Annotated in this window: 186 protein-coding genes, 5 tRNA genes, 3 pseudogenes and 1 riboswitch (2 of these 195 running past the window's edge); of the genes and pseudogenes, 80 read left to right on the top strand and 114 right to left on the bottom strand. The window is 58.8% G+C overall.

Going from position 1 to position 230686, the window contains the following annotated elements; all coding sequences use genetic code 11:
* The 6 genes from ACIOMO_RS04545 to ACIOMO_RS04520 all read right to left on the bottom strand — a co-directional run.
* A protein-coding gene (locus tag ACIOMO_RS04545) for an ATP-binding protein (RefSeq protein ID WP_401238491.1) crosses the window boundary here: on the bottom strand, positions 1-430 show its 5' portion. Its footprint begins 764 nt before the window's first position; 430 of the gene's 1194 nt are visible here — the first part of the coding sequence; its start codon is at positions 428-430; its stop codon lies off the left edge, out of view.
* Positions 431-546: 116 nt separating this feature from the next.
* Positions 547-2724, bottom strand: a complete 2178-nt coding sequence (locus ACIOMO_RS04540; protein ID WP_401238488.1) for a TonB-dependent siderophore receptor — start codon at positions 2722-2724, stop codon at positions 547-549.
* Positions 2725-2941: 217 nt separating this feature from the next.
* Positions 2942-3781 (bottom strand): glutathione-dependent disulfide-bond oxidoreductase, encoded by an 840-nt coding sequence (gene yghU, locus ACIOMO_RS04535; RefSeq protein WP_401238485.1) that lies wholly within the window; start codon positions 3779-3781, stop codon positions 2942-2944.
* Between the two features lie 703 nt (positions 3782-4484).
* Entirely contained in the window at positions 4485-4922 is a 438-nt protein-coding gene (locus ACIOMO_RS04530; RefSeq protein ID WP_401238482.1) for a hypothetical protein, read from the bottom strand.
* Positions 4923-5018: 96 nt separating this feature from the next.
* Positions 5019-5435 (bottom strand): GFA family protein, encoded by a 417-nt coding sequence (locus ACIOMO_RS04525; RefSeq protein WP_212544465.1) that lies wholly within the window; start codon positions 5433-5435, stop codon positions 5019-5021.
* Between the two features lie 89 nt (positions 5436-5524).
* Positions 5525-6451 carry a LysR family transcriptional regulator gene (locus ACIOMO_RS04520; protein ID WP_159812102.1) on the bottom strand — a complete coding sequence of 309 codons (927 nt, stop codon included), beginning with the start codon at positions 6449-6451 and terminating at the stop codon, positions 5525-5527.
* A gap of 125 nt (positions 6452-6576) precedes the next feature.
* On the opposite strand from ACIOMO_RS04520, the gene ACIOMO_RS04515 reads away from it, so the two are divergent.
* On the top strand, positions 6577-6852 hold the full coding sequence (locus ACIOMO_RS04515; protein WP_400644250.1) for a DUF2798 domain-containing protein: 276 nt from the start codon (positions 6577-6579) through the stop codon (positions 6850-6852).
* A 339-nt stretch (positions 6853-7191) separates the two neighbouring features.
* On the opposite strand, the gene ACIOMO_RS04510 is transcribed toward ACIOMO_RS04515, so the two are convergent.
* The gene (locus tag ACIOMO_RS04510) at positions 7192-7962 is read right to left on the bottom strand and encodes an APH(3')-II family aminoglycoside O-phosphotransferase (protein WP_401239431.1); all 771 of its coding nucleotides are present in this window, start codon (positions 7960-7962) and stop codon (positions 7192-7194) included.
* 154 nt (positions 7963-8116) lie between these two features.
* Between ACIOMO_RS04510 and ACIOMO_RS04505 the strand changes: the two genes are divergently transcribed.
* Positions 8117-9904, top strand: a complete 1788-nt coding sequence (locus ACIOMO_RS04505) for a thiamine pyrophosphate-requiring protein (RefSeq protein WP_401238478.1) — start codon at positions 8117-8119, stop codon at positions 9902-9904.
* Between the two features lie 112 nt (positions 9905-10016).
* Positions 10017-10733 carry a DUF72 domain-containing protein gene (locus ACIOMO_RS04500; protein WP_401238475.1) on the top strand — a complete coding sequence of 239 codons (717 nt, stop codon included), beginning with the start codon at positions 10017-10019 and terminating at the stop codon, positions 10731-10733.
* A gap of 2 nt (positions 10734-10735) precedes the next feature.
* Here the strand turns inward: ACIOMO_RS04500 and mntP are convergent, their stop codons facing one another.
* Positions 10736-11299 (bottom strand): manganese efflux pump MntP, encoded by a 564-nt coding sequence (gene mntP, locus ACIOMO_RS04495; protein ID WP_401238472.1) that lies wholly within the window; start codon positions 11297-11299, stop codon positions 10736-10738.
* Positions 11300-11306: 7 nt separating this feature from the next.
* Positions 11307-11476, bottom strand: a riboswitch (yybP-ykoY riboswitch).
* A 262-nt stretch (positions 11477-11738) separates the two neighbouring features.
* On the opposite strand from mntP, the gene ACIOMO_RS04490 reads away from it, so the two are divergent.
* A complete protein-coding gene (locus ACIOMO_RS04490; protein WP_401238470.1) occupies positions 11739-12143 on the top strand; it encodes a DUF1801 domain-containing protein in 405 nt (134 codons plus the stop codon).
* Between the two features lie 171 nt (positions 12144-12314).
* Here the strand turns inward: ACIOMO_RS04490 and ACIOMO_RS04485 are convergent, their stop codons facing one another.
* Positions 12315-12533: a hypothetical protein gene (locus ACIOMO_RS04485; RefSeq protein WP_159812095.1), complete on the bottom strand. Its 219-nt coding sequence runs from the start codon at positions 12531-12533 to the stop codon at positions 12315-12317.
* Between the two features lie 115 nt (positions 12534-12648).
* Here ACIOMO_RS04485 and ACIOMO_RS04480 point away from each other — a divergent pair, with 115 nt between their 5' ends.
* Positions 12649-13005 carry a lysozyme inhibitor LprI family protein gene (locus ACIOMO_RS04480; protein WP_401238467.1) on the top strand — a complete coding sequence of 119 codons (357 nt, stop codon included), beginning with the start codon at positions 12649-12651 and terminating at the stop codon, positions 13003-13005.
* A 105-nt stretch (positions 13006-13110) separates the two neighbouring features.
* Here the strand turns inward: ACIOMO_RS04480 and ACIOMO_RS04475 are convergent, their stop codons facing one another.
* From ACIOMO_RS04475 to ACIOMO_RS04450, 6 genes are all read right to left on the bottom strand, one after another.
* Complete coding sequence (locus ACIOMO_RS04475) at positions 13111-14790, bottom strand: MFS transporter (protein ID WP_212550663.1); 1680 nt, start codon at positions 14788-14790, stop codon at positions 13111-13113.
* 188 nt (positions 14791-14978) lie between these two features.
* A complete protein-coding gene (phnE, locus tag ACIOMO_RS04470) occupies positions 14979-15746 on the bottom strand; it encodes a phosphonate ABC transporter, permease protein PhnE (protein WP_401238464.1) in 768 nt (255 codons plus the stop codon).
* Positions 15743-16567, bottom strand: a complete 825-nt coding sequence (locus ACIOMO_RS04465) for an ABC transporter permease (protein WP_053120731.1) — start codon at positions 16565-16567, stop codon at positions 15743-15745. The genes phnE and ACIOMO_RS04465 overlap by 4 nt, the downstream gene beginning before the upstream one ends.
* Complete coding sequence (locus tag ACIOMO_RS04460) at positions 16561-17358, bottom strand: phosphonate ABC transporter ATP-binding protein (RefSeq protein WP_401238460.1); 798 nt, start codon at positions 17356-17358, stop codon at positions 16561-16563. The genes ACIOMO_RS04465 and ACIOMO_RS04460 overlap by 7 nt, the downstream gene beginning before the upstream one ends.
* A complete protein-coding gene (locus ACIOMO_RS04455; protein ID WP_053120727.1) occupies positions 17355-18218 on the bottom strand; it encodes a putative selenate ABC transporter substrate-binding protein in 864 nt (287 codons plus the stop codon). Before ACIOMO_RS04455 ends, ACIOMO_RS04460 begins: the two co-directional genes overlap by 4 nt.
* Before the next feature lie 126 nt (positions 18219-18344).
* On the bottom strand, positions 18345-19064 hold the full coding sequence (locus ACIOMO_RS04450) for an SDR family oxidoreductase (protein WP_401238457.1): 720 nt from the start codon (positions 19062-19064) through the stop codon (positions 18345-18347).
* A gap of 353 nt (positions 19065-19417) precedes the next feature.
* Here ACIOMO_RS04450 and ACIOMO_RS04445 point away from each other — a divergent pair, with 353 nt between their 5' ends.
* Positions 19418-20974, top strand: coding sequence for a diguanylate cyclase (locus tag ACIOMO_RS04445; protein WP_401238454.1), 1557 nt, complete (start codon positions 19418-19420; stop codon positions 20972-20974).
* A 15-nt stretch (positions 20975-20989) separates the two neighbouring features.
* Here ACIOMO_RS04445 and ACIOMO_RS04440 read toward each other — a convergent pair whose 3' ends face one another.
* Complete coding sequence (locus ACIOMO_RS04440; protein WP_401238451.1) at positions 20990-21382, bottom strand: RidA family protein; 393 nt, start codon at positions 21380-21382, stop codon at positions 20990-20992.
* Between the two features lie 114 nt (positions 21383-21496).
* Between ACIOMO_RS04440 and ACIOMO_RS04435 the strand changes: the two genes are divergently transcribed.
* Positions 21497-22414, top strand: a complete 918-nt coding sequence (locus ACIOMO_RS04435; RefSeq protein ID WP_053120719.1) for a LysR family transcriptional regulator — start codon at positions 21497-21499, stop codon at positions 22412-22414.
* Here ACIOMO_RS04435 and ACIOMO_RS04430 read toward each other — a convergent pair.
* A complete protein-coding gene (locus tag ACIOMO_RS04430; protein WP_401238449.1) occupies positions 22401-23261 on the bottom strand; it encodes a LysR substrate-binding domain-containing protein in 861 nt (286 codons plus the stop codon). The two genes, ACIOMO_RS04435 and ACIOMO_RS04430, sit on opposite strands and share 14 nt — an antisense overlap.
* Positions 23262-23372: 111 nt before the next feature.
* On the opposite strand from ACIOMO_RS04430, the gene ACIOMO_RS04425 reads away from it, so the two are divergent.
* The 6 genes from ACIOMO_RS04425 (at position 23373) to ACIOMO_RS04400 (ending at position 28891) form a co-directional block, all read left to right on the top strand.
* Complete coding sequence (locus ACIOMO_RS04425; protein ID WP_401238447.1) at positions 23373-24425, top strand: agmatine deiminase family protein; 1053 nt, start codon at positions 23373-23375, stop codon at positions 24423-24425.
* A 4-nt stretch (positions 24426-24429) separates the two neighbouring features.
* Entirely contained in the window at positions 24430-25338 is a 909-nt protein-coding gene (gene aguB, locus ACIOMO_RS04420) for an N-carbamoylputrescine amidase (protein WP_401238445.1), read from the top strand.
* Between the two features lies 1 nt (position 25339).
* A complete protein-coding gene (locus ACIOMO_RS04415; protein WP_401238442.1) occupies positions 25340-26443 on the top strand; it encodes an extracellular solute-binding protein in 1104 nt (367 codons plus the stop codon).
* 48 nt (positions 26444-26491) lie between these two features.
* A complete protein-coding gene (locus tag ACIOMO_RS04410; protein ID WP_401238439.1) occupies positions 26492-27613 on the top strand; it encodes an agmatine/peptidylarginine deiminase in 1122 nt (373 codons plus the stop codon).
* A 50-nt stretch (positions 27614-27663) separates the two neighbouring features.
* On the top strand, positions 27664-28689 hold the full coding sequence (locus ACIOMO_RS04405) for a GlxA family transcriptional regulator (protein ID WP_159812079.1): 1026 nt from the start codon (positions 27664-27666) through the stop codon (positions 28687-28689).
* Positions 28690-28816: 127 nt separating this feature from the next.
* Positions 28817-28891, top strand: a tRNA-Gln gene (locus ACIOMO_RS04400).
* A gap of 114 nt (positions 28892-29005) precedes the next feature.
* Here ACIOMO_RS04400 and ACIOMO_RS04395 read toward each other — a convergent pair.
* Entirely contained in the window at positions 29006-30994 is a 1989-nt protein-coding gene (locus tag ACIOMO_RS04395) for a U32 family peptidase (protein WP_401238435.1), read from the bottom strand.
* A gap of 674 nt (positions 30995-31668) precedes the next feature.
* On the bottom strand, positions 31669-32049 hold the full coding sequence (locus ACIOMO_RS04390) for a RidA family protein (RefSeq protein ID WP_053120702.1): 381 nt from the start codon (positions 32047-32049) through the stop codon (positions 31669-31671).
* A 138-nt stretch (positions 32050-32187) separates the two neighbouring features.
* On the opposite strand from ACIOMO_RS04390, the gene ACIOMO_RS04385 reads away from it, so the two are divergent.
* Entirely contained in the window at positions 32188-32886 is a 699-nt protein-coding gene (locus tag ACIOMO_RS04385) for an alpha/beta hydrolase (RefSeq protein ID WP_159812077.1), read from the top strand.
* 3 nt (positions 32887-32889) lie between these two features.
* On the opposite strand, the gene gstA is transcribed toward ACIOMO_RS04385, so the two are convergent.
* The gene (gstA, locus tag ACIOMO_RS04380) at positions 32890-33501 is read right to left on the bottom strand and encodes a glutathione transferase GstA (RefSeq protein WP_401238431.1); all 612 of its coding nucleotides are present in this window, start codon (positions 33499-33501) and stop codon (positions 32890-32892) included.
* 109 nt (positions 33502-33610) lie between these two features.
* Between gstA and ACIOMO_RS04375 the strand changes: the two genes are divergently transcribed.
* Positions 33611-34501, top strand: a complete 891-nt coding sequence (locus tag ACIOMO_RS04375) for a transcriptional regulator GcvA (protein ID WP_401238428.1) — start codon at positions 33611-33613, stop codon at positions 34499-34501.
* Positions 34502-34505: 4 nt separating this feature from the next.
* On the opposite strand, the gene ACIOMO_RS04370 is transcribed toward ACIOMO_RS04375, so the two are convergent.
* A complete protein-coding gene (locus ACIOMO_RS04370) occupies positions 34506-34715 on the bottom strand; it encodes a hypothetical protein (protein WP_401238425.1) in 210 nt (69 codons plus the stop codon).
* Between the two features lie 365 nt (positions 34716-35080).
* On the opposite strand from ACIOMO_RS04370, the gene ACIOMO_RS04365 reads away from it, so the two are divergent.
* From ACIOMO_RS04365 to ACIOMO_RS04355, 3 genes are all read left to right on the top strand, one after another.
* A complete protein-coding gene (locus ACIOMO_RS04365) occupies positions 35081-36418 on the top strand; it encodes an MFS transporter (RefSeq protein ID WP_401238422.1) in 1338 nt (445 codons plus the stop codon).
* 24 nt (positions 36419-36442) lie between these two features.
* Positions 36443-37705 (top strand): gallate dioxygenase, encoded by a 1263-nt coding sequence (locus ACIOMO_RS04360; RefSeq protein WP_401238419.1) that lies wholly within the window; start codon positions 36443-36445, stop codon positions 37703-37705.
* A gap of 123 nt (positions 37706-37828) precedes the next feature.
* Complete coding sequence (locus ACIOMO_RS04355) at positions 37829-39076, top strand: OprD family porin (protein ID WP_401238416.1); 1248 nt, start codon at positions 37829-37831, stop codon at positions 39074-39076.
* Here the strand turns inward: ACIOMO_RS04355 and ACIOMO_RS04350 are convergent.
* Positions 39051-40286: a LysR family transcriptional regulator gene (locus tag ACIOMO_RS04350; protein ID WP_401238413.1), complete on the bottom strand. Its 1236-nt coding sequence runs from the start codon at positions 40284-40286 to the stop codon at positions 39051-39053. The two genes, ACIOMO_RS04355 and ACIOMO_RS04350, sit on opposite strands and share 26 nt — an antisense overlap.
* A 156-nt stretch (positions 40287-40442) precedes the next feature.
* Here ACIOMO_RS04350 and galB point away from each other — a divergent pair, with 156 nt between their 5' ends.
* From galB to ACIOMO_RS04320, 6 genes are all read left to right on the top strand, one after another.
* On the top strand, positions 40443-41177 hold the full coding sequence (galB, locus tag ACIOMO_RS04345; protein ID WP_401238410.1) for a 4-oxalmesaconate hydratase: 735 nt from the start codon (positions 40443-40445) through the stop codon (positions 41175-41177).
* Positions 41174-41890, top strand: coding sequence for a 4-carboxy-4-hydroxy-2-oxoadipate aldolase/oxaloacetate decarboxylase (locus ACIOMO_RS04340; protein ID WP_401238407.1), 717 nt, complete (start codon positions 41174-41176; stop codon positions 41888-41890). Before galB ends, ACIOMO_RS04340 begins: the two co-directional genes overlap by 4 nt.
* Positions 41891-41892: 2 nt before the next feature.
* On the top strand, positions 41893-42993 hold the full coding sequence (locus ACIOMO_RS04335; protein ID WP_401238404.1) for a 4-oxalomesaconate tautomerase: 1101 nt from the start codon (positions 41893-41895) through the stop codon (positions 42991-42993).
* A gap of 70 nt (positions 42994-43063) precedes the next feature.
* Complete coding sequence (locus tag ACIOMO_RS04330) at positions 43064-43624, top strand: hypothetical protein (RefSeq protein ID WP_256218860.1); 561 nt, start codon at positions 43064-43066, stop codon at positions 43622-43624.
* A 302-nt stretch (positions 43625-43926) separates the two neighbouring features.
* A complete protein-coding gene (locus tag ACIOMO_RS04325; RefSeq protein ID WP_401238400.1) occupies positions 43927-45057 on the top strand; it encodes an alkene reductase in 1131 nt (376 codons plus the stop codon).
* A 15-nt stretch (positions 45058-45072) separates the two neighbouring features.
* Positions 45073-46140 (top strand): LysR substrate-binding domain-containing protein, encoded by a 1068-nt coding sequence (locus ACIOMO_RS04320; protein WP_401238397.1) that lies wholly within the window; start codon positions 45073-45075, stop codon positions 46138-46140.
* Positions 46141-46181: 41 nt separating this feature from the next.
* Here the strand turns inward: ACIOMO_RS04320 and ACIOMO_RS04315 are convergent, their stop codons facing one another.
* Together ACIOMO_RS04315 and ACIOMO_RS04310 are read right to left on the bottom strand one after the other, a co-directional pair.
* Positions 46182-47480: an MFS transporter gene (locus ACIOMO_RS04315; protein WP_400749805.1), complete on the bottom strand. Its 1299-nt coding sequence runs from the start codon at positions 47478-47480 to the stop codon at positions 46182-46184.
* A gap of 308 nt (positions 47481-47788) precedes the next feature.
* Entirely contained in the window at positions 47789-48682 is an 894-nt protein-coding gene (locus ACIOMO_RS04310; protein ID WP_401238393.1) for a LysR family transcriptional regulator, read from the bottom strand.
* Between the two features lie 95 nt (positions 48683-48777).
* On the opposite strand from ACIOMO_RS04310, the gene ACIOMO_RS04305 reads away from it, so the two are divergent.
* Both ACIOMO_RS04305 and ACIOMO_RS04300 read left to right on the top strand, forming a co-directional pair.
* Positions 48778-49950 (top strand): MFS transporter, encoded by a 1173-nt coding sequence (locus ACIOMO_RS04305; protein WP_212550679.1) that lies wholly within the window; start codon positions 48778-48780, stop codon positions 49948-49950.
* A 123-nt stretch (positions 49951-50073) separates the two neighbouring features.
* Positions 50074-50352 carry a hypothetical protein gene (locus ACIOMO_RS04300; RefSeq protein WP_159812071.1) on the top strand — a complete coding sequence of 93 codons (279 nt, stop codon included), beginning with the start codon at positions 50074-50076 and terminating at the stop codon, positions 50350-50352.
* 58 nt (positions 50353-50410) lie between these two features.
* Here the strand turns inward: ACIOMO_RS04300 and ACIOMO_RS04295 are convergent, their stop codons facing one another.
* The 3 genes from ACIOMO_RS04295 to ACIOMO_RS04285 all read right to left on the bottom strand — a co-directional run bounded on the left by ACIOMO_RS04295 (position 50411) and on the right by ACIOMO_RS04285 (position 54411).
* Positions 50411-52801: a TonB-dependent siderophore receptor gene (locus tag ACIOMO_RS04295; protein ID WP_401238389.1), complete on the bottom strand. Its 2391-nt coding sequence runs from the start codon at positions 52799-52801 to the stop codon at positions 50411-50413.
* A gap of 118 nt (positions 52802-52919) precedes the next feature.
* A complete protein-coding gene (locus tag ACIOMO_RS04290) occupies positions 52920-53909 on the bottom strand; it encodes a FecR domain-containing protein (RefSeq protein WP_401238386.1) in 990 nt (329 codons plus the stop codon).
* Positions 53896-54411 carry a sigma-70 family RNA polymerase sigma factor gene (locus tag ACIOMO_RS04285; RefSeq protein WP_053120679.1) on the bottom strand — a complete coding sequence of 172 codons (516 nt, stop codon included), beginning with the start codon at positions 54409-54411 and terminating at the stop codon, positions 53896-53898. The genes ACIOMO_RS04290 and ACIOMO_RS04285 overlap by 14 nt, the downstream gene beginning before the upstream one ends.
* 219 nt (positions 54412-54630) lie before the next feature.
* Between ACIOMO_RS04285 and ACIOMO_RS04280 the strand changes: the two are divergent.
* A pseudogene (locus ACIOMO_RS04280) lies at positions 54631-56757 on the top strand (TonB-dependent siderophore receptor).
* A 411-nt stretch (positions 56758-57168) separates the two neighbouring features.
* Here the strand turns inward: ACIOMO_RS04280 and ACIOMO_RS04275 are convergent.
* Positions 57169-58152 (bottom strand): LysR family transcriptional regulator, encoded by a 984-nt coding sequence (locus tag ACIOMO_RS04275; RefSeq protein WP_401238382.1) that lies wholly within the window; start codon positions 58150-58152, stop codon positions 57169-57171.
* Positions 58153-58230: 78 nt separating this feature from the next.
* Between ACIOMO_RS04275 and ACIOMO_RS04270 the strand changes: the two genes are divergently transcribed.
* From ACIOMO_RS04270 to ACIOMO_RS04260, 3 genes and pseudogenes are all read left to right on the top strand, one after another.
* Complete coding sequence (locus ACIOMO_RS04270) at positions 58231-59604, top strand: nucleobase:cation symporter-2 family protein (protein ID WP_401238379.1); 1374 nt, start codon at positions 58231-58233, stop codon at positions 59602-59604.
* 41 nt (positions 59605-59645) lie between these two features.
* Positions 59646-61028 (top strand): amidohydrolase family protein, encoded by a 1383-nt coding sequence (locus ACIOMO_RS04265; RefSeq protein WP_401238376.1) that lies wholly within the window; start codon positions 59646-59648, stop codon positions 61026-61028.
* 160 nt (positions 61029-61188) lie between these two features.
* Positions 61189-61347 (top strand): annotated as a pseudogene (locus tag ACIOMO_RS04260) (LysR family transcriptional regulator); the annotation flags it as partial.
* A 290-nt stretch (positions 61348-61637) separates the two neighbouring features.
* Here the strand turns inward: ACIOMO_RS04260 and ACIOMO_RS04255 are convergent.
* Positions 61638-61725: transfer RNA gene (locus tag ACIOMO_RS04255), tRNA-Ser, on the bottom strand.
* 122 nt (positions 61726-61847) lie between these two features.
* Between ACIOMO_RS04255 and ACIOMO_RS04250 the strand changes: the two genes are divergently transcribed.
* Positions 61848-62519 (top strand): Bax inhibitor-1/YccA family protein, encoded by a 672-nt coding sequence (locus tag ACIOMO_RS04250; RefSeq protein ID WP_053120677.1) that lies wholly within the window; start codon positions 61848-61850, stop codon positions 62517-62519.
* A 69-nt stretch (positions 62520-62588) separates the two neighbouring features.
* Here the strand turns inward: ACIOMO_RS04250 and ACIOMO_RS04245 are convergent, their stop codons facing one another.
* On the bottom strand, positions 62589-62915 hold the full coding sequence (locus ACIOMO_RS04245; protein ID WP_212550682.1) for a YceK/YidQ family lipoprotein: 327 nt from the start codon (positions 62913-62915) through the stop codon (positions 62589-62591).
* A gap of 58 nt (positions 62916-62973) precedes the next feature.
* Positions 62974-63411, bottom strand: a complete 438-nt coding sequence (locus tag ACIOMO_RS04240; RefSeq protein ID WP_053120674.1) for an Lrp/AsnC family transcriptional regulator — start codon at positions 63409-63411, stop codon at positions 62974-62976.
* 138 nt (positions 63412-63549) lie between these two features.
* Between ACIOMO_RS04240 and ACIOMO_RS04235 the strand changes: the two genes are divergently transcribed.
* Entirely contained in the window at positions 63550-64449 is a 900-nt protein-coding gene (locus ACIOMO_RS04235) for a DMT family transporter (RefSeq protein WP_401238371.1), read from the top strand.
* On the opposite strand, the gene ACIOMO_RS04230 is transcribed toward ACIOMO_RS04235, so the two are convergent.
* The 5 genes from ACIOMO_RS04230 to ACIOMO_RS04210 all read right to left on the bottom strand — a co-directional run bounded on the left by ACIOMO_RS04230 (position 64446) and on the right by ACIOMO_RS04210 (position 70565).
* Positions 64446-66344, bottom strand: coding sequence for an acyltransferase family protein (locus ACIOMO_RS04230; RefSeq protein ID WP_401238368.1), 1899 nt, complete (start codon positions 66342-66344; stop codon positions 64446-64448). The genes ACIOMO_RS04235 and ACIOMO_RS04230 overlap by 4 nt on opposite strands.
* An 81-nt stretch (positions 66345-66425) precedes the next feature.
* Positions 66426-67475 (bottom strand): FUSC family protein, encoded by a 1050-nt coding sequence (locus ACIOMO_RS04225; protein ID WP_212550769.1) that lies wholly within the window; start codon positions 67473-67475, stop codon positions 66426-66428.
* 52 nt (positions 67476-67527) lie between these two features.
* Positions 67528-68487 carry an HlyD family secretion protein gene (locus ACIOMO_RS04220; RefSeq protein WP_053120670.1) on the bottom strand — a complete coding sequence of 320 codons (960 nt, stop codon included), beginning with the start codon at positions 68485-68487 and terminating at the stop codon, positions 67528-67530.
* Positions 68488-68489: 2 nt separating this feature from the next.
* The gene (locus tag ACIOMO_RS04215; RefSeq protein WP_053120668.1) at positions 68490-68837 is read right to left on the bottom strand and encodes a DUF3302 domain-containing protein; all 348 of its coding nucleotides are present in this window, start codon (positions 68835-68837) and stop codon (positions 68490-68492) included.
* A 102-nt stretch (positions 68838-68939) separates the two neighbouring features.
* The gene (locus ACIOMO_RS04210; protein ID WP_401238364.1) at positions 68940-70565 is read right to left on the bottom strand and encodes an NADP-dependent glyceraldehyde-3-phosphate dehydrogenase; all 1626 of its coding nucleotides are present in this window, start codon (positions 70563-70565) and stop codon (positions 68940-68942) included.
* Between the two features lie 406 nt (positions 70566-70971).
* Here ACIOMO_RS04210 and ACIOMO_RS04205 point away from each other — a divergent pair, with 406 nt between their 5' ends.
* From ACIOMO_RS04205 to ACIOMO_RS04185, 5 genes are all read left to right on the top strand, one after another.
* Positions 70972-71328 (top strand): c-type cytochrome, encoded by a 357-nt coding sequence (locus ACIOMO_RS04205; RefSeq protein WP_401238361.1) that lies wholly within the window; start codon positions 70972-70974, stop codon positions 71326-71328.
* Between the two features lie 76 nt (positions 71329-71404).
* Entirely contained in the window at positions 71405-72733 is a 1329-nt protein-coding gene (locus tag ACIOMO_RS04200; RefSeq protein ID WP_401239428.1) for a D-arabinono-1,4-lactone oxidase, read from the top strand.
* 74 nt (positions 72734-72807) lie between these two features.
* Positions 72808-74016 carry a DSD1 family PLP-dependent enzyme gene (locus ACIOMO_RS04195; RefSeq protein ID WP_401239426.1) on the top strand — a complete coding sequence of 403 codons (1209 nt, stop codon included), beginning with the start codon at positions 72808-72810 and terminating at the stop codon, positions 74014-74016.
* Positions 74017-74201: 185 nt separating this feature from the next.
* Entirely contained in the window at positions 74202-74666 is a 465-nt protein-coding gene (locus ACIOMO_RS04190; RefSeq protein WP_401239423.1) for a YbjN domain-containing protein, read from the top strand.
* Positions 74667-74838: 172 nt separating this feature from the next.
* Complete coding sequence (locus ACIOMO_RS04185) at positions 74839-75348, top strand: GNAT family N-acetyltransferase (RefSeq protein ID WP_401238358.1); 510 nt, start codon at positions 74839-74841, stop codon at positions 75346-75348.
* Position 75349: 1 nt separating this feature from the next.
* Here the strand turns inward: ACIOMO_RS04185 and ACIOMO_RS04180 are convergent, their stop codons facing one another.
* Entirely contained in the window at positions 75350-76042 is a 693-nt protein-coding gene (locus ACIOMO_RS04180; RefSeq protein ID WP_401238355.1) for an aspartate/glutamate racemase family protein, read from the bottom strand.
* A 199-nt stretch (positions 76043-76241) separates the two neighbouring features.
* On the opposite strand from ACIOMO_RS04180, the gene ACIOMO_RS04175 reads away from it, so the two are divergent.
* On the top strand, positions 76242-76733 hold the full coding sequence (locus ACIOMO_RS04175; protein ID WP_053120651.1) for a hypothetical protein: 492 nt from the start codon (positions 76242-76244) through the stop codon (positions 76731-76733).
* Between the two features lie 110 nt (positions 76734-76843).
* Here the strand turns inward: ACIOMO_RS04175 and ACIOMO_RS04170 are convergent, their stop codons facing one another.
* A complete protein-coding gene (locus ACIOMO_RS04170; RefSeq protein ID WP_401238351.1) occupies positions 76844-77065 on the bottom strand; it encodes a cbb3-type cytochrome c oxidase subunit 3 in 222 nt (73 codons plus the stop codon).
* A gap of 15 nt (positions 77066-77080) precedes the next feature.
* Positions 77081-78508, bottom strand: coding sequence for a cytochrome-c oxidase, cbb3-type subunit I (gene ccoN, locus ACIOMO_RS04165; protein WP_401238348.1), 1428 nt, complete (start codon positions 78506-78508; stop codon positions 77081-77083).
* Between the two features lie 521 nt (positions 78509-79029).
* Between ccoN and ACIOMO_RS04160 the strand changes: the two genes are divergently transcribed.
* Positions 79030-80004, top strand: a complete 975-nt coding sequence (locus ACIOMO_RS04160) for a hypothetical protein (RefSeq protein WP_401238345.1) — start codon at positions 79030-79032, stop codon at positions 80002-80004.
* A gap of 119 nt (positions 80005-80123) precedes the next feature.
* Here the strand turns inward: ACIOMO_RS04160 and ACIOMO_RS04155 are convergent, their stop codons facing one another.
* On the bottom strand, positions 80124-82493 hold the full coding sequence (locus tag ACIOMO_RS04155) for a tetratricopeptide repeat protein (RefSeq protein WP_401238342.1): 2370 nt from the start codon (positions 82491-82493) through the stop codon (positions 80124-80126).
* A 213-nt stretch (positions 82494-82706) separates the two neighbouring features.
* On the opposite strand from ACIOMO_RS04155, the gene ACIOMO_RS04150 reads away from it, so the two are divergent.
* Positions 82707-83384: a DUF3313 domain-containing protein gene (locus tag ACIOMO_RS04150; protein WP_053120645.1), complete on the top strand. Its 678-nt coding sequence runs from the start codon at positions 82707-82709 to the stop codon at positions 83382-83384.
* 102 nt (positions 83385-83486) lie between these two features.
* Here the strand turns inward: ACIOMO_RS04150 and ACIOMO_RS04145 are convergent, their stop codons facing one another.
* From ACIOMO_RS04145 to ACIOMO_RS04085, 13 genes are all read right to left on the bottom strand, one after another.
* Entirely contained in the window at positions 83487-85991 is a 2505-nt protein-coding gene (locus ACIOMO_RS04145) for a fused MFS/spermidine synthase (protein ID WP_401238339.1), read from the bottom strand.
* Between the two features lie 328 nt (positions 85992-86319).
* Complete coding sequence (locus tag ACIOMO_RS04140; protein WP_053120641.1) at positions 86320-87900, bottom strand: arylsulfatase; 1581 nt, start codon at positions 87898-87900, stop codon at positions 86320-86322.
* 72 nt (positions 87901-87972) lie between these two features.
* Entirely contained in the window at positions 87973-88995 is a 1023-nt protein-coding gene (locus ACIOMO_RS04135) for an HAD family hydrolase (RefSeq protein ID WP_401238336.1), read from the bottom strand.
* Positions 88992-90416 carry a hypothetical protein gene (locus tag ACIOMO_RS04130; RefSeq protein WP_401238333.1) on the bottom strand — a complete coding sequence of 475 codons (1425 nt, stop codon included), beginning with the start codon at positions 90414-90416 and terminating at the stop codon, positions 88992-88994. Before ACIOMO_RS04130 ends, ACIOMO_RS04135 begins: the two co-directional genes overlap by 4 nt.
* Positions 90413-91993 carry a VWA domain-containing protein gene (locus tag ACIOMO_RS04125; protein WP_401238330.1) on the bottom strand — a complete coding sequence of 527 codons (1581 nt, stop codon included), beginning with the start codon at positions 91991-91993 and terminating at the stop codon, positions 90413-90415. The genes ACIOMO_RS04130 and ACIOMO_RS04125 overlap by 4 nt, the downstream gene beginning before the upstream one ends.
* A gap of 1 nt (position 91994) precedes the next feature.
* On the bottom strand, positions 91995-92987 hold the full coding sequence (locus tag ACIOMO_RS04120; RefSeq protein WP_401238327.1) for a vWA domain-containing protein: 993 nt from the start codon (positions 92985-92987) through the stop codon (positions 91995-91997).
* Entirely contained in the window at positions 92974-93573 is a 600-nt protein-coding gene (locus ACIOMO_RS04115) for a DUF4381 domain-containing protein (RefSeq protein WP_401238324.1), read from the bottom strand. The genes ACIOMO_RS04120 and ACIOMO_RS04115 overlap by 14 nt, the downstream gene beginning before the upstream one ends.
* The gene (locus ACIOMO_RS04110) at positions 93570-94517 is read right to left on the bottom strand and encodes a DUF58 domain-containing protein (protein WP_401238321.1); all 948 of its coding nucleotides are present in this window, start codon (positions 94515-94517) and stop codon (positions 93570-93572) included. Before ACIOMO_RS04110 ends, ACIOMO_RS04115 begins: the two co-directional genes overlap by 4 nt.
* Positions 94517-95497, bottom strand: a complete 981-nt coding sequence (locus tag ACIOMO_RS04105) for an AAA family ATPase (protein ID WP_401238318.1) — start codon at positions 95495-95497, stop codon at positions 94517-94519. Before ACIOMO_RS04105 ends, ACIOMO_RS04110 begins: the two co-directional genes overlap by 1 nt.
* A gap of 23 nt (positions 95498-95520) precedes the next feature.
* Positions 95521-96471 carry a transporter gene (locus ACIOMO_RS04100; RefSeq protein WP_400749888.1) on the bottom strand — a complete coding sequence of 317 codons (951 nt, stop codon included), beginning with the start codon at positions 96469-96471 and terminating at the stop codon, positions 95521-95523.
* On the bottom strand, positions 96471-96656 hold the full coding sequence (locus tag ACIOMO_RS04095) for a hypothetical protein (protein WP_053120624.1): 186 nt from the start codon (positions 96654-96656) through the stop codon (positions 96471-96473). The genes ACIOMO_RS04100 and ACIOMO_RS04095 overlap by 1 nt, the downstream gene beginning before the upstream one ends.
* Before the next feature lie 10 nt (positions 96657-96666).
* Positions 96667-97458, bottom strand: coding sequence for a hypothetical protein (locus ACIOMO_RS04090; protein ID WP_401238314.1), 792 nt, complete (start codon positions 97456-97458; stop codon positions 96667-96669).
* Positions 97459-97752: 294 nt separating this feature from the next.
* Entirely contained in the window at positions 97753-98181 is a 429-nt protein-coding gene (locus ACIOMO_RS04085; RefSeq protein WP_053120617.1) for a YciI family protein, read from the bottom strand.
* Between the two features lie 313 nt (positions 98182-98494).
* Here ACIOMO_RS04085 and tpx point away from each other — a divergent pair, with 313 nt between their 5' ends.
* The 7 genes from tpx to ACIOMO_RS04050 all read left to right on the top strand — a co-directional run bounded on the left by tpx (position 98495) and on the right by ACIOMO_RS04050 (position 111686).
* Positions 98495-98995: a thiol peroxidase gene (gene tpx, locus ACIOMO_RS04080; RefSeq protein WP_008086450.1), complete on the top strand. Its 501-nt coding sequence runs from the start codon at positions 98495-98497 to the stop codon at positions 98993-98995.
* Positions 98996-99180: 185 nt separating this feature from the next.
* A complete protein-coding gene (locus ACIOMO_RS04075) occupies positions 99181-100488 on the top strand; it encodes an MdtA/MuxA family multidrug efflux RND transporter periplasmic adaptor subunit (RefSeq protein WP_053120615.1) in 1308 nt (435 codons plus the stop codon).
* Complete coding sequence (locus tag ACIOMO_RS04070) at positions 100485-103586, top strand: MdtB/MuxB family multidrug efflux RND transporter permease subunit (protein WP_159812043.1); 3102 nt, start codon at positions 100485-100487, stop codon at positions 103584-103586. Before ACIOMO_RS04075 ends, ACIOMO_RS04070 begins: the two co-directional genes overlap by 4 nt.
* A 142-nt stretch (positions 103587-103728) precedes the next feature.
* Entirely contained in the window at positions 103729-106836 is a 3108-nt protein-coding gene (locus tag ACIOMO_RS04065) for an efflux RND transporter permease subunit (protein ID WP_401238309.1), read from the top strand.
* A complete protein-coding gene (locus ACIOMO_RS04060) occupies positions 106833-108302 on the top strand; it encodes an efflux transporter outer membrane subunit (RefSeq protein WP_401238306.1) in 1470 nt (489 codons plus the stop codon). Before ACIOMO_RS04065 ends, ACIOMO_RS04060 begins: the two co-directional genes overlap by 4 nt.
* Before the next feature lie 261 nt (positions 108303-108563).
* Positions 108564-110645: a bifunctional diguanylate cyclase/phosphodiesterase gene (locus tag ACIOMO_RS04055; RefSeq protein WP_053120607.1), complete on the top strand. Its 2082-nt coding sequence runs from the start codon at positions 108564-108566 to the stop codon at positions 110643-110645.
* A 294-nt stretch (positions 110646-110939) separates the two neighbouring features.
* Positions 110940-111686, top strand: coding sequence for an SDR family oxidoreductase (locus ACIOMO_RS04050; protein ID WP_053120606.1), 747 nt, complete (start codon positions 110940-110942; stop codon positions 111684-111686).
* A gap of 149 nt (positions 111687-111835) precedes the next feature.
* Here the strand turns inward: ACIOMO_RS04050 and mapR are convergent, their stop codons facing one another.
* From mapR to ACIOMO_RS04035, 3 genes are all read right to left on the bottom strand, one after another.
* On the bottom strand, positions 111836-113245 hold the full coding sequence (gene mapR, locus ACIOMO_RS04045) for a GntR family transcriptional regulator MpaR (RefSeq protein WP_053120604.1): 1410 nt from the start codon (positions 113243-113245) through the stop codon (positions 111836-111838).
* Positions 113246-113466: 221 nt separating this feature from the next.
* Positions 113467-114897 carry a cytochrome c oxidase accessory protein CcoG gene (gene ccoG / locus ACIOMO_RS04040; protein WP_401238301.1) on the bottom strand — a complete coding sequence of 477 codons (1431 nt, stop codon included), beginning with the start codon at positions 114895-114897 and terminating at the stop codon, positions 113467-113469.
* Between the two features lie 195 nt (positions 114898-115092).
* Positions 115093-115341, bottom strand: a complete 249-nt coding sequence (locus tag ACIOMO_RS04035; RefSeq protein WP_053120599.1) for a DUF3203 family protein — start codon at positions 115339-115341, stop codon at positions 115093-115095.
* Between the two features lie 122 nt (positions 115342-115463).
* Between ACIOMO_RS04035 and ACIOMO_RS04030 the strand changes: the two genes are divergently transcribed.
* Positions 115464-115976: an MgtC/SapB family protein gene (locus tag ACIOMO_RS04030; protein WP_053120597.1), complete on the top strand. Its 513-nt coding sequence runs from the start codon at positions 115464-115466 to the stop codon at positions 115974-115976.
* A gap of 83 nt (positions 115977-116059) precedes the next feature.
* Here ACIOMO_RS04030 and ACIOMO_RS04025 read toward each other — a convergent pair whose 3' ends face one another.
* Positions 116060-116218, bottom strand: a complete 159-nt coding sequence (locus tag ACIOMO_RS04025) for a hypothetical protein (RefSeq protein ID WP_003224520.1) — start codon at positions 116216-116218, stop codon at positions 116060-116062.
* Between the two features lie 216 nt (positions 116219-116434).
* Here ACIOMO_RS04025 and ACIOMO_RS04020 point away from each other — a divergent pair, with 216 nt between their 5' ends.
* The 3 genes from ACIOMO_RS04020 to glgB all read left to right on the top strand — a co-directional run bounded on the left by ACIOMO_RS04020 (position 116435) and on the right by glgB (position 124199).
* Positions 116435-118432, top strand: a complete 1998-nt coding sequence (locus tag ACIOMO_RS04020) for an alpha-1,4-glucan--maltose-1-phosphate maltosyltransferase (protein ID WP_401238297.1) — start codon at positions 116435-116437, stop codon at positions 118430-118432.
* Between the two features lie 194 nt (positions 118433-118626).
* Positions 118627-121968: a maltose alpha-D-glucosyltransferase gene (gene treS, locus ACIOMO_RS04015; protein WP_401238295.1), complete on the top strand. Its 3342-nt coding sequence runs from the start codon at positions 118627-118629 to the stop codon at positions 121966-121968.
* 2 nt (positions 121969-121970) lie between these two features.
* Positions 121971-124199: a 1,4-alpha-glucan branching protein GlgB gene (glgB, locus tag ACIOMO_RS04010; protein ID WP_401238292.1), complete on the top strand. Its 2229-nt coding sequence runs from the start codon at positions 121971-121973 to the stop codon at positions 124197-124199.
* A gap of 302 nt (positions 124200-124501) precedes the next feature.
* Here glgB and ACIOMO_RS04005 read toward each other — a convergent pair whose 3' ends face one another.
* The 18 genes from ACIOMO_RS04005 to ACIOMO_RS03920 all read right to left on the bottom strand — a co-directional run bounded on the left by ACIOMO_RS04005 (position 124502) and on the right by ACIOMO_RS03920 (position 147916).
* Positions 124502-125572 carry an autotransporter domain-containing protein gene (locus ACIOMO_RS04005; protein WP_401238290.1) on the bottom strand — a complete coding sequence of 357 codons (1071 nt, stop codon included), beginning with the start codon at positions 125570-125572 and terminating at the stop codon, positions 124502-124504.
* A 322-nt stretch (positions 125573-125894) separates the two neighbouring features.
* Positions 125895-126677, bottom strand: coding sequence for an endonuclease/exonuclease/phosphatase family protein (locus ACIOMO_RS04000; RefSeq protein ID WP_053120620.1), 783 nt, complete (start codon positions 126675-126677; stop codon positions 125895-125897).
* 379 nt (positions 126678-127056) lie between these two features.
* A complete protein-coding gene (locus tag ACIOMO_RS03995; RefSeq protein WP_401238288.1) occupies positions 127057-127815 on the bottom strand; it encodes a PIG-L deacetylase family protein in 759 nt (252 codons plus the stop codon).
* A 181-nt stretch (positions 127816-127996) separates the two neighbouring features.
* Positions 127997-128656 (bottom strand): glycosyltransferase, encoded by a 660-nt coding sequence (locus ACIOMO_RS03990; protein WP_401238285.1) that lies wholly within the window; start codon positions 128654-128656, stop codon positions 127997-127999.
* A complete protein-coding gene (locus tag ACIOMO_RS03985) occupies positions 128653-129252 on the bottom strand; it encodes an SAM-dependent methyltransferase (protein ID WP_400644787.1) in 600 nt (199 codons plus the stop codon). The genes ACIOMO_RS03990 and ACIOMO_RS03985 overlap by 4 nt, the downstream gene beginning before the upstream one ends.
* A complete protein-coding gene (locus ACIOMO_RS03980) occupies positions 129249-130007 on the bottom strand; it encodes a PIG-L deacetylase family protein (RefSeq protein ID WP_401238281.1) in 759 nt (252 codons plus the stop codon). The genes ACIOMO_RS03985 and ACIOMO_RS03980 overlap by 4 nt, the downstream gene beginning before the upstream one ends.
* Positions 130004-131002, bottom strand: coding sequence for an acyl-CoA dehydrogenase (locus ACIOMO_RS03975; protein ID WP_401238279.1), 999 nt, complete (start codon positions 131000-131002; stop codon positions 130004-130006). The genes ACIOMO_RS03980 and ACIOMO_RS03975 overlap by 4 nt, the downstream gene beginning before the upstream one ends.
* Before the next feature lies 1 nt (position 131003).
* Positions 131004-133163: a glycogen debranching protein GlgX gene (gene glgX / locus ACIOMO_RS03970; RefSeq protein ID WP_401238276.1), complete on the bottom strand. Its 2160-nt coding sequence runs from the start codon at positions 133161-133163 to the stop codon at positions 131004-131006.
* A 324-nt stretch (positions 133164-133487) separates the two neighbouring features.
* Positions 133488-133802, bottom strand: coding sequence for a DUF2934 domain-containing protein (locus ACIOMO_RS03965; RefSeq protein ID WP_053120574.1), 315 nt, complete (start codon positions 133800-133802; stop codon positions 133488-133490).
* Between the two features lie 27 nt (positions 133803-133829).
* Positions 133830-136598: a malto-oligosyltrehalose synthase gene (locus ACIOMO_RS03960; RefSeq protein ID WP_401238273.1), complete on the bottom strand. Its 2769-nt coding sequence runs from the start codon at positions 136596-136598 to the stop codon at positions 133830-133832.
* On the bottom strand, positions 136595-138673 hold the full coding sequence (gene malQ / locus ACIOMO_RS03955) for a 4-alpha-glucanotransferase (RefSeq protein WP_401238270.1): 2079 nt from the start codon (positions 138671-138673) through the stop codon (positions 136595-136597). The genes ACIOMO_RS03960 and malQ overlap by 4 nt, the downstream gene beginning before the upstream one ends.
* Positions 138670-140472: a malto-oligosyltrehalose trehalohydrolase gene (gene treZ, locus ACIOMO_RS03950; protein WP_401238267.1), complete on the bottom strand. Its 1803-nt coding sequence runs from the start codon at positions 140470-140472 to the stop codon at positions 138670-138672. The genes malQ and treZ overlap by 4 nt, the downstream gene beginning before the upstream one ends.
* A gap of 32 nt (positions 140473-140504) precedes the next feature.
* Entirely contained in the window at positions 140505-142091 is a 1587-nt protein-coding gene (glgA, locus tag ACIOMO_RS03945) for a glycogen synthase GlgA (RefSeq protein WP_212550726.1), read from the bottom strand.
* Positions 142092-142724: 633 nt separating this feature from the next.
* Complete coding sequence (locus ACIOMO_RS03940) at positions 142725-143678, bottom strand: D-2-hydroxyacid dehydrogenase family protein (RefSeq protein WP_401238264.1); 954 nt, start codon at positions 143676-143678, stop codon at positions 142725-142727.
* Positions 143679-143691: 13 nt separating this feature from the next.
* A complete protein-coding gene (locus tag ACIOMO_RS03935) occupies positions 143692-144738 on the bottom strand; it encodes an alpha/beta fold hydrolase (protein WP_401238261.1) in 1047 nt (348 codons plus the stop codon).
* 88 nt (positions 144739-144826) lie between these two features.
* A complete protein-coding gene (locus ACIOMO_RS03930) occupies positions 144827-145261 on the bottom strand; it encodes a YqaA family protein (RefSeq protein WP_282358015.1) in 435 nt (144 codons plus the stop codon).
* Positions 145261-145707: a DUF411 domain-containing protein gene (locus ACIOMO_RS03925; RefSeq protein WP_401238258.1), complete on the bottom strand. Its 447-nt coding sequence runs from the start codon at positions 145705-145707 to the stop codon at positions 145261-145263. Before ACIOMO_RS03925 ends, ACIOMO_RS03930 begins: the two co-directional genes overlap by 1 nt.
* A gap of 217 nt (positions 145708-145924) precedes the next feature.
* Positions 145925-147916 (bottom strand): methyl-accepting chemotaxis protein, encoded by a 1992-nt coding sequence (locus tag ACIOMO_RS03920; RefSeq protein ID WP_401238255.1) that lies wholly within the window; start codon positions 147914-147916, stop codon positions 145925-145927.
* A 380-nt stretch (positions 147917-148296) separates the two neighbouring features.
* On the opposite strand from ACIOMO_RS03920, the gene ACIOMO_RS03915 reads away from it, so the two are divergent.
* On the top strand, positions 148297-148827 hold the full coding sequence (locus ACIOMO_RS03915) for a hypothetical protein (protein WP_053120554.1): 531 nt from the start codon (positions 148297-148299) through the stop codon (positions 148825-148827).
* Positions 148828-148883: 56 nt separating this feature from the next.
* Here ACIOMO_RS03915 and ACIOMO_RS03910 read toward each other — a convergent pair whose 3' ends face one another.
* From ACIOMO_RS03910 to ACIOMO_RS03885, 6 genes are all read right to left on the bottom strand, one after another.
* Positions 148884-149810: a GNAT family N-acetyltransferase gene (locus tag ACIOMO_RS03910; RefSeq protein WP_401238253.1), complete on the bottom strand. Its 927-nt coding sequence runs from the start codon at positions 149808-149810 to the stop codon at positions 148884-148886.
* Positions 149810-151099: a phenylacetate--CoA ligase family protein gene (locus ACIOMO_RS03905; RefSeq protein WP_401239420.1), complete on the bottom strand. Its 1290-nt coding sequence runs from the start codon at positions 151097-151099 to the stop codon at positions 149810-149812. The genes ACIOMO_RS03910 and ACIOMO_RS03905 overlap by 1 nt, the downstream gene beginning before the upstream one ends.
* Positions 151100-151127: 28 nt before the next feature.
* A complete protein-coding gene (locus ACIOMO_RS03900; protein ID WP_401238250.1) occupies positions 151128-153527 on the bottom strand; it encodes an aldehyde dehydrogenase family protein in 2400 nt (799 codons plus the stop codon).
* 1 nt (position 153528) lies between these two features.
* Complete coding sequence (locus tag ACIOMO_RS03895) at positions 153529-154659, bottom strand: acyl-protein synthase (protein WP_401238247.1); 1131 nt, start codon at positions 154657-154659, stop codon at positions 153529-153531.
* Between the two features lie 10 nt (positions 154660-154669).
* Positions 154670-155917 carry an MFS transporter gene (locus tag ACIOMO_RS03890; RefSeq protein WP_401238244.1) on the bottom strand — a complete coding sequence of 416 codons (1248 nt, stop codon included), beginning with the start codon at positions 155915-155917 and terminating at the stop codon, positions 154670-154672.
* A 241-nt stretch (positions 155918-156158) separates the two neighbouring features.
* Positions 156159-156299: a hypothetical protein gene (locus tag ACIOMO_RS03885; protein WP_007918111.1), complete on the bottom strand. Its 141-nt coding sequence runs from the start codon at positions 156297-156299 to the stop codon at positions 156159-156161.
* A 157-nt stretch (positions 156300-156456) separates the two neighbouring features.
* Between ACIOMO_RS03885 and ACIOMO_RS03880 the strand changes: the two genes are divergently transcribed.
* A complete protein-coding gene (locus ACIOMO_RS03880; RefSeq protein ID WP_053120542.1) occupies positions 156457-156645 on the top strand; it encodes a hypothetical protein in 189 nt (62 codons plus the stop codon).
* Positions 156646-156663: 18 nt separating this feature from the next.
* On the opposite strand, the gene ACIOMO_RS03875 is transcribed toward ACIOMO_RS03880, so the two are convergent.
* On the bottom strand, positions 156664-157038 hold the full coding sequence (locus tag ACIOMO_RS03875) for a fe2+ zn2+ uptake regulation protein (RefSeq protein WP_053120540.1): 375 nt from the start codon (positions 157036-157038) through the stop codon (positions 156664-156666).
* Between the two features lie 295 nt (positions 157039-157333).
* Here ACIOMO_RS03875 and ACIOMO_RS03870 point away from each other — a divergent pair, with 295 nt between their 5' ends.
* Positions 157334-159679, top strand: a complete 2346-nt coding sequence (locus tag ACIOMO_RS03870) for an acylase (protein ID WP_401238240.1) — start codon at positions 157334-157336, stop codon at positions 159677-159679.
* Positions 159680-159736: 57 nt separating this feature from the next.
* Here the strand turns inward: ACIOMO_RS03870 and ACIOMO_RS03865 are convergent, their stop codons facing one another.
* Positions 159737-160741 (bottom strand): FecR family protein, encoded by a 1005-nt coding sequence (locus tag ACIOMO_RS03865; RefSeq protein WP_401238237.1) that lies wholly within the window; start codon positions 160739-160741, stop codon positions 159737-159739.
* 153 nt (positions 160742-160894) lie between these two features.
* Here ACIOMO_RS03865 and ACIOMO_RS03860 point away from each other — a divergent pair, with 153 nt between their 5' ends.
* Positions 160895-161164 carry a PepSY domain-containing protein gene (locus ACIOMO_RS03860; RefSeq protein WP_401238235.1) on the top strand — a complete coding sequence of 90 codons (270 nt, stop codon included), beginning with the start codon at positions 160895-160897 and terminating at the stop codon, positions 161162-161164.
* Positions 161165-161222: 58 nt separating this feature from the next.
* Here the strand turns inward: ACIOMO_RS03860 and ACIOMO_RS03855 are convergent, their stop codons facing one another.
* Positions 161223-166013 (bottom strand): dermonecrotic toxin domain-containing protein, encoded by a 4791-nt coding sequence (locus ACIOMO_RS03855; protein WP_401238232.1) that lies wholly within the window; start codon positions 166011-166013, stop codon positions 161223-161225.
* A 231-nt stretch (positions 166014-166244) separates the two neighbouring features.
* Here ACIOMO_RS03855 and ACIOMO_RS03850 point away from each other — a divergent pair, with 231 nt between their 5' ends.
* Positions 166245-167285, top strand: coding sequence for an Ldh family oxidoreductase (locus ACIOMO_RS03850; protein WP_053120531.1), 1041 nt, complete (start codon positions 166245-166247; stop codon positions 167283-167285).
* Positions 167286-167613: 328 nt separating this feature from the next.
* Positions 167614-169173, top strand: a complete 1560-nt coding sequence (locus ACIOMO_RS03845) for a transporter associated domain-containing protein (protein WP_401238229.1) — start codon at positions 167614-167616, stop codon at positions 169171-169173.
* A 101-nt stretch (positions 169174-169274) separates the two neighbouring features.
* Here the strand turns inward: ACIOMO_RS03845 and ACIOMO_RS03840 are convergent, their stop codons facing one another.
* Genes ACIOMO_RS03840 through wecB form a run of 5 tightly spaced genes read right to left on the bottom strand, consistent with a single transcriptional unit; the run spans position 169275 to position 177693 of the window.
* A complete protein-coding gene (locus ACIOMO_RS03840; RefSeq protein WP_401238226.1) occupies positions 169275-170351 on the bottom strand; it encodes a GGDEF domain-containing protein in 1077 nt (358 codons plus the stop codon).
* Positions 170335-171213, bottom strand: a complete 879-nt coding sequence (locus tag ACIOMO_RS03835; RefSeq protein WP_053120526.1) for a DUF4434 family protein — start codon at positions 171211-171213, stop codon at positions 170335-170337. The genes ACIOMO_RS03840 and ACIOMO_RS03835 overlap by 17 nt, the downstream gene beginning before the upstream one ends.
* The gene (locus tag ACIOMO_RS03830) at positions 171213-174374 is read right to left on the bottom strand and encodes a phage receptor (protein WP_401238223.1); all 3162 of its coding nucleotides are present in this window, start codon (positions 174372-174374) and stop codon (positions 171213-171215) included. The genes ACIOMO_RS03835 and ACIOMO_RS03830 overlap by 1 nt, the downstream gene beginning before the upstream one ends.
* Positions 174371-176542, bottom strand: coding sequence for a cyclic di-3',5'-guanylate-activated glycosyltransferase NrfB (gene nrfB / locus ACIOMO_RS03825; RefSeq protein WP_400644850.1), 2172 nt, complete (start codon positions 176540-176542; stop codon positions 174371-174373). The genes ACIOMO_RS03830 and nrfB overlap by 4 nt, the downstream gene beginning before the upstream one ends.
* Positions 176539-177693, bottom strand: a complete 1155-nt coding sequence (gene wecB, locus ACIOMO_RS03820; protein WP_053120520.1) for a non-hydrolyzing UDP-N-acetylglucosamine 2-epimerase — start codon at positions 177691-177693, stop codon at positions 176539-176541. Before wecB ends, nrfB begins: the two co-directional genes overlap by 4 nt.
* A 479-nt stretch (positions 177694-178172) precedes the next feature.
* Between wecB and ACIOMO_RS03815 the strand changes: the two genes are divergently transcribed.
* From ACIOMO_RS03815 to ACIOMO_RS03780, 8 genes are all read left to right on the top strand, one after another.
* Positions 178173-179021: a transporter substrate-binding domain-containing protein gene (locus ACIOMO_RS03815; protein ID WP_053120514.1), complete on the top strand. Its 849-nt coding sequence runs from the start codon at positions 178173-178175 to the stop codon at positions 179019-179021.
* 175 nt (positions 179022-179196) lie between these two features.
* Positions 179197-179859 carry an amino acid ABC transporter permease gene (locus tag ACIOMO_RS03810; RefSeq protein ID WP_003225455.1) on the top strand — a complete coding sequence of 221 codons (663 nt, stop codon included), beginning with the start codon at positions 179197-179199 and terminating at the stop codon, positions 179857-179859.
* 9 nt (positions 179860-179868) lie between these two features.
* Positions 179869-180531 carry an amino acid ABC transporter permease gene (locus tag ACIOMO_RS03805; RefSeq protein ID WP_401238219.1) on the top strand — a complete coding sequence of 221 codons (663 nt, stop codon included), beginning with the start codon at positions 179869-179871 and terminating at the stop codon, positions 180529-180531.
* Complete coding sequence (locus tag ACIOMO_RS03800) at positions 180528-181325, top strand: amino acid ABC transporter ATP-binding protein (protein ID WP_401238216.1); 798 nt, start codon at positions 180528-180530, stop codon at positions 181323-181325. Before ACIOMO_RS03805 ends, ACIOMO_RS03800 begins: the two co-directional genes overlap by 4 nt.
* Positions 181326-181356: 31 nt before the next feature.
* The gene (locus tag ACIOMO_RS03795) at positions 181357-181746 is read left to right on the top strand and encodes a RidA family protein (protein ID WP_007912330.1); all 390 of its coding nucleotides are present in this window, start codon (positions 181357-181359) and stop codon (positions 181744-181746) included.
* A 158-nt stretch (positions 181747-181904) separates the two neighbouring features.
* Complete coding sequence (locus ACIOMO_RS03790) at positions 181905-182669, top strand: IclR family transcriptional regulator (RefSeq protein ID WP_212550740.1); 765 nt, start codon at positions 181905-181907, stop codon at positions 182667-182669.
* A 39-nt stretch (positions 182670-182708) separates the two neighbouring features.
* Complete coding sequence (locus tag ACIOMO_RS03785; protein ID WP_401238213.1) at positions 182709-183923, top strand: amino acid deaminase; 1215 nt, start codon at positions 182709-182711, stop codon at positions 183921-183923.
* A 134-nt stretch (positions 183924-184057) separates the two neighbouring features.
* Complete coding sequence (locus ACIOMO_RS03780; RefSeq protein WP_401238211.1) at positions 184058-184993, top strand: sugar kinase; 936 nt, start codon at positions 184058-184060, stop codon at positions 184991-184993.
* Positions 184994-185095: 102 nt separating this feature from the next.
* On the opposite strand, the gene ACIOMO_RS03775 is transcribed toward ACIOMO_RS03780, so the two are convergent.
* Positions 185096-185371 (bottom strand): peptidylprolyl isomerase, encoded by a 276-nt coding sequence (locus tag ACIOMO_RS03775; RefSeq protein WP_007912322.1) that lies wholly within the window; start codon positions 185369-185371, stop codon positions 185096-185098.
* A 51-nt stretch (positions 185372-185422) separates the two neighbouring features.
* Entirely contained in the window at positions 185423-187960 is a 2538-nt protein-coding gene (locus ACIOMO_RS03770) for a PAS domain S-box protein (RefSeq protein ID WP_282357699.1), read from the bottom strand.
* Positions 187961-188089: 129 nt separating this feature from the next.
* Between ACIOMO_RS03770 and ACIOMO_RS03765 the strand changes: the two genes are divergently transcribed.
* Positions 188090-189196: a PilT/PilU family type 4a pilus ATPase gene (locus ACIOMO_RS03765; RefSeq protein ID WP_401238209.1), complete on the top strand. Its 1107-nt coding sequence runs from the start codon at positions 188090-188092 to the stop codon at positions 189194-189196.
* A gap of 123 nt (positions 189197-189319) precedes the next feature.
* Positions 189320-193036, top strand: coding sequence for a hypothetical protein (locus ACIOMO_RS03760; RefSeq protein ID WP_401238207.1), 3717 nt, complete (start codon positions 189320-189322; stop codon positions 193034-193036).
* 20 nt (positions 193037-193056) lie between these two features.
* Here the strand turns inward: ACIOMO_RS03760 and ACIOMO_RS03755 are convergent, their stop codons facing one another.
* From ACIOMO_RS03755 to ACIOMO_RS03710, 10 genes are all read right to left on the bottom strand, one after another.
* The gene (locus tag ACIOMO_RS03755; protein ID WP_401238204.1) at positions 193057-195012 is read right to left on the bottom strand and encodes an acetoacetate--CoA ligase; all 1956 of its coding nucleotides are present in this window, start codon (positions 195010-195012) and stop codon (positions 193057-193059) included.
* A 143-nt stretch (positions 195013-195155) separates the two neighbouring features.
* Entirely contained in the window at positions 195156-195929 is a 774-nt protein-coding gene (hbdH, locus tag ACIOMO_RS03750) for a 3-hydroxybutyrate dehydrogenase (RefSeq protein WP_401238201.1), read from the bottom strand.
* A 7-nt stretch (positions 195930-195936) separates the two neighbouring features.
* Entirely contained in the window at positions 195937-197328 is a 1392-nt protein-coding gene (locus ACIOMO_RS03745; RefSeq protein WP_053120493.1) for a GntP family permease, read from the bottom strand.
* A gap of 285 nt (positions 197329-197613) precedes the next feature.
* A complete protein-coding gene (locus ACIOMO_RS03740; protein WP_401238199.1) occupies positions 197614-199020 on the bottom strand; it encodes a sigma-54 interaction domain-containing protein in 1407 nt (468 codons plus the stop codon).
* A gap of 135 nt (positions 199021-199155) precedes the next feature.
* A complete protein-coding gene (locus ACIOMO_RS03735; protein ID WP_401238196.1) occupies positions 199156-200730 on the bottom strand; it encodes an ABC transporter ATP-binding protein in 1575 nt (524 codons plus the stop codon).
* A gap of 14 nt (positions 200731-200744) precedes the next feature.
* Positions 200745-201767: an ABC transporter permease gene (locus tag ACIOMO_RS03730; RefSeq protein WP_212550751.1), complete on the bottom strand. Its 1023-nt coding sequence runs from the start codon at positions 201765-201767 to the stop codon at positions 200745-200747.
* The gene (locus ACIOMO_RS03725) at positions 201767-202828 is read right to left on the bottom strand and encodes a microcin C ABC transporter permease YejB (protein ID WP_053120425.1); all 1062 of its coding nucleotides are present in this window, start codon (positions 202826-202828) and stop codon (positions 201767-201769) included. The genes ACIOMO_RS03730 and ACIOMO_RS03725 overlap by 1 nt, the downstream gene beginning before the upstream one ends.
* Entirely contained in the window at positions 202828-204696 is a 1869-nt protein-coding gene (locus ACIOMO_RS03720) for an extracellular solute-binding protein (RefSeq protein WP_401238194.1), read from the bottom strand. The genes ACIOMO_RS03725 and ACIOMO_RS03720 overlap by 1 nt, the downstream gene beginning before the upstream one ends.
* A 135-nt stretch (positions 204697-204831) precedes the next feature.
* Complete coding sequence (locus ACIOMO_RS03715; protein WP_053120421.1) at positions 204832-205113, bottom strand: peptidylprolyl isomerase; 282 nt, start codon at positions 205111-205113, stop codon at positions 204832-204834.
* A gap of 95 nt (positions 205114-205208) precedes the next feature.
* On the bottom strand, positions 205209-206078 hold the full coding sequence (locus tag ACIOMO_RS03710; RefSeq protein ID WP_401238191.1) for a lipase family alpha/beta hydrolase: 870 nt from the start codon (positions 206076-206078) through the stop codon (positions 205209-205211).
* Between the two features lie 335 nt (positions 206079-206413).
* On the opposite strand from ACIOMO_RS03710, the gene ACIOMO_RS03705 reads away from it, so the two are divergent.
* Complete coding sequence (locus ACIOMO_RS03705) at positions 206414-207592, top strand: hypothetical protein (protein WP_401238188.1); 1179 nt, start codon at positions 206414-206416, stop codon at positions 207590-207592.
* A gap of 43 nt (positions 207593-207635) precedes the next feature.
* On the opposite strand, the gene ACIOMO_RS03700 is transcribed toward ACIOMO_RS03705, so the two are convergent.
* Positions 207636-208712: a 3-deoxy-7-phosphoheptulonate synthase gene (locus ACIOMO_RS03700; RefSeq protein ID WP_401238185.1), complete on the bottom strand. Its 1077-nt coding sequence runs from the start codon at positions 208710-208712 to the stop codon at positions 207636-207638.
* A gap of 618 nt (positions 208713-209330) precedes the next feature.
* Here ACIOMO_RS03700 and ACIOMO_RS03695 point away from each other — a divergent pair.
* The 8 genes and pseudogenes from ACIOMO_RS03695 to ACIOMO_RS03660 all read left to right on the top strand — a co-directional run bounded on the left by ACIOMO_RS03695 (position 209331) and on the right by ACIOMO_RS03660 (position 214259).
* Positions 209331-210092 (top strand): annotated as a pseudogene (locus ACIOMO_RS03695) (carbon-nitrogen hydrolase family protein).
* Positions 210089-210532, top strand: a complete 444-nt coding sequence (locus ACIOMO_RS03690) for a GNAT family N-acetyltransferase (protein ID WP_401238182.1) — start codon at positions 210089-210091, stop codon at positions 210530-210532. The pseudogene ACIOMO_RS03695 and the gene ACIOMO_RS03690 overlap by 4 nt, the downstream one beginning before the upstream one ends.
* 127 nt (positions 210533-210659) lie before the next feature.
* On the top strand, positions 210660-211301 hold the full coding sequence (gene uvrY / locus ACIOMO_RS03685; protein ID WP_024012761.1) for a UvrY/SirA/GacA family response regulator transcription factor: 642 nt from the start codon (positions 210660-210662) through the stop codon (positions 211299-211301).
* 2 nt (positions 211302-211303) lie between these two features.
* The gene (gene uvrC, locus ACIOMO_RS03680; RefSeq protein ID WP_053120410.1) at positions 211304-213127 is read left to right on the top strand and encodes an excinuclease ABC subunit UvrC; all 1824 of its coding nucleotides are present in this window, start codon (positions 211304-211306) and stop codon (positions 213125-213127) included.
* Positions 213128-213159: 32 nt separating this feature from the next.
* Positions 213160-213720 (top strand): CDP-diacylglycerol--glycerol-3-phosphate 3-phosphatidyltransferase, encoded by a 561-nt coding sequence (pgsA, locus tag ACIOMO_RS03675; protein ID WP_053120408.1) that lies wholly within the window; start codon positions 213160-213162, stop codon positions 213718-213720.
* 60 nt (positions 213721-213780) lie between these two features.
* A tRNA-Gly gene (locus tag ACIOMO_RS03670) sits at positions 213781-213856 on the top strand.
* Between the two features lie 47 nt (positions 213857-213903).
* A tRNA-Cys gene (locus ACIOMO_RS03665) sits at positions 213904-213977 on the top strand.
* 195 nt (positions 213978-214172) lie between these two features.
* Positions 214173-214259: transfer RNA gene (locus tag ACIOMO_RS03660), tRNA-Leu, on the top strand.
* Between the two features lie 71 nt (positions 214260-214330).
* On the opposite strand, the gene ACIOMO_RS03655 is transcribed toward ACIOMO_RS03660, so the two are convergent.
* Positions 214331-215284, bottom strand: coding sequence for a LysR substrate-binding domain-containing protein (locus ACIOMO_RS03655; RefSeq protein ID WP_401238178.1), 954 nt, complete (start codon positions 215282-215284; stop codon positions 214331-214333).
* A gap of 141 nt (positions 215285-215425) precedes the next feature.
* Between ACIOMO_RS03655 and ACIOMO_RS03650 the strand changes: the two genes are divergently transcribed.
* From ACIOMO_RS03650 to ACIOMO_RS03640, 3 genes are all read left to right on the top strand, one after another.
* A complete protein-coding gene (locus tag ACIOMO_RS03650) occupies positions 215426-216604 on the top strand; it encodes a M20 aminoacylase family protein (protein WP_401238175.1) in 1179 nt (392 codons plus the stop codon).
* Positions 216605-216634: 30 nt separating this feature from the next.
* A complete protein-coding gene (locus tag ACIOMO_RS03645) occupies positions 216635-217939 on the top strand; it encodes an MFS transporter (RefSeq protein ID WP_401238172.1) in 1305 nt (434 codons plus the stop codon).
* Between the two features lie 100 nt (positions 217940-218039).
* Positions 218040-218297, top strand: a complete 258-nt coding sequence (locus ACIOMO_RS03640) for a hypothetical protein (RefSeq protein ID WP_053120488.1) — start codon at positions 218040-218042, stop codon at positions 218295-218297.
* Between the two features lie 43 nt (positions 218298-218340).
* Here ACIOMO_RS03640 and ACIOMO_RS03635 read toward each other — a convergent pair whose 3' ends face one another.
* The 10 genes from ACIOMO_RS03635 to ACIOMO_RS03590 all read right to left on the bottom strand — a co-directional run bounded on the left by ACIOMO_RS03635 (position 218341) and on the right by ACIOMO_RS03590 (position 228784).
* Positions 218341-218625 (bottom strand): hypothetical protein, encoded by a 285-nt coding sequence (locus ACIOMO_RS03635; RefSeq protein ID WP_053120401.1) that lies wholly within the window; start codon positions 218623-218625, stop codon positions 218341-218343.
* 286 nt (positions 218626-218911) lie between these two features.
* Complete coding sequence (locus ACIOMO_RS03630; protein ID WP_053120399.1) at positions 218912-219142, bottom strand: hypothetical protein; 231 nt, start codon at positions 219140-219142, stop codon at positions 218912-218914.
* A gap of 121 nt (positions 219143-219263) precedes the next feature.
* Positions 219264-219494, bottom strand: coding sequence for a hypothetical protein (locus ACIOMO_RS03625; protein WP_053120397.1), 231 nt, complete (start codon positions 219492-219494; stop codon positions 219264-219266).
* Between the two features lie 71 nt (positions 219495-219565).
* Positions 219566-221194 carry an ABC-F family ATP-binding cassette domain-containing protein gene (locus tag ACIOMO_RS03620; protein WP_401238167.1) on the bottom strand — a complete coding sequence of 543 codons (1629 nt, stop codon included), beginning with the start codon at positions 221192-221194 and terminating at the stop codon, positions 219566-219568.
* Between the two features lie 143 nt (positions 221195-221337).
* On the bottom strand, positions 221338-222375 hold the full coding sequence (locus ACIOMO_RS03615; RefSeq protein ID WP_053120393.1) for a DNA topoisomerase IB: 1038 nt from the start codon (positions 222373-222375) through the stop codon (positions 221338-221340).
* 72 nt (positions 222376-222447) lie between these two features.
* Complete coding sequence (gene modC / locus ACIOMO_RS03610; RefSeq protein WP_401238164.1) at positions 222448-223527, bottom strand: molybdenum ABC transporter ATP-binding protein; 1080 nt, start codon at positions 223525-223527, stop codon at positions 222448-222450.
* A gap of 3 nt (positions 223528-223530) precedes the next feature.
* Positions 223531-224211, bottom strand: coding sequence for a molybdate ABC transporter permease subunit (gene modB / locus ACIOMO_RS03605; RefSeq protein WP_212550761.1), 681 nt, complete (start codon positions 224209-224211; stop codon positions 223531-223533).
* Positions 224212-224979, bottom strand: a complete 768-nt coding sequence (gene modA, locus ACIOMO_RS03600; protein WP_400644915.1) for a molybdate ABC transporter substrate-binding protein — start codon at positions 224977-224979, stop codon at positions 224212-224214.
* A gap of 183 nt (positions 224980-225162) precedes the next feature.
* Positions 225163-226224, bottom strand: a complete 1062-nt coding sequence (locus ACIOMO_RS03595) for an NAD(P)H-dependent flavin oxidoreductase (protein WP_401238160.1) — start codon at positions 226222-226224, stop codon at positions 225163-225165.
* Positions 226225-226321: 97 nt separating this feature from the next.
* Positions 226322-228784 (bottom strand): autotransporter, encoded by a 2463-nt coding sequence (locus ACIOMO_RS03590; RefSeq protein WP_401238157.1) that lies wholly within the window; start codon positions 228782-228784, stop codon positions 226322-226324.
* Positions 228785-228974: 190 nt separating this feature from the next.
* Here ACIOMO_RS03590 and ACIOMO_RS03585 point away from each other — a divergent pair, with 190 nt between their 5' ends.
* Entirely contained in the window at positions 228975-229958 is a 984-nt protein-coding gene (locus tag ACIOMO_RS03585; RefSeq protein WP_401238154.1) for an MDR family oxidoreductase, read from the top strand.
* Between the two features lie 13 nt (positions 229959-229971).
* Here ACIOMO_RS03585 and ada read toward each other — a convergent pair whose 3' ends face one another.
* Positions 229972-230686, bottom strand: partial view of a bifunctional DNA-binding transcriptional regulator/O6-methylguanine-DNA methyltransferase Ada gene (gene ada, locus ACIOMO_RS03580; protein WP_401238151.1) — the 3' portion only. It continues 353 nt past the right edge of the window; the window shows 715 of its 1068 coding nt (coding positions 354-1068); its start codon lies off the right edge, out of view; it ends in the stop codon at positions 229972-229974.

The raw sequence follows: 230686 nt of genomic DNA, 5'->3' as shown, positions 1-230686 counted from the left end.
ACAGGGTCAGGGTTTTCGCGATGGCCGGTTCATCGAGATTGGCCGGCACCGAATCGATGGCGCACAGCGTGCCAAAAAAATCGCCATTGGCTTTGACGATCGGAATGGAAATGTAGCTTTCCAGGCCATAGGTTATCGGCGTGTGGTGCGTGGAAAAGATCGGGTGGGTGCTGGCGTGGCCGAAGATCACCGGTTGCTGGTGTTGGCGGATTTCGTGACAGATGGTTGATTCCAGCACCAACTCGCCACCGGGTTTCAGGCCGAAATCGATGGAGTCATCGACAGCGCAGGCCACCCAGTTGTGATCAGTGACACGAGCGACCGCCGCAAAGCGCATGCCGGTGAGGTGTTTGACCATGCTCAAAATCACCGGCACGGCGTCTATGCTGCTGATCGCGTCGATGTCAGCTGAGAATTGCGGGTCGGTCATGGCGGGCGCTTCGAAAAGATATCTGTCAAAGACTATCTCTTATTAGCCGACATGACTAATTGCTCCAGCGCAACAAATGCAACGGCGCCGAGAAAATCCCGCCGCCGTTGGTCGTTTTAGAACTTGTATTTGGCGGTCAGCATGTAGCTGCGCGGATCGCCGTAGTTGTCGTTGGAGCCCCACGTGGTGTTGGAGCCGATGGCGGAGTAGTAGACGCGGTCGAAGATGTTGTTGGCGTTAACTTGCAGATCGAGGTGCTGGTTGACTTCGTAACCGGCCATCAGGTCGGCGGTGGCATAGCTGCCCTGTTCGACGCGATAGGTGCCGTTGGCGACTGGCACGTCGTTGTACATGCGGCTCTGCCAGTAGACGCTGCCGCCGACGCGGAGTTTTTCCAGCGGGCCTTGCAGGCGATACATCGTCGAAACCTTGAACAGGTGCTCCGGCGTGTCGGTGTCGAACTGCTGATTATCGTTGGCCGGGTTTTCGTCTTTGATGTAGTGCGCGCGGGTGTAGGTGTAGCCGGCGCCCACTTGCCAGTTTTCGGTCAGCGCACCTTGCAGTTCCATGTCGACGCCCTGGCTGCGAACCTTGCCCGAGGCCTGATAACAGGTCATGACCGGGCAACCCAACTGCGTTTCGGCGGTGGTGGCGCGGTTGGTCTGGTCGATCTGGAACACCGCCAGGCTGGCGTTGAGCGCACCGTTGAAGTATTCGCCCTTGATGCCGACTTCGTAGTTTTCGCCAACGATTGGATCGAGCACTTTGCCGGACAGGTCTTTCGACGATTGCGGGCTGAAGATGTCGGTGTAGCTGGCGTACAGCGAGTGATGATCGTCGAGTTTGTAGATCAGGCCGGCGTAGCGCGTCAGGTTGCGGGTGACTTTAAAGTCGCCATCGCCGCTGCGATCGTCATAGTCATACCAGTCGAGGCGACTGCCGAGGATCAGTGTCAGCGGGTCGGCGAGGCTCAGGCGCGTGGTCAGGTAAACCGCGTCCTGCGTGGTGACGGTACGGGTTTTGCTGTCGCGCACGAAATCAGGTTTCGGCGCGCCGATCGGCCAGGCGGTGGTGTATGGGTCGTATTCTTTGGAGGTCGCATCGTAGACGCGATTGCTCGCACCGACGACCAGTTCGTGGGTGCGGCCGAAGGCTTCAAACGGGCCGCTGGCAAACGCATCGATCGATCTTTGTTTGTCGGTGTTGTGCGACTGGTAGGCGGTGGTTTCCAGCGGGCCGCTGTAGCGCGACAGATAGGTGCCGGAGAATTCGCCGTTCAGCGTCGAGGCGGAACCCGCCACGTGCAGGCGCCAATCGTTGTTGAAGCGGTGCTCGATATCGCCGAAAACGGTGTCGATTTGCAGCTTCTTGTTTTCCCAGTCGGTGCCGGGATAGGTCGAGCGGGGCAGGTCGAGGTGGTGTCCGTCGGTGCCCAGCGGCAAGCCGCCCCAGAAGTAGTTGGTCTGCTCGTTCTGACGCGAGAAGCCCAGGGATGCGGTGGTGCTGTCGCTCAGGTCGGCTTCACCGATGGCGTAGAACAAGCCGTGATCGTTTTGTTCTTTGTCGCGGAAACTGTCGGCGCCCTGATAGGAACCCACCACGCGGCCGCGCAATGTGCCGCTCTCGTTCAACGGGCTGGAGGCGTCGATCTCGCCGCGATAATCATCCCAACTGCCAGCGGCGCCGGTGAGGGTGACTTGCTGCTCGGCCGTCGGGCGTTTGCGCACCATGTTGATCGCGGCCGAAGGGTTGCCGGCGCCGGTGACGAGACCGGTGGCGCCGCGAATGATTTCCACGCGGTCGAACATCGCCAGATTCGGTTGCACGGCCATCGAGAACGGTTGGTACGAACTCGGCAGGCCGTCGTACATGATGTTGTCGATGTCAAAACCGCGCGAGCTGTAAGTCTGCCGGCCCGGGCCGCTGGACTGACTGAGGAACAACCCCGGCGTCGCTTTGACCACGTCGTTGACGCTGGTCATGGCCTGATCGTCCATGCGCTGGCGGGTGATGACGGTTACCGCTTGCGGTGTTTCGCGCATGGTCAGTGGCAATTTGGTCGCGGTCTGCATCGGGCCGGTGGTGTAGGAGCCCGAACCTTCGGTGGTGCTGCTCATTTGCGTGGCGCCGATTTCGGTGGCGCCGAGCTCCAGAACGGTGGCTGGGGCGTCATCTTTAGGCTTGGTTTCAGGCGTTTGATCCGCTGAAACGCTGGTGATGCTGGCCATGCAGATGGCGAGTGCCAACAGGTTAGGTGAACGGTTTGCACGACGGCTTTTGGTGTGAAACGACATCAATCTGCTTCCCCGAGTAATACAAAAACGAATCTGTTGCGACTGCGTGTAGGAATTATTCGCATTAGTCTGGCAGATCGAATCGCTCGAAGAAACCCGTACGAGTCAGTTAGTTAATGAAATTTTCACATTTGGCGCGTTTGAGAACACGGGGGGCTAAGCGGGGAGTCGCTGCCAATCGACGAACATTGTGATCGGCAGCGAGGGGGAGAGGGCGTCAGCTTAAATCTTCGGCTTGATGGCGCTCAGCCACCTGAGTTGCCTCATCGCCCCATGTGCGATTGACCCGCAGGCCACGAATCACCGCAGGACGATTGGCGATCTCTTCGGCCCAGCGCTGTACGTGGGTGTATTCCTGCGCCGCGAGAAACTCCGCCGCCGAATAGACGTTGTTGCGCACCAGTTGGCCGTACCACGGCCACACTGCGATGTCGGCGATGGTGTAACTGTCGCCGGCCAGATACGGACTTTCCGCCAGACGCCGATCGAGCACGTCGAGCTGACGCTTGGCTTCCATGGTGAAGCGGTTGATCGGGTATTCGAGCTTCTCCGGCGCATAGGCGTAGAAATGGCCGAAGCCGCCGCCGAGATAGGGCGCTGCGCCCATTTGCCAGAACAGCCAGTTGAGGGTTTCGGTGCGCCCAGCCGGGTCTTTGGGCAGAAAGGCGCCGAATTTCTCCGCGAGGTAGAGCAGGATTGAACCGGATTCGAACACGCGAGTCGGCGGCTCGGTGCTGTGATCGAGCAGGGCGGGGATTTTCGAGTTGGGGTTGATCTCGACGAAACCGCTGGAGAACTGGTCGCCCTCGTTGATGCGGATTAGCCAGGCGTCGTATTCGGCAGCGGTGTGCCCCAATGCCAGCAGCTCTTCGAGCAGGATAGTGACCTTGACGCCGTTGGGCGTGGCCAGGGAATACAACTGCAAAGGATGCTTGCCGACCGGCAGGGTTTTGTCGTGAGTCGGCCCGGCCGTCGGGCGATTGATACTGGCGAACTGACCGCCGGACGGTGCTTCGTGTTTCCAGACTTTGGGCGGAACGTAGGGCGACTTGCTCATGAAACAGACCTCGTCATCGATGAATGCACGAGAAGGAATATACCCAATCAAGGGTGATGCATGTAAAACCGGACTGCCTGCCACGCTGATGCTAACCGTGCCGCCGCCTTCGCGAGCAGGCTCGCTCCCACAGGGTTCTCGGCCGCACCCAAAATCTCGGTTACATCCCAAATCATGTAGGAGCCGAGCTTGCTCGCGAAAGCGGTGTGTCAGGCGATGGAGAGGTTGTCTGTGCCGACGCCTTCGCGAGCAAGCTTTGCTCCTACAGATTTCTGTCGGACACAAAGGCCCGTGTACGCCCCAAATCAAATGTGGGAGCGAGCCTGCTCGCGAAAGCGCTGTATCAGGCGATGAACATGTTGACCTTGCCGCCGCCTTCGCGGGCAAGCCCGGCTCCCACAGGTTTCTCGGCCGTACCCAAAATCCCGATCAAACCACCTATAACTGTAGGAGCCGAGCTTGCTCGCGAAAGCGGTGCATCAGGCGATGGAGATGTTGTCTGCGCCGTCGCCATCGCCATCGCGAGCGAGCTTTGCTCCTACAGATATTCTGTCGAACACAAAGCCCGTGTACACCCAACTCAAATGTGGGAGCAAGCTTTGCTCCTACAGATTTCTGTCGAACACAAAGCCCGGGCACACCCCAAATCAAATGTGGGAGCGAGCCTGCTCGCGAAAGCAATCTGTCAGACGCTGAGATCTGATTACTGGCGGATATCCCCGCAGAAAATATCGACATTCCCGTCCGTCGCGGCCGTGCGCACCACCACGTAATACTCACCGGCCAGCAACGTCGACAACGGCACCGGCGCGCTTCTTGAGAAGGCCCAACCACGCACCGGTTGGCGTTCGGTATTGACCTTGTCGTTCATCGCATACGCCACCGACCCAGGCTGTGCGCAGCTGCCTTTGTTGACGAAGGCGTACAGACGCAAGGGCAGGGAAGCCCCGTTGGGTGCGCCGCTGATGAAGAAGCTGAAACCGGTGTCCTTGCCCCAGTCGGCGAGCGTGACGTTGCCGATCTGCCCGCTGTTTTGGCGAGTGGCGGTGAGCGTCACGTTTGCGCCGGGTTTGGATGAAGAGGCGCAACCGAACAGGCTGGAGACTACCAACAGTGCGGTGAGTGAATGACTGAATTTCATGGCTGGCCTCCGTTAAGAAAGAACTGCAACCACTCAGTTAAGCAGATCGTCGGGCGTCTGAAACCGTCGCATCAACCCGACCACCGTTTACCCTCTTCACGCGCGGCTCTTCGGCCGTTGATCCGCCATCTCGTACCACGACGCTTTCGATGTCAGCTCGACGTGCTTCTGATTGTCCGAGGTGAAGTGCGTATCCAGCGTGCCCAGTGCCACCGAAACCCACTCGGCAAATTCACCCTGTGCCCGCGACCAGAACATCGACGAGCCGCAGTGCGAGCAGAACTGGCGCACCACCGATTCAGAAGATTGATAGGACTTGAGGTCTTCACCGCCCTGCAACAATTCCAGATTGCCGCGCATCACACTGCCGAAGCTGGCAAATGCTGCGCCGTGGCTTTTGCGGCATTGGCTGCAATGGCAGTGCGAAAGCGCTTTGGGCCGTGAGCGGATCTGGTATTTGACCGCGCCACACAGGCAACTGCCGCGGAAGGTTTGGGGTGAAGGTGTGAGCATTATTGTTTTGGTTCTCCATGAAGGATGTACAGCGATCACCGAGGCGCGACTGTGCCTGATTCCGCGCGTTTCGGCGAGTTCGACTTGTATCAAAAATCCATCGGCCAGCGCTGTTTCAGGTGCTCGGTCAAATACTCGATAAACGCTCTGACTTTGGCCGTCATCGCCGCGCGTTCCTGCACGCAGGCGAAAATCTCCATGGGCTCGACAACTGCATGAGTTGCGTCGTCGCGTTGTGCAAACAACGGCAGCAGCTGGCCGTTTTGCAGATACGGAGCCGCGACGAACTCCGCCAGTCGGGTGATGCCGGCGCCGTGGATTGCCATCTGCGTCAGCGCGTCGATGTCGTCGCTGATCGCGGTCGCGTTGATATCGGCGTCATAACGCTGACCATCGCGGATAAAACTCCAGCGCAGAAAGCGCCCGTCCAAGGGGTAACGAAACGCCAGGCACGCATGGTTTTGCAGATCGTCAGGCGATTGTGGCCAGCCGGCGCGCTGCAAATAAGCCGGCGCGGCGCACATGATGAAGGGCAGGGACACGATCTTGCGCGCGACAATGCCGTCCTCCAGTTGCGGCTTGATCCGCAAGCTCAGATCGATGCCGTCCTGGATGTGATTGATCTTGCCGTCGGTGGTCGACAGCTCGATCAGCAGGCGCGGATGTTGCGCGGCGAAACCGGCAATCAGCGGCGCCAGCACATGCCGGCCGAACGCCGAGGTCGAGGCGATGCTCAAGCGACCTTGCAGTTCGCTGTCTTCGCGATTGATCGAACTTTGCGCGGACTCCAGATCCGCCGCAATGCGCTTGACCTTTTCGTAGTACACCGCGCCGTTTTCGGTGAGTGCCATGCGCCGGGTAGTGCGTTGCAACAGGCGCACACCGAGGTGTGTTTCCAGGCGATTGATGGTCTGGCTGACCGCTGCGGCACTGACGCCCAACGCCTTGGCGGCGCCGACGATAGAGCCGGATTCGACCACTTTGATAAAACTGGCAATCGCCGCTAACAGATTCATCGATGTCCTGCCGGAAGGGATTGATTCGTAAGTTCTGCTTTATAAAGCACCTGCATTTGGCCGTCTAGTTGAGGGGTCAGGGCTTTGCTAACGTGCCCGCTCCCTGTCAATGGATGGAAAGCCCTATGAATCAAAGAAGCAATGCAGAAGCCGTTTATGTCAGTCGCCGCAAGCTTTCGGCGCGAGCGACGCCGTATGTGTTTGCGTTGTACATGGCGACCATCATGGCTTTTCTGATGTCGCTGGTGATTACCGCTGCCAATTCAGGCATTGATAACGACTACCTGAGTAATGCGCTGCACGCCTACAAGCTGGCGATGCCGGTGGCGTTTCTGTGCATCCTCGTGGTGCGGCCGATCGTGATCAAACTGGTCGCGATGACCGTGCATCCGCATCGTTGAGCTCGAATACTGTGCCGGTCGCGATGGCGTCTTGTAGGAGCTGCCGCAGGCTGCGATCTTTTGACCTTTTCAACGGCAGATCAAAAGATCGCAGCCTCGTTTCACTCGACAGCTCCTACAGGTTTATTTGGCCCACAACCTTTCTAACTGAATACATGCAAAACCCAATGTGGGAGCCTGCTGGCGATCGCGGTGTGTCAGTCAACAGATCAGTAATCTGATGCTCCCTCTTCGCGAGCAGGCTCGCTCCCACTTTGGAATGCTATTAAATGTGGGAGCGAGCCTGCTCGCGAAGGGCCTCACTGTTATCTTCAGTGACAGCGAAAGGCTGCATTCGCCTCAGAAAAACTCATCAAGCAACTGATAAAAGGCAATCCGCCGCTGATCCGGCTGCACGCCGTAAATCTCGAAAAACACCGGCACCCACGCCTCGCCGAGGTTGTGCGTGATGCTATGCGCAGCTAAAGCCAAATCCTGATAACGATCCGCGACCCCCAATCGGCCGCAGTCGACAAAACCGCTTAACCGAGCGTCGTCAGCGAGGAAATTGGGCAGGCATGCATCACCATGAGTCACCACCAGATCTTCATGGTCCGGGCGTTCCAGGAGCATCTGTTGGAAGACATCTTCAGCAGATCGACCGAGGCGCGAATCGTCGAAATCCTCTTCATCGATCAACCCGGCATTCAGGTGCTCACGAGCCAGTTTTATTTTCGGGTCGAGGCTGTGATCGAACGGGCAGCTTTTGATCGCGACCTCATGCAGCTCACGCAAAGCGTTGGCCACGAGTGTGACGATCTGCTGCGGCGCAAGGTGCGGGCTACTGGCCAGATCGCGCCCGGGCACGGCGGTCATCAATAGCCAGTTTTTCTCCATTTCGGTTGTGGTGTCGAGCACGCGTGGCGCGGGCAGATTCTGGCTTGCCATCCAGCGCAGCCGCGCGACCTCGCCGGGCAATTCGCCCCAGTGCATGACGTGCTCGGACTTCACAAACAGCGGTGCTGAATTCGCAGATGCTATGCGCCAAACATCGGCACGGGATTCGCCGATGGTTTGTTGTTCGACGGTGGCCTCGGCAAAGCGCCGCTGCCAGTTACGGGGTAAGTCCATTGCATTCATCCCTGATATCAAAAACGCAGACGCGCATTGTGCCGCCCCGGCGGTTTTGATCGCAAACACGAAACTGTTTCCCGTTAATCAATCGAAACTTCGCCATCCGCCCAACTGTCCAGACCCTTACACCGGCGAAAAGACGAGGATCGAGATGACAACGACAGTAGGCGATTTTCTGGTTGAGCGGCTCAGCCAATGGGGCGTCACGCGGATTTTTGGTTATCCGGGCGACGGCATCAACGGCGTGTTCGGCGCGCTCGATCGAGCTAAAGGCAAGATTGAATTTGTGCAGGCGCGGCATGAGGAAATGGCCGCGTTCATGGCATCGGCCCACGCGAAATTCACTGGCGAGCTGGGCGTGTGCATTGCCACGTCCGGCCCCGGGGCTTCGCATTTGATCACCGGGCTTTACGATGCGCGAATGGATCACATGCCGGTGCTGGCCATCGTTGGGCAGCAGGCGCGCACGGCGTTGGGCAGTCACTATCAGCAAGAGCTGGATCTGGTGTCGATGTTCAAGGACGTCGCCGGCGCGTTCGTGCAGCAGGCTTCGGCGCCTTCGCAGGTGCGGCATTTGCTCGACCGGGCGGTGCGTACGGCGGTTGGCGAACGTCGGGTGACCGCGCTGATCCTGCCCAATGATTTGCAGGATCTTGAATATCAGGCGCCGGCCCGCGCGCACGGCACCGCGCATTCCGGCGTCGGTTACACCAAGCCGAAAGTGCTGCCCTATGACGAAGATTTGCAGCGTGCAGCAGACGTTTTGAACGCAGGCGAAAAAGTCGCGATTCTGGTCGGCGCCGGCGCTTTGCAGGCAACGGATGAAGTGATCGCCATCGCCGAAAAACTTGGCGCCGGCGTGGCCAAGGCGCTGCTTGGCAAAGCGGTGCTTCCGGATGATTTGCCCTGGGTGACCGGCAGCATCGGCCTGCTCGGTACCGAACCGAGCTACAAATTGATGACCGAGTGCGACACCTTGCTGATGATCGGTTCGGGCTTCCCGTATTCGGAGTTTTTGCCTAAAGAAGGTCAGGCGCGCGGTGTGCAGATCGATCTGCAACCCGACATGCTCAGCCTGCGTTATCCGATGGAGGTCAATCTGGTCGGCGACGCAGCGGAAACCCTCGCGGCGTTGTTGCCGTTGCTCGAACAAAAAACCTCGGGCAAGTGGCGCAAGAAAGTCGAAGACTGGCGCGGCAGTTGGGAGAAAACCCTGGAAAAACGCGCGATGGCCAAGGCCAAACCGATCAATCCGCAGCGGGTGGTGTATGAATTGTCACCGCGAGTGCCGGATGAAGCGATCATCACCAGCGACTCCGGTTCGTGCGCCAATTGGTTCGCCCGTGACTTGAAAATTCGTCGCGGCATGATGTGTTCGTTGTCCGGCGGGCTGGCCTCGATGGGCGCCGCTGTGCCTTATGCGATTGCGGCTAAATTCGCCTATCCCGAACGCTCGGTGATTGCGCTGGTGGGCGACGGCGCGATGCAGATGAACAACATGGCCGAGCTGATCACCGTCGCCAAATACTGGCGGCAGTGGAAGAGCCCGAAATGGATCTGCGCGGTGTTCAACAACGAAGATCTCAATCAGGTGACGTGGGAACAGCGGGTGATGGAGGGCGATCCGAAGTTCGAGGCGTCGCAGAACATTCCCGATGTGCCGTATCACCTGTTCGCGATTTCCATCGGCCTGAAAGGGATTTTCGTTGACCGCGAAGAGGACGTGGCGGGCGCATGGGAACAGGCTTTGGCTTCCGATGTACCGGTGCTGATGGAGTTCAAAACCGACCCGAACGTGGCGCCGCTGCCGCCGCACATCAAACTCGAACAGGCGAAGAAATTCGCCACGACGTTGCTCAAGGGCGATCCGGACGAGGCGGGGATACTTGTGCAAACCGCCAAGCAGGTTCTGAGCTCAGTTCTCCCCAGCAAAAAATAACGTCCCCCCTGTAGGAGCTGCCGAAGGCTGCGATCTTTTGACGTTGTTTTTAAGATCAAAAGATCGCAGCCTGCGGCAGCTCCTACATGGGAGTGGAGTTTGGAGGTGGTGTTTGATTTTCATTGGGTGTGCCGGCTGGAGTCTCGGGCGTGAGCATTGGCCGGCATTTGCGGAGGAGGGCACGCATTTGCAACGCTATGCGGCACGTCTCAACTGTGTGGAGATCAACAGCTCGTTTTACCGCCCACATCGCCGCTCAACCTATGAGCGTTGGGCGGATTCGGTGCCGGAAGGGTTTCGCTTTTCGGTAAAAATGCCCAAGCAGATCAGCCATGAACGTCGATTGTTGGATTGCGACGAAGCGCTCGAGGAATTCCTGGCGCAGTGCAGCGGTTTGGCTGATCGCTTGGGCTGTTTGTTGCTGCAATTGCCGCCGTCACTGGCATTTGATGCGGTCAGTGCCGAAGCGTTTTTCAATGCGTTGCGCCAGCGCTTCGACGGCGACGTGGTGCTGGAGCCGCGTCATGAGTCGTGGGTGGCTGCCGAATCATTGTTGATCGCTTACCGGATCGCTCAGGCTGTGGTCGATCCGTCGCGCATCAGCAGTGATTCTTCCGCGTTTGGCTGGCAAGGAGTCCGGTATTGGCGCCTGCACGGTTCGCCGCGTATTTACCACAGTACTTACGCGGAGGCTTATCTGGAGAACCTCGCTAGCGTATTGCAGGCCGCCGATGCGCATGGCGCGACAACCTGGTGCATTTTCGACAATACCGCCAGCGGGGCCGCGCTAGGCAACGCGTTGGCACTGACGGCGCTGTCTAACGGCTAATCTCAGACCGCGAGATGCTCATACAAAATCGTCGCACCGACGATCATCAGCACCACACCGCCAACGATTTCAGCACGTTTGCCAACCATAGAGCCCAAAACCCGGCCGAGCATGACGCCGATGGTCACCATGGTCATGGTCGCCAGACCGATCGCCGCCGCAGCCACCCAGATATTCACGTCGACAAACGCCAGGCCAACGCCCACGGCAAGGGCGTCGATGCTGGTGGCAAACGCGGTGACGGCGAGAATCAGGAAGGAGTGCGAACCCGGTTTTTCTTCTTGCTCTTCTTCATGCTTCAGGCCGTTGTAGATCATGTGCAGGCCGAGCACCACGAGCAGAGTGAAGGCGATCCAGTGATCCCATTCGGCAACCCATTGGCTCGCGGCCTGGCCGATCAGCCAGCCGATAATGGGGGTGATGGCTTCGATCACGCCGAAGATCAGACCGGTACGCAGGGCTTCGGTGAGGCGCGGTTTATGCAGGCTGGAGCCTTTGCCGATGGCGGCTGCAAACGCATCCGTGGACATGGCCAGGGCAAGGAAAATGAGGGAAACAGGATTCACGGGAATACTTCCAGTCGGGCTATGAGTCAACGACACAACCACACGCCCGACTTTAGGCATGGATGCGTCGTCGGTCTCACCAACCAAAAGGTGTTCGCACCACGGCATGTTGCCGAGAATGTTGATACGAACGCTTCCGCAGTGCACGGAAACAGGCTACTCCCCAACGAGGTGCGGGATCATAGGCGGGGGAGTATGAAAATTTCGTTAAAACCGCCGCTCAAGCTGATATTTACCCTGTGGTGAGGGGATTTATCCCCGATGGAGCGCAGCGCTCCCGGCTTTTAAAATCGGGGCCGCTGCGCGCCCCATCGGGGATAAATCCCCTCGCCACAGTTAAGCCTTCACCAGCGTTTCGCTGTTACTTGTGTGGGGTGAAATTGGCGTGGGCAAAGTGTGACGTCTAAAGTTCTTTCTCTAAAATCTCGGGAGAGCCGTGATGAAGAAAGACAAGCCAGAAGAGGGCGCAGAGGCAGCGTCGGTGCTGATCAATCAGCGTATCCAGGAGCTGAACGATTGGCGCGGCGAAACCCTGGCGAAGGTTCGCGCGATCATGCACAAGGCTGATCCGGACGTGGTCGAAGCGTGGAAATGGCGCGGTGTGCCGACTTGGTATCACGACGGGATTATCTGTACGGGTGAAACGTATAAAGCGGCGGTGAAAATGACCTTCGCCAAAGGCGCTGCGCTGGAAGATCCGACGGGTTTGTTCAATGCCAGCCTGGAAGGCAATGTGCGGCGCGCGATTGATATTCACGAGGGTGATGAGCTTGATGAAAAAGGGTTGATGGCGTTGATTCGGGCGGCTGTGAAGCTGAATACGACGAAAAAGCCCTCACCCTAACCCTCTCCCGGAGGGAGAGGGGACTGACCGAGTTGCTGGATCAAGTTGCGCCGACATGAAATATCGAGCCGAACTCAGATGTTGAAATCATCGCAGGTCGGCTCCCTTTCCCCCTCTACCCCTTGGGGGAGAGGGCTGGGGTGAGGGGGTAAATCTCGCAGACAACCCACCTCAGTTGCCATCCGCCACTTTGCGTTCAATCTCATCGACCTTGCGCTGCAGCGTCTCGGCATCCTGCTCTTTCACCCGGGTAGACGAAGGCGTAATAACCTCATCCACACCTTTGGTGTCGTCATCGTGGTCTTCAAGATCACGCTCAACCACGTTCACCGGTTTGCCGGACGTGTCGGTGGGCGGGGCGTTCGGGGTTTTGTCGTCGTTGCTGTTCATGGTGGTGACCTCCAGTGGTGTAAACATTGGAGGCGGTGGTTTGGCAGGCGTTCAGAAACTTTGCGCTCATGCATTAGCCCAAGAGGGATCAATCGCTGTCTGGATGACCCAACCCATGCGCAATAAAACTCTACTTTCAACCGTGTTCGGCTTGTCTGCCCTGATCATCGGCCAGGCTGCTTACGCCGCCAGTTTCGACTGCGACCGGGCCAAAGCTGCCGATGAAAAAGCGGTGTGCGCCAACCGTGCGCTTAACGACATGGACGTGAGCATGGCGCTGCTCTACAAACTGGATCGCCGGTTTCTGCCGATGGGCGGCCGTGGTGCCTTGATTGACGAGCAACAGGCGTGGCTGAAAACCCGTGGCAAATGCGCCGCTGATGTGAAATGCCTCACCGACGTTTATCAGCAGCGAATTCAAGCATTGCAGCAGATCATCGACACCCGCGTGGTCACCCAAGGCCCGTTCTGACACCGCAACACTCCTGTAGGAGCTGCCGCAGGCTGCGATCTTTTGACCTTAAAAAACACAATCAAAAGATCGCAGCCTTTGGCAGCTCCTACAGAGGAGGGCGGGTCAGTCTTTGAGAATGTCGCGATCCTTGGTTTCCGGCAGGAAGAACGTACCCAGTATCGCCGTCATCACCGCAATCACGATCGGGTACCACAAGCCGTAGTAGATATCCCCGGTGGCCGCGACCATCGCGAACGCCACCGTTGGCAGGAACCCGCCGAACCAGCCGTTACCGATGTGATACGGCAGCGACATCGAGGTGTAGCGAATGCGCGTCGGGAACAGCTCCACCAGCCACGCCGCGATCGGCCCGTAAACCATGGTCACGTAGATCACCAAAATGGTCAGCAACAGCAGCACCATCGGGTAATTGGTTTTTGCCGGGTCGGCTTTCTCTGGATAACCGGCTTCTTTCAGCGCAGTGCCAAGGGTCGCGGTGAACGCATCATTGCGAGTTTTGAAGTCGGCGGCGGGCAGGGCGCTGCCGTCGAAACTCTCGACGACTTTGTCGCCAATACGCACCTGCGCCACGGTGCCGGGTTCGGCGGTGACGTTCTCATACGGAATCGCCCGTTTTGCCAACAGCGTCTTGGCCAGGTCACAGGAACTGGTGAATTTGGCCTTGCCCACCGGATCGAACTGGAACGAACACTGGTCGGGGTTGGCGATCACCTTGACCGGGTTTTTCTCCTGAGCGATGAACACATCAGGATTGCCGTACTGGGTCAGCGCATGAAAGATCGGGAAGTAGGTCAGCGCCGCCAGAATGCAGCCGACCATGATGATCGGTTTGCGCCCGATCCGGTCGGACAGGCTGCCGAAAATCACGAAGAATGGCGTACCGATCAACAGTGATCCGGCGATCAGCAAGTTGGCGGTTTGCGGGTCGATCTTCAGCGTTTGCAACAGGAAAAACAGCGCATAGAACTGCCCGGTGTACCAGACCACCGCTTGCCCGGCCGTGCCGCCGAGCAACGACATGATCACCACTTTGAGGTTGTCCCAACGGGCGAATGATTCAGTTAGCGGCGCTTTCGACGCTTTGCCTTCGTCCTTCATTTTCTGGAACACCGGCGACTCGCTCAGTTGCAGGCGGATGTACACCGAGACGATCAGCAGGAGGATCGACAGCAGAAACGGAATCCGCCAGCCCCACTCTTCAAACGCTTCAGTGCCCAGCGCGGTGCGGCAGGCGAGTATCACCAGCAGCGACAGAAACAGGCCGAGGGTCGCGGTGGTTTGAATCCACGAGGTAAAGAAGCCGCGTCTATTACGTGGCGCGTGTTCGGCCACGTAAGTCGCCGCGCCGCCGTATTCACCGCCCAGTGCCAGGCCTTGCAGCAGTCGAAGGGTAATCAGAATCACCGGTGCAGCGACGCCAATGGTCGCGTAACCGGGCAGCAAACCGACAATCGCGGTCGAGACGCCCATGATGACGATGGTGATCAGAAACGTATGTTTGCGCCCGATCATGTCGCCGAGCCGGCCGAACACAATCGCGCCGAACGGCCGCACCGCAAAGCCTGCCGCAAACGCCAGCAGGGCAAAGATGAACGCGGTGGTTTCGTTGACGCCGGCAAAGAAGTGCTTGGCGATGATCGCCGCCAGTGAACCGTAGAGGTAAAAATCGTACCACTCGAAAACCGTGCCCAGTGAGGAGGCAAAGATGACTTTGCGCTCCTCCTTGGTGATGCCGCCGCTGCGCGGTGGACTGCCGGTGGATGTTGTGTAAGTCGTGGCCATGGGTGTTCTCCGTCGTGCTTATTGTTGTAGGCCGGAGTCCCCCAATACCGCTTATCTCACCCTGGCCTTGTGGCAGATGCCTGAAGCGCTGATGCGTAAAGCGTGCACAGTTTGCCGTCGGGCAGGTGTGCACGCTTTCCTGAAGCATAATCAGCTTCTGGCAGATATCCACTCGCCAGCATCGCCGTTTACGCCTTGACCCAGCGCTGGCGACTCCAGGCACTCAACCAGTCCACCAGGAACACCAGTACCAGCATCGCCAGAATCACCGTGCTGGCCTGCGCTTCCTGAAACAGGCTGAGGCTCACGTAGAGCATCTGGCCGAGACCGCCAGCACCGACAAAACCCAGCACACTGGCCATGCGAATGTTGTTTTCCCAGCGATAGAGGATGTAGGCGAGCAGTTGCGGCGCCAGATTGGGCAGGGTGCCGTAGCAGAAGGCGAGGATCGGATTGCCGCCCTGCAAACGGATCGCCTCGGCGGGTTGCGGCGGCGTGTTTTCCAGCGCTTCGGCGAACAACCGGCCGAGTACTCCCGTGGTGTGTAAGGCGAGGGCGAGGGCGCCGGCATTCGGGCCAAGGCCGGCAGCGAGCACCATCAGCGCCGCCCAGACCAGTTCCGGAATCGCCCGCAAAGCGTTCAGCAGCAGGCGCGCAACACTTTGTAGCGGCCAGCCGAAACGTCCCGCCGCCGGCAGCGCCAGAACAATGCCAACAACTGCCGCCAATAGCGTGCCAACAGCGGACATGGCCAGCGTTTCCATGGAGCCGTGGAAGATTGCTTTCAGGTAGTCAGCGCTCAAATCCGGGCTGAGAAAACGCTGCACGTAAGCGCCCATTTGCTTCAGGCTGGTGGCGCTGCCCAGTTCACCGAGATCGAGACCCAGATAGGCGAAGGACGCAATCACTGCAACCCCGATAACGGCGATCAGCAGCAAATTGATCAGGCGATTCATGCCAGTCTCCAGCGCAGCAAGCGGCTGAGTTGATCGGCGGCCAGCACCAGCAGCAGGAACGTCAGCAACATGCTGGCGACTTCACCGCCGGCGAACATGCGGATCGACAGATCGATTTGCTGACCCAGGCCCCCCGCGCCGACGAACCCCATCACCACCGAAGCACGGATCGCGCATTCCCACCGATACACGGTGTACGAGAGCAGCTCCGCGCCGACATTGGGCAGAGTGCCGTAAGCGAATGCCGCCAGTCGGCCGCTGCCAGCCTGCAACAACGCATGCGCCGGGCGTTGGTCGGTGGATTCGAAAATCTCCGCGTAGACCTTGCCGAGCATGCCGCTGTAGGTAATGGCAATCGCCAGCACGCCCGCTGCCGGGCCAAGGCCGACCGCACGCACGAACAGCAGTGCCCAGACAATCTCCGGCACGCTGCGCAGGAAAATCAGCAGCCCGCGAACCGGCCAGCGCAGCAAACGTCCCAAACGACTCGGCACGCCACCGCGAGAGGCGGCGGACAGCGACAGAGCGCGACTGGCAATCAAACCGGCAGGTACCGCCAGCAGCAACGCCAGCGCCATGCCGGCAGTGGCAATGGCCAGGGTTTGCAGGGTGGCTTTAAGCAGGATTTGCAGAAAGGCTTCGTCGTGCGCTGGCGGCCAGAATTGCGCGACAAACTGGCCCATTTCATTCTGGCTGCCGGGCAACAGCACACTTAGATCCAGTTCACTCAGCTGAATCCCCGGCCACAGCAAAGCAATGGCCAGCAAGCTCAGTAGCAACCGTGGCCATGCAGCGGGATCGCGTGAATCGGCTTTCAGCATCGTGGAATCTGCACAGTCAAAGGCACCGCTACAGCGGTCGGCGATTGCAGCTTTTCGTTGGCGTACAGCGCGTCGAGCATGTCCGGGCTGACTTGATCGGACGGGCTGTCGAACAGAATCTGCCCTTCGCGCAAACCGATGATCCGTGGGAAGTGCGACAACGCCAGATCGACCGCATGCAGGCTCGCGATCAGTGTGACGTTGTGCTCACGGGCATGGCGCGAAAGGATCGACAGGGTATGCCCGGCCATCACCGGATCCATCGCCGACACCGGTTCATCGGCCAGCAAAATCTCTGGCGCTTGATACAGCACACGAGCAATGCCGACGCGCTGCAACTGACCGCCAGACAATTGTTGGCAATGGGCAAACAGCTTGTCGCCCAGATCCAGTCGCGCCAATGCCGCACGCGCACCGGCCACATCCAGTGGATGCAGCAGGTTCAAGAGACTTTTGCCCAGACTCCACTGGCCGAGTTTGCCGGCCAGTACCGCCGTGACCACGCGCTGACGCGGCGGCAGCGGCGGTGCCTGATGCACCAGGCCGATGCGTGCACGCAGGCGTTGACGTTGGCGGGCAGACAAGTGCCAGGCGCGCTCACCGAGCACTTCGATTTCACCGCTGCTGGGCCGCAGTGCGGTGGCCAGCAGATTAAGCAGACTCGACTTGCCAGCCCCGGACGGGCCGATGATCGCAACCTGTTCGCCAACGCCAATTTGCAAATCGATACCGAGCAGGGCATCGACGCCATTGGCGTGGCGCAGGCTGCTCTGTTTGAGGCTTAAGGTCATTTCAGCAGTTCGGCGGCGCGGGCGGCTTCCTCGATGCCCTTGTAGTTTTCAGGCTTGGTGTCGATGAAGCGGCTGGCGGCTTGCAGATCCAGAATTTTCTTCTGCTCAGGGTTGGCCGGGTCGAGATCAAGGAAAGCTTTTTTGATCTTCGCCGCGAGTGCTGGATCAAGGGTGCCGCGCACGGTCCAGTTGTAATCGAAGTAGGTCGGGGTGGTGGCGAAGACTTTTACCTTGTTGGTGTCGACCTTGCCGGCGTCTACCAGTTTTTGCCAGACGCTGGCGTTCAACACACCGGCGTCAACCTTGCCGGCCTGCACCCAGGCCACGGTGGCGTCGTGAGCGCCGGAGTAGGCAACGCGGCTGAAATACGCTTCCGGCTTGATGCCGTCGTTTTTCAGCATGAAGTAACGTGGCATCAGGCTGCCGGAGGTCGAAGACACCGAACCGAAGGCGAAGGTCTTGCCTTTCAGGTCGGCGAGGCTGTGCACGTTCGGGTCAGCGGTGATGAATTTACTGGTGAACTGCGCATCCTGTTCACGCTGCACCAACGGGATCACCGGCGTGGTGGCATCGGTCTTCAGACGTGCCTGAACGAAGGTGAAACCGCCCAGCCAGGCCATATCGAGGCGATCGGTAGCGAGTGCTTCAACCACAGCCGGGTAATCGGCCACCGGCACAAACTGCACTTTCATGCCAATTTGCTGCTCCAGATAAGCCCCCAGCGGTTCGAACTTGCGCAGTAGTTCGGTCGGCGCTTCATCGGGAATCGCGCTGACGCGCAAAACGTCAGCGGCTTGAGCCATCAACGTAGAAAGGGACAGGGCCAGGCCGGCGGTCAATGCCAGGGTTCGTTTGAGCATGGAAATCTCCGTTTCATGAGCGGCAAAAAGATGTGAAGAGCTGAAAGAGGGCGCTACGTGAGGGTAGACGAATCGGCGAGGTTATACGTACTCACGCACGCAAAGGCCAGTCCTATCGGGATGCGCTCAGAAACGTTCGTCGAGGATCGCCGGCAAGGTCAGTTCCCTGACGTAGCTGGCCGGAGACAAACTAAGGATCATGCGCACCACCTCGACGACATCGTGTACGGGAATCAAATGTCCCTCACCACGCTGCGTCGCGACGTTAATCGGTATGCTCAGTAGATCTTCGGTATTCAGATAGCCGAGATTCAGGCAGGTCACTGCCAGACGTTGCTCTCTATAGCCTTCGCGCAGGGTCTCGGCGATCCCGCGCAGGGCGAATTTGGATGCGCCGAAAGCGACTTCCGGACGCCCGCTCTGTGGCAGACCCGAGGTCGAACCGGTGAGGATGATTCTGGGATGGGGACTTTTTAGCAGAAGGGGCAGCAGACGTTTGATCAGCAAAATGGTTGAGGTGATGTTGCAGTTGACGATGGCCTGCACTTCGTCGTCTGCGCTTTCGACAAAGTCGTACGCGCTGTCGAAGGCAAACTCTTCCCAGATGCCGAGGTTGTAAATCAGCGTATCCAGCCCGTCGGCCTTTACCGCTTTTTCAATCTCCTGCGCAGCCTTGGCCGGGTTCATAAGATCGGCTTCTACCCAGCGTACAGATCGCTCGGCATCCGCTGGCAAACCGTCTGGGCGCGAGCGGGAAACGCCGATCAACGTGTCTCCCGCGTTGCCCAACCCCTCTATAAAAGCTCTGCCTAAACCTTTACTCGCACCCACCACCAAAATATTCATCGATCGTCTCCATGATCCAAGTGCTGATTCCGTACAGCATGCAAACAGACGACCTAGGAAATGGCAAACGAATGGGTGTGTCGGAATATTTATGGACGATAAACGCTACTCCCTGTGGTGAGGAGATAAATCCCCTCACCACAGGGTTGTTTATTACTCACCCCCGAGAAACTGTTACCGCACTATTCCGGGCTGTGACAAAGGCAAGGTCTCTGCCTATCCTCCATGACATTCCCAACGTGGCAGCGACGGTTTTCTGTTTCGCTCCCCTCAGCAAAAGTCTTGTTCATGGATCAACCGTTACCCGCACCGCTCATTGCCCCAAAGTCGATATGCACGCAGTGGGTGGCGGAATGAAGCTTTCCAGACCGCTGCCAATCGACCTGCGCGGGCTGATACTGCTGTTTGTCCTGCTGTCGGTCGTCGCGACGCTGTGCAACAGCCTCTATGTCGCCTATCGCGTACAGCGTGACGCATTGATTCACGCGACGCTGGAAGCCAATGGCGCCTACGCGGCGAAAGTAGCTTCGAGCATCGGCGAGTTTCTCGGCGCCGCGCACAATCATTTGAATTACAGCGCGACGGTGCTGGGCGATCACTGGGATGAGCCTGGGGCATTGCGCAAAGAAGCCATGCGCTTGCAGGCGCAGGACACCGATTTCAACTCGGTGACGATTCTCGATGCGAACGGGCAAGTGCTTCAGGCATATCCGGACAGCTTGCAGATCGTCGGTGCCACGCTGCAATCGCAGGGCATCCAGCAAGCCCTCAAAGAGCGCCGGCCCTTGGTCAGCGAGGTGTACGTTTCCTCGGCGGGCAATCTGGTGGTGTTTGTTTCGCAACCGGTTTTCAGCCCGTCCGGTGCATTTCTCGGTGTGGTGGGCGGGTCTGTTTACTTGCTTGAGCAAAGCGCGTTTCACACGGTGATCAGTCGTCATTTTCATCACGACGGCACCTTCGCTTTCGTCGCTGACGGTAATCGGCGGCTGTTGTATCACCCTGATTCGAAACGGATCGGCGAAGTGCTGGGCTGGAGTCTGACGGTGGATGCCGCATTGCGTGGTGAAAATGGCACCTTGCAAGGCGACAACTACCGAGGTGTGCCCATGCTGGCCGGCTATGCTCGTGTGCCGGAAGCCAATTGGGCCGTGGTGGTCCAGCAACCTCGCGAACGCAGCCTGGCGCCGTTGGCACAGCTGATGCGCGATATGGTTGTGGGGATGATACCGGCGGGTTTGCTCGGGCTGGCCCTAATCCTCGCTGGAACAGCGCTGATCGCCCGACCCTTGCGGCAATTGTCGGCGGCCGCCGACCAGTTGGCCGCGCCTGACACCACGGAGCGCTTGAACCGGGTGCATGCCTGGTACCGCGACGCCGCTGCAATCCGTCAGGCGATGCTGGCCGGGGTGCAATTGCTCCATCAGAAACTCGGTCAGCTCAGTCATGAAGCGCAAAGTGATCCCCTCACAGGCCTGGCCAATCGTCGCGCCATGGACGCTGCGCTGAACCTGCTGGACCAGGCCGGGCAGGGGTATTCCGTGCTGGCGCTGGATATCGATCATTTCAAACGCGTCAACGACACCTTTGGACATGACGCCGGCGACGTGGCCCTGCGAAGCGTTGCCGACATCCTCAAACAGAACTCGCGCTCGGGTGACTGGGCGTGCCGCTCCGGTGGTGAGGAGTTCGCACTGATTCTTCCGGATACCCCGCTGGAGACCGCGCGGATGATTGCCGAAAGAGTCCGCGCGCACCTCGAAGAAACCGAGGTGCCGCAGGTGGGCAAGTTGACGATGTCCATCGGTGTGGCGTGCCGCGATGCAGACACTGCGACATCGCCAAGCGTGTTGAAACTCGCAGATGAACGCCTTTACGCCGCCAAGCAGAGCGGACGCAACAAAGTTGTATGAAGGGCCGGAAGTCGCTTACGGCAGTTTGGCAATCACCTTGATCTCGAAATCAAAGCCATACAGCCACGTCACACCCACTGCGGTGACAGTCGGATGCGGCGCATCGCCCCAGAATTCGGTGAGCACAACATTCCAGATCGTCTCGAATTTGCTGTGCGGATCGACGATGAAGATCGTCACGTCGACCACATCTTCGAAGCTGCAACCGGCCTCGCTGAGGATCGCATTCAGGTTGCTGAATGCCTGTCGTACCTGGTTCTGCAGATCCGGCTCCGGCGTACCGTCTTCGGTGCTGCCGACTTGCCCCGAGACAAATAGAAAACCGTTGGAGCGAATCGCTGGCGAGTAGCGATTGCGCTCATAAAGGGTACGGCGTGCGGCCGGAAAAACGACATCGCGCTGAGTCATGGGGTGTCTCCATCGGTGAGTTGATGAAGCCACTGTAGGTATTTGCAGGCGGGCGATAAACGCGCAAGCTTGGCGTTCACTGTTTGTGAATCCCAAACAATCGAGGCGCGAACCTTGGATCGATTTGACGCAATGCAGGCGTTTGCCCGAGTGGTCGAGGCTGGGAGTTTCACCAAAGCCGCCGAAACCCTGCACATGAGCAAGACCACCGTGACGCAACTGGTGCAGCAACTGGAAGCACGATTGCGGGTGAAATTACTCAATCGCACCACGCGCAAGGTCAACGTCACCGCCGATGGCGCGGCGTATTACGAGCGCGTGATCAAGCTGCTCGCCGATATGGACGATGCCGAAACCAGTCTGCCGGGCGTGGCGGCATTGCCGAAGGGACGATTGCGAGTGGATGTGCCGAGCCCGCTGGCGCGGTTGATCCTGATTCCTGCGCTGCCAGAATTTCACGCGCGCTATCCGGATATTCAGATCGATATGGGCGTCAGTGACCGCATTGTCGACATCATTGATGAGAACGTCGATTGCGTGGTGCGTGGCGGCGAGTTGCTGGATCAGTCATTGATGGCGCGCAAGGTCGCCGATCTGCGATTGGGCGTGTTTGCCGCACCGGCTTATCTGGCTCGTTCAGGCACGCCACATCACCCGCGAGAACTGGAAGATTCCCATCACCGCGTGGTTGGTTTTCTCTGGGCGCGCACCGGCAAACCAGTGCCGTACGCCCTGCACAATGCCAGCGAAAATCTGCACATCAGAGGTCGCCACGTGTTGGCGGTCGACGACGGCAACGCCTACCTCGCGGCCGGGCTGGCCGGCATGGGCGTGCTGTGGCTGCCCACATACATGTCCAGCGAGCATGAAGCGCGGGGCGAACTGGTGCCGTTGTTCGAAAACTGGCAGCTCGAGCCGATGCCGCTTTACGTGGCGTACCCGCCAAACCGCCACGTCAGTCTAAAATTACGCGTTTTCATCGACTGGGTGGTTGAGGTCTTGGCGCAGCACGCACCGGTTATTCAGCGCTGAGGTTATGAATCAACCATTCGCTGAAGCTGCGTGCCATCGGATCCTGTTCACTGTCGCGGTGGGTCAGCAACGCCCAGTTCGGCCCCCGAATGCTGTCTTCGACCAACGGCTGCAACACGCCGTCAGCCCGCGCCTGACGGCTGAGCAATTGACTCACCAGCGCGATGCCCAGACCCGTACACGCGGCGTCCAGCAGTAATCCCGGATCGGAGAAGTTCAGCCCCTGATCCTGCTGGCCGACATCGATTCCGGCCTCGACCGCCCAATGGCTCCAATCCATTTCCCGCTCGCCATGCAACGTCGTGCGCTGTGGCGCCGGCAGCGCCAAAACGCTCGGATGACACGCCGGATAGAGGCGATCGGCGTGCAGCACTTTGAAGCTGCATTCAGCCTGTGAACTGATGTCGTCGCGCACCGCCAGATCGATGGTTTGCGTGGCCATGTCCGGCACTTCGTCGGTGCTGTAAATCCACAGATCAACCTCGGGATGCAGCGCGCGGAAATCCGCCAGGCGCGGCAACAACCAGTGCCGGGCAAACGCCGGCGTGGTGTTGAGCACCAGTTGATTGGGCTTTTGATACTGGCCCAAACGGCGAATCCCCACCGCCAATTGCTGCAGCATCGCCTGGGTGGTGCTGAGCAAATCGTGGCCGGCATCGGTCAGCGCCACGCTGCGTCCGCTGCGAAAAAACAGCGGCTGCTCCAGATACGCCTCAAGGCTGCGGATCTGCTGGCTGATCGCCGACTGCGTCAGGCTCAGCTCTTCAGCGGCCTTGTGAAAACTGCCCAGTCGAGCGGCCGCTTCAAAGCCGCGCAGGGAGCTGAGCGGCGGCCAGTGTTTAAGCATATCGATAAGCTCCGCTAATCAGTTTTCTGCTAAATCCATCGTTTGTTTGCCGATTTTACGGCCCGTAGCATAAGCGCATTGAACACAGTGGCTTAACTAAAGAGGCTTATCATGCAGCACGACGACAATAAAAACAGCGCCTGGATGATGCCGGCAGAGTGGGTGACCCATGCCGCGACGTGGATGGTCTGGCCGCACAATCAGACGATGTGGGAGTCGGGTTGGCGCGTGACGCTGGCGCAGGTGCAGGAAGATTTCGCTCGCGTCGCCAATGCCATCGCTCGGTTTGAGCCGGTGAAACTGGTGGTCGATCCATCGGCCATTGCCAGCGCCAAAGCCCTGTGCGGGCCGAACATCGAACTGATCCCGTTGAGGGTGAATGACAGTTGGTGCCGCGACTCCGGCCCGACTTTTGTCTGCCACCCGCAGCAAGGCCTGGCTGGCGTGAGCTGGCGCTTTAACGCCTGGGGTGGCAAGTCGGCGCACGATCTGGACGAAAGTCTGGCGCGCCGTGCGCTCAATCACCTTGGTCTGGAATGCTTCGGCACGCCGCTGAGCAACGAAGGCGGGGCGATTCATGTCGATGGCGAAGGCACGCTGATCACCACCGAATCGGTGCTGCTCAACCCCAATCGCAACCCGGGCATGAGCAAAGCCGAGATGGAAGAGATCTTCAGCCGCCTGCTCGGCGTGAAGAAAACCATCTGGCTGCCGGGCGATCCGGATTACGTCACCGGCGACATGACCGATGGCCACGTTGACGGCGTCTGCGCCTTTGCCCGTCCCGGTGTGTTGCTGGTCGATGCGACGCACGATCAATCGTCGGTGTACGCCGAAGTGGCGCGGGAAAATCGTCGAGCGCTGGAGCTGGCCACCGATGCGCAAGGACGCAAATTCGCGCTGATCGAACTGTTCGAAGCCACCGACGCGGTCGACACCGAAGCGGAAGTGTTTTGCGCCTCGTACACCAATTTCTACATCGCCAACGGCGCGATCATCATGCCGGCCTATGGCATCGAGGCGGACAACGTCGCAGCGAAAGTGCTGGAAAAAGCCTTCCCCGGTCGTGAAGTGGTGCCGGTGCAGATCAACCATCTGGCGCATGGCGGCGGCGGTGTGCATTGCATCACCCAGCAGCAGCCAGCCTGGCCGGTGAAGGGTTGAAACCATGACAACGCTGACCATTGCTACCACCCAGATGCCGTGCACCTGGGATTTACCGGGCAACTTTGATCGTGCCGAGCAACTCGTCCGTGATGCGGCGAAGCAGGGCGCGCAAGTGATCCTCTTGCAGGAACTGTTCGCCACGCCGTACTTCTGCATCGAACAAAGCCATAAACACATGGCGTTGGCCGAGGAGTATCGCGACAGCCGCGTGCTCGCGCGTTTCGCCGCAGTGGCCCGCGAGTTGGGCGTGGTGTTGCCGCTGAGCTGGTTCGAGAAGGCCGGCAACGCCTACTTCAATTCGTTGAGCGTGGCCGATGCCGACGGGCGTTTGTTGGGGGTGTATCGCAAGACGCACATTCCCAACGCCATCGGTTATCAGGAGAAGGAATATTTCAGCCCCGGCGACACCGGTTTCAAAGTCTGGGACACCGCGTTCGGCCGTCTCGGTGTTGGCATCTGCTGGGATCAGTGGTTCCCGGAAACCGCGCGCTGTCTGGCGTTGATGGGGGCTGAGGTGCTGCTGTATCCGACTGCCATTGGCTCGGAACCGGGCTGCGCAGCGCTGGATTCCCGCGACCATTGGCAGATGACCATGCGTGGTCACGCCGCTGCCAATCTGCTGCCGGTGGTGGCGTCGAACCGCGTCGGGCGCGAAACCGCGACCACCGATTCGAGCTTGCAAATGAGCTTCTACGGTTCCTCGTTTATCAGCGATCACAAGGGCCAGTTACTCGCCACAGCCGACCGTGACAGCACCGGTGTGCTAGTGCAAAGCGTCGATCTGGCGGCCATGCGTGAAGAACGTTTGAGCTGGGGCATCTACCGCGATCGTCGTCCGGAAATGTATGGGCCGCTGCTGAGTCAGGACGGTCGCCACCTTCATGCACGCTGGAACACTCAAGGGGTTTGACATGGTTACCCACCACAAACGATTGCTCGGCGCGATGGGCCTGGCCCTGATCTGCGTAATGCCGTCGCTGCACGCTGAAGACAAAACCCTGCGCCTCTACAACTGGGCCGATTATTTTGCCGAAGACACGCTGAGCCGCTTTACCGCCGAGACCGGGATCAAGGTGATTTACGACGTCATGGACGGCAGCGAAACCCTCGAAGCGAAGATGCTCTCCGGCGGCAGCGGGTACGACCTGATCTTCCCCGGCGACACCGTGGCCGAGCGCCTGATGCGCGCCGGCAGCCTGATGCCGCTGGATCAATCGAAGCTGACGGAACTGGCCGACATCGAAACCGGTTTGCAGAAACTGCGCAGCCATTACGAGCACTCCAGCAAAGCCACGGTGCCGTATACCTGGGGCACCATCGGCCTGACCTACAACGAGGAAGAGATCAAAAAGCGCATGGCCGATGCGCCGGTCAACAGCCTCGATATGTTGTTCAAACCGGAACTGGCGGCGGAGCTTGCCGACTGCGGAATCTCGATGATCGACTCGCCGGACGAAGCGCTGGCGGTGGTGCTGAATTACCTCGGTCGCGATCCGCGCAGCGGCAAAGCCGAGGATCTGGCAGCAGCCAGTGAATTGCTGATGAAGCTGCGGCCGTACATCCGCAAATTCCAGTCGCAACCGGTGACCGATCTGGTCAACGGCAACCTGTGCCTGTCGCTGGGTTACAGCGGTGACATGACTCAAGCCCAGCGCACCTCGGACAGCGCCGGCAAGCACACGAAGTTTCAGTACCGTGTGCCGCGCGAGGGCACCACGGTGTGGATGGACACCATGGCCATTCCGGTCGACGCCAGACACCCGGAATACGCCTACGCGTTTATCAACTTTGTCATGCGCCCGGCGAACATGGCGGCGATCAGCAATTTCACTGGTTACCCGACGTCCAACGCCAAGGCGCGGGCGAGTGTCGATGCAAGCATGCGCGACAACCCGGACATCTACCTCGACGAAGCGACCTATGCGCGTTTGATCCCGGGCAAAGACATCCCTCAGGCCGACATGCGCGCACGCATGCGTACCTGGACTAAATTCAAAACGGCCACTGGCCAATGATCCACGGCCGGCGTGTTCGCCGGCCCTGTTTTTACAGGAAGAAACAGCATGTCGACTCGTCGTGAGTTCATCAAACAAGTAACGGTTGCCGCCGGTGTGGGCGCTGCGTTCATGGGCCTCGGTCTGTCGCCGGGCAAGGTGCTTGCGGCCGCTCAGGGGCGCTGGTTCATGCCCGACGAAGGCGACAAGCACGAACGCGCCTACATCGCTTTCGGCGCGCAGGACGCGATCTGGGAAGACTTCACCGAAGACGTCCAGGAAGCCCTCGGTCGCATCGCCCGTGCCATCGCCAAATATGAGCCGGTCACGGTGTTCTGCCGCCAGAACGAGCGCAGCATTGCCGAAGAATTCTGTGGCACGAATAACATCACCTACGTCACCACGGCGCTGGACGACATCTGGATGCGCGACATCGGCGCCAACTTTGTCATCGACGACGAGGGCGGATTGGGCGCGGTGGATTTCAACTTCAACGGTTGGGGCGATAAACAGCAGCACAGCAAAGACGCGAAAATCGCCGCGCTCGTGTCCAACGGCGCACAAGCGACTTATATCCGCAGTGAGTTGACGGGCGAGGGCGGTGCTATCGAAGTCGATGGCCACGGCACCGGAATCATGACCGAGAGCAGCTGGATCAACCGCAATCGCAATCCGGACTGGAGCAAGGCCGACGTCGAAGCGGAACTGAAAGAGCGTCTGGGCCTGCGCAAAATCATCTGGCTGCCGGGGATCAAGGGCAAGGACATCACCGATGCTCACGTCGATTTCTACGCGCGCTTCATCAGGCCAGGCGTGGTGATCGCCAACCTCGACACCGACCCTGAATCCTACGATCACAAGGTGACGCTGGCGCACCTGGACATCCTCAAGAACGCCACCGATGCTGACGGGCGCAAATTGCAGATCCACACGATTTCGCCGCCACTCAATCTGCGCAAAAGCAAGTTCAGCAAAAACAACCCGGACTTCGCTGCCGGCTACATCAACTACTTCGTGATCAACGGCGCGATCATCGCCCCGGAGTTCGGTGACAAAGCCGCGGACAAGAAGGCCTTCGATCTGCTGTCCGCGCTGTACCCGGATCGCGACATCGTGCTGCTGAACATCGATGCCATCGCGGCCGGTGGCGGCGGGATTCACTGCGTAACCAGCCATCAACCACAGGCGTGATTGACTCTTTGGCGGATCAAGCCAACTATCGGCGCATAACAACATGACCGATGGAACAAAACTTGATCGAACGACGCCAATTCAGCGGAGGCATGAAGGGGAAAAACCTCCGCTATCTGAATGAGCAAAGCGCTGATAGCCCGCGCCTGACCCGTACCGGTTTTCTGCTGCTTGAACACTTTTCGTTGCCGGCATTTACCCAGGCGCTGGACACGGTTGTGACCACCAATCTGCTACGCCCGGGACTGTTTGCCTCGCGCACGTTCGGCTTGGGCGACGGCGAAGTGGTCAGTGATCTGGGGCTGGTAATTCGGCCCGATGCACGTCTTGATTTGGCAGCGCTTGAAGTGCTGGATCTGCTGGTGGTGTGCGGCGGTTATCGCACCGAACTGCGCGCGAGTGATGAGTTTATCGGCTTGCTCAAAGTGGCGGCGGAGCGGGGCGTCAGTCTCGCCGGTTTGTGGAATGGTTCGTGGTTTCTCGGTCGCGCGGGTTTGCTCGATGGCTATCGTTGCGCCATCCACCCGGAGCATCGCCCGGCACTGACCGAAATCGCCAAAGCCACCCACGTCAGCAGCGAACCGTATGTGATTGATCGCGATCGGCTCACGGCGTCTAGCCCGTCTGGGGCGTTTCACATGGCGCTGGACTGGATCAAAAGCCTGCACGGCAAAGCGCTGGTCGAAGGCATCGAAGACATTCTGGCGTTTGAGGAATCGCGCTACCGGCGGATCAAGCCTGACGAGAACATCTGCGTCAGTGCGCCGCTGCGTGAAGTGGTGAAGCTGATGGACGCCAATCTGGAAGAGCCGCTGGAGCTGGAACAACTGGCGGTGTACGCCGGGCGCTCGCGTCGGCAACTGGAGCGATTGTTCAAGGAACAACTGGGCACCACACCGCAGCGCTATTACCTGGAACTGCGGATTACCGAAGCGCGGCGTTTGTTGCAGCACACCGAGTTGTCGCAGGTTGAAGTGTTGGTGGCTTGCGGATTTGTCTCGCCGAGCCATTTTAGCAAGTGCTACAGCGCGTTCTTTGGTTACCGGCCTTCAAAGGAAAAGCGTCTGGTGAAATAGGCGCGTTTTGGAAGTCTCTGTTTTAAAACAAAAAATATTTCACTTCGTGCTTCCCAAACCTCACAAACCTTGGTAAATTGCGCCCCGTTCTCACAGCGAACCTAACGAAGTAGCTGGAAAGAGCAGTAGGGGCGTCGCCAAGCGGTAAGGCAGCAGGTTTTGATCCTGCCATGCGTTGGTTCGAATCCAGCCGCCCCTGCCATATTCGAAAAAACGCCAACTTCGCAAGAAGTTGGCGTTTTTTTTATGCCTGCGATTTGGCCAGGCTTGGTGATACAGGCGTTCGCGGCGCCGAAGCACCGCGTACGCCGTCCACTCAGTGCGGTGCGCGCGGAATGGTTTTCATCAGGTCTTCGGGGCTGATGTGGCCGACCACGCTGCCCGGTTGCGGCAGGTTGAGGATGTGGCCTTTCATCTTGCCGATGATGTGCATCTCGCACGGCTTGCAATCGAACTTCAGCGTCAGCACTTCATCGCCGTGGATCAACTGCATCGGCGCGACTTTGGTGCGCACGCCGGTCACGCCTTTCGCCTGTTTCGGGCACAGGTTGAAGGAGAAACGCAGGCAGTGCTTGGTGATCATCACCGGCACTTCGCCCGGCTCTTCGTGAGCTTCATACGCCGCGTCGATCAGCTTCACGCCGTGGCGGTGGTAGAAGTCGCGCGCCTTCTGGTTGTAGACGTTGGCAAGAAAGGTCAGTTGCGAATCCGGGTACACCGGCGGCGGAGTGGTTTCGGCTTTACGGCCGCCACGCGGGTGAGCGGCGACACGCGCGGCGGTCAGGGCTTCGATCACTTCACGGCGCAGGGCTTTAAGCTGCGAGTTGGGGATGAAGAAGGCCTGTGGCGCATCCAGCTTGATGTTGGTGGCGTGGTACTGCGTGGTGCCGAGCTGGCCGAGCAGATCGCGCAACTGTTCCAGCGCTTGCTCAGGCTTGTTGGCGACGCCGAACGGGCCGTTGAGGGTGACGCTGGCGCTGATGCCTTCTTCACTGGTGGCGGTGACTTCCAGCTGTTCTTCACGCAGACGTGCGACCCAGCTCAGGGCGACGCGACGCTCGGACGAGGTCTTCTGCAGCGCCTGTTGCCAGTTGTGGTCGAGGTTGCGATTGAGCGGGTGATTCGGACGCAGCTTGAACAGGCCTTCGGGCATTTCGTTCGGCTCGACGCGGTAGCGGTAGCGCTTCTCGCCGTCCTCTTCGAACTCGCCTTTGGCTTCAGCGATGTTGGCGCGGAAACCGACCACTTCGCGTTTCACCAGCACGTTCAAACCGTCACCGTTGGACAGCGGCTCGTGGGTGATGACCTGCATGTCGCGTTTGCCGACTTTCTCGACGGTGCCCACCGGCAGCCCGGTGAAGGTCGGCGAGTCGAAGGCGCCGATGTCGATCTTGCGATCGGTGACAAAATAGTCGGTGCTGCCACGGTGGAAAGTCTTTTCCGGGTCAGGCAGGAAGAAGTGCGCGGTGCGGCCGCTGGAAGCGCGGGCCAGATCCGGGCGGTCTTCGAGCACGTCGTCGAGGCGCTGGCGGTAGTAGGCGGTGATGTTTTTCACATAGCCCATGTCCTTGTAGCGACCTTCGATCTTGAACGAACGCACGCCGGCCTCGACCAGGGCGCGGATGTTGGCGCTCTGGTTGTTGTCTTTCATCGACAGCAGGTGTTTTTCGTAGGCGATCACGCCACCCTTTTCATCTTTCAGGGTGTACGGCAAACGGCAGGCTTGCGAGCAGTCGCCACGGTTGGCGCTGCGCCCGGTCTGCGCGTGGGAGATGTTGCACTGGCCGGAGAAGGCCACGCACAAGGCGCCATGAATAAAGAATTCGATGGCAGCGTCGGTTTGGTCGGCGATTGCGCGGATTTCTTGCAGGTTCAGCTCACGGGCCAATACCAGTTGCGAGAAGCCGGCCTGATCGAGGAACTTCGCTCGCTCAAGGGTGCGGATGTCGGTCTGGGTCGAGGCGTGCAGCTCGATCGGCGGAATGTCCAGCTCCATCACGCCCAGATCCTGAACGATCAGCGCGTCGACACCGGCGTCGTACAACTGATGGATCAGCTTGCGCGCCGGTTCCAGTTCGTTGTCGTGCAGGATGGTGTTGATGGTGGTGAAGATACGCGCGTGGTAACGGCGGGCGAATTCGACCAGCTCGGCGATTTCGCCGACTTCGTTGCAGGCGTTGTGGCGCGCACCGAAGCTCGGGCCGCCGATGTACACGGCATCGGCGCCGTGCAGGATCGCCTCACGGGCGATGGCGACATCGCGGGCAGGGCTGAGCAATTCCAGATGATGCTTGGGCAAGGACATAGTTTTTTTAGTCAGGCTGTCACGGTTAGGCGCGCATTCTACCCCCGAAACGCGCGCCCGGCACGCCCGTGCTGCCCGATGGCACCGGGCTCTTGCAGGAGCTACGGCACACTGCGATCTTTTGACCTTTTCAGATCAATATCAAAAGATCGCAGCGTGCCGCAGCTCCTACAGGATCCAGCGGTGGTCGCCAAATAGGTGGGTGACACACAAACCTGTAGGAGTGAGCCTGCTCGCGAAAGCGGTGGTGCATCCAATAAAGATGTCGCCTGACCAGACGCCTTCGCCAGCAGGCTGGCTCCCACAGGGTTGGGCGGTGGTCGCCAAATAGGTGGGCGACACACAAACCTGTAGGAGTGAGCCTGCTCGCGAAAGCGGTGGTGCATCCAACATAGCCGTCGCCTGACCAGACGCCTTCGCGAGCAAGCCCCCCCACAGGGATCCAGCGGTGGTCGCCAAATAAGTGGGCGAAACACAAACCTGTAGGAGTGAGCCTGCTCGCGAAAGCGGTGGTGCATCCAACATAGCCGTCGCCTGACCTGACGCCTTCGCGAGCAAGCTCGCTCCCACAGGGTCCAGCGGTGGTCGCCGAGTAGGTGGGCGACATAGAAACCTGTGGGAGCGGGCTTGCTCGCGAAGGCGTCAGTTGGTTCGGCGCAAGGCTGGGGTGAAAATCAAGCCTTGGCAGCCATCGCGGTGACTTCTACGCGCATGCCTTCGACGGCCAGGGACGCAACGCCAACCGCAGCACGTACTGGCCATGGCTTGGCGAAGTAGCGTTTGTAAACTTCGTTAAACGCGGCGCGATCGGCCATGTCGGTGAGGTAGATGGTCAGGTGCATCACGCGATCCATCGAGCTGCCCGCACGTTCCAGTGCAACCTTCAGCGCTTGCAGGGTGCATTCGCTTTGCAGGGTGATATCGCCGAGTTCCAGGCTGCCATCGGCACGGGTCGGAATCTGCGTGGACATCATGATCCCGTTGAACGTGGTCACGTCCGAGGAAATGGAGTCCGCGTCCGGATCGGGAGTGAAGATGATGTCTTGGTTGGCCATGGGTGATCCCTTGTGTGAGCGACTAAGAATCGCGCCAGTTTACAGATTCGTCACCGACATGGCCCGTTTCGGCATTCGGCACCATACTTTCGCGCGGTATTGGCAAACGATCTTCTCTTCTCAGACAGGAGCAGGGCCATGAGCAACAAACCGACGATTGTGCTGGTTCACGGATTCTGGGGCGGCGCCGCGCATTGGGGCAAAGTCATCCTCGAACTGGCTCGCAAGGGTTACACCGATCTTCACGCGGTGGAAATGCCACTGACATCCCTCGCCGACGACGCCGAACGCACGCGCAAAATGATCGCGCAACAAAGCGGCCCGGTTTTGCTGGTCGGCCACTCTTACGGCGGCGCGGTGATCACCGAGGCGGGCAATCAGCCGAACGTCGTCGGCCTGGTGTACATCGCCGCGTTCGCCCCGGATGCCGGCGAAAGCCCCGGCGGTCTGACCCAGCAACACCTGCCGGCCGCCGCACCGAATCTTGCGCCGGACAGCGACGGTTTCCTCTGGCTCAAAGCCGATAAATTCCACGAAAGTTTTTGCCAGGATCTCAGTGCCGATGAAGCACTGGTCATGGCCGTCGCACAGAAGGCCCCGTTGGCCAGCACCTTCGGCGACACGATCAGCAATCCGGCATGGAAGAACAAGCCGTCGTGGTATCAGATCTCCACGGAAGATCACATGATCCATCCCGACAATCAGCGGCAGATGTCGGCAAAACTCGGTGCGAAAAAGATCATCACACTGGATGCCAGCCATGCCTCGCTGGCCTCGCGTGCTGCCGAAGTCGCGGCGTTTATCGATGAGGCGGCAACGGCTGCGGTGAAACCTTAGGGATCAGACTGGCTGCGTCGCCGCCTCAGCCGCGAGGGCCGCAAGGACACTCGGTCGAGCGGCGATGCACTCCATGTAAGCAGCCAGCGTCGGCCAATCTTCAATGCTGATGTTGAACGTCGGCAGCCAGGTCAGAACGGTGAACAGATAGGCGTCGGCGACGCTAAACCAACCCAGCAGATAATCCTGCTCGGCAAGCGTCTGGCTCAAAAAATCCAGACGCTTGTATAGCTTCAACTTGAAAATATCCTTCACTGGTTCCGGGATCTCGCTGCTGAACAGCGGCGCACTGGCGCCATGAATTTCCGAACTGATGAAGTTCAACCACTCCTGCAAACGCACGCGCTCCCAAGTGCCATTGGCCGGCGCCAGCGCATGCCCCGGCATCTGATCGGCAAGAAACTGCAAAATCGCCGGCCCCTCGGTTAGCACTTTGCCGTCGTCCAGCATCAGCGCCGCCACATAACCTTTGGGATTGATCTCGCGAAAATCCCGCCCGTCAGCGGTGCGTTTGGTTTGATTGTTGACGCGAATCAGCTCGAACGGCAGCCCCAATTCCTGCAGCACAATGTGCGGAGAAAGAGAGCAGGTCATCGGCGCGAAATACAGTTTCATGGCAGTTCCTTGCAATGGGGAGGTGCCAGAATCGTTGGCCACCAAGGCTTTGGCAAAGGTCATTTCAAGTGCTAGCGTATGACAAAATCTCATGAGCACTGAACGAACGATGGCTAGCCGACTGCCTTCACTCAATGGATTGCGCGCCTTTGAAGCCGCCGCCCGCCACATGAGCTTTACCTTGGCGGGTGCAGAGCTGAATGTCACTCAGACCGCCATCAGTCATCAAATCCGCCGGCTCGAAGAGGAACTCGGTGTTCAGTTGTTTCTGAGACTGAAGGACGGACTCGCGCTCACCGACGACGGACAAGCTTATCTGCCCGGCATCCGCACGGCGTTTCAAGCACTGCGCCAGTCCACCCAACAGCTGCTCGAGTCGCGCCACAACAGCGTACTGACCATCAGCACGCTGGTTTCGGTGGCTTCAAAGTGGCTGCTGCCGCGCTTTCCAGCCTTTCAGCAAGCCTTTCCCGACATCGACGTGCGGGTCAGCGCTTCCACCGATCTGGTGGATTTTCGCAAGGGTGGCATTGATGCGGCGATTCGTTACGGCCGTGGCGACTGGCCAGGGTTACGCGCTGATTGGCTGATGTCCGATGAAATTTTCCCGGTGTGCAGCCCGGCGTTGTTGAACAGCAATCCGTTGAACGCCCCGGCAGACCTGGCCCATCACACCTTGCTGCAAGTCAGCGGCATGACCACTCAAGACTGGGCGGCATGGCTCGGCGCGGCAGGTCAGCCGCAGCAACTGGCCGAAGGATCACGGTTAACTTTCGATCTGGCATTGATGGCAGTGCAAGCGGCAATAGACGGGCAGGGCGTGTGCATCGGGCGCTCGACGTATGTCGAGGATGATTTGCGCGCGGGACGGCTGGTGGCGCCGTTTGCTCTGCGTTTGCAGGATGACTTGGGTTTCTATCTGGTTACGCCACATGAAACCGCGGGTTCGAAGAAGAACATGGCGTTGAGAAACTGGTTGTTAGCGCAATCAAACGCTTAAGAACTCAGTGCAGCGTAACCACCCGGCGACTCTCGCCGATGCGGATCCGGTCGAGTGCGCGGTTCAATGCATCAAGCGCATCGAGCAAAGCTTTGGCCTCAGCTTCGCGACCATCGCCCCAGAGCCGTTCAGCCATTTTGTTCAAGGCCTGAATCGATCGCTCGATTTCGGCGGCACTGGCGGCTTCTTTGCTTGGTGGCGTTTTCTTCGGCATTGATCAACCTGTTCACTGAGCCTGGCCGCTGAATAGTGCGGCTACGACAAACCTGTTTCCTCGTCCTGCCGGCCTATCCAACCATTGCGATGTCAGCAGGACAAGTTTTTCAGTCAGCTGCCAAGTAATTATGTGGCCGGAATCTTTGTGCCGGCTATCGAGTCAGTGTGCGCCTGAATAAGCCCAAAGCTCCGCTCTAAAAATCCCCCATAAGAAAAACCGATACCTGCTTAAGGATTTCCCAGAGGCGGTGCAGGCACTGGCGGCCTTAGAGTCACGGCACCGCTCGACAGCCGTTGTTTCACTGCTGGTTGCTTCAATACCTCCGCCTGTCGGGCACTTCACAACAATAAGAAGGTGCAAGCATGAGTAACGAAACAGTCGACATCAAGGGGTGGATAGACAACCGGCCAGTTGGTCGCTATCAGTGGCTGATCATGGCGCTGTGCTTTTTCATTGTGCTTTTCGATGGCTTCGACGTTGCAGTGATGGGGTTTATCGCGCCTTCCCTGATCCAGGAGTGGGGCCTGTCGAAAGCAGCGTTTGGCCCAGTGATGAGCGCCGGCATGGTTGGATTGGCGATCGGTGCGTTGACGGCCGGTCCTTACGCCGATCGACTTGGCCGAAAAAAGGTGCTGCTGACGGCGGTGACCGGTTTCAGTGTGTTGAGTCTGGCCTGCGCCTTCGCCCGTAATCCCTACGAGTTGGCGGCCTTGCGCTTGCTGACTGGCGTGGCACTGGGGGCGGCATTGCCCAACACCACCACGTTGCTTGCCGAGTATCTGCCGGAGCGTAATCGGTCGTTGTTCATCACGATTATGTTCACCGGGTTCAATATGGGCTCGGGATTGGGCGGGTTTCTCGCGGCGTGGTTGATTCCCCATCACGGCTGGCAGTCGGTGCTGCTCGCTGGCGGTGTTCTGCCGATGTTGCTGCTGCCGCTGATGTGGCTGCTGTTGCCCGAATCCGCACGCTTTCTGGCTGCGCGCAATGCGCCCGCCAGCCAGATCTCCAAGGTATTGAACAAGCTGGGCGGTACGTTCAGCGCGGCGACGAAGTTCGTCATCGCCGAACCTCAGACGCAGCAGAAAGCCCCGCTGCGGTTGTTGTTCACTGAGCAATATCGTTTTGGCACGCTTGCGCTGTGGGCGACGTACTTCATGGGTTTGTTGGTCATCTACCTGACCATGGGCTGGATGCCGACATTGTTGCGCGAAGGCGGACTGTCGATCGAGCGCGCTGCGACCATTACCGGCCTGTTCCAGATTGGCGGCACCGTCGGCGCCATTGTGGTCGGCTGGGCGATGGATCGACGCAATCCGAATGCGGTCATTGCTACGTCTTATGCGCTGGGCGGGGCTTTCATCCTGCTGCTGGGCGCGTTCAGTCTCGAATCCAGCCTGCTTGCATTCGGCGTGGTCGCAGCAGGCTTCTGCATGAGCGGGGCGCAAACCGGCCTGAACGCTTTTGCACCGGGTTACTACCCAACGGACTGTCGTGCCACCGGCGTCAGCTGGATGCTGGGTATCGGCCGCTTCGGGGCTATCTTTGGTTCACTCATCGGTGGTGCGGTGCTCAGTCTCGGGCTGGGCTTGCCGCTGCTGTTCGCGCTGTTGAGTGTGCCGGCCTTTATCGCCGCACTGGCGATCCTGGCCAACGGTCATGCACGGCGCCGAGTCAATCGGGCCTTGCTGGCGCATTAATCTTTTTCGACAAAGGAACTCGTTATGGCACGCATCATTGGTGGCCTCGCTGTATCCCACACCCCGACCATCGGCTTCGCGGTCGATCACGACAAACAGCATGAGGCCGCCTGGGCACCGATTTTTCGCGGCTTCGAGCCGATCAAAGTGTGGCTGAAGGAGCAGCAACCGGATGTGCTGTTTTACATCTTCAATGACCACGTCACGTCGTTTTTCTTTGATCACTACGGTGCGTTTTCTCTCGGGGTCGATGAGCGTTACGAAGTGGCAGACGAGGGCGGCAATCCGCGTGAACTGCCGGGCATTGGCGGCCACGCGGCGCTGTCACGACACATCGGCGAAAGCCTGGTGGCGGATGAATTCGACATGAGTTTCTTCCGTGACAAACCGCTCGACCATGGCTTTTTCTCGCCGATGTCGGCGCTGTTGCCGTGCGAGCCGGATTGGCCGGTGGACATCGTGCCGCTGCAGGTCGGCGTTTTGCAATTCCCGGTGCCGAGTGCGCGGCGTTGCTACAAGCTGGGCCAGGCATTGCGTCGGGCGATCGAAAGCTATCCCGAGGATCTGAAGGTGGCTATCGTCGCGACTGGCGGCGTGTCCCATCAAGTCCACGGCGAGCGCTGCGGTTTCAACAATCCGGAGTGGGACGAGCAGTTCATTGATCTGCTGGTCAATGATCCGCAACGCCTCACGGAAATGACCCACGCTGAATACGCCACGTTGGGAGGCATGGAAGGCTCGGAGGTGATCACCTGGCTGATCATGCGTGGCGCGCTGTCGGCCACGGTGAAAAACCTGCACCAGGATTACTACCTGCCGTCAATGACCGGCATTGCCACGCTGTTGCTGGAAAACCAGGATCGCCCGGTACCCGCCGACGTGACCGCGCGGCACCTGCAGCACATGCATCACCAGTTGGCCGGCATCGAAAAGCTTGAAGGCACGTACCCATTCACGCTGGAACGCAGCGCTAAAGGTTATCGATTGAATAAGTTCCTGCACCGCATGATCGACCCAGAGTGGCGTCAGCGTTTCCTTGATCAACCGCAGGCATTGTTCGATGAGGCCGGACTTACTGATGAAGAGCAGGAACTGTTGCGACGGCGTGACTGGCGCGGCTTGATCCACTACGGGGCGATTTTCTTTGTGCTGGAAAAACTCGCCGCCGTGCTCGGCGTGCCCAATCTGCAGATCTACGCGGCGATGCGTGGACAAAGCCTCGATGAGTTCATGAAAACCCGTAACCAGCAGGTGCTTTATTCGGTCGCCGGTAAAACGCCGCGCTAACACTTCAGCTTCACCAGCGGCTCGTTCCGGGCCGCTTTCGCAACACCCCTGAATGACTTCACTGCGCCTCTTTCCTGCGGGCGCAGCGGACTGTTTCAGCCAAAAAAACGGATAACAATAACAATGAAAATCACCGCCAATACCCGCGTAGTCTTCACGCTGTCCGCTGTTTGTGCGCTGCCTGTCGAGGCAAGTGCCGCAGGCTTTATGGATGACGCCAGTGCCAATCTCAATCTGCGTAACTTCTACATCAATCGCAATTTCACCAACCCCGCCTATGCACAGGGCAAAGCCGAAGAGTGGACGCAAAACTTCATTCTCGACGCCCGATCCGGCTTTACCCAGGGTACGGTGGGATTTGGAGTGGATGTGCTGGGTCTGTATTCGCTCAAACTCGATGGCGGCCAAGGCACTGGGGGCACCCAGTTGCTGCCACTGGACAGCGATGGACGACCAGCCAATGAGTTCGGCCGCCTGGCCGTTGCAGGGAAAATGAAAGTCGGCAAAACCGAAATCAAGGTTGGCGAATGGATGCCGGTGCTGCCGATCCTGCGTTCCGACGACGGACGCTCGTTGCCTCAAACCTTTCGTGGCGGCCAGCTGACGTCGCAAGACATCGATGGTTTGACGCTGTATGGCGGGCAGTTCCGGCAGAACAGCCCGCGCAACGATTCGAGCATGGAAGACATGTTCATGCAGGGCAAAACCGCGTTCACCTCTGATCGCTTCAATTTTGTCGGCGGCGAATACGCGTTCAACGAAAAACGCACGATGGTCGGTGCGTGGAATGCTCAGCTCAAGGACATCTACCAGCAGCAATATCTGCAATTAGTGCACAGTCAGCCACTTGGCGACTGGACGCTAGGCGCCAACCTTGGTTACTTCTGGGGGCGCGAAGATGGCAGTGCCCGAGCCGGGGATCTGGACAACCGTACCTTTTCGGCGCTGCTGTCGGCGCGCTACGGCGGCAACACCTTTTATGTCGGTCTGCAAAAACTCAGCGGCGACGCAGCGTGGATGCGGGTCAACGGCACCAGCGGCGGCACACTTGCCAACGATAGCTACAACAACAGCTACGACAATGCGCGAGAGAAATCCTGGCAACTGCGCCACGACTACAATTTCGTCGTCCTCGGCGTGCCCGGACTGACGCTGATGAACCGCTATATCAGCGGCGACAACGTGCACAGCGGTGCAATCACGGACGGCAAGGAGTGGGGGCGAGAGTCCGAGTTGGGCTACACGCTGCAAAGCGGCGCATTCAAGAATCTCAACCTGCGCTGGCGCAACTCAAGCATTCGTCGCGATTACAGTAGCAACGAGTTCGACGAGAATCGTTTGATCATCAGCTACCCATTGAGCCTGCTGTAATCGCGTCATCGGCTTGCGCCCGGATCACCCGGCGGATCTTCTCCATCAGCGCCTGTGCCACTGGTGAGTGCAGGCAGCCGTTGCGATAGGTCAGGCCGATGGCCCGGGCGGTCTGTTTCAATTCCAGCGGCAGGATGCACAATTCACCGGAAGCGATTTCCTGCTCCAGTTGATGCGCAGAGACAGCCGCGAGCATGTCCGAGCGCAACAGCAGCCCGCGAATGATCGCCATGTCAGCGCTTTCCACCACCGGTCGAGGCGCCGACATACTAAATCCGGCAAAGCAATCCTCGAGCATCTGCCGCGCCGGCGAGCCCGCGCGCGGCAATACCCAGCGTGCCTCGCCGAGATGATCCTGCAAATTGGCGGTGGCGCAGAGCGGATGATCACGCCGCGCGAGCACCACCATTTCTTCGCTCAGCAACGCCTCACCTACCAGGTCACTGGCGTAAGCCGATGAACGCAACGCACCAAAAATGAAATCGACATCGCCGGCGCGCAACTCACTCGCCAGCAAGTCAAACGGACTCTCGTTGGTGATCACTTGAATACCCGGATGTTCTTCGACCAGTTGCACGATGGCTTCAGGAAGGATGCGCGTGCGGCCAAGGGGCAGGGCGCCGACGTGGACGACACCGTGCAAGGCGCCGCGAATGGCAGTGATGTCGGTGTCGATATGCCGCAATTCGTTTAGCGCACGGCGGATCGCAAAAAGAATCTCATGACTGGCACGGGTCGGTTGCAAGCCACGCGGGGTACGTTCGAATAGCGAATGACCACAGCCGTTTTCCAGCACTTTGAGCGTTGAACTGACGGCCGGCTGACTCAACCCCAGCAGGCTGGCGACGGTCTGCATGTGCTGGGTTTCGCAGAGTTTGACGAACACTTGCAGGCGTCGCGCCTGCAACAGATAAAGCGGTTCGACCGCTGCCTTGTCACCATTGCCGAGCAATTTCGGCACGGCTTCAAGCTCTGCCAGAACCCGTCGCGCGCGGGGCAACAGACGCACGCCGAAATCGGTCAAACGCATACCATTGGCATGGCGTTCGAAAAGCGTTACCGCAAGGCGTTCTTCAAGTTCGGAGATAGACCGGGTGACCACCGATTGCGCTCGGTACAACGCCACCGACGCTTTGGAAACGCTGCCGTGATCCGCCACGCGAACGAAGGCGCGTACGTGCATCAGGCTGGGCAGTTCACGGGTTTCCATGGGGCAGACGCTCTGTGGATTGGCGGATCAGGCGACTATGCAACCGCGCTTATCGAGTGGCAATAAAAAAAACGCATACCTCGAACACTCGAACGCATTACTCCACCGGTAAGGCGCGGTGCGATGCTCGTGGCAACCGCAGGAGGAGTATCCGCAATGACCCAATCATCCAAAAACGCGCTGGTTGTCAGCGCCCATTCTGCCGATTTCGTCTGGCGTGCCGGTGGTGCCATCGCCCTGCATACGCAGCAGGGTTACAACGTTCATATCGTCTGCTTGTCGTTCGGCGAGCGCGGTGAGTCCGCCAAGCTGTGGCGCAAAGGCGAGATGAGCGAAGACACAGTCAAAACTGCGCGCCGCGAAGAGGCTCAGGCTGCCGCCGATATACTCGGCGCCAGTGTCGAGTTCTTCGACATCGGCGATTACCCGATGCGCGCCGACAAGGAAACCCTGTTCCGTCTGGCCGATGTGTTTCGCCGGGTGCAACCGGAATTCGTCCTCAGTCATTCCCTCAAGGATCCCTACAACTACGACCATCCGCTGGCGATGAACCTGACGCAGGAGGCGCGCATTATCGCTCAGGCAGAAGGCTATAAACCCGGTGAAAAAATCGTCGGTGCGCCGCCGGTCTACAGCTTCGAACCGCATCAGCCCGAGCAATGCGAGTGGCGCCCCGATGTACTGCTCGACATCACCGAGGTCTGGGACAAGAAGTACGCCGCCATCCAGTGCATGGCCGGTCAGGAACACCTGTGGGAGTACTACACCCGCGTCGCCCTGCAACGCGGTGTGCAGGCCAAACGAAATGTCGGAATCGCCTCGACCCGCAACATCGTCTATGGCGAGGGTTACCAAAGTATCTTCCCGCGCGTCACGGAGAACCTGGCATGAGCCAACACACAGGTAAAACCGGCGTCGTGGTGCGCAATATCCAGCGGGCCGATGCGGCGCTGATCGATGAACTCAAGCGCTTTGGAGTGGCGACGATTCATGAAGCGCAGGGTCGAAAAGGGCTGTTGGGTACGTCGATCAGGCCGATTCAGCAGGGCACCGTGATCAGCGGTTCGGCGGTCACAGTGCTGGTCGCTCCAGGTGACAACTGGATGTTCCATGTGGCCGTGGAGCAATGCCGGCCGGGCGATATTTTAGTAGTCGCGCCGAGTTCACCGTGCACTGACGGCTACTTTGGAGATCTGCTGGCCACCTCGCTCAAAGCCCACGGTGTGCGTGCGTTGGTGATTGACGCCGGCGTTCGCGATACCCACACCTTGCGCGAAATGGGTTTTCCGGTGTGGTCGCGCGCCATTAGTGCTCAAGGCACAATCAAAGAAACCCTGGGCTCGGTCAACCTGCCGCTGGTGTGCGGCGGCCAACTGATTCACCCGGGGGACGTGGTGGTGGCTGACGATGACGGCGTTGTGGTGGTGCGCCGCAATGAGCTGGCGAACGTCGTTGACGCCAGCCGTGCCCGCGCTGATCTGGAGGAGCAAAAAGCCCTGCGCCTGGCCCGTGGCGAATTGGGGCTGGACATCTACAACATGCGTGGGCGCTTGGCCGAAAAGGGGTTGCGCTACGTCGACAGCCTTGAAGAGCTGGGAGACTGAGCATGGCGCAGACTCGCATCCCCTGTCTGATGATGCGCGGCGGTACGTCGAAAGGCGCTTACTTTCTTGCTCGCGATCTACCGCAAGAGCCAGCGCTGCGTGACCGCGTCCTGCTGGCCGTGATGGGCTCGCCGGATTCGCGGCAGATCGACGGCATCGGCGGTGGTGATTCGCTGACCAGCAAAGTGGCGATCATCAGCTCGTCGAGCCGCGCAGATGCCGATGTCGATTACCTGTTCGCCCAAGTGCTGGTGGAAGAGCCTCGCGTCGACTACGGACAGAACTGCGGGAACATCCTCGCAGGCGTCGGCCCCTTTGCGATCGAGCGCGGTTTGGTCGCGGCGACAGCCGACGTCACATCGGTGCGCATTTATATGGAGAACACCGGACAGATCGCCATCGCCCATGTCCCGACACTTGATGGTGAGGTGCGCTATCACGGTGACGCTCGAATCGACGGCGTGCCGGGCCAGGCTGCGCCATTGATCGTGGAATTCAAGGACGTCGCCGGTGCCAGTTGCGGGGCCTTGTTGCCGACCGGCAACCCACGAGATGTGATCGACGGCGTTGAAGTGACGTGTGTCGATAACGGCATGCCGGTGGTGCTGATCCGCGCGCAAGACGTCGGTTGCAGCGGTTATGAAAGCCCGGAACAACTCGAAACCGACGCCTCTCTGAAACAACGTCTGGAATCCATCCGCCTGCAAGCCGGGCCGCGCATGAATCTTGGGGATGTGAGCCTGCGCAACGTGCCGAAAATGTGCCTGATTGCGCCGCCGCAGGCCGGTGGGGCGATCAGTACGCGCAGCTTCATTCCCCATCGTTGCCACACCAGCATCGGCGTGTTCGGTGCTGTCAGTGTCGCCGCGGCCGTGCTGAGCGAAGGCAGCGTGGCGGCGGACATTGCGGTTGTAGAAGAGGGCGATGTGAAACACCTGTCGATCGAACACCCGACGGGTGAGTTCACTGTGGCGTTACGGTTGCAGGACGGCCAACTGGCCGGTTGCGGTTTGATGCGCACAGCGAGGCTGTTATTTGATGGCGTCATCTGTATTCCGTCAGCGCTGTGGAGTGATAACGCCACATCAGGCACGAACCGCTAGGTGGCTGAAAAAGTGGCTAAGTGCTAGCATTCGCGACTTCGTTGGATTTTACACTCTCAAGGATTTTCGAATGACTTATCTGCGCCTGCTTTTAGCTTCTGCCCTGATCGCACTCTGCACGGGCTGTGCCACGTCCGCTCAAATTTCCGGCATGACGGTCGCGGCCGATCAAGACAAGGCAAGCACCTATGACGCACAGCTGAAAAATAACGTACGGGTTTCGGAAGTGAATGGCGGGGATAAAACCAATCCTCTGTGGACGTCGGAAATCGACAGCCCTGACTTTGGCGCTGCACTCAAGCAATCGCTCGCAAACGCTGATTTGCTGGGCAGCGAATCCGCTGCTTATGCCCTGCGGGCGAATTTGCTGCGCGTTGACCAGCCGCTGTTCGGGCTGAATTTCGAGGTCACCAGCGAGGTGGAATACACGTTGGTGGAGGCCGCGACCAACAAGGTTGTTCTGCGTGAAATCATCCGTACGCCTTTTACCGCGGGTTTCGGTGATTCCGTTATCGGCGTCAAACGTCTGCGCCTGGCGAATGAAGGCTCTGCTCGCGTCAACATCATCGCGATGCTCAAGCGCCTCAGTGATCTGAAAATCGAGGCCAAACAGGTTGCGTTGAAGAACTAAGCCTTTCCTGAAATGGATTCAGGCGTGACCCTCAAATGGGCGGTTCAAGTAGCCGCCCATTTGCTTTATCTCTCTCTCGCCAGCAACAACCCTCCACAAATTCCGAAGAGAAAAGCCGAATCCCGTTGCTGAAAAAGCAATAGTCATTTGCGATTTCGGCGGATTGTTGCCGTCAGGCTCAGAAGTTAGCATCGATCCATCGTTGCAACTCAGGGCCTTCGGCGCGAGTTCGAGACAGTTCGCATCGTCAAACTGTCGCTCCCGCTGATCGTCGCCACATTCGATCTACTTCGGAAACTCCAATGTCCAAACTCTTCAACGAATTCGCGCTGGGCGACACCACGCTGAAAAACCGTATTGTCATGGCGCCGCTGACCCGCTCACGCGCACCCCATGATGCTGCCGATGAACGCATCGCGTTGTATTACGCACAACGCGCTACCGCCGGTTTGATCGTCAGCGAAGGCACGCCGATTTCCCGTGAGGGGCAGGGCTATCTGTTCAACCCCGGCATCTTCACAGCCGAGCAGATCGCCGGTTGGCGCCTCACCACCGACTCGGTGCATGCGGTGGGCGGCAAGATGTTTGCGCAGCTCTGGCATGTCGGTCGCGTTTCGCACCCGTCGATCCAGGAAGGTGGAAAACTGCCAGTGAGCGCCACGTCGAAGCAAGCAGTCGGCGCGACTGCGTTTGGTTACGACGCTGACGGCAAGCCGGCGCTGGTACAGCCACCGGCGCCACGCCAACTGGAAACCGCCGAGGTGTCGCGGATCGTCGGTGAGTTCGCCCAGGCTGCGCACAACGCGATCGAGGCGGGTTTTGATGGCGTGGAAATTCACGGTGCCAATGGCTATCTGTTCGAGCAGTTCATGAACCCGCTGGTCAATGATCGAACCGATCAGTACTCGGCGGATCGCCTGGAAAACCGTCTGCGCTTCACTCTGGAAGTGATCGATGCCGTGGTCGCATGCATTGGCGCGGCTCGGGTGGGCATCCGTATTTCGCCGTATGGTCAGCTGTTCGACATGCCGTTGTATGAGCAGATCGACGAAACCTACACCGCGTTGGCAGCCGAGATTGGCGCGCGGCAATTGGCCTATGTTCATGTGATGGATCAGTCCGGGTTTCCGGCTCCGGGTACCGAGGGCGGTGGTGGCGGGCCGAAGGCAGCTTTCCTCGATTTGCTGTCGACCATTCAGTCGAAACTGCCTGACACCGCGTTGATTCTGGCGGGCGGCATGTCGCGCCAGCGTGCGGATGACCTGATCAATGACGGCATCATCGACCTCGCCGCGTTCGGCACCGCTTACATCAGCAACCCTGATCTGGTGGCGCGTCTGCAGAACGACTGGCCGCTGAGCGAAGCCAAACGCGAAACTTTTTATGGCGGTGGCGCCGAGGGTTATGTCGATTACCCGCCTTATAAAGGCTAAGTAGCCGCTGACGCATTGGCAGCCGCCACCGTTATTCGGGGCGGCTGCTTTTTCGTGTCCGGTGCAAACAGGCCTGAAAGGATCTCGCGGCGGGACAAGCAGACGAAGTTCTGCTGTAGTGCCCATCAACTGTTCTTGATGATCGGACTTTTTATGCACCTCAAAGCGCACCGGTACTTTGCCATGGTCGCCGTGACTGGAAGTTTCTCGGCGACGGCTCGGCACTTTCGCGTACCGGCGTCCTCCGTTTCTCGCTTCATCGCGGCGTTGGAACGAGAGGTCGGTCAGCAACTTCTGTATCGAAACACCCGTGCGGTGAAACTGACGGACGCGGGCGAGCGCTACTACCAGCAAATCCGCGAAGTGCTCGAACTGCTCGATGCCGCTGATGAGGAAATCACCGGCAAGGGTGGCGAGGTTCGTGGACTGGTACGGATTAACGCACCGGTCGCGTTCGGCAGCCTGCACATCGTCAAACTGTTGAACGGTTTGTATGACCAGTATCCCGAATTGACGGTCGAGCTGACCGTCACCGATGCCTTTATCGACCCGGTGCAGGAGGGCGTCGACATCATCTTCCGGGTCGGACACCTGGGCGACTCCGGGTTGATTGGCCGCAAAATCTGCGATCAGCAATACGTCCTTTGCGCCAGTGCGCAGTACATCGCGAAGCACGGCAAACCCGCGTCGCCAGAGGATCTGCGGCATCACGCCTGTCTGGTTTACAAGGGCACGGGCGGGGCGCAGCGCTGGTATTTCACAAAGCCTGGCAGCGACAAGGCCGACATCATCGACGTGCAGGGGCCGCTTCGAAGTAACAATGGTCAGGTCTTGGTGGAAGCGGCGCTGGCGGGCAGGGGGATCGTGTTCTTTCCGTCCTGGCTGTTTAGCCGCGAGAGTTTCGTGAGCCAGCAGCTCATTCGGCTGTTACCGGATTGGCAAGGATCGGTGGAGCCAACGCCTAGCCCGATCCATTTGCTGTCCCCGGAGAATCGCATGCGCTCCCAGAAGGTTCGCGTGGTGTGGGAGTACTTCATCAAAGCGATCGGCACTCCGCCTTATTGGGATGATCTGGGGGATTGATGCTTAGGCGCGGGCCGCCAGCGTCCGCACTGGCGTGGGACTCAGCGCGTTTCGCACGGCGGCGCCGGCTCGCCGCTCAATGCATCGACCATGGGCGGATGCTCTTGCACCGCTTGGCGCAAATCTTCGGTCACGCGCAATTCCGCGCCTGTCGGCGAGAAAGTCGCTGCGGCTGCGAAAGGCGCGGGGTTGGCCGGAACCGGGCGTTTGCCGCGCCGCCAGAAAAAGAACGTGACCATGCACAGATTGACCAGGGCGAAGACCCAGAACAGACCGTTTGCGCCGAACGAGTTCATCACCGGCGAGATCATCATCGGACTGATCGCCGAGCCCAAAGAGTTGATCAGCAGCAAACCCTGAATCATCGGCACCAACGCTTCCGCCGGGGCGCGGTCGGCAGCATGACTGACGGCAACCGGATACAGCGCAAACACGCCGCCGCCGAGCAAAAACAGCATCACCGCGAGCATCGTCGACGACAACGGCAGCCACACGATCACCAGCGACAACACCGTGCACGCCACGGTCAGAAGGGTCAGCACCTGAAGGCGATCCTGACGGTCAGACCAGCGTCCGACCGGGTATTGCAGAAGCATGGCGCCAAGGATCGTCCAGGCCATCATGCTGCCGACTTCACCCACGTTCAGACCCATGCGTTGCAGGTACAGCGGCAGCAACGTGTAAATCGCCGCGATGCTCACGCCCGAGCCGAAACACCCGACCAGTCCGGTCGGCGTCACGCCCAGCAACTGCCGGGGCTTGAGCGGCTCGACCTGATCGAGCAGAGGCGACACGCGCGGCAGGATCACGATCGGCAGCACCGACAGCGACGCGAGCATGCCGGCAACCATGAACGGTGCGCTGTCGCTCAAACCCGTGATCTTGCCCAGCGTTGCCTGACCCAGCACACCGGCGCCGTACAAGACGATCATGTACAGCGCGAGCAAGCGTCCGCGAATCTTCGCGTCACCCGCCAGCAGCAGCCAACTCTCGATCACCAGAAACACGCCGACTGTGGCCCAGCCATTGATCAGGCGCAGGGCGAACCAGCCCCACGTGTCGTAAAACAAACCCTGCATGAGGATGGTCACGGCGATCAGCGAGGCAAAGCTGCCGTAGGCACGGATATGGCCGATGCGCAGAATCAGGCGGTCGTTGAACAAGGCGCCCAAGGTCAGACCGATGAAATAGGCCGATGACACGACACCGATCATCGTCGCCGACGCACCGGCGGCGTCCAGGCGAAGGGTGGTCAGGGACGACAGAAATCCGTTGCCCAAGGCAATAATGAACAGCCCGAGCAGGGGCGCCAGCGCCATGGCCAGCAAACGCGGAGACATAGAAACCTCAAGGGATCGGGCAGCGGAACGTGCGTCTCTGCGCAGGGCAATGCCAAACCGAAGTGTGTTGTGCAAGCGCCCGCCGAACGGGCAGGGCAGTTCAATCGGCCGCACTTGAGCAAGTGTGGCCAGCCATTCTGGTACGTGATTTTTAACAGCGATGCTTTCAGCCACCGACTCGGGTGACTGTTTGAGAGCGCGGGATTCTAAGGCTTGTGCAGGATTTGCCAATAGCTGTTTGCTGCGACGTTAGGACGCAGGTGAGTTACGGCAGATCCGCCGCCTGAGCATCGAACGATGGCCACTGCCTACATCCGGTGATGCTCCAGCAAAAAGTCGACGAACAAGCGCACTCGCGCCGGCATTGTCGAGCCACCGACGAATACCGCATGAATCGGTTCCTGATCGCCGGGATTCCAGGTTTCCAGTAGCGGTATGAGGTCGCCGCGCTGCAGATCCTCGCTGACGCTGAACTCGCCGATGCGCGCAATGCCGGCGCCGACCCGGGCGAGTTGTGCCAGTGCTTCACCACTGCTGCATTCGATGTTGCCGCTGACTTTCAGGGAAAACTCGCGGCCGTCGCGCATAAACGGCCAGTGGGGTTCGGCACGGCGAAAGTTGAAGCGCAGGCAGTTGTGACGGAGCAGGTCTTGCGGTTCTTGCGGGGTGCCGTGACGCTGCAGATACGCGGGCGATGCCACCACCACTTGGCCGGTCGTGCCGATCCTGCGCGCGGTCAGCGGGCTGTCGGGCAGATGGCCAAAGCGCACCGCCACGTCGGCCTGGCCAGCGAGGATGTCGACTACTTCGTCGCCGAGCGTGAGGTCGACGACGATATTCGGGTACTGCGCGCTGAACGCGGCCACTAAGGGCACGATAGCCAGCCGACCATGGCCAAGCGCCGCGCTGACGCGCAATCGGCCCTTGGGTACGCCTTGATCGGCGATGGCGTCTTCAACCTCGTCCATGTCCGCCAGAATACGTCGGGCGCCCCGCAAGAATGCTTCGCCCTCAGCGGTGAAGGTGATCGCTCGCGTGGTTCGCAACAGCAGGCGCGTGCCCAGACGCTGTTCGGCACGCGCGATGATCCGGCTGACGGCCGAGGGCGTAAGCCCCAATGCGCGCGCCGCCGCCGAAAGGCTGCCTTCCTGCGCCACCGTGACGAACACGCTCATTTCACCTGACCTGCCATTGACGTCCATTTGTGCCTCTTACGCAAAGGTGATTGCCGAAAACGCTATCTACCGCCTCAAACGCCTGGATCGTAGCATTGGCGGCATAGATAAGGAGCCTTTCCATGCGTATCAATCCACCTCTTGTTGCACTCGCCATTGGTGCCTTTGGCATCGGCGTTACCGAGTTCGCCCCGATGGGCATGCTGCCGGGCATTGCTGCGGATCTCGGCGTGTCCATTCCCGCTGCAGGCTTGCTGGTCAGTGCATACGCGTTGGGCGTACTGCTCGGCGCGCCGTTGATGATCCTCACCACCGGCAAAATTCCGCGCCGAACGTTGCTGATCGGTCTTATGGCGATTTTTACCTTGGGTAATCTGATGTCAGCGCTGGCGACCGACTATTACAGCCTCATGATCGCCCGGGTGGTGACCTCACTGAATCACGGGGCGTTCTTTGGCGTTGGCTCCGTCGTCGCTGCCAGCGTGGTCGCGCCGGAGAAACGCGCCGGGGCGGTCGCGGCAATGTTCATGGGCCTGACTCTCGCGACCATCGGCGGTGTGCCGCTGGCCGCTTGGTTTGGCGAGCTGTTCGGCTGGCGCACTGCATTTTGGGGGATTACCGGCCTTGGCGTGGTGACCATGGCGGCGTTGTGGTTTGCGCTGCCCAACCTGCGCGCACCGCAAAGCGTGGGCGTACTGGCCGAAATACGCGTGCTGGGCCGAGGCCCGGTGTTGGGCGCGTTGGCCCTGACCGTCGTCGGCTCAAGTGCGATGTTTACGGTCTTCACCTACATTGCACCGATCCTCAGCAGCGAGACCCACGCGTCCTCCGCGTACATCACCGCCATGCTGGTGCTGTTTGGTGTGGGCCTGACACTGGGCAACATGTGGGGCGGCAAGGCTGCAGATCGTTCGATCGATCGCACCCTGATCGTTTCGCTGAGCGTGCTGATTGTGATCTTGCTGGCGTTCACTGTCCTGATGCGCTGGCCTTTGCCGGCCGCGGTGGCCATTTTGATCTGGGGTATCGCCAGCTTCGCCCTGGTACCACCGCTGCAGATGCGCGTGATGGAAGCGGCCAAAGACGCGCCCAATCTGGCCTCGGCGGTAAACATCGGTGCGTTCAATTTTGGTAATGCGATTGGCGCGGCGCTGGGCGGCGCGGTGATCAATGCCGGGCTGGGTTATCCGGCGATCTCCCTGGCCGGTGCAGCGATGGCGAGTCTGGGCCTGCTGATGGTGCTGGCGTTTACCTGGCGCTCGAAAGCAAGTGCAGCGGCGCTGACCCAACCCTAACGAGAGGGCGATCAGGCGCCATCACGAGTGATTCGAGCTTTGCGCGAGACGGTGCTTCGTCAGCCCTTTTGAACCTATTTCAAAACAGCCTGCTCAACCGGGAAATGTTCGGGGGTGGATGTGATGAATGTTTTCAGAAATCAGCTGACGACTGAGCAAGAAGCAAGACTGCTTGCCTTGGATGCCTGGCATCGGATGTCGGAGAATCGAGCACTGCGCATGGACTGCCCCGATGCCTGGCACGACGAACTGTTGCGCCAGTCCGACGAGATGGATCGGTTGGGCATGTTAACGCTGACCGAATGGTGCGACCTGCGAAGGGATGCAGATGAAGCCTATCTGCGCGCGGTGGCGGGTGAGGATTATCATGCAGGTCATCAAGCTAGTGTGTATCGAGGTTGACGGTACCCGCCGTACAGCGGGTACCGCTTCCAATGTGCGAGAAGGCCTGCCTACCTGCTTACCACTTGTAACTCACTTTGGCGGTAATCTCGCGGCCCGGGTTGTAGAAGTTCGCGGTGCCGGAACCGACCACGTGCTGCTCATCCAGCAGGTTGCTGAGGTTCACCGCAAGGTCGGTGCCCTTGGCGATTTTGTAGTTGAACGCGGCGTCGAACAGCGTGGTGCCATCGCTTTTGCCTGAATTGGCGGCGTCGAAGTAATACGAGCCGACGTAGCGCGCACCCAGGCCAACGCTGACATCCGTGGCGGGGACGTCGTAATAACTCCAGAGCGAAGCGGAATGCTTGGGTGCCGTGGCGAATTCATTGCCCTTCAGGGAGCTGCCGTCGTACAACGAACCGCGCTGTACCTCGGACTCCATATAGGAATAACCACCGATCAGGCTGAGGTTCTGCGTCACCTGCGCCTTGGCCTCCAGGTCGAGACCGCGCGCACGCGATTCGCCTACCGTCTGTTGCTCAATGATGCCGCTCGGCAGCACCACGGCGATGGTGACGTTTTCCTGGGTCAGGTCATAAACGGCTGCGGAGAACAGGGCGTCCATCCCCATCGGCGCATACTTCACGCCTATCTCGTACTGCCTGCCGGTCTGCGGTGTGACGCCAACCTGTGGCGGCGAGACGGATTCCACCATGCTCACATAGGTCGACACCTCATCGTTGACGATGTAGGTCAATGCACCTCGGTAAGAGGTTTCGGAGAAGGTGTCTTTCTCAGTCGATTCCAGGCCTTTGCTGGTCAGATCCATCGAGTCGTTGCGCACGCCCCCGGTGACGATGAAACGCTCGTAGAACGACAGGTTCTGCTGCAGGAATACGGCTTTGGTGGTCGCGTCTCGCTTGTTCACGGCATACGGCGCGATTGAGCGTGACACGCCGGTAAACACGGGGTTTGCAATGTCAATCGAGGTCGTCGGGGCGTAGACCGAGCTTTCCCTGGTGGTCGAATCGAGGTACTCCACGCCCACCAGGCTGCTGCTGTCGATGTTCTCGAAACGGGCATCGTATTGCAGCATCAGATTGCCGTTGAACTGATCGGCTTCGGTGTCCGTTCCAAACTGATAGCGGTCAACGGTAGTACCGACTCGCGCGGCGCTGTCGCTGAGGTAAACGTAGCCGAAATCATCGGTCAACTTGCTGTAACGCAGGTTGCTGCGCAGCACGAAGCCATTGTCGAAGTCATGGGTGATGTTACCGCTGAGGCTGGTGCGCTCGACATCGTGAAAGTTGTAGCTGGGCTCGCCATAGAACTTGCTGCGGTCGTATTCCTTGTCCAGCGGATAGCCACCACTGTTAGGCGAACTTTCGGTTTTCAGGTAGTCCAGAATCATCGTCGCCGACGTGTAATCCGTCGGTGCCCAGGTGAGGCCACCCATAAACAACTGGTTGTCGTCCTGCGAGTGATCGTACTCGCGGTCGCTGTTCTGGCCTTTGGCAGTAAAGCGGCCAGCCAGGGTCTTCTCGTCGTTCAGCGCATCGCCGACATCGATGCCTGTCTCGACATGGTCAAACGAACCGTAGGTCACATAGCCTTGGCCGAACTGCTCGAAGCGCGGCTGTTTGGTCACGAAGTTTACCGAGCCTCCGGGATCGGCCGGGCCGAACAGGGTGGAGTTGGCGCCACGCAGAATCTCGATGCGCTCATAAGCGAATGGATCTTCGCGCACGCCGCGCATCGAACTCAGGGTCAAGCCGTCACGGTAGGTGGTGGCCTGGAAACCGCGGATCTGGAAATAGTCGTTGCGGTCATCCGTGCCGTAGAAGTCAGTGATCACGCCCGGCGTGTATTGCAGCGCCTCTTCCGTGGTGCTGACGCTGCGCTGTTCCATTTCCTTGTTGGTAACCACTGATACCGATGCCGGTGTATTGAGAATGCTGGTGGCCACTTTGCCGCCAACCCAGAGTTCCTTGGCGACCACCGAGTTGGCGTCGTCGTCGGCACTGACCCTGACCTTGGCATTGATGATGAGGGGGGCGAGGCGGTAGTCCTCGATACCCGTTGCGTCGAGTTCAAGTGGGCCGGCAGGCGCTGGTTGAGGTGTCAGCAGGTAAGCGGACGGGCCTTGCTGTTCGATCTGCAATTCGCTTCCCTGCAACAACGTGGACAGTGCGGTCGACGTATCCAGCGTGCCGTTCACGCCTGCCGTTGTGCGATTCGCAACGCTCGAGGCATCGTAGGAAAGACTGATGCCAGCCTCGCGCGCAAAGCGGTCAAGCGCCGGCGCCAGTGGGCCGGCAGCAATATTCCACTGCTGAACCTGTTTGCGCTGTTCGGCGCTCGAAGATTGCGCCAGCGACGGCAGGACGTAGCTGCTGACCATCAAACCCAAAATCACACCGTGTACGGCGTGGCTCAGTGGATGGCGCTGTGTGACCGCGGACGAACTCATTTTCTCGCTCCAAGGAAGGGTATCGACAGATTGGCCTGTAAGTCGGCCTTCCTTACAAGTCGAACGAGAATGAGAAACTACCTCATTATTTTTGCTAAATAAGACAAAAGAAGCTTATTCAACTGGCAGCGGTCAACGTCACCCAATAACGCGTCCGATAATCAACGCGCAAATGCAGCGACTGCGCGATCAATGTCAGTACCTGATCGTTGTCGGCGAGCTGAAAAGTGCCGGAAACCCGAAGGTCGGCAACCTCTTCGGCGCAGCGCAATACGCCGGGGCGGTAGCGCGACAACTCCGCGATAAAATCCCCAAGGCGCATATTGCGTGCGCTGATCACCCCGTCATTCCAGCCCCAGACATCCAGGCCATTGTCCCTGAACTCACGGGCGCCACTTGATGTGAACAGTAGCTGATTGGCGGTCTGGGCACTGCGGCTACTGCTGGCGGCCAGGGTTTGACTGGCGCCAGGAAATACCGTGACGGTGCCTCCCTGAACCGCCAGTAAGGTGCCGTCGTCACGTTCCCGCGCCAGGAAGCGGGGACTCTGCGCGCGCATGATTCCGTCGCGTGTTTGTACCCAAAAGGGACGCGCGTGCGCCGCATGTTCATCCGCGCCGACATTCACGATGACCTCACCACGCCGCAGAATGAGCAGACGTCGCTGGGCGTCGAAATCACTGTCGACAGCGCTGTCGCTATTGAGCTGGACAAGGCTGCCGTCATCGAGCTGCACGCGGCGCTGCTCGCCGGTGCTGCTGCGTTGCTGCGCAAGCATGGCCGGTACGGGTGTGTAATCCCGGCCGAGCCAGGCGGCGGCGCCAACCGTGGCCAAAAGGCCTAACAGCTTCAGGCTTTCCCGTCGGCGCAGGCCATGGCGGGAACCATCAAGGGTTTGTCGGGCCAATTGCGGCGGCATGCTCGCGAACTCATCCCCAAGCGATTCCACACGCTGCCACGCCAATCGATGCTCCGGACGCTGCTGCAGCCAAAGCTCAAAAGTGCGCTGCGTTTGCTCATCTGCCTTGTTGAAGCGCAGACGCACCTGCCAGTGGATGGCCTGGTCTACAACGGCCGGATCCAGCGCTTGCGACTCATGCCTCGACATAACGCAACCGATAGCAGTGTTGCAGCGCGGTGGCCAGGTCGCGCTCCACCGTCGCCCGCGAAACGCCGAGTTTTTCGGCTATTTGCGCACAGGTCAAACCGTCGAGCCGGGCAAATAAAAACGCCTGGCGAACTCGCGGTTTGAGCATGTCGAGCATGCGGTCTATGCGCTCGAGCGAATCCAGAATGAGCAGTCGGCTCTCTTCCGAGGGCACCTCGTGTTGAGGCAGCAACGCGACGCTTTCCAGGTAGGCACGTTCGAGTTCGCGACGACGATACTGATCAATCATCAGCCCGCGGGCAATGCTGCTCAGATAAGCACGGGGTTCGCGCAAGGGGCTTGATTGCCGGGATTTGAGCAGACGCACAAAGGTGTCTTGCGCCAGGTCTGCGGCGTTATCGCGACAACCAATGCGTCGGCTCAGCCAGCCATGTAACCACGAGTGGTGGGTGCGATAGAGCAGCGCTAGATCTGCAGTGCCTAGTGTGTCGTCGCTGCTCATCGGCATCCCGGAAAGTACATGATTGATAATGACTCGCATTCTACTCAGGCGATAGCACCTCAGGCAAATGCGGGCGCAGGGTCTGCGCGGGGCGAGTTATACGAGTGCTGCATACGTTAATGGGAATTTGTGTCAATTGCGAATGTGTTTGTATAGCATGCGCGGGATTTTGGCGGTTTTACTCCCTGTATTGGCCTATTCGTAAAGGTTTCTCTCTTCATGCGTCGAACCCTGCTTTCCATTTGTGTGCTGCAAGCCTTGTCGCCTGCCTCTTGGGCTGAACAAGTGGAGGGGACGCCCTCAACGCTCGAACTCGACGCAACCGATGTGATCGGTACTGCCAATTACGAGAGGGCGGACGGCCCGATGCAGGGTTATCGGGCGACTCGATCGGCCAGTGCCACACGTACCGACACGTCGATCCACGAAACCCCACAATCAATCAGTGTGGTTTCGAAGGATGTGGTCGAGGATCTGGGCGCCACCCGTTTGCAGGACGCGCTGGACTACGCCGGTGGCGTCGGGCGGGCGAACAATTTTGGTGGCCAGGGCCTGACCACATTTACCGTGCGTGGCTTCACCACCGGCGAGTTTTATCGCAACGGTTTCCCGATCAACCGCGGCTATCCGAACATGCCGGATGCCAACACGATCGAACGCCTCGAAGTGCTGCGCGGCCCGGCCACCATGCTCTATGGTCGGGGTGATCCTGGCGGCACCTTCAACGTGGTGTCCAAACAGCCGTTGCCCGAGCGCACCGTCACTCTTGGCAGCCAACTCAATGATCAGGGCATGAAGCGCGGCACGCTGGATGCTTCCGGCCCGCTCGACGAGGAAGGGCGTCTGGCCTACCGACTTAACGTAGTGGGCGAGGGCGGCGACACCTTTCGAGATCACGTTGAAACCGAGCGCTACGGCATCGCGCCCGTGCTCACCTAGCAGGCAACCGACGCGACCAAGCTGATTTTCGAAGGCGATTTCATGCGCAACAACGCGCCTCTGGATCGAGGCGTTACTCGCTATGCGAAGCAGATAGGGACTGCCTCGCGCGACAGTTTTTTTGGCGAAAAAGACGTTGGTAAACTGCATAACGACAACAACATGGCGCAACTGCGTTTCGAGCACATGCTCAACGACGACTGGACGTTGGGCGGCGGCTTCCAGTGGCTCGACGGATCGCTCAAGGGCAACGCCATCGAGGCCAACGGTATTGCCGCTGACGGCCGCACTCTGGGGCGCAATTTCAACTACCGCAAGCTGGAGTGGGCCGACAAGGATACCCAGGTCAATCTGACCGGCCATTTCGAAACCGCGGGTTTGCAGCACACGTTGCTCACCGGTATCGAGTATGAGGATTACGACTACAAGTCGATCATTCAACGCTCCAGCGGAGCCGTCGGTGCGTACCCGATCGACATCTTCGATCCGGTGTACGGCCAACCACGTCCGGCACTCACCCGCACGCCCACTGATGACAAGGAAAACCTCAAGACGTATGCCGCGTTCGTGCAGGATCAGGTGGCGTTGACTGACAGACTGAAAGTACTGGCCGGGGCGCGTTTCGAGCGCTTTGAACATGACTACGAAACCTATGTGCCCGGCGCCAAGAGCTGGCAGGCGAGTGACAACGCGGTGACGCCGCGCATCGGCGTCACCTACGACTTGACCGACACATTAGCGATCTATGCCAACACCGCGCGCTCGTTCAAACCGAACACCGGCGCCAGTCGTCAGGGCGGCGGGTTCGAGCCGGAGAAAGGCAAGTCGTACGAAATGGGCATCAAGTGGGAAGCGCTGGATCAGCAGTTGAGTGTCGACGCGGCGATCTATCAGATCGAAAAGCGTAACGTGCTGACCACCGATCCTGTTGATTCGACCTTCAGCGTCGCGGCGGGTGAGGTGCGCAGCCGTGGTTTCGACGTCAACGTGGCCGGCAACCTGACGCCCGAATGGCGCGTGATTGGTGGGTACGCCTATGTCGATGCCTAAGTGACCAAAGACAACGTATTACGCTCCGGCACGCGACTGCTGAACATCCCGAAAAACAGCTTCAGCCTGCTGAATATGTATGAGTTCCAGGATGGCACCTTTAAGGGGGTGGGCTTGGGCACCGGGCTCAAGTACGTCGACGAGCGCGCGGGACAAACCGCCAACACCGCGTTTTCGATGCACAGCTACACCGTGGTCGACCTGCTCAGCTTCTATAAGGTCAATGACAAGGTGCGGCTCAATCTTGACGTGAAGAACCTGTTTGACCGTGATTATGAAGAGGGTGCATTCGGTAACGTCTATGCCTATCCGGGAGCGCCGCGAACAGTACAAGTCGGTATTGCCTACACCTTGTAACGTGCAGTGCCGGTGCAGGCCTCACCTGCCGCGATCACGCGGGAGGTGAGGCAATGTGCGCCATTCCCGAATGGCAGAAACGGCGACTATGGATTTGCACTGGAAGAGTAAAACAGCTGCATTTATGACGTGGCCTGTATTGTCCGCGTTCGGCCATTTCCTGCCTGTCGTGACCGGCTGAAAACGGCCAACGGCTGCCGTTACTCAAGGTCAGAACATTGTTTTAGATTCAACTCGTCAATGCGGTTTTGGTTCCACCCGTTGCTTGCCCATGACACACCGGAAGGAGCCATGGGCAGGATCGATATACGATCAGCACCCGAATGATTACCACTATGATCGCCGCTAAGTTGAAGTGACTTCATGAATGGGGCAGGTTTTTTCCTGAAAGAACACCTGTCCCTTTTCTCTTCATTCCTTCCCCGCCGTCGCTCCCTTCATTTTTTGCATTGTTATCGACGTTCGCCCCAGTGCATCACGGAGCCATGTACCGGCTTTACCCGAGCGCAAACTTGAAGACCAGACCAGGTCGACGCCCACTTTCCAGTCAGTAAACGGGTAAGCCTCCAGCTGCAGTTCCACAAACTCCCCATTGCGCCGCAGAGCCTGCATCAATTGCTTGGGCACGGTAGCCCAGCCCATGCCAGCGCGCAGCATGTCCATCAAGGTCAAATAGCTTTCGACGCGCCAATGGTTGGGCGAGTTGAGATATTCACTGGTGGGCAAGCGATCCTGGAAGGGTAGGTAAATCAACTGACGGTAATTGCTCAACTGGTTGAAGCTGACTGTAGGCATCCCGGCCAGCGGATGGTCGCGGCAGGCGACGTTGCTGAATGTGATGCTGCCAAGGCGTATGAACTGCAGGTTCCTCGGGTAACGGGTTCGCGTGCACATCACCCCGAATAAAACCTTTTTCTCCTCAATCATCGCGAGTGCGTCCTGCCCGGAAGGGTGCAGCACAGTCAGATCAACATGAGTGAAGCGCCGAGAAAATTCATCCAGCACAGGCGCGAAGAATTCATAGGGAATTGCCTCATCGATGCTGATCACCAACTCGGTCTCTAAATCCTCGGCCAGGCTGCTGGCACGATTTTCCATGTTGAAGCACTGGCCCAGGATGGCCTCGGCATCACGTAGCAGTGCCCGACCTTCATTAGTCAATTGTGGATAGCGCTGACTGCGGTCGAACAGGGTGATCCCCAAATCGATTTCCAGATTGCCCACGGAAATGCTCACCGCAGATTGCGACTTGCCCAGTTTTCGGGCCGCCGCCGAAAATGAACGCTCGCTGACAACCGCTGAAAATGCCGCCAATTGTTCGAGGGACAACCTCATCGCTGCTCCATTAAAAAAATCAATAGGACCCATTTTTACAACGAGTACGGCCAGGCGCATGTTGGCTGCGCGCTACCCATAACCACAATAACTATTTAACTCATCACTGCCTCGACACTACTTTTCAGGAGAGGACACATGACCCATAGCGTGCACCCAGTTGATCAGCGCCTGCCGCTGATACAAACGGCAGTACTCGGTTTCCAGCATGTGCTCGTGATGTATTCGGCGTGCATCATCGTGCCACTGATTCTCGGCGCAGCACTCAGACTTCCCAAGGATCAACTGACCCTCATCATCAATGCCGATCTGTTCGCCGCGGGCCTGGCCACGCTGTTGCAGTGTGCGGGCAACCGTTTTTTCGGCATCCAGCTACCGATCATGATGGGCGTGACCTTCGCCTCCGTCACGCCGATGATCGCCATCGCCCTCACTCCCGGCATCGGCCTGCCGGGCGTGTATGGCGCGATCATCGCGTCAGGGCTGTTCGGCCTGCTGTTCGCGCCGATCATGGGCCGGCTCATGCGCTATTTTCCGCCGGTGGTGACCGGAACGGTGCTGTTGGTGATCGGCATCAGCTTGATGCGCGTCGGCATCGACTGGTCCGCAGGTGGCCAACCAACTCTGGCTACCGGCGAGCCCAACCCGGATTATGGCAATCCGGTCTACCTGGCCATCTCCTTGGCCCAATTGCTGTTGATCTTGGGGCTCAACCGTTTCGCCAAAGGCTTTATAGCCAATATCGCGGTTTTACTGGGTGTCCTGGTTGGCTTCGTCATTGCCTTCGTTCGTGGCGATATCGTCCTTGATGGTATTGCTCAAACCCCTTGGTTCTCCACCATCACTCCCTTTGCCTTTGGCCTGCCAACTTTCGATGCCGTGGCAGTGGTTTCCATGTGCATGGTGATGCTGGTGACCATGGTTGAGTCGACCGGGATGTTCCTGGCGCTTGGCAACATGGTCGGTCGTCCGACTACTCGGGAGCGCCTGGTGCGTGGCCTGCGGGCCGATGGCATGGGCGCTATCGTCGGCGGCGTGTTCAACGCATTTCCCTACACCTCGTTCTCCCAAAACATCGGCCTGATCTCCATGACCGGGGTCAAAAGTCGCTACGTGTGCATGGCCGGTGCGCTGATCCTCATCGGCCTCGGTCTCTTCCCCAAGCTTGCCTACATCGTCGCCTCAACACCGCAATATGTGCTAGGCGCTGCCGGTATGGTGATGTTCGGCATGGTGACGCTGATGGGTGTGCGCATCCTCGCTACCGTCGACTTCGAGCAATCGCGCTACAACCTGCTGATCGCAGCCACCAGCGTCGGCATCGGCATGATCCCGATGGTCTCGCCGCAGTACTTTCACCACCTGCCCCAATGGAGCAGGGTGTTCACAGAAAGCGGAATCATCCTCACCGTCGTCACGGCGCTGATCCTCAACCTCGTGTTCAATGGCCCCACCCAGCCTGAAGAAGCCGAGGCCGGTGCCGCCCGTTCCGCGGTACTGGGCGAAAGCTAATACCTATGTTTCAAAAAACACTCAATAAAAGGACTGGCATGATGATCAGCGAACTCCTGCGGGCAGACGTAATGCTTACCATGGACGCCCATAACACCGTCATCGAAGATGGCGCAGTATTGATTACCGACGGCGTGATTGCCGATGTCGGACCGGCGAGCGAACTGCTCGCACGATACCCCTTGGCCAAGATTCGGCGTTTCACCGACCGGCTACTGATGCCCGGCCTGGTCAACACCCATTGCCACTCCGGCATCCTTCGCGGCACGGCGGAAGGGCTACCGGTGTGGGACTGGCTGCAGCAATATATCGACCCCATGCACCGCGTTCTGCTCCCTGCCGAAGCACGCCTTGCGTCCATGCTCTGCTACAGCGAAGCACTGCTTTCCGGCACCACGACTATCGTCGACATGTGGCGCTACATGCACGGCAGTGCCGAAGCGGCTAATGAACTGGGAATACGCGCCGTGCTGGTGCCCTACGTTGCCGAACACCCGGATCACGACTATTTCGAGACTCTCGACAGCAACGAAGCCTTGATCGAAAGCTGGCACGGCGAAGCCAATGGCCGAATCAATGTGTGGGTCGGACTGGAGCACCTTTTTTATGCCGTGCCCAAGGCTTGGAAGCGCATCTCCGATATCTGCAAGGCCAATCAGATTGGCTTCCACACCCACAGCAATGAAAGCCGCTTCGACGTTGAAGAAACCCTGCGCCGACACGGCATCAGACCGATACAGGCACTGGAGAAGTTTGGCTTACTCGATGCCAAAAAGGTGTTGCTGGCACACTGCGTCTGGGTCGACGACAGCGAAATTGCATTGATGGCCGAGCGCAACGTGGGCGTGGCACACAACCCGGTCAGTAACATGAAACTGGCGTCCGGTGCCGCACCGGTGGAAAAGCTGCTGGCGGCCGGCGTAGCCGTGGGCCTGGGCACCGACGGCGAAAAGGAAAACAACAATTTGGACATGTTCGAGGAGATGAAAGTCTCATCCCTGCTGGCCAAATTCGCCAGCCTCAATGCCGCAGCCCTCGACGCCTGGTCGATATGCCGCATGGCAACCATAGACGGCGCCCGCGCTTTGGGAATGGATAAGCAGATTGGCTCCTTGGAAAAAGGCAAGGCAGCGGACATCATCGCGGTGCGCATGGACACACCAAGAATGACCCCGCTGATAACTAACGGGCCACTGGCCAACCTTCATCACAACCTAGTCCATGCCGTTCAGGGTGGCGATGTCGACATGACCATGGTGGCGGGGCGGGTGCTGGTTGAAAACGGCCAACTGAAAAACGCCGAACTGGACATGTTGATAACAGAAGTTAACGTCATTGCTCCCGCATTGTTCGCCCGACGTAAAATCTGGCTGGATCAAACCGGCGTATCAGTTAACGAGCTTGGTCGAGTGGCTGTTTCATAAGGCGGATCTCTGCAATGCAGGGAATGGGCACGTCTAAGCAAACTCTGCCTGATTCCTGCCATGGGAAGCCCACCTTCATTCAAGATCCGGCGGAATCTCATAAGCGATGGGGGGGAAGTCGCTTAAGCAGATTTGGACACGGTAACAAGCCGGACAAATGAGCCACGGCCTAGGATTCGCCTTGGAAAGCACGCTGCTGGGGCAGGATTATGTAGCTCGTGGAACACTGGTGTAGGTCGCGCCGCAATTGAGTGCGCCCATCACCCCATACCACCTGGTGTTCCCAAGGGCGTATGCAAACTTTCGGCGAGTCCGATGATTTCTGAAGTGTAAGCACGAGTAGGGACATGACTTCGATTACTGATTTCGATGTCATGAAGCGCAGCACCTCATCAGAGTGGCTGATGAGTGTCCGCAATTGGCCGGAAGCTGCCTGTTGAAGATAGCCAAACTCACCTGAGTGTCGAGGTCGGATCATCGATGTCGAAGGGATAGAGTTGCGGAAATGACCGAAAAGTTGCGGAAACGATCCAGAAAGGGATGATCAGGAAAATCGAATTGCAGAAACGACAAAGCCCTGAATAATCAGGGCTTTGTCGGTACATAAGATGGCGGAGGCGATGGGATTCGAACTCATGGACCTGTTACAGTCGACGGTTTTCAAGACCGTTGCCTTAAACCACTCGGCCACACCTCCGTTGCGTTGCGGGCGCCATAATACCTGAATGAAACACACTGTCAAACTCTCTGCATGGCTTGTTACAGAGCGTCTGTTATGATCTTTGCGACTGAACGTTTCAAACCAACAGGAGTGTCGCCATGCGCGAACAGGATTACGCAGTTAATAACGGCGTGCAGGCTGAGCAGCTAGAGGTTAGCCGCGTCCTGCGCAACACTTACGGCCTACTGGCTCTGACCCTCGCATTCAGCGGCGTGATGGCTTTCGTTGCGCAGCAGATGCGCGTTGGCTACCCGAACATTTTCGTGGTGCTGATCGGCTTTTACGGGCTGTTCTTCCTCACTAACAAACTCCGCGACTCCGCTTGGGGCCTGGTGTCGGCTTTTGCCTTGACCGGTTTCATGGGTTTCCTGCTCGGCCCGATCCTCAACCGTTACCTGGGCATGCAGGGCGGCGCTGAAGTGGTCAGCTCGGCATTCGCCATGACTGCACTGGTCTTCGGAGGTCTGTCGGCTTATGTGCTGATCACCCGTAAAGACATGAGCTTCCTCGGTGGCTTCATCACCGCTGGTTTCTTCGTCCTGCTGGGCGCAACGCTGGCTAGCTTCTTCTTCCAGATCAGCGGCCTGCAACTGGCGATCAGCGCAGGTTTCGTGCTGTTCTCGTCGGTCTGCATTCTGTTCCAGACCAGCGCCATCATCCATGGCGGCGAGCGTAACTACATCATGGCGACCATCAGCCTGTATGTATCGATCTACAACCTGTTCATCAGCTTGTTGCAGATCTTCGGCATCATGAGCCGCGACGACTGATCGCTCTCGTTAGAAAACGAAAAACCCGCCTCGGCGGGTTTTTTGTTGTCTGCAGGAAAGCTTACGGGATTAATTAATAATGATGCTGCCGTCTGTGTGCTGTTTATAGATGGTGTAAGGCAGCAACAGCGTATCGAGGACGCCGGATGCTGCTGCATCGATCAGCACGCCGGGGTTGGCATTGTTGTAGTCGAAGGTGTCGACACCGTCTTTCACTTCCGCATGCATCAGGCAGAAGTCGTAGGTCACGCCGCTGTAGATTCGGGGCACGGCGCCGCAGTAGGTTTTTTCGTCCTTGAGGCTCTTGGCCGCGGCTTGATCGCTGCGCACGACCGTTTGCACCGTCCCGCAACCACTGAGCATCACCGCTGCAATCAACATGACCTGAGTTTTCATTACCGCCAATCCTTCGCCGGGAAAAACTCAATCTACGCCGAACGTGCTGAAAAAGCACTCACGCCATCGGCGGTAGACGGCGCTTGACCGGGGTCTTCTTGACGATCGCGGTGTTGGTTTCTGCCAGCGTATTGAGGCGGTCGAGGAGGGTGTCCAGTTGTTCCATCGAGCGCACATGCAGGCGGGCGATAAAGCAGTCTTCGCCCGTCACCTTGTCGCATTCGGTGAATTCGGGGATCGACATGATCTGCCGCTCGACTTCCTGCAACTGCCCCGGCAACGGCCGCACGCGGACGATGGCTTGCAGTTGATAGCCGAAGCATTTCGGATCGATCTCGACGGTGTAGCCCTTGAGTACGCCGCGTTCTTCCAGACGCTTCAAGCGCTCGGCCACGCTGGGTGACGACAATCCGCTGATCTGTGCCAATGCCTTGAGTGAGCGGCGCGAGTCTTCCATCAATGCGCTAATCAGAATCTGGTCGATATCGTCTGTCATGTATCTACTCCCGGATTAGGCGATTTCAGATAATCACCCGCGATAAAAAAGGCAGATCCGCAGTTTAGCCTGTCTTTTGCTCTGGAGAGAGCCCCTGTCCGCTAGGCATACTTTTGTCACAAAGACAGGAGATAAATGATGGACACAACAACCCGCCGCGGCTCATTTGAAATGACCGCCGCCATGCTGATATCAGGAACCATCGGCTGGTTCGTGTTGGTCTCCGGGCAACCGGTGCTGGACGTGGTGTTCTGGCGCTGCGTGTTCGGCGCTGGCACCTTGTTGCTGATTTGCGCTGCGTTCGGCTTTCTGCGCCCGGGCATCCTCACTCGCACCACATTCTTGCTGGCGGTGCTCAGCGGTGTGGCGATTGTTGGCAACTGGCTGCTGTTGTTCGCCTCGTATTCGAAAGCCTCAATTGCCATCGGCACGGCGGTGTACAACGTGCAGCCATTCATGTTGGTGGGGTTGGCGGCGCTGTTTCTCGGCGAAAAAATCACCCTGCAGAAACTGTTCTGGCTGGCGATTTCATTTATGGGGATGCTGGCGATTGTCAGCGCCCACGGTACGCAGGGCGAGAGCGGAAACGATTACCTGATGGGCATTGCCCTGGCGCTGGGCGCGGCGTTTCTCTATGCGATCGCCGCACTGATCATCAAGCGTTTGACCGGCACACCGCCGCATCTGATCGCGCTGATCCAGGTCTGCACCGGCGTACTCTTGCTCGCACCGTTCGCGCATTTCTCCGCGCTGCCGCAAGCGCCGAGTGCGTGGGCCAGTCTGATCACGCTGGGCATCGTCCACACCGGTCTGATGTACGTGCTGCTCTACGGCGCGATCCAGAAACTGCCGACCGCACTGACCGGTGCGCTGTCCTTCATCTATCCGATTGCGGCGATTTTCGTCGACTGGTTTGCCTTCGGTCATCGACTGCAACCGCTGCAATGGCTGGGCGTGGCGGCGATTCTGCTGGCGGCAGCGGGCATGCAACAGGGCTGGGGTTTCAAGTCCAGAGTCGGTGTCGCTGCACGGCCTTAAATGGCTTTGACTAAATCTTTGAACGCGCCTTTCAACAGCTGATTGCCGGCATCGATCAGATGATTGTCATCAAAGTACAGCGGCTCGCCATTCAGCGAGCCCATGCAATTGCCATCGGGACACAGCAATGGCGTCGGGTCGATCACTGTTGCGTTGCACTGTTTGGCAGCGGCTTCGATGGTGAAATTGGCGATCCTGTTGCGTTTTTGATAGTCGACCAAAGGCACTGAGATATCGGCGGTCTGCTGGAAAATCCGCTGATTGAGGTTCAGGCCTTTATAAACGCTGAAGGGCATTTCCGGGATCGGCCGGACGATATACATCGGATGGTTTTGCGCGATCTCACACACGGTTTTGCTGTACTCGGCCACGTATTCGTCGATGAAGGCCGATTCACCTTTGGGGCTGTCAGGGAAGTGAATGCGATAGCTGTTGCCCCGGCCGGGATCGGAGTACAGCGCGGCCCGACTGAACAGCACCACCGGAACGCCCTTGTATGAATCCTTCAAGATCTGCAGCTTTTCATGGTTGAAGGCTTGGCACTTGGCTTGAAGATCCTTGTCGTGCATTTCGAAGTTCTGCAGTTGAGGACAGCCACCGCGTGACCACGATAGCGCGGCGTGCGGATTGTTTATCTGCACCGCAGCGGCGGTCGATTCGGCATGACTGTCGCCGAACAAAATCACTGAAACGTCCCCGGTGCCCAGCTTGCAGTCCGCGGCGTCGTAGGCGTTGGGGTAGCACGCTTTTGGGTAGAGTTTGCTGGCGTATTGCGGTTGTCCGAGGTCGACGAATGCAAACCGCGCGGCGGGATACTTCTTCACTAGCGACGAGGTCACCGACGCCACGGCAATGACCGCCACCGTCAGCGCGGCAAACTTGAACAGCGTGCGCGGCGGCGTGGTGATCTTGCGGGTTTTCGATTCCACGTATTGGAAGGACAGCGCACCGAGAACGAACGACAGAACAATGCCGCCCAGCACATGCGGCCGACTGCTGAGCAAACCGCACAGATACAGCAGCACCACCAACGGCCAGTGCCAGAGGTAAACGGAGTAGGAAATGCTCCCGGTAAATTGCAGCGCCTTGTTGCGGCTGAACAGCGAATGCGTGTTGCCGTAAATCACCAGCATCGTCCCCAGCACCGGCAGCAGCGCCAGATAACCTGGCCAGAGATCGTTTTCGGAAAAGCCCAGAACGCTGATCAAAATGGCGATCAAGCCAAACGCTTCGCTGAGCAAGCCATTACGCTGGCTGAGCCGCAGCGGAAACAGAAAGACCAGTCCGCCGGCAATCATTTCCCACGCGCGGGTGGGCAGCATATAGAAGGCAAAGGTCGGATTTTTCTCGGTCACCACTACCGATGCGGCGAATGAAATCACCGCCAGTGCGAGCAGCGCATAGCGGGTCTTTTGCGAACCGAAGAATTGGTACAGCCCCATGACCAGCACGGGGTAGAGCATGTAGAACTGCCATTCGACTGAGAGCGACCACGTGTGCAGCAGCCAGTTCTCGTGCAGCGGTGCGTCGAAGTAGTTGCCGTCCTTGGCGAACAGGAAATTCGAGCTGAACAGCAGGCTGCTTTTGATCGTGCGGATCGATTCGCGGAAGTCATCTAGCGGCAAATACACGTAACCGAAAATCAATAGCGCCACGCACAGCGTCGCCAGCGCCGGAATAATCCGCCGGGCTCTGGAGGCGTAGAAGCCGAGCAGGGAAAACTTTTGTTGTTGCAGGCCGCTGAAGATGATTCCGGTCATGAGGAAACCGGAGATCACGAAAAACACGTCGACCCCGGCAAAGCCGCCATCGAAACCGAGGACGTTGAAGTGAAAGAGCACCACCGACAAAACGGCGAGTGCCCTCAAAGCATTGATGTTTTCCCTGAACTGCATGTGCGCATCCATTCACGTACTTTGCGATGGCGCATTGTAGTGATCATGTCTGCGTTGTTACACGGGAAAATTCGCCGCGCGTCAGATGTTCCAGCGCGGCGCGGTTTTCGCCAGCCGCTGACGCATGTCGCCGATGTTCGCGGCGAGCTGTCGGGTCAATAAGCGATAACCGTCCAGCGCGCTGTAAACCGGTTCGTCCAGGCCGGCGTCCGGCAACTCCACAGGTCGATCGAGACGTTGGCTTGCGCCGGTTTTCAACGCCCGCGCCATGCCGATCAATTGCACCCGAATCTGCCGGTGTTCAGCCTTCAGCGCTGATTGCAGATGCGCCATGGCCTCGGGGTCGTTAGCGTCCGGGCGGGTGTTGCCGAGGATTTCCAGGGTGCTGATGCACATGCGCAGGTTGCGCTGGATCGCATCCAGCTCAGTCATGGATATCTTCACTTCCTTGGACACCGACGGCATCAGCGAGCGCAGTTGCACCATCACCGTGCCCAAACGGCCCATCAGTTTCAGATGCTCATCGGCGCTGACCGGTTGGCCGCTGATGATCCGTCCATACACCGTGGCGCAATCGCGCAACGCATCAGCGAGGTTGTAGCGCCACGAGTACACGGCGTACAGCGGCAGCGCGAAGGAAAAGGCCAGGGCGAGGGCGATGCCGATCAGAATATCGACGCCGCGCCACAAGCCGTCGGTGATCGGGTTGTCACCATGCCCGGCGACGATAAACACCGTGATCGCTGAGAGCAGAGCGGTGTAACCCCCCTTGCCGATGGCGTGATACGAGAAGAATCCGCAGACCACCGCCATCGCAAAATACGTCAGCCACGGCATGCCGAGCCACGCCTGTTGCGCCACGAGAACCAAGCCTACGGCGGCGCCGATCAACGTGCCGGTGGCGCGTTCGGCGGCTTTTTTGCCGATGTTGCCGTGGTGCTGCAAGCCGCCAATTACCACCAGCATGGTCACCGAAGCCCACTCGCCGTGGGGCAGATTGATGCCGGTGGTCAGCAGAATCGTCGCCAGCAACCCGAGGGCAACACGCACGGCGTGGATCAGTCGGGCGTGGCGGTAGCGCCGGTATGGATCGAGCAACGGTCGCAGGATTCGGCGCAATAGCGGTGGCAGTCGATGGGTGCTGTGAGTACTCAGTGCGAACCTCTCGTCAGTGTTTTTCAGATCAATGGAAAGGGAAAATGTAATTCATCCAGGCCGCCATGCGCAGGAGAATTTTGCGCATCGCGCCGATGTGATGAAAGTGCTGACTGTACAGCGCGGCCTGACCGTAAGCGCCGCCGGGCATCTGTTTGGCGTACTGGGCGTAGTCCGGATCGGTGATCTCAATGATCACCGGCACTCGCCCGGCCGGCGGTGAACCGGTGTAGCCGATCAACGTGCCGGACGGTTGAATCTGCCCCTCGGCAATCACGCCGATGACGCTTTTCACCCGACCTTCGAAGACCTTGCCGGGAATGCCGTCGAAGGCGACTTCTGCCTCGTCGCCGACGGTCAGACGCAGCAGGCTGTTCTGACGCATCCACGCAGCAAAATACTGGCCTTCTTCGGGGATAAATACCATGGACGGGCGCAGCGGCAACTTGCTCGCCATCATCCCCGGGCGTAATGAAACGTGGGTGACGAAACCTTTGCTCGGCGCGCGAACGGTGGTGTTGTCCAGCTCGAACTGGGCGTTGTCGAGTTGCGCCTGCAGGTCATCGGTGCGTGAGATGGCGGCATCCAGTTCGCGCTGAGTGCCGAAGTTACGGCGGATCAATTCGGTGATGCGATAGCGATCACCCTTGGCAGCGACCAGTTGCGCCTTCAGCGATTTCACCCGGTTTTCAAACGGCGTCGGATCGATGCGAAACAGCACATCGCCTTTTTCCAGCGGCTCGTTGCCGTGCACCGGTACTTCGATCACCTGGCCGCTGACGATGGGAATCACTGGCACAGAAACGAAGTAGGAACGCGCCACCTCGGAGTAGGGGTGGTTGTAGTTCATGGTGAAAATCAGCGCACCGATGATCAGAATTCCGCCCAACACGGCGGTGGGCACCGTCCATTTATTCAGCGGGATGCGGAAGATCTTGAACAGCGCGACACAGAATGCGGCGTACGTGAGGATGAGCAGCAGATCCATGCTCAGTTCCCCTCTTTATCAGAGCGCGGTGACTGCGCTTCAAGCCGCTCAATGCGACCTTGCAGCTCTATGACTTGCTGTTCCAGCCGCAGCACATGGTTCTGCACCGGTTTGCCGTCGCCGAAACCCCAACCGCGATCCTCGCGATACGCCATCGCCCAGATCCACAGAAACGGCCACAGCGCATGCAGGGTGAACAGGCTGACCCAGCCGGTGGCATGAATCGCATCCTGATGCGGGTGATTGCGGTGAACGGCAATTTCGTACGGAATGTCATGCAGCACGATGATCCCGTAGAACAGCACGAGACCGACAAACACCAACAGACCCAACGCGACGTAATCAAGCATGTCCAGCTCCCGGCATCCAGTGCAGCGCTGGAATCAGTGTAGACACTGAAATGCCGGGGGCTTTGTGGATTTAGACGAGAAGCTGATGACTTCCCAATCCGCTTAGAAGATGTAGTCCGTGGTCAGGAAACTCGAATCGCGGCCACGAATGATTTCGCTGATCAGATCCTTGTTGCTGTCCTGGAACTTGGTCGCCACCAGTGTGCGGATCGAGAACACCCGCAGTGCGTCGTGCACCGACAACGTCCCTTCAGCGGAGTTTTTGCGCCCGTTGAACGGATAAGTGTCCGGGCCACGCTGACATTGCGCGTTGAGGTTGATCCGCCCGACCTGATTGGCAAAGGTGTCGACCAGTCGGCCGACCGCCACCGGGTTGGTGCCGAAGATGCTCAACTGCTGGCCGAAATCCGACTCCAGCACGTAATCGATCACCGTATCGAGGTGACGGTACGGCACGATCGGCACCACCGGGCCGAACTGCTCTTCCTGATAAACGCGCATCTGCGGGTTCACCGGGTACAGCACCGCCGGGTAGAAGAACGACTCGCGGGATTCGCCGCCATTGGGGTTGACCACTTGCGCGCCTTTGCTCTGCGCGTCGGCCACCAGACCGTGCAGATAATCGACCTTGCCTGCCTCCGGCAACGGCGTCAGCGACACACCGCTGTCCCACGGCATGCCCGGTTTCAGCGTGGCCAGTTTGGCGTTGAATTTTTCGATAAAGCTGTCGACCACGTCTTCATGGACGAAGAGGATTTTCAGTGCGGTGCAGCGCTGGCCGTTGAACGACAGCGAGCCGGTGACGGCTTCGCTGACCGCATTGTCCAGATCGACCTCCGGCAAGACGATGCCCGGGTTCTTCGCGTCCAGACCCAGGGCGGCGCGCAAACGGTGTGGTTTCGGGTGCAGTTTTTTCAGGTCGCTGGCGGCTTTGTTGGTGCCGATGAAGGCGAAAATATCGATCTTGCCGCTGGCCATCAGCGCGCTGACAGTTTCGCGGCCACTGCCGTAGATCACGTTGATCACGCCGGTCGGGAAGCTGTCGCGGAAGGCTTCAAGCAGAGGGCGGATCAGCAGAACGCCGAGCTTGGCCGGTTTGAACACCACGGTGTTGCCCATGATCAGCGCCGGGATCAGCGTGGTGAAGGTCTCGTTCAGCGGATAGTTGTAAGGGCCCATGCACAGCGCGACGCCGAGTGGTACGCGGCGGATCTGGCCGAGGGTGTCCTGTTCCAGCTCGAAACGGCTGGAGCGGCGGTCGAGTTCCTTGAGCGCGTTGATGGTGTCGACGATGTAATCCCAGGTGCGGTCGAACTCTTTTTCCGAATCCTTGAGGTTCTTGCCGATTTCCCACATCAGCAGTTTCACCACGGCGTCGCGCTGTTGGCGCATGCGCCCGAGGAAGGCTTCGACATGCTGAATGCGTTCGGCGACGCGCATGGTCGGCCACAGGCCCTGGCCACGATCGTAGGCACGCACGGCGGCGTCGAGGGCGGTGAGGGCGGTGTCGGCATCAAGCAACGGCGTGCTGCCGAGGATGACTTGCTCGTCGCCATTGTCACCGTGCAGATACACCGGGCTGCGCACCGTGGCGAGCGGGCCGTCCCAGCGGCGCAACTGGCCGTCGACCAGATATTCGCGTTGCTCGACCTGACCGTCGAGGCGATATTTTTCCGGGATGTCGCTGACAGAAGGGAACAGATTGCCAAGGATGTTTGCTGTGCTCATGTCGCTACCCCGCGTACGAATTTGAAAGTCTGTAACGGTTATACGCCTGAATGCCGCGAAATTTAAACCCGCAAATGTCACCCGAATGTCACCCAAACCCCCAGAACAGAAGGGGTGGCCCCATAGCCCCCCTGTAGGAGCTGCCGAAGGCTGCGATCTTTTGATCTGATTGTTCCCGTGCTCTGCATGGGAATGCCTCAAGGGACGCTTTGCGTTCCAATCGGACGCAGAGCGTCCGGGGCTGCATTCCCACGCAGAGCGTAGAAACGATCATCAACAGGGGAATATGTCGGATTCGGCTGGCCCCGTTTGCCCCCCTCACTGTCCCGCAATGCCCTCAACCCGCTGGCTCGCCTGCCTTAAGGTGTGATCACAACAATAAGCGATGCCACCCTTGAGGATCGTCATGCGGGCAATTCCCATCACATTACTGCTGACTTTATCCGTGGCGCTGTTTGGCTGCGGCGAAGACCCCAAACCTCCGGCAGCCACCGCCAGCAACGCCATGCCCAAAGACCCGGCACTGGCGCAGATCTACGCCAACAGTTGCCAGCTCTGCCACGCCAATCCCGCCGCCAACGCGCCACTCACCGGCGACCGCAAAGCCTGGGAACCGCGCATCCAGCAAGGCGCAGACACGCTGCTCGACCACGCCATCAACGGCTACAACGGTATGCCGCCGATGGGGCAGTGCGTCGAGTGCAGCGAAGAACAATTTCTGCAATTGATCGGCTTCATGGCCGACCAGCCACTCCCACAATAAGGTGCCCGGCATGACGATGGATCTGACACGGCGCCAGTTATTGCAACGGGCAAGCATCATCGGCGCGTTCAGCGCGTTGGCGAGCAATCCGGCTCTGGGCCAATTGATGCGCGCGCCACGGCTGATTCCGTGGCGCAACTGGTCGGGCGGGCAGAGTTGCCTGCCGGCGGCGCGCCTTGCGCCGAAGAATCTCGACGAACTGACAAGTGTGATCAAACAGGCCCAAGGCAAGATCCGCCCGGTCGGTTCGGCGCATTCCTTCAGCGCTCTGGTGCCCACCGACGGCACGCTGCTGTCGCTGAGCTACTTCAACGGCCTGCTTGATCACGACGCGAAAACCCTGCAAGCCGAATTCGCCGCCGGCACACCAATGTCGCGCATGGGCGTACCGTTGAAAGACATCGGCCAGGCCCTGCAAAACATGGCCGACATCGATTACCAGACCCTCGCCGGCGCGATCTCTACCTCGACCCACGGCACCGGCAAAAACTTTCAGTCCTACTCGGCCCACGTTTGCGGCATGCAACTGGTGACCGCCAGTGGCGAGGTGCTCGACTGCGACAGTCAGCACAATTCTGAGGTATTCAATGCTGCGCGGGTCTCCCTCGGCGCCCTCGGCGTGGCGACCAAAATTCGTCTGCAAAACCGCCCGGCTTATCGCCTGCGCGAACGCCAATGGATCGCCAAGACCGAAGAGCTGCTGGAAGACATCGACAAGAACACCAGCGAAAACCAACACTGGGAAATGCTCGTCGTCACCCACTCCGACTACGCCTTGTCCATCGCCCTCAACGAAACCGACGAGCCGGCCACGCCGCCCATCCCGCCGGAAGAAGAGGGCGGCAACGAGTTCGTCACTCTGATCGAAAAGATCGACAAATATGGCAGCGACTTCCCCGACCTGCGCCGCACCATGCTCAACAGCCTGCGCCATTTGGCGAGTTTCGATGATCGCATCGGCGACTCGTTCGACATCTACGCCAACGTGCGCACCGTGCGCTTCAACGAGATGGAATATTCGGTGCCCGCCGAACACGGCCCGGCCTGTCTGCGCGAGATTCTCAAGCTGATTCAGGACAAGGATCTGCGCACCTGGTTTCCCATCGAGTACCGCTACGTCAAAGCCGACGACATTCCGTTGAGCATGTTCGAGGTTCGCGACAGCTGTTCGATCTCGGTGCACCAGCATTACCAGATGGATCATCACAATTTCTTTGCGGCGGTCGAACCGATTTTCTGGAAGTACAACGGCCGCCCGCACTGGGGCAAATTGCACACGCTCAACGCGAAAAACCTGCAACCGCTGTACCCGCGCTGGCGCGAGTTTGTCGACGTGCGCCAGGCGCTGGATCCTAGCGGGCGATTCTTGAACGCGCATTTGTCATCGATTCTGGGGGTGAGCTGATGGCGGTTAATCGACGTAACTTCCTGCTCGGTACATTGGGCGTCGGCGCCTTGCTGGTCGGGGTTGGCGCGTGGTTGCGGCCGGGCGATCGCGGCGGGCCGTACAGTGATTATTTTCGTGCGCTCAATCGCGAGTTGAAAGATAAAGGCCCGATGCGGCCGGTGCTGCTGATCGATCTGGATCGACTCGATCACAACATCGATGTGGTCATGCAGTCGGTGAAGCGCGGCGGCAAACATTTGCGGCTGGTCGAGAAATCACTGCCGTCGCCGGAGCTGCTGAGCTACATCGCGCAACGCGCAGCGACACAGCGTTTAATGTCGTTTCATCAGCCGTTTCTCAATCACGATGCGGTGACGTTTCCGCAGTCGGATATTTTGCTCGGCAAGCCGTTGCCGGTACGTTCAGCCGAGTTGTTTTACCAAACCCACAAAGGCCCGTTTGATCCGTCGAAGCAGTTGCAATGGCTGCTCGACGGCCCCGAACGATTGCAGCAATACCTGCAACTCGCGCAGGGCTTGGGCACGCGGATGCGCATCAACATCGAGCTGGATGTTGGCTTGCATCGTGGTGGGGTCAGCGATGTGAATGTGCTGGGGCAGATGCTCACCCTGATCAGCGCCAACCCGCAGCATCTGCAGTTTGCCGGGTTTATGGGCTACGACCCGTTCGTGGGCATGGGCGTGCCGGGGATACTCGGTTCGCCCGAGGAATTGTTCGCCAAGGTCATGGTGATTTATCAGCGTTGCGTTGACTTTACCCGTCAGCAGTTTCCCGGTTTGTGGCACGACGGACTGTGCCTGAACACCGCCGGCAGCCCGAGTTATCGCATGCATGAAAACGAGAAGCTGAGCACTGAAGTGTCGGTGGGCACGGCGATGCTCAAGCCGACGCATTACGATTTGCCGTCGCTGACCGAGCATGTACCCGCGACCTATATCGCCACGCCGGTGTTGAAAAGCACCGGCGCGGTGAACATCCCGGCGCTGGACGACAAGTCGCGGCTGTTTTCTTGGTGGGACGCCAACCAGCGCGAGACCTTTTTCATCTACGGCGGCAACTGGATGGCCGAATTCGAATCGCCGCAGGGTTTGCAGAGCAACACGGTGTACGGGCGCAGCTCGAATCAGGAAATGGTCAACGGCTCCAGCGCTGTCGGCCTGAATATCGAAGATCAAGTCTTCCTGCGCCCGACCCAGACTGAAGCCGTGCTGCTGCAATTTGGCGACCTGCTGGCGGTACGCGGCGGCAAAATCGTCGACACCTGGCCGGTCTATTCCTGAAGCAAAAGATCGCAGCCTTCGGCAGCTCCTACATTGGGCGGTATTCCCCTGTAGGAGCTGCCGAAGGCTGCGATCTTTTGATTTTGATTCTCCATGCCAACCCGGCAGAACGGTCTACGCTTGAAAACGCCATGACCGAATCAGCCCAAGCATGGCGTCTCAATCTGAAGAACAAGGAAGATCCAATGACTCAATTGATCACCCAGGTGTCCCCGCAATCCTTGACCGACGTGCTGCAAGCCGCCGGTTATCGCGTCAACCAGTCCGAACAGAACGGCATCGTCCAGCTACTCAGCGCCAGCCAGGGCATTGGCTACGCCGTGCGTTTCGGCAATCCGGCAGCGGAGCAGGGCAGCTACGTCGACTTCACCTTCAGTTGCGCATTGCGCGTGCAAGGTGAGCTGCCGGCCGGCGTCGCGGAACGCTGGAACGCCACTCGGCGTTTTGCGCGGTTGTCGTTGCAGGGCGAATTTCTGGTGATGGAAATGGACGTGGTGGTCGGCGCCGGGGTCAGCAACGATCACCTGCGCGGCAACCTCGAATTGTGGGATCGCCTGTTGCAGGAGTTCATCGTCTATCTGCGCGATTTCAGCCAGACCGCGCAAGCCACCCCGGCAACCGTCGCCGAAGAAGAAGTCGCCCTGACCTAACACAATCCCCCTGTAGGAGCTGCCGAAGGCTGCGATCTTTTGATCCTGGTTTTTAAGATCAAGATCAAGAGATCGCAGCCTTCGGCAGCTCCTACACGGGTTTGTCTGTGGCGGATGAGGGCGTTGTCGGTTTAGAGTGGACGGCCACATAGAGATCACGGACGGATCTGCCATGCCTGACGACATCCATATCGTACGCTCCAGCGAATCCCACATTGAGGGCATCACTGCGCTCTACAACGACCCGGCCGTGGCGCGGCAGGTGTTGCAGATGCCGTTTCAATCCACCGAAGTCTGGCGGCAGCGGTTGCAGGCGGAAAATGATCGGGCGGTGAAGCTGGTGGCGCTGCATGAGGGCGTGGTGATCGGCAATCTCGGGCTGGAAGCGTTTTCGCGGATTCGCCGGGCGCATGCCGGCAGTTTCGGCATGGCCGTTGCGGTGGCGTGGCAGGGCAAAGGTGTTGGGTCGAAACTATTGACGGCGGCACTGGACGTCGCCGATAACTGGATGAACCTGCACCGCGTCGAGCTTTCGGTGTATGCCGATAACGAAGCGGCGATCAGCCTCTACCGCAAGTTCGGGTTCGAGGATGAAGGGCTGTTCCGCGATTACGCGGTGCGTGACGGGCAATGGGTCGACACCCTGAGCATGGCCCGTCTGCGACGCAGCACTAAAACCTGACTCAGTCGCCCAGTGCGAACGCCACCGCCGACTGTGCATGCAGTTCGGTGGTGTCCAGCAGGGGCAGGGCGCTGTGTTCGGGTTTGATCAACATGCCGATTTCGGTGCAGCCGAGGATGATTGCCTGAGCGCCGCGTGCGGTCAGGGATTCAATGACTTTTTGGTAGGTCTGCCGCGAGGCTTCGCTGATCACGCCGACACACAGTTCGTCGTAGATGATCCGGTGCACGTCCTTGCGTTCGGCTTCGTCCGGCACCAGAACCTTCAAACCCTGAGCGATCAGGCGCTGCTTGAGGAAATCCTGTTCCATGGTGAACGCTGTGCCGAGCAGGCCAACGGTGCGTGCGTCGATTGCGATCGCAGCCTGGGCTGCCGGTTCGGCGATGTGCAAAAACGGAATGGTGATAGCTGCCTGAATCTGCTCGGCGACCTTGTGCATGGTGTTGGTACACAGCACCACGCATTGCGCGCCGCCCGCTTCGAGCCTGCGCGCTGCGTCCACCAGAATCGCCGCCGCATCGTCCCAGCTCCCGGCGTGCTGGGCTTGTTCGACCGGGCCGAAGTCGACGCTGTACATCAGTATTTGCGCCGAACGCAGTGGCCCGAGCCGGTCGCGAACCTGTTGGTTGATGAGTCGATAATATTCGGCGCTGGACTCCCAGCTCATACCGCCGATCAAGCCGATGGTGCGCATTGAAATTCCTCGATCAATGATCTGTGTTTTCCCCGAGTGTCCTTTTCTTCAAGGCCTGATGCCAGCAGCAATTGACTGTACCGCTGATCTTTCACGCAAGTGTCACGGTGTGTTGCAAAACCGCAGGCGATTTACCGTACACCGGGGCTTCGATCTGCCACTATCGAACATCGCAGGGTCCTTTCCGAGGCAAACAGCAATGAGCGACGTACAGCAACTGGGCGAGATGCTTCGTCATTACGCCGAAAGCGAAGCGCACAAAAAGCAACTGTTCGAAACGCAGTCGCAGGTCTGGGCGAGCCGCATCGAAGGGCTGTTCGGCGATATTCAGCGATGGCTGGAGCCGGTGCAGGCGCCGAATCTGCTGGAAGTGAGCCGCGAGGCGTACGTTGCGTTCGGCCCGAGTACGCCGGTCGAGACCTCGACGTTCAAGACCGAGAAGCTGAGCATCGTGATTGCCGGCAAACCGGTGGAGTTCGTGCCGGATGTGATGGGCAGCGCCGGGCAGATTTCGCTGGCGGTGATGGGGCTGACGGCGGCGCGTTACGGCAGTATTTCGTTGGTGGGGCTGCCGGGCGGCGAGTGGCAGTGGCGCAAGACCAATGGTTTGAAGGATCCGGATACGTTTGTGTTTGATGCGAATTTTTTGGCGTTGCAGTTGCAGAGCCTTATCCCCCGCGAACGCGGCTGATCGCACGCGCTTTTGTAGGAGCTGCCGAAGGCTGCGATCTGTTGATCTTGCTTCTAAAAATCCAAAGTCAAAAGATCGCAGCCTTCGGCAGCTCCTACAGGGGCCGGGATTTACATATCGAGGTTGATCCAACCCGATTTCACCACCTCCGGCGCCACCGCTTTCACGCTTTTCCCGGTAGCCAGCTCAACCCGCCGCGCCACCTCCGGATCATCAGCAAACGGCACCATACTCGCCTCATCCAGACTCTCCGCCGTCTCCCGCCGCAAGCAGTACTCCACCGCCAGCCACAAAAACACCACGCCCAGCCCATCAAAAAACACCTCGATCATGACGGCCTCCCAGCCTCAGGCAATCTGCGCTTCACGCTGAGCCAGTGCCACATCAGCCACACGCACCGTACGCCAGACGTTGTAAGCCATCAGCAACATCCCGCTAAGAAAAAACACCCCGCCGGCAAAACGCACGATGAACCCAGGGTGACTGGCCTGCAGCGCTTCGACAAACGAGTACGTCAGCGTGCCGTCCTCGTTGATCGCCCGCCACATCAGTCCCTGGGTAATGCCGTTGACCCACATCGAGGCGATGTACAACACCGTGCCAATCGTCGCCAGCCAGAAGTGCAGGTTGATCAACGGCGTGCTGTACATCTGCTCGCGGCCGAAGACTTTCGGCACCATGTGGTAGGTCGCGCCGAAGGTGATCATCGCCACCCAGCCCAACGCCCCGGCGTGAACGTGGCCGATGGTCCAGTCGGTGTAGTGGGAGAGGGCGTTGACGGTTTTGATCGCCATCATCGGCCCTTCAAACGTCGACATGCCATAGAACGCCAGCGACAGCACGAGAAAGCGCAGAATCGGGTCGGTGCGCAATTTATGCCAGGCGCCGGAGAGCGTCATCATGCCGTTGATCATCCCGCCCCAGCTCGGCGCGAGCAGGATCAGCGACATGGCCATGCCCAATGACTGCGCCCAGTCCGGCAGCGCGGTGTAGTGCAAGTGGTGCGGGCCGGCCCAGATGTAGAGGGTGATCAATGCCCAGAAATGCACGATCGACAGCCGATACGAATACACCGGTCGATTGACCTGTTTCGGCACGAAGTAATACATCATCCCGAGGAAACCGGTGGTGAGGAAAAAACCCACCGCGTTGTGCCCGTACCACCACTGCACCATCGCGTCGGTGGCCCCGGAATACACCGGATACGACTTGAACCAGTCGACCGGAATCGACAGGTGATTGACCACGTGCAGCATCGCAATCACCAAAATGAACGCGCCGAAGAACCAGTTGCCGACGTAGATGTGTTTGGTCTTGCGCTGCACCACGGTGGTGAAGAACACCACGGCGTAGGCGACCCAGACCACGGCCATCCACACCGCGCCGGAAAATTCTATTTCGGCGTATTCCTTGGTGGTGGTGTAGCCCAGCGGCAGGGTGATCAGCATGATCATGATCACCGATTGCCAGCCCCAGAAAGTGAACGCTGCGAGGGTGTCCGAATACAGCCTCACCTGGCAGGTGCGCTGTACCGCGTAGTAACTGGCGGCGAATTGCGCGCTGCCGGCGAAGCCGAAAATCACCAGGCTGGTGTGCAACGGTCGCAAGCGGCCGAAGGTGGTCCACGGCAAGTCCAGATTCATGTCCGGCCATACCAATTGAGAGGCGATCCATACCCCCATCGCCATCCCCACGACTCCCCAGAAAATAGTCGCAATGACGAATTGGCGGACGACCTTGTAGTTATAAGCCTGTCCGATTATTGCTGTGCTCATGGTCAGTTCATCCACGGTTGCAAAGTCTTGCCAGGCCACCCGGTCTGACATGGGCTGCACTGTAGGAACACCGTGGAAAACAAAACAGGCTCAGGAATTGTTGATTTGTGCGGATCAGATTTTGGCTTTTCCTGCGGCTATCTGACGCGGTCTGATATGGTTTTTTGTACCTTCGCCGAGCCTGTTTCCCGCTGCACCGACACTGTCAGGAGAACTCCGTTGTGGCGAGGGGATTTATCCCCGCTCGGCTGCGCAGCAGTCGCAAGCCCGTTGCATGCGGTATGTCTGATGTACCGGGTCGGCAGGTTTTGGGGCTGCTTCGCAACCCATCGTGGATAAATCCCCTCGCCACAATGGGCCAGTGTGGCAGCAGAAGTATTGCGGCCATTGGATGTGGGGGAAACCCTTACGGGCCTCTGCCATCGGGGATATTTCCTTGGGTCGATGATGGCATTTTGTTAAAGTCCCGCCCGCCAGCGGGATTCGGCTGGACGATGGAATCGATGAAGGGAGTCGGGTTTGTGAGTGTGGGCAAAAAGATTTTGGGTCTCACAGCGGTGCTGTTGATGCTGACGCTGTGGGCCAGTTACTTCTATGTGTTCAAGGAAAACCGCAACGGCCAGCTCGGCGGTGTCGGCGAAAGTACCGCGTGGTGCGGCACGCCACCGTCCACGCAAGCAGCGTTGCTGGGCAAGGATCAACTGACCTTGCGCGTCACCAATAATCTGCGCGGCGAGTTCATGGTCGGCGGCTCATTGGTGGTGTCCGAGCGCACGTTCAATCGCTATGACCTCGGTCGCAATGAACTTCGCCTGCGACTGGAACCGCTGCAGTGGACCTTCGGCGCCACGCCGATTTTCCTTGAGCAAGTCAAGGTTCAGCCGCTCAGTCGCAACCTCGCCTCCTCCAACAAAAGCGCTTACGCCGAACTGGAACCTCGTCCGATCGGCGTTCAGGGCCAGGTCGCCGCGTTCCCGTTCGACACCTATCGCTACGGCTACAAACCGGTGCTCTATTACCTCAAGGGCAGCGAGCGCATCGACCTGCGTTTCAGGAACATCACCACGCTGATGGAAATGTCCAACACCTTCACGCCAATTCAGAAGTACAACCGCGTCGACTACATCAACGAGAAAAACTCGCTGATCCGCGACGAGGATTACAAGGCTTACGGGGCGCACGAATGTGCCTTTAGCGTTGAGCGTAAAGACTCGTTCAAAGTCGTGGTGTTGTTGATGTTGCTGGTGCTGTGCCTGCCGCTGATGCTGGTGTTTTATCGCGACGAACCGGGGATCGACTTTCTTGCCACGCTGGTAGGGATTGCCGTGGTGCGGGTGGTGCTGGTCGGGCCGGTGCAGGACTTTCAGTTGTACAACATCGACTTTATGTTTGGTGCGGCGATATTGCTGGTGGGCACGGTGTCGCTGATCAAGGCGATGCGGGCGAGTAGTCGGCGGGAGATGGCGTTGAGGAGTGGTGAGAGCTCATCCTGGTAACCCCCTTTTTTTGATGCCCCCCTGTAGGAGCTGCCGAAGGCTGCGATCTTTTGATCTTAAAAACCAAGATCAAAAGATCGCAGCCTTCGGCAGCTCCTACAAGGAGAATCACAAGCCAGTTATTTCAACGCCGGATCCCCCATATTCATCTTCTTCCACCCCTGCAACAACACCTGCGCCTTGGGCTCCTGGCCGCTGTCGAGGTAGTACTGGATCAGCGACAGCCGCGCATTACGGTTCGCCGGTTGCACTTTGAGCAGGCCTTCAAGAATCGCGCAAGCCTCATCAACCTTGCCGCCCTCGTGCAACGCCACCGCCAGCACATAACCGTACTGGGCATTCTGCGGCTCCAGTTGCGCAGCTTTGTGCAGCGCAACCATCGCTTCAGTCGTCTTGCCGGCGCGGATCAATGACAAGCCCCGAGTGTGCTGCAACAGCGCGGCGTCCGGGTGTTCCTTGATGCTGTCGTCGAGCAGTGTCTGCGCTTCCTGACTGCGGCCGCTGGCCTCCAGCCATTGCACCAGTGTCACCAGCGCCGGGTAGAAGTCCGGATCACGTTTGAGCGCATCTCGCAGCAACGCTTCAACTTCCGAACTGCGCCCACTGGCCTGATAGAGCATGGCCAGATTGAGGTTCGCTTCGGCGCGTTCCAGCAGACTCTTCTGCACCGCCTCGTACTCGCCAATCGCGGCTTCCCAGTTGGCTTGCGCCGCACCGAGACCGCTGCTGCGGGCGACGCTGAGCAAATCCCGCGCGACCACAATGCGTACCGCTTTCACAGGATCGCTTAATAGCGGCGACAACAACGGTGCACGTTCAGGCGGAGGCAGAAACGCACTGATTGCCCGCGCTGCGCTTTCACGCACCTGCGGCTCTGGATTTTTCAGATCCTGCGTGGCCAGTTTCAACGCCTGTTCGCTTGGATACAGCGGCAGTTCCGCCAGCAGGGTGGCGCGCTGGATTGCCGGCAGATTGCTGCGTTGCAGTTGCGTAAACAGCGCGTCGGCGGCGCCCGGTTGACCATTGCGGATCAGCCACAGGCTTTCGTCATAACGCGGTGCTTGCGGCGCGGTGGAAGCGCTCCACAGCTTGAACTGCGCGGTGACTTTATCGCCAGCCTTGCCTTGATGGCAGGTCAGACACGCGTCCGGCGTGCCGAGCTTCTGCGCGCGTTCCGGGTTGGGAATGCTGAAGCTGTGGTCGTGGCGGAAGTCGTTGCCCATGTAGAACTTGCCGGGCATGTGGCAATCCACGCACTGCGAACCCGGTTGGCCCATGGTGTGGCGCGTGTGTTCGATGGAGTCGTAATTCTTCGCTTGCAGGCCTTTGCCGTCGACCCCTTCAACCGAGGTTTTGCCGGCGGTGTTGTGGCATTGCAGGCACACCGCGTTGCCCGGCGCTTTCAGTTCGTTGCTGTGCGGGTTGTGGCAATTGCTGCAACGCACACCTTTGTCGAACATTTTGCTTTGCAGGAACGAGCCGTGTTCGAACACCTCGTCCTTGATCTTGCCGTCCAGCGCATACAGCTCGCGGGTGAGGGTGCTCGGCAGGTAATCGTCCATCAGGCGTTTGCCGACGGTATAGCCATCGCCCAGCGGCGCACGACGCGCATGGCAGCGGGCGCAGGTTTCGATCTCGACCGTGGCGCTCTTGTCCTTGAGGTCGACGTCGAAACCTTGATGGATCAGGTCGCCCTTTTTCTGCGTCCATTCCAGGTGATTGGAGGCCGGGCCATGGCAGGCCTGACAACCGACGCCGAGGCTGTTCCACTGACTGTTAAAGGTATTGCTGGCGGCATCGAAGTTGCGCTTGAAACCGGTGGTGTGGCACTCGACGCACATGAAGTTGGCGTTCTGGCTCGGCTTGCTCCAATGCAGCGGATTCTTGAAGTTCACGCCTTGGCCGGGATAGAGATGAAACCAGCGGTTTTTCTGGGTATCCCAGGCCACGCCAATCGCCTGCAATCGGCCTTCACCAACCTCGATCAGGTACTGCTGCAGCGGCGCGATGCCGAAGGTGTAGGCCACTTTGAAATCGGCGTTCTTGCCGTCGATGCCCGGCGTATTGACCCAGAACTCGTCGCCCTTGCGGGTGAACTTCGTGGTCTCTTTTTCAGCCTTGAACGTGACGTTATTGAAGTCACCGAGCATGGTCTCGGCGTTCGCCGGTTGCATCGCCAATTGGTGGTGCGAGCCTTGCCAGTCTTTGACTTGCTCGGTGTGGCAGCCTTGGCATTGTTGCTCGTCGACCATGCTCGCCGGTTTCAGTGCGACCGCTTGCGGCTTGGGCGCGGCAGGCGCGGGCGTCGGCGCACTGATCGGGGGCACCGTGAGCGGTGCGGTAACGGGCGCAGGGCTGAACAGAAACCAGCCGATCCCCGCCACGGCCGCCAGCAGCACGCCGATGGAGACAGGGAACAGGTAACGAGAAAGTGAAGATTGAGACGAATCAGGGTCAGGTTGTACCGCTTTATTTTTATGCTTGGGCATTACGACTTCCGTGGTCCAGGTGCATTTACCGTCTGGTGTGCATTCAAGCTCGGTGCAGCTTTGCCGGATGGCCGGCGTCTGTCAAATGACCATTGTGATCGGGCGCGCAGCCTTGTGTGAATTTTCTGCTTTTACATCGCAAAAGTTGAGGTTTTAGCTATACCTGTAACTCCCCTTATGCAAATCTTTCGGCTTTCTGACAGGAGTTACAGCATGAAGCTAGCAGTAATGATGGGCACGCTGTGCATCGCCACCCTTGGCGTGGTGGGTTGCTCGAGCAAAACCGTCGCTCCAGATGAGTACTCCGGGTTTCTCAAGGATTACAGTCAGCTCAAGGAAGCCAAGTCACCGTCGGGTGCCGAGGTGATGCGCTGGATGGATCCGAAACTCGACATCAATAAATTCACCAGCGTTTATGTCGAGCCAAGCCAGCTCTATCCGAAGCCGCAACCGACCGCAAAAATCTCTCAGCAAACCCTCAATGGCATCACCAGCTATTACGATCAGGCGCTCAAGCGTGAACTGGGCAAGTCGCTGCCACTGGCCACCGGGCCTGGGCCGGGTGTGATCGTACTGCGTCCGGCCATCACCGCCGTCAGCAGCAAAACCGAAGGGCTGCACGCGTATGAAGTGATCCCGATTGCTTTGGTAGCCGCGGCGGTCAGCACGGCCACCGGCATCCGTGATCAGGAAACCACCCTGGCCACTGAAGCGGTGTTCATGGACGGCGCCAGCAATAAGGTCGTGGCGCAAGTTGTGCGCAAAGGCACTGGCAAACCGCTGGAGAATGATTCCCAGGCGCTGAAGGCCGAAGACGTTAAAGCCGTGATCGATGGCTGGGCGTCTGATATGCACCAGACCTATCTGAAACTGAAATCCGAATCCAAGTAACCGCAAAACCTTGTAGGAGCTGCCGAAGGCTGCGATCTTTTGATCTTATAAACAGCAAGATCAAAAGATCGCAGCCTTCGGCAGCTCCTACATTCGGCAGCATTACTGCCCGGTAAACCAGCGGTAATACGGATTCGCGCCATCCCACTGCATCACCTCGCGCATGTCCCGCCCCCACGCATCCCGATCGCCGTCATACGCATGCAGGCTCGCACGATAAAACTGCATCAGCCGTTGACGATGGGTTTCCATGCGCTCAGTGAAAGCGGCATCAGCATTCACCAGTGGCGGTGGCTGATACAGATCCAGCAGCGCCGGCAACACGCGAGTGATTTCCTTGCTGCGCACCCATGGCGCGTATTCAATGCGCGGCTGATCATCGGTTACGGCCGGTGCATCGGCGGCAAAGCGCTCAAGGCCGGTGCGATCGGTCACCCACGTCGCAAGCAACGCCGCCGCTGAACCAATGCCGACATCCTGCAAGGTGCTGCGCACGCTGTCCTGCTGGAAACGTTCGGTGATTTTCGCGGCGTCCAGTTCCATCGGCTCCATCGAGCCCACCAGCAACATCTCGTGGAATTCGCTGGTCCATAGCGAGGCATACGGGAACACATCGAGGAAACTGCGCACCAGTGAGCGCGAATCATCGATGTTTTGCGTCGGCAGTGGCAGCCATTGCGCGACGATGCCGTTTTTCTGCAGACGACTCGCGGCCAATTGGTAGAAGTCGCGCGAATACAGATTGACCACGCCGGCCGCGGAGGGCGGTGGCGGCTCCAGTGTGACCAGGTCGTAGGTCTGCGCACTGCGCAGCAATTCCTGACGACCATCACGCAGACGCACTTCCACACCCGGATCACTGGCAGCATTGAAGTTGCCCTTGAACAACGGCGCCGCTTTCACCACCGACGGCAGCAACTCGGCGACAACGCGATGCTCCAGCCCCGGATAGCGCAGCATGGCGCCCGCAGTAATGCCGGTGCCGAAACCGATCACCAGGGTCGAGCGCGGTTCGCCGTTGTGGATCAACAGCGGTAGCAGCGCCTGAATGCGCATGTAGCGCAGCGACGGCATGGCATCGCCGGTGTTCGAGACGCCCTGAATGTACAGACGATGGAAATTGTTCTCGCCGCGACCTTGGGCGACCACCGCGACCGTGCCGCCACGACCTTCTTCGTAAAACGCCAACGTACCGTTGCGTGCACCGGGCAGTAGGCTGGCAATTTTGTCGACCGGCGTCAGCACCGCCAATGCGACCGAGACCAGACTCAGTGCGACCACCGCCTGACGCCGGCCTTTCTTCACACCATGCCCCTTACGCACGGCGAAGTAGCCGATGCCCGCCGCGATGATCGCCAGCAGGCCCAGCGTGCGCACCAGACCCAGCAGCGGAATGAGCAGGAAGCCGCAGAGCATCACCCCGACAATCCCGCCCAAGGTGTTGAACGCCACCACCGCGCCGACATCGCGACCGACGCGCTCATGGCCGACACTCAAACGCAGCGCCAAGGGAAACGCCGCCCCCAGCAGCAATGTCGGCACAAACACAATGCTCAACGCCGCGACGACAAAGCGAGCACTCATGCCGACCAGCTCACTGGCGCCCAGACTCAGCAACCACATCTCGGTCTGGGTCTGGGCGTAAATCAGCCAACGACCGAGCAGGGCGATTTCCAGCAGCGCGATCAGGCCGGCGCCGGCAATCAACAAACCGAACACGCCCCACGGATCACGAATGCGATCAACGCGACGCGCGAGCAGGGCACTGCCGATAAACAGGCCGGTCAGATACGTCGCCAACACCACGGCAAACGCGTAAGTGCGGGTGCTCATGAACTGCACGATCGATTGCGACCAGACCACTTCATAACCCAGCGCCACACCGCCGGCGATGGAGTACAGCCACAGCGCCGTGCGATCCGCAGCTTTCTCCGGATGGTGATGGATCGGCGTGACAATCGGTGCCGGATGCTGACGGGCGAACCACAAGGCGCCAGCCGCCGCCAACAGATTGAGCATCGCTGCGGCCAGCGAGCTGCCTCGTACACCGAGGGTGGCGATCAAAAAGAACGCGGCGAGCAACGTGCCGACAATCGCGCCCAAGGTGTTCGCTGCGTACAACTGACCGCCAGCCTTGCCCGGATCAGCCGCGAGCGAACGCACCAGCACCGGCAGCGTGCCGCCCATCAACACCGCCGGAATGCCCACGAGGGCGAGCGGCAGCAACCACGCGAACACACCGACGTGATCCTGCAGCCAGGCGAACGGACTGGCCGCCATGCTCATGGCCACGGTCGCGCCAACGCCCAATATCGCCACCAGTACTTCCAGCCCGGCATACAGCAGCACCGGTTGCTGCAAGCGATCCGCCCAGCGTCCGAACAGCCAGCCACCGATGGCCAGACCGGCGAAGAATGCGCTGATGCCCGTGGTGATCGCATACACCTCGACGCCGACCACCAGCGACAGTTGCTTGATCCACAGCACCTGATAGACCAGTGCTGCGGCGCCGGAGATGCACAGCAGCAGGGCGGGGATCAGCAGTAAAGGGGAGGCGGTGTGCGAGGCGGGTATGGCCGACGGCTTGCTGGCGATACGTGAGGACATGCGGATTGCCTTATTTCAATTCGATAAAAACGGCGACTGTGCTGATCGTTCCCACGCTCTGCGTGGGAATGCCTCACTGGACGCTCCGCGTCCGCTTTGGCATGGGACGCAGAGCATCCCGGGATGCGCTACCACGCAGAGCGTGGGAACGATCAGTACAAATGATCGGGCCTGCTCCCTGTAGGAGCTGCCGAAGGCTGCGATCTTTTGATCTTTATGTTTATCAATGGAGATCAAAAGATCGCAGCCTTCGGCAGCTCCTACAAGGGGGATATCCGACTAAAAATAAGTCCGCCCGCCGGTGAAGGCGGGCGGCAGTCTTGCGGTCTTACTGTGCCGCTTTCATTTTTTCAGCGATTTTCGCATCTACCGCAGCACGGATCTGGTCAACACTGAAGCTGGCCGGTTTCTGGCTTGGTGGATACTCGATGAAGGTCTGCAGGAATGCAGCGGACTTCATCACCGCCATTTCGGTCAGATAAACGTTTTTGGTCGTCCAGTCGTAGTACTGGTCGGAAACGATATCGGCACGTTCATACGGATCCATGCGCAGGTTGAAGATTTTCGGTACGCGCAGGCACACGAACGGTTCGCTCCAGACTTTGAAACCACCCGGTGCACGCTGTTCGCAGAACACGGCTTTCCAGTTGCCGAAACGCATCGACACCAGCACGCCATCGTCGTTGAAGTAGTAGAACTCCTTACGCTCGCTCTTCGGGGTCTGGCCGGTCAGGTACGGCAGTTGGTTGAAACCGTCCAGGTGCACTTTGAAGCTGGTGCCGCCGGAAGTCGGCGCCCAGCCTTTGAGCAGCTTATTGGCGACATCGGTATCACCTGCGGCGGCGAGCAGTGTCGGGAACCAGTCAAGACCCGAGAACAGCTCGTTGGAAACTTCACCCGGTTTGATCTTGCCCGGCCAGCGGATCATCGCAGGCACGCGGTACGCGCCTTCCCAGTTGGAGTTCTTTTCGTTGCGGAACGGCGTGGTCGCCGCGTCCGGCCAGGAGAACTGGTTAGGGCCGTTGTCGGTGGTGTAGACGACGATGGTGTTGTCAGTGATTTTCAGGTCATCGAGGGTTTTCAGCAGTTTGCCGACATCGCCGTCGTGCTCGATCATGCCGTCCGCATATTCGTTGCCGGGCATGCCGCTCTGGCCCTTCATCGAATCACGCACGTGTGTGAACAAGTGCATGCGCGTAGTGTTCATCCAGACGAAGAACGGTTTGTCCGCTTTGGCCTGCTTCTCGATGAACGCTTGCGCCGCCGCGGTGGTTTCGTCGTCGATGGTTTCCATGCGCTTGGTGGTCAGCGCGCCGGTGTCTTCGATCTTGCCGTCGGCGAAGCTGTGGATCACACCACGAGGGGAAACAGCCTTGACGAAATCGGCATCTTCTTTTGGCCAGTACGGACGTTCGGGTTCTTCTTCAGCATTGAGGTGATACAGGTTGCCGAAGAACTCGTCGAAACCGTGGTTGGTCGGCAGGTATTCATCCTTGTCGCCCAAGTGGTTCTTGCCGAATTGACCGGTCGCATAACCCTGAGATTTGAGTGCCTGAGCAATGGTGATGTCACGCTTTTGCAGGCCTACCGGAGCGCCGGGGATGCCGACTTTCGACAGACCGGTACGCAGTGGCGTCTGACCGGTGATGAACGAGGATCGACCCGCAGTGCAGCTGTTCTCCGCGTAGTAATCGGTGAACATCATGCCTTCTTTGGCAATCCGGTCGATGTTCGGCGTTTTGTAACCGACAACACCCATTGAATAGGCACTGATGTTGGTCTGGCCGATGTCGTCGCCGAAGATCACCAGGATGTTGGGTTTTTCAGCCGCTGTGGCGGTTGCCGACAGCGCCATCACCGAGGTCGCAACCAAGGCGAATTTCGGTAGCCACTTGCGTATGCGAGTCATCTGACTTGCTCCTTTTCGCGGGGGGTCATTTATTGCTGATAACGTTTATTGCAGTCCTGCAGCACGCTTTTTTTATTGCACCTGCTCGTTTACCGGCGGATCGAACGGGTAGATCCGGCGCCATTCGGTCGCCATGTCCACCACGGTCCAGCCGCGGGAATTTGCTTCATCGAGAGCTTTGTCGAGCTTGCCGATGTCTGATTTGCGGTCGTAGGCCCACTCGCGCTTGGCGTCGGTGTGGTGCACCAAACCCATGAAACGTTTGCCGGTACCGGCGGCCGTCCACTGCAGCATTTGCAGGTCGCCGTCGGAGTTGCCGAAGGCGAGAATCGGCCGCTTGCCGATCACCGCATCAATGCTTTCCGGTTTGCCCGGGCCGTCGTCGTTGTGCGCCAGTTTTGGCGTGCGCACGATCGAGGCCTTGCCATCCTTGTATTCGAAAGAAGTGACAAATGTGGTGCCGATCACCTGTTCCGGCGGAATGCCGTAAACCTTCTCGGCGAAGGCGCGCATGAAACCGGTGTCGCCGCCGGAGACGATGTAGGTCTTGAAGTCCTGGCTGCGCAGGTAGTCGAGCATTTCCAGCATCGGCTGGAAGATCATCTCGGTGTACGGCTTGCCGGTTTTCGGATGACGGGCCTGGCTCAGCCAGGTTTTCGCGTAATCATCAAACGCTTCGGTGGTCATGCCGCTGTGGGTGGCGCCGACGATTTTCAGCAGGCCTTCCATGCCTGACGCCGCGAGGGCCTTGTGGTCGTTTTCGATCACCGCTTTGAATGGCTGCGTGGTTTTCCATTCCGGGTGCTGATCGGCGGTGCGCTTGACCTCGTCGAAAGCGAACAGCAATTCGAAGTACGCCGGTTGCTCGCTCCACAGCGTGCCATCGTTATCGAACACGGCGATGCGGTCGGCGGGTTTGACGAAGTCCTTGCTCGTCTGATCGGTCACGGTCTGCACGAATTCGATGATGCTTTTCTTCGCCGGGCCGTCGTTCCACGAAGGTAGCGGCTCATTGGCCTGGGCCAGCAGCGGCAGGGCCAGACCGAACAGCAGAGCCAGGCCAAAACGTTGGCGGTGCAGCAACGGGTGCGTCATGGGAAATCCTTCTCGTGTAAAGGGTTGAGCGGGCGCAGCGCCGAGGCCGGTTTCGCCTGCTGCTGTTCGGCCTGACTGTGAAGCGTAGTCAAGGATTGGCGCAGTTGTACAAGTGTCTGCTTGGTGGCCGGTTCGCGACCGTAAAGCCCACGCAACAGGCCTTGCAGACGCGGGCCGGCATCGACGAGTTTCAGACCCATTCGACTGCGGCGCAGCCACAGATACAGCGCACTGAGTTGCGCTGGTTTGGCTTCAAGTTGCGGATTGATTTGTTGCCAGGCGTAATCGGCCGACTGCAACCACGCTGCGTGCCGCGCTTGTTTGCGCGCTTGCAGGGTGCGGTAGCCGCGAGTCAGGGCCGGACGGCTCAGGTAGCCGAGGCCGATAATCGCGATGAGCGCCACGAGCCAGATCAGCCATTGTGTGGAGAACCGCAGGCGATTCTGGCCGAGTTGCTTGAGGTCTTCGGCGATGGAGAACACAGGTTTGTAGGCGCTGTTGGCGGCGGCAGCGAACGTCACTGCCGGCACTTGCGCGGTGCGCGTTTGATTGCTGCTCGCGTCCCACCATTTCACTTCGATGGCCGGCAGTGTGTGCGAACCGGCGCGGTCGATGCGATAGGTGACGCTGTCGATGCGCTGGCCGCCGAGAATGTCGCCACGGCCGTCATCGAGGCTGGTGACTTGCGGGGTTTTCGCATAGCGGCTGAGGCCGTCGATATCGCCCAGTGCCGGGATCGGCAGGGACATGGCCAGTGCGCCGTCGGCCTTCAAGGTGAGTTGCCGGGTAATGCTGTCGCCGACTTTCAGTGGTGTGGCCGAGTTGATCACGTTCTGGCTGAAGGTCAGTCCGGTGGCAACCAGTGGCGTTTCCCCAGGGTTGAAACCGGGCGGCCGGGCGGCGCTGAATTGCAGCGGTTCGCTGTGGGCGCTGATTTCGCTTTCAGCCTGGCCGGGAGTGGCGCTGACGGTGAGGGCCGGGATATCGAACGATCGCGCGACGTTGGGTGTGATCAGGTAGGTGTAGCGCAAACCGTTGAAGGATTGGCCGTCGATGGTCTGGTTCAGATGCTGGGCCTGACCGTCCGGGGGCATGACCAGAGCGCCGTCGAGTTTGAGATCGGGCAGGGTGGCGGCGCTGGTGAACCAGGTGTCGGTGAGGACGTCGACTTGCAGCTCGATCAGGCCACCGACCATGGCGCCTTCGGCGGGTTGCAGATGGGCCTGGACTTTGAGTTGTGGGGCGGCTGCGAGGGCATTGAGGCTCAGCAGGCCTGTCAGGAACAAAATGCTGAGTTTTGAAGTGATTGCTCTGGCCCCATCGCGAGCAGGCTCACTCCTACAGGGGATCTTTGCCGTACACAAAATCAATGTAGGAGTGAGCCTGCTCGCGATGGCCGCAACTCGGTTCCGGAGATTCATGGCTTAACCCCCGCCTGATCCTGCAAGCTGAATTTCTGCTTGAGAAACTTCGCCGGCGATGTCGTCAGGTTCTGCAACCACAGCGCATCCGAAGCCGCCTGCTCCGACTCGACCTTCTTGCTCTGCCCCTTGCCCTTCGCCTTGTCGAATTTCACTTCATCCGGTTTGGTCTCAGGCGCGTTTTTCTCGGCACTTTCGGTGTCTTTGAGCAACGCGTGCGCCAACGCCAGATTGGCCGTGGCCTCCGGGAATTGCGGCTGCAGTTTCAAGGCTTGGGTGTACGCGGCGATCGCCTCATCAAACTTGAAACGGCGCACGTAAATATTGCCCAGATAGAAGTACGCCTGTGGCGTGTCCAGGCGCGCGAAAGTCGCCAGCGCCAAGTCATAGTCAGACGCGTGATACGCCGCGACACCTTTCCAGTACGGATCGACAAACAGCGCCGCTGCCTGAGGCAGGTGCCCGTGCTCAAAGGCCCAGCGACCTTGCTGATCGCGAGTGAAGAAGGCGTCGGTCAGTGCATTCGCTTGCGCCGGAGCCGGTATCCCACCCAGCCCCACGGCCAGCAGCAACGCCGCCATCCAATTCACGCTCCAGCCTTTGCGCACGCCGAAAAATGCCAGCAACAGCAACGGCCAGCACAGCCAATAACCGGCGTCTTTCCAGTGCAATTCACGCTGTTCGGCGCTGGCGCTTTGGAAGTGCTGTTGCGCGTGCAGTTCGATCCAGTCCAGATCATCGTCATTCAGGGTCAGGCTGCCGAGGGGCGCGTCGACAGCAGAAGCCAATTGTTTGATTGCCGCTTGATCAAAGCTGCCCAGTTCCGGGCGCCCGTTGGCATCGGTGCGCGGCTGCCCGCTGGCGTCGTGGATCATGCCGCCGTCCTCGCTGCCCACCGCCAGCACTAACACTTGCAACTGACTGCCGCTCAGCTGCTTGTCGAGGCCATCAAGTTGCGCGGTATCGGCGCCATCGGTGATCAGCAGCAGGCTGCCCGGCGTCTTTTCTGCGCTGAGCAAGCGTTTCGCCTGCTCAATCACCGCGGCGACGTTTTTCCCCGGTTTGTCGATCAACCCGGTGCCCAACGCCTGAATAAATGAGTCGAGCAGGGCGGGGTCGTCGGTCGGCGGCAACACCAGGTGCGCGCTGCCGGCGTAGGCGATCAGTGCCGTACGGGCACCGGCGCGACGCTGAATCAGGTCATGCAGTTTGTGCTTGGCCGCTTCCAGTCGCGTCGGTTGCACATCGCTGGCGTCCATCGACGGTGACAGATCGACAGCGACGATCAGCGGTGCACGGTTTTCGAGAAAGTCCGGACGATCTTGTTCCCAGGTCGGCCCGGCCGCCGCGATGGCGCCGAGAATCAACAGCGCACAGAGCAGATGCACCGGGCGCAGGCGTTGGTTGTCTTGTGGCGTGATCAACAGGTGCGGCAGCAAATGCTCGGCGATGTTGCCGCGCAGCTGTCGTTGCAGATCTCGGCTGCGGCGCCAGATCAGCGGCAACAACGCACCGAACAGCGCGAGCAGGAGCCAGAACGGGCGCAGGAAATGGAAGTCGCTGAGGTTGATGTCCATCTCAGACCTCCTGCCGCTGACGGGCGAATGACAGCCGAGGCCACAGCAGCGCGCCGAGGTGATACAGGCCCAGCAACAACATCGCCGCCCCCAGCGGCCAATAGAACAACTCGCGTTGCGGCTGATGACTGAGGGTTTTCACCTGATGCGGCGTGAGGCGGTCGAGGGTGCTGTAAACCTGATCGAGCGCGGAGCGGTCTTCAGCGCGGAAGAACTGGCCGCCGGTGGTTTTCGCGATCTGCTCCAGACCCGGCAGATTGACCTTGGCCTCGCCCGACGCACTCGGGTCGCCGATGCCGATGGTGTGGATGATCACGCCTTTGTTGGCGGCCATTTCGGCGGCGTGATCGGGGGTGATCGCGCTGCTGGTGTCGTTGCCATCGGTGAGCAGAATCAGCACTTTTTCCTGCTCATGGGCTTTATCCAACAGCTTCAGGCTGAGGCCGATGGCATCGCCGATCGCGGTGTTCGGCCCGGCCATGCCGATGCCGGTGTCGGCCAGTAACAGCGACAGACTCGCATGATCGAGGGTCAGCGGTGCCTGCGGATAAGCGCCGCTGCCGAAGACGATCAGGCCGAGGCGGTCGTCCTTGCGCTTGTCGATAAAGCCTTGCACCACGTCTTTGACGGCGGCGAGGCGATTGATTTTTTCGCCGTTGGCGTTGGTGAAATCTTCGGTTTCCATCGACTGCGAAATATCGATGGCGAGCATCAGGTCGCGCACCGGTTGCTGACGTTCGATGGGTTTTTCAACGAACACCGGACGTGCCACGGCGAGCAAAATCAGCGCCCAGACCAACAGATTCAAGAGTAATTGCCAGACGTTGCGCCGAGTGCTGGCATGGGTGGGCGCTTCGCCGACAGCGCGGCTCATCGCCGCAAAAAACGGTACGCGCACGGCGCTGCGCGCTTCGTTGTAGGCCGGCAGGTAGCGGTAAGCCAGCCACGGTAGCGGCAGCAGAAGCAACAACCATGGGTAATCAAGCTGCCACATGATGATGCTCCAGCCAGTCCTGACATGTGTCGAACAACGCCTGACGCTGCGGCGTGGGGAGGGCGCGCAGGGTGTCGTCGGGGGCGTAGGCGAGTTGCGCGAGTTGTGCGCTGAAATCGGCCGGGAGCGGATTCTTACTGTGCGCTTGCAAGAAGCGCTGCCAATCCTCCCTCCCCAACGCCGCAACCCCCTGTAGGAGTGAGCCTGCTCGCGATGGCGTCGCATCAGTCGATGAAACTGTTGAATGTACTGGCCCCTTCGCGAGCAGGCTCACTCCTACAGGAATCGCAGTGCGTTTGAGAGATTGGCCAGGCATTGAAAGTGCCACTCGCTTGAGCAGCTCGGGCAATTCGCGCAACGCATTGAGGTCGTCACTGCGGCTACGCAGTTGCGCCAGTCGCGCCAACCCTTCACGGCGGTATTCATCGCGGCGCCATTGCAGGTAACGGCGCACGCCAATCACGATTGCCAATACGATCAGCAGCGCAAGCAACACCCACCAGCCCCACGTTTGCGGCGCATAACTGACCGGCGCGGGCGGGGCCAACTCTTTGAGTTGATCGATGCTCGGGATATTCGGATTCATCGCCGTGCCCCGGCGCTTTTGCCCAGTTCGGCACGCAGTTGCGCGTGGGCTCCTTCGGCGGTGCTGAACATCATCAGCGGCACCTGACTGCGGCGCAGCAGGGTGGCGACGTCCTTCAAGCGACCACCGAGAAAATCCCCCAGCGGTTGATGCACATTGCGTTTTTCGATGGCCAGTTCGACCTGCAACTGGCCTTGGGTAATCAGCAAGCGGCCATTATTCGGCAGCTTCAATGCCAGCGGATCGTAGACTTGCAGGGCGATCACGTCGTTGTGCGCCGACAGTTGACGCATCAGTTGCAACGTACGTTCGCCGGCCCCGGCGAAGTCGCTGACGATGCAGATCAAATGGTCGTGACCGGCCAGCGCCAGGCAACGCTGCAAGACTTTGTCGAGCTGGTCTTCACCTTCGGCATCCGGGTTAGCCGCGTCGAGCGCCTGATTCTGTTCGGCGATGCGGCTGAGCAGCGCTTCAACGCGTTTACGGCTGCGCAACGGCGCGATGCTGTCGATACGTTGATCGTTGAACACCAGCCCACCAACCCGGTCGCCGGCGTTGAACACCATCCATGCGGCCAATGCGCCGAGTTCGGCGGCGAGGGCGGATTTGAAGCTGCGTTGCGAACCGAAAAACATCGACATGCGCTGATCAACCACGATCAACGCCGGACGATCACGCTCTTCAGTAAAAGTGCGCACCACCGGTTTGCCGGTGCGCAGCGAAGCACGCCAGTCGAGGTGACGCAGATCGTCGCCCGGCTGGTACCGGCGTAGTTCATCGAAATTCAAACCACGACCACGCAGCCGCGAGGCATGGTTGCCAGCAAGGATGCTGCCTTGCGGCTGACGAGCGAGAAAACTCAGGTCACGGGCCTTGAACTCCAGCGCCATCAACTGCGCGAGAGAGACATAGACCAGGCCGTCGCTGCTCTTCGTATTTGACATCAGGCCGGAATCGCTACTTTATCGAGAATCCGATCGAGCACTTGATCGGCATTGACGCCGTCCGCCACCGCGTCATAACTCAATTGCAAACGATGACGCAGCACCGGGTGCACCACCGCGCGCACATTGTCCGGCGAAACAAAATCCTGCCCCTGCAGCCACGCATCGGCGCGGGCGCAACGATCCAGACCAATGCCGCCACGCGGGCTGGCACCAATCGAAATCCAGCGCGCGAGGTCTTCGTCGTAATCGGCGGGGTGGCGCGTGGCGTTGATGATGTCGATCAGATAACTGTCGATGGCCGGTGACACATGCACCGCGCTGACTTCCTTGCGTGCCGCGAAAATTACCTCCTGCGACAGGCTGAAACCCTTGCTCGGCGCGGTGTTGGCGCCTTGTGCGAACTCTTCGGCGCGCAGCAGGCGCAGCACCTGGCTTTCGTTATCGGCGCTCGGATAATCGAGCAGCACTTTCATCAGAAAACGATCCATCTGCGCTTCCGGCAGCGGATACGTGCCTTCCTGTTCAATCGGGTTTTGTGTGGCGACCACAATGAACAAATCCGGCAACGGATGGCTGGTGCCGGCCACGGTGATCTGGCGTTCTTCCATCGCTTCCAGCAGCGCCGCCTGAACCTTGGCCGGAGCGCGGTTGATCTCGTCAGCGAGAATCAGGTTGCCGAACAGCGGGCCGGGCTGGAAACGGATCTCGTTTTTGCCTTCAACCTGATGCAGCACTTCGGCACCGGTGATGTCCGACGGCAGCAAATCCGGGGTGAACTGGATGCGGCTCATTTTCGCGTCGAGGTGTTTGGCCAGCGCCTTGACCGTACGCGTCTTGGCCAGCCCCGGCAGACTTTCCAACAGTAAATGGCCGTTGGCCAACAGGCCCAGCAGGATCTGCCGAATCACTTGATCCTGACCGAGCACCGATTCGGCGATGCTGGTTTGCAGGGCATTGAGGTCGGTAAGTGCAGTCATGGGGCAGTCCTTTGTGTCCGGGTCTAGAAAAATGCCAGAGTCATGTTGACGCTGAAGCCGTTGCCTTCAGGACGATTTTTGGTGTCGAACTCCGGTACCCAACGGGCGCTGATATTGGCTTGGGCGTCGGCGAATTTACCCGACCAGCCCACCACCGGGCCGGCGCCAACGGAACGACCGCGATAACCGTTGAACGTATCGGCAGTCTGGCCTTTGTCGTCGGTCAGTTGCTGGATATAACCCGCCGCAACGCCGGCGCTCCAGCCATTGCCGAAACCGTGGGTCCACAGGGCGTCGAGGGTGAAAATATTGCCGTTGCGATAATCGGTGGCGTCGTTCTCGGTGTAGAACTCCAGGCCGCTGGACAGCGTCAGCTCGCCACCCTTGCCGTCGAGGTGGGTGAACGCCACGGTCGGCATGAACGTGTAATTGTTCTGCCCCGGGTTGGCCAGTCGATCATCGTTATAAGCACCGGTTGGCACGTAGATCGGCAGGGACAGCGAGATGTGGTTCAACTCGTCGAAGTGGTAACCGGCGGCGATGGGCGTGATCAGGGCGTCGGCGAATTGGGTGCCGGAGTCGCTGTCACCCAGCGTGCGCCCGCGCGGGCCGGTGATGCTGGCTTTGATGTCGGTGTACTGCACGGGAATGCCAACGGCCGAGGCGTAGTTCCAGCGACCTTTGCCGGTGTCCCAGACGTGGGTGAAGTTGGCCATGGTGTACGACACTTTCATGTCGATCCCGCCACTGACCGCGCCGGAAATCGGCGCCCCTGTGCTGCCCTTGAGCGAGCCGTCATACCAGATGCTGGTCAACGACATGACCCAGCCTGGCTCAGGCGGCACGATACCGGCGTTGGAAAACACCTGTTGACCAGTAATTGGCCGGCCAACACCGCCCTCGGCGGCGTACAGCAGCGGACTGCCGATCATGCACAGCGCCAGTAACGGGCGCACAACGTAAGGCTTGACCATCAACGACTCCGCTTAAAGTTCTGGCTGTATAAATATTCGAATAGTGGCGCCGCCGGGCGCTCGGTCGCTGCATAGATAGCGCTCCGATCTGTTTGCGGGCTGGCGATGGATTCCTGGGCGCCGACGCCGCAGCTGACAAACATCGTCATCAAGCTATAGCCGGCGGCCTTGAGGGTAACCTGCATAGCGTCTTCCTTACTTGCCGAAGGTCAAGTTAATGCCGGTATAAACAACGAATTGCGGCAGGCCGTCGCCTTTGCGGTCGACGGTCCACTGCGGTTCGATGAAGGCGTTGACGATGTTGCTGCCGGACTTCCAGGCTTTGCCCACACCCAGGCCGAGCGGGATGTAGTGGGTGTCGTTTTTCAGGTCGAACGTCCAGGTGCCGGTGGAGCGCAGGTACCAGCCTTTTTCCAGGTTATGGATGATGAACGGCTGCATGGTCGCGCTTTCAACGTGGGCGCGGTCGCTGTCACCAGCGAAAGAACTTTGATACTGCACCAGTGCGCCGAGCAATCCGCGCGGGGAGGCGTCGATCGCGACAGCCGCGAGGCCCCCTTGCCATTTGCCGGTGCCGAGCTCGTCCTGCTCGGCGGTCGGCGCGGTGATCAGCGGGCCAATGCCCAACTGCACGCCTTCGGTTTTCAGAATAAAGATGTCGAACAGGTTCAGATCGCCCATGCCGGTGCTGTAACCGTTATGCGGATCGGGGCGGGTGCTGATGGGCAGCGTCGCGCGTACCAGTTGTGGCACACCGATAAAGTCGTTCGGGGCGATCGGCAACGTGCCGCGCAGCAGGACGTCATTGGTATGAGCGTTGCTGTCGTAGAGTTTGGGGGTGTAGTAGTCCTGCAGGTTCGCGCCCGGCGCCACGTTCAGCGGGTTGTTACTTTTATTGGAGTCTTCGGCGTTGTCTGCTTGCGCGAACGGCATAGCCGCCAGCGAACTTGCCAGAAAAAGAGTCTTCCCCACTCGATTGAACTTCATCCCCGATTCCCTGGTGGCTCAATGGACAACTCGGCACTTGTCGGCCGTACGGCGTAATCCCTTTCTTTTCAAGCCTCTAGGACACGTCTTGTTTACGCTAGCAGCTTATCCAAAGTCTGCCAGTCGAATGTATTAATTCTTTGGTTTTGTGTACTTGTTCACTATTCGGTTGTGTACTAAAAAGTTAACTCGCCTGTAGAAGCTGCCGAAGGCTGCGATCTTTTGATCTTGCCCGTAAAAAACAAAATCAAAAGATCGCAGCCTTCGGCAGCTCCTACAGGGGGCGTGAGGGGTTTAGCTGTTTTTCTTTGCTTGGTCGCGGATGCGCTCTTCTTGGGCGCGAGCCTCAGGAGTGAACTCTGCGCCAAAGTCTTCAGCGGAAAATATCTGGCGAATCTCGATGTCGGAATCGGTGCCCGGCATAGGATTCGGGCAGCGCTTGACCCACTCAATGGCTTCTTCCTTGGATTTAACGTCCCAGATCCAATACCCGGCGACCAATTCCTTGGTTTCGATGAAAGGGCCATCAGTCACCGTACGTTTGTCGCCGGAGAAGCGCACACGGGCGCCTTTGCTACTCGGGTGTAAACCGTCCGCTTCTACAAGGATGCCGGCCTTGGCCAGTTCCTCGTTGAAATTGCCCATCGCGGTGAGCAGTTCTTCACTGGGCATGACGCCGGCTTCCGAATCGGCGCTGGCTTTTACGAGGATCATGAATCGCATGGCGGTTACTCCGAAAAGTGTGGGGTTCACTGCTTAATCGAACGGGCCGGACATGAATCGACAGCATGGTTGAAAAAAATCAGGATCGCCCGCATCCCCGTGTAGGAGCTGCCGCACGCTGCGATCTTTTGATTTTGTTTCGAGGATCAAAAGATCGCAGCCTTCGGCAGCTCCTACCGGGATCTCGGGTTGTATACAATTTCGTGCGCCGGCACCTGACAATTTCATTTTGGGCATAGGTCGTCGGACAATTTCGTGGTTAACTTCCGCTTCTTGCATGCTCTCCAACCACAACGTTAGAAGGACTCAAGTCATGGCTCAAGTCACCCTTAAAGGCAATCCGGTTCAAGTCAACGGCCAGTTGCCACAAGCCGGTTCCAAGGCGCCAGCCTTTTCCCTGGTTGCCGGCAATCTGTCCGACGTCACCCTGAAAGACTTCGCCGGCAAGCGCAAAGTCCTCAACATCTTCCCAAGCGTTGACACCCCGACCTGCGCCACTTCCGTGCGCAAGTTCAACGCTCAAGCCAACGAAGTCGCCAACACTGTCGTGCTGTGCATCTCCGCTGACCTGCCGTTCGCTCAAGCACGCTTCTGCGGCGCCGAAGGTCTGGAAAACGTTCAGAACCTGTCGACCCTGCGCGGTGCCGAGTTCATCGAAAACTATGGCGTGGCCATTGCTGACGGCCCGCTGAAAGGTCTGACTGCCCGTGCCGTTGTGGTGCTGGACGAGAACGACAACGTGCTGCACAGCGAACTGGTCAAGGAAATCGCTGAAGAGCCGAACTACGACGCCGCGCTGGCCGTCCTGAAGTAAGCCCTGCCACAGCGCTTTACAATTGTTAACGGCCTGGCCCTGTCCAGGCCGTTTTCATTTGTGTATCAGTGTTTTGCCTCACACCTTGAAACGTAAGATGAAGGTAAATTGCCGGTAAAGCTGCTTTGCTTAATCGTCACCAGTGCTTATCGTTCAGCCTCCCGTAAAAGAAGCCCACGCGCCCAATGGTTAATCACTCCATGCAATCGTCCCCCCGCAACACCCGTCGCTGGCTGATCAGCCTGCTTGTCTTGTTGGTTATCGCTGTTCTGTGCTGGAAATTCTGGCCGGCCGGTTCAGCCCACAAGGAGGGCGGTGATAAGGCGGCGGCCGGTCATGCCGGGCGTTCGGGGATGATGAGGCCAGGCTTCGGCGGCGGCACCGGGCCGATTCCGGTGCGCGTGGCGCCGGCGGTCACCGGTGACTTCCCGCTGTATTACAAAGCGCTGGGCACGGTAACGGCGCTCAACACCATCAATGTGCGCAGCCGGGTGGGCGGCGAATTGGTGAAGATCAATTTCGAAGAAGGGCAGATGGTCAAGGCGGGCGACCTGCTGGCAGAGATCGATCCGCGTCCTTACCAGAACGCCTTGCTGCAAGCCGAAGGCACCTTGCTGCAGAATCAGGCGCAATTGAAGAACGCTCAGGTCGACGTCGAGCGTTATCGCGGTCTGTTCAAGGAAGACAGTATTGCCAAGCAGACACTGGACACCGCTGAAGCGCTGGTCGGCCAGTATCTGGGCACGGTAAAAACCAATCAGGCGGCGGTCAACGACGCCAAGCTCAATCTTGAATTCACCAAGATCCGTGCACCGATTGCCGGTCGCGTCGGTCTGCGTCAGGTCGACGTCGGCAACCTCGTGGCGGCCAACGACACTACGTTCCTCGCGGTGATCACCCAGACCCAACCGATCAGCGTCGCCTTCACGCTGCCGGAAAACAGCCTCGAAACCGTGCTCGCCCGCTACCGCAGCGGCGCCAAACTGCCGGCCGAAGCGTGGGATCGTGGCGACACCAAACTGCAAGCCACTGGCGTATTGCAAAGCCTCGACAACCAGATCGACGTCGCCACCGGCACCCTGAAATTCAAGGCCCGTTACGACAACCGCGATCAAGCGCTGTTTCCAAATCAGTTCGTCAACGTGCACTTGCTGGCCGACACCCTCAAAGGCGTGGTACTGGCCCCGTCTGCTGCGATCCAGTTCGGCACCAACGGCACCTTTGTTTATGCGCTCGACGGTGACAAGAAAGTCACCATCCGCCAACTGAAAATCGGTGCCAGCGATGGTAATAACACCGTGATCACCGAAGGCCTGGCCGCCGGCGACCGTGTGGTGCTGGAAGGCACCGACCGCCTGAAAGAGGGCAGTGAGGTGGAAGTGGTCAACGACAGCAATGCCGTGCCGACCACCCCAACCGAGCACTTGCAGGGCAAATCCGCTGCCGCCGCGCCAGACGCTGCCGTGACTGACAAGGCCAAGAAGGGCGCATGAACATTTCGCGGCTGTTCATCCTCCGTCCGGTAGCCACCACCCTGAGCATGCTGGCCATTGTTCTGGCCGGCCTGATCGCTTATCGCCTGCTGCCGGTCTCGGCGTTGCCGCAGGTCGATTACCCGACCATCCGCGTCATGACCCTGTATCCCGGCGCCAGCCCGGACGTAATGACCAGCGCCGTGACCGCGCCACTTGAACGTCAGTTCGGGCAGATGCCGGGTCTGACGCAAATGGCCTCGACCAGCTCCGGCGGCGCGTCGGTGCTGACCCTGCGTTTCAGCCTCGACATCAACATGGATGTTGCCGAACAACAGGTGCAGGCCGCGATCAACGCTGCGACCAATCTGCTGCCGACCGACTTGCCGGCACCGCCGGTGTACAACAAGGTCAACCCGGCAGACACCCCGGTGCTGACCCTGGCCATCACCTCGAAAACCATGTTGTTGCCCAAACTCAATGATCTGGTTGATACGCGCATGGCGCAGAAAATCGCCCAGATCAGCGGCGTCGGCATGGTCAGCATTGCTGGCGGTCAGCGTCAGGCGGTACGGATCAAGGTCAACCCCGAAGCCTTGGCGGCCAACAGTCTCAATCTGTCTGACGTGCGCACCTTGATCGGTGCCTCCAACGTCAACCAGCCGAAAGGTAACTTCGACGGCCCGACCCGGGTGTCGATGCTCGACGCCAACGACCAGCTGACGTCGCCCAAGGACTACGCCAACCTGATCCTCGCCTATAAAAACGGCGCGCCGTTGCGGCTCAAGGACGTTGCGGAAATCGTCGATGGCGCTGAGAACGAACGTCTCGCCGCGTGGGCCAACCAGAATCAGGCAGTATTGCTGAACATTCAGCGTCAGCCGGGCGCCAACGTCATTGAAGTGGTCGACCGGATCAAGGCGCTGCTGCCAAGCATCACCGACAACCTGCCGGCCGGCCTCGATGTCACGGTATTGACCGACCGTACGCAAACCATTCGCGCCTCGGTAACCGATGTTCAGCACGAACTGCTGATCGCCATCGCGCTGGTGGTCATGGTCACGTTCCTGTTCTTGCGTCGTGCCAGCGCCACGATCATTCCGTCGGTGGCGGTGCCGCTGTCGCTGATCGGCACCTTCGGTGTGATGTACCTCGCGGGATTCTCGGTCAACAACCTGACGCTGATGGCCTTAACCATCGCCACCGGTTTTGTGGTCGACGATGCCATCGTCATGCTGGAAAACATCTCCCGATTTATCGAGGAGGGCGACAGCCCCATGCAGGCAGCGCTCAAGGGCGCCAAGCAGATTGGCTTCACCTTGATTTCCCTGACCCTTTCGTTGATCGCGGTACTGATTCCGCTGCTGTTCATGGCGGATGTGGTCGGGCGCTTGTTCCGTGAATTTGCCATCACCCTCGCGGTAGCGATACTGATTTCGTTGGTGGTCTCGCTGACCCTGACGCCGATGATGTGCGCGCGGTTGCTCAAGCGTGAACCGGAAGAACATGAGCAGGGCCGCTTCTACCGCGCCAGTGGCGCGGTGATCGACTGGATGATCGCCGAGTACGGGCGGATGCTGCGTTGGGTGCTCAAGCACCAACCGCTGACCTTGCTGGTCGCTATCGGCACTTTGGCGTTGACCGTGTTCCTTTACATGATCGTGCCGAAGGGCTTCTTTCCGGTGCAGGACACCGGGGTGATTCAGGGCATTTCCGAGGCGCCGCAGTCGATTTCCTTCGCCGCCATGGGCGAGCGCCAGCAAGAACTGGCGAAGATCATTCTTGAAGACCCGGCGGTACAAAGCCTGTCGTCGTACATCGGTGTCGATGGCGACAACTCGACGCTCAACAGCGGCCGCTTGCTGATCAACCTCAAGCCGCACAATCAACGGGATCTCACCGCCACAGAAGTGATTGCCCGCCTGCAGCCGAACCTGGACAAACTGGTCGGCATCCGTCTGTTTATGCAGCCGGTGCAGGATCTGACTATCGAAGACCGCGTCAGCCGCACGCAATACCAGTTCAGCATGTCGTCGCCGGACTCGGAGTTGCTCAGTGAATGGAGCGGGCGTCTGGTCGAGGCACTGGCGCAACGTCCGGAACTGACCGACGTTGCTAGTGATTTGCAGGACAAAGGCTTGCAGGTGTACCTGGTGATTGACCGCGATGCGGCCTCGCGCCTGGGTGTGTCGGTGGCGAATATCACCGATGCACTGTACGACGCGTTCGGTCAGCGGCAGATTTCGACCATCTACACCCAGGCCAGCCAATACCGCGTGGTGCTGCAAGCGCAGTCCGGCGAGAAAATCGGCCCGCAGGCACTGGACCAGATCCACGTGAAAACCACGGATGGCGCGCAGGTGCGCCTGTCGAGTCTGGCCCACGTCGAGGAGCGTCAGGCACAACTGGCGATCACCCACATCGGCCAGTTCCCGGCGGTGATGATGTCGTTCAACCTCGCCCCGGGCGTGGCGCTGGGGCATGCGGTGGACATCATCGATCAGGTGCAGAAAGACATCGGCATGCCGGTCGGCGTGCAGACACAGTTCCAGGGCGCGGCCGAAGCATTCCAGGCGTCGCTGTCGAGCACCTTGCTGCTGATTCTGGCGGCGGTGGTGACCATGTACATCGTGCTCGGCGTGCTCTACGAGAGCTACATCCACCCGATCACCATTCTCTCGACCTTGCCGTCGGCGGCAGTCGGTGCCTTGCTGGCGCTGCTGCTCAGCGGCAATGATCTGGGGATGATCGCGATCATCGGTATCATCTTGCTGATCGGTATCGTGAAGAAAAACGCGATCATGATGATCGACTTCGCCCTTGATGCCGAACGCAATCAGGGCATGGCGCCCGAGCAGGCGATCTATCAAGCCGCGCTGTTGCGTTTCCGGCCGATTCTGATGACCACGCTCGCGGCGCTGTTCGGCGCGGTGCCGCTGATGCTCGCCACCGGCTCTGGCGCGGAGTTGCGTCAGCCGCTGGGTCTGGTGATGGTTGGCGGGTTGCTGGTGAGCCAGGTACTGACGTTGTTCACCACGCCCGTGATCTACCTGTACTTCGACCGCCTCGGTCGCCGGTTTGGCAAAACCAATGCCGACACTGAAGAGGTGCCGGTATGACTGTCTGCACGCATTCCCCATGTAGGAGTGAGCCTGCTCGCGATGAGGCCGGCACATCCAACATTTATGTGAGCAGACAAATTGCTATCGCGAGCAGGCTCACTCCTACAGGGGTGTGCGGTGATGCTGGAGATTGCGGTCAATGAATCTGTCCGGTCCTTTCATCAAGCGCCCGGTCGCGACCATGCTGCTGAGCCTGGCGATCATGCTGCTGGGCGGTGTCAGCTTCGGCCTGCTGCCGGTGGCGCCGCTGCCGCAAATGGATTTCCCGGTGATTGTCGTGCAGGCCAGCCTGCCCGGTGCCAGTCCGGAGGTCATGGCATCCACCGTGGCCACGCCGCTGGAGCGCTCATTTGGCGCCATCGCCGGCGTCAACACCATGAGCAGCCGCTCCAGCCAGGGTTCGACGCGGGTCATTCTGCAATTTGACCTCGACCGCGACATCAACGGTGCGGCGCGGGAAGTGCAGGCGGCGATAAACGCCTCGCGCAATCTGTTGCCGAGCGGGATGCGCAGCATGCCGACCTATAAAAAGGTCAACCCGTCACAGGCGCCGATCATGGTGCTGTCGCTGACCTCGGATGTGCTGGAAAAAGGTCAGCTTTACGATTTGGCCTCGACGATTTTGTCGCAGAGCCTATCGCAGGTGCAGGGCGTCGGCGAAGTGCAGATCGGCGGCAGTTCGTTGCCGGCAGTGCGCATCGAACTTGAACCGCAGGCGCTGAACCAGTACGGCGTGGCGCTGGATGACGTGCGTAAAACCATTGCTGACGCCAACGTACGCCGGCCCAAAGGTTCGGTCGAGGACGGCCAGCGGTTGTGGCAGATTCAGGCCAACGATCAACTGGAGAAAGCCAAGGACTACGAGTCGCTGATCATCCACTACGCCGATGGCGCCGCATTGCGCCTCAAAGACGTGGCCAAAGTCAGCGACGGTGTGGAAGACCGCTACAACAGCGGTTTCTTCAACGATGACGCCGCGGTGTTGCTGGTGATCAACCGTCAGGCAGGCGCCAACATCATCGAGACGGTCAACGAAATCAAGGCGCAACTGCCGGCACTGCAAGCGGTATTGCCAGCCAGCGTGAAGCTTAATCTGGCGATGGATCGCTCGCCGGTGATCAAGGCGACGTTGCACGAAGCGGAAATGACCCTGCTGATCGCCGTGGCGCTGGTGATTCTGGTGGTGTTCCTGTTCCTCGGTAACTTCCGCGCCTCGCTGATCCCGACGTTGGCGGTACCGGTGTCGCTGGTCGGCACCTTTGCGGTGATGTACCTCTATGGATTCTCGCTGAACAACCTGTCGCTGATGGCGCTGATTCTGGCCACCGGTCTGGTGGTCGACGACGCCATCGTGGTGCTGGAGAACATTTCCCGGCACATCGACGAAGGCGTCAAACCGATGGAGGCTGCTTACCTCGGGGCCAAGGAAGTCGGTTTTACCTTGCTGTCGATGAACGTCTCGCTGGTGGCGGTGTTCCTGTCGATCCTGTTTATGGGCGGGATCATCGAGAGCCTGTTCCGCGAATTCTCCATCACCCTGGCGGCGTCGATTGTGGTATCGCTGGTGGTGTCCCTGACGCTGACGCCGATGCTCTGCGCGCGCTGGCTCAAGCCGCACACGCCGGGGCAGGAAAACCGTCTGCAACGCTTCAGTCGCCGCACCAACGACTGGATGGTTGGCAAATACGCTACCAGCCTCGATTGGGTGCTGCGTCATCGCCGCCTGACCTTGCTCAGTCTGTTGATCACGGTCGGCGTCAACGTTGCCTTGTATGTGGTCGTGCCGAAAACCTTCATGCCGCAGCAGGACACCGGCCAGTTGATCGGTTTCGTGCGCGGTGACGATGGTCTGTCGTTCAGCGTTATGCAGCCGAAAATGGAGACCTTCCGTCGTGCTGTGCTCAAGGACGAAGCGGTGGAAAGTGTTGCCGGGTTTATCGGCGGCACCAACGGCACCAACAACGCCTTCATGCTCGTGCGTTTGAAACCGATCAAGGATCGTCAAATCTCGGCGCAGAAAGTCATTGAGCGGCTACGCAAGGAAATGCCCAAGGTGGCTGGCGCGCAATTGATGCTGATGGCGGATCAGGATCTGCAGTTCGGCGGTGGCCGTGAACAGACCACCTCGCAGTACAGTTACATCCTGCAAAGCGCAGACCTCGGTTCGCTGCGCGAGTGGTACCCGAAAGTGGTGACCGCGTTGCGTGCGCTGCCAGAGTTGACCGCAATTGATGCCCGCGAAGGCCGAGGCGCGCAGCAGGTGACACTGATTGTCGACCGTGATCAGGCCAAGCGTCTGGGCATCGACATGGACATGGTCACTTCGGTGCTGAATAACGCCTACAGCCAGCGGCAGATTTCGACGATCTACGACAGCCTCAACCAGTATCAGGTGGTGATGGAGGTCAATCCGAAATATGCGCAGGATCCGGTGACGCTCAAGCAAGTACAGGTGATTACCGCCGACGGTGCGCGCGTGCCGTTGTCGACCTTTGCTCACTATGAAAGCAGTCTGGAAGACGACCGCGTCAGCCACGAAGGGCAGTTCGCCTCCGAGGACATTTCCTTCGATATGGCCGAAGGCGTGACGGTGGAGCAGGGCAGTGCCGCCATTGAACGGGCGATTGCCAAACTTGGCTTGCCAGAAGACGTCATCGCAAAAATGGCCGGTACCGCCGACGCCTTCGCCGCGACCCAGAAGAGTCAGCCGTTCATGATTCTCGGCGCGTTGCTCGCGGTGTATCTGGTGTTGGGTGTGCTGTACGAAAGCTACATTCACCCGCTGACTATTTTGTCTACGTTGCCGTCGGCCGGGGTCGGTGCGTTGCTGTCGATCTATGCGCTGGGTGGCGAGTTCAGCCTGATCTCGCTGCTCGGCCTGTTCCTGTTGATTGGCGTGGTGAAGAAAAACGCGATTCTGATGATCGACCTGGCGCTGCAACTCGAACGCCACCAAGGCATGACTCCTCTGGAGTCGATCCGCAGTGCTTGCCTGCAACGTCTGCGGCCGATTCTGATGACCACGCTGGCAGCGATTCTCGGCGCCTTGCCGTTGCTGCTCAGCCGCGCGGAAGGTGCAGAGATGCGCCAGCCATTGGGCCTGACCATCATCGGCGGGCTGGTTTTCAGCCAGGTGCTGACGCTTTACACCACACCTGTGGTTTACCTCTATCTCGACAAGCTGCGCCATCGTTTCAACAAATGGCGTGGCGTGCGTACTGACGCCGCTCTGGAAACTCCGCTATGACTGATCGTTCGCTTATCCATATGGCCACTGTGCGCGGATCGCGTCTGTTAAGCCTATCGCTGTGCGTGGCGATGCTCAGTGCCTGTGCTGTCGGCCCCGATTATCAGCGCCCGCAAACCGCTGAAATCGCTCAGTACAAGGAAGCCGAGGGCTGGCGTCAGGCCAATCCGAGCGACTCGCTGGCCCGTGGCGCCTGGTGGGAGCTGTACGGCGATCGGCAGCTCAACGGCCTGATCGAAAAGCTCAACAGCTCCAACCAGACCGTCGCGCAATCGGAAGCGCAGTTCCGTCAGGCGCAGGCCCTGGTACGCAGTGCGCGCGGCGCGTTCTATCCGAGCGTTGACCTGAGCGTGGGCAAAACCCGCTCCAGTCAGGGCACCGGCAGCAGCAGTTCGAGTTTGAGCAGTTCTTCCAGCGGTATTCGCGACACCTATAACGCGCAGTTGGGCGTCAGTTGGGAAGCCGATATCTGGGGCAAACTGCGCCGTGGTCTTGAGGCCGATCAGGCCAGTGCTCAAGCGAGTTATGCCGATCTGGCGGCGATGCGCCTGAGCCAGCAGTCGGAACTGGTGCAGAACTACCTGCAATTACGCGTGATCGATCAGCAGAAACGTTTGCTCGAAGCCACGGTGGCGGCGTACGAGCGTTCGCTGAAAATGACTCAGAACCAGTATCGCGCCGGTGTGTCCGGACGTGACGCGGTGGCGCAGGCGCAAACCCAGCTGAAAAGCACTCAGGCCGATCTGGTCGATCTGATCTGGCAACGCGCGCAATTCGAAAACGCTATTGCCGTGCTGACCGGGCAGGCGCCGGCCGATTTCAATATTGCCGAAACCCAGAACATCCCGAACCTGCCGCAAGTGCCGTTGAGCTTGCCGTCGCAACTGCTGGAACGCCGCCCGGACATCGCCTCGGCCGAACGCTCGGTGATTGCGGCCAACGCGAATATTGGCGTGGCGAAAGCGGCGTATTACCCGGATCTGTCGCTGAGTCTGAGCGGTGGTTACAGCAGCAGTACCTCGCAAGACCTGGTCAGCTTGCCGAACCGCTTCTGGTCGGTCGGGCCGAAACTGGATCTGCCACTGTTTGACGGCGGCATCCGTTCCGCCGAAGTCGATCGCACTGAAGCAGTTTACGATCAGACCGTGGCCAAATACCGCCAGACCGTGCTCGATGGTTTCCGCGAAGTGGAAAACTATCTGGTGCAGCTCAAGGTGTATCAGGACGAAGCCGCCGTACGCCAGGAAGCGCTGGATGCAGCGCGTGACTCTCTGCGCCTGACGGAAAACCAGTACAAGGCCGGGCTGATCGCCTATATCGATGTGGTGGTGGTGCAAGCCACGGCGCTGAGCAACGAGCGCAGCGTGCTGAACATTCTGCAGAGCCGCCTGATCGCCAGCGTGCAACTAATCGCCGCGCTGGGCGGTGGCTGGGATGGCCAACTGGATGTAACCGACAGCAAATAAGCCCGCTCCCCCCTGTAGGAGCTGCCGCAGGCTGCGATCTTTTGATCTTGAAAACCAAATCAAAAGATCGCAGCCTGCGGCAGCTCCTACAGGGGGAAAGGTGCTTTCCAGAGCCTTGTAGGACGATCAAACAAGCGTTTCATCGGCTTGATGGCAATTTGCTTACTTTGTCAGTGCGTTCTTCCGCGCAATCAGTACAATCGCCGCATTTGCCCAGCCGAGAATGGACGCAGTACGGTTTGGGTGGTCACGAGAACTTTCATGCTCACTGGTAGCTATTCCTCCACCCTCGTACTCATCTCGTTGTGCGTGGCGATTCTCGCCTCGTACACCGCGCTCGATCTCAGCGGGCGCATTGCCACCGCCAGGGGCCGCGCCGTGCATTTCTGGACGGCGGGTGGCGCATTGGCCATGGGGGTCGGCGTCTGGTCGATGCACTTCATTGGCATGCTCGCCTTCAAACTGCCGATTGATCTGGGTTACGACATTGGCATCACCGCGCTGTCGCTGCTGATCGCCGTGCTGTCGTGCGGCTTTGCGCTATGGCTGGTGAGCCAGCCAAAGCTGCCGATCTGGCAACTGGCCTTCGGTGCGCTGATCATGGGCGCCGGTATCAGCACCATGCATTACACCGGCATGGCCGCGATGCGCATGACCCCAGGCATCGATTACGACCCGACACTGTTCAGCGCGTCGTTGCTGATCGCGGTCGGCGCCTCGGCCGCCGCGCTGTGGATTGCCTTTCGCCTGCGCCAGCATTCGCCTTATGTACGGCTGATTCGCGGCGGCGCGGCGGTGATCATGGGCATCGCCATTGTCGGCATGCACTACACCGGCATGGCCGCTGCGAAGTTTCCTGACGGCAGCTTCTGTGGCGCGACCATCGATGGCCTGAAGGGCAATGGCCTCGACAGTCTGGTGCTGATTACCACGTTGGCGGTGCTGTCGATCGCCTTGCTCACCTCGATTCTTGATGCCCGCCTCGAAGCGCGCACCGCAGATCTGGCGCACTCGCTGACCGCCGCCAACCGTGAACTGACGCAACTGGCCCTGCACGACACGCTGACCGGTTTGCCGAACCGCATGTTGCTCGATGACCGCATCAATCAGGCGATGAAAAAGGTGCATGAACAGGGCGGCTGTTTCGCCTTGATGTTCATCGATCTGGATGGCTTCAAACCGGTCAACGATGCGTTCGGCCATCACATGGGCGACCAGTTGCTGCGCGAAGTGGCGCAACGCCTGCGCGAAGATCTGCGCAGCCAGGACACCCTCGCGCGTATCGGCGGCGACGAATTCGTTTTGCTGGTGCGCCTCGCCGAAACGAACGATGCATTGAGCCTGGCGGCTCGTCAGGTTGGCCTGATCGCCCGTTCGTTCCGCGTGGCTGAACACGATTTGCAGATCTCTGCCAGCGTCGGCATCGCCCTGTATCCGGGCAATGGCCAGACCACGCAAGAACTGCTGATGAATGCCGACGCGGCGATGTACCACGCCAAGGGTGGCGGTAAAAACGGTTACAGCTTCTTCGACGCGTCGATGAACAGCAATGCGCGCAAGCAACTGCAACTGCTGCAGGATTTGCGTGCGGCGCTGGAACACAGCCAGTTCAGCCTGCATTACCAACCTAAATTCGACGCAGCCAACGGTCGCCCGGTCGGTGCCGAGGCGCTGCTGCGCTGGGAGCATCCGCTGCACGGCATGCTGATGCCGGACAAGTTTATTGATCTGGCGGAGAAAACCGGGTTGATCATTCCGATCGGCGAGTGGGTGCTCAATGAAGCCTGCCGCCAGATGCGCGAGTGGTACGTGCTCGGTTACACCGACTGGCGCATCGCAGTAAACCTGTCGGCGTTGCAGTTCTGTCATGCCGGTTTGGTGCAGAGCGTGGCCAAAGCTTTGGCAACTCATCATCTGCCCGCTAACAGCCTGACCCTGGAAATCACCGAAACCACGGCGATGAGTGATGCTGATGCGAGCATGACGGTGTTGCAGGAGTTGTCGGACATGGGTGTCGATTTGTCGATCGACGACTTTGGTACCGGTTATTCGAGCCTGATGTACCTCAAGCGTCTGCCGGCCAACGAATTGAAGATTGATCGTGGGTTTGTGCGTGATCTGGAGCATGACAGCGATGATGCGGCGATTGTTTCGGCGATTGTCGCGCTGGGCCAGGCGCTGGGTTTGCGCATTGTTGCTGAAGGCGTGGAGACCGGTGTGCAGCAGGATTTTCTGACGCAGTTGGGTTGTGATTCGTTACAGGGGTATTTGCTGGGGCACCCGATGCCGGCGGAGCGGTTTATGCAGGACATCGTGCGCGGCGAACAACTGATTCCTGCCTGAGACAACATCCTGTGGCGAGGGGATTTATCCCCGTTGGGTTGCGCAGCAGCCCCTTTAACTTGCACCCCGATTCCTGCTGACACACCGCACTGGCTGATTTTGGGGCTGCTTCGCAACCCAACGGGGATAAATCCCCTCACCACAAGGGATGTGTGTATTCAGGATGACTGTGTTCACTGTTAATTGTGTTCACAGGGGTGAAGGGTCTGCCCCCAACACAACCCATGCAAAACCCGGCAATGGCGGTTATTCTTTCCCCCGACTGTTATGGGTGCATTCGGGGGAAGGGCCAGCATGGATAAAGTCATTGTGATCACCGGTGGCGGGCGCGGGATTGGCGCTGCTACGGCGTTGTTGGCGGCCGAACAAGGCTATCGGATCTGCATCAACTACCAGTCGGATGAACAGGCCGCGCATAGCGTGCTGGAGCAAGTCCGGGCGCTGGGCGCACAAGCCATCGCGGTTCGCGCTGACGTCAGCATCGAGGACGAAGTGGTCGCGCTGTTTCAGCGCGTCGACACCGAACTGGGCCGGGTCACCGCCCTGGTGAACAACGCCGGCACCGTCGGGCACAAATCGCGGGTCGACGAAATGTCCGAATTCCGCATCCTCAAAATCATGAAAACCAATGTTTTGGCACCGATCCTTTGTGCCAAGCACGCGATCCTGCGCATGTCGCCCAAGCATGGCGGGCAGGGCGGCAGCATCGTCAACGTCTCGTCGGTGGCGGCGCGTCTGGGCTCGCCGAATGAGTACGTCGATTACGCCGCCTCCAAAGGCGCGCTCGATACGTTCACCATCGGCCTGTCCAAGGAAGTCGCGGGCGAGGGGATTCGTGTCAACGCGGTGCGCCCGGGTTACATCTACACCGATTTCCACGCGCTGAGCGGCGATCCTGATCGGGTCAGCAAGCTTGAGTCAGCGATTCCGATGGCCCGTGGGGGGCGGCCGGATGAGGTGGCGGAGGCGATTGTCTGGTTGTTGTCGGACAAGGCGTCGTATGCGACGGGGACGTTTGTTGATTTGGGTGGTGGGCGTTAAACCAGAAAATTGAGTTGTCTGGTTGGGCCTCATCGCTAGCAGGCTAGCTCCCACAGGGTTTGTGGTTGTTCACACAAATGTGTTTCAACGCAATCCACTGTGGGAGCTAGCCTGCTGGCGATAGCAAAAATCGCGGCAACATCAAGCTGTCAGAACGACCGCACAATCCGCCCCAGCGTCTCCATCGCTTTCTCCGAATCCTCCGTCCACGGGCTGCCATAGTTCAGGCGAATGCAATTCCTGAAGCGCTGCGTCGGCGAAAAAATCGGCCCTGGGGCGATGCTGATGCCTTGTGCCAGCGCCATCTGAAACAACTTCAATGAATCCATCTGCTCAGGCAGTTCCAGCCACAAAAAGTAGCCACCGGCCGGTTGGCTGACGCGTGTCTGGGCCGGGAAGTAACGGGCGATGGCGGCGAGCATGGCGCTTTGCTGCTCTTCCAGGGCATAGCGCAATTTGCGCAGGTGGCGGTCGTAGCCGCCGTGTTGCAGGTAGTCGGCAATCGCTGCTTGCGCGGGCATCGAGGCGCACAGCGAGGTCATCAGCTTCAGCCGTTCGATTTTCTGCGCGTAGCGCCCGGCAGCGACCCAGCCGATGCGGTAGCCGGGGGCCAGACTCTTGGCGAACGAGCCGCAATGCATAACCAGACCTTCGGTGTCGAAGGCTTTCGCCGGTTTCGGCGCTTGCTGGCCGTAATAGAGTTCGGCGTAGACGTCGTCTTCGATCAGCGGCACTTGGTGACGGCGCAGCAGTTCGACCAGTTCCTGTTTCTTTTCCTCGGGCATGGTTGCGCCCATCGGGTTCTGGAAACTGGTCATGCACCAGCAGGCTTTGATCGGGTGACGTTCGAGCGTCTGCGCGAGCACGTTGAGGTCGATGCCGTCGCGCGGGTGCACGGGGATTTCCACGGCTTTGAGTTTCAGGCGTTCAAGTACTTGCAGGCTCGCATAGAACGCTGGCGCTTCGATGGCCACCAGATCGCCGGGCTCGGTCACCGCTTGCAGGCACAGGTTCAGCGCTTCGAGGGCGCCGTTGGTGATAAGCAGTTCTTCCATCGGCAGCATCAGGCCGCCGACCATGTAACGCAGGGCGATCTGGCGGCGCAGTTGCGGGTTGCCGGGCGACATGTCGGTGACGACCATGCGCGGATCCATCTCTCGCGCGGCGCTGGCCAGCGACCGGGACAGGCGTTGCAGGGGGAACAGGGTCGGGCTGGGGAAGGCTGAGCCGAAGGGCACGGTGTTTGGATCTTTGATCGAGTCGAGTACCGAGAACACCAGTTCACTGACGTCGACTTCGGTGGATTCGTTGACCTGATGGCTGATCACCGGCTCCGAGAACGGGCTCGGCGCGTGGGCGTTGACGAAGTAGCCGGAACGGGGGCGGGCGCGGATCAGGCCTCGGCGCTCGAGCAGGTAGTAGGCCTGGAACACGGTGGAGGGGCTGACGCCGTAGGTCTGGCTGGCGTAGCGCACCGAAGGCACGCGCTGGCCGGGACCGAGGACGCCGGAGCGGATCAGTTCAGCGATGTCGTCGGCGAATTTTTCGTAGCGTTTCATCGAGGAGCCTTGGTGCTTGTTGATTGATGGGTGTCAGGGGAAAAGCCCCTCACCCTAGCCCTCTCCCGGAGGGAGAGGGGACTGACCGAGTTGATTGTTCAATTTGCATCGACCTGAGAAATTACAGTTGAACTCAGGATTTGAATTACATGGAGAGCTGCTCCCTTTCCCCCTCGCCCCTCGGGGGAGAGGGCTGGGGTGAGGGGGGAGCGGCTGACGGATCAGCGATTCATCGGCGCCACGAATCGGCTCTTCGCCACGCTGTAAACCTCCGGCTCATCGCTATCACTCACTTTGAAATTCAACGTTTGCGAACTACTCGCGGGCCGTTCCGTCGTCATTGCCACCGACACCGGCACATCGACAATCTCCCCGGGCGCCAGGCTCAATTCGGTCTTACCCTGCAACTGAAAGCCGTCGCCATCCAAAAGGCTCAGATTGTAAACCTGACGCTGCTGGGTTTTGTTGATGACTTTGAGACTGTAGATGTTTTCGATCTGGCCTTGAGCGTTCTCCCGGAACAGCCCGCGATCCTTGGTGACGTCCAGCGAAACCATGGGCCGTTCGACCAACGCCAGGGCGAGTGCGCCGATCATCAGCAGCAACACCACCGTGTAACCGATCAGCCGAGGCCGCAGCAGGTGGGTTTTACCGCCCTGCAGTTCACGTTCCGAGCTGTAGCGAATCAGCCCGCGCGGGTAATTCATTTTGTCCATGATCGAATCGCAAGCGTCGATACACGCCGCGCAACCGATGCATTCCATCTGCAAGCCGTCGCGGATGTCGATGCCGGTCGGACATACCTGCACACACAGTTGGCAGTCGATGCAGTCGCCCAAACCGGCCTCGGCGGGTTTCACATCGCGTTTGCGCGGGCCACGGTTTTCGCCGCGCGCCACGTCGTAGGCAATCGTGAGGGTGTCTTTGTCGAACATCACGCTCTGGAATCGCGCATACGGGCACATGTGCATACACACCGCTTCGCGCAGCCAACCGGCGTTAATGTAAGTGGCGGCGGCGAAGAACAGCACCCAGAACAGACTGACCCCGCCGATTTGCAACGTCAGCAACTCTTCAGCGAGCGGACGAATCGGCGTGAAGTAGCCGACAAAAGTCAGCCCGGTCAGCACGCTGATCGCCAGCCACAAAGTGTGTTTGGCGGCACGGCGCGCCAGTTTGTTCAGGCTCCACGGCGCGGCTTTTAGCTTGATCCGCTGGTTGCGTTCGCCTTCAGTGAGCTTCTCGCACCACATGAAAATCCACGTCCACGAGCTCTGCGGGCAGGTGTAACCGCACCAGACCCGGCCGGCAAACACGGTGATAGCAAACAGGCCGAACGCGGCGATGATCAGCAGTGCCGACAGCAAGATGAAATCCTGTGGCCAGAAGGTCGCGCCGAAGATGTGGAATTTGCTTTCCGACAGATCCCAGAGCACGGCCTGACGCCCGCCCCAGTTCAGCCACACCGTGCCGAAAAACAACAAAAACAGAAACCCCGCGCCGCTCATACGCAAGGTGCGGAACAGGCCGGTGAAGCTGCGGGTGTGGATTTGATTGTCGCTGGATTTTGCCGTCGCCTTCATTGGGCGTGCGGGAATGCTTTTTATAGTTGGAGATGCTTCTACGGTTCGGACGGGGATTTGTTCGCTCATGGTCGTTCGCTCATCAGCCTCCATCAGGCCAGCGAACTATGGGCGTCGATCTGTTTGCATAACAGACTCAGGTATTTCAATAAAAAGCGTATCAGATGTTCTTTTTGACATGTCCTGCGACAACTTGAAGCAGCCCGCAGGCAAAGGCGCAAACGCCTATCGCAGGCGTCTGCGCCGGGTGTTGACCAAGGTCAGTCAAATCACCGAATCACTCTCGTCAGCCTTGAGATGCTTACGACCGTCCTTGGCACCTGCTACGGTCAAGGCGTCGGCTTCTGCTTCGGTGATGTACACGCGCTTGCCTTCTATCTCAACGAAAGACATGGCTTTTTCACTGTCCGTTTTGACTTCCAGGGTGTCGCAGATGCGAATTTCCTCGCCATGTTCGACGGTAAAAAAACACACTTTTTGCTCGGGATTGGATTCATCGACGCGCAGGGGCATGGGGCTGTCCTTTTTCCGGGGGTGTCTGAAACGTTAGGGCGCATGCTTTGCCGATCGTTCGGCGCAACCGATTAATGGTCGCCGCTGTCCATCATCTATTGACTCATAAAAAGGACGGCACGATGAACGCCTGGTGGCATGAAGTGTGGGTGACGCTGCAAGCGGAATTTGCCGACATTGGTGACGCGTCGCAGCTGACGCGAATCACCGTACGGCTGGTGATGGCGGCGGTATTGGGCGGGATTCTCGGTTTCGAACGCGAGCATAAAGGCAAGGCGGCCGGGGTGCGCACGCACATGTTGGTGGCGCTCGGCGCGGCGCTGTTTGTCCTGGTGCCGCAGACGTCAGGGGCGGAGTCCGATGCGATGAGCCGGGTGCTGCAGGGGGTTATCGCCGGGATCGGCTTCCTTGGTGCGGGCACGATTTTGAAGAACAAGGAAGGCGATGAAGGTCACGTCAAAGGCCTGACCACGGCAGCGGGGCTGTGGATGACGGCGGCGATTGGGGTGGCGGCGGGGTTGGGCAAGGAGGCGACGGCGCTGCTGAGTACTTTGCTGGCGCTGGGGATTTTCAGCGTGATGCCCCGAATCGTCCGTTTGTTTGAAAAGGATGAGCAGAAAAACGATCTCCTCTAATTCATCGCTTCCCGCGTGCAATGGAACGCGGAGCGTCCCCGGCGGCATTCCCACGCAGAGCGTGGGAACGATCGGTGGCCGGGTCAGACGATCACGGGCGGCATCGTCGTTGGTGGTTCTTCTTTCGGTGGAGGCGTGGTGCCTGGCGGCTCTTGCTCTGGAATCGGTTGCGGTTCGGTTTCCGGAAGAGTGGGTTTGTCGATGTTCGGATCGGGTGTTTCGGCCGGGATCGGGATGTTCATCTGTAGACCTCCGTGTGGCACATGGCGTGAGAAGTGCTTAAGTGGATTGACCACCTCGTGGCGAATTCGATCCGCTTTTCTGTAACGGCAATTTCATCTGAACTTTTCCCGGCACCGGTCGCTCGGAACCTAAGTGAGTTCATTCCGGACGGGCGCTCGATTGCGAACGCTGAACCGGCACAAGAGCGTCCTTTGGGCGTTAAGGAGAGATGCTCAATGACTGCTGAAAACCCCTCAGAACTAAGCTACAACCCGCACATTCCGCTGTCGCAGGCTTTGTTGCTGCCACGCATCGCCATTGAAGACACCATGCCGACCCTCGATGGCGGGCAGTTCGCCGTGAAGTCGATTGCCGGCCGTGAAGTGGTGGTCACCAGCAAAGTCTTCGCCGACGGTCACGACAAGTTGGCGGTGCGCATTCGCTGGCGCGAGGAAGGCGAGGAGACCTGGCAAAGCGAGGTCATGTCCGACCAGGGCAACAATGGCTGGAAGGGTCAGTTCCGCCCCGAGCATCAGGGCCGTTTCCTCTATTGCATCGAAGCGTGGATCGATCATTTCGCCAGTTTCCAGTACGAACTGGAAAAGAAACACACCGCCGCCGTGCCGGTCTCGCTGGAGTTGCAGGAAGGCCGGACGATGGTGCAACAAGCTGCCGAACGCAGCGAAGGTCAGCTCAGCGAACAGCTCGCTGCGCTGCAACATGAACTGTCCGGGCTGCTCGAAACCGAGCAGGTCGCGCTGTTTCTGCACTCGCGCAGTGCGCAATTGATGGCCGAGGCCGATCACCGCGCCTACCTGAGCGTCAGCGCTGAATTCCCGATGGACGTCGAACGCGAACTGGCCGAGTTCGCCAGTTGGTACGAGCTGTTTCCGCGCTCGATCACCGACGACCCCAAACGTCACGGCACCTTTAATGACGTGCACTCGCGCTTGCCGATGATTCAGGACATGGGTTTCGACGTGTTGTACTTCACGCCGATCCACCCGATCGGCCGCGCGCATCGCAAGGGCCGCAATAACTCGCTGACGGCGGGGCCGGATGATCCGGGCAGTCCGTACGCGATTGGCAGCGAGGAGGGCGGTCACGAGGCGATTCACTCGCAGCTCGGCACCCGCGAGGACTTCCGTCGACTGGTTGCAGCCGCCGCTGATCATGGTTTGGAAATCGCCCTCGATTTCGCCATTCAGTGCTCGCAGGATCACCCGTGGCTCAAGCAGCATCCGGGTTGGTTCAACTGGCGCCCGGACGGCACGATCAAATACGCGGAAAACCCGCCGAAGAAATATCAGGACATCGTCAACGTCGATTTCTACGCGCCGGACGCGATTCCGAGCCTGTGGGTCGAGCTGCGTGACATTGTCGTCGGTTGGGTTAATGAAGGCGTGAAGATTTTCCGCGTCGACAACCCGCACACCAAACCGCTGCCGTTTTGGCAGTGGCTGATTGCCGATGTGCGGGCGCTGCACCCGGAAGTGATCTTCCTCGCCGAGGCGTTCACCACGCCGGCGATGATGGCGCGGCTGGGCAAGGTCGGGTACACGCAGAGTTACACCTATTTCACCTGGCGCAATACCAAGGCTGAATTGGCCACGTACCTCACCGAACTGAATGAATCGCCGTGGCGCGAATGCTACCGGCCGAATTTCTTCGTCAATACACCCGACATCAATCCGGCGTTTTTGCATGAATCGGGACGCCCGGGTTTTCTGATTCGCGCAGCGCTGGCCACCATGGGCTCGGGCCTGTGGGGCATGTATTCGGGCTATGAACTGTGCGAAGCGGCGCCGGTGCCGGGTAAAGAGGAGTACCTCGATTCGGAGAAGTACGAGATCCGCGTCCGCGACTTCACCGCGCCCGGCAACATCATTGCCGAGATCGCCCAGCTCAACCGCATCCGCCGGCAGAACCCGGCGCTGCACACGCATTTGGGGCTGAAGGTCTACAACGCCTGGAACGACAACATTCTCTATTTCGGCAAGCGCAGCGCCGATGGCAGCAACTTCATTCTGGTCGCGGTCAGCCTCGATCCGCATAACGTGCAGGAAGCGAATTTCGAACTGCCGTTGTGGGAAATGGGCCTGCCGGACGACGCGACGACCCATGGTGAAGATTTGATGAACGGGCATCGCTGGGACTGGCATGGCAAATACCAGTTCATGCGGATTGACCCGGCATATCAGCCGTTCGGGATTTGGCGGATTACCACTTCCTAAAGATCGACACCAAACCCTGTGGTGAGGGGATTTATCCCCGACCGGCTGCGCAGCAGTCGCATGGAAAACCACTCGGTACAACTGAAGAAAAAGCGGGGGCCGCTTCGCAGCCCATCGGGGATAAATCCCCTCACCACAAAAGCCCACTCATCACAGGGCTTGTGTGGTGCCAGAGAATTCAGCAGGAGTTTCACATGGCGAAGAAACCCAATGCAGCCACCTTCATCAAAGACCCGCTCTGGTACAAGGATGCGGTGATTTACCAGGTTCACGTCAAATCGTTTTTCGACTCCAACAACGACGGGATTGGCGACTTTCCCGGCCTGATCGCCAAACTCGATTACATTGCCGAACTCGGCGTCAACACTATCTGGCTGCTGCCGTTCTACCCGTCGCCACGTCGCGATGATGGCTACGACATCGCTGAATACCGTGGCGTGCACAGCGATTACGGCACCATGGCCGACGCCAAGCGCTTTATCGCCGAGGCGCACAAACGCGGCTTGCGGGTGATCACTGAGCTGGTCATCAACCACACCTCCGACCAACACCCGTGGTTCCAGCGTGCCCGCAAAGCCAAACCCGGCTCGGCGGCGCGCGACTTTTACGTATGGTCGGATGACGATCAGAAATACGACGGCACGCGGATCATTTTCCTCGACACGGAAAAGTCCAACTGGACGTGGGATCCGGTCGCCGGCCAGTACTTCTGGCACCGCTTCTATTCGCACCAGCCCGACCTGAATTTTGATAACCCGCAAGTGATGAAAGCCGTGCTCTCGGTGATGCGTTACTGGCTGGACATGGGTATCGACGGTCTGCGCCTCGACGCCATTCCGTACCTGATCGAGCGCGACGGCACCAACAACGAAAACCTCCCTGAGACCCACGACGTTCTCAAGCAGATTCGCGCAGAGATCGACGCCAATTACCCCGACCGAATGCTGCTCGCCGAAGCCAATCAGTGGCCGGAAGACACCCAGCTGTATTTCGGCGATACCGACGCCAAAGGCCTGAATGGCGACGAATGCCACATGGCCTTTCACTTCCCGCTGATGCCGCGCATGTACATGGCGCTGGCCCAGGAAGACCGTTTCCCGATCACCGATATTTTGCGTCAGACCCCGGAAATTCCGGCCAACTGCCAATGGGCGATTTTCCTGCGCAACCACGATGAACTGACGCTGGAAATGGTCACCGATAAAGAACGTGACTACCTGTGGAATTACTACGCCGCTGACCGCCGCGCGCGGATCAACCTTGGCATTCGTCGACGTCTGGCGCCGTTGATGGAGCGCGACCGTCGCCGCGTCGAACTGCTCAACAGCCTGCTGCTGTCGATGCCAGGCACGCCGACTCTGTATTACGGCGATGAAATCGGCATGGGCGACAACATCTATCTGGGCGACCGCGACGGTGTGCGTACGCCGATGCAATGGTCGATCGACCGCAACGGCGGTTTCTCCCGCGCCGACCCGGCCAGTCTGGTGCTGCCGCCAATCATGGATCCGCAGTACGGCTATCTGTCGGTCAACGTCGAAACCCAGGCTGGCGATCCGCATTCGTTGCTCAATTGGACGCGGCGCATGCTTGCCGTGCGCAAACAGTCGAAAGCCTTTGGTCGCGGCACGCTGAAGATGCTCTCGCCGAGCAACCGCCGCATTCTCGCTTACACCCGCGAATTCACCGACGCCGACGGCAAACACGAGATCATTCTTTGCGTGGCGAACGTGTCGCGCAGTGCGCAAGCGGCGGAGCTGGATTTGTCGGCCTACGTCGGCATGGTGCCGGTAGAAATGTTGGGCGGTAATGCCTTCCCACCGATTGGCCAACTGAATTTCCTCCTGACCCTCGCGCCATACGGCTTCTACTGGTTTGCCTTGGCCTCGGAAAACCAGATGCCGAGCTGGCACGTCGAGCCCGCGCAGAGCTTGCCGGACTTCACCACGCTGGTGCTGAAAAAACGCATGGAAGAGCTTCTCGAGGCGCCGTCCCGCGCGACGCTGGAGCAAAACATCCTGCCGAACTGGCTGCAAAACCGTCGCTGGTTCGCCGGTAAAGGCGCGGCCATCGACAACGTGCAAATGGCTTACGGCGTGCGCTTCGGCGATGCCCAGCATCCGGTGTTGCTCAGCGAAATCGAGATCACCAGCGCTGGCCACACCAGCCGTTATCAACTGCCGTTCGGTTTTATTGCTGAAGATCAGGTCGGCCCGGCACTGCCGCAGCAACTGGCGTTGGCGCGCGTTCGTCGCGTGCGTCAGGTCGGCTTGATCACCGATGCGTTCAGCCTCGAAGCGTTTATTCGTGCCGTGCTGCAAGGCATGCAGAACAACACCGTGCTCGAATCGAGCGAGGGTGAAATTCGCTTCGCACCAACGGCGCAACTGGAAAAACTCGGCCTCGGTGCCGAGTCGGAAGTGCGCTACCTGTCGGCGGAGCAATCGAACAGTTCGGTGGTGATCGGCAACAGCCTGGTGCTCAAACTGATCCGCAAAGTCGCCTCGGGCGTGCACCCGGAACTGGAGATGAGCGCGTACCTGACCGAGGCCGGTTTCGAAAATATCTCGCCGCTGCTTGGTTCGGTGATTCGCCGCGACGCCAAGGGTCAAGATAATCTGTTGATGATCGCCCAAGGCTATCTGAGCAATCAGGGCGATGCCTGGGAATGGACGCAGAACAACCTCGAACGGGCGCTGCGCGACGAACTCGCCGATGCCATGTCCGAGCAGGAACAGCATTACAACGCACTCGGCGAGTTGAAGGACTTCGCCGGCATGCTCGGTCAGCGTTTGGGCGAGATGCACAAAGTGCTCGCCGCGCCGACTGACAACGTCGATTTTGCGCCGCAGGTGTCGACGGCCAAGGATGCGCAGGCCACGGGCAAAGATATCGCCGCGCAAGTCGAGCACGCGCTGAAACTGCTCAAGCAGCATCAGGGCGAACTCAGCGCGGCGGATCAGCAACTGGTCAAACGCTTGCTCGACGAGAAGAAAACCATTCTGGCCCACGTCCAGGATCTGGCGAAAAAAGCTGTCGGCGGTTTGCAGATTCGCGTGCACGGCGACCTGCATTTGGGCCAGGTGCTGGTGATCAAGGGCGATGCCTATCTGATCGACTTTGAAGGCGAACCGGCGCGGCCATTGAGCGAACGCCGTGGCAAACACAGTCCGTACAAAGATGTCAGCGGCGTGCTGCGTTCGTTCGATTACGCCGCGGCGATGACCATCAATGTGCAGAACGTTGATCACAGCGCGGAGTCTGAAGACGCACGTCGTCGTGTCGCACAACGTTATTTGAATGAAGCGCGAGCGGCATTTGTTCAGGCATATCGCCGAGCGGCAGCTAGTCTTGATCATGCTTGGCAAGATCCTGAAGGGGCCGACGCTGCGCTGGCATTGTTCGGTCTGGAGAAGGCGGCCTATGAAGTGGCCTATGAAGCCGAAAATCGCCCGACGTGGCTGCCCGTGCCGTTGCACGGTTTGTATGGGTTATTGACAGGGCTTAAACCCTTTTCCGATCTTGGTGGAGAGTAGTCATGAGTTTCTCGAACAAGGAACAGGGTCAAAAAGAAGCATTGTTGCCGGCGGCGAAGGACATCGACGCGCTGGTACGTGCTGAACATCACGATCCGTTTTCGATTCTGGGGCCCCACGGCGATGGCGCCGGCGGGCAGTTTATCCGTGCGTATTTACCCGGTGCGCTGAGCGTTGTCGTGCTGGACAAGGACTCCGGCGAAGAACGCGGGCCGCTGGAACAGACCGAAACACCGGGGCTGTTTGTCGGCCATTTTGATCAGGCGCGACCGTATCAGTTGCGCACGCGTTGGGCCGGTGGCGAGCAAGTGGCGGAAGATCCGTACAGCTTCGGCCAGTTACTCGGTGAAATGGATTTGTATCTGTTTGCCGAGGGCAATCACCGCGACCTCAGTAGCTGCCTCGGCGCGCAACTGACAAGCGTTGATGGTGTCGACGGCGTGCGCTTTGCCGTGTGGGCGCCGAATGCACGACGCGTTTCGGTGGTCGGTGACTTCAACGTCTGGGATGGCCGTCGGCATCCGATGCGATTGCGCCATCCGTCCGGGGTCTGGGAGTTGTTCATCCCGCGCCTGCAAGCGGGGGAATTGTACAAATACGAAATTTTGGGTGCGCACGGAATTCTGCCGCTCAAGGCTGACCCGATGGCGCTGGCCACCAGCCTGCCGCCGGACACCGCGTCGAAAGTCGCCGCGCCGCTGCAAGTCAATTGGCAGGATCAGGACTGGATGAACAGCCGTCATGATCGGCAAAAACATTCAGCGCCACTGTCGATTTACGAGCTGCACGCCGGTTCATGGCAATGTGAGCTGGATGATCTTGGCGAAGTCGCGCGCCAGTACACCTGGCCGGAACTGGCTGAACGGCTGATTCCGTACGTGAAAGAACTTGGCTTCACCCACATCGAATTGATGCCGATCATGGAGCACCCGTTCGGTGGTTCCTGGGGCTATCAGTTGCTCTCGCAATTCGCCCCGAGTGCGCGCTACGGCACGCCGGAACAGTTCGGCGACTTCGTCAACGCCTGCCACCAGGCGGATATCGGCGTGATCCTCGACTGGGTGCCGGCGCATTTCCCTACCGATACCCACGGTCTGGCGCAGTTCGACGGCACCGCGCTGTACGAATACGGCAATCCGCTGGAAGGTTTCCATCAGGATTGGGACACGCTGATTTACAACCTCGGGCGCACTGAAGTGCATGGCTACATGCTCGCTTCGGCGTTGCATTGGCTGAAGCATTTCCACATTGACGGTCTGCGCGTCGATGCCGTGGCTTCGATGCTGTATCGCGACTATTCGCGCAAGGCTGGCGAATGGGTGCCGAACCGCCATGGCGGTAGGGAGAATCTGGAAGCCATCGACTTCCTCCGGCATTTGAACGACGTGGTTGAGCTGGAAGCACCGGGCGCGCTGGTGATCGCCGAAGAATCGACAGCGTGGCCGGGCGTCAGCCAGAGCACGCAGCAGGGCGGTTTGGGCTTTGCCTACAAATGGAACATGGGCTGGATGCACGATTCGCTGCATTACATTCAGCAGGATCCGGTGTACCGCGCGCATCATCACAATGAGCTGAGTTTCGGTCTGGTGTACGCTTGGTCCGAACGTTTTATCCTGCCGATCTCCCACGATGAAGTGGTGCACGGCAAACATTCGCTGATCGACAAGATGCCCGGCGATCGCTGGCAGAAATTTGCGAATCTGCGTGCTTATCTGAGTTTCATGTGGACGCACCCGGGCAAGAAGCTGCTGTTCATGGGCTGCGAATTTGGTCAGTGGCGCGAGTGGAATCACGATCAGCAGCTGGATTGGTATTTGCTGCAGTATTCCGAGCACAAAGGTGTGCAGAAACTGGTTGGCGACCTTAATCGGCTGTACCGCGAAGAACCGGCACTGCACGATCAGGACGATGCGCCGCAGGGTTTCCAGTGGTTGATTGGTGATGATGCGATCAACAGTGTTTATGCCTGGCTGCGCTGGAGCAAGGACGGTAAAGCGGTGCTGGTCGTGGCTAACTTCACCCCGGTGCCGCGTCAGGCGTATCGGGTCGGCGTGCCGTTCGCCGGGCGCTGGACGGAGTTGCTCAATAGTGATGCTGACACGTATGCGGGTTCCAACTATGGCAATGGTGGCGGGGCGTTTACCGAAGAAGTGCCGAGCCATGGGCAGTCGATGTCGCTGGAACTGAATCTGCCGCCGTTGGCGGTGTTGATCCTTAAACCGGAGGGTTGATCCGGAACCGCGTCGCGGCCTTTGCGAGCAGGCTCGCTCCCACATTTGGAACGCGTTCCCCTGTAGGAGTGAGCCTGCTCGCGAAGACGTCGGCGCAAACACCATCACTCTCAACCCGAACACTCACCCACGCGTCTGATCCTGCCGCCGTTGGCGGTGTTGATCCTTAAACCTGAGGGTTGATCCGGAGCCGCGTCGCGGCCTTCGCGAGCAGGCTCGCTCCCACATTTGGAATGCATACCTCCTGTGGGAGCGAGCCTGCTCGCGAAGGCGTCGGCGCAAACAACATCAATACTCGCTGTCTACCACCGCATCCGCACCCCCAAGCTACCAATAATCCCGTTCAGATCATTGTCATCCACATCACTGCTGTAATCCGCGCTCACATACAAACTCACCGACGGCGTCACCCGCGCCACCAGGCCCAAGCCCAATTCGACAAACGAGGAATTGCGGCTGCTGCTGATCTTGTCGACCTGATCCAGCGTCACCGTGTTGCCGGTGTACACCGTGTGCCACAGGTTCGTGCGCACATACGGCTCGACTGGCAGACCGCTCAAATCGTAACTGCCTTTCAACCGTGCGCCGACCCGGCCGCTCCACGAAGTGATGTCGCTGGACGAGGCGTTGCCATTGCCGGCATACGGCGTGTCGAGGGTGATGCGCTGATTGATCAGTTGTGCCTGCGGTTCGACCACCCAGTTTTCGCTCAGACCAATCGGGTAGCCACCCTCAACGGAAAAGGTCATCGCGCTGCCCTCGGTCAACTGCCGCGCGCCTTGTTCGTTACGGCTAAAGCCGTTGACCCGGCCACCGCTGGCCGTCAGATCAACGTGCCAGCCTTGCGGCCCGGTCAGGCTGTAATAGGCGCCGAGGCTCTGGCCTTGCAGGTTGAGGGTGTCAGTAGCCGGGTCGGCGAGGGCGCGGCTGGTGATTAAACCATTGCCGTTGCCTTGAATCTGGTTGACCCCGCCGAGCAGTCCGATGGTTTGCGTATGCCCGCTGCCGCTTTGCAGGGTCAGCACCGCCGGGCCTTTCAGATCGCCGCTGCCGGGCATCGCGAAACCTGCCGATTGCACATTGATTTGCGCCTGTCGGGCGCTTTTGCCGTAGAGCTGATCCCAGGCAGAAGGGGAAATGTCTTCGGTGATCAGCTTGGCGCCCTGCACATCCGGGCGTGGACTGAAACGTTGTCGATCCGGGGTGATCACCGTTGCGGGCAAGGTCATCACCGGAACATCCTGGCGATACCACGCCGCCGTCTCATCCGCCGCAGGTCCGGCCTGCGCCTCCATGGATGAACACAGCAAGATAGAACTCGACACTGTGCAAAAAGTAACTTTGATCTCTGCTAAGGTGAATGAAGTTTTCATGGAGGTCTACCTTGCTATCGCATGCGCTGTCTCTGTGTGGCGTCTCTCCTACCCCGAACGAGGGGCGACCGAATGGAGCGGGGCGAACCGTGGCCGCTCGATTTCGCGAGTGTCCGAAGGCTCGCCCCGGACAGTGTTTCCGGGGGTAGTAAGGTTGAGCTAAGAAGACTGAGGGGCTTGCGTCAAGAAACCGTGCGATGAGTGGTAGGAGAGATATCAGACGACGCAACTGTCTGTTTTTCTGAACATATCTAAGGTGTTGTTTATTGGGAAGAACGCCGCAAAACCTGCGGCGTAGACGTTTTAGCCCTCAGGCATAGGATTACAGATGCACTTCAACGGCCAGCGGCAAGTGATCGGACAGATGTGTCCACGGCTTGTTGCCGAGGATTCGCGGGTCATGGCTGCTGGCATTGCGCAGATAGATCCGGTCGAGGCGCAGCAACGGGAATCGCGCCGGATAGGTTTTGGCCGGCCGCCCGTGATGACGTTCGAAGGCCTCGTGCAGGTAATCGCGGCGGGCGAGGGCGGCGTTGCCCTGGAGCTGCCAGTCATTGAAATCGCCGGCGATAATCACCGGTGCATCTTCGGGCAACGATTCGAGCAACTGACAGAGGAGTTGCAGCTGTAATTGGCGATGGCTTTCGAGCAGGCTCAAATGCACGCAGATCGCGTGTACTTCCGCATGGCCCGGGACATCGAGCACGCAGTGCAACAGCCCTCGGCGTTCGGGGCCGGTGATTGAAACATCGAGATTGCGGTATTCGCGGATCGGGTATTTCGACAGCAACGCATTGCCGTGATGGCCATCGGGATAGACCGCATTGCGCCCGTAGGCAAAGTCGCTCCACATGCTGTCGGCGAGAAATTCATACTGCGAGGTCTGCGGCCATTCGTTGTAGCGACTGGAATGGCGCTCGTGTTCGCCGACCACTTCCTGCAAAAACACCAGATCTGCCGAGGTGCTGCGCACCGCTTCACGCAGTTCCGGCAGAATGAAGCGCCGATTCAGCGCGGTAAAACCCTTGTGCGTATTCACCGTCAGCACGCGCAAGCGATGAATGACTGGCGCGTCGACCACATGACGCTTGAGATCGCTGGACACGTTCACTCCTCTGAATCCTGACTGCCTATTCATGCGACTGATGCGTGGGGGCGGCAGTTCCTTTGAACACCCATCAATATCTGCGTTGCCTGACCCAGCGCCTTCGCGAGCAAGCCCGCTCCCACAGGGGAGGTGTGTTGGATACAGGATTTGTGTCGGGTGGAGATCAAAATGTGGGAGCGGGCTTGCTCGCGAAGGCGTCAGTTCATTCAATATCTTTGTTGGCTGACATACCGCTTTCGCGAGTGAGCCTGCTCCCACAGGGAAGGTGTGTTGGATGCAGGATTTGTGGCGGGTGGAGCTCAAAATGTGGGAGTGAGCTTGCTCGCGAAGGCGTCGGCCCGTTCAGCATGGTCGTGGCAGGCACACCGCGTGCGCGTCAGACAAACACGATTTCATACGGCAGGCGCATCCGCTCAAGGATCACTGGCGGCAGCATTGGCGCGATGCCGATTGCCGGTTCGCCCTTGAGTTGGCTGGCATAGGCGTGGGTGGCGTGGCTTTTTCGCGCGACTGTCCAGGTGTCGAGCCTTAACTTGCGCGCGCGCTCCCAGGGAATCAGTTTGTGCGCGCGCTCCGGCCAGTGCCAAGCCCAGACCGGCACATCGTGAAAGGTCGCCCCGGCCTGTTCTGCCGCTTCAGCGGCGGCGCGGCCAACCGCTTCATGATCGTCAATGCCATCGCCGCGCCAGGTGCTGAACACCACATCGCCAGGGCGCAGGTAGCGGCTGATGAACTCCGTCAGTTGGCGTTCCTGGTCGAGCAGGGCGTTGTGGGTAAACCCGCCGCGCACCCACTTCAGGCTGTGCATCGGCAGGCCGAGGCGGCGCAGGGCTTCAACGCTTTCTTGCGGACGAAACACGCTCAAGCGCTTTTCCGACCACTGTCGCGAGCCAGGGTGACTGGCGCTGCCGTCGGTAATCGAAAGCAATTGCAATGGATGACCCAGGCCGGAAAACAATTGCAGCAGGCCGCCGCACATCACCACTTCATCCCCGGGGTGCGGGGCGATGATCACAGCGCGCGCACCAGCGGGCACCAGGCTTCGGGTATTAATGACGGGAATATTGTCGAGTTGCGGGGCGCTGTTCCAGATCTGTGCGGTCGAACTGCTTTCACTGAGGGATAACGGTTTCATGTTGCGACGTCCTTGTTGGTTTCGCCCTCAGTCGTGCGCCTGGCAACGTTGCTCAACGTGTCCTACGCTTGAAGGCTGGTTGATTGCTACACGACGCTCCGAACCCTGGATTGCCGCGCAACAGAGTATTGCTCATGAACAACGATTCGTCTCGAAACCTCGCAAACTGATACGCTTTTTTTTAGCCTATCTGTACCAAATTCCGCAAATAGTCACCAAACCCGCCGTGTGCTCGGCTGTCGAGCCGCGTGCTGGTGTGCACCAACGGCCGATGACTCCACGCAATATTGGCGCCGGTCAGCTCCAGTTGCCGCACCAGTTGTACATCTTCATCACAGGCCAGCGGTTCGAAACCACCGGCCAAACGGTATGCGTCAGCACTGATGCCGAGGTTGGCGCCATGGATATGCCGATGGCCATCACCCGCCCGATAGTGGCTGTGATAACGAATCTGCGCCGCTTTATCGAACGACTCGTGCCAGCGCTCAACCGTCACCGTGCCGCACACAGCATCGGCGCCTAATCCCAGTTGCGCCACCAACCAGTCGTCGGCGACCCGACTGTCGGCATCGGAGCAGGATATCCACCGCGCCCCTCGCTCCAGCAACATCCGCGCACCGGTCGCTCGCGCCTGACCTACATTGCGCGCTTTTATATTCAAGCTCAAAACTGGATATTTGCTGACAATCTGTTCCGAGCGGTCGGTGCAACTGTCGAGAACCACCAATATTTCGACCCGTTCTCCGGCGAGCAGTCCGTGTTTACTGGCGCGTAATGCGGCGCTCAGGCACTCGTCGAGCAAGTCTTCCTCGTTGTGCGCCGGAATCAGGATGCCAATCATCGCAAGCCCTCCAGCGTTGCCACCGAGCGCGGTTCGCGGCTCCACACTTCCAGAATGAAGTCCGCTTCCTGATGCAAAACCAGGCGTGGCAGGTGCAAATGTTCGTGGAGCAAATCGTGAACCTGCCGCGCATTCAACGGGCAGTCGTCAATCGGCGGGCGCCAGTGACAGGCGAGCACTTGCCCGTCTGCAGCCAAGGACTGGCCCATGCGTTGGGCAACGGCTGTCAGATCATCGCGGTCGAGGTAGTAGCCGATTTCGCTAAATACAATCAGGTCGAATTTTTCCTCCGGCCAGTCCCCCGGCAGACGACTTTGGCGAACTTCGGCGTGGTCGAACAGACTTAATCGGGTTCGCGCCAGACGCACCGCTGCGTCGGCGGTGTCGCAGCACAACAGACGATCACAACGACTGGCCAACTCGGCGCTCAGCTCACCGTTGGCGCAGCCCGGTTCGAAGATCGCCCGGTAGTGCGGACGCGGCAGGGCGGCGAGGGTGATCGCGCGTTTGCGCTGCTCGTACCAGCGCTCGCGAAAGGCCCACGGGTCGTCGCTGCCGGCGAACAGGCCGTCGAAATAGCGATCATCGACACTCATAAAAACACCACTTCAAAAGGCTGCAGCAGGCGATCGATCACGTATGGCGCCAACACCGGTGCAAGCCCGGCTTGTGCGTCGCCTTCCAATTGACTGGCAAAAGCGTGCACCGCGTGACGTTTGCGCGCGACTTGCGCCGGCGTCAGCAGAATCTTGCGCGCACGTTGCCACGGCACGAAGGCGTCTTCGGGGGTTGCCCAGTGCCACGTCCACACCGGCAGCTCATGGCAGGTCGCGCCGACCTGACGCGCGGCCTCGGCACTGGCACGGCCGACGGCTTCGTGATCGCAATGGCCGTCTTCGCGCCACGTGGTAAACACCACATCGTTGGGGCGCAGATGGCTTTCGATGAACGCGCGCAATTGCTGTTCCTGAGCAGCCACTTGAGTATCGGTGAACCCACCGCGCAACCATTTCAACCGATGCATTGGCAGGCCGAGGCGGCGCAGCGCTTCAGCGGATTCTTGCGGACGGATCACGCTTAAGCGCTCTACTGGCCAGCGTTCGGAACCAGGATGACTGGCGCTGCCGTCGGTGACCGAAATCAGTTGCAACGGGCGCCCGGCAGCGGCGAGCAGTTGCAGCAAACCGCCGCAACCCAGCACTTCATCGTCCGGGTGCGGTGCAATAATCACCGCGCGCGATCCGGGTGGTACCAGGCTCAGCACGTCGATGCTTTGCAGCTCCGCCAAATGCCGCGAGCCTTGCCATTGATGCAGGGTCGTTCCCTGGCCGATGATCGGATTGGCTCTCATAGCGACCAGACCTCATCGGGTTGTTGGGCAATCAATTGGCCGAGGGCGGCGAGGTCGCGCTCGGCATGGCTTTGCCGGAGGAACACCGGCAGGTCAGCGATCAGTCGGGCGAAGTGGCGATCCTTGCAGTAAGGCCCGGCGCCCAATGCCCGGCCGACTTCACGGATCACCTGTTCGGCAGACTGCTCGGCCACTGCGCGGGCGCGACGGGCGAGCAGTTCGGCGTTGTCTTCAGGGTTTGCATCAATATGCAAAGCGCTGAAGCGCAAAACATCCGCAGCCGCTTGCAAGGCACTGTCGACGGCGCCGAGATGGGCGAGGGCATGTGGTTCTTCACGCTGACCACACTGCTTGCGCAACCGCTCGGCAATCTGCTGCGCCGCGCCGTACCAACAGGCGGCAATACCAATGCCGCCCTGCCAGAAACCCGGCCGTTGCAAGTAGTCGCCGGGATTGCCGATGGCCTGACCTTCAGCGCCATCGAACAACACTTCGACGCTGCCAGTCGCGCCCATGCCCACGGCGCGCCAGCCTTCATCAGTGACCGTCACACCCGGTTGATCAAGCGCCACCGCGACCAATTGCTGTTGATCATCGGCGTCCCACGCCGTCAGTAGCGCATGACTGAGTACCGCCGCGCCGGAACACCAGGCTTTGCGTCCATTCAACGCGACCATATGCCCGGCCGGACTGACCTTCACCCGGGCTTGCGGCGGTTCCGCTGCCCACATGCCCCACGTGCTGCCGGGCGTTGGCGTACCACCGAGTTGTTCGATGATCGCCAGTGCATCGGTGTGCCCCTCATAGAGTTTGCACAAACCCAGATCATGCCCGCCGACAGCGGCTAAATGCTGAAAGCGCTCCAGCGTCAGACCGCTGCCGGGTAACGGCAAGCGGTCAAGCCCGGCCTCGACCATCGCTCGCAGGCACTGGCCGAGGGCGTGGGTGTCGGCATAATCCGGCGGTTTACGGGCGAGATAACAGTGCAGATCCATATCAATCTTCTTCTTCGTGTTGCAGTTCAAACAGCAGCAACGAACGGCCGGTCACTGAATATTCATGGCCGAAATCGAAGCGCTCCTGGCCACGAATCGAAGGCTGATTGGTGTCGATCATGCACGTCCAGAAACCGCCGTCCGGCACTTCCGGCAAGGTGAAATTGACGATGTCGTGGTGCGCGTTGACCACCAGCAGCAAGGTCGCATCGGCACCTTTGCGACGGATCCCGGTTTCTTGCGCGCGGCCATCAAGCAACATGCCGAGGCAACGATTGTGTGCATCGTGCCAGTGCTCGGTGGTCATCTCTGTGGCGTCTGGCGCGAGCCAAGTGACGTCTTTGACGCCGATGTCCTCGTTGTACTCGCCGACCAGGAAACGTCCGCGGCGCAGAATCGGATAAGCCAGGCGCAGCTTGATCAGGCGTTTGACGAATTTCAGCAAGCCTTTGCCGTCTTCGCTCAGATCCCAGTTGACCCAACCGATCTCGCTGTCCTGGCAATAAGCGTTGTTGTTGCCATCTTGCGTGCGGGCGAATTCATCGCCGGCGACGATCATCGGCGTGCCTTGCGACAGCAACAGCGTGGCGAAGAAATTGCGCATCTGCCGATGGCGCAGTTCATTGATTTCCGGGTCGTCAGTCGGGCCTTCGACGCCGTGGTTCCACGACAGGTTGTTGTTGCTGCCGTCCTGATTGTTCTCGTCGTTGGCTTCGTTGTGCTTGTCGTTGTACGAGACCAGATCGTTGAGGGTGAAGCCGTCGTGCGCGGTAATGAAGTTGACCGACGAATACGGCCGCCGTCCGCGCTGGTTGAACATCTCGCCGGACGCGGTCATGCGACTGGCGAAATCGGCAACCTGGCCGTCATCACCTTTCCAGAAGGCCCGCACGGTGTCGCGGAACTTGTCGTTCCACTCGACCCAGCCCGGCGGGAAGTTGCCGACCTGATAGCCACCGGGGCCGCAGTCCCACGGTTCGGCGATCATTTTCACCTGACGCAGCACCGGATCCTGACGGCAGGCCACGAGGAAGCTGTGACGTTCGTCGAAACCATCGTGATAACGGCCGAGAATGGTCGCCAGGTCGAAGCGGAAACCGTCGACATGCATTTCCGTGGCCCAGTAACGCAGCGAGTCGGTGACCATTTGCAGCACACACGGATGGCTCAGATCCAGCGTGTTGCCGGTGCCGGAATCGTTGATGTAGTAGCGTTTGTCGTCCGGCATCAAGCGGTAGTACGAGGCGTTGTCGATCCCGCGCATGGACAGCGTCGGGCCCTGTTCGTTGCCTTCAGCGGTGTGGTTGTAGACCACGTCGAGAATCACTTCGAGATTGGCCTCGTGCAGGTGCGCCACCATCTCTTTGAATTCGGCGATCTTGCCGCTGGCCAGATAACGCGGATCCGGGGCGAAAAACGCGATGCTGTTGTAGCCCCAATAATTGGTCATGCCCTTGTGCAGCAAGTGCTGGTCGTTGACGAAGGCGTGGATCGGCAACAGCTCGACCGACGAAACACCGACGCTGCGAATGTGCTTGAGCACATCGTCATTCATCAGACCGGCGAAGGTGCCTCGCACGTTTTCCGGCACCGAGGGGTGACGCATGCTGATGCCGCGCACATGGGTTTCGTAAATGATGGTTTTGTCCCACGGCACACTGACACGCTGGTCGTTGCCCCAGGTGTGTGCCGGGTCGATGACTTTGCACTTGGGCACGAACGGCGCGCTGTCGCGTTCGTCAAAACTGAGGTCGGCGTCGGGGTGGCCAATGGTGTAGCCGAACAGCGCTTCCGACCATTTCAGCTCGCCGACCAGTTGCTTGGCGTACGGGTCGATAAGCAATTTGTTGTGGTTGAAGCGGTGGCCGTTGGCCGGATCGTAAGGGCCGTACACGCGGTAGCCGTAGATCAGCCCCGGGTGCGCATCGGGCAAGTAGCCGTGGTAAATCTCGTCGGTGTATTCCGGCAGTTCGATACGTTCGAGTTCGACTTCGCCGGCATCGTCGAAGATGCACAGTTCGACCTTGGTGGCGTTGGCGGAGAACAGCGCAAAGTTCACCCCCAGACCATCCCAGGTCGCACCGAGCGGGAAGGGCAGGCCTTCACGAATTCTCGAAGGCTCAGCGTGCGCGGCGGGCTCGGATTTTTTTGGACGGGTCATGATTGCTCCTGCAAAAAACGGGGACAGTTCAGTTGAAACCGGTTCCCGGTAGGAGCGAGATTTTGTGGTGAGGGGATTTATCCCCGTTCGGCTGCGCAGCAGTCGCAAAACCATTGCACGCGGTATGTCTGACACTCCGCAAGTGCAGCATTTGGGGCTGCTTCGCAACCCAACGGGGATAAATCCCCTCGCCACAAAAATCCATTCACCACAGAAGCCGGTTTAAACAAGGGATTTTGTGTATTTCTTGAGGACGAACGCGTCCTCGGTGGCGAGCAAGCCCGCCACACGGTCATTCAGTTCAATTCAATCGTCGGTAAAGCGTTAGATCGCCGAAGGCTTGCGCGGCGCTCGTGGCTTTTTCTCGGCGGGTTTTTCGCCGGGTGGAATCACCTTGGCGGCGCTGCTTGGCTTGGCCTTGGCCGCTGCCTTCGGTTTGGCAGCAGGTGCTTTCACTTCAGCGTCCTTGCCAGCGGTTTTGCTGCCCGCCGCTTTCGGGGCTTTCTTCGGTGCCAAGGCTTCAGCTTCAGCCAGTTTGCGCGCCATCTCCCAGTGGCGCTCCTCATGACCTTCAGGTTTCCCTTCCGATTCCCAGATTTGATAGGCGAATTCGCGAATGCGTTTATCGTCGGTACTCATCGCAATGCTCCTGAACTGAACTCATGCTTACGTTAAGTGTTGGATAAAGAGATTGACCGGGACATCCCCCAGCGCGTCGCTGATTTTCAGCTCCCTGTTTTTTGTGACTGCGCTGCTTTGAAAAAGTCCCTTCAGGTTTGTGTCAGAGGCGTCGAACGGTAAAACCACCCGGGTATCGCCCCAGCGCAGCGCATCGACCTGAGGTACAGCACTGTTTTCCAGCAGCGTCGCGCAACGGATCGGCACGATCACGATGGCGTGTTTCCCCTCGTGTTCGCGGGCAAACGCGAGCACGTTGTGCGCCTGCTCGCCCAGCACCTCCAGGGCCTGGTACGAGCCATGCCGAAACAGCCCGGCATGCTCGGCGCGCAAGTTCAGCACCTGCGCAATCAAGGCTTGCTTGATGCGCCCGTCACGCCAGTGTGTCAGCAGTTCCACAGGTGGCAGATGCTCCTGCAGGGCCTGCTCGCGAGCGGCGTAATCCACCGGCCGGCGATTGTCCGGATCGACCAGGCTGAAGTCCCAGAACTCGTTGCCTTGATACAGATCCGGCACCCCCGGCACGGTCATGCGCAGCAAGGTTTGCGCCAAACCATTGAGCGCGCCGGCAGCAGCGATACTACCGACCGTCTTGGCCAGCGCCGCACGCAGCAACTCGCCGTCTTCACCGGTCAGGAGTTTTTCGGTGAAGGCCTGGGTCGCATTTTCATAGGCTTCGTTCGGCGCGCTCCAACTGCTTTGCAACTTGGCTTCGCGCAGGGCTTTCTGTTGCCACTGCCAGATGCGCTTGGCGTAGTCGGCGAGCCCGGCGTGATCGTCGTCGCGCAAATCCAGTGGCCAACTACCGAGCAAGGCTTGATAGAGGATCAGCTCATCACCGGCCGACGGCACTTGGTCGTCAACACGAACCGGGCGGGCGAGGGCGCGCCACAATTCGATCTGCTCGGCGTACCAGTGACTGCGCTCGCTGAGCACGGCCAGACGCGCGCGGGTGTCTTCGCCGCGTTTGTGATCGTGGGTCGCGGTGGCGAGCAGGTTGTCGGGGAATTCGGCGAGACGCCGCTGATTAACCACGTGGAAATCACTGACCGGCGCGCTGAATTGTTCGGTGTTGTAGCCGACGTCATTGCGCGACAGCAGCACCGCCGAGCGATACAGCGCGGTGTCTTCCACGGCTTTCGCCGCTGCCGGCGAAGTCAGTTGTTGAAAGCGTACGCAGGCGTGCTTGAGGATTTTCCGCGAACGGCCAAGCGGTTTGCGCCGCCACGGTGTGCCACCAAGCCACGCCGCCACGCAATCGAGCACCGGCCAATCAGCCTCGCTGAGCGTTGGTCGCGCGCCGTCCATGGCTTGCTGGAAAAACACATCGTCCTGCGCCGAGCGGCCCGTCGCGCTGATGTAAGTGCGGTACACCGGGAAATGTATGATCAGCGCCTGCAATACGCGGCGGATGGCGCCGAGGGTCAGGTCACGGGTCATCAGGTCGTCGCGGGCGACCTGCAGCAAGGCCTGCGCAACGCTTTCGCAATCGCTGGCCAGCGAACCGTTGAGGATCTGCTGACGCGCCAGTTGTGCCTCTTCAATAAACGCGGCGGGGCGTTCCGTACGGCGTTGCCACAGCTCACCGAGCACATGTTCGCCGTCCGGATCGTGTTGCAGCAGCGACAGTTGATTCATGAATTCGTAGCCGGTGGTGCCGTCCACTGCCCAGTCGCGGTGCAGGGTTTCGCCGGCGCCGAGGATCTTCTCGACGTAGATCGGCAAGTGTCGATCCGGCGCGATCAGGTCAAGGCGCCGGCGCAATTTACGGCAGTAACCCCGCGGATCGGCGAGGCCGTCGATGTGGTCGATGCGCAAGCCATCGACCAGACCTTCAGCGACCAACTGGAAGATTTTGCCGTGAGTCGCTTCAAACACCGCCGGACGTTCGACGCGCAAACCACCGAGTTCATTGATGTCGAAGAAGCGCCGCCAATTGATGTCATCCGCGGCGGTGCGCCAACTGGCCAGGCGATAGCTCTGCCGCTCGAGCAATTGATGCAGCGCGTCGAAGCCTTCCTCGGTGGTCGAGTCGTAATGCTTGAGGTTGTTTTCAATCGCTTGCAGCACCTGCGCATCGCTCGCCAGTTGCCGCAGTTCTTCCTTCAAAGGAATCGCCAACGAGTGCGCATCGGTCTGGTAGCTGAGGGCACTGAACCGATCAGCGAGGGGCTTCAGCGTTTCTTCGTGCTTGAGAATCTCGCCGTAATCATTCGGGCAGATCGGGAAGTGATGGTCGTAATGCTCGACGAAAAAGCTGCCAGTCTGCGCGTTGAAATGCAGCTTCAACGTGCCGTCCTGCAAGGCCACGCCGTAGTCACTGCCGAGGAACGGCAGCAACAACTGGCCTTCCATCAGCGGATCGGGCGAATGCCATTGGATATCGAAAAACTCGCCATACGGGCTCAGTCGTCCCCATTCCAGCAAGTCCAGCCACCACGGGTTGTCGTTACCGCCGACAGCCATGTGGTTGGACACGATGTCGAGGATCAGCCCCATGTTGTGTTCGCGCAGGGTGCTGACCAGACGCCGCAATGCCGGTTCGCCACCGAGTTCCGGGTTGACCTGCGTCGGGTCGACCACGTCGTAGCCGTGCATCGAACCGGCGCGGGCGGCGAGCAACGGCGAGGCGTAAATGTGGCTGATGCCCAATTGAGCGAAGTACGGCACCAGTGGCACCGCTTGTTCGAGGGTAAAACCTTTATGGAATTGCAGGCGCAATGTCGCGCGCAGTGGCTGGATAAGCGTTTGGTTCATTGGTCACGCTCGGCAGCCTGAAGACGCGCGCAAGCCAGCAGTTCCAGACGTCGTGCGGCATCGACGCCGTCGAGCAACGCTTCGCTGGGGCCGGGCAAACGACGCGACCAGTTAGGGTGGGTATCGATGGTGCCGGGCAGGTTCGCCTGTTCGTTGATGCCCAGCGCATCTTCCAGTGGCAGCAATACCAGCGGCGCACGGGTGTGGCCGAGGAAGCGTACGGCGGCATCAACGACTTGATCGGCCTCGTGGGACTCTTCGCGGAAGTTCTGCGGATCCTGGCTCAGTGCACTGCGCAAGCCTTCGCGCTCACGCTGACGATGCTGGCGCCATTCGATTTCGCCGTTGGCATCGACAAATCCAAGGCGTGCATTCCAGTCGATGTCGCGGCCGTGCCACCAGCCATTCAGGGTGGGCAGATCGTGGGTGCTGGTGGTCGCCAGCGCGTTATCCGGCCAGTCGAGAATCGGTTTGAAATGCGTGTTGTCCTGTTCGAACAGCAGCACACGCATGCCGAGCATCGAGCGGGCGATGAGTTTTTCGCGCAGACCGTCGGGCACGGTGCCGAGGTCTTCGCCAAGGACGATGGCTTGATGACGATGGGACTCCAGCGTCAGCAAACGCAGCAGGTCATCCACCGGGTAATACAGGTAAGCGCCATCCGCCGGTGCCGAGCCGTTAGGGATCACCCATAAGCGTTGCAGACCCATGACGTGGTCGATGCGCAAACCGCCGGCATGGGCGAAGTTGGCGCGGAGCATGTCGATAAAGGCGCGGAAGCCGTTGCGAATCAGACCTTCCGGCGAAAACGCGGAAATCCCCCAGCCTTGCCCGGAGCGATTGAGAATGTCCGGCGGTGCGCCGACGGTGAGCGAAGCGAGCAACTCATCCTGAAAACTCCAGGCCTGACTGCCGGCGCCATCGGCACCCACCGCCAGATCAGCAATCAGACCAATGCCCATGCCGGCGCTGCGAGCGGCGGTTTGCGCACGCTCGAGGCAGCGATGGATCAGCCATTGGCAGAAGGCGAAGTAGCCGATGCGATCGGCATATTCTTCGGCGAACGCTTCAAGCGCGGCGCCGCGTGGGTCGTGCCAGTGCTCCGGCCATTGCCGCCAGTCGAGGTTCTCGCCACGGGCGGCGCGCATTTCCTGAATCGCTTCGAAGCGGCAGTGGTTTTCCAGTGCCTCGCCACCGGCGTGACGGAAACTGGCGAAGTCCGGGTGCAGCGGGTGATCGCCAGCGACGAAGCCTTCGTACAACGCTTGCAGCAGTTTCTGCTTGGCGTCAGCAGCAGCGGGCCAGTCGACCAGTTTCAAGTCTTCCAGTTGCGCGAATTGCTCGGCCAGACCGGTAGCGTCGATGGCATCACGCAGGGCGCGTTCGCCGAGAATCGCGCCCGGTGCCGCGTACAGCGAATTAAGGAACAAGCGACTGGACGGCGAATAAGGGCTATAGCGGCCGGTGTCGGCGCTGAACATCGCGTGCAACGGGCTGATCGCCAAGGCTTCGGCACCGCGTTCGCCAGCGACTCGGGCGAGTTCTTCGAGCGCTTGAGTATCACCAAAACCGCCATCGCCGGAGCGCCGCAACGAATATAGCTGCACGCTCAGGCCCCAGGCGCGGGGGATCGGATTATCCACCGCATCACCGACGCTGAAGCAGCGTTCCGGCGCGACCGCGAGGGTGAAAAATTGATCGGCGATGTGCACCTGCTGATAACCGACCGGCACCAGACCGGGCAGCACTGCCTCGGAGTCCAGTTTCAGGTTCAGTCGCGAGCCGTCTTCAAGAACGATTTCACACGGGGTCTCCGGCGCGAAGTAACGCGCCAGATCGACGCCGACGCCGACATCGCTGGTCAGCAGCGGCGGCAAATGACGGTCTTGTTGCACGGCTTGCAATTCCAGCAGGCTGGCGTCGATTTCCTGTGCGGTGCTGGCCGGATGGCCCAACCCGATCAGGACATTACGCAGTACCGCCGGGGCGACTTTCTGCGGGCGGCCGTTGGCGTCGATCCAGTCGACAGCAAGGCCGGCTCGGCTGGCGAGAATTTCCAGTTGCGCATCGCTCATAGGCGCTCTCCATCCAGAGGTTGCAAAGGGGTTGCGGCCGTGAGGCTGACAAGCGCGCAATACGCGGGCAGTTGGCCCGATTCCGATAGATCGACGGTGGGTGGCTGTTGAAACAACCACACGGCCTCGGTCTGTGGAGGGTTGACCACTGGCGTGTCGCTGAGGTTCAGGTCAATTCGCAGCTCACTGCCATTGCCCAATCGCCAGCGTGCACTGACCGCCGCGTGACCGAGCATGTGCGCGCCGAGTGCCTGGGTGCCGGACAGATGCGGAATGATGTATTGATGGCGAAATTGCAGCAGCTTTTGGTACAGCGCGAGGGTTTCCTGCTGTTTGAGGCTGCCATTGCCGATCAACCTTGGCTGTGAATCGTGGAAGGTTTTTTCGGCATTTGGGTCGGGGATTTGCTCGCGTTTGTGCGGATCGGCGAAGGCGCTGAACGCGGCGAATTCATTGCGTCGGCCTTCGCGCACCAGTTCGGCCAGTTCGCCATGGTGGCTGGTGAAAAACTGGAAGGGCTGTTCGGCGGCAAATTCATCGCCCATGAACATCAGCGGAATCATCGGTGACAGCAGCAACAGCACGGTCGCTGCCTGCACGGCGCGCGGGTCGGCCAGATGATGCAGGCGTTCGCCGAATGCGCGGTTACCGATCTGATCGTGGTTTTGCAGGAACAGCACGAACGCGGTCGACGGCAGGTGTTCGCTGGGTTCGCCGCGCGGCTCGCCATGGCGGGTGATGTGGCCCTGGAAGACGAAACCCTGACTCAGGCACCGCACCAATTGCTCGGTGGGTTGCGCGGCGTAGTCGGCGTAATAGGCGTCGGTTTCACCGGTGAGCAAAACATGCAGGGCGTTGTGGCCGTCGTCATTCCACTGCGCGTCGTAGTCGTATTCGAGCAGGCTGGATTGGTTGAGTTCGTTTTCAACGGTCAGCCAGACATGGCGGGTCGGGTCGATCTGCGCGCGGATGCGCTGGGCCATTTCCGTGAGGAAATCCGGGTCTTCGATGGCATGCACTGCATCGAGGCGTAAACCGTCGAAGCGGTATTCGAGCAACCACATCAGGGCGTTTTCGATAAAGAACTCGCGCACTTCGCTGCGGCGGAAATCGATCGCTGCGCCCCAAGGCGTGTGTTTGTCTTCGCGGAAAAAGCCTTTGGCGTAGCGGTGCAGGTAATTGCCGTCGGGGCCGAAGTGGTTGTAGACCACGTCGAGAATCACCGCCAGCCCATGACCGTGGGCGCTGTCGATCAAATGTTTGAGTTGTTCCGGGGTGCCGTAGGAGGCTTGCGGGGCGTAGGGCAGAACCCCGTCGTAACCCCAATTGCGCTCGCCGGGGAACTGCGCGAGCGGCATCAATTCAATGGCGGTGATGCCCAAACCTGCGAGGCGCGCCAGATGTTGTTCGACTTCAGCGAAACCACCGAGCGCACCGACGTGCAACTCGTAGATCACTGCTTCACTCCACGGGCGACCGTGCCAGGCACTGTGTCGCCATTGATAGGCCAGCGGATCGACCACCACGCTGTGGCGGTCGAGGCCACCGTCCTGCGCGCGGGAGGCCGGGTCGGGCACCTCCAGTTCGCCGTCGATGTTGTAGCGGTAGCGGGTACCCGCCGCACAGCGTGCCTTGATCACAAACCAGCCGTCTGCCTGAGGCAGCATTGGCAGGGACTGGCCGTCTTCGAGTTCGACACTGACGTAAAAAGCATCCGGCGCCCACAGCGCAAATTGCGTGTGCTCGGCATCCAGCATGATCGCGCCGTGGGGCCAGGTTTCAATAGACCGGAACGGCATCGTTTACAACCTCCTTGTTCCTTGTGGATCGGTTACTTGTGGATTGCTTTACCCAAGGCCTTGGCCACCAGTTGTTCGTAGAGTTCGGCGTACGGTTCAACCGCTTTGCACCAGTTGAACGGTGCCGCCATTGCCCGGCAACGCATGGCATTGAGCAAATCAGGATAGGCGAAGACTTTGAACGCACGGCTCAAGGCTTCTTGATAGCTTTCAACAGTGGATTCGTCGAAGAGGAAACCGGTAATGCCATTTTCAATGGTGTCGGCCAGCCCGCCGGTGTTGCGCGCAACCGGCAATGAGCCGAAGCGCTGGGCGTACATCTGGCTCAGACCGCAGGGTTCATAACGCGAAGGCATCAACAGGAAGTCGCTGCCGGCGAACATGCGGCGGGCGTCGGTTTCGTTGAAGCCGATGCGCACACCGATCTGACCCGGGAAGCGCAAGGCCAGTTCGCGCATGGCTTGCTCTTCTTCCGGCTCGCCACGACCGATGATTGCGATCTGGCCGCCGTTCTGCACGATGTACTCGGACACCGCTTCAGTCAGATCCAGACCTTTCTGATACACCAGACGCGACACCACGGCGAACAGCGGGCCTTCAGAGTCATTCAGTTCAAACAGCTCGCGAACGTGGGCGGCATTGACGGCTTTGCCTTCCCAGTCACCAATGGCGAACGGCGCGAACAGGTGCGGATCCGTGGCGGCGTCCCAGCTCTCATCGATACCGTTAGGGATACCGCTGAGCAAACCTTGCTGGGTCTTGGCGGCAAGAAAACCGTCGAGGCCGCAGCCGAAATCCGGGGTGGTGATTTCCTGCGCGTAGGTGGCGCTGACCGTGGTGATGTGGCTCGAGTAGGCCATGCCGGCCTTGAGAAACGACATCTTGCCGTAGAACTCCATGCCTTCCTGTTGCAGGGCATGGTTGGGAATGCCCAGTTCAGGGCAGGAGCCGAGGCTGGTCACGCCTTGATACGCGAGGTTGTGAATGGTGAACAGGGTCGGCGTGCGCTGCCCGCGCCAGTGCATATAAGCAGGGGCCAGACCGGCCGGCCAGTCGTGGGCATGCACCAGATCCGGGCACCAGTGAATTTGTGCGAGGTTGGCGGCGATGTCGGCAGCGGCCAGACCGAGACGGGCGAAGCGGATATGGTTGTCCGGCCAGTCGCGACCGTTGTTGGCGCCATACGGCGAGCCTTCGCGCTCGTACAGTTCCGGGCAGATCAACACGTAGATCACCAGACCGTCAGGCATGTCCATGCGCCCGATCTTGCATGGAGGCAGCGCAGCATGACCGCCGAGTTCGCCGATGATGTGGATCGGGTTCTCGCTGTGCATCACTTGCGGGTAACCGGGGATCAACACGCGCACATCGTGCAAATGGGCCATGGCACGGGGCAGGGCGGCAGACACGTCACCCAGACCGCCGGTTTTCACCAGGTCGGCGATTTCCGAGGTCACGAACAACACTTTCTTCTTGTTGGGATTCTGACTTGCTACTGGCGTCAGCGTTTTGGTGCCGGGGACGTTGATCTGTCGGCTGCCGGGAACGCTGATGGTGCTCGATTCACCCATCGATTGGTGAGCACGCTCTCCCTGAATATCCAATGCCGCACTGATCATATGAATCTCCCGTGTTGTTGATCTGATTCTTGTGTTCTCTCTGTAGGAGCTGCCGAAGGCTGCGATCATTGGCTTTTAAAGGATCAAAAGATCGCAGCCTTCGGCAGCTCCTACGTACGGCAAGCGCAAACGCGCCACGCATCGGTGAGCAAACGCTACCCAACACGCGCAAGCAGAATGGGTGTTTGGGCTATTGCAAGGATTGCACCAGCCGCTTCGGCCCTACCTTTGTGATGACCCGCCGCGTCGTGCAAAAGTTTCGACTTTTTTTCCGGAATGTGACCAACCGGTTTCGTGCCCCGAAAACCAGTCTAGGCCAGATCCTAGAGCGGGCGACGGCAAATGGGTAAATTGTTCGACAATCGGTTTGCTTTAATCGGTAACCGGAGTTTTCAGGGGTAAACGCACCGACGAAGTGCAGGTTTTTTTGAGGCGCGGGGCTAAAACGGTGACTGAACAGTCACAATTTTGTGCTGGGGAAGGAGGGGGTTGCACTGTTGTGGTGCGGACAGTTTGTTGATGGGCTGCACATAAACCAAGTGTAGGAGCTGCCGAAGGCTGCGATCTTTTGATGTTGTCGTTTGAGATCAAGATCGAAAGATCGCAGCCTTCGGCAGCTCCTACATGGGGAGGTTAATTCAGCGGGCGGATGGGATTGCCCGCAGCCCAGCCCTGAATATCCTCGATCATCTGCGAAAAGAACTGCTCATAATTCTGCCGACTCACGTACCCGACATGCGGCGTCGCCAGCACATTGTCCAACGTGCGAAACGGGTGCATGTCCGGCAACGGCTCCTGTTCGTACACATCCAGCGCCGCCCCGGCGATCTGCTGTTTCTGCAACGCCTTGATCAGCGCCGCTTCATCAACAATCGGCCCGCGCGCGGTGTTCACCAGCAGCGCCGTCGGTTTCATCCAGTCCAGCGCCTGCGCATCGACCAAGCCGCGACTGCGCTCGCTGAGCACCAGATGCACCGACAACACATCCGCCTGCTCGAACAGCGCCTGCTTGCTGACGTACGTCACGCCGACCTGTTCAGCTCGCTCAGCCGTGAGATTCTCGCTCCAAGCGATAACGCGCATGCCAAACACCTGACCAAACTGCGCAACACGCTGGCCAATGCTGCCGAGGCCGAGAATGCCCAGCGTCTTGCCATGCAGGTCGCCACCCAGACCCTGCTGCCACTGCCCGGCGCGCAGCGAATTGGCTTCGTTCACCAGATTGCGTGTGGCCGCCATGATCAGCGCCCAGGTCAATTCCGGCGCTGCATGTTTGTAGCTATCAGTGCCGCAGACCTTGATCCCGAGTTTGGCTGCCGCTGGCATGTCCAGCGCCGCATTGCGCATGCCGCCGGTGACCAGCAGCTTCAGATTGGGCAGACGCTTGAGCAAATCCTCATCGAAACGCGTGCGCTCGCGCATCACGCAAATCACCTGATAGCGGCCCAGACGTTGCGCCAAAGTGGCGTTGTCCGCCGGGTAATCATGTTCAAACGTGACTTCGCCGATGCCGTCCAGCACAGACCAGTCGACCACGTCGCGGGCCACGTCTTGCCAGTCATCGATTACTGCAATCTGCACCGCCATCAGCCTTACCTCATCAATGAACGGGATTGGTTTTGCTCAGCCAGCCCAGCAGCGCTTTGTGGAACTGCTCGGGTTCTTCCATTTGTGGCGCGTGGCCCATGCCGGGGAATTCCACCAGCGTCGACTGCGGGATCAGTTTCGCCACTTGTTTGCCGAGCACGTCGTAGTGACCGATCTTCGCCTTCACTTCCGGTGGCGCAATGTCCTTGCCGATGGCCGTGGTGTCGGAGGTACCGATCAACAACAGCGTCGGCATTTTCAGGTTCTTGAACTCGTAGTACACCGGCTGGGTGAAAATCATGTCGTAGATCAGCGCCGAGTTCCAGGCGACTTGGGTCTTGCCCGGGCCTTTGCTGAGGCCGGCGAGCATGTCGACCCAGCGATCAAATTCAGGCTTCCAGCGGCCATCGTAATAAGTCGTGCGTTCGTAGTCGCGAATGCCTTGGGCAGTGACTTTCAGTTCGCGCTCATACCACTGATCGACGCTGCGGTAGGGCACGCCAAGGGCTTTCCAGTCTTCCAGACCGATCGGGTTGACCAGCGCCAGTTGATCGACCTGCTCCGGGAACAGCAGCGCATAACGCGTGGCCAGCATGCCGCCGGTGGAGTGGCCGAGCAGCGTAGCTTTCTGGATACCCAGCGCTTTCAGCAGTTGCTGGGTGTTGGTCGCCAGTTGCTGAAAGCTGTACTGATAGTTGTCGGGTTTGCTGGAGGAGCAGAAACCAATCTGATCCGGCGCGATCACCCGATAACCGGCCTCGCTCAGGGCTTTGATCGAACTGTCCCAGGTCGCGCCGCAAAAATTCTTGCCGTGCATCAACACCACGGTGCGGCCATTGGCCTTGCCGTGAGCGGCGACGTCCATGTAACCCATTTGCAGGGATTTGCCTTGGGACTGGAAAGCGAAGTGTTTAAGCGTGTAAGGGTATTCGAAGCCCTGCAGTTCCGGGCCATACGCCGGGCCTTCGGCGGGCGCGGTTTCAGTGGCGGCATGGGCAAACAGGGGCAGGGCGGCGCTGAGGAACAGGCCGGGCAACCAGCGGTTTAACGAGTTGGACATAGGGACAAACTCCATGGAAATCGGCCGATGCTGGAATGGCCGCATTACGGCGACGTTAAACACACAGGCAATGTCGGCGGCTGATGGTTCAACCGAGCCAGCCGAGGGTTAACAGGGCCAGCACGCCATAGCGCGCGCCTTTGGCGAGTGTGACGATCAGCAGAAAGCGTCCGAGGGGTTCGCGCATGACGCCGGCGATCAGGGTCAGTGGGTCACCGATAATCGGCAGCCAACTCAGCAGCAACGACCAATGGCCGTAACGCTCATAGTGCTTGCGCGCAGTGGCCATGTGTTTGGCGCTGACCGGAAACCAGCGGCGCTCCTGAAAGCGCTCGATCCCGCGCCCCAGCCACCAATTGACCAGCGAGCCGAGCACATTGCCCAGCGTCGCTACCGCCAACAACCCCCACAGCCAGTAGCGCTCGCTGACGATCAACCCGACCAGTAACGCCTCGGACTGTAACGGCAATAACGTTGCCGCACCGAACGCGGCAAAGAACAGCCCGACGTATGCTGCACCCATCAATGAGCCGGGTAGTCCGCCACCACGACGTCAGTACCGTTCTTCTTCAAACCGATCACTTGATAAGCATCGCTCATGCCATCCATTTCCATGCCCGGCGAGCCCATCGGCATGCCCGGCGCGGCGACACCGAGCAGATCATCGCGCTTGCTCAGGGCCAGTACTTGATCGGCCGGCACATGGCCTTCGACGAATTTGCCATTGATGATCGCGGTGTGGCACGACGCCAGACGCGGTGGCACGCCGTGTTGCTGTTTGAAGCTGCTCATGTCGCTTTCGACATGGTCTTCAACTTTAAAGCCGTTGGCTTCGAGGTGGCTGATCCACTTCTTGCAGCAGCCGCAATTGGCGTCGCGGTGAACTTCGATCGGGATCAGATCGGCGGCTTGCGCCAGGGAAGAAATGAACAGAGCGCTCAGGGTGAGCAGACGCAGAGAGGTTCGCATGACAGGTTCTCGAGTCGAGTGGCGGTCGAAAAAGAACGTATTTTGACCGGTTTTTCCTGCCCGGCTTCAACGGAGTGTTTCCAGTTGCTACAAGACCGGAACGCCGTAGTCCCTGTAGGAGCTGCCGAAGGCTGCGATCTTTTGATTCGCTTTTAAGGGGCAAGATCAAAAGATCGCAGCCTTCGGCAGCTCCTACAGGGGGTGTCACTTTGGTGGTTCAGCTGACTTTGAAGCGCCCCATAATCGCACTCACCCGGCTATTAGCCTCCAGCAATTGCTGCGTATTCAACTCGCTGGCCTGGCCGCTGTGTACCAGTTCCTCAACCATGTGGCGGATTTGCACCATGCTGCGGTTGATCTCTTCGGTCACGGCGCTTTGCTGTTCGGCGGCGGTGGCGATTTGTGTGCTCAGGCTGTTGATGTGGCTGACCGAACCGGCCATTTCATCCAGACCGGTGTTGACCCGCGCCGTGGCGTCGGCCGCCGACTGGCAACTGGCCTGGGTGTTTTCCATCGCCGCAACCGACGAGCTCACGCCTTGTGTAAGGCGGGTCAACATCTCGTTTATTTCCGAGGTGCTGGCCTGAGTGCGCGCGGCGAGGGCGCGAACCTCGTCAGCCACTACGGCAAAACCGCGACCCTGTTCACCGGCACGGGCGGCTTCAATTGCAGCATTAAGCGCCAACAGGTTGGTCTGGCCGGCGATCGCGCCAATCACCCCGAGAATCTCGGTGATGCGTTGAGCGTCCTGCTGCATGTTTTCGACTTTGTGCGTGGCGCTGGCCACTTCGTCGATCAGCGCGACAACGCTGTCGGTCGCTTCACCGACCACCACCCGCGAGCGGTCGGCGTTTTCGTTGGCTTTTTGGGTGAACGCGGCGGTTTCAGCGGCATTTTGCGCGACGCTTTCGGCGGTCGAACTCATCTCGGTGATCGCGGTAACCGTCTGATCGGTTTCCGAGGCGTGCCGCAACAGAATCTGACTGGTGTGCGCCGAGGTGCGTTGCAGGTTGTCGAGGCTCGAGGCCATGGCACCAGTGGCGTGAGTCACTTCGCCGATCATGTTTTGCAGATACGCGATAAACGCGTTGATCGAATGGCCGATCGCGCCGAGTTCATCTTCGGCACGAATGGTGATGCGCTTGGTCAGGTCGGCATCGCCGCTGGAGAGCAAATCAATGTTGGCCTTCAACGCCTTCATTCGCGCGATCAACTGACGAATCGCGTAGACCTGCAGCAGCACCAACAGAATCACCAACGGAATCTGCAACAGGCTCAAGGTGCTGAGCACGTCATCACGCTGGGCGGTAAGCATTTTGGTCGGCAGGGCGGTGGCGAGGAACCACGGCGTGCCTTCGATCGGACGCATAAAGAAGGTGCTGTCCTGACCGTTGTTGTCGAACTCGACGCGTTGCGATTGCTCGCGGTTTTGCAGGCCAGCGTTGATCTGCTTGGCGAACGGCAGGTTGCCCGCCAGCTCGCTGATGTTCTTCAGCACGATCGGGCCGCTGATCCGCGAGCTGTTGCTGATGATCTTGCCGTCGGCTTCGACGATGAGCATTTCGGCGTTGAGGTCTTTTTCCTTGCGCGCCACCAGATCATTGAAAAAGCCGAGGGTCACGTCGATGGTCGACACGCCCCACGCTACGCCGTTTTTCTGGATGGCCATGGCGCAGTTGGTGCGCGGTTCGGCACTGGCGTCGTCTTTATAGGCAGCGGCCCAGGCGCACCGGCCGCGCGGGGTTTGCATGCCGCCCTTGTACCAGCTCTGGTCGTAGTAATTGGGCGCGGCGTCGCTGTTCCAGAAGGTGTTTACCGCCAGTTTTCCCGAGGCGTCGCGGTGCCAGAAAGTGCTGAACTTGTTGCGTCCGGCTTCACGTTGGCCGGGCAGCGGCCAGATACCGCCGCCAAAGACTTTCAATTCGCCGTACTGGTCAACCAGTCCAGGCAACACGGTGTCGATTGCCGCGCTGTCGAGCAGGGGAATGGTCTGGGTGATGCTGCGTTGCTGTGCCTGAACCTTGTTCAATTCGCCCTGAATCTGTTCAGCAACTTCGGCGATGCGGTTGAGCACGACTTGCTCTTCGGTGTGGCGCAATTTGGGCGCAACCAATTGGCTGATACCGACCACGGTCAGCACTGACAACAGCAGAATGAACAGAACCAGAAACAGCGTGTAGCGAGCCTGAATGGTGCGGAATGCGGGCATGGAAACCGGTCCTTGAGCTGCGATTGTAGTTATGGCGCGGGGATTCGAAACAGTGCGGGTATCCCTACGTATCGTCGCGGCAAAGGGAAGCTTTAGGTACTTTCGTACTGGATCTCGAATTGTCGATCAGTGGCACGTATCGGCATTGATACATTCAAACTAACCAGCCTGTTCATTAGTGCTATAAATCTATTCTCGGCGCTCTAACAATATCGCTGTAAGCCTTTATTTAGGCCGCTTTGCAGATTTGTATCTGAAATGTACGAAATGTGTAAAAAGACCATAAATAAGTTGGAGTCACTGGTGTGCCGGCCGATACTCTCGGGCATACAAGTCGCTCAACAAGGACATTTCATGGCCGTTTTTCAAGGAGTTTTCGCATGACTATCGGCATTACCGGTACCTGGCAGAGCAAGGCCGGCGTTCTGGTTCGCGACACGGGTGCGAAGAAACAGGTGGCTCAGAGCGTCAAGGTGCAGCAAATGCTCACCAAGGTCGGCACCAACCCTAATGCCTTGAACGTTGCCGAGATGGACAAGCAAGGACTGCGCAAGCAGATCAAAGGGTTTGACCCGACCAACGTGTCGGTGAAACAACTGGGTAATCTGAGCGAATTTCTGCGCGGTAGAGGGCTGATTTCAGAGATCACCTCCATCACTCTGCTCAATGCCGGCGACAAATTCGACCGTTTCGGCGTACAGAAAGACCCTGAAGCACGCTTCAACGCGCTGGAGTATTTCGCCACCCAACTGGACACCATCCAGAGCAATAGCCTCAACGGCAATTTCTACGGCAAGAGCCTGATCCCGGAATTCAAGAAAGCCATTTATGTGCTGCAGAATCTGAAGACCTACGGTGAAGGCAACGCGCCTGCGCCGCCTTCGGACAAGGGTGTTAAAGCCAAGGCCTAAATGCCGCAATCCTGTGGTCTGCTGAGTTTTCATCAGACCACAGGCCATCGCTCCCGCTAACGATCAATCTGTGTGGCTGCCTGCGTTTGCGTCAGTTCGTGCAAGCGTTGCATGTGCGGACAGTGGAGATGCAGCGTCCGCTGGCACATTCCCCGATGAAACAACGCCAACCATCCCTCGTATTTGCCGTGCCCCGGCGCCAGTCCCGTAAAGACAAAACCGATATCGGCGAGCCGGCTCAGATCCACGGCAAAGTGCCTGGACAGTCTGAGCTTTATCGACACCAGCCAATGCGCTGGCAACTCTCGCAACTGCCTGATCAAGCCCGGACCGATCTTTTTCACAAGCATGTCGTATCGGTTCGCCTGCTTTTCCAGTTGAACCGGTACGCCGCTCCAGCGAGGCGTTTGATCATCGACACCGAACACGTTGCTGAGGTGGAGCATGAATGCCGCGCAACGGGTCGGCCAGCGTTGGCTCGGCAACGGTTGTTGATAGCCTGGAATGCCCCGGCAACCAATGACAATCGATTCCGGCGTGCTGGCGCCGAACGGCGAGGGTACGTAGTCCGGCAGCAGCCCGGTGTTATGAAAGCCGAGGCTGGCGGCCATCCGCTGCGTGTAGGGGTGATGGGTGACTTGCTTGATTGTGACATTGCGACACCCCAACGCCTGCGCATGAGTCAGTAACTGCTCGCCCAGACGCGTGGCGATTTGTTGGCCACGGGTTTGCGGGTGGACGACGCTCAGCGCCAGTTCGGCACTGTGCGAGGCGGTTTCGCGAAACAGTGTGGCGTGGCCGAGGATCTGTTCATCGACTTCGGCAACCAGCGAATGCCATCGATGATCCGCGTGGTTCTGGCTAATCATGTGCGGCAGGTACACATGCGGTTGCACATAGTGATCACCGTAGACCTGCCTGAACAGTTGGCTGACCGCCGTTGCGTCGGAATTGCGGTAGTTGCGTAAAATCAGTGTTTCCATCACGTAAGCCCCGCAGCAGGGGGCGAGTACACGCGCCGATCGAGTACGCGCAAGCATTTTCCGGAGCGCGGATGACGCTGCAGGTCTTCGGATGTGCAACGCTGAATGCGCAGTTCCAGCAATTGGTCAGCCTGCAGTTTTTTGATCAGCGGATAGCACTCGACCAAGCGCGATTCAAGTTGCCGGCAAGCGTTCTCGTCGGACGGCGGCGGGGTGGTCGGTTGCCACTTCAGGCTCAATACATCCTTGTGCGCTGTCTGTTCGATCATCAGTTGCCAGTCGTCACTGCCAACGGTGTGCTGGACGATGGCGCCGATTTCGCTCGGAATCAGCGAAAGCAGGCCCACGCGCACCCGTTGGCTGCTGGCGCTGCGTCCTTTTAGGGCAAATTTACGCCGGGCGGTGCCGGCGGGCTCACGCCAGCAGGCGCGATCGCCGACCGGGTAGCGAACCAGCGGCATCAAGGTTCGATTCAGGTTTGTGAGCACTAACAGTCCCGGCTGATCACAGTCATCAATCACCGCTCCGGACACCTCGTCAATGATCTCGATAATGGCGTGCTCGTCCTGCATTCGATGCTCGCCGTCATCACAGTCCAGTGTACTGGCGCCGATAAAACCGGCATCGACGCTGGCGTAGCCAATGGAGGTGATGCGGGCGTTGGGGAAAACTTGGCCGAGTACCTGCCGCTGCGAAGCAAACAAGCTTTCGCCGCCGTAAAGGATTGTCTCGACGCCCCTCAGAATCTGCCCATGACGGCTCAGCCAGGCGGCAAATGCCAACAAGTGCGCAGGCACTCCTGCCAGAACATTGATCCGATGCTGAACGATCGCTTCGGCCAATACACTGGAATCGACGTCGCCGGTGAAAGGGAATTCGGTAATCGACGTATCGACATGCGCGAGCGCGTCATGAATAAACAGAAAGCTGGCGTACAAGTCGCCGGCGAAAAACAGATTGGCCACGCGATCGTCGGGCTTGAACTGCATTGTCAGACTATGACCGAAGTCTCTGACGAGCGTGTGCCATTCACTGCGGCTGTAAACGGACAACTTGCCCGCGCTGGTCGAACCGCCTGTTTTGAACACCAGCGCCTGACTCGGTGAACCTGTCAGCACAGGCCAACGATCAAGGTCATGACTTTGATTCCAGTAGTCGACTGGATCGGTCAGTGGTAGTTGGGCCAAAGCCGTGATCGGTTGATTAATAGGCCCCAGCGTTTCTGTGTAAAAACCCGAGTGTTGACGAGCGTAGGTGATCAGCTCGTTGAGTTGATGAATAGTTTTCACGGTGTTTTCTCTTGTAATAAGTCGGCTGTTAACGCCGTGAGTCGATGAATATCGGCGTCTTGCCGCTGTGTTTGTGGCGAGTGAAGTGTTCGACGGAACAGGCTTCAACTTCGAGCACCAACAATCCGCTCTGCACGACGGTCGCGAGCGTCAAATAGCTGGCCAGGCGGGTCAGGGCCTCCTCTGATGAGAGTTCCGAGCGCAGGCGCATGCGTTCGACGCCGTCGGGTGCGTGGTCAAGCAACAGTTGGAAAGGGCTTTGCAGGCGCTCGGCCAATTCGCTCAGGGAAATGAAATCGGTGCCGATACGAATCAGTTTTCCGTGGCGTTGCATCAGTTCGAAACGCGGCGAGAGCAGCCCGCAAGCACAATGCCCGGGCACCCAGCGACCACTGTCGCCGATGTCATAACGCTCGACGAACTGGCCCTCCCGGGCGGTTGAGGTAAAGATCAGTCGGCCGACGCCATCACCGCTCAACGCGACGTCGTCATCGAACCCGATAATTTCCAGTTGCTGGATATCGCTTAGCAGATGGAACACGCCATCGTCGGTCGCCTGGCATGCGTGGCCCAGCGGGCCTGCGTCAACGCTGCCGTAAATGGCCGAACGGATGAGGGAAACGCCGCAACTTTGCAGCAGATCGCGACTTTGCTCACTGACGTGCTCACCTCCGAGAAAGACTTTTTCGATGTTGCCGTACGCTTGCAGTCGCTCTTTCTGTTTAAGGAACAAGCGGTGCAGGGTGCTCGGCATGCCAATCAGCACGTTGACGCGTTGATCGACGATCAGTTGCGCGATTTCAGCGTATTCATCATCGGCGGGGGCACCCATCGGCAGGTGGCTAACGTCGAGCAGCTCAAGCACTTTGGCGAAGCTGAAGAACCCCCCGTACAACCCGCCACTGAAGAACAGATTCATGACCCGGTCACGGCGCGGATCCAGACCAGCCGCAAATAGTCCATCGGCCGTTGCACGCATCTGCCGCTCGAAGTCGCGGTAGCTGAAACCCGCCAACGCCGGCAGGCCGCTGCTGCCGCCGGAGCGAAAATACAGTTGCGCTGCCGGATTGATGGGCTGCGAGACGAAGGCGTCTTTACTCATGATCGGCTGACCGTTGTGGACGGGCGCCAGTGGCAGTGGGTCAAGGGTTGCGTGGGTCGGCAGTGTGGTTGCGGACAGGCTGACCGACACTCGACGGCTAAGCCGTTGCAGCGCATAGACGCCGTCGTGGGGTTCGCCGTCATAGCCGTCGTGAATGGCATTGACCGGCGCCAGACGGGTGACGCCGGCGCTGATCAGCGTTTGCGTCAGCTCACTGATTTGGCTGTCCTCGCACACCAGCGCGCAGCTTTGCAGGACGTTTCGCCAATTCAGCAAGGTTTCACTGATTCGCGCGCGAGGCACCGGGAAGAGCAGCAAACTGCGAAACAGCGGTGAGGGGCTCAATTGGCGGGTATGCGCCCAAATCACACGCCAGCCCGATCCGCTCCAGACGTGCCCCATCTGCCCGGCAAAACTCTGCGCCAAGCGGGTCATCTGCGTTTGGGTGGTGATTTGCGAGGCTTCTTGCAGCGTGGGTTGCAACGCTGGCCATTGCCCGGCGCGACGTTCAAAGGCCTCGGCCACTTTGTCAGCGATGTCGCGCAGTGCCGAAGGGTCATCGCTGTCCACCAGCAGCCATTGCGGGCTGGAGCACGCCTGCTGATCCAGACGACAGACCTCATCGACCACGGCATCCAGCGCCTGCGCTGATGCCGCCTCCGGTGTCATGTAAACGAAGCTGATGCGATGTCCCCAATCGATCCAGCGACAACCGGGCGGCAGCTGTTGGCGGATGGCCCGCAACGCGGACTCTCCACCCCAGGCGGCGACGCCGTTGGCCTTTTTGCACAGCTGACCGATGTGCGCAGTGGCCACCGGTAATACGGCGATGTAGCCGGCGAGTTGTCCGCTGGCATCGCATTGCACCAGCGCTTGAAGCAGACGCGCGGTCAATCCTTGATCGCTGCTGCTGGGGCGCAGCCAATTGACGTTGCCGGCCAGCAAACCTTCAAGCACCGCGCAGAATGCCAGCAACGGCGCGTTGCCCGGCGTGATGTGCACGACCAGACCCAATGCGCGCCAGCTTTCGAAACGTGGCTGACGGTAATCAATACGCCGCAGTGAGGTTGGTTGATCGCCGAGTTCGCGCGCAAGTTTGTTGCGTAAAGCATCGGCCTGGCAGAAGTTGATCAACGCTTGGCATTGCTCGGCGTCGAGCGCGAGTGTGCTGCCGTCGCGCAATTGTTCGGCGAACCGGATTGCTGCGCTGATCACCGTTTCTGCGCGCAAGGGCATGCTCAAGCACTGTGGCAGATCCGCATAAAGAGTGTGCAGTGCGTCATCGAGGCTACGTTGGGGATTCAGCTGTCCATTAATCAAAAACATGTCAGTGATCCCCCAGCAGTTCGGCGGCGGCCATGGCGCAACTGCGCCCGGCACTCGTGCCGGCGCGGCCATGCAGTTCAAACCAGTCACTTTCCAGGCCGCAGTTGCAGCTTTCGCCGGGGTGTAACGTGGCCAGGTCACTCATCACTACCGCATGCGCAGGACTCGACGAGATGTAGGGCGAGACGAATCCCAACAAGCCTTGCCGGCCATAGGGCAACACGCGAAAGTCACCGGGGTCGCGTATGTAGACGCGTGAATACACCGGCACATGAAAGTGATGCTCAGCGCATTCTACGTAAGGCACTGCGTGCTCGACGGCTCCATAACCATCGCGACAATTCGACGGCTCAATCCCCAGTTGCCGGTGGATTTGCGCATATAACTGCGCTTTTGGGATTTCCTGCGCGGCCTGGGTTTTCCAGCCACCCCCGAAAAACACCAGCGAATTCGGCGGTAACTGTAAATCCGCTACACCGGTCGCCTGCATTCGCTGCAGGGCCTGCCAGAGAAATGCGGGAAAGCCGAATATCCTCACCGGCAGGCCTTCTTCAGCGAAGGATTGCAGAGCAGCGATCACACCAAATACATCGAACTGATGACCGTTGCCGGTATTGCGAAGGGCGTAGATCACGCGATTTTTTGGCGCAAAACGGCAGAGAAACTGATCGGTGTAAGCGGTCCCCAAGGTAATGCGATCTTTTGGCTCGTAGCTCAGAAGCAAGTAGTTGCATGGGGTTTCGGGAGTGTTCCAGCCGTAATGATCGAATATTCGTTCGACCATGAACTGGGCGCCAGCCATGCTACGTGTGTCATAGCGCATACGGCTTTGTTCGCCGCTGGTGCCCGAGGACGTCAGTTCCAGTGCGTGCTCACCGGTGCTGCTGAGCAGCAGGTGACGCTTGAAAAAACTGGCGAAGATCGGCGGCAATGTTGACCAGTCGTCCAGGCTGTCGAGGTCATGCACATTTATTCCATGACTGTTCAGCCAGTGCTCGTAACCGGGGGTGTGCCGGCAATGAAAACGACTGGTCTCGGCCATGGCTTGATCGAACAGTCCTGCGGGGGCCGAGTCCCGACAATAGGGCTGCGGCAACGCGCACAGCGCGTCGCTATAGGGAAGATGAGTCATCAATAATCCTTTATTGAGGTGGAGGTGGCGCGGTTTTCGCGCCTTGTAAAAAACCGTAGAGAAAAGGCAAACACAGCAGGCCGCCGAAGGCTGACCAGAGTGCGAAGAATTCAATGTGTGAGCCACCGCCGCCAGCAGCAATCAGCGAGCCGCCGATGCCCATCACGGTGATCGAAATCATGCCGATCATGGCGGACACCAGCCCCTTGCTGTCATCAATGGCAAACAGTGCCATTCGATACAAAGCGGCATTGCTCATGCCCAGCCCGATGGCGTACAGCGCCAGGCTGGCAATCACCGGGGTGATGGTTGTGCCAATCACTGCGCACACGCCCAGAGCCAGCAATCCAAGACTAAAAGGCCAGAGTGCCAGGCCTATCAGTTCGGGTATCGAGTGCGTCAGTAATAAACGATCAAGCATCAGGTTGCCGACGATAACTGCTGAGAAAATCGGGATTTGCCAAAGGCCATATTCAACCGAAGTCAGGCCCAGCAGCTGGATCAGTAACAAGGGGGCAAGGCCAATCCAGGCAATCAACGGCAGGCTCATCAGGCCTAGCGCCAGACTTGCAGCGAGGAACCTGCGATTGGCCAGCAGGGCCAGATAACGCTGACGCGTCTGTCGCCAAGAGAAGGCCACCGGGCGTAGCGCCTGTCCGTCACGGCGCACAATGCCCACGGTTTCGGGCATGCAGATAAATAGCCCGACCCAGACCACGCCAGCCGCCACTGCGAGTCCCAGAAACAGCTCACGCCAGCTCACCCATTCCAGCAGCAGGCTGCCCAGCAGCGGCCCGAGCAAGGGCGACAACAGCGCCACATTGCCGAGTAATGCCATCAGGCGCACGGCGTCCGCCTCGCAGAAAACTTCCTGAAGGGCCGGATAACTGACGGCCACCACAAACCCCAAACCCATGCCCTGCAGCAAGCGCAGCAGATTGAACATTTCGATGCTGTCGGTTATGAAGACAACCGCGCAGGAAATACCAAACAGAGCGCAACCCAGCAGCAGCATCGGCCGCCGCCCGCATTGATCCGACAATGGCCCGATCAGCCATTGCAGGCAGACACCGCCAATCAGGTACAGATTGAAAGCGTTTGGCACGTGACGCACATCCGCATCCAGCTCCGTCACTACCGTCAGCATGGCCGGCATGATCATGTCGCTGGCCATGTAGGTCAGCAATTCAAACGCCATTATGGCCAGACAAAATCCGATGGCCTGTCGACGGTGGATCCTGATAAGTGTCCTCTGCATAAACATCCTTGTTTGCGAGTCGAAAAAGATTCTCAAATCCTAGGCGCGCGCCATCCGGTGGCCTAACGGTTTGCTGCGACATTAGATTTCAAATGCTTGCGGCTTGTTTAAGCGCTGGACTGGCGGATCGGCGCACACAAAAATGCCCGCTTGAATGCGGGCATTGTGTGCAGTGGATCGGCTGGGTGATTTCCCTGTCGCGTTCATTCAGAGTAGAGCGGGCAGGGCGAACAATCCTGTTCTAGCGATGTTGATAATAACCAGGGCCACCCTGGTAGTAACGATGGTGATCGTCGTGCCAGCCGCCGTGGGGGAAGATGATGCAGCCACTCAGGGTCAGCAGGGCAAGAACGGGAATCAGCCAGGTGATTCGACGCAGCATTTCAAAAATCCTCATGGTTACGCCGTCATGAAGCCAAAACTCTTCATCGGCTGTAACATGAGACCCCGATTGCAGCGGCGCATCCCCGTGAAACGGTAAGCGCATGGCATGCAAACAGATACAAACCGGATACATTTCAAAGTTTCAGGAAACCGCAATGACCCATAAGCAACGTTTGATTTATTCGATTCTGATTGCCGTGTCGGTACTGGCGATCATGCTCGGCCTGTCCTGGGCGCAAAACGCCGGGATGATCACTGAAAAGATGTTTCAGTACATTGCAATCGCCGTGGCGGTGATCGTGGTGATTATCAACGCCGTGATGCGCCGCAAGGTCAAATCCTGACGGCGATCGCTGTACGGATTACTCGTTGAGGACGGCCGCAGCTTGTGGATGCAGGCTGTAACTCTTGTCGGCGTTGAAGGTGATGACACCTTCGGCGCACAAGCGTTTAAGGACTTCGCGGACGCTGAGAAATGACAGCGGAATGTCCAGATCCAGCAATTGGCTGTGGACGCCGCGAACGCCCAGACGACGTTCGCTTTGTGCCGCGACCAGCAGGGCGTCGATGACTTTCAGGCGGATCAGACTGGTGCGCAGACCAAAACTTTTCAGTAGCAGGCGGATCCGTTCGTTGCCGTGACGGTCGGCACGCTGCCCGAAATCGCTCGCCAGGGAGCTCATGGAAGCCCCTTGTGGCGCCTGGCTACCGTCCGATGGTAGTTGCGAGTTGTACATGCGATTACTCCTTTGCAGGGCCAGATCGGGAAAGGTTTTTGTGCTCTCTCTAAACAAGACGAATCAGCACGAGAAATCATGAAAGAAAAAATGTAGAAATTTTGTCGGAAATTCGTCTTTTCTCCGTAATTACGGCTTCAGATCGCTGTTCGGCGGCCTAAATTTTTTTTCTCGGCTTCGTTACTTGCAAAGGCTCATTGCGCGTGGACGCGTGGGTGTTTTCAGAGCGGAGCCGATGCCCGTCCTTTCAGGCCAGGCACGCCTGCGCTCTTCGGCATTTCGATCAGGAGCGAGCGTGATTATTTCCAGGCAGTTAATTGGACTGGCCCTTGCCGGTATGGCATTTGGGCTAAGTTTTTCCGCCCATGCACTCAGTCCCGCCACTGAGGCCAGCGCCGATATTCGGCGTACCGCTTTTGGCGTGCCGCACATTCGCGCTGACAACGAACGCGGTTTGGGTTTTGGCATCGGCTACGCCTACGCGCAAGACAATCTCTGTCTGCTGGCCAACGAGATCGTCACGGTCAACGGTCAGCGCTCACGCTATTTCGGCCCTGATCAGTTCACCGTGGAAGAGCGCGAGAATCGCGTCAGCGATGTGTTTTTCAATTGGCTGAACACGCCTGAAGCGGTCAATGGTTTTTGGCAGGCACAGACTTCCCAAGTGCAGGATCTGGTCGAAGGTTATGCCGCCGGCTACAACAAATATCTTGCCGAACGTCGCCAGCAAGGCCTGCCGCAGCAATGCCAAGGCGAATGGGTGCGCGACATTGCCACTGAAGATTTGGTCAAGTTGACGCGGCGTCTGCTGGTCGAAGGTGGCGTTGGTCAATTCGCCGAAGCACTGGCGGGTGCGACACCGCCACAGGCCACTGCCCGGATCGAGCACGATCATCACGCTTATCAAATGGCCGACCTGCGCCAGCAACGTTTCGCCTTGGATCGCGGCAGTAACGCGGTGGCCGTTGGCAGCGAACGTTCATTTAATGGTCGCGGCATGTTGCTGGCCAATCCGCATTTTCCTTGGGTCGGCGGCATGCGTTTCTATCAGATGCACCTGACCATCCCCGGCAAGCTCGACGTTATGGGGGCTGCGCTGCCGGGCCTGCCAATGATCAACATCGGTTTCAACCAGCACTTGGCGTGGACGCACACGGTCGACTCGTCGAAACACTTCACGCTCTACCGCCTGCAACTCGATCCAAAAGATCCGACGCACTACATGCTTGATGGCAAATCACTGCCAATGAGCAAGCAGACCGTAACGGTGCAGGTCAAGCAGGCGGACGGCCAGGTCGTGCCGGTATCGCGAGACATTTACAGCTCGCAGTTCGGCCCGGTGGTGCAGTGGCCGGGCAAGCTCGATTGGGATAATCAATACGCGTACAGTTTGCGCGACGCCAACCTTGAGAACGATCGCGTACTTAAACAGTGGTACGCAATGAATCAGGCTGCCAGCCTCAAGGATTTGCAGGATTCGGTGCACAAGATTCAAGGCATTCCCTGGGTCAACACCTTGGCCGTGGATGACAAGGGACAGACGCTATACATGAACCTGTCGGTGGTGCCCAACGTCAGTGCCGATAAACTGGCCAAATGCAGCGATCCGCGCATCGGTTTGCAGATGATCATTCTGGACGGCTCGAACAGCGCTTGCGCCTGGGACATCGATCCGGCAGCCGCGCAGAAAGGTATTTTTGCCTCCAGCCAGTTGCCGCAATTACTGCGCAAGGATTTCGTACAGCATTCCAATGATTCCGCCTGGCTGGCGAATCCGGCGCAACCCTTGACCGGGTTCTCGCCGCTGATCAGTCAGGAGGGGCAACCGTTGGGGCTGCGCTCGCGCTTCGCCCTGGATCGTCTCGCCAGCCTGAGCAAAAACGCTACCCTGGCGGTGAAGGATCTCCAGCACATGGTGATGGACGACCAGGTGTATCTGGCGGGTCAGGTTGTGCCGGATCTGCTGAAATTCTGCGCCAATGAAACAGGTACTGACGCTGCTGCGCTGAAACCGCTGTGTGCCAGCCTGAGAGCGTGGGACGGCCGGGCCAATCTGGATTCGGGTCTGGGCCTGGTGCACTTCCAGAACATCATGCAAGCCTTGCAAGAATCTCCGGATATCTGGCGGGTGGCGTTCGATCCAAAGGATGCGCAAAACACGCCACGTGGTCTGGCTATTGAGCAGCCAGCGGTGGCCAAAGCGCTTCGCGAGGCCATGTTGGCGTCGGTCGCATTGAGCGCAAAAATGGGCCTCAAGTCTGACGCTCGCTGGGGTGATATTCAGGTGGTCAGCAGTGGCGGGCAACAGACGCCGATTCATGGCGGGCCGGGTACTTTGGGGATCTATAACGCGATTCAGAGCGTACCGCGTGAGGACGGCAAACTGGAAGTGGTCAGCGGCACCAGCTACCTGCAAGTGGTCACGTTCGATGAAAAGGGCCCGCACGCGCAAGGACTGTTGGCGTTCTCGTTGTCCAGTGATCCGGCGTCGAAGTATTCGCGGGATCAGACTGAAGCGTTCTCGAAGAAACAATGGAGCGTCCTGCCGTTTACCGAACAGCAGATTCAGGCGGATCCGCAGTATCAGGTACAGACAATCCGCGAAGCACTGGATAAGACTGGAAAAGTGGCAGCGCAGTAAAAACGGCTATTTGCCCACGTTAAAAATGGAGGCCGCATCCCGCAAGGGGCGCGGCCTTCAGCTTTTTGGCGGTTGTTGTGGCAGCGCGTTGATCACCGGGTCGCCATCCTTGTTGCGCGACAGATAGACCGGCAGCACTTTAGGCAGGGTGCTTGGCAGATTGTGCATCTCTTTGATGTTGTAAATGCCCCCCACGCGAATCGCACCGGTCGCGTTATCGTTGAGCATCAACGGTTTGTCCAGATAGCGATTAATCAGCGGCAGTGCGTCGTTGAGCGACAGATTGTCGAGTACCAGTTTGCCGCTGCGCCAGGCCAAAGCGCTGTCGTTGGGGTAGGTCTGGTTGATCTGCGGCATGTAATCACCATGCTTGTAGCGAGCCTGCATCGACGGCCCGAGACGCAAACCATCACCCGACAGTGCGGTGTTGCTGGTCACCAGCACTGAACCTTCAATCAGGTTGACCCGCACCTGATCTTCATACATCCAGACGTTGAAACGTGTGCCCGTTACACGAATCCTGCCTTCCCCTGCGCGCACGACAAACGGGTGGCTCATGTCATGGCTGACGGTGAAGAACGCTTCACCTTTTTCCAGGGTGACGCGGCGCTCGTCCTTGTAATTACTGAAGGTCAGCTCGGTGTTCAGATTCAGTTCGAGCTGGCTGCCATCACCCAGCGTGACCTGACGTACGTTGTCGGTGGCGGCGAAATGCTGATAGCTGTTGGGCAACCAGCCAAGGTTCCAGCCAGCGACTGCAGCCAGTGGTAATGCGACGGCGCAAACACCAGCGGCTACAGCGTAGTGTTGCCACGAGCGTGACGGCGCGCGGCTGATCGGCACGACAACGTCAACTTCGGGGCGCGGCAGATGTTCGGCAACGTCCCAGATTTCCAGCATCGCTTCATATTCGAACGCATGCAGCGGGTGAGCATCGAGCCATTGTTCGAACGCGCATCGCTCTTCGTCCGTGCAATCAGCCGCGTGCACACGCATGCACCAATGCGCGGCGGCATCGGTGATCGCATCGTATTCGGCTTCCGAGAGGGTGTCTTGGGTCATTGACTCGTCCTGATTTCGCACATTCTAACCTTGACGATCAGTTGCCGAGAACATCCGTCATGGCAATTACCCATCAAAGTGGAACTTATTTTTCCCTGGGGCGCCCAAAAAAACAGGACACCCTCGCGCACTATCCACAAATGGAGTGAAAAAATGATCAAAAGAACTTTTGCCGCCCTGATTGCCACCGCCAGTTTGCTCAGCGCTGGCGCCGCGCTGGCAGACAAGCCCGGTGCAGGCTGGATCACCATTGAGAAAGCCATCGAAATCGTCAAAACCAAAGCCGGTTACGTAGAGGTTTACGAAATCGCAGCCGACAACAACGGTTACTGGAAAGGCGAAGGGCGTAAAGCCGACGGCGTTGTGTACGAGTTCCGCATCGACGGTGCTTCGGGCAATGTCTTGCGGGATCAGAAAGACTGACGTCACAGTTTTCTGTCTCAATCATGCGCAGGCCTGGCCTGCGCATTTTTTTGCCTGATTACGGCGAAATTGCTGGCACCGGATCCAGTTGCCGGCCCATCTCGCCGATCAAAAAAGCAATCGAGTCGGCATTGCGCAAAATAGTCTCAATGCGCGGATGTGGCGTTTGTTGATCGAGGAAGGCATTGCGTGCGTCGTTCAGCGTGGGGCTCAGCGTGGCGTCGAGTATCTGTCGGCTGACGTGGGTCATGTCAGGCAGTTGATCGAAGCCAATCCAGGCTTGTTGCTTATCGCTCCAGCGCGAAAACAGCTCTTGTCGCGGGGTGGCCAACGACAGCGCTTCACGCTGGAACGTCTGCTGAGTGTTTTTCATCGCGATGCCTTGGCCGGTAAGGGTCTCGATCAAATCGCTGAAGGGCCGGCGGGCTTCCAGCGAGGCAATGTCTACGGCGTTGCAGATTTGATGGGCAAATTCATGAATCAGCACGGACGCCTGGGCATGCCCGTCGACATTAAAGGGTTCGGTCAGAGAAGATTTGTACCAGTCCAGTTGCTGGGAGAAGAATTTTTCGGTGAAGTGCACCTTGCGTTGCTCATCCTCATCCAGGACGAAGGCAATCAGGTTGGCGCCGGGGTATTTGTTCGAACCAATGACGAAGCGGTCGGTGTTCATCAAGTCCTCACTCGGATTTACCAGCGCCGTGCACACCGGGACGATCGCCTGTTTTATTTTGTTGATCAGCGTGTCGTCGATCTGACTCACATCAAAGAACTGCTTGAGGAAGCGATCGAGTCGGGTGCCGACCGGTGCACTGCGCAGTTGTGCCAGATTATGCAAGCTGTTGAATGCGTAATAGCGGGCCATATCGATGGCCTGCACCAGCATCCGCGCTTTGTCCGGGTGTTTGCGGCGGATGGCCTCCATGCCGAGTGCCTCGATGTTCAGTACCAGCCGGCGTTCGCGGTCGGCGGCGAAGCGGTTGTACATCTTGGACATCGCCTTGCCGTAATGGACGGTGTGAAGATCCGGATCGATAACCAGCTGTGTGCCTCCCTTGCGTAATGTCGGACCGTAGGACTGTGCATTCGCCATGCGCCAAACGGCGCCGGGTTTGTCGACGCGATAAACCTTGCCGGCGATGGCGGCATAGCGAAGCCTGTCGGCGTTATTGATGTAAGTCCCGCTGTGCGGCTCAAGGGACAGGTCTTTGAGTGCGACTGTCGTGGTTTCGAAGTGTTGCAGGGCGGTGCGTGACGGTGCAGTCACTTGGATCTGCTGTAGCCGAGGGGCCGCTAACGGCGGCTCTTCGGAGGCGGCCTTTAAAGGGGTCACTGACTCAGCGGAGGACTCCATCGACAAACGGCCCATGCTGACCATTTGTATCGCACCGGCAATGAATGCTTTCAGTGCGGGTTTCCAGTGATGATCCTGCAGTGCCTCGGCCGAATCCTTGAAGTCTTTGTAGCTTTGCCAAAGAAATGACAGGTAACCCAGCTTGCCCGGCAGAAGCCCTGAAAGCAGTTTGATGCCATCGCTGAAGAGATTTTTCGCAGCCTCCCAATCTGCCTGCGCTGCAGTTTTCAACTGGCTGCCGAGCAGCTGCGGAAGGAGCGCAATATTGTCGTCGTACAGTCGGTGAAAGATATTACCCGTGACAGGGTTCACGGCGAGCGTCATCTCGCTGACCTCGCCCACGCTTGAAATCAACAAACTTCGCAGCGAAGCCTGCTGGTGCTCGGGGGCGCGGCGTATGAGCAGATCCTGCAAGCTCCCCGGTGTGTTCAGTGCTGCGATCAGATCCATTTCGCTCGCAAACTCGCGAAACACCTCGTCGGCATAAGGTGCATAGAGCACCAGCGGATTGCGCAGACGATGGTCGGAATCGATCACGTACATGGCGAGCGCTTCAACGGGCGCCGCTCTCGGCGTCTTGATCAGCGACAGTGGATAGATATTTGCGTGAGCCCCCTCGACGGTGGCGCGCGCCTTGCCATCTGGCATGTCCAGCACTTGGGCGATCAGGTCGAAAGCTTTGTCGGACAGACGCTGTTGCAGTTTCAAGGCGTGCGCATGCTGTAACAGTTGCCACGGTAACTGGCGGAAAAAGCGCTGTTTACGTGCATCGGCTTGAGGGGAGGGTGCAGACAGGGCATCAGTGACCCTTTTTGCGTAATCAGTGGATATTGCCAGCGACGCCAGCATTTGTCTGACGGCCTGTTGATCAAGACCCGGCGGTAACGGTTGGGCAGTCTTCGACGCTACGCTGAAGCCAGTGCCTTGCGCGACGTTGACGTGATTCAAGGCAAACTCGGACAGGCTGCGCGCGGGTCCCGCGAGGGCCAGATTGGGGATGATCTCAATATTTTGCGGCTCAAGATTGCTCCCGGGGAATCGCACATCGAGTAACGACTTCAGCGTTTCTCGTACATAGCGCTCCAATGAAGGAATGCCGTGCAGATAGTCTTCGTCATCGGTCACGCTGTTGTGCCACTGCTCCAACAATTCCAGATGTAATTGCTGCTCTTCGATCGATGCCATACCCAGCCAGATCGGGAGTGATTGCTGCTGCCTGATGGCTTGCGCAACGTCAGATGCACGCTGCAAGTTGGTTTCGACCAGGGTTTTACTGAGCAGCGTCAACGAATCATTGAGGCGGGCGGGATCCGTCAAGCGTGCGCGCAGTTCCTCGCAACGGGCCAGGTAGTGATCGATCGCCGATTGCATGCACGCCTCCATCACATTGCCTCCGATCAGTTGCAGCGGCCCCAACTGGTAATTCCGGCGGAGCAATTGTTGTGGAGGACGAAGGTTTTCCAGCAAAGAAAGGCGCTGAACACTGTCGAGCAAGCGCTGATTCAATGTGTGGCGGACGCTGACAATTCCGTCAAACGCCTCCAGCCCCAAACTCGGAGTCCACAGAATGACGCGCCCGGAGTGCTCGACATCCAGACCGCCGCGCTCCGTGAGCAAAACGCATTGATCCAGGGGGAATGCATGTTTCTCACCTGAGCCTTTCACCGTAAGTGCCCAGGCATCGGGACGAAACCCATTGAGCGTTCGGCGATCATTACGCGTGGGCTGGTCGGCGTTGAAAACGGTATCGACGATCGCCCGTAGCGGTTTTTGCAGCGTGCCGTAAATCATCCGCAGTTCCGCTTCGCCACGCACGCCTACGTAAAAACCATGGGCCAGCCGGATCTTCATATGCTCCAGGTAACTGCGCTGGGAAGCTGCAGTCGTGTGGGGTTGTGCGGCGAAATCACGGGCGAGGGGGGCTTTGACGTCGGCGAATGACTTTATCGCCAGCGTCGTCTTGTCGGCCAGCACCCACGAAGGTTGCGCCCGACCGAACAGTACTGGACGTGTGCTCCAGCGCTCACCGGCATCGAGGGTCAGCAATTGCTCATTCAGCATCGTGCGGATGTCCAGCGCCTTGTCGACCAAGGCATGCACATCGATGGCGCCATCGCTGTGGCGAAACACCTGCAAGGCGTAGTCGAGGTTCTGCCGTTGTTTGGTGATGATCAGTTCGAACAGCACTTTGAAAATGGCGCCGGAAATCACCTCTCCCGTTACCTGCGGACGGTCGTAACCAATAAAACGATTGCGTTCTTCGAGGCTGAGCAACCCGTAGAGCTGGTCTTCATGCCCGGCTCGCTTGAATTTTCTGAGTAAGATCTCTTTGAGGTTCGCGTAGTCCTTGAGTACTTGCAGACCCTGAGTGGGGGTATAGAGGTAGGCGTTGTCGTGGCTGATCATCAAGGATCCGGCCAATTCGACGAAGTTGGCCTGGTACTCCCACATCCTTACGGTTTCGATGGTTGGCAGGCGAGAAACGGTGGGAAGCGGTTCGATCATTTGATGCAGGGTGATGAATTGCGCAGCGTCAATGATGCTGGCTTCCCGTTTGAGCAGCAGATCCGCACGGGCCTGGTCTTCCACCGCTTGAGCGAAAAAATCGCGACGGGATGATCCGTCAGCGCAAGGTGCCTGCCAGTAGGCTTCGAGTTGATCAAACAACCGCACCGCTAACTTTCCCGAGGCGCTTTTCACGGCACTCTCCCAGCGGGCTTGATCATCAGGTTGTGTAGCAATGGTCGGGTTTGAGAACTCGTGCTGTTGGCCTGCCGGCCAGCATTGGTTGCGGTAATACATCAGCACGGCGTCGCTCAGACTCATGGAGTCCAGCCAGTGGCGAGTCGCGCCGTTGTCGGGGCTGAGGTAAAAACTGACGCGGGTTGCACGTGGCGATCCGGCTTGCACGTCGCTGCGTAGTAAATCATCCATGACCTGTTCAACAAGCGTATGCAGCAAAGGCAGTTGCTTCAGCTCGATCAGCATGGCCTCGGCATTCTCACGTTGAGCCTGCGTAATCAGCGCCTGCTGATCTTCGAAAATATCCCCCGCAATCGGTATAAGCGAGACCCGGATGCCGCGTGAATCCAGCAGTTGCTTGCGTCGGGATATCGGTAAAAAGGCCAGCAGTCGTTCAGCGTCACCTGGCGTGTTCAGCCGTGTCTCCAGTCGTTCCAATAGATCAGCGCGGCTGTGGTGTTTTTTGATGCCTTCATACGGGGAGTAGAGGATCTCGCCACCGTCATCCGGAGTGGCACCCAGGACAAAACAGCCCGCCAGCGGCACGGCGGCAGCGCCAGGAATGCTGAGCAGAATGCGCTGGGCCAGCATTGGTGGGGATTGTTGGCTGCGTAATGCCTGCGTGGCGAGTTCGGTCAGGGCCAGCCAATCGAAGTCCTTACGTGACAAACCATGGATTGGGCCCAGTTCGCCCCAAAGGCCGGGTGACTTCAAGGTTTCTGGAAACAACAGCGGAGAATGAGTGGCTGGCATCAACGAGTCTCGACAAGGCGCAAGAGTCGCGCCGATAGATTGAGGCTCTAGGGTATGGATCGAAGAGGGTGGGCAGGTGGTACATAGTTACCGCACACACAGCTTGATAATGTGCCAGTCTGTGACGCCGTTGCCCTCGGCAAGGGTTGACACGCTGCCTTGCAGGCGTGATTAATCGATTCGCGAATTCGTACGCTGTTGTTCCCTCCAATAATTAATCTGGAGCTTCAGATGTCTGCGCCATCCGATCATGTGTCTGCTGCTGTTTTATCCACGCTGTCGCTCGAAGAACTGACGCAACTGCTTGAAACGATTTTTTTGCGCCACGGCACCTCTGCGCAGGTCGCTCGATCACTGGCCGCTAACTGTGCCGGCGCCGAACGTGACGGGGCGCACAGTCACGGCGTGTTCCGTATCCCCGGTTATGTGTCGACCCTGCAAAGTGGCTGGGTCAACGGGCAGGCTGTGCCGCTGGTGGAGGATGTCGCTGCCGGATTTGTGCGGGTTGATGCCGGTAACGGGTTTGCCCAGCCAGCGTTGGCGGCGGCCCGTCCGTTACTGATTGAGAAAGCACGCAGCGCCGGGATCGCGGCGCTGGCGATCCGCAATTCCCATCACTTCGCGGCACTGTGGCCGGACGTTGAGCCGTTCGCCGAGGAGGGCCTGGTCGCCCTGAGCGTGGTTAACAGCATGACGTGCGTGGTGCCGCACGGCGCCGATCGACCATTGTTCGGTACCAATCCGATTGCGTTCGCTGCGCCGCAGGCCGGGGCCGCGCCGATCGTCTTCGATCTGGCCACCAGTGCCATTGCGCACGGCGACGTGCAGATTGCCGCGCGCAACGGCGAGCGCCTGCCGCCGGGAATGGGCGTCGATAGCCTTGGTCAGCCGACGCAAGATCCCAAAGCCATTCTGGAAGGTGGCGCGCTGTTGCCGTTTGGCGGGCACAAGGGCTCGGCGCTGTCGATGATGGTCGAGTTGCTCGCGGCGGCACTCACCGGTGGAAACTTCTCGTTCGAGTTCGACTGGAAGAATCATCCCGGCGCGAAAACGCCATGGACCGGTCAGTTGCTGATCGTGATCGATCCCTCCAAGGCGTCGGGCCAGAGTTTTGCCGAGCGCAGCCATGAACTGGTGCGGCAAATGCACGGCGTCGGGCTCAAGCGTCTGCCGGGTGATCGTCGGCATTTGCAACGTGAGAAGTCGCTCAAGTACGGCATTGCCCTGGAGACACACACTTTGGAACAGCTGCAGCGGCTGGCCGGACACTAGGTTTATCAGTGGACTCCATCGGCTGCCGGAGAGGCTTCGGCAGCCCATCAAAGCTGTGCTTTACAGATTTTGAAATAATTTGCGACTGGGGAAAGGCCCGCTTCTGCCTGTACGCTTCAAGGCCTTTTTCCTTTCAGGATTTGCATGAACACCCTCTCGGAGCCTCCCAGTTATCCGTTTTCCATGCGCCACGGCGCGGTCTTGACGCACTCGCAGCATCCGGTTTTCCGACACCCGACTATCGTAGACAACGCAGCTTCAGAGCTATCGCGTTGCACTTCGCCGTGTCCGGCAGCCTGAATTTACTGAAGAGAGATCGAGATATTTTATGGAATGGTTAGCGGATCCCACGGCCTGGTTAGGCTTGTTGACTTTGATCGTGCTGGAACTGGTGCTCGGCATCGACAACCTGGTGTTCATCGCGATTCTGGCGGACAAATTGCCGCCGCATCAGCGTGACCGCGCGCGAATTATCGGCCTGTCGCTGGCGCTCATCATGCGCCTGGGCCTGTTGGCGAGTATTTCCTGGCTGGTGACCCTGACGCAGCCGCTGTTCGAGGTATTCGACAAGAGTTTCTCCGGTCGCGACCTGATCATGTTGTTTGGTGGTGTGTTCCTGTTGTTCAAGGCAACCATGGAGTTGCACGAACGGCTGGAAGGTCATGTCGGCGAACGCACCTCTAACACCGCGTATGCGCTGTTCTGGCCGATCGTCGCGCAGATCGTGGTGCTCGACGCCGTGTTCTCGCTGGACGCGGTGATTACCGCTGTCGGCATGGTCGATGAACTGGCGGTGATGATGATCGCGGTGATCATCTCCATCGGTCTGATGATTGTTGCGAGCAAGCCGCTGACACGCTTCGTCAATGCGCACCCGACGGTGATCATGTTGTGTCTGGGCTTCTTGATGATGATCGGTTTCGCCCTGACCGCCGAAGGCCTGGGTTTCCACATCCCGAAAGGCTATCTGTACGCAGCCATCGGCTTCTCGATTCTGATTGAAGTGTTCAACCAGATTGCCCGTGCCCGTCGCAAACGCTCGATGCAGGGTTTGCGTCCGATGCGTGAGCGCACGGCCCACGCGGTCATGCGTCTGCTGGGCGGACGCAAACTGGCAGTGGAGGAAGTGGGCGAGGAGATTTCCGACCTGCTCGACAACGGCGAAGCGCCGAGTACGGAACTGTTCGACCGCCGCGAGCGCGTGATGATCAGCGGCGTTCTGCAATTGGCTGAACGTCCGATTCGTGCCCTGATGACTGTGCGCGCCGATGTCGACTACATCGACCTGGCCGACGACGCCGAAGCGATTCGCATACGATTGATGCATTCGTCCTACTCACGATTGCCGTTGATTCGCGATGGCGCGGTGGATGAACCACTGGGCTTCGTGCACAAGAAAGAATTGCTCAAAGAGTATCTGGCCGGTGAGGAGCCGAATCTGGAGCACTTGGCGCGCAAGTCGATCAATCTGCTCGAGAGCTATTCGATTCTCAACGCATTGGAGCAAATGCGTGCCGCGTCGACCCACATCGCGTTTGTGGTCAATGAATTCGGTGATTTTGTCGGTATCTTGACCATGACCGACATCCTTGAATCGATTGCCGGTGAATTACCCGACGCCAGTGAAGTTGAAGGCCCTGACGTGTTTGAAGAGCAGGGCGGGTTTATGGTCAGCGGTGCGCTGAACCTGACACGGGTGCGGCAGCGCACCGGGTTTGGCGCTGAGCCCACCGAGGATTATCAAACGCTGGCCGGTCTGGTAATGAGTTTGCTGGATCGCTTGCCGATGGTGGGCGATCGTCTGGAATACGAAGGCTGGCAGATGACGGTGGTGGCGGTTGAAGAGCGGCGGGTGACGCGGGTGTTGCTGGTAAAAATGACTGATTGATTTGCTGACGGTCCTGGCCCCTTCGTGCTCCCACATTTGAAATGCACTCAAGTGTGGGAGCGGGCTTGCTCGCGAAGTCGGTCTTAGAGATAACGCACTTATCAGCGATGAAATGTGTAGCGATCCTTCCCCGAATGCTTTGATTCGTACAACGCATCATCCGCCTTGATCAACGCCTGAGTCAGGGTGTCGTGTTCTTCGACCCGGGTTACGCCGATGCTGATGGTCACCGGATACGTCGTCGGTTGTTCGCGCACGAGTCTGCACAATTCCCCGGCCAGTGCTTCGGCATCCTCGCGGCTAACATCGGTCAGATAAATCGCAAACTCCTCGCCACCCAATCGAGCAAAGTCATACGCGTTCATCACCATTTTGATGTCGGCGGCAACGCGCTTGAGCACTTCATCGCCGATGTCGTGCCCATAGGTGTCATTCACTTTCTTGAAGTTATCGATGTCGATCATCAATAAGTAATGATCGTGTTCGCGCGAAACCGTTTGCAGGTGTTTTTCCGCGAGGGTCATGAAGGAACGGCGGTTGGGGATTTCAGTGAGGGTATCGTTGTAGGCCTGATCCAGCAGCAACTGCGACATGATGTAGTTGTAGAGCTTGGCCTCGCGCAGTTTGAGAAAGGTGTAGATGGTCAGTGCACACAGAAACACGCTGTAGCAAGCCGTCATGACCCCTCGCAATTCGAAGAGGCTGATGCTGGTATTGATAAACGGGTTGAGCAACGACCAGATGATCAGTTGCACGACGAAAAACGCCACGCGACTTAAGGGCAGTACCGAGATGCTGTAGAGCATGCTGGCGGCGGCAAGCACCAGCCAGGAACTCTGCACAATGTCCGGTACACCGTAGACAATGAGCCGGACGCCAACAGTGAGACCGAGCACGAAGAGCACGGTCAGCACATCAAAATGACGCGCCTTGCGGGTGAACCCCAGCACGACGGTCAGAATCGAAAACAGCAATAGAAAAACCATTGAACGCCAGGTGAAGCCCTGGCCGCCGAGGAAGCTGACGATCAAATCAAACACCAGCCACATGAACGTGCTGGTGAGGAAGATCAACACGCTGAACCGGTGGAGGCGCTCGAATTCGTGCTGGACGAATTCGGCGCGCACTGCCGCTGGCGCGGTTTTTTTCAGCACTTCGTCTTCAATGATTTTGTACATCGATACCCTGATGTTTGCGCTGGTTGTCGAGGATCACCTGGCCCCATGGGCGGTAACGCAGGGAAAATACGGCGTTTGGATGACAACCGGTAGATGTCACGTCAGGTGCGCTGGGCTCGGCACGAAATGGCTGGCCATCGCGGCTGACCTGCCGGAACGCCTCACGCACGATACCTACCGAGCAGGGTAGTTCGCCGGCATAACCGGTGCGTACCAACGGGGCCAGGCGACCGGTACCCGCACCGTCCTGCCACCAGACCTGAATTCCGGCAGCCGCCAGATCGCCCAACCACTTTCCATTGACCGACGGCGCGAGTTTGCCGGCACTGAATGCGCTGATGTGCAGCGGAGCATCCAGTTTGCCCGCCAGATCCGTCAGTTGGCGTTGCAACGTCGCCCGGCGTTCTGCGGCGAGAAAATGCAAGTCGTCGAGCTCCAGTGGCAGGTACCAACCCGTTACCGGCAACTTCCAGTCCTTGCGCAGCTTTTGCTGCTGCGCCAGTGTCTGGCCCAGTTGCGCCTGCCAATAAGTGGCGAGGCCGGCGCTGTCGAGTTCATCGATGCGCTGGTAGTAGGCCGGATCCATTTTCAATCCGAGTACCAGCTGCAAGCCTTGTCGCTGCGCCAGTTTCAAACTGTTGGCGAGCCAGCCATTGGCACCACCGAAGTCCGAGTCACCATACGCAGTCCATTGCACGATCAGCGTCCGCGTGCCTTGCTTTGCGCTGTCTTGCCAGATTTTTTGCCATTGCGTCTGGCTGAGACTGGCATCGACATTAAGCGGTTGATAGAACACACGCTCATCAGCACGCACAGCGACGGCGCTAAGCAACAAGCAGAAAAACATTATCCAGCGAGCCATCAGAAATTCCACTCCACGCCCAGCAGCACACCGTTGCCGCCTTCATACAAATTGCCGCCCAGCGACTGTTGATATTCGGTACGCACCGTCAGTTTCGAGCGGTAGGCGTTGTAGCGGTCATCGTCGTACCACCATTGCCAGCGCAAACCGACACCGGTGCGCAAATCCTGACGCCAGTCGTTGCTCGGATCCTGGCTGGCGAATTCAAGAAATCCGTACGGCATGATCGTTTGTGCGCCATTGAACGGCAGTTTCCGCGTATGACCTTGCTGGAAACGCGATAACCATTGGTGATCGCCGGCCTTGGTCCACCAGGCGGCGTCGAGGTAGAGGAAGCGTTCATCCCATTCACTTTCGTCGACGCGCCAATCGTTGCGGTACTTGCCCTGATCAAGGAACGAGGCGGTGGCGCGTAGCAGGTAGTCGGTGCTGGTGTGGCCATCTTTGCGATGGTCGTCGAGCTGATCCGAGAGCTTGTCTGGATTGATCAACTGGCCGAGGCTCAGGCCGTGATTATCCTTGTCGTCGAACTGGCTCTGTTTATAGATTTCGCCGTAGAAGTTGATGTTCTGCGTGCCCCACGGTTTGTAGCGTAAGCCAACACCTGCGGCGACGGACTCAGCGTAGCTGGAGCGACTTTGTCCGCCCATCAGCACGCGGCCATAGACCGACAGCGAACTGCCGGCTCGGCTCGGTTCTTCACCGAGGGCGTGATCCCACATGGCCACTTGTACGTTCTGCGAGTTGGGGCTGCGGCGTGAGCCTTTGCTGTCGTCGTCACGCAGAAAGTCGTTGGTTGAAACCCCAGCCGGCGACCAGGTACTGGCAATCGTGAAGTTATCCCGCCGGGACAAGGCCTCATGAGCACGGCGTTGACGATAGCGACGAGCCTCCATACTGCCGTCTTCATCGTCCGCCGCAACCGGGTTCTGTTCGAGGTCTATCACGCGACGCAGTTCTTTACGCGCGGAGGCGCTGTCCTCGACTTCGTCGTAGCGCCAGGCCAGGGTTTCGCCCAGACGATAATCCTCTGGGAAGTCGCGGGTCGCCTGTTGCAGATAGGGGATTGCCCTGGCGCGCTCTTCGCGGGTTTGTGCGCCCGACAAACGCATGCCGTAATCGGCGCGGTAGCGTGGGTTTTCCGGATCGCGGCGCACGGCTTCGGCCAGCCATGCGGTACTTTGTGACAAATCACCAGCCTTTTGTGCGGTGACCGAGGCGGCATAAAAGTGCCCGGCATCCGGTGCTTTCAATAAGGCCTGGCGTTGGCGTTCCAGCGCCTGTACATGCGCGCCGCGAGCATCGGCAATCGCCGCGCCTAGCGACCATTCGTTAGCCCCGCGAGTGTTGCTCTGTTGCCAGAAACGCTCGGCGGTTTGCGCATCGCCGGCATTCAGAGCACTGCGGCTGGCGGTCAGACGTGCGTTGTCTGTGAGCTCCGCAGCGGGGATGCTGCGCCAGATCGCCAAGGCACCCGCGGAATCGCCGGCAGCTTCGAGCGCATAGGCCAAAGGCAAACGACTGCTGCGGTCTCCAAGTTTCTCGGCTTGCTGGTAATAAACGACGGCTTCGCCGGGTCGATCGGGCATCGCACAACGGCCGAGGGCGCGGAAGTCGCCAATTGCTTGGGGGTGACGGCCGATGGCCTGCTGCACGACATCGCACTGACCTTTTTCTGCCAGTTGTGCGAGCAATTGCCCGCGAGTGGCGCCGTCGACACGACCGATCAACGAAGCCATGCGTTGCTGTTGGGCCGGCGTGATCTCTGTCAAAGAGGCGTAGATCCCGGCGAGACGCTGCAGCGCGGTGGCTGGCAGACGTCCGCCATGACGGTCGTAAGCGTTTTCCAGCAATTGCTGTGCGTGCGCGCGATCGCCGCTATTGAACGCGAGAAAACTGGCCTGATTCAGCGAGGCCAGATCGCCGGTCTGGCGGTAATGGTATTCCCACAAGGTCTGTTCTTCAGTGCGGCGCCCCATGCGCTGCGCTAGCTCTGCGCGGCGTTTGACCACCGCAGGGGTTTGCGTCTGACCGGCGAGCCAGACCATGACCTTGCTGCTCTCACCCTGTTCCTGCCAGACATTGAGCAATTGCGCTTGCCGCTGGCTGTCCCAGGGCTGCGGCAGTTGTGTACTTTGCAACAGGTCGGTGGCTTGCAGACGTTGCGCCAGAACCAGCCAGTCCTGGGGATCATCTGTTGGCTGACAACCACGCAGTTGCACCCGTGCAGCTTCCGGATCGTGCCGCGACAGCCAGTCGACGGTTTCCAGGCAAGGGCGCTGCAAGTCGTTGCTGAGACGCTGGACAGTCGGCACATCATCAGTCTGCCGCGCCAGCTCCCACAGCCGCTGACGTTGTAACGGATCGGCCAGATCCGACGCCGGCAATGATTGCAGCCAGCGCTGAGCCTGCTGATCGTGGCCCATGGCGATGGCGCGATCGACCATCGCCAGTCGAACTTTGCGCGCCGCTTCAGGGCTTGGCGCCTGTTGCAGCAGTTGTTGCAGCGGTTGCTCATCAAGGCGTTGCACGTAGGCATTGGCCAGCCGTTGCCAGCCTTCGGTATCGAGTTGTTGACGCGCCGCCAGCGGCGCGAGTTCTTCGATGGTGCCGCTCCAGTCACGCAATTGCTCGGACCAGTTCGAGCGCGCCAGACGCAGAATATTGTCGTCACCCTTGGGCGCCAAGTGTGCCAGCCAGTCGTGGGCTTTGGCGGCACCGCCGAATTTCGCCAGACTCAAGCTGTAGGCCTGCCACAACCGCACACGGTCGTTGAGGCTGCTGGTGGCCATCCATTGTTCGACTTGAGTGCTGGTCGGTGGATCCTGTTCGATCCAGGTCAGGCGCAAATCGAGAACTGCCTCGCTGTTATCGTTCGGCAACGCTTGAACGGCGTCCTGATAGCGCCGCTGTTTGGCCAGCGACTCAACCAGCATGGCACGCGCCTCATCGTTTTTCGGCACCTTTTCCAGCAGGTGTCGCATCAGCCGTTCGACTTCTTTCCAGTTACCTTTTTTCGCCTCGCGGTAACTGCGATCCATATAGGGATAGCTGCGGAACTGTTCGAACTCGCTCAATGGTGCGGCTTGCAGTGGGTACGCGGTACTCAAACCAAGCAACAGGCTCGCCATCATCAGGGAATGACGGTAAACAGGCTTCATGCGACCTCCCGGACAATGCGGTAAGCCGCTTGCTGTTCACTCGTCTGATCCGCCAGCGCCTGTTCGAGTACTTCGCGGGTGATCATGCCGCGGTCGATCAGGTGCTCGCCGAGTGACATGTTTTCCGCATCGAAATCAATCAGCGCTTGATTGAACAGTGTGGGCGGCACCATGCCGCGAACCTGCAACAGGTTGCCCAGCAACACCTGATGGCGGCTGACGCGTTCCAGCAAGGCTTCATCGTCCTGATGACGTTCAAGCACTTGGAGCATATGACGCACTTCCTCATTCTGACGGGGGCTGGCGTACCAGTAACGAATCCCCAGAGTCACACGGCCTTGCGGTGCCAGACGGCTACGCACCGGACGCTTTAATTGTCGGCTGATGGCGCCGAGGGAGACCTGACTGACCGGGCCTTCGGAGGCAAGCACCAGTGTTTCGCCTTCCTCGGCCACGGGCAGAACGCCGTAGTGCGAGGCGATGCGGCGCGGCAAGGCATCAATCAGGCGCTTATCGAGTTTGAACGGGTTGAGTGGCGCCCATTCCAGATCAAGCTGCTCGGCCAGTGCCTGCACCAGTTGCGTGCTGTCGATGTACCCACGCAGTAACAATTCTCGACCGAGTCGGCGACGAACTGGGCTGGTAATGGCGGCTTCCAGTTGTTCTTCGGTAATCAAGCCTTTCTCGACCAGACGATGGCCCAGCGGTACGCGTTGTGCCTTGGTCAGCGCAGGGAATTCGTGGGTGGTCTTGTCCCAGGCCACGCGCCGCGAATCGCCCATTTCCATGACCTGGCGTAGCGCGCGGAGGTTGGCGAAGAAGTTGACGAAGTTGCTCCACATCATCCGTGGCGCCGACAGCAGGCCTTCAACCAGACCGTAATAGCGGGTCACGAACCAGCCGCGCTGGAACAGACGATTGAGCAGCATGAAACCGTTAAGCCAGAGCAGCACCGGCAGTAATGAACTGTCGGAAAGAATCGACGGGTAGCGCCAGGAGTCCGGAGAAATCACCGTGACCAACCACATGACCAGCAGCACTGCGAACAGCAGATTGACCAGAAAGCTGAGCATGTAGGCGATCAACCCGCGGCGATCGCGCCACAGGAAATAGTTGAGCAGGCCGGTGCTCCAGCCGAGGTTCTTCGTGCCTTGAAAGACGATGCCGACAATCCAGCGCGATTTCTGCCGGATCGCGTGCTGCAAGTCGCGCGGGAAATGCTCGCGCACGCAGATCACTTGGGAAAATTCGCGGTTCATGCCGAATGCCCACGGCTGTTCCAGCGCCAGTTTCGGATCGCTCACCGAGTAACGGGCGAAAATGCACTTCATGCCTTTTTGTTTGAGGCGGAAGCCGATGTCATAGTCCTCGGTGAGACTCTGAACATCGAAGGCAATGCCGTCGCCGTCTTCGAGCAGGGCGCTGATCGCTTTGCGGCTGAAGCACGTACCGACACCCGCGCTCGGCACCTGACCGGTCAGGGCTTCGCGAACGATAACGTCCTTGCCGTGGTTTTCGGCGAACTCGTCGACATAGTGGCCGGCGGTGAAGCCTTTCCATTCCGGTGCGTACGGATAAACCGGGATCTGGATCAGATCCTTGTTGGGCAGCAGATAGTTGTAGAGGCGCAACTCCATCGGTGAAATCACGTCTTCGGCGTCATGCAGGATGAACCCGGCGAACTGGATTTTCGCCTCGCTCTCGAAACGCAGAATGGCGTCGATGATGTTGTTCAGACAGTCGGCCTTGCTGGTCGGTCCGGGGCGGGCGCAGACCACTTTGTGTACGTTGGGATAGTGCTGGCAGACCGCGTCGACATCCGCTTGGGTCTCGGCGTCGTTGGGATAGGTGCCAACGAAAATCTGGTAGTTCTCGTAATCGATGGTCGAGGCCGCCAGGCGGGCCATTTCGCCGACCACACCGACTTCATTCCACGCCGGCACCATGATCGCCAGCGGTTTCTCGGCAATCGCATACAGCCGCTGCTCGTCGGCGCGTTCGAATTTATCGTAGATCCGCCAGCGCCGGATCAGCTTGCGACTCCAGTACACAAGGTCGATGAACAGGTCATCGAGACCGAGGAAGAACATCAGCAGGGCGAGGGCAATCGCCACATATTTGAGACCAAACAGCACATACGCAAAAAAATCGACCCAACCCAGACTCATACCCCGTCACCCGCCGTCGAGCGAGCGCTCAACCAGGCGTGAAGGCGGGTGGCGATCAATTCGCTGGCGTGACCATCGCCGTAGGGAAAGTGTACGCGGCTCATGCGGGTGTAGGTCTCTTCGTCATCAAGCAACCGCGAAGCTTCGTTGATGATGCGTGCCTTGTCGGTGCCGACCAACAGCATCGTGCCGCTTTCCAGTACGGAGGGGCGTTCGGTGACGTCGCGCAACACCAGCAAGGGTTTGCCAATGGCCGGGGCCTCTTCCTGCACACCGCCGGAGTCGGTAAGAATGAAATGCGCACGGCCCATCAGCCAGACGAAATGCGGATAGTCCTGCGGTGCGATCAGGTAGATGTTGGGCGTGTTGGCGAGCATGCCGTAGACGACTTGCTGCACCAGTGGATTGAGGTGCACCGGGTAAACGAATTGCACGTCCGGGTAACGCGCGGCCAGTTCCGCCAGCGCCTCGCAGATGTGAGTGAAGCCATCGCCCAGGTTTTCCCGACGATGGCTGGTGACCAGGATCATTCGACGCTGATCATCGAGCTCGGCCAGCGGGGAGTCGGCGGCCGGTTGCCATTGCCTGTTTATCTGCTGTTCGCGCGTCCACAGCAATGCATCGATCACGGTGTTGCCGGTGATTTCGATGTTGTCTTGCGGGATGCCCTCACGCAGTAGATTGGCGGCGGCTTTAGAGGTGGAGGGGAAGTGCAGGTCGGCGATGACACCGGTCAAGCGCCGATTGGCTTCTTCCGGCCAAGGTGCGCGCAGATTGCCGGTACGCAGGCCCGCTTCGACGTGGCCGATCGGCAGTTGTCGATTGAACGCGGCGAGGGCGGCGATAAAACTGGTGGTGGTATCGCCGTGTACCAGCACAATGTCGGGTTTGACCCGCTCGTAGGCTTGGTCGAGTTCTGCAAGCAGATGTTGCGACAGACCATTAAGGGTTTGGCCTTGGGTCATCACTTGCAGGTCTTCATCGACTGTCAGTTCAAAGGCGTCGAGCACCTGCGTGAGCATCTCGCGATGCTGTCCGGTGGAGCAGATGTTCAGTTGGATGTCCGGCCACTGACGCAGAACCCGGGCAAGCGGGGCCATTTTTATGGCCTCCGGGCGAGTACCGAAAACCATCATGACATTGAAAGACATTGACCCCTCCTGGGACGTGGCAACGCTGTGACCAGATGGCCTGCAGCGTGTTTCTCTTACTGAGAAATAAAGGAAAGCAGCCGGATGGGAGCTTGTCCAATCCGGTTCGACGCTTGATTGATACCGATCATGTAGAACGAAAGTGCCATCGGTTGATGGCTCTTAGGTGGCACTTTCAGGAAAAGTTCCCAAGGCGTGCACAGAATTGGTGCGGTGGATGTCAAGATTTGGCGCAACTTAGTCAGACCGCCATATACATTGGGAACCTGCTACCCGCGCCTCGTAGCCAACGGTAGCGCCGACATCAAATCGCTTTGATAACTTCACGCCCCACACTTCACACATCCCTTTGATTCAAAAAACATTTCAATCCATTGCAGATTCCTCGTAATTCCTGTGGCACACTTTCTGCTGTCTATTCCGTAGTAACAAATCGTGTTCCGGTATAGCGGAATAAACACAAATCTGGAGTGCTTGCCATGCATCGCCGTCCTTCCTTGTTTAAAGCGTGTGTTTTTGTTCTTGCAGCTTCATCCACCGTCATGGGGCTGGCCCAGGCGGCCGACAGCAAGCTCGACAGTGTTCTCGCCCGCGGCAAATTGATCGTGGGCACCGGCAGCACCAATGCGCCGTGGCACTTTCAGGGCGCGGACGGCAAGTTGCAGGGATTTGATATCGACATCGCCAGGATGGTGGCCAAAGGTCTTTTCAACGACCCGAGCAAAGTCGAGTTCGTGGTGCAGTCGTCCGATGCGCGGATTCCCAATCTGCTCACCGACAAGGTCGACATGAGCTGCCAGTTCATCACCGTGACTGCCAGCCGCGCGCAGCAAGTGGCGTTCACGCTGCCGTACTACCGCGAAGGCGTCGGCCTGTTGTTGCCGAACAACAGCAAGTACAAGGAAATTGAAGACCTGCAAGGCGCTGGCGACAGCGTGACCGTGGCCGTGCTGCAAAACGTCTACGCCGAAGAATTGGTGCACCAGGCACTGCCCAAAGCCAAGGTCGATCAGTACGACAGCGTCGATCTGATGTATCAGGCGGTGAACTCCGGCCGTGCCGATGCCGCCGCCACCGACCAGTCTTCGGTCAAATACCTGATGGTGCAGAACCCTGGCCGCTACCGCAGCCCGACCTATGCGTGGAGCCCGCAAACCTACGCCTGCGCGGTCAAACGTGGCGATCAGGACTGGCTGAACTTCGTCAACACCACGCTGCATGAGGCCATGACCGGTGTTGAATTCCCGACTTACGCCGCGTCGTTCAAGCAGTGGTTCGGTGTAGATCTGCCGTCCCCAGCGATCGGTTTCCCCGTCGAATTCAAATGAAAACTGCTGCGCTCGAAAATACTGCGTTGAAAACAGCCTCAAAATGCTCATTGACTGACGTCAACTCCGTTTTTTCGCCTGTTTTCGCCTTGTCTTTTCTTCGCTCGCGACGTTTCCAAATTGCTGAAGGAAGAGTGGGGCGATGCACGTCGCCCCGCTCAAGGTACTGCTGACCATGAACTATCAGTTGAACTTTGCCGCCGTGTGGCGCGATTTCGACACCTTGCTCGCGGGGCTCGGTCTGGGCCTCGAACTGGCGCTGGTGTCGATCGCCATCGGCTGCGTGATCGGCCTGCTGATGGCGTTTGCGTTGCTGTCAAAGCATCGCGCCTTGCGGGTGCTGGCTTCGGTGTACGTCACGGTGGTGCGTAACACGCCGATTCTGGTGTTGATTCTGTTGATCTACTTTGCACTGCCGAGCCTGGGGATTCGTCTGGACAAGATCCCGTCGTTCATCATCACTCTGTCGCTGTACGCCGGGGCCTATCTGACCGAGGTGTTCCGTGGTGGCTTGCTGAGCATTCCCAAGGGGCAGCGCGAAGCGGGGTTGGCGATTGGTCTCGGTGAGTGGCAGGTCAAGGCTTACGTCACCGTGCCGGTCATGCTGCGCAATGTCTTGCCGGCGCTGTCGAACAACTTCATTTCACTGTTCAAGGACACCTCGCTGGCCGCTGCGATTGCGGTGCCGGAGCTGACCTATTACGCGCGCAAGATCAACGTCGAAAGCTACCGGGTGATCGAAACCTGGCTGGTGACCACGGCGTTGTATGTCGCGGCCTGTTACCTCATTGCCATGCTGCTGCGTTACCTCGAGCAGCGTCTGGCGATCCGCCGATAGGAGGCTGCGATGTACGAATCTCCCAGTTGGTTAAACGAGTTGTGGATTGCCCGCGAGACGTTGCTGCAGGGCTTTCTGACCAGCGTGCAGGTGTCGGCGCTGGCGATTTTGTTCGGCACGATGCTCGGCGTTGTCACCGGTCTGGTGCTGACCTACGGCAAGTTCTGGATGCGCGCACCGTTCCGTTTCTACGTCGACCTGATTCGCGGCACGCCGGTGTTTGTGCTGGTGTTGGCCTGCTTCTATATGGCGCCGGCGCTGGGTTGGCAAATCAGTGCATTTCAGGCCGGTGCGTTGGGCCTGACTCTGTTTTGCGGCTCGCACGTTGCCGAAATCGTTCGCGGTGCACTGCAAGCGTTGCCCCGTGGGCAGATGGAAGCGAGCCAGGCGATTGGTCTGACGTTTTATCAGTCCCTTGCCTACGTATTGTTGCCTCAGGCGTTGCGGCAGATCCTGCCGACCTGGGTCAACTCGTCCACGGAAATCGTAAAGGCCTCGACCTTGCTCTCGGTGATCGGCGTCGCCGAATTGCTGCTCAGCACGCAACAGGTCATCGCCCGGACATTCATGACCCTGGAGTTTTACCTGTTCGCCGGTTTTCTGTTCTTCGTCATCAACTACGGCATCGAGTTACTCGGCCGGCACATTGAAAAGCGGGTGGCCTTGCCATGATTGAAGCTCCAGTTTCCAACCTTCAAAACGGCCAGCCGCTGCTGGATATTCGTGGCCTGCACAAACAATACGGCGCGGTCGAAGTGCTTAAGGGTGTCGACCTGAGCATGCAGCGCGGCAACGTGGTCACGTTGATCGGCTCCAGCGGCTCGGGCAAAACCACGCTGCTGCGTTGCGTGAACATGCTCGAAGAATTTCAGGGCGGGCAGATCCTGCTCGACGGTGAGTCGATCGGTTATGACGAAAGCAACGGCAAACGCGTGCGTCATGCGGAAAAAGTCATCGCTCGTCATCGTGCGATGACCGGCATGGCGTTCCAGCAATTCAACCTGTTTCCGCATTTGACTGCACTGCAGAACGTCACCCTTGGCCTGCTCAAGGTCAAGAAGATGCACAAGGACGAAGCAGTGGGACTCGCCGAGAAATGGCTTGAGCGCGTTGGCTTGCTGGATCGGCGCAATCACTTTCCCGGCCAGTTGTCCGGCGGTCAGCAACAACGTGTGGCGATCGCCCGGGCCATTGCGATGAACCCGAGCCTTATGCTGTTTGACGAAGTCACCTCAGCCCTCGACCCGGAACTGGTCGGCGAAGTGCTCAACGTGATCAAGGGCCTGGCCGAGGACGGCATGACCATGTTGCTGGTGACCCACGAAATGCGTTTTGCCTTCGAGGTCTCGGACAAAATCGTATTCATGAATCAGGGGCGAATCGAAGAGCAGGGGCCTCCCAAGGAGCTGTTCGAACGCCCGCAATCGCCGCGTCTGGCTGAGTTTCTGAAAAGCACGCGGTTTTAAATATTCACTTTTGTAACCAGGAGAAACACCCATGAGCATTACTCGATACGGCACCGGCAGCACCGCCGCTGGTGGCCAGCCACGCCCATTCGCCCGCGCCGTTGAAGCCGATGGCTGGCTGCACGTGTCCGGCCAGGTGCCGGCGGTGGATGGCGAGATTATTGTTGGCGGCATCGTCGAGCAGACTCACCAGACCATGAAGAACCTGATCGCGATTCTCGAAGAGGCCGGTTATGGCCTGGAAGATGTCGTGCGCGCCGGCGTGTGGCTGGACGATCCACGGGATTTCAGCAGTTTCAACAAGGTCTTTGGTGAGTACTTCAAGCCTGAGCACGCCCCGGCGCGGGCCTGTGTGCAGGCGAGCATGATGGTTGATTGCAAGGTCGAGATCGACTGCATTGCGTACAAGAAGAAGGCCTGATCAACGCCATGATCGTTCCCACGCTCTGCGTGGGAATGCCTCACGGAACGCTCCGCGTTCCAAGGGACGCAGAGCGTCCGGGGCTTCATTCCCACGCGGAGCATGGGAACGATCATTAGCGGTAAACTCCCGGCGACTTTGAATGGGAACCCACTGAAATGACCGAAGACACCATCAAACGCCGGGCCCGCGGTCTGGATCGGGCGTTCGATATCCTCGATTTCCTCAAGGAAATCGGCCAGCCGCTGCGCCCGAATGATATCGCCAACGGCATCGGCAGCCCGAAATCCACGGTCTACGAACTGGTTGCCTCGTTACTCGAGCGACGGATTCTGGAACCGGTGGGCAAGGACGGTCACGTCTATCTCGGCCGGCAACTTTACTTCCTCGGCCAGGCGCATTTGCGTCATTTCGACCTCAGTCGCGAGGCCGATCACGCCTTGCAGGAGATCGTCAGCCAGACCCATGAAACCGCGCAGATGTGCCTGCTCAACGGGCGCAAATACACCGTGGCATTGATGAAGGAGGGCGAGCGACATTTCCGCATTTCTTCCGACATCGGCGAAAACGCGCCCATCCCGTGGACGGCTTCCGGCCGTCTGCTGCTCGCGCATTTAAGCGATCAGCAGATCATCGACTTGATCGACGAAGACGATTACATCCTGCCCGACGGCGAGCGTTTGCCGATCGAGCTGTTTCTGGCGCAGATCCGTCAGGCCGGCATCGACGGATTCTTCTCTTTCGACAGCGTTGCCGACACCTTCACCCATTGCTTCGCCGCGCCCGTCAAAGACCCGCAAGGCGTGGCGATTTGTACGCTGTGCATCGTCGCCCCTCGGGCCGATGCGAAAAACAATTACAACGACTATCGCCGGGTGCTGATCGAGAGCGCTAACAGCCTCGCCCGACGAATCAACGAATAAACGCGGCCGCCTGCGGCCGCGAATGTGAGGAGTTCGACCATGACGACTGTCATCAATTCTGCTGTAGATAAAGGTGATGCGGCCCTCGGTGCCCATCTGGCGCGTGACGTCAGCCTGCCCGCGCTGGTGCTGCACCGCGAAGCGCTGGAACACAACATTCGCTGGATGCAGAAATTCGTTAGCGACAGCGGCGCCGAACTTGCGCCCCACGGTAAAACCAGCATGACTCCGGCGCTGTTCAAGCGTCAGCTCGACGCCGGCGCATGGGGCATTACCCTCGCCAGCGCGACCCAGACCCGCGCCGCTTACACCCACGGCGTGCGCCGGGTGCTGATGGCCAACCAGTTGGTCGGCACACCGAACATGGCGCTGATTGCTGATCTGCTGGCCGATCCGTCGTTCGATTTCTACTGCATGGTCGATCACCCGGACAACGTCGCCGATCTCGGCGCCTACTTCGCCTCGCGCGGCGTGAAGCTCAACGTGATGATTGAGTACGGCGTGGTCGGTGGCCGTTGCGGCTGCCGCAGCGAGCAGGAAGTGATCGAGCTGGCCAAAGCGATCAATGCGCAACCGGCACTGGCCCTGACTGGCATCGAAGGTTACGAAGGGGTGATTCACGGTGATCACGCGGTCAGCGGCATTCGTGAGTTCGCCGCGTCGCTGGTGCGTTTGGCCGTACAGTTGCAGGACAGCGGCGCGTTCGCGATTCCGCAGCCGATCATCACTGCCTCTGGTTCGGCGTGGTACGACTTGATCGCTGAGTCGTTCGAAGCGCAGAACGCTGCCGGACGTTTCCTCAGCGTGTTGCGCCCGGGCAGTTACGTTGCGCATGACCACGGCATCTATAAAGAAGCGCAGTGCTGCGTGCTGGATCGTCGCAGTGATTTGCACGAAGGCTTGCGCCCGGCGCTGGAAGTCTGGGCGCATGTGCAATCGCTGCCGGAGCCGGGTTTTGCGGTGATCGCGCTGGGCAAGCGTGATGTGGCTTATGACGCCGGTTTGCCGGTGCCGTTGTTGCGTTACAAGGCTGGAGTTGTACCGGCAGTGGGCGATGATGTCGGTGCGTGCAAGGTGACGGCGGTGATGGATCAGCACGCGTTCATGACCGTAGCGTCGGGCGTTGAACTGCGCGTTGGCGACATCATTTCTTTCGGCACCTCGCACCCGTGCCTGACGTTCGACAAGTGGCGCACCGGGTTGCTGGTGGATGAGCAGTTGACGGTGATCGAGAGCATGGAGACCTGTTTCTAAGGCTCAAGACCGCGTCGCGGCCATTCGCGAGCAGGCTCGCTCCCACTTTTTGGAATGCATTCTAACTGTGGGAGCGAGCCTGCTCGCGAAGAGGCCCGCCCAAACACCATCGAACGACCAGAGACACCGCCAACATGAACACCCTAAGCCCCCTGGGCCCCAACACCCCACGCATCGCCCTCATCGGCGAATGCATGATCGAGCTCCAGCAGCGCGCCGACGGCAGCCTCCAGCAAAGCTTCGGCGGCGACACCTTGAACACCGCCGTATACCTGTCCCGAGCCATGGGCGACAAAGCGCAAGTCGATTACGTCACCGCGCTAGGCGATGACAGCTTCAGCGACGCCATGTGCCAGATCTGGAAAGACGAAGGCATTGGACTGGCCATGGTGCAACGTCTGCCCGGTCGTTTGCCGGGCCTGTATTGCATCCAGACCGACGCCAATGGCGAACGACGTTTCCTCTACTGGCGCAACGAAGCGGCCGTCCGCGATTGCTTCACCACGCCGGCCGCCGAGCCGATTCTGGCCGCGCTGCCGGATTACGACGTGTTGTATTTCAGCGGCATCACCCTGGCCGTGCTCGGTGCGCAAGGTCGCGAGAAACTCATACAGACCCTGATCGAAGCCCGCCAACGTGATGCGCGGATCGTTTTCGACAACAACTACCGGCCACGTTTGTGGGCGTCGGTGGACGCTGCACGCGCTGCGTATCGCAGTGTCCTGCCGTATGTTGATCTGGCCTTGCTGACGGTGGATGACGAACAGGCACTGTTTGGTTTCGCTGATTGCGATGAGGTGTTCGCGACGTACGCGCAAATCGGTACGCCGGAAGTGGTGCTCAAACGGGGCGCTGAGGCGTGTCTGATTCGCTGCGAGGGCGAGGTGTCTGAAGTGCCGGCGCAGAAAGTTGAGAAAGTCGTGGATACGACGGCGGCGGGGGATTCGTTCAGTGCGGCGTATCTCGCGGCGCGGTTGATGGGCGGCAGTCCTGAAGAGGCCGCGCGGGCCGGGCATCAACTAGCCAGCCGCGTCATTCAAGTTCCAGGTGCACTGATTCCCAAAGACTGAAACACATCCCCCGTAGGAGCTGCCGAAGGCTGCGATCTTTTGATTTTGACTGGCAAGCAAGATCAACAGATCGCAGCCTTCGGCAGCTCCTACGAGAGTTGATCAATCGCGGTAAAAAACCTGCACCAGGTGATACCCGAACTTGCTCTTGATCGGCCCATGCACCGTGCGCAGCGGCTTCTTGAAGATCACTGCATCAATCGCGCCGACCATCTGCCCCGGCCGCACTTCCCCCAGATCCCCGCCGCGCTTGCCGGACGGACAGGTCGAGAATTTTTTCGCCAGCACATCAAACGCTTCACCCTTGGCGATGCGTTGTTTGAGCTGTTCGGCCTCTTCGGCGGTTTTCACCAGAATGTGGCGGGCTTGGGCTTTCATCGTGCGGTACCTGATAACGGGGTGACGGCGGGGCGCGGATTATGCCTCAAGTCACGGAGTTTGGCTGAGCATCGTGCGGATCTTGCTGGCCAGCAGTTCCAACGCAAACGGTTTGGCGACCATGTCCATACCGTCCTCAAGAAAGCCCTGACGTTCAGCGGCTTTTTGCGCGTAACCGGTCATGAACAACACCTTCAGCCCGGGTCGATGCTGTCGGGCAATCTCCGCCAGTTGTCGACCGTTCATGCCCGGCAGGCCGACATCGGTCACCAGCAAATCAATGCGCGAGTCGGATTCCAGCAAGGGCAGGGCGGACGTCGCGTCTTGCGCTTCATACCCGCGATAACCCAACTCTTTCAACAGATCGAGCACCAGCATGCGCACCGCCGGGTCATCCTCGACCACCATCACGGTCTCGCCGCTGGCCGTGGGGGGCGTAACGCTCACCGGTTCAACCTCGGCGGCTTGCAGTTCGGGCGTTTTCAGTCGCGGCAGATACAAACGCACGCACGTGCCTTGACCGGGCACGCTGTCGAGGCTGACATGGCCACCCGATTGCTGGGCAAACCCGTAAATCATCGACAGCCCCAACCCCGTGCCCTGACCAATCGGTTTGGTGGTGAAAAACGGATCGAACGCTTTCGAGCGCACAGATGGCGTCATGCCGGTGCCGTTGTCGCTGACCGCGAGCATCAAATAATCGCCAGCCTTGACCGGTTCCAGCGTGGTGATGTCGCTGCCATCAAGGTAAACGTTGGCCGTCTCGATCAGCAGTTTGCCGCCCTCGGGCATCGCATCGCGAGCGTTGATCACCAGATTGAGCAGGGCGTTTTCCAATTGGCTGACATCGGTGCTGACCGGCCAGGCATTGTCGGTCAGACGCAGTTCGAGCTCGATCGGATCGCCTTTGGTGCGGCGAATCAGGTCTTCAAGCGAATGCACCAGTTCGTTGACATCCAGTTTCTTGCGATCCAGCGACTGACGCCGGGAGAACGCCAGCAACCGATGGGTCAGCGCCGCTGCCCGGTTGGCCGACGACACCGCCGCTTCGGTGAAACGACCGATCTCGTCGGCGCGACCGTTGGCGATATAACGCTGCATCAGGTCGAGACTGCCGATGATCCCGGTCAACATGTTGTTGAAGTCGTGGGCGATGCCGCCGGTGAGCTGGCCGACCGCTTCCATTTTCTGCGCGTGACGCAATGCATCTTCGGCACGCTCACGCTCGAACATCTCGTTTTGCAAACGCTGATTGGCCTGCGCCAATTGCTCGGTGCGGGCGCTGACCCGTTCCTCGAGTGTCTCGTTGAGATTGCGCAGCGCTTCTTCGGTCTTTTTCCGCTCGGTTTCATCAATCACAAAAATATAGAAACCGTTGACCGCGCCATCCGGCCCGTGGCGCGGCACGTAATTCATCAGCGCGTGGCGCGTGCTGCCGTCGCGATGGGAGGTGTACAGGCTGAACGAGCACGACCGGCCCGCCAGTGCTTCAGCAATGTACGGCGCCCGCAGGAAATACGCTTCTTCACCGATAACATCACGAATGGTGCGCCCGAACAGCTCCTGCGGGGTTAACCCGTACCAGTCCAGATAAGCGGCGTTGTTCAGGCGAAAACGTTCTTCCTGATCGACATAGCTGATCAGGATCGGCATCGCGTTCATGATCAGTTGCAGTTCGGTCTGGCTCTGACGCAGCGCCTGTTCGGTGTGTTTGCGTTCGGTCAGATCCAGCGCGGCCCCGAGAAAACGCATGGGCCGGCCATGGTGATCCTTGTAGCAACGGCCTCGGGCAAACACCCAGCGCAACTCACCGTTGGGTTGCAACAGGCGGTATTCCTCGGCGTATTCGGTGCCGTGGGTGATGCAATGTTTGATGCTGCGGGCAACCATCGCGCGGTCTTCGGGGTGCACGCCTTGCAGATATTCGCTGATCGGCAACTGACTGGCACGTACCGGGTCGACGCCATGCAACTGCGCGAAATGCGCGTCGGCAATAAAGCGGTCCTCGCCAATGTCCCAATCCCACGTGCCAACCGCATCGGTTGCAGCGAGGGCCAATTGCAGACGTTCTTCGGTTTCCTGCTGGGCCTTCAAACTTTGTTCGGAGCGTTGCTGCAGTTCCAGGGCAATGCGTCGACGTTCATTGGTTTCGATGGCCGTGACCAGAATCCCGGCGACCTGCGCATTTTCATCGCGGATAGGGCTGTACGTCAGATCAAGCCAGAAGTCGGATTCCTGCCCGTCGCGTTGCAAGGTGAAACGCCTTTCACTGTAGGTGCGCACCTGGCCTTGTAGGACGGCGCTGTAAATCGGGTCAGTGAATTCTCTAAGTTCCGGCCATATCTGGTGTGCAGGCTGTCCGAAAGCGTGCGGATGCTTGTGGCCGGCGAGCAACGCGAAGCCGTTGTTGTAGATCTGCGTCAGTTGCGAGCCCCACAGCAGCAACATCGGCATGGGCGAGTGAATCACGATGTCCACCGCAGTACGCAGGCTCTGCGGCCAAGTGCCAGCGGCGCCCAACGGGCTGCGACTCCAGTCGGTGCGGGCAATCAGAGCCTGGGCGTCATCAGTGTTCGGTACAGCGTTCATCGTTGGATCCTGAGGTTCGGTCGGTGAGGCGGCGTCTACTATGCTTGCAGAACGGTAGACGCTATGGGGCCGGGCGCGTCACGCGGCGGCTCATTTCGATCATTCAATGCTTCGCGGGTGTTTTTTGCCATGGAAATCGATGCACTGTTAACTCAACTGGCCAGCAAACACGGCTCGGATCTGTTTCTGTCGACGGGCGCGCCACCCAGCGCACGTTTCGACGGCGTACTGACCGCGTTGAGCGATCAGCCGTTCAAACCCGGTGAAGTGGCTGCCATCGCCACCTCTTTGATGGACGCCGAGCAGCGCCGCGAGTTCGAACGGGATCTGGAAATGAACCTGGCGATTTCGCGTACCGGCGTCGGACGCTTCCGGGTGAACATCTTTAAACAGCGTAACGACGTATCGCTGGTTATCCGAAACGTGAAGCTGGACATTCCACGCTTTGAAGATCTGAAGTTACCGGCGGTGTTACTCGAGACGGTGATGCTCAAGCAAGGCCTGATATTGATTGTCGGGGCGACCGACTCTGGAAAATCCACCACGCTTGCGGCGCTGATCGATCACCGAAACCGTCACAGCACCGGGCATATCGTCACCATTGAAGACCCGATCGAGTACATCCACCGCCACCAGCGCTCGATCATCAACCAGCGGGAAGTCGGGGTCGATACTCGCAGTTTCCATGCAGCACTGAAAAACACCCTGCGCCAAGCGCCGGACGTGGTCATGATCGGCGAAATCCGCGACCGGGAAACAATGGAACACGCGTTGGCGTTCGCCGAGACCGGGCATCTGGTGTTGTCGACTTTGCATGCGCATAACGCCAGTCAGGCGCTGGAGCGGATAATCAATATGTTTCCCGAGGAACACCGCCCGCAGTTGTTGCATGCGTTGGCCAATAACTTCAAGGCATCTGTTTCACAGCGACTGGTCAAGACGCTAAATGGGCAAAGGCGCGCAGTGGTTGAAGTCATGCTCGGTACTCCGACCATTGCCGATTTGATTCGCCGTGATGAACTGGGGGAACTCAAAAGTGTTATGGAGAAATCCACCGAGTCAGGGATGCAAACGTTTGATATTGCGTTGTATCGATTAGTGGTGGCGGGCGCTATTAGTGATATGACGGCGTTGGAATATGCCGACTCAAATAATAATCTGAGATTGAAGCTCAAACTCCATACCGAATCGGTCGGTGCAAATAAACAACCTCCCGAGGCCTGGGATCTTCTTTGAATTGGTTTTTACGCACGTTCGACCTCATCTGAAATTTCATTTAATTGAATAATGGTTGAGGCTTGTTTTGTTCTGAGTAGGATTGGCTTCGATGATATAAATACTCGTAGTCAAGGGGCTCAAATGAAAGTTAGGTACAGTGCGAACCGCTATGCAATGGATTTTCTTTTATGTGCAGAGGCGGATGGCAAAGAGCGCAATTTAATTGCCCCAATGTTGAAAAAGTATACGGAAGGTCGCGAAGATGATGAGGCATTTTCCATGGTTGGCTCAACACTGCCTTTGGTAGTTGGCTCATCGTTGGAGTATGTGCATACACCTGTCAGAAAGATGCTGCTTGAGCTTGCGAATACAGAAATACTTAATAATCAATTTTCTTCACCCCATGAGTTTTATCGTGTGGAGATCGCCGCGAATGGTCATCTTGAAGCTATCGGGCCGATCGACAGGGTCGACATAACGGCGGCTTTGGCCAATAACCCGGACTTGTCCGAGCGCCTAAGCAGTCTGGCTGAGTTGATAAGGGAGGTAGGGCCGGAGATCTGCCTCGCTCCGGTCGTCAGGTACCAGCATTGGTTGAACTTTCACGGTCTTGTTATGCCGCAAACTATTGCTCAACTGAAAAATCTGCTGTTTTTCCTTGAGTGGTCGTGGCCTGCTTCTGACGACTTGGGGAACTATTGGGAACAAATAGCGGGTGGTGATGAAAGTACACCGGCTTTGACCGTTCCTCAATACGAGGAAATTCGAGCAGTTACCGCGCAACTATTGCCAGATGGGCAAAGCCTGTTGGACACCCTTTACCAAAATCGTGAAGCTGACCTTGTCGTAGACAAAGACGGTGCAAACGTTAATGAGGTGTTAGCAGGATTGCTGGCTGGAGACTATTCTCAAACACTCGCCACACATTACATTAATAAGTTGGACTGGTGCGGTGCGGGTGAGACTGAAACTGTTCATGAGGACGACCTCGCACAACTGCTTGCCACTGCACTCATACTGGATATTGACCCATCGTTGGGCAGCCAAGGGGAGCGCAATCACGTAGGCAATTATGATATCTATGCCCCCGTCATGGCTGCTGATCAAACCATTGAGACCGTTCGTTTCGGTTTGGAACAATGCCTCGTCGACGGTGGGCGAGTGTCCATTGAAACATCCTGTCTGGCTTCGCATTTGTTGTTGGCCTTCATGGCGCCCGCGCTATTGGTCAAAGATCTGCCGCAGAGTCTGTTGGTGGGGTCAATACATTGGTTGACGCTGACACAGGCAGTCGCACTGATCGAGATGAATGTCAAAGGCGCTTCACGCTTCATGACTTACGAGCAAGTCATGAAGTTTACGGATATGCAGTCGATTTGCCCGACCTTCGGGCAACTGCAGGGCATCGCCGCTATTGATCCAGTGATTGACTGGGCATTAATCAATGAAGTAATCAATCATGAGGCATTGGCGGATCCTTCCCAAAAAGCACAGGATCAAGCTTTGTCCGCATACGAAAACTACATGGTTGAACTGGAAGTTGCGGGAAGGGCATTTTCCACACCGTTGCCAAGCCGGAAGAAAATTGCACTGGCCGCGCTATTGAAAGTGGCACCCGGTTGCGATTTTCTGGAAAAGAGAGTGCTTCGTCCTTATCAGGACCGATCGTTGTTATTTCTGACGTCGCCACTTGATTTATACATTGAAGGCCGTTTGACCAATGACTGGAGTTTTCCAGATGATCTTCGTATTTTTGATCGGTATCCACAATTTAAAGCGCTGCCTTTAAATCAAAATATCTTTACCGCCAAGGTGCGGGAGTATCATAGCGATATCAATCAGGCTGTCTTCAATAGTATAAAACTTGGGTTGTCGGCGATGCCGTACGCTCATCGCAGAATATTTGAAACAAATGAATTGAGTTTTTTCACTGTTCGCTCGTTTGTGGGTGAGGAGAAATTTTTCGGCGACCCTGGTTTTACCGGCGGTAACGCAAGTCCCCCCGTATGGATGGAAACGCAGCGTAAGAGGGACCAAGCCACCGGGCGCTATGGCATTATTTTGTATGTTGCCATCGGTGAGGATGAGTATCTTTGCTATGAGATATTTTATTTGTCGGGAAGGTTTCAGCTTAACCAAAAGTTGGGGAGCATCATTTGGCGAGCGAAAGCGGATCAGGCGCCCGCCAGGTTGGAGTTTGGCGGGAAACTGGATGATTATTTACCCGCTACGCGCTGGTACGATTATCCACTTGATTTCAACGCCTATACAAAAAATGCAGAATCGAGCACTGGAGCGCTGGTGGATTCTATAGTCGACAAATTAGGCAGCCTTGCTGCGCCAGAGTTACTTTCCAATACCAAGATCAGCGGGTATCAATATTTTATCGATTCACATGCCAAAAAAATTGCTCAATTTATTGTCGATCATCACTCGGTCGCGACAATAGAAGAACTGACGATGGCGGCCACTGAATTGACTGCGAGCGAGGCGTCAGAAGAAAACAGAGAAAAAGTGCTTGGATATATCATCGATCTGGCTATTCCCTTTAAAAAATGTATTGAAGACATTTCTACCGGAGAACGGGACAAAATCGAGGAGGGGGCTTGGGGGTGTGCACTCGATGCGCTCGGCCTGATTGCCGCGGTATTGGGTGTTCCGGCGAAATTACTGAGTATTGCTTCGAAGTCTACTTCTCTGGTGACCAAAGCCGCCAAGCTGGCCAGGTACGGATTGACATTCGCGGTGGCCAATCTCAATCCATTGGACGGATTGCCAAGCGCGGCGTATCGAGGCTCGAAGTTCATTTTCAAAAGCGGTCTGCAACTCAGTGGTGAAGGGCTGAAACTGGTCGAAAAGGCCAGCTATAAACTGCGCCGGCTAAGTGGCAAAGCCAAATCCTACGACCTGCTTCAATGCACTCGCAGAACACCACTGGAGCTAGGCTCGTGGCGCCCGCGCAGCAATAGTGTCGAGGCCCTGGAGGTGTGTGTAATACGTCAAAACAAAAACGTTTTTGCCGTTAATCGTCAAGGTAGGGCGTGGGGTAAACGCTTGGCAAACTTCACCTTTGTACGGGCTCGGACACTTCCAGGCAGGCTGAGCAGAGCACTTCCGGTAAGTTTTGCTCGCCAGATCATTCAACGGAGCCTGCCTGCCGTGGTCAATAAAGTCGATCATGCACTGTCGGTGTTGGCAGCGACTCAGTTCAATCGGGAAACGGAAATGATCCTTAACCTGTTTTTAGGTTCGGGAAAGACCCGTGAAAAATTCGAGTCCTTTTTACAGGTGGTCAAACTGGATGTGGGTAACATCGCAGTCAGGAATTTCGTTCTGAGCTCTGTTCCCCTGAGTGCTGATCTCCTCAATTTGAGTCCGGACAACTACAACTCATGGAAGCAGTTAGGTGGAATAAACGATCAACCATTCATAGACGTTGCCAGTCAGCATCTGGTTGAACGATTCGCCTCGGCAAACTCCAATTACGGCGAAATTGCCGATGATCTGATACACGAATTTTTTCAAGCCAGAGTGAATAAAATCGATGCTGCGACGGCGCTCACAGGTATTTCAGGCCATTCCGGCGTGAACGTTGCACCCTTGTTGGACTTGGCCAGAGGTCGCCTGCTTAAAGACGACAGTCGCTACTTTGATAGTCGCCGGGCGACGCTTAATGCGGATTCCTATGCCATGGCGGTTGCACTGCTCAGCCAACTGGTTACGCATGAGGCGTTGGCGAAGGACAATTTGTACACCATTATCTCGGCGCTCGATAATTTCGCACAAACACCGATAGACATTGAGGTTCTGGTAGACCTGAACCCCAATGTTTTCGAAACGCCGATTATCAGCGCCTGACTGCGCATCACGTCATCTAGCTAGTCACGTAGCTCTGGACAATCGCGAAACAGCGCAAGCGCTTCAGGATTGGCCAGAGCATCCGTGTTTTTCACCGGTTGGCCGTGCACCACGTTTCTAACGGCCAACTCGACGATCTTGCCGCTAATGGTGCGCGGTATGTCGGTGACGGCGATAATTTTTGTCGGTACATGGCGAGGCGTTGTATTGGCGCGAATCACTTCACGGATCTGCCGTTGCAGCGCTTCATCTAGTGTGGCTTCGTCTTTTAAACGGACAAACAGTACGACTCGCACATCGTCCTGCCATTGTTGGCCGATGACCACGCTATCCAGTACTTCAGAGACTTTTTCCACTTGGCGATAGATTTCTGCAGTGCCTATCCGCACGCCGCCGGGATTAAGCACCGCGTCCGATCGACCGTGAATCAACATCGCTCCGTGGGGCAACTCTTCAGCGTAATCACCCTGCGCCCAAACACCGTGAAACAGATTGAAATAGGACTGCCGCAGTTTTTCGCCATCCGCATCATTCCAAAGGCCAATGGGCATCGCGGGGAAGTGGCGTGTACACACCATCTCACCTTTTTCGCCGATCACCGCTTGGCCATCGTCGTTCCACACTTCGACTGCCATTCCCAGACTCTTGCCCATCATTTCGCCGCGCCGCACGGGCGACATCGGGTTGCCATTGACGAAGCACGAAACAATGTCGGTACCCCCGGACATGGAGCTCAGGCACACGTCGGGTTTGACGTCGCGGTAGACGAAGTCGTAACTGCGTGGTGCCAGTGCCGAGCCAGTGCAAAGCAACGTTTTCAGGCTGCTCAAATCGTGGCTCTCGCGGGGTTTTACACCGTTGCTTTCGAGCGCGGCGAGGAATTTCGGACTGGTGCCGAAGACGCTGATGCGTTCATCGTCAATCAAATCCAGCAAGCGTTCGTTGTTGGGCTGAAACGGTGAGCCGTCGTACAAGACCACCGCGCTGCCGACCGCCAGCGCGGACACCAGCCAGTTCCACATCATCCAGCCGCAGGTCGTGTAGTAGAACAAACGGTCGCCGGAACCTAGATCGACATGCAGGCCATGTTCTTTAACGTGTTGCAGCAAAACGCCGCCGGTACCGTGGATGATGCATTTCGGCACACCGGTGGTGCCGCTGGAATACAACACGTAGAGCGGATGGGCGAAAGGCACCGGTATAAAAAACGGCTCGCCGCCAGTCACGTAAAAGTCATCCCATAGCGTGACGTTTGCCAGCGTGTGGTAAGCCTCGGCGCGGGCATGTGGCCGCGCGTACGGTACGACAATCAACTGTTGCAACGTCGGCAACTGTTCGAGGATTTCATTGAGCTTGGAGGTCTGGTCGATTTCGTTACCGGCATATCGGTAGCCCGCGCAGCTGATCAATACTTTCGGTTCAATCTGCCCAAAACGATCAATCACGCCATGGGTACCGAAATCGGGCGACGAGCACGACCAGATGGCACCGAGACTGGTGGTGGCCAACATCGCCACCAGCGTCTGCCAGGTGTTGGGCATACACGCGGCAACACGATCGCCGCTGACGACCCCGGCGGCTTGCAGGCTGGCTTGAAATCCGGCGACCTGTTGCGCCAGTTCGGCCCAGGTCAGTTGTTCACGCTGGCCATTTTCAGCCACCGCAACAACGGCGACGGCATCGTCGCGACGGCGCAGCAGGTGCTCGGCGAAATTCAAAGTGGCGCCCGGAAACCATTCCGCGCCGGGCATTTTTGCGCCTTCACGCAGCACCGCATCAGGTTGCGTATGGAAGCGGATATCGAAGAAATCAACGATGGCTTGCCAGAATTCTGCGCGCTGCTCGACGCTCCATTGGTGCAGGTCGGCGTAGCTGTCGAGGTGCAAGCCATGACGCTGATTGATCGAGCGGCGGAAGGTGTCCATCCGCGATTGGGCAATACGGGTGGCATCGGGTTGCCAGAGGATGTCGGACATGGATTGCCTCTTGTTGTATTCATCTACAAATTCACACACATCCCTTGTGGGAGCGGGCTTGCTCGCGAAAGCGGTGAACCAGTCAATGATGATGGTGACTGACACACCGCATTCGCGAGCAAGCCCGCTCCCACAAGAGCGGGTCACTGCGCTAGCCAGCCACCATCAATATTCCATGCCGCCCCACGCACCTGGCTGCCTGCCTCACTGCACAAAAACAGCACCAGCTCACCCAGATGCTGTGGCGTCACAAACTCCAGTGACGGCTGTTTCTCAGCCAGCAAATCGTGCTGTGCTTGCTGCGGTTCAACACCCTTGGCCGCGCGATCATCGATCTGCTTCTGCACCAGCGGCGTCAACACCCAGCCCGGGCAGATCGCGTTGCAGGTGACGTTACTGGTCGCGGTTTCCAGGCCGACCACTTTGGTCAAACCAATCACGCCATGCTTGGCCGCAACATACGCCGCTTTGCCCGTCGAGCCGACCTGGCCGTGCACGGATGCGATGTTGATGATCCGGCCCCAACCCTTGGTGCGCATGCCCGGCAAACTCAGGCGAGTGCTGTGAAATACCGACGACAGATTGATCGCAATAATCGAATCCCAGCGCTCCACCGGAAACTCTTCTACCGGCGCGACATGCTGGATGCCGGCATTGTTGACCAGAATGTCCACGCCACCGAACTCGCGCTCGGCGTAGGCGATCATGTCGGCGATCTGCGCCGGGTCGCTGACATCGGCGGGGTGATGGCCGACCTTGCCGCCGAACTGGCCGACTTCGGCAATCACGGCGGAGGCATCACCGAAACCGTTGAGAATCAGATTGGCGCCGGCCTTGGCCAGGCTCAGCGCGATGCCCAGACCGATGCCGCTGGTGGAACCTGTAACCAGTGCGGTCTTGCCCGTAAGAGTGGTCATGAATACCTCACACAATGCCAGTGGCGTAGAAAGTGCCGATCACTACGAAAACCGCGAGGGTCTTGATCAGCGTAATACAGAAAATGTCTTTATAGGCTTCACGGTGGGTCAGGCCGGTGACCGCGAGCAGCGTGATTACCGCGCCGTTGTGCGGCAGGGTGTCCATGCCGCCACTCGCCATCGCGGCCACGCGGTGCAGCACTTCCAGCGGAATATTCGCCGCATGCGCCGCTGCGATAAATTGCTCGGACATCGCCGCCAACGCAATGCTCATGCCGCCGGAAGCAGAGCCGGTGATACCGGCCAGCAGGGTCACGGTAATCGCTTCATTGACCAGCGGATTGGGAATGCCTTTGAGCCAGTCTGCCAGCACCAGAAAACCAGGCAGGGACGCGATCACCGCACCAAAGCCGTATTCCGAAGCAGTGTTCATCGCCGCCAGTAACGCACCGCTGACCGCACTTTTGCTGCCTTCGGCAAGTTTGCTGCGAATCGCTTTAAAGCCGAAGGCGAGCACCATCAGAATGCCAACCAGCAATGCGGCCTGAACCGCCCAGATCGCCGTCAATTTGGCGATTTCGGTGGTGACCGGCGTGGCCATTCCCGGCAACGCGAGGCTGTGAGTCTTGCCGTACCACTGCGGAATCCACTGGGTGAACAGCAGGTTCATGATGCCCACCGCGAGCAGCGGCGACAGCGCGATCCACGGATTAGGCAGCTTCAGATCCTCAGCAGTCTCCGGTTCGTTACGCAGTTCGGTGCCGTAACCTTCGCCAGCCCGTTGCGCCTTGTTGCGCTGACGCTGCAGAAACAGCATGCCGGCGCAGAACACGAAAATCGTACCGATCAGACCCAGCCAAGGCGCGGCCCACGCGGTGGTGTTGAAGAAGGTGCTGGGGATGATGTTCTGGATTTGCGGGGTGCCGGGCAGGGCGTCCATGGTGAAGGAAAACGCGCCGAGGGCGATGGTCGCCGGAATCAGCCGTTTGGGAATATTGCTCTGGCGGAACATCTCCGCCGCAAACGGGTAAACGGCAAACACCACCACGAACAGCGAAACGCCGCCGTAAGTGAGCAGGGCGCAGACCAGTACGATGACCAGCATCGCCTGTTTGGTGCCGAGGAGTTTGATCGCGGCGGCGACGATCGAACGTGAGAAACCGGACAGTTCGATCAGCTTGCCGAACACAGCGCCGAGCAGAAATACAGGAAAGTAGAGTTTGATGAACCCGACCATTTTCTCCATGAACACCCCTGTGAACGCAGGGGCGACGGCGGACGGGTCGGTGAGCAGGACGGCGCCGAGCGCGGCGATCGGGGCAAAAAGGATAACGCTGTAGCCACGGTAAGCGGCGAGCATCAGCAGCGCGAGGGCTGCCAAGGCAATGATCACACTCATGGTGTGTCTCTCCGGAGTTGTTATTTTTGTGGGTGGTGCGGTGTGGGAGAGGGTATAGCCAGATTTGTGCCAGGTGTTTAAGTCATTGAAATATATGTGTTTGTCGTAATAATTGGCGCCAACTTATGAAGTATTGTCTCTTTTTTGAGATGGTCGCTGTCTGTGAGGGCCTCTTCGTGAGCAAGCCCACTCCCACCTTTGAAATGCATTCCCCTGTGGGAGTGGGCTTGCTCACGAAGCTTTTGATCTTGTCTTATTAGGGAGATAAATATCTCTTAAATGAGACTATGCAACGCCCAGCGCCACCATTTTCTTATATAACGTCGAGCGCCCAAGCCCGAGCCGAGCCGCCGCCTCCGGCACTTTCCCCGCACATTGCGCAAGTGCGGCCTCAATCAATTGCCGATCAAACCGCTCCCGCGCTTGAGCAAATGTCTCCTCACTTGGCGCTTCAAGTGTGGGCGCCGACGTACGCTCAACCGGGCTCAGCGGCCCGATTGCTGCACGAATGTCACTCTCCGTCAGCATCAAGTCATCACTGAGCAACGCCGCGCGCTCGAGCACGTTGCGCAACTCGCGAATATTCCCCGGCCAGGCATGCTGCCCAAGCAGATCCAGCGCATCGCGGTGCAGCTCATGCTGACTGCGCAACTCCTCCAGAATCGCCTCACTGAGCGCCGGCAAATCATCAAGACGCTCACGCAACGGCGGCACTTGAATCGGCAGCACATTGAGGCGGTAATACAAATCGGCGCGGAACTCACCGCGTTTGATCGCCGCTTGTAAATCGGTCGAAGTAGCAGCGATCACCCGCACATCACTCTGAATCACCTCGTTCGAGCCTACCGGTTCAAATTCCTTTTCCTGCAAAACCCGCAGCAGTTTGCTTTGCAGCGGCAGCGGCATGTCGCCGATCTCGTCAAGAAACAACGTGCCGCCTTGGGCGATTAGCAATTTGCCGGTGCGGCCCTTGCGGTCGGCGCCGGTGAACGCGCCCGGCGCTGTGCCGAAGAATTCCGCTTCCAGCAGCGCTTCAGGAATTGCCGCGCTGTTGATGCTGACGAACGCCTTGTGCGCACGCGGCGAAGCACTGTGAATCGCCTGCGCCAACAACTCTTTGCCGGTGCCGGTTTCACCGAGCAGCAACACCGGCGACTCGGCACTCGCGCTGCGACGTGCGCGGCGTTTGACTTCAAGGCTGGCGGCGCTGGTACCGATGAAGTGGGCGAAGTTGTATTTGGTCTGTCGTGCGCGCAGCAGTGAACGGGTCGAGGCCAATTCTTCCTGCATGCTCAGGTAGCGCTTGAGCATCGGCGATAGCGTGCGCAACTCGTCGAACAGGGCGAAACCGATGGCGCCAATGACGGTGCCGGCGTCGTCATGGATCGGCAGGCGCATCACCACCAACGGTTCTTTTGGCGTGTCTTGCATGTCGAGCAGGATCGGCCTCCCGGTGCGCACCACTTCACGCAGCAGGCTGCCGGGGATCACGCTTTCGCAGGGCTTGCCGATGGCGCCTTCAGCGGAGTCGAGGCCAAATCGGCGCGCGTAACGCTCATTCATCCAGACGATATTGGCATCACGATCGACGATCACCGTGCCTTCGCTGGACTGCTCGATGATCTCGAACAACGAGCGGATCGCCAGCGTGCGCACGCGTTGGTAGTCCTTGAGGCTTTCGGTGGTGTTCATGGGGTGGATCCTGGATGTTCTGGTTTTCTGTGCTGGCCTCTTCGCGGGCAAGCCTTGCTCCTACAGAATTCGCGTTATCTGTAGGAGCAAAGCTTGCTCGCGATGGCCGCGGCGCGGTTTTTTAAGCTAAAGCGCCTACCCCGGATGTGCCGCCGCCAACAGCTCTTTGGTATACGGATGCTGCGGCGAATCAAACACATCATGACTGGCGCCGCGCTCGACCACTTTGCCGTCCTTGATCACGATCATGTCGTGCGCCAAGGCGCGCACCACCGCCAGATCATGGCTAATGAACAGATAGGTCAAGCCGTGCTTTTCCTGTAAATCGCGAAGGAGGGCGACCACTTGTTTCTGCACGGTTCGATCCAGCGCAGAGGTGGGCTCATCCAGCAAAATCAGCGCCGGTTTCAGCACCAGCGCCCGCGCGATGGCAATACGCTGACGCTGACCACCGGAAAACTCATGAGGGTAACGATGACGGCTTTCCGGGTCGAGACCGACTTCCTTGAGCACACGGATCACTTGCGCATCGCATTCATCGGCGGTGGATTCGCAATGCACCTCCAGACCTTCACTGATGATTTGCGCCACGGACATGCGCGGGCTGAGGCTGCCAAACGGATCCTGGAACACCACCTGCATCTGCCGACGCCATGGCCGCAGTTGTTTCTGGTTGAGCCCGTCGAGCGCTTCGCCCTGAAAACGGATGCTGCCTTCGGAGTCGAGCAAGCGCAGAATCGCCTGACCCAGCGTTGATTTGCCCGAACCGGACTCGCCGACGATGCCCAGGGTTTTGCCGCGCTGAATGGTCAGGCTGATACCGTCCACTGCGCGCAAATACTGCTTGCGCTGAAACAGACCGCCGCCCAAGGCAAAATCGACCCGCAGATCCTCGACTTCCAGCACGTTCTCGCGCTCATCGCGGGGCAGCGCTTCGCCCTCGGGCTCGGCGTTGAGCAAGACGCAGCTGTACGGATGCTTCGGTTCGGTAAACAAAATCTCGCACGGCGCCTGCTCGACAATTTCCCCGGCCTTCATCACGCAAACCCGCTGAGCGATGCTGCGCACCAGATTCAGATCGTGGCTGATCAGCAGCAGCGACATGCCGAGGCGTTGTTGCAGGGATTTGAGCAGCAGCAGGATCTTGCGCTGCACCGTCACGTCCAGCGCGGTCGTCGGCTCGTCGGCGATCAGCAGTTCCGGTTCGCACGCCAGTGCCATGGCGATCATCACCCGCTGGCGTTGCCCGCCAGACAATTGATGCGGATAAGCCTTAAGGCGTTCTTCAGGCTTTTTGATGCCAACCAGTTGCAGCAATTCCAGAATGCGCGACTGCGCCTGTTTGCCGTCGAGGCCACGGTGAAGCAGCAGGGTTTCGCCGATCTGCTTTTCGATGGTGTGCAGTGGATTGAGCGAAGTCATCGGCTCTTGGAAAATCATCGCAATCCGATTGCCGCGCAGTTCACGCAAGACTTTGGAGTCAGCGCCGACCAACTCCTGGCCGCGATAACGAATGCTGCCGGTAGTGCGGGCATCACACTCGGGCAGCAATTGCAGGATCGAATGCGCGGTCACCGATTTGCCTGAGCCCGACTCACCGACCAACGCCAGACACTCGCCGGGGCGGATGTCCAGACACAGGTTGCGCACCACGGTCTGGTCATTGAAGGCGACGTTGAGGTCGCGGATTTCGATCAGGTTGTCAGTCATCGTCAATCTCTGCTTCAAGAGCGTGGGTCGAAGGCGTCTCGCAACGCTTCGCCGATAAACACCAGCAACGACAGAATCAGTGCCAAGGTGAAAAACGCCGTCAAACCTAGCCATGGCGCCTGCAGATTCTGTTTGCCCTGACCGATCAGTTCACCCAGTGAGGCGCTGCCGGCGGGCATGCCAAAACCGAGAAAATCCAGCGCGGTGAGGGTAGAAATTGCACCGGTCAGAATAAACGGCAGATAACTCAACGTGGCGTTCATCGCGTTGGGCAGGATGTGCCGGACAATCACTTTGCGATCAGTCAGCCCCAAGGCCCGCGCGGCTTTGACGTATTCCAGATTGCGCCCACGCAGGAACTCGGCGCGCACCACATCGACCAGCGCCAGCCACGAAAACAGCGCCATGATCCCCAGTAGCCACCAGAAATTCGGCTCAACGAAACCGGAAAGGATGATCAGCAGATACAACACCGGTAATCCCGACCAGACTTCCAGCAGGCGTTGCCCGATCAAGTCGACCCAGCCGCCGTAATAGCCTTGCAGCGCACCGGCCGCAATGCCGATCAGCGCACTGACAAACGTCAGCATCAACGCAAACAGAATCGACACGCGGGCGCCGAAAATCACTCGGGCCAGTACGTCCCGCGCCTGATCGTCGGTGCCCAGCCAGTTCACCGTTGTCGGTGGGCTCGGCGCCGGTTTGTTGAGGTCGTAATTGGGCGTGTCATCGCTGAACGGAATAGGCGGGAACAGCAGCCAGCCACCGTCCTTGCGGATCAGATTCTGCACGTACTCGCTACGATAATCGGCCTGAAACGGTAGTTGCCCGCCGAACTCCTGCTCGGTGTGACGCTTGAACACCGGGAAGTACCATTCACCCTGATAGCTGACCATCAGCGGTTTGTCGTTGGCGATCAACTCGCCGCCCAACGTCAGCGCAAACAGACCGATAAACAACCACAACGACCACCAGCCGCGACGGTTTTTTTTGAAGCGCTCGAAGCGGCGACGGCCCAACGGCGAAAACTTGAACATCAAGCGTTCCTCGCGGCGAAGTCGATGCGCGGATCCACCAGCGTGTAGCAGAGGTCGCCTATCAGTTTTATCAGGAGGCCAAACAGGGTGAAGATGAACAGCGAACCGAATACCACCGGATAGTCACGAGAGACTGCCGCTTCGTAGCTCATGCGCCCCAGCCCGTCGAGGGAAAAGATCACTTCGATCAACAACGAACCGGCGAAGAACACGCTGATGAACGCTTGAGGAATGCCTGACACCACCAGCAGCATCGCGTTACGAAATACATGCCCATAGAGCACGCGTCGCTCGCTCAAGCCTTTGGCCCGGGCAGTCACCACGTACTGGCGAGTGATTTCGTTGAGGAACGAGTTTTTGGTCAGAATCGTCAGCGTGGCGAATCCGCCGATCACCAGCGCCGTCACTGGCAGCACAAGATGCCAGAAGTAGTCAGTGATCTTGCCGAGTGTCGACAGCGATTCGAAGTTGTCCGAGACCAGACCGCGCACCGGGAACCAGTTCAGCGAAGTGCCGCCGGCAAACACCACGATCAGGAACATCGCAAAGAGGAACGCCGGCATCGCGTAACCAATGATGATTGCAGTGCTGCTCCAGATATCGAAATGACTGCCGTGGTGCACGGCTTTGCGGATGCCCAGCGGAATCGATACCAGATAGGTGATCAGCGTTGCCCAAAGCCCTAGGGAAATGGTCACCGGCATTTTTTCGAGGATGAGGTCGGTCACCGTGGCGCCGCGAAAGAAGCTCTTGCCGAAGTCCAGTTGCGCGTAATTCTTCAACATCAGCCACAGCCGTTCATGCGCGGGTTTGTCGAAGCCGTACTGTTTTTCGATGTCCTTGATCAGTTGCGGGTCGAGGCCGCGACTGGCGCGCGATGTACTGCTAATGGCTTCACTGGCACCACCACCGACATTGCCGCCGCCGATGCCTTGCAAGTGAGCGATGGCCTGTTCAACCGGGCCACCGGGCGCCGCCTGAATGATCACGAAATTGACCAGCAGAATGATCACCAACGTCGGAATGATCAGCAGCAAGCGCCGCAGTATGTAACCCCACATCAGTGCGGCCCTCCGGGTTTGCCACGACCGATTTTCTCGGCCGTCATCTGTTGGTTGGTCAGCGGTGTGCTGCTGATTTCCCACCAACTCTCGATCGCTTCGTCATTGCTCGCTTGCACCGCCGGCATGCCGAAGCGATTCCACCAAACGGTTGAAGTGCCAGGCGGGTAATAGTTGGGAATCCAGTAGTAATTCCATTGCAGCACCCGATCCAGTGCGTGGGCGTAATGCAGCATGTCTGATTGCGTCGAGGCGCGGATCAGGCCGTTGATCAGCGTATCGACGGCCGGGTTTTTCAACACCATGTAATTGTTGGCACCGGGATCGTTGGCCGAGGCCGAGCCGAAATAGTTGAGCAGCTCGCCGCCGGGGGAGGTGCTGACCGGGTAGCCGGTGACGATCATGTCGTAGTCGCGGCTCATCAGGCGATTGACGTATTGCGAGGAATCGATGCGGCGGATATTGAGGTCGATGCCGATTTGTTTCAGCGTGCGTTTATAAGGCAGCAGCAAGCGATCCATGCCGTTCTGGCTGACCAGAAACGTGAAGCTCAGTGGCTCGCCTTCGGAATTGACCAACTGATCGCCATCCGGTTTCCAGCCAGCCTGTTCCAGCAGCTGCAAGGCTTGCAGCTGTTTATCGCGGATCATCCCGCTGCCGTCGGTTTTTGGCGCTTCGAACACTTGGCTGAAGACTTCATCAGGCACCTGGCCACGCAGCGGCTCAAGGATCTGCAGTTCCTGCGCATCGGGCAGTTTTGACGCCGCGAGCTCAGTGTTGGAAAAGTAGCTTTGCTGGCGGATGTACAGGTTGCGCATCATCTGCCGGTTGCTCCACTCGAAATCCCAGAGCATGGCCAATGCCTGACGCACGCGACGATCCTGGAACATCGGCTTTTGCAGGTTGAAGACGAAACCTTGCGCCGATTGTGGCGCCTCAGTGGCCAAATGAGCCTTTTGCAGGCGCCCGTCACTCAATGCCGGGCTGTCGTAACCGATCGAGTAACCGGTGGCCGAGAACTCGCGGTTATAGTCATAAGCGCCACCGCGCAGCACCTGGCGGGCGACGTCGGTGTCGCCGAAATACTCGATGCTGAAGTGATCGAAGTTGTACAAGCCGCGGCTGACCGGCAGATCCTTGCCCCACCAGTTGGCATTGCGTTCAAAAGTGATACTGCGTCCGGAGTCGACCTTGCCGACGCGATAGGGGCCGCTGCCCAATGGCGCTTCATAGCCGCCACCGCCAGCGAAGTCACGGGTCTTCCACCAATGCTCGGGAAACACCGGCAGGGTGGCGATATCCAGTGGCAGAGTGCGGTTTTCATTGCTCTTGAAATCGAATCGTACCGTCAGCGGCGCTTCGATTTCGACGCCTTTGACGTCGGCGAATTGCGTGCGATAGCGCAGGCTGCCTTGGGTCATCAACAAATCGTAGGTGTAGCGCACGTCCTCGGCGGTGATCGGCGTACCGTCGGCGAAACGCGCTTTCGGATTGATGAAAAAGCGCAAGGACAACCCATCGTCAGCGCGCTCGATTTTTTGCGCGACGAGGCCGTAGACGGTGTAAGGCTCATCCATCGAGCGCTGCGCCAGCGGCGAATAGAGCATGCCGTCGATCTGGGTGACGCCGATGCCTTTGTCTATATAAGGAAGGACATGGTCGAAGTGGCCGATCTCGATCGCCGAGCGGCGCATCGTTCCGCCCTTGGGCGCCTGCGGATTGGCGTAGTCGAAGTGGCTGAACCCGGCGGGGTATTTCGCCGGTTCGCCATAAACAGTCAATGCATGTTGCGGTGCCGCGCTCACACCTACGGCGCTCGACAGCAGCGTCACGGCAGTGAACATCAATGTGGGGAAAGCCAGTCGCATTGTCAGCCTTAGAGCCGGGTGATCGATAAGCGTAATTTGTACGCGAGCGGCGCGCGGCTCGCCAGCCGTATCGTGTAACTGAAACACAACGGCCCACCAAAAGGCGGGCCGTTATGTTTCATTCAATGCGAAGGATCAGTCCTGACGGCTGGTCACTTCCAGCAGGTGATAACCGAACTGGGTTTTCACCGGGCCTTGCACGGTGTTGACCGGTGCGCTGAATACTACGGTGTCGAATTCCTTGACCATCTGGCCAGGACCGAACGAACCGAGGTCGCCGCCCTGACGGCTGGAAGGGCAGGTGGAGTTGGCCTTGGCCACTTCGGCGAAATCAGCACCGGCTTCGATCTGGGCTTTGAGTTCGTTGCACTTGTCTTCGCTGGCAACAAGGATGTGACGGGCAGTGGCTTTAGCCATGGGGAAAATCTCCAATCAATATCAGTAAAGTGCGGAGCCTACCGGATTCAGTGGGCGATTTCTCGGCAAAGTTCCGTTTGCGTGACGCGGCAACTTCACAGGTTAGCTGCCTGCAGGCGGCGGGCATGCGCCACGTAGAGTTCGATCGGATCCGGTGATACTGCGCGCAAGGCGCTTGCGCTACGCAGAATGGACAGATGGTCAAACGGGTAGTCCGAACGGATCACTTTCCCCAGGTGAGAACTGAAGCGGCCGACAAATCCGTCGTTTTGCCCAGCGTCTTTTTTGAAGTATCTGGCCAGGTTTCGGCAGATGTGCTCCACCGGATCGAACGTTGGCTGACTGTGATCCGGCAACGTGCCGCTCCAGGAATAGTAACGAACATCATTGACCAATTCTTGCCCTTGGCCGCCCCAACTGTCGGGCAGGCCCTGAGGATATTTTTCGTTGAAGCGGCCAACGCCTTGCGTCGTCAAGGCGCCAAGCGCCGCGATCGCATTCTGCGGCATGGCTATGCGGCCACTGAGCACCGACAAAAAATCGGCAAACAAGGTGACGACGATCTGCGCGATTTTTTCTGGCAGTTGTCCAGGAATGAGTGCTTCACGCAACACATCGGCCAATTCCGATCCCTGGTTGGGGCCACTCACCGACGTCACGGAAGCGACGGCGTGTGGGGCAAGCGCCGCAGCGTATCGGGCGGCGAGTGCGCCCTGACTGTGCCCGATCAGATTGACTTTGCTCGAATCGGTACCCCTGAGCACCGTGTCGATTTGCTGCAACAATTGTTCACCGCGCATTTCGTTGTCATGGGTGGCTGAAAGATGCGGTACAAACACTCGGCAGCCAACAGCCTGAAGTGCTTTCTTGACGTCGTGGAAGAGTTCGAAGGAGCCAATACGCTCGAATCCGAACAGGCCATGTACCAGCAGGATCGGGTACTGAGTTGTAGCATTCCGTTGCATGTTGACTACCTTTTCGCAGAGGTTCTGGGTGAAATCTGCGTGCCACTCTAAAACAGTCATTCCGTTAGCGAAGTACGAATAAGCCTCGGTTGTCGTTGGAATCTGGACTAGAAGCTGTACGAAACTTCGGAAAGTGCTGAAATCCAGCTCCTATTCTTTGGACGTCTATCGGACGGCGTGTTGGTTTTTTTTGCGGCTTGCCTACTTTGCGTGATGCCTTTGCCTCCGTGCTTAAAGGCAATCGGCTGATATCCATTGAATGATTGACCGCGTTAAATAGGGGCAGTCAACGCAGTCATTGACGACAGCGTTTAATCCAAGGAATGGAGGCACCCATGACTACGCATGAAGCACATCTGTCAGTCGCGTCATCGCAGAACCCCGGCACTTTTCAGCCGCGCTGGGTTGCACTGGATAAACAGGGCGCGCTGAGTTTCAAAGCGGATGAAACGTCGCTGGAGTTCTGCTTTCGAGCGGGCAATACCCTGGATGCCGAGGCAGTGCTTGCATTGCCCGCACCGAATCTTGATTCGATGACACAAGCCGTACTTGACCCGTCCCTGAAGAGGGCCATCGTCCGGATCCCGCCTTACCCGAACATGGCGTGCGGCGATAAAGTGCTGTTGCGCTGGGAAGGGCTCGATATCGATGGGTTCACCTATCAGCATGAATGTGCTCGTTTCGTCAGCGAAGCACAGGTCGGCAAGGAAATCGTATTCGTCATCAAAGGCGTGCATGTCGCGGCGCTGGATGGTGGCTCGCTGGAAATCTACTGGACGCTTTACAGTGCCAAACAAGCGCAACCGGTCACGTCGGCAAGGTTGCAACTGGACGTCGGCGATGTTCGCCCGAGATTGCTTGCGCCCTATGTCGAAGAAGCGGTTGGCGCAATCCTTGATCCTGAGCGACTCAGCGAAGGCACCTGCATCAGCCTTCGACCGTATTCACGTATGGCCGAAGGCGACAGAGTGTTGTTGACCTGGCAAGGTGCTGTTCTGATGGAGGTGTTTAACGATGCATTGACCCTGCAGTCGTTGGCGGTAGGCAATACGCTGTCTTTCTGGATTGGTGCTGATCTTATTGCGGGACATCTTGGCGGCGAAGTGACAGCGCGTTATCGGGTTGAACCGAAAACTGGCGAGCCGCGAGATTCCGACATCGCAACCTTTGTCATCGCACCTTTGATTCGTGGTTTGCTCGAGGCACCGGATGTCCTCGAAGCTCAGGACGACGTGCTTGATGTGGTGGACTCTACGGATGGCATCACCGTTGTGATCGGCAATGCCCAAGCTCATGAGGGTGAGTTGGTCTATCTCAAGTGTGATGGTGATTATTTCAATCATCGTGACGAGCGTGAGATTACCCGCGAGTCAGCGGGGCAGCCGTTGGTGTTTATCGTGCCCCACCGGTTCTGGCGTGAGCATCAGGGCTCGACTGTGCGCATCGCCTATTCAGTGGAGCGTTCGGATGATGACAGCCAGGCCTCTGCGATAACGCTGCTACGGGTTGAGTAACACGATTGCCCTCCGGTGCGAAAAGTCCCGGAGGGCGTTGTCATCAGGTGCGCGGCTGAGCACTCAAGCGCTTTGCAGCATCCAGAAGCAGGTGCTCCGTCGCGTTGAAACCCAGGCAACCATCGGTGATGGAAACGCCGTAGCGCATCGTAGGGCTCAGCGGCTGGCAACCTTCGAAAAGATGCGACTCGATCATCATGCCGATCAGTGAGCGGTCACCTTGCAGACGCTGTTCTAGCACGTCATTGAAAACAGCGGGCTGACGCGAAGGATCCTTGCCGCTGTTCGCGTGACTGCAATCGACCATGATCCGGCCGGGGATTTTCAGTCGGGTCAGTTCGGCATTGATGGCGGTTACGCTGTTGCGGTCGTAGTTCGGCCCCTTGTGGCCGCCGCGCAGTACCAAGTGGGTATCTGCATTGCCCGGCGTTTGAATGATTGCCGGATGCCCTTGGCTGTCGACACCGAAATGTCGATGCGGGTGTGCGGCTGAGCGCATGGCGTCAACGGCCACTGCGGCGCCACCGTCGGTGCCGTTTTTGAAGCCGACCGGCATGCCCAGACCGCTGGCCATTTCGCGATGGATCTGCGATTCGGTGGTGCGCGCGCCAATGGCGACCCAGCTCAGCAGGTCATCGAAGTAACCGGCGGCCATGGGTTGCAGCAGTTCGGTAGCGACTGGCAAACCGAGGCGAATCATTTCCAGCATCAGTTCGCGCGACAGGGTCAGGCCTGCCGCCATGTCATCGCTGCCATCGAGGTGCGGGTCATAAGCGAGACCTTTCCAGCCCACCGTAGTACGGGGCTTTTCCACGTAAGCGCGCATCACCAGGAGCATTTCGTTGCTGACTTGATCGGCAAGACGGGCGAGTTTGCCGGCGTATTCGAGGGCAGACTGAGGATCATGAATTGAGCAAGGGCCGACGATGACCAGTAAACGTTGGTCTTCACCGTTGAGAATGGCGCGTACCGCCTGGCGGTGGGCGGCGACTTGCTGGCTCAAGGCAGTGCTCAGGGGCAATTGCTGCTTGAGTTGCAACGAGCTGGGCAGACGCAGGGTCAGCGCTTCGTTGGCAGAGTTGAGGCTGGACAGTGGCAGAGCAGAAACGGACGAGTTCATATTCACAATTCCTGGGCTGGCGGCGGGTGCTTCCCGCTCGCTCGGCCCTACTGGGGTGTTCGACAATTGGCCGTATTGGCTACGTGTGTGCGTTTGCCACCGGTGGGTGACCGATCGGAGGCGGCAGGCTGTCCCGAGCGGAGGCTGGTAAATCGCCAGGCGGTAAAAGTGTCGTAACGGTAATAAGTGGCGTAGTTCATGGGTAAATCCTCAAAAGTGTCTGGTGTGTTGCTGAAAAAGCAGGGGCCAGAAAAAACAAAACCCCCGGTCGGGAGGCCGACCGGGGGTTGAGAAATCTCTGGTAGGCGACCCGTTTTACATGGGCGCCGTTTGGGTATCAGGCGCGCTAGTGGCTAAACCAATACCCAAAATAAAAGCTGACCGGAGCACAAACGTCTTTCGCCCACGCAGCCGCCATCGAGCGCAGGGCGCTGACGATACGAAGCTGTGGAAGGGCGTTGAACATGGTCTGTCTCCAATGAATGCGCCGAGCTTACTAGAGGCCGATGCGCCTCAGCAATCAGAAAATGCTATGGCGTGAAGAACATTTTGCCTATCGCTTGAGCGTAGCAACAGTTGTGACAAACTCAGCGTTTTGCCTGAACCCAAGGATGAACCATGTCGACGCTGACCATTGCTGCCGCCCAATCCATCTCCATTGCGGGGGATCTTGCGGCGAATATCCAACGCCATTTGTGCTTTATCGAAGTGGCGGCGGAGCATGGCGTCGAGTTGCTGGTCTTTCCGGAGTTGTCGCTGACCGGTTATGAAGGTGAGGCGGCAGCAGCGTTGGCCATTGATCCGCACGATGCGGTCATTCAACCGTGACGCGATCTGGCGCGAACGCTGGGCATCACCGCTGTCGTCGGGATGCCGATCCGGGCGGATAAACCAACTGCGGTATGGATTGGCGCGTTGGTCTTGGGGGCTGATGGATCCCTCGGTGTTTATAGCAAACAACATTTGCACACGGGCGAGGAGCGGATTTTCGCTCCAGGCATTGGCGGTGCAACACTGCGAATCGGTGACGATAAGGTTGCGCTGGCGGTTTGCGCTGATTTCAATCACGCCAGCCACGCGGCCGCTGCCGCTGACCAGAGTGCCAATCTGTACGCGGCGGGTGTATTGATCAGCGCGAAAGGCTACGAGCCAGATTCTGCGTTGCTGCAGGGCTATGCTCGTCACCATTCAATGGCCGTATTGATGGCCAATCACGGAGGTCTCACCGGCGGCTGGCAGTCTGCGGGGCGCAGTGCGATCTGGTCTGAAACTGGCGATCTTGTGGCTTCGGCAGCTGGAGCGGGCGATTGTCTGGTAGTCGCACTGCGTCATGATGGCGAATGGAGCGGGCGGGTCGTTGCAGTGGATCTGCCACGATGACGTTCCGGTTACGTCGTGCAACGCCTGAGGACTTGGCGTTCGCCCGCGATCTCACCTGCAGGAACATGTTGCCGTACTACATTCAACATGAGCTGCTTTGGCAGGATGAGGCCTTTGACGTCGCCTGGACGGGCCGGGAAAACTGGCTGGTCACCCGCAATGATATAGCGCTGGGGTTTCTCAGCCTGAGCCGCGATGCGCGGGCACTGTATATACGTGAATTGCAGCTGGCTGAAGCGTTTCAGGGGCAGGGCGCGGGATCCTGGGCAATTGATCAGGTTATCGAGATGGCTCGCCATGAGAAGCGTACGGCTTTGCGGCTGACGGTATTCGAAAACAATCCGGCAAAAAATTTGTATCAGCGAAAAGGACTACAGCTTCATGGAAAGGACGAGTGTTTCCTGCGCATGCAGCTCGATTTGAGCACGCCTGTGCTCTGAAAGCCACGGCTGGCAAGACCTCAAAGATGAATTGAAACTTTTTAAATGCGGCTTTCCGCTAGGTCTGTCTGGCTCTTTTTGCTAAGGTGTCGGGCATCCCAATAAGACCATATCGCGAGGTGTCTGCTTGATTAGGGTGCTAGTGGTCGATGACCATGATCTCGTTCGTACAGGCATTACACGGATGCTGGCCGATATCGATGGCCTGCAAGTGGTCGGCCAGGCCGAGTCCGGGGAAGAGTCCCTGATCAAGGCGCGTGAGTTGAAGCCCGACGTGGTGCTGATGGACGTCAAGATGCCCGGCATCGGCGGCCTTGAAGCCACCCGCAAGCTGTTGCGCAGTCATCCGGACATCAAGGTGGTTGCCGTCACTGTGTGCGAAGAAGATCCCTTTCCGACACGGTTGCTGCAAGCAGGTGCCGCCGGTTACCTGACCAAGGGCGCGGGATTGCCGGAGATGGTTCAGGCCATTCGCCTGGTCTTTGCCGGTCAGCGCTACATCAGCCCGCAGATCGCTCAACAGTTGGCGATCAAGTCTTTCCAGCCGACCAACGATTCGCCGTTCGATGCCTTGTCCGAGCGCGAAATCCAGATTGCGTTGATGATTGTTGGTTGTCAGAAAGTGCAGATCATTTCCGACAAGTTGTGCCTGTCGCCAAAAACCGTGAACACCTACCGTTACCGTATTTTCGAGAAGCTCTCGATCAGCAGCGATGTTGAGTTGACCCTTCTGGCAGTCCGACACGGCATGGTCGATGCCAGCGCCTGACCATGACTGAAGTATTCGATTCCGGCGCCTTTCTCTCCACCGTCAGTGGGCGCCCCGGCGTTTATCGCATGTTCGACAGCGATGCGCGCCTGCTCTATGTCGGCAAGGCCAAGAACCTCAAGAAGCGTTTGGCCAGTTATTTCCGCAAGACCGGGCTGGCGCCGAAAACCGCTGCGCTGGTCGGGCGTATTGCTCAGGTCGAAACGACCATCACCGCCAACGAAACCGAGGCGCTGCTACTCGAGCAGACGCTGATCAAGGAATGGCGGCCGCCGTACAACATTCTGTTGCGCGACGATAAATCCTATCCCTACGTGTTTTTGTCGGACGGCCAGTTCCCGCGTCTGAGCATTCATCGCGGCGCGAAAAAGGCCAAAGGCAAATATTTCGGGCCATATCCGAGCGCCGGGGCGATTCGCGAAAGTCTCAGCCTGTTGCAAAAGACCTTTTTCGTCCGTCAGTGCGAAGACAGCTATTACAAGAACCGCACCCGTCCGTGCCTGCAATATCAGATCAAACGCTGCAAAGCGCCGTGCGTCGGCCTGGTCGAGCCTGAGGTCTACGCCGAAGACGTGCGTCACTCGGTGATGTTCCTTGAAGGGCGTAGCCACGCGCTGACCAATGAACTGTCGACGGCGATGGAGGAGGCAGCGATCAACCTCGAATTCGAGCGCGCCGCCGAATTGCGCGATCAGATCGCCTTGCTGCGCCGGGTTCAGGATCAGCAGAGCATGGAAGGCGGTACGGGCGATATCGACGTCATTGCTGCGTTCGTCAACCCGGGCGGTGCCTGCGTGCATCTGATCAGTGTCCGTGGCGGGCGCGTGCTCGGCAGCAAGAATTTCTTCCCGCAAGTCGGGATTGAAGAAGACGTCTCTGAGGTTATGGCGGCGTTTCTCGGACAGTACTTCATCAGCAGCCCGGAACGCGATCTACCGAGCGAGTTGATCGTCAACGTCGTCCACGAAGATTTCCCGACGCTGATCGAAGCCATTCACAAATTGCGCGGGCGTGAATTAGCCATCAGTCACCGGGTACGTGGCACGCGAGCGCGCTGGCAACAGTTGGCGGTCACCAACGCCGAACAGGCACTGAGTGCGCGTCTGGCCAACCGCCAACACACCGCTGCGCGTTTCGAAGCATTGGCCGAAGTGCTGAATCTGGACGAGCCGCCGCAGCGTCTGGAGTGTTACGACATCAGTCACTCCAGTGGTGAAGCGACCGTCGCATCATGTGTAGTGTTCGGCCCGGAAGGCGCAATCAAATCCGATTACCGTCGCTACAACATCGAAGGTGTGACAGCGGGCGACGATTACGCCGCCATGCACCAGGCCTTGACCCGACGCTTCAGCAAACTGAAGGAAGGCGAGGGCAAGCTGCCGGACATTCTGCTCGTAGACGGTGGCAAAGGTCAGTTGTCGATGGCGCGTGACGTGCTCAACGAATTGGCGGTGCCGGATCTGATCTTGCTTGGCGTTGCAAAAGGCGCAACGCGCAAGGCTGGTTTCGAAACTCTGTATCTGAATGATGCAGCGCACGAGTTCACGCTGCGCGGCGACTCGCCGGCGCTGCATCTGATCCAGCAGATCCGCGACGAAGCGCACCGTTTTGCAATTACCGGGCACCGCGCACGTCGCGGCAAAACCCGGCGTACCTCAACGCTGGAAGGCGTTGCCGGTGTCGGGCCTACCCGCCGTCGAGATTTGCTCAAACATTTTGGTGGATTGCAGGAGCTGACTCGTGCCAGCATCGAAGAGATCGCCAAAGCCCCGGGGATCAGTAAAAAGCTCGCAGAGTCGATTTATGCGAACCTGCATAGCGAGTAGAATGCCCCCTCACCTCGTAGCCAGTTGTGCCGATGAATATCCCTAATCTGATTACCGTTCTACGCGTCCTGCTTATCCCGATCTTCATTTTGCTGTTCTATTTGCCGTACCAGTGGAGCTACATGGCGTCCGCTTCGGTGTTTGCCTTTGCCGCTGCAACGGACTGGCTGGATGGTTATCTGGCCCGTCGCCTGGAGCAAAGCACGCCATTCGGCGCCTTCCTCGACCCGGTTGCCGACAAGCTGATGGTCGCCGTCGCATTGGTGTTGTTGGTGCAAGAACACGGCAACCTGTGGTTGACTCTGCCAGCCGCCGTTATCATCGGTCGCGAGATTGTCGTGTCGGCACTGCGTGAGTGGATGGCCGAGCTGGGTGCCCGCGCGCATGTCGCCGTGTCCAATCTCGGCAAATGGAAAACCGCCGCACAAATGCTCGCGCTGGTGATCCTGTTGGCCAATCCGAAGGACTTTACCTTTTGGGTCATTCTGGGTTATTCGCTGTTGATGATCTCCGCAGGCCTGACGTTGTGGTCGATGGTTCAATACCTTCGCGCTGCCTGGCCGCATCTGAAGACCGATGTTGAAAAGAAATAAAACTTTTTTGAATCAAGGGGTTGACGGAGCTTCTTAATTCTATAGAATGCGCATCACCAAGCGGGAATAGCTCAGTTGGTAGAGCACGACCTTGCCAAGGTCGGGGTCGCGAGTTCGAGTCTCGTTTCCCGCTCCAAGTTTAAAACGCGTTTGTTGTTGTGCTACTGATAGCAAACGTTTTGAGGCCGAGTAGCAAAATGGTTATGCAGTGGATTGCAAATCCACCTACGCCGGTTCGATTCCGACCTCGGCCTCCACTATAAACAAGCTCCGTAGATCCATGATTTACGGAGCTTTTTTATTTGCACTGCGCTGTAAGATTTAGTCTATAAAACAGCCAATGCGAACTTGCTTCACCGGGGAGTGATGTATATATTTCCCGCTCGGCTGTTCAAGCCTGCATCCTGTCAGGATCGCGACTGAGCAGTCGGAGACAGCAACACCGCGCTACCGCCCGAATGGCGAAACTGGTAGACGCATGGGACTTAAAATCCCCCGCTCGTAAGGGCGTGCCGGTTCGATTCCGGCTTCGGGCACCATGAATATCAAGGGCTTGCATGACATATCTCATGCAAGCCCTTTTTTGTGCCCAGAAAAACCAGCCGAGTATTCAGATCAACAATTCCAGCGTATCGAACAACTCAACATCCTCTTTACGCGCCGAACGCGCGCGACGGCGGATAACCTGTGTCAGGCACTCAACAAAACACTGAGCCGCCACGCCCAACTGCACATTGCGGGTGGTGACGATGCCTATCGTGTCAGTCGCAAACGCTTCCTTCAGCGGCAGTCGCGCGACACGCTCGCCATACATCGGCACGGTTAACATCGGCTCGGGGAAGTAACTGAGCATGTCAGTTTGCTCAATCATCGATAACGTCAGCTGAGGCGAGTGCGCGCGGTGGATGTGTTGCATATCGATCTGCGCACCGTGTTGCCAGAACAGTTCGGTCATCAGGCCTTCGTGACTGGCATCCGGGTAGTTCACCACCCAATCCATATCGAGCAATTCATGAATGGATTGGCTGTGCCGCCGTGGATGCTCGCGGCGGGCAACGACCGCCATTTGATAGGTGAACAATGGATCGCTGACAAACTCGGGCCGTGGCAGCAGCGAAGAGACCAGGCCAACCGCGAATTCCATCGTGCCATCGCGCAATCTTGGCAGTGCCACGGCCATCAACCCCTCGAAAATCTCCAGACGCACTTTCGGCATGCGTTGACGAAACAGCATCACCACTTCCGGCAATAACGTCATGCCCATCCAAGGCGAGATCCCCAACCTTAACTGGCCTTGCGCCTCGTGGCTCAAATGCGCGAGTTCCAGTTGCGCGCGCTCCAGCTGACTGAGCATCTGCCGCGCATGTTGCAGCAGCGACTGTCCGTATTGGGTCAGCACTACGCCGTTGGCATTGCGCACCAGCAGTGGCAAATGCAGGTGTTCTTCAAGCTCACGCAACGCTTTGGCGACTGAGGTCTGCGAGACACCCAGTTGCCGCGCGGCAGCACGAATGCTCCCGCAGTCGGCGGTCATCACCAGCGCGCGCAATTGATGCAGCTTCATCACTTCTCCCAGTCAAAGGTGTAAACCAGCGGGTTTCAGCCCCCGCTTTTTGCGACTGCCACGGCCATCGCCAACTGATTAGCATCGCAGCCTATCAGCGGAACACCCGAAAACAAGACTTTAAAAAATGAGGAGTACGTGATGATCGACTTGCCTGCGCTGCCCGGTATCCGCGCGATCGAGGAAGAAATGATTGCGCTGCGGCAACACATTCATGCCCATCCAGAATTGAGCTTTGAGGAGTTCGCCACTGCCGACCTCGTTGCCGGAAAACTTGAAGAATGGGGCTATCAGGTGCATCGCGGCATGGCGGGCACCGGCGTCGTTGGACTGTTGCGCAACGGCAGCGGTAGTAAAATGATCGGCCTGCGTGCCGACATGGACGCCTTGCCGATTGTTGAGCAAACGGGCCTGGCGTATTCCAGCCGAAACGATGGCGTGATGCATGCCTGCGGGCACGACGGTCATACTGCGATGCTGCTCGCTGCTGCCAGACATCTGGCCGACAGTCGCGAATTCGATGGCGCGCTGGTAGTGATTTTCCAGCCCGCAGAAGAGGGCGATGGCGGCGCGCAACGCATGTTGGATGACGGCTTGTTCGAACTGTTTCCCTGCGATGCAGTGTTTGCGATGCACAACATGCCGGGCCTGCCGGTCGGCAAGCTCGGTTTTTTACCGGGGCCGTTCATGGCCTCCACCGATACCGTGACCATTCGAGTCGACGGTATTGGCGGACATGGCGCGATGCCGCACAAAGCCATTGATCCGTTGTTTGTCGGCGCTGCGATTGTCATGGCGCTGCAAAGCATCGTCTCGCGCAACGTTAATCCGCTCGACACTGCCGTAGTCACCGTCGGCTCCTTCCACGCCGGCATCGCCCCGAACGTCATTGCCGATCACGCCGAACTGCAACTGAGCGTGCGCGCACTGAAACCTGAAGTTCGCGACGAATTGATCTTACGAATCACCGACCTGGCCGAAGCGCAGGCAACAAGCTTCGGCGCGAGTGCCACTGTCGTCGTCGATCAGGCCCAGCGTTTTCCGCCGTTGATCAACCATGCCGAAAGCACCGAATTTGCCCGACAAGTTGCCGTTGACTGGCTGGGTGAGGAGGGCCTGGTTCGCGATCTGCAACCGCTGACCGGCAGCGAAGATTTCGCGGTCATGTTGCAGCGCTGCCCCGGCTGCTACCTGCTGATTGGCAACGGGGACGGCGAGGGTGGCTGCATGGTGCACAACCCGGGTTACGACTTCAACGATCAATGCCTCGCGACAGGGGCCAGCTATTGGGTGCGCCTGGTTGAAACCTTTCTGCGCTGATTCGTGATCGATCTTTGAGGAGTTCACCCGATGTCTGCATCTGTTTCCAGCGCAATACCTGCGACTTCTTCAGTTCGAAAACCGCTTGGCGCGCGTGCCATTGCCGCGATCACCATCGGCTCCGGGCTGGAGTTCTACGATTTTTCTGTTTACAGCTTCTTTGCCACGCTCATTGGTCGGCAGTTTTTCCCGGTCGAAAGCACGTTAGGGCAGTTGCTGCTGTCACTGGCAACCTTTGGTGTCGGCTTCGGCATGCGCCCGATTGGTGGTCTGGTGCTGGGCGCCTACGCCGACCGCGTTGGGCGTAAACCGGCAATGATGGTGACGTTATGGCTGATGGCGCTGGGTTCGTTGATGTTTGCGATTGCGCCGACGTACGCGCAGATCGGCATCGCGGCGCCGGTGATCATCGTGCTGGCGCGGCTGGTTCAGGGCTTTGCGATCGGTGGCGAAGTGGGCGCCTCCACAGCGATGTTGATGGAATACGCTGACGATCGCAGCCGTGGCTTTTATGGCAGTTGGCAGCTGTTCAGTCAGGGGTTGAGCTTCATGCTCGGCGCGCTGGTGGCACTGGCGCTCAGTTCTTCCTTGAGCGCCGAGGCACTGGAAAGCTGGGGCTGGCGTCTGCCGTTTGTGTTGGGGATGTTGGTGATCCCGGTCGGCATCTACATCCGCCGTCACTTGAAGGAAACCGCCGCTGAAACGCCAGAGGGCAGTGAGGCGACGTCCAGTCTGCGAGTCATTTTTCGGGACTATCGGCGCACGGTCGTCAGCGGTGTGTTGCTGGTGATCGGCAGCACGGCATCCAGCTATATCGTGCTCGACTACATGACCAACTACACCGTGACTGTCCTGCATCTGCCGATGACCATGGGCACGACGGCTGCCTGTCTTGGCGCGCTGGTGCAGATCAGCCTGTCGATCTGGGCGGGGCGGTTGAGTGATCGCATCGGTCGGCGGCGCACGATTGCGCTGGGCTGCATTCCGATGCTGCTGCTGATTTATCCGGCCTTTATGTTGATGAATCTGTATCCGACGCTGATAACACTGCTGGCCGTTTCATTGGTCACCACGTTTCTGTTGGTGCTGATTACCGTGCCCACACTGGTGCTGGTGACCGAGCTGTTTCCACGGGCGATTCGTGCGACCGGGTTGTCGATCATTTATTGCCTGGGCGTCTCTGTTTTTGGCGGCTTTGCGCAGTTTTTTGCCACCGGGCTTATCGGGCTGACGGGCAATAACAACGCGCCAGCCCTGTACATGATGTTCTGCGTCGGTCTGACCTTGATCGGTTTGATGAGGGTCAAGGAGACCGCCGGCAAGCCGCTGGATTAGTGTTCGGCTGTTTGTTTCAGCGTTTCGTATGCCTTGGCCGTCGCTCTTTCAATTCAGCATCTATAGTCAAATTCCCAAGTCCAAACAGGTGGAATTCGTCATGAAACGATTAGGTCTGTTCTTCGCGTCTTTGGTTGTTGCAACACCGCTGTTTGCCGCTGATGACTTGTGCGCCATTAACTTGCAGAAACTGCACGACCTCAAACAGACGGCAGTGATGGGACAGCCTGCTTTGGGCAATATCCAGCAAGACCGTAAAGACGCCGAGGCCGCGCAAAAGGCAGGCGACAAACAGAAGTGTATTGATTTAACGAACCGGGCTTTGAAGACCGTGAAGGATGTTCAGGGCAACAACTAGTAAGCAATGGGCCGGCACTCGCCGGCCCATTTTATATTGCGGACTAAACGAAGGCTTGTCCGGCAAAGCCGCGAGGCAGGCGTTGACGCCCCGGCATCGCAGCCAAACGCTCTACCCATGAGGAGCGCCAGTTGACGGCGTGGTGTGTGGTTTTGGCCTGGCGTGTTGCGCGTCGAGCCGCGTTACGCTGATCTTTTCTGGCTTGCTTGTACGCATCGGTATTACGGCAGCTGCGGCACTTCACGCGATTGAGTTCGCGGCTGGCAGTGAGATGTTTGCCTTTATGCCCGCAGGCTAAATGACCGTCGACGTTGAAATGGATAACCATGAATCGTCTCCTTTGTGACGTGTACTAAATTGTGACCACTGATAGCCGCAGGTGTTCGCCGAGCCAAATTTCAGGCAAAAAAACACCCGCATGCGGGCGGGCGTTAAGTGTGATCTCCAAAGGAGTGACTTCACAGTAAGCGCGCAGATGTGATGATTTTGTGAAAATAAACAAATCAACGAGGAAAATATAAACGCCGGACAGATAATCCCTCGGTAGCACAGCCGTCGCCGCTCTAGAGCCCCGATCGAAAGTCGCAGCGGGGCGTTCGTGCTATTCGCGTTTGTTATCTAAACCGTGGCAGAGGCCGGTCAATGGGTCTGAGCGCCGACAGCGTGTTGCGAATCAACGGCGCGTCTTTCTCGATGTCATTCAGACGATCGCGAATACGCAGGGCGGTGGGGTGACCGCCTTGATGATCAACCCAGTCGGCGATCTCTTTGCAAGCGGCCGCGAGGCGCGCCTGCCGGGCGTCGAGCAAGGTGAGGAGGGTGGTGATGGACTCTTTTTCGGACATGGAACACCTCCGTTCGGTGAAACCGCTGAGCGGCAGCAAAAAGCCCGCGAACTGCGAGCTTTATGCCGTTGGGGCGCTGCTCCTTCAGCTGGTTTCAGTATAGACCCGCAAATGATCAGCATCAGGCTGACGATTCGCGAGCCGGTAATATCGAACTCGCTGCGTTGAGACGCAGGCATTCGCGCCGTGCGTCTTCCTCCCGGTCGTAGCCATCGCCGATGAAACCGCCTGTGCGTGTATCGCAAATGCGAAACCAGCCGATAGCTTCGGCGGGTTCGTGCTGGCTGTCCTCGGCGCGACGACCATGAATGATGATCTTGTTGCAACGCTTCACAACGAAAATGTCTTCCATGGCGTCACCGCAGCTGATTCGTGTCAGATCAACTATAGAAGCCTGTGGCAATCGTGCAAAAAATAGTCAGCTCAACTCGTCGGTTGCAGCAGCCAACCGCTTGGCTGCCACGTTAGCCGATGGCTTGGATTCAACGCTTGTAGAAACGTCTGGTCGTGGGAAACCGCGACAATGGCGCCGGGAAAACTCTGTAATGACTGTTCGAAAGCTTCCACCGAGGCCAGATCCAGATGATTGGTCGGTTCATCTAGCAAGAGCAATTGCGCCGGAATCTGGCGCCACAACGCCAATGCCAGTGCAGCCTTCAGGCGTTCGCCGCCGCTGAGCAAAGCGCAGGGCTGCGTCGCACGCTGGGCATTTAGTTGAAGGTGCGCCAGATAACTGCGCAGGTTGCCTTCGCTCAACGGTGTTTGCTGAGCCAGCAACTGGTCAACAATGGATTTTCCGTCATCAAGCAGACGCAGTTGTTGATCGAGAAATGCCATCGGTACATGAGACGTGCAGGTACCGCTGGCCGGTTCCAGTTCATCGGCGAGCATGTTCAGAAGGGTCGATTTACCGCAGCCGTTAGGGCCACTGACGGCGATGCGCATCGGCCCCTGGATCGTGAGACTCAGTCGGTTCGCCGGCGATAACCACGGCAGGCACGCATCCACGAGCGTGCAGACCTGGCGGCTGTTCGGCACCACGCTGCCCGGAAGATTGATCAGCACGCTGTCTTCGGGCAGCACCTTTGTAAACGCCTCACTCACGCGGTTATCGAGATCGGATTTACGCGCCTGATGGCCAACGCGCACATGTCCCATGATGTCCCGCGCCGCGCCTTTCATGCCGGCGCGTTCGATGCTGGAGACGTTCGCGGTTTGCGCATTGCGACGGCTGTTGGCGGCATGGCGCAGGATCGTGTCGTGCTCGCGTTGCAGGCGGGAACGCTCGCGCTGGCGTTCGGTTCTGGCTTGATCGAGTTGTGCCTGAGCGGCTGCGTGTTGCAGGCTTCGTTGTTCGGTAAAGGCTGAGTAGGAGCCGCTGAAAACATTCACGCCCAACGGCGTCAGTTCGACGATCCGCTGCATCCGCTCCAGCAACTGTCGATCATGACTGATGACGATCAGACCGCCGCGCCAGTGTTGTAGTGATCTCAGCAGCCATTGGCGACCGGCGCTGTCCAGATGATTGGTTGGCTCATCCAGCACCAGCAATTGCGCCTGGCTCAACAGCGCTTTGATCAGGGCGATTCTGACTTGTTGGCCGCCGCTGAGGTTTTCGGTGAGGTCGGTATCAGCGATATCGGTGAGTCCGCACTCATCAAGCATCTGCCGTAAACGTTCCGGCAAATCCCAGCGATCGCCGATGATGTCGAAATCGTCGGCGCTGGCATTGCCCTGGTCGAGGCGCTGCAGTGCTTCAAGTACTTGGGCTGTACCCGTCGCGTCCGCCACCTTTTGGCCAGGGGCGCCGACAAATGTTTGGGGTACGTACATCACAGGCACTGCGCTTGAAACGCTCCCGGAGGTGGGCTGTAGCTGCCCGGCAATCAGGCGCGCGAGCACGCTTTTACCGACACCGTTGCGACCGACAATCGCGGTCGGGACATGATCGAAATGCAGATTCAGTGCGTTGAAAATCGTCTCGCCATTGGCGAATTGGAAACTCAGCTGATTGAGCGAGACGAGGGCAGGCGTACGCGAGACGTGAGTCATCGGCACCTCCAAAAATGTCGTGAAGACTGACAAACGCCAAGCGGCGACTGTCGCGATTACATTTTTAGAAGGCCTGATTGTTCACTTCTGCGGTCATCCTGAAGAGGGGAAGGTGGCTAGCCTAGACGACGATGCGCGGACGATCAAGGTGCGACGGCCATCTCGCTCATCCGTTCGAGAAACATCGCCAAGGCCACTTCTTCACTGCGCAGCCCCTTGCGCACGCGTGGGCGCGGCAGTTCGGCGAGGGCGCCGAGCATGAATTTTTCCACCACCGCTGGGTGGATGTAGCACTTGCGGCACACCGCTGGCGTGTTGCCCAACTGTTTGGCGACGCCTTTGACCATGTCGACCACATGCCGTTTGGCCTCGGTTTCCGACTCCCATTGCAGTTCACGCAACACCGCCAAGGCCAAGGCGCTGCCGGCCCAGGTGCGGTAATCCTTGGCGGTGAAATCGGCGCCGGTCAGGGTTTGCAGGTAGCTGTTGACGTCGGAAGAACTGACGGTGTGGCGCTCGCCGTGTTCGTCCAGGTACTGAAACAGATTCTGTCCGGGGAGCTCCAGACAGCGTTTGATAATCCGCGCGAGGCGTCGATCCTTGACGGTGATCTGGTGTTCGATGCCGCTCTTGCCGCGAAATTGAAAGAGGATCGCGCTGCCATTCACTTCGACATGGCGGCTGCGCAGGGTGGTCAGCCCGTAAGAGCGATTATCGCGGGCGTATTGCGTGTTGCCGACGCGAATCAGCGTGGCGTCGAGCAGAGTGATCACCGTGGCCATAACCTTGTCGCGGCTAAAGCCGGGCGCGGCCAGTAGTGTTTCCAGTTGTTTGCGCAGTTTTGGCAGCGCCAGACCGAACTCGCGCAGACGCGAATATTTGTCGGCATCGCGCACTTCGCGCCAGCGAGCGTGATAGCGATATTGCTTGCGACCCCGGGCATCGCGGCCTGTAGCTTGCAGATGACCGCGCGGGTCGGCGCAGATCCACACATCGACATAGGCCGGCGGAACCGCGAGGGCGTTGATGCGTTTTATTTCGTCCGGGTCGGTAATGCGCTGACCGGACGGCTCGAAATAGGCGAACTTGCCGCGCAGTTTTTTGCGGGTGATGCCGGGCTGCGTGTCATCGACGTAGTGCAGGTCGGATGGCAGTGCATCGGTCAGCTCGGTTTCGGACATGGCGACTTCCTTAAGTGGCGCGGCGGTCTGTAAAACGATTGACCGCGCGCTCTCGCCGTGGTGCCGAATGATTTATGCGAGCACTGCAACTGCCTTGATTTGCGCCCAGAGTTGCTGGCCCGGATGGATCGCCAAGTGATCGCGCGAGTAGCGGGTGATGCGCGCGAGCAGCGGAGTGCCCCCGGCATCGAGACGAATCAGCACATGGGCGGCATTGTCCGCCGCTTGTTCGCTGACCACCGTGACCGGCAAGCGATTGAGAATGCTGCTGGACGCGTCATCGTGCAGCGCCAGACTGATGTCCCGCGCGTACACCTTGCAGCGCAGGGCCTGGCCGACGGTCATCGGTTCGTGAGTGACACGAATATTCATTTCGGTGGCCGGCAGTTGCAGGCTCAGCAGTTGGTACTGCGCATCGTAAGCGCTGACCTGACCTTCGATGATTACCCCGGCGTCATCACCCATTGCCATCGGCAGATCCAGACGCGCGAGGGTTTCGCCAATCGGGCCGCTGGCCAGCGCTTTGCCGTCGCTGAGCAACACCAGATGGTCGGCCAGTCGCGCGACTTCGTCCTGCGCGTGGCTGACGTACAGCACCGGAATATCCAGTTCGTCATGCAACCGTTGCAGATAAGGCAGGATTTCGCTTTTGCGCTGGCTGTCGAGGGCGGCGAGGGGTTCGTCCATCAGCAACAGTTTCGGGCTGGTCAGCAGTGCACGGGCGATGCCGACACGCTGGCGTTCACCGCCGGACAAATGCTGCGGATGGCGTTCGAGCAAGTGGCCGATGCCGAGCAGTTCGGTGGCTTGTGCCAGATCAACCCGGCGCTGCGACTTGGCGATACGTTTGAGGCCGAATTGCAGGTTGGCCAGCACCGACAGATGCGGAAACAGACTGGCTTCCTGAAACACATAACCCAACGCCCGTTTATGCGGCGGGACGAAAATGCCGTTGTCGCTGTCCTGCCAGATTTCGTCGTTGATTTGCACGAAGCCTTGCTCGGCGCGCTCCAGGCCGGCAATGCAGCGCAGGCAGGTGGTTTTGCCCGAGCCGGAATGTCCGTATAACGCGGAAACACCGCGCCCCGGCAAGTGCAGATCGACATCCAGGCTGAAGCCCGAATAAGCGATTTTCAGACGTGCTTCGATCATCGATCAGCTCCAGCCTGCGCGGGTTTTTCGGCTGGAATAGAGCGCCAGCAACACCAGGAACGAGAACACCAACATGGCGCCGGCCAGCCAATGGGCCTGCGCGTATTCCATGGCTTCGACGTGGTCGTAGATTTGCACCGAGACCACGCGGGTCTTGTCAGGAATGTTGCCGCCGATCATCAACACGACGCCAAACTCACCGACGGTGTGCGCGAAACCGAGGATTGCCGCCGTGATAAAACCCGGGCGGGCCAGCGGCAGAATCACGCTGAAAAATGTGTCCCACGGATTGGCGCGCAAGGTCGCCGCCACTTCCAATGGGCGGGTGCCGATCGCCGAGAACGCGTTTTGCAACGGTTGCACCACGAACGGCATGGAATAGATCACCGAGCCAATCACCAGTCCGGTGAAGCTGAACGTCAACGTGCCAAGCCCGAGCCATTGGGTGAACTGGCCGAGGAAACCGTGCGGCCCCATCATCAGCAACAAATAGAAACCGATAACGGTCGGCGGCAGCACGAGGGGCAGGGCGACGATCGCCCCGATCGGGCCGCGCAACCACGATTGGGTGCGCGACAACCACAGGGCAATCGGAGTGCCGACAACCAGCAGGATCGCGGTGGTCAGGGACGCCAGTTTCAGGGTCAGCCAGATCGCCGCGAAATCGGCACTCGTCAGCGACATTTAGAGCTGGTAGCCGTAAGACTTGATCACCGCAGCGGCTTTCGGGCCTTTGAGGTATTCAACCAGCGCTTTGGCGGCGGCGTTGTCTTTGCCTTTGTTGAGGATTACGGCGTCCTGTTTGATCGGGTCGTGCATGCTGGCTGGAACGATCCACGCCGAACCGCTGCTGACTTTGCCGTCCTTGTAGATCTGCGACAGCGCTACAAAGCCCAGCTCAGCGTTGCCGGTGGAAACGAACTGGTAGGCCTGAGTGATGTTCTGGCCTTCAACGATTTTGGCTTTGGTGGCTTCGGTCAGTTTCAGTTTTTCCAGCACTTGGGTGGCGGCCAGGCCGTAAGGCGCGGCTTTTGGGTTGGCGATAGAGAGATGTTGGTATTCGTTCTTCTTCAGCACGTCGCCTTTGGCATCGACATAGCCTTCTTTTGCCGACCACAGCGCCAGGGTGCCGATGGCGTAGGTGAAGCGCGAGCCTTTAACGGTATCGCCTTCTTTCTCGAGTTTTTCCGGGGTAGTGTCGTCGGCCGAGAGGAACACTTCGAATGGCGCGCCGTTCTTGATCTGGGTGTAGAACTGGCCAGTGGCGCCGTAGGCTGCGATCAGTTTGTGCCCGGTGTCTTTTTCGAAATCTGCAGCGATGGCCTGAATCGGTGCGGTGAAGTTGGCGGCAACTGCCACTTGCACTTCATCAGCCTGAGCAGCGCCGATGGCGAAGGTCGCCAGCAAAGCGGCCAGGCAAGTTGGGGCAAAACGTGAGGCACGAGTGGTCATGTAACAGCTCCGTTGTTGGCAAGTGCAGAGGGCAGTTATTGTTGGAGGTGGACTGCGCCGATGCGAGGGGGTGAATTCGCTATATAGCGAAATATATAGCGAAACACTCCCCTGTGGCGAGGGGATTTATCCCCGTTGGCGCGCGCAGCAGGCCCTCTTTCCAATTGCTGCGAAATCCGTCCGCTACCTCACAAGTTTAGCCAACGCCCCCTCAGCCAACTGCCTCGTCAATTCCGCACTACTGACGTCCCGCCCCAGCGTAAACGCCTGACCCGCCCAAAGATTGGCAAACTGCGCATCATCCTTCGCTCGCAACGGCATCAGCGCGCCACCGGCTAACGGAAAGGCCGGCGCCTTCGCCGACATCGGCCCGAGTTCGCGCATCACACGGTTGAGAATCCCACGCGCCGGGCGGCCGGTAAAAATGTTGGTGACGGCCGTTTCACTTTCCTTGGCTGTACGCAAAGCCTTGTGATGCGAGGCACTGACTTTCGCTTCCGGGGTGAACAGATATGCCGTGCCGACCTGCACCGCTGACGCACCGAGCATGAACGCCGCCGCCACCCCGCGAGCATCGGCAATCGCACCGGCCGCAATCACCGGAACCCTCACCGCTTCAACCACCTGCGGTACCAAAGCAAAGGTGCCGACCTGACTGCTCAGGTCATCGCTGAGAAACATCCCGCGATGGCCACCGGCTTCATAGCCCATGGCAATGATCGCGTCGCAGCCGTTTTGCTCCAGCCACACGGCTTCATCGACGGTGGTGGCCGAGGAGATGATTTTCGCGCCTGTAGCCTTGACCCGATCCAGCAGAGATTTTTCCGGCAGACCGAAGTGGAAACTCACCACTTCAGGGCGAAACTCTTCCAGCACCTCGCAAGCGGCCGCATCAAACGGCGCCCGATTGGACACCGGCGTCGGTGCATCAAAGTCGACGCCCAGTTCGCGGTAATAAGGCTCCAGCAAATTCTTCCATTCACGCGCGCGCTGTTCATCGGCTGCCGGTGGCTGATGGCAGAAGAAATTCACGTTGAAAGGTTTGTCGGTGTGCTCGCGGATCGTTTTCAGTTCTTCACGTAACTGCTCAATGCTCAGCATCGCGGCGGGCATCGAACCCAAGCCACCAGCGTTGCACACGGCAATCACCATCGACGAGTTCGTGGCGCCGGCCATCGGGGCCTGGATGATCGGCAACTCAATGCCGAACAGGTCAAGAATGCGGGTGTCTGGCCATTGGCTCATGAAAGCGGTACTCCGAACGTTGAAACGGGCAGGGACGGCTGAGCCGGTTTTTTAACAGCAAAACCGGACTCAGGGCCAGTCCGAAATTCACAAGCCGTTAACGTCGATGGAATCCGCCGCCTCCACCACCACCGAAGGAGTGATTCATGAATTGCGAGGAGTTGTGGAAGTTGTTGGTGCGCTGGTTGCCGAAATTACGCGCAGCGGAATCGCGATTGAGATTTTGCAGCTGTGGGTTGTTGTTCAGCGGCGCCGCGCGTGTGCTGCCACCACCGCCTACCATCGACTGCCAGCCACTGTCGGTTTTTTTGTAGACGTTGCCGTCGCGCCCGGCATAAACGTTGTTGCCGACCTGCGCGGCGCCACCGTTGCGGCCGTGAATAGCGCCATATTGGGTGGTCTTGCCGGTATTAGGGTTGTACACCGCGCCGCGATTGGCAGTGACCTGCGTACCGGTGCGCGTATTACCCTCTGTCAGGCGCGCGCCGGCGATAGCGCCGCCATTCGGCCCGACGACTGCACCGCTGCGGCCGGCCGAGTAATTGCCGTTGTAGACGTTGTGTACCGCGCCGCGTTGACCTGCGGCCGCCACACCGGTGCGCGAGTTGTAAGAAGAGCCGACCTGACCTGCCCAGCGATTGCCGGTCCAGGCGTTGTAACCGGCTCCATAACGGCTGACCGTCGCGCGGTCACCCCACTGGTGATAGATATTGCCGGTGGTGCCGGCCCATCCGCCCGGGCCCCACGCCACTGCGCCGCCACGATAACCATAAGCAGCGCCGCCCCAAGCCAGTGGCGCTTGATACAAGCGCGGGCCCCAGGCGTAACCCCAACCGTAATTTCCCCACCACGGATAAGCGCCCCAGCCCCAGCCCATCGCCACGGTGCTGCCGCCCCAACTCCAGCCGAAACCGTATCCGAATGTCCATCCAGTCCACGGGGTGTAACGGATCGCGACGCCGAAACCGTAAGTCACCGGCGGCCCGTACCAGACGCTACCGACCCACGGCGTGTACGGATAACCGGTGCCGTAAACCACGACATTAGTCACCGGATCAATATTGGAGCCCTGATAACCCGGGGTATAACCGACCACCACGGTATCGCCGCTGGACTCATAGACTTTCACGTAAGTCAGGTAATGCATCGGCGAACTCGGCGGGATCGAATAGATCACTGCCGGCACCGAGCTGGCCACGACCCACGGGCCGTTCACCGAGGTGGCGGTAAACCAGATGCCGTTTTCCACGGCGTACCAACTGTTGTTGTCGACCCGGATGATCGGTGTGGCGCTGTTGACTACATATTGCAACGGCGTGGTGTTGATCGCTTTGAGCTGCGGCTCGCCATCGAACTGCGGTGCGGTCATTTTCACCGCGCTTTTCTTGATCGCCGAGGTCTGCGGAATGGTCGCGGCAATCGCCGCTTCTTTCGCCTGCGGAGTACCGGCGACCGAGGCTTTGACGTTCTCTTTCGGGCTGTCGTCGGGAATGTTGGCGAAGTCTGCCGGCAGTTTGTCCGCCGGGGTAAACGTCCATGGGCCCTTCATGTCGCTGGCACGGAACCAGCGTCCGGAGATCAACACGTAACTGTTCTGATCACCGATTTCCTTGAAGATATGCCCGGTGGTATTACTGACGTAGAGCAGGCCGGTGCCCTGAATCGGCAGCCATTGCGGCGCGCCATCAGTTACCAGTAACTCGGTAGGCGTGGTCGCAATGAAGATCTTTGGCTGCGGCGGTTTGGCCAGGCTGGGGATCTTGTCTTTCGGATCACTTTGCCCGGTCAGCAGATCGACCTGACGGCTTTTGATGGCGGCCTGTTTGGCTTTTTCCAGATCGGCTGGCGGTTTTGCCAGGCGTGTGTAATCACCGTTGATCTGGTCGGCGACCATCCAGCCATCAAACACGTGCAGATAGTGTTTGCCTTGTTCGTCCTTGAGCAGCAGCGGGCGAGTATTGATCACTCGTTGCAGCGACGTGCCTTCCACCGGCCGATACGCCGCATCACCGTCGATGTACACCAGCATCGCCGGGACGTCGGAACTGATGATGGTCGGCGGGTTGTTTTCCAGCGGAGCGCTGTCTGCCTTCTGTTCTGCCGACAATACGCCGACAGCGGCTTCGAGCTGATCAAGGGAAATGGTTTTCTTGCGCTTGTCGGCGTCTTTTTGCAGCGCCGCCGCCCAATTGTCTGCCTGAGTGGCATCGGCCGGGAAATCGGCTTTGATGATTTTGTATTGATCGAGCGCGACCCAACGCGTGGCCTTGTCGACCAAGGTGTGGGCGCTGAACTCGACGATGCCGTAAGTGGATTTGCCATCAGCGCCGGTAGCTTCGACAGCCGCGCGAGCGTTGAGCGTGTAACCGTCCCAACTGTCGAGTTGCGGTTGGTACACAGTCAATTTCGATTTGCCGCTGGTAATGACTTGTGGCCACGCCGGCTCACTCGGTGCTGCAGATGTTGCCGCATCAGCAGCCGGGGCAGGCGCCGCCCACGCATTGCCAAATGCCAGCAGACTGAGCATCAGCATCACTACAAGAGAACGCGGGTGAGACATCGTCAACTCCATCGACAAGGTGATTCTAGAGGGCTTGGCCAAGATCAGCAGGGTAGTCGAAAAAGCATAGACGCCGACAATGAAATTACCCGATGAAATTTAAGCCAGACACAAAGTCGAGTGTGGCAACGTGTTGCGATGTGGTATTTCAAGGCACGACATTTCAACATCCAGCCATGCGAGGGCAATCATGTTCAACGCCATTGTGATCAACAAAGACGACAGCGGTTACCGCGCCGACCTGCAGCAACTCAATGAAGATCAACTGCCCGACGGCGATGTCACGGTGCAGGTGGCCTACAGCACGCTGAACTTCAAGGACGGTCTGGCGATTACCGGCAGCAGCCCGGTGGTGCGCAAGTTTCCGATGGTGCCGGGGATTGATCTGGCGGGCACCGTCGAAGCCAGTTCGCATCCCGACTATAAAGTGGGCGACAAGGTGTTGCTCAACGGCTGGGGCGTCGGCGAATCCCATTGGGGTGGTCTGGCGCAGAAAGCGCGACTCAATGGCGATTGGCTGATTCCGTTGCCCGAAGCCTTCACCGCTGCACAAGCCATGGCCATTGGCACGGCGGGTTACACGGCGATGCTGTGCATTCTCGCGCTCGAGCATAACGGCGTGACCCCGGAGCAAGGCGAGGTGCTGGTGACTGGCGCCAATGGCGGCGTCGGCAGCTTTGCCATTGCGCTGCTGAACACCTTGGGTTATCGCGTGGTGGCGTCCACTGGCCGGGCTTCTGAGCACGAATATTTAAAGCAACTCGGCGCCAGCGAAATCATCGATCGTGCAACCCTGTCCGAGCCGGGTAAGCCATTGGCGAAGGAGCGCTGGGCGGCGGTGATTGATTCGGTCGGCAGCCATACATTGGCCAACGCCTGCGCCAGTACGCGTTCCGAAGGCACCGTCGCCGCGTGTGGATTGGCGCAGGGTATGGACTTCCCGGGCTCGGTTGCACCGTTCATTTTGCGCGGCGTGACCCTCGCGGGCGTCAACAGCGTGACGCAACCCAAGGCCCGTCGCGTGCAGGCTTGGGAGCGTCTGGCCAAGGATCTGGATTTCGCCTTGTTGCCCCTGATCAGCCATGAAATCGCTTTAAGCGAGGCGATTAATACTGCGCCTGAGTTGCTTGCCGGGCGCATTCGTGGCCGGGTTGTGGTCGACGTCAATCGCTGAGAATCAGCCGACGCTAGGCCTGCGTTTCGCGATCCAGTAACAGGCGCTTACGTTCGACGCCCCAACGGTAACCGGAGAGGTTGCCGTCGCTGCGCACCACACGGTGACAGGGGATCGCTACCGCCAACCGGTTCGCACCACAGGCCTGAGCCACCGCGCGCATCGAGGTTGGCGCGCCGATGCGCAGGGCAATTTCGGAATAACTGGCAGTGCTGCCCGCAGGAATTTCCCGCAGCGCTTGCCAGACTCGCTCCTGAAACGCCGTGCCTCTGACGTCCAGCGGCAAGTCGAGGCCAATGGCCGGCGCTTCAATAAACCCCACGACTTTTGCGATCAACTGCTCAAAATCGCTATCGGCACCAATCAGATTGGCGCGGCGAAACTGATCCTGTAAATCACACACCAATTGGTGCGGATCGTCCCCCAGCAGAATCGCGCAAACCCCACGATCACTTTGCGCCACCAGAATCGCCCCGAGCGAGCATTCGCCGACAGCGAAGCGGATATCGTTGTTCTGCCCGGCCGCGCGGTAATCACCGGGCTTCATGCCTAAAACCTGATCGGCTGATTCATAGAAACGACTATTGGAATTAAAGCCCGCGTCATACAGCGCATCGGTCACCGAACCGCCGTCCGCCAAGCGTTCACGCACCCTGCGCGAGCGATGCGCGGCGGCATAACCTTTCGGGGTGAGTCCGGTAGAAGCTTTGAACACGCGGTGGAAATGA

The sequence above is a fragment of the Pseudomonas sp. NPDC087804 genome (genome assembly GCF_044742965.1).
GTDB classification, from domain to species: domain Bacteria; phylum Pseudomonadota; class Gammaproteobacteria; order Pseudomonadales; family Pseudomonadaceae; genus Aquipseudomonas; species Aquipseudomonas rustica.
This window is presented reverse-complemented; position numbering and strand designations above follow the sequence as displayed.

Coding starts and splice junctions, on each gene's coding strand:
- ACIOMO_RS04540 (WP_401238488.1), bottom strand. CDS start 2,724: ATGTCGTTTCACACCAAAAGCCGTCGTGCAAACCGTTCACCTAACCTG.
- yghU (WP_401238485.1), bottom strand. CDS start 3,781: ATGAGCAAGTCGCCCTACGTTCCGCCCAAAGTCTGGAAACACGAAGCA.
- ACIOMO_RS04530 (WP_401238482.1), bottom strand. CDS start 4,922: ATGAAATTCAGTCATTCACTCACCGCACTGTTGGTAGTCTCCAGCCTG.
- ACIOMO_RS04525 (WP_212544465.1), bottom strand. CDS start 5,435: ATGCTCACACCTTCACCCCAAACCTTCCGCGGCAGTTGCCTGTGTGGC.
- ACIOMO_RS04520 (WP_159812102.1), bottom strand. CDS start 6,451: ATGAATCTGTTAGCGGCGATTGCCAGTTTTATCAAAGTGGTCGAATCC.
- ACIOMO_RS04515 (WP_400644250.1), top strand. CDS start 6,577: ATGAATCAAAGAAGCAATGCAGAAGCCGTTTATGTCAGTCGCCGCAAG.
- ACIOMO_RS04510 (WP_401239431.1), bottom strand. CDS start 7,962: ATGGACTTACCCCGTAACTGGCAGCGGCGCTTTGCCGAGGCCACCGTC.
- ACIOMO_RS04505 (WP_401238478.1), top strand. CDS start 8,117: ATGACAACGACAGTAGGCGATTTTCTGGTTGAGCGGCTCAGCCAATGG.
- ACIOMO_RS04490 (WP_401238470.1), top strand. CDS start 11,739: ATGAAGAAAGACAAGCCAGAAGAGGGCGCAGAGGCAGCGTCGGTGCTG.
- ACIOMO_RS04485 (WP_159812095.1), bottom strand. CDS start 12,533: ATGAACAGCAACGACGACAAAACCCCGAACGCCCCGCCCACCGACACG.
- ACIOMO_RS04480 (WP_401238467.1), top strand. CDS start 12,649: ATGCGCAATAAAACTCTACTTTCAACCGTGTTCGGCTTGTCTGCCCTG.
- ACIOMO_RS04475 (WP_212550663.1), bottom strand. CDS start 14,790: ATGGCCACGACTTACACAACATCCACCGGCAGTCCACCGCGCAGCGGC.
- phnE (WP_401238464.1), bottom strand. CDS start 15,746: ATGAATCGCCTGATCAATTTGCTGCTGATCGCCGTTATCGGGGTTGCA.
- ACIOMO_RS04465 (WP_053120731.1), bottom strand. CDS start 16,567: ATGCTGAAAGCCGATTCACGCGATCCCGCTGCATGGCCACGGTTGCTA.
- ACIOMO_RS04460 (WP_401238460.1), bottom strand. CDS start 17,358: ATGACCTTAAGCCTCAAACAGAGCAGCCTGCGCCACGCCAATGGCGTC.
- ACIOMO_RS04455 (WP_053120727.1), bottom strand. CDS start 18,218: ATGCTCAAACGAACCCTGGCATTGACCGCCGGCCTGGCCCTGTCCCTT.
- ACIOMO_RS04450 (WP_401238457.1), bottom strand. CDS start 19,064: ATGAATATTTTGGTGGTGGGTGCGAGTAAAGGTTTAGGCAGAGCTTTT.
- ACIOMO_RS04445 (WP_401238454.1), top strand. CDS start 19,418: ATGAAGCTTTCCAGACCGCTGCCAATCGACCTGCGCGGGCTGATACTG.
- ACIOMO_RS04440 (WP_401238451.1), bottom strand. CDS start 21,382: ATGACTCAGCGCGATGTCGTTTTTCCGGCCGCACGCCGTACCCTTTAT.
- ACIOMO_RS04430 (WP_401238449.1), bottom strand. CDS start 23,261: ATGCTTAAACACTGGCCGCCGCTCAGCTCCCTGCGCGGCTTTGAAGCG.
- ACIOMO_RS04425 (WP_401238447.1), top strand. CDS start 23,373: ATGCAGCACGACGACAATAAAAACAGCGCCTGGATGATGCCGGCAGAG.
- aguB (WP_401238445.1), top strand. CDS start 24,430: ATGACAACGCTGACCATTGCTACCACCCAGATGCCGTGCACCTGGGAT.
- ACIOMO_RS04415 (WP_401238442.1), top strand. CDS start 25,340: ATGGTTACCCACCACAAACGATTGCTCGGCGCGATGGGCCTGGCCCTG.
- ACIOMO_RS04410 (WP_401238439.1), top strand. CDS start 26,492: ATGTCGACTCGTCGTGAGTTCATCAAACAAGTAACGGTTGCCGCCGGT.
- ACIOMO_RS04405 (WP_159812079.1), top strand. CDS start 27,664: ATGGAACAAAACTTGATCGAACGACGCCAATTCAGCGGAGGCATGAAG.
- ACIOMO_RS04395 (WP_401238435.1), bottom strand. CDS start 30,994: ATGTCCTTGCCCAAGCATCATCTGGAATTGCTCAGCCCTGCCCGCGAT.
- ACIOMO_RS04390 (WP_053120702.1), bottom strand. CDS start 32,049: ATGGCCAACCAAGACATCATCTTCACTCCCGATCCGGACGCGGACTCC.
- ACIOMO_RS04385 (WP_159812077.1), top strand. CDS start 32,188: ATGAGCAACAAACCGACGATTGTGCTGGTTCACGGATTCTGGGGCGGC.
- gstA (WP_401238431.1), bottom strand. CDS start 33,501: ATGAAACTGTATTTCGCGCCGATGACCTGCTCTCTTTCTCCGCACATT.
- ACIOMO_RS04375 (WP_401238428.1), top strand. CDS start 33,611: ATGGCTAGCCGACTGCCTTCACTCAATGGATTGCGCGCCTTTGAAGCC.
- ACIOMO_RS04370 (WP_401238425.1), bottom strand. CDS start 34,715: ATGCCGAAGAAAACGCCACCAAGCAAAGAAGCCGCCAGTGCCGCCGAA.
- ACIOMO_RS04365 (WP_401238422.1), top strand. CDS start 35,081: ATGAGTAACGAAACAGTCGACATCAAGGGGTGGATAGACAACCGGCCA.
- ACIOMO_RS04360 (WP_401238419.1), top strand. CDS start 36,443: ATGGCACGCATCATTGGTGGCCTCGCTGTATCCCACACCCCGACCATC.
- ACIOMO_RS04355 (WP_401238416.1), top strand. CDS start 37,829: ATGAAAATCACCGCCAATACCCGCGTAGTCTTCACGCTGTCCGCTGTT.
- ACIOMO_RS04350 (WP_401238413.1), bottom strand. CDS start 40,286: ATGGAAACCCGTGAACTGCCCAGCCTGATGCACGTACGCGCCTTCGTT.
- galB (WP_401238410.1), top strand. CDS start 40,443: ATGACCCAATCATCCAAAAACGCGCTGGTTGTCAGCGCCCATTCTGCC.
- ACIOMO_RS04340 (WP_401238407.1), top strand. CDS start 41,174: ATGAGCCAACACACAGGTAAAACCGGCGTCGTGGTGCGCAATATCCAG.
- ACIOMO_RS04335 (WP_401238404.1), top strand. CDS start 41,893: ATGGCGCAGACTCGCATCCCCTGTCTGATGATGCGCGGCGGTACGTCG.
- ACIOMO_RS04330 (WP_256218860.1), top strand. CDS start 43,064: ATGACTTATCTGCGCCTGCTTTTAGCTTCTGCCCTGATCGCACTCTGC.
- ACIOMO_RS04325 (WP_401238400.1), top strand. CDS start 43,927: ATGTCCAAACTCTTCAACGAATTCGCGCTGGGCGACACCACGCTGAAA.
- ACIOMO_RS04315 (WP_400749805.1), bottom strand. CDS start 47,480: ATGTCTCCGCGTTTGCTGGCCATGGCGCTGGCGCCCCTGCTCGGGCTG.
- ACIOMO_RS04310 (WP_401238393.1), bottom strand. CDS start 48,682: ATGGACGTCAATGGCAGGTCAGGTGAAATGAGCGTGTTCGTCACGGTG.
- ACIOMO_RS04305 (WP_212550679.1), top strand. CDS start 48,778: ATGCGTATCAATCCACCTCTTGTTGCACTCGCCATTGGTGCCTTTGGC.
- ACIOMO_RS04300 (WP_159812071.1), top strand. CDS start 50,074: ATGAATGTTTTCAGAAATCAGCTGACGACTGAGCAAGAAGCAAGACTG.
- ACIOMO_RS04295 (WP_401238389.1), bottom strand. CDS start 52,801: ATGAGTTCGTCCGCGGTCACACAGCGCCATCCACTGAGCCACGCCGTA.
- ACIOMO_RS04290 (WP_401238386.1), bottom strand. CDS start 53,909: ATGTCGAGGCATGAGTCGCAAGCGCTGGATCCGGCCGTTGTAGACCAG.
- ACIOMO_RS04285 (WP_053120679.1), bottom strand. CDS start 54,411: ATGAGCAGCGACGACACACTAGGCACTGCAGATCTAGCGCTGCTCTAT.
- ACIOMO_RS04275 (WP_401238382.1), bottom strand. CDS start 58,152: ATGCGCCTGGCCGTACTCGTTGTAAAAATGGGTCCTATTGATTTTTTT.
- ACIOMO_RS04270 (WP_401238379.1), top strand. CDS start 58,231: ATGACCCATAGCGTGCACCCAGTTGATCAGCGCCTGCCGCTGATACAA.
- ACIOMO_RS04265 (WP_401238376.1), top strand. CDS start 59,646: ATGATCAGCGAACTCCTGCGGGCAGACGTAATGCTTACCATGGACGCC.
- ACIOMO_RS04250 (WP_053120677.1), top strand. CDS start 61,848: ATGCGCGAACAGGATTACGCAGTTAATAACGGCGTGCAGGCTGAGCAG.
- ACIOMO_RS04245 (WP_212550682.1), bottom strand. CDS start 62,915: ATGAAAACTCAGGTCATGTTGATTGCAGCGGTGATGCTCAGTGGTTGC.
- ACIOMO_RS04240 (WP_053120674.1), bottom strand. CDS start 63,411: ATGACAGACGATATCGACCAGATTCTGATTAGCGCATTGATGGAAGAC.
- ACIOMO_RS04235 (WP_401238371.1), top strand. CDS start 63,550: ATGGACACAACAACCCGCCGCGGCTCATTTGAAATGACCGCCGCCATG.
- ACIOMO_RS04230 (WP_401238368.1), bottom strand. CDS start 66,344: ATGCAGTTCAGGGAAAACATCAATGCTTTGAGGGCACTCGCCGTTTTG.
- ACIOMO_RS04220 (WP_053120670.1), bottom strand. CDS start 68,487: ATGGATCTGCTGCTCATCCTCACGTACGCCGCATTCTGTGTCGCGCTG.
- ACIOMO_RS04215 (WP_053120668.1), bottom strand. CDS start 68,837: ATGCTTGATTACGTCGCGTTGGGTCTGTTGGTGTTTGTCGGTCTCGTG.
- ACIOMO_RS04210 (WP_401238364.1), bottom strand. CDS start 70,565: ATGAGCACAGCAAACATCCTTGGCAATCTGTTCCCTTCTGTCAGCGAC.
- ACIOMO_RS04205 (WP_401238361.1), top strand. CDS start 70,972: ATGCGGGCAATTCCCATCACATTACTGCTGACTTTATCCGTGGCGCTG.
- ACIOMO_RS04190 (WP_401239423.1), top strand. CDS start 74,202: ATGACTCAATTGATCACCCAGGTGTCCCCGCAATCCTTGACCGACGTG.
- ACIOMO_RS04185 (WP_401238358.1), top strand. CDS start 74,839: ATGCCTGACGACATCCATATCGTACGCTCCAGCGAATCCCACATTGAG.
- ACIOMO_RS04180 (WP_401238355.1), bottom strand. CDS start 76,042: ATGCGCACCATCGGCTTGATCGGCGGTATGAGCTGGGAGTCCAGCGCC.
- ACIOMO_RS04175 (WP_053120651.1), top strand. CDS start 76,242: ATGAGCGACGTACAGCAACTGGGCGAGATGCTTCGTCATTACGCCGAA.
- ACIOMO_RS04170 (WP_401238351.1), bottom strand. CDS start 77,065: ATGATCGAGGTGTTTTTTGATGGGCTGGGCGTGGTGTTTTTGTGGCTG.
- ccoN (WP_401238348.1), bottom strand. CDS start 78,508: ATGAGCACAGCAATAATCGGACAGGCTTATAACTACAAGGTCGTCCGC.
- ACIOMO_RS04155 (WP_401238342.1), bottom strand. CDS start 82,493: ATGCCCAAGCATAAAAATAAAGCGGTACAACCTGACCCTGATTCGTCT.
- ACIOMO_RS04150 (WP_053120645.1), top strand. CDS start 82,707: ATGAAGCTAGCAGTAATGATGGGCACGCTGTGCATCGCCACCCTTGGC.
- ACIOMO_RS04145 (WP_401238339.1), bottom strand. CDS start 85,991: ATGTCCTCACGTATCGCCAGCAAGCCGTCGGCCATACCCGCCTCGCAC.
- ACIOMO_RS04140 (WP_053120641.1), bottom strand. CDS start 87,900: ATGACTCGCATACGCAAGTGGCTACCGAAATTCGCCTTGGTTGCGACC.
- ACIOMO_RS04135 (WP_401238336.1), bottom strand. CDS start 88,995: ATGACGCACCCGTTGCTGCACCGCCAACGTTTTGGCCTGGCTCTGCTG.
- ACIOMO_RS04130 (WP_401238333.1), bottom strand. CDS start 90,416: ATGAATCTCCGGAACCGAGTTGCGGCCATCGCGAGCAGGCTCACTCCT.
- ACIOMO_RS04125 (WP_401238330.1), bottom strand. CDS start 91,993: ATGGACATCAACCTCAGCGACTTCCATTTCCTGCGCCCGTTCTGGCTC.
- ACIOMO_RS04120 (WP_401238327.1), bottom strand. CDS start 92,987: ATGTGGCAGCTTGATTACCCATGGTTGTTGCTTCTGCTGCCGCTACCG.
- ACIOMO_RS04115 (WP_401238324.1), bottom strand. CDS start 93,573: ATGAATCCGAATATCCCGAGCATCGATCAACTCAAAGAGTTGGCCCCG.
- ACIOMO_RS04110 (WP_401238321.1), bottom strand. CDS start 94,517: ATGTCAAATACGAAGAGCAGCGACGGCCTGGTCTATGTCTCTCTCGCG.
- ACIOMO_RS04105 (WP_401238318.1), bottom strand. CDS start 95,497: ATGACTGCACTTACCGACCTCAATGCCCTGCAAACCAGCATCGCCGAA.
- ACIOMO_RS04100 (WP_400749888.1), bottom strand. CDS start 96,471: ATGGTCAAGCCTTACGTTGTGCGCCCGTTACTGGCGCTGTGCATGATC.
- ACIOMO_RS04095 (WP_053120624.1), bottom strand. CDS start 96,656: ATGCAGGTTACCCTCAAGGCCGCCGGCTATAGCTTGATGACGATGTTT.
- ACIOMO_RS04090 (WP_401238314.1), bottom strand. CDS start 97,458: ATGAAGTTCAATCGAGTGGGGAAGACTCTTTTTCTGGCAAGTTCGCTG.
- ACIOMO_RS04085 (WP_053120617.1), bottom strand. CDS start 98,181: ATGCGATTCATGATCCTCGTAAAAGCCAGCGCCGATTCGGAAGCCGGC.
- tpx (WP_008086450.1), top strand. CDS start 98,495: ATGGCTCAAGTCACCCTTAAAGGCAATCCGGTTCAAGTCAACGGCCAG.
- ACIOMO_RS04075 (WP_053120615.1), top strand. CDS start 99,181: ATGGTTAATCACTCCATGCAATCGTCCCCCCGCAACACCCGTCGCTGG.
- ACIOMO_RS04070 (WP_159812043.1), top strand. CDS start 100,485: ATGAACATTTCGCGGCTGTTCATCCTCCGTCCGGTAGCCACCACCCTG.
- ACIOMO_RS04065 (WP_401238309.1), top strand. CDS start 103,729: ATGAATCTGTCCGGTCCTTTCATCAAGCGCCCGGTCGCGACCATGCTG.
- ACIOMO_RS04060 (WP_401238306.1), top strand. CDS start 106,833: ATGACTGATCGTTCGCTTATCCATATGGCCACTGTGCGCGGATCGCGT.
- ACIOMO_RS04055 (WP_053120607.1), top strand. CDS start 108,564: ATGCTCACTGGTAGCTATTCCTCCACCCTCGTACTCATCTCGTTGTGC.
- ACIOMO_RS04050 (WP_053120606.1), top strand. CDS start 110,940: ATGGATAAAGTCATTGTGATCACCGGTGGCGGGCGCGGGATTGGCGCT.
- mapR (WP_053120604.1), bottom strand. CDS start 113,245: ATGAAACGCTACGAAAAATTCGCCGACGACATCGCTGAACTGATCCGC.
- ccoG (WP_401238301.1), bottom strand. CDS start 114,897: ATGAGCGAACAAATCCCCGTCCGAACCGTAGAAGCATCTCCAACTATA.
- ACIOMO_RS04035 (WP_053120599.1), bottom strand. CDS start 115,341: ATGCCCCTGCGCGTCGATGAATCCAATCCCGAGCAAAAAGTGTGTTTT.
- ACIOMO_RS04030 (WP_053120597.1), top strand. CDS start 115,464: ATGAACGCCTGGTGGCATGAAGTGTGGGTGACGCTGCAAGCGGAATTT.
- ACIOMO_RS04025 (WP_003224520.1), bottom strand. CDS start 116,218: ATGAACATCCCGATCCCGGCCGAAACACCCGATCCGAACATCGACAAA.
- ACIOMO_RS04020 (WP_401238297.1), top strand. CDS start 116,435: ATGACTGCTGAAAACCCCTCAGAACTAAGCTACAACCCGCACATTCCG.
- treS (WP_401238295.1), top strand. CDS start 118,627: ATGGCGAAGAAACCCAATGCAGCCACCTTCATCAAAGACCCGCTCTGG.
- glgB (WP_401238292.1), top strand. CDS start 121,971: ATGAGTTTCTCGAACAAGGAACAGGGTCAAAAAGAAGCATTGTTGCCG.
- ACIOMO_RS04005 (WP_401238290.1), bottom strand. CDS start 125,572: ATGAAAACTTCATTCACCTTAGCAGAGATCAAAGTTACTTTTTGCACA.
- ACIOMO_RS03995 (WP_401238288.1), bottom strand. CDS start 127,815: ATGAAACCGTTATCCCTCAGTGAAAGCAGTTCGACCGCACAGATCTGG.
- ACIOMO_RS03990 (WP_401238285.1), bottom strand. CDS start 128,656: ATGATTGGCATCCTGATTCCGGCGCACAACGAGGAAGACTTGCTCGAC.
- ACIOMO_RS03985 (WP_400644787.1), bottom strand. CDS start 129,252: ATGAGTGTCGATGATCGCTATTTCGACGGCCTGTTCGCCGGCAGCGAC.
- ACIOMO_RS03980 (WP_401238281.1), bottom strand. CDS start 130,007: ATGAGAGCCAATCCGATCATCGGCCAGGGAACGACCCTGCATCAATGG.
- ACIOMO_RS03975 (WP_401238279.1), bottom strand. CDS start 131,002: ATGGATCTGCACTGTTATCTCGCCCGTAAACCGCCGGATTATGCCGAC.
- glgX (WP_401238276.1), bottom strand. CDS start 133,163: ATGACCCGTCCAAAAAAATCCGAGCCCGCCGCGCACGCTGAGCCTTCG.
- ACIOMO_RS03965 (WP_053120574.1), bottom strand. CDS start 133,802: ATGAGTACCGACGATAAACGCATTCGCGAATTCGCCTATCAAATCTGG.
- ACIOMO_RS03960 (WP_401238273.1), bottom strand. CDS start 136,598: ATGAACCAAACGCTTATCCAGCCACTGCGCGCGACATTGCGCCTGCAA.
- malQ (WP_401238270.1), bottom strand. CDS start 138,673: ATGAGCGATGCGCAACTGGAAATTCTCGCCAGCCGAGCCGGCCTTGCT.
- treZ (WP_401238267.1), bottom strand. CDS start 140,472: ATGCCGTTCCGGTCTATTGAAACCTGGCCCCACGGCGCGATCATGCTG.
- glgA (WP_212550726.1), bottom strand. CDS start 142,091: ATGATCAGTGCGGCATTGGATATTCAGGGAGAGCGTGCTCACCAATCG.
- ACIOMO_RS03940 (WP_401238264.1), bottom strand. CDS start 143,678: ATGGCGGTGCAGATTGCAGTAATCGATGACTGGCAAGACGTGGCCCGC.
- ACIOMO_RS03935 (WP_401238261.1), bottom strand. CDS start 144,738: ATGTCCAACTCGTTAAACCGCTGGTTGCCCGGCCTGTTCCTCAGCGCC.
- ACIOMO_RS03930 (WP_282358015.1), bottom strand. CDS start 145,261: ATGGGTGCAGCATACGTCGGGCTGTTCTTTGCCGCGTTCGGTGCGGCA.
- ACIOMO_RS03925 (WP_401238258.1), bottom strand. CDS start 145,707: ATGCGAACCTCTCTGCGTCTGCTCACCCTGAGCGCTCTGTTCATTTCT.
- ACIOMO_RS03920 (WP_401238255.1), bottom strand. CDS start 147,916: ATGCCCGCATTCCGCACCATTCAGGCTCGCTACACGCTGTTTCTGGTT.
- ACIOMO_RS03915 (WP_053120554.1), top strand. CDS start 148,297: ATGACTATCGGCATTACCGGTACCTGGCAGAGCAAGGCCGGCGTTCTG.
- ACIOMO_RS03910 (WP_401238253.1), bottom strand. CDS start 149,810: ATGGAAACACTGATTTTACGCAACTACCGCAATTCCGACGCAACGGCG.
- ACIOMO_RS03900 (WP_401238250.1), bottom strand. CDS start 153,527: ATGTTTTTGATTAATGGACAGCTGAATCCCCAACGTAGCCTCGATGAC.
- ACIOMO_RS03895 (WP_401238247.1), bottom strand. CDS start 154,659: ATGACTCATCTTCCCTATAGCGACGCGCTGTGCGCGTTGCCGCAGCCC.
- ACIOMO_RS03890 (WP_401238244.1), bottom strand. CDS start 155,917: ATGCAGAGGACACTTATCAGGATCCACCGTCGACAGGCCATCGGATTT.
- ACIOMO_RS03885 (WP_007918111.1), bottom strand. CDS start 156,299: ATGCTGCGTCGAATCACCTGGCTGATTCCCGTTCTTGCCCTGCTGACC.
- ACIOMO_RS03880 (WP_053120542.1), top strand. CDS start 156,457: ATGACCCATAAGCAACGTTTGATTTATTCGATTCTGATTGCCGTGTCG.
- ACIOMO_RS03875 (WP_053120540.1), bottom strand. CDS start 157,038: ATGTACAACTCGCAACTACCATCGGACGGTAGCCAGGCGCCACAAGGG.
- ACIOMO_RS03865 (WP_401238237.1), bottom strand. CDS start 160,741: ATGACCCAAGACACCCTCTCGGAAGCCGAATACGATGCGATCACCGAT.
- ACIOMO_RS03860 (WP_401238235.1), top strand. CDS start 160,895: ATGATCAAAAGAACTTTTGCCGCCCTGATTGCCACCGCCAGTTTGCTC.
- ACIOMO_RS03855 (WP_401238232.1), bottom strand. CDS start 166,013: ATGCCAGCCACTCATTCTCCGCTGTTGTTTCCAGAAACCTTGAAGTCA.
- ACIOMO_RS03850 (WP_053120531.1), top strand. CDS start 166,245: ATGTCTGCGCCATCCGATCATGTGTCTGCTGCTGTTTTATCCACGCTG.
- ACIOMO_RS03845 (WP_401238229.1), top strand. CDS start 167,614: ATGGAATGGTTAGCGGATCCCACGGCCTGGTTAGGCTTGTTGACTTTG.
- ACIOMO_RS03840 (WP_401238226.1), bottom strand. CDS start 170,351: ATGTACAAAATCATTGAAGACGAAGTGCTGAAAAAAACCGCGCCAGCG.
- ACIOMO_RS03835 (WP_053120526.1), bottom strand. CDS start 171,213: ATGGCTCGCTGGATAATGTTTTTCTGCTTGTTGCTTAGCGCCGTCGCT.
- ACIOMO_RS03830 (WP_401238223.1), bottom strand. CDS start 174,374: ATGAAGCCTGTTTACCGTCATTCCCTGATGATGGCGAGCCTGTTGCTT.
- nrfB (WP_400644850.1), bottom strand. CDS start 176,542: ATGAGTCTGGGTTGGGTCGATTTTTTTGCGTATGTGCTGTTTGGTCTC.
- wecB (WP_053120520.1), bottom strand. CDS start 177,693: ATGTCTTTCAATGTCATGATGGTTTTCGGTACTCGCCCGGAGGCCATA.
- ACIOMO_RS03815 (WP_053120514.1), top strand. CDS start 178,173: ATGCATCGCCGTCCTTCCTTGTTTAAAGCGTGTGTTTTTGTTCTTGCA.
- ACIOMO_RS03810 (WP_003225455.1), top strand. CDS start 179,197: ATGAACTATCAGTTGAACTTTGCCGCCGTGTGGCGCGATTTCGACACC.
- ACIOMO_RS03805 (WP_401238219.1), top strand. CDS start 179,869: ATGTACGAATCTCCCAGTTGGTTAAACGAGTTGTGGATTGCCCGCGAG.
- ACIOMO_RS03800 (WP_401238216.1), top strand. CDS start 180,528: ATGATTGAAGCTCCAGTTTCCAACCTTCAAAACGGCCAGCCGCTGCTG.
- ACIOMO_RS03795 (WP_007912330.1), top strand. CDS start 181,357: ATGAGCATTACTCGATACGGCACCGGCAGCACCGCCGCTGGTGGCCAG.
- ACIOMO_RS03790 (WP_212550740.1), top strand. CDS start 181,905: ATGACCGAAGACACCATCAAACGCCGGGCCCGCGGTCTGGATCGGGCG.
- ACIOMO_RS03785 (WP_401238213.1), top strand. CDS start 182,709: ATGACGACTGTCATCAATTCTGCTGTAGATAAAGGTGATGCGGCCCTC.
- ACIOMO_RS03780 (WP_401238211.1), top strand. CDS start 184,058: ATGAACACCCTAAGCCCCCTGGGCCCCAACACCCCACGCATCGCCCTC.
- ACIOMO_RS03775 (WP_007912322.1), bottom strand. CDS start 185,371: ATGAAAGCCCAAGCCCGCCACATTCTGGTGAAAACCGCCGAAGAGGCC.
- ACIOMO_RS03770 (WP_282357699.1), bottom strand. CDS start 187,960: ATGAACGCTGTACCGAACACTGATGACGCCCAGGCTCTGATTGCCCGC.
- ACIOMO_RS03765 (WP_401238209.1), top strand. CDS start 188,090: ATGGAAATCGATGCACTGTTAACTCAACTGGCCAGCAAACACGGCTCG.
- ACIOMO_RS03760 (WP_401238207.1), top strand. CDS start 189,320: ATGAAAGTTAGGTACAGTGCGAACCGCTATGCAATGGATTTTCTTTTA.
- ACIOMO_RS03755 (WP_401238204.1), bottom strand. CDS start 195,012: ATGTCCGACATCCTCTGGCAACCCGATGCCACCCGTATTGCCCAATCG.
- hbdH (WP_401238201.1), bottom strand. CDS start 195,929: ATGACCACTCTTACGGGCAAGACCGCACTGGTTACAGGTTCCACCAGC.
- ACIOMO_RS03745 (WP_053120493.1), bottom strand. CDS start 197,328: ATGAGTGTGATCATTGCCTTGGCAGCCCTCGCGCTGCTGATGCTCGCC.
- ACIOMO_RS03740 (WP_401238199.1), bottom strand. CDS start 199,020: ATGAACACCACCGAAAGCCTCAAGGACTACCAACGCGTGCGCACGCTG.
- ACIOMO_RS03735 (WP_401238196.1), bottom strand. CDS start 200,730: ATGACTGACAACCTGATCGAAATCCGCGACCTCAACGTCGCCTTCAAT.
- ACIOMO_RS03730 (WP_212550751.1), bottom strand. CDS start 201,767: ATGTTCAAGTTTTCGCCGTTGGGCCGTCGCCGCTTCGAGCGCTTCAAA.
- ACIOMO_RS03725 (WP_053120425.1), bottom strand. CDS start 202,828: ATGTGGGGTTACATACTGCGGCGCTTGCTGCTGATCATTCCGACGTTG.
- ACIOMO_RS03720 (WP_401238194.1), bottom strand. CDS start 204,696: ATGCGACTGGCTTTCCCCACATTGATGTTCACTGCCGTGACGCTGCTG.
- ACIOMO_RS03715 (WP_053120421.1), bottom strand. CDS start 205,113: ATGGCTAAAGCCACTGCCCGTCACATCCTTGTTGCCAGCGAAGACAAG.
- ACIOMO_RS03710 (WP_401238191.1), bottom strand. CDS start 206,078: ATGCAACGGAATGCTACAACTCAGTACCCGATCCTGCTGGTACATGGC.
- ACIOMO_RS03705 (WP_401238188.1), top strand. CDS start 206,414: ATGACTACGCATGAAGCACATCTGTCAGTCGCGTCATCGCAGAACCCC.
- ACIOMO_RS03700 (WP_401238185.1), bottom strand. CDS start 208,712: ATGAACTCGTCCGTTTCTGCTCTGCCACTGTCCAGCCTCAACTCTGCC.
- ACIOMO_RS03690 (WP_401238182.1), top strand. CDS start 210,089: ATGACGTTCCGGTTACGTCGTGCAACGCCTGAGGACTTGGCGTTCGCC.
- uvrC (WP_053120410.1), top strand. CDS start 211,304: ATGACTGAAGTATTCGATTCCGGCGCCTTTCTCTCCACCGTCAGTGGG.
- pgsA (WP_053120408.1), top strand. CDS start 213,160: ATGAATATCCCTAATCTGATTACCGTTCTACGCGTCCTGCTTATCCCG.
- ACIOMO_RS03655 (WP_401238178.1), bottom strand. CDS start 215,284: ATGAAGCTGCATCAATTGCGCGCGCTGGTGATGACCGCCGACTGCGGG.
- ACIOMO_RS03650 (WP_401238175.1), top strand. CDS start 215,426: ATGATCGACTTGCCTGCGCTGCCCGGTATCCGCGCGATCGAGGAAGAA.
- ACIOMO_RS03645 (WP_401238172.1), top strand. CDS start 216,635: ATGTCTGCATCTGTTTCCAGCGCAATACCTGCGACTTCTTCAGTTCGA.
- ACIOMO_RS03640 (WP_053120488.1), top strand. CDS start 218,040: ATGAAACGATTAGGTCTGTTCTTCGCGTCTTTGGTTGTTGCAACACCG.
- ACIOMO_RS03635 (WP_053120401.1), bottom strand. CDS start 218,625: ATGGTTATCCATTTCAACGTCGACGGTCATTTAGCCTGCGGGCATAAA.
- ACIOMO_RS03630 (WP_053120399.1), bottom strand. CDS start 219,142: ATGTCCGAAAAAGAGTCCATCACCACCCTCCTCACCTTGCTCGACGCC.
- ACIOMO_RS03625 (WP_053120397.1), bottom strand. CDS start 219,494: ATGGAAGACATTTTCGTTGTGAAGCGTTGCAACAAGATCATCATTCAT.
- ACIOMO_RS03620 (WP_401238167.1), bottom strand. CDS start 221,194: ATGACTCACGTCTCGCGTACGCCTGCCCTCGTCTCGCTCAATCAGCTG.
- ACIOMO_RS03615 (WP_053120393.1), bottom strand. CDS start 222,375: ATGTCCGAAACCGAGCTGACCGATGCACTGCCATCCGACCTGCACTAC.
- modC (WP_401238164.1), bottom strand. CDS start 223,527: ATGATCGAAGCACGTCTGAAAATCGCTTATTCGGGCTTCAGCCTGGAT.
- modB (WP_212550761.1), bottom strand. CDS start 224,211: ATGTCGCTGACGAGTGCCGATTTCGCGGCGATCTGGCTGACCCTGAAA.
- modA (WP_400644915.1), bottom strand. CDS start 224,979: ATGACCACTCGTGCCTCACGTTTTGCCCCAACTTGCCTGGCCGCTTTG.
- ACIOMO_RS03595 (WP_401238160.1), bottom strand. CDS start 226,224: ATGAGCCAATGGCCAGACACCCGCATTCTTGACCTGTTCGGCATTGAG.
- ACIOMO_RS03590 (WP_401238157.1), bottom strand. CDS start 228,784: ATGTCTCACCCGCGTTCTCTTGTAGTGATGCTGATGCTCAGTCTGCTG.
- ACIOMO_RS03585 (WP_401238154.1), top strand. CDS start 228,975: ATGTTCAACGCCATTGTGATCAACAAAGACGACAGCGGTTACCGCGCC.